The sequence below is a fragment of the Agarivorans sp. QJM3NY_29 genome (assembly GCF_050870835.2).
Lineage (GTDB): Bacteria > Pseudomonadota > Gammaproteobacteria > Enterobacterales > Celerinatantimonadaceae > Agarivorans.
Map to the genome: position 1 here is coordinate 705,172 of NZ_CP194036.2, position 230,686 is coordinate 935,857.

The 230,686-nt window shown below is 44.7% G+C and carries 206 protein-coding genes, 2 tRNA genes and 2 pseudogenes (1 of these 210 cut by a window edge); 113 read left to right on the forward strand and 97 right to left on the reverse strand.

What is annotated here, in order from left to right; all coding sequences use genetic code 11:
- From ACRRS0_RS03190 to kduD (ACRRS0_RS03255), 14 genes are all read right to left on the reverse strand, one after another.
- Nucleotides 1–789, reverse strand: the 5' portion of a protein-coding gene (locus ACRRS0_RS03190; protein ID WP_432454666.1) for a helix-turn-helix domain-containing protein. It extends 168 nt beyond the left edge of the window; the window shows 789 of its 957 coding nt (coding positions 1–789); it begins with the start codon at nt 787–789; its stop codon lies beyond the left edge, outside the window.
- Nucleotides 790–980: 191 nt separating this feature from the next.
- Entirely contained in the window at nt 981–1,733 is a 753-nt protein-coding gene (locus tag ACRRS0_RS03195) for a hypothetical protein (RefSeq protein ID WP_432454665.1), read from the reverse strand.
- A 754-nt stretch (nt 1,734–2,487) separates the two neighbouring features.
- The gene (locus tag ACRRS0_RS03200) at nt 2,488–3,609 is read right to left on the reverse strand and encodes a DcaP family trimeric outer membrane transporter (protein WP_432454664.1); all 1,122 of its coding nucleotides are present in this window, start codon (nt 3,607–3,609) and stop codon (nt 2,488–2,490) included.
- A 159-nt stretch (nt 3,610–3,768) separates the two neighbouring features.
- Nucleotides 3,769–5,127: a serine hydrolase domain-containing protein gene (locus ACRRS0_RS03205; RefSeq protein ID WP_432454663.1), complete on the reverse strand. Its 1,359-nt coding sequence runs from the start codon at nt 5,125–5,127 to the stop codon at nt 3,769–3,771.
- A 360-nt stretch (nt 5,128–5,487) separates the two neighbouring features.
- Nucleotides 5,488–6,654 carry an oligogalacturonate lyase family protein gene (locus tag ACRRS0_RS03210; RefSeq protein WP_432454662.1) on the reverse strand — a complete coding sequence of 389 codons (1,167 nt, stop codon included), beginning with the start codon at nt 6,652–6,654 and terminating at the stop codon, nt 5,488–5,490.
- Between the two features lie 66 nt (nt 6,655–6,720).
- Nucleotides 6,721–8,487: a sodium:solute symporter family protein gene (locus ACRRS0_RS03215; protein ID WP_432454661.1), complete on the reverse strand. Its 1,767-nt coding sequence runs from the start codon at nt 8,485–8,487 to the stop codon at nt 6,721–6,723.
- An 810-nt stretch (nt 8,488–9,297) separates the two neighbouring features.
- The gene (locus ACRRS0_RS03220) at nt 9,298–10,074 is read right to left on the reverse strand and encodes an IclR family transcriptional regulator (protein ID WP_432454660.1); all 777 of its coding nucleotides are present in this window, start codon (nt 10,072–10,074) and stop codon (nt 9,298–9,300) included.
- Nucleotides 10,075–10,198: 124 nt separating this feature from the next.
- Nucleotides 10,199–11,038, reverse strand: a complete 840-nt coding sequence (kduI, locus tag ACRRS0_RS03225) for a 5-dehydro-4-deoxy-D-glucuronate isomerase (protein ID WP_432454659.1) — start codon at nt 11,036–11,038, stop codon at nt 10,199–10,201.
- 275 nt (nt 11,039–11,313) lie between these two features.
- Complete coding sequence (locus ACRRS0_RS03230) at nt 11,314–11,937, reverse strand: bifunctional 4-hydroxy-2-oxoglutarate aldolase/2-dehydro-3-deoxy-phosphogluconate aldolase (protein ID WP_432454658.1); 624 nt, start codon at nt 11,935–11,937, stop codon at nt 11,314–11,316.
- 11 nt (nt 11,938–11,948) lie between these two features.
- Nucleotides 11,949–12,878, reverse strand: coding sequence for a sugar kinase (locus tag ACRRS0_RS03235; protein ID WP_432454657.1), 930 nt, complete (start codon nt 12,876–12,878; stop codon nt 11,949–11,951).
- A 174-nt stretch (nt 12,879–13,052) separates the two neighbouring features.
- Nucleotides 13,053–13,694, reverse strand: a complete 642-nt coding sequence (locus ACRRS0_RS03240; protein ID WP_432454656.1) for an RpiB/LacA/LacB family sugar-phosphate isomerase — start codon at nt 13,692–13,694, stop codon at nt 13,053–13,055.
- A 42-nt stretch (nt 13,695–13,736) separates the two neighbouring features.
- Nucleotides 13,737–14,057: a cupin domain-containing protein gene (locus tag ACRRS0_RS03245; protein WP_432454655.1), complete on the reverse strand. Its 321-nt coding sequence runs from the start codon at nt 14,055–14,057 to the stop codon at nt 13,737–13,739.
- Nucleotides 14,058–14,072: 15 nt separating this feature from the next.
- Nucleotides 14,073–14,591: a YgjV family protein gene (locus ACRRS0_RS03250; protein WP_432454654.1), complete on the reverse strand. Its 519-nt coding sequence runs from the start codon at nt 14,589–14,591 to the stop codon at nt 14,073–14,075.
- Between the two features lie 30 nt (nt 14,592–14,621).
- Nucleotides 14,622–15,383 carry a 2-dehydro-3-deoxy-D-gluconate 5-dehydrogenase KduD gene (gene kduD, locus ACRRS0_RS03255; protein WP_432454653.1) on the reverse strand — a complete coding sequence of 254 codons (762 nt, stop codon included), beginning with the start codon at nt 15,381–15,383 and terminating at the stop codon, nt 14,622–14,624.
- 256 nt (nt 15,384–15,639) lie between these two features.
- On the opposite strand from kduD (ACRRS0_RS03255), the gene kdgR reads away from it, so the two are divergent.
- The 3 genes from kdgR to ACRRS0_RS03270 all read left to right on the forward strand — a co-directional run bounded on the left by kdgR (nt 15,640) and on the right by ACRRS0_RS03270 (nt 19,082).
- Nucleotides 15,640–16,422 carry a DNA-binding transcriptional regulator KdgR gene (gene kdgR, locus ACRRS0_RS03260; RefSeq protein ID WP_432454652.1) on the forward strand — a complete coding sequence of 261 codons (783 nt, stop codon included), beginning with the start codon at nt 15,640–15,642 and terminating at the stop codon, nt 16,420–16,422.
- Between the two features lie 76 nt (nt 16,423–16,498).
- A complete protein-coding gene (locus ACRRS0_RS03265; RefSeq protein ID WP_432454651.1) occupies nt 16,499–18,361 on the forward strand; it encodes a DUF294 nucleotidyltransferase-like domain-containing protein in 1,863 nt (620 codons plus the stop codon).
- 10 nt (nt 18,362–18,371) lie between these two features.
- Nucleotides 18,372–19,082: an exonuclease domain-containing protein gene (locus ACRRS0_RS03270; RefSeq protein WP_432454650.1), complete on the forward strand. Its 711-nt coding sequence runs from the start codon at nt 18,372–18,374 to the stop codon at nt 19,080–19,082.
- Nucleotides 19,083–19,172: 90 nt separating this feature from the next.
- Here ACRRS0_RS03270 and ACRRS0_RS03275 read toward each other — a convergent pair whose 3' ends face one another.
- Nucleotides 19,173–19,931, reverse strand: a complete 759-nt coding sequence (locus tag ACRRS0_RS03275; protein ID WP_432454649.1) for a S1 family peptidase — start codon at nt 19,929–19,931, stop codon at nt 19,173–19,175.
- Nucleotides 19,932–20,050: 119 nt separating this feature from the next.
- Between ACRRS0_RS03275 and ACRRS0_RS03280 the strand changes: the two genes are divergently transcribed.
- From ACRRS0_RS03280 to ACRRS0_RS03290, 3 genes are all read left to right on the forward strand, one after another.
- Nucleotides 20,051–20,911, forward strand: a complete 861-nt coding sequence (locus ACRRS0_RS03280) for a ThiF family adenylyltransferase (protein ID WP_432454648.1) — start codon at nt 20,051–20,053, stop codon at nt 20,909–20,911.
- Between the two features lie 195 nt (nt 20,912–21,106).
- Nucleotides 21,107–22,015: a THxN family PEP-CTERM protein gene (locus ACRRS0_RS03285; protein ID WP_432454647.1), complete on the forward strand. Its 909-nt coding sequence runs from the start codon at nt 21,107–21,109 to the stop codon at nt 22,013–22,015.
- A 167-nt stretch (nt 22,016–22,182) separates the two neighbouring features.
- Complete coding sequence (locus ACRRS0_RS03290) at nt 22,183–23,145, forward strand: PEP-CTERM/exosortase system-associated acyltransferase (RefSeq protein ID WP_432454646.1); 963 nt, start codon at nt 22,183–22,185, stop codon at nt 23,143–23,145.
- Nucleotides 23,146–23,175: 30 nt separating this feature from the next.
- Here ACRRS0_RS03290 and prsT read toward each other — a convergent pair whose 3' ends face one another.
- Nucleotides 23,176–25,935: an XrtA/PEP-CTERM system TPR-repeat protein PrsT gene (prsT, locus tag ACRRS0_RS03295; protein ID WP_432454645.1), complete on the reverse strand. Its 2,760-nt coding sequence runs from the start codon at nt 25,933–25,935 to the stop codon at nt 23,176–23,178.
- A gap of 174 nt (nt 25,936–26,109) precedes the next feature.
- On the opposite strand from prsT, the gene tviB reads away from it, so the two are divergent.
- From tviB to ACRRS0_RS03335, 8 genes are all read left to right on the forward strand, one after another.
- A complete protein-coding gene (gene tviB / locus ACRRS0_RS03300; RefSeq protein ID WP_432454644.1) occupies nt 26,110–27,378 on the forward strand; it encodes a Vi polysaccharide biosynthesis UDP-N-acetylglucosamine C-6 dehydrogenase TviB in 1,269 nt (422 codons plus the stop codon).
- Between the two features lie 12 nt (nt 27,379–27,390).
- Complete coding sequence (locus tag ACRRS0_RS03305; RefSeq protein ID WP_432456105.1) at nt 27,391–28,425, forward strand: NAD-dependent epimerase/dehydratase family protein; 1,035 nt, start codon at nt 27,391–27,393, stop codon at nt 28,423–28,425.
- 158 nt (nt 28,426–28,583) lie between these two features.
- On the forward strand, nt 28,584–29,642 hold the full coding sequence (locus tag ACRRS0_RS03310) for a GNAT family N-acetyltransferase (RefSeq protein WP_432454643.1): 1,059 nt from the start codon (nt 28,584–28,586) through the stop codon (nt 29,640–29,642).
- On the forward strand, nt 29,594–31,003 hold the full coding sequence (locus ACRRS0_RS03315; protein WP_432454642.1) for an O-antigen ligase family protein: 1,410 nt from the start codon (nt 29,594–29,596) through the stop codon (nt 31,001–31,003). Before ACRRS0_RS03310 ends, ACRRS0_RS03315 begins: the two co-directional genes overlap by 49 nt.
- A 52-nt stretch (nt 31,004–31,055) precedes the next feature.
- Nucleotides 31,056–31,973 (forward strand): polysaccharide pyruvyl transferase family protein, encoded by a 918-nt coding sequence (locus tag ACRRS0_RS03320; RefSeq protein WP_432454641.1) that lies wholly within the window; start codon nt 31,056–31,058, stop codon nt 31,971–31,973.
- Nucleotides 31,963–32,850: a glycosyltransferase family 2 protein gene (locus tag ACRRS0_RS03325; protein ID WP_432454640.1), complete on the forward strand. Its 888-nt coding sequence runs from the start codon at nt 31,963–31,965 to the stop codon at nt 32,848–32,850. Before ACRRS0_RS03320 ends, ACRRS0_RS03325 begins: the two co-directional genes overlap by 11 nt.
- Nucleotides 32,851–32,876: 26 nt before the next feature.
- Nucleotides 32,877–33,803, forward strand: coding sequence for a glycosyltransferase family 2 protein (locus tag ACRRS0_RS03330; protein ID WP_432454639.1), 927 nt, complete (start codon nt 32,877–32,879; stop codon nt 33,801–33,803).
- Between the two features lie 468 nt (nt 33,804–34,271).
- The gene (locus tag ACRRS0_RS03335) at nt 34,272–35,216 is read left to right on the forward strand and encodes a sulfotransferase family protein (protein WP_432454638.1); all 945 of its coding nucleotides are present in this window, start codon (nt 34,272–34,274) and stop codon (nt 35,214–35,216) included.
- A gap of 298 nt (nt 35,217–35,514) precedes the next feature.
- On the opposite strand, the gene ACRRS0_RS03340 is transcribed toward ACRRS0_RS03335, so the two are convergent.
- From ACRRS0_RS03340 to ACRRS0_RS03355, 4 genes are all read right to left on the reverse strand, one after another.
- Nucleotides 35,515–36,576, reverse strand: coding sequence for a pectinesterase family protein (locus tag ACRRS0_RS03340; protein ID WP_432454637.1), 1,062 nt, complete (start codon nt 36,574–36,576; stop codon nt 35,515–35,517).
- Between the two features lie 48 nt (nt 36,577–36,624).
- Nucleotides 36,625–38,658 carry a methyl-accepting chemotaxis protein gene (locus ACRRS0_RS03345; protein ID WP_432454636.1) on the reverse strand — a complete coding sequence of 678 codons (2,034 nt, stop codon included), beginning with the start codon at nt 38,656–38,658 and terminating at the stop codon, nt 36,625–36,627.
- A gap of 294 nt (nt 38,659–38,952) precedes the next feature.
- The gene (locus ACRRS0_RS03350; protein WP_432454635.1) at nt 38,953–41,166 is read right to left on the reverse strand and encodes a right-handed parallel beta-helix repeat-containing protein; all 2,214 of its coding nucleotides are present in this window, start codon (nt 41,164–41,166) and stop codon (nt 38,953–38,955) included.
- An 86-nt stretch (nt 41,167–41,252) separates the two neighbouring features.
- Nucleotides 41,253–42,023, reverse strand: a complete 771-nt coding sequence (locus tag ACRRS0_RS03355; RefSeq protein WP_432454634.1) for an oligogalacturonate-specific porin KdgM family protein — start codon at nt 42,021–42,023, stop codon at nt 41,253–41,255.
- Nucleotides 42,024–43,473: 1,450 nt separating this feature from the next.
- Here ACRRS0_RS03355 and ACRRS0_RS03360 point away from each other — a divergent pair.
- The 6 genes from ACRRS0_RS03360 to ACRRS0_RS03385 all read left to right on the forward strand — a co-directional run bounded on the left by ACRRS0_RS03360 (nt 43,474) and on the right by ACRRS0_RS03385 (nt 51,308).
- Nucleotides 43,474–44,361 carry a carbohydrate ABC transporter permease gene (locus ACRRS0_RS03360; RefSeq protein WP_432454633.1) on the forward strand — a complete coding sequence of 296 codons (888 nt, stop codon included), beginning with the start codon at nt 43,474–43,476 and terminating at the stop codon, nt 44,359–44,361.
- A complete protein-coding gene (locus ACRRS0_RS03365) occupies nt 44,361–45,269 on the forward strand; it encodes a carbohydrate ABC transporter permease (protein ID WP_432454632.1) in 909 nt (302 codons plus the stop codon). Before ACRRS0_RS03360 ends, ACRRS0_RS03365 begins: the two co-directional genes overlap by 1 nt.
- A 17-nt stretch (nt 45,270–45,286) precedes the next feature.
- The gene (locus tag ACRRS0_RS03370) at nt 45,287–46,429 is read left to right on the forward strand and encodes an ABC transporter ATP-binding protein (RefSeq protein WP_432454631.1); all 1,143 of its coding nucleotides are present in this window, start codon (nt 45,287–45,289) and stop codon (nt 46,427–46,429) included.
- A gap of 113 nt (nt 46,430–46,542) precedes the next feature.
- Nucleotides 46,543–47,826 (forward strand): ABC transporter substrate-binding protein, encoded by a 1,284-nt coding sequence (locus ACRRS0_RS03375; RefSeq protein WP_432454630.1) that lies wholly within the window; start codon nt 46,543–46,545, stop codon nt 47,824–47,826.
- 359 nt (nt 47,827–48,185) lie between these two features.
- Nucleotides 48,186–49,856 carry a hypothetical protein gene (locus ACRRS0_RS03380; protein ID WP_432454629.1) on the forward strand — a complete coding sequence of 557 codons (1,671 nt, stop codon included), beginning with the start codon at nt 48,186–48,188 and terminating at the stop codon, nt 49,854–49,856.
- Nucleotides 49,857–51,308 (forward strand): EmmdR/YeeO family multidrug/toxin efflux MATE transporter, encoded by a 1,452-nt coding sequence (locus tag ACRRS0_RS03385; RefSeq protein ID WP_432454628.1) that lies wholly within the window; start codon nt 49,857–49,859, stop codon nt 51,306–51,308.
- 18 nt (nt 51,309–51,326) lie between these two features.
- Here the strand turns inward: ACRRS0_RS03385 and ACRRS0_RS03390 are convergent, their stop codons facing one another.
- The 4 genes from ACRRS0_RS03390 to kduD (ACRRS0_RS03405) all read right to left on the reverse strand — a co-directional run bounded on the left by ACRRS0_RS03390 (nt 51,327) and on the right by kduD (ACRRS0_RS03405) (nt 54,317).
- Complete coding sequence (locus ACRRS0_RS03390) at nt 51,327–52,238, reverse strand: alpha/beta hydrolase (protein WP_432454627.1); 912 nt, start codon at nt 52,236–52,238, stop codon at nt 51,327–51,329.
- A gap of 72 nt (nt 52,239–52,310) precedes the next feature.
- Nucleotides 52,311–52,949: an RpiB/LacA/LacB family sugar-phosphate isomerase gene (locus ACRRS0_RS03395; RefSeq protein ID WP_432454626.1), complete on the reverse strand. Its 639-nt coding sequence runs from the start codon at nt 52,947–52,949 to the stop codon at nt 52,311–52,313.
- 49 nt (nt 52,950–52,998) lie between these two features.
- A complete protein-coding gene (locus ACRRS0_RS03400; RefSeq protein WP_432454625.1) occupies nt 52,999–53,322 on the reverse strand; it encodes a cupin domain-containing protein in 324 nt (107 codons plus the stop codon).
- Nucleotides 53,323–53,555: 233 nt separating this feature from the next.
- A complete protein-coding gene (gene kduD, locus ACRRS0_RS03405; protein ID WP_432454624.1) occupies nt 53,556–54,317 on the reverse strand; it encodes a 2-dehydro-3-deoxy-D-gluconate 5-dehydrogenase KduD in 762 nt (253 codons plus the stop codon).
- A gap of 342 nt (nt 54,318–54,659) precedes the next feature.
- Between kduD (ACRRS0_RS03405) and ACRRS0_RS03410 the strand changes: the two genes are divergently transcribed.
- On the forward strand, nt 54,660–55,865 hold the full coding sequence (locus tag ACRRS0_RS03410; RefSeq protein ID WP_432454623.1) for a hypothetical protein: 1,206 nt from the start codon (nt 54,660–54,662) through the stop codon (nt 55,863–55,865).
- A 46-nt stretch (nt 55,866–55,911) separates the two neighbouring features.
- Here the strand turns inward: ACRRS0_RS03410 and ACRRS0_RS03415 are convergent, their stop codons facing one another.
- Nucleotides 55,912–57,366, reverse strand: coding sequence for a lipopolysaccharide biosynthesis protein (locus ACRRS0_RS03415; protein ID WP_432454622.1), 1,455 nt, complete (start codon nt 57,364–57,366; stop codon nt 55,912–55,914).
- Between the two features lie 444 nt (nt 57,367–57,810).
- On the opposite strand from ACRRS0_RS03415, the gene ACRRS0_RS03420 reads away from it, so the two are divergent.
- From ACRRS0_RS03420 to ACRRS0_RS03455, 8 genes are all read left to right on the forward strand, one after another.
- The gene (locus tag ACRRS0_RS03420) at nt 57,811–58,950 is read left to right on the forward strand and encodes a glycosyltransferase (protein WP_432454621.1); all 1,140 of its coding nucleotides are present in this window, start codon (nt 57,811–57,813) and stop codon (nt 58,948–58,950) included.
- 152 nt (nt 58,951–59,102) lie between these two features.
- Complete coding sequence (locus ACRRS0_RS03425) at nt 59,103–60,296, forward strand: glycosyltransferase family 4 protein (RefSeq protein WP_432454620.1); 1,194 nt, start codon at nt 59,103–59,105, stop codon at nt 60,294–60,296.
- Nucleotides 60,293–60,820, forward strand: coding sequence for a serine O-acetyltransferase (locus ACRRS0_RS03430; protein WP_432454619.1), 528 nt, complete (start codon nt 60,293–60,295; stop codon nt 60,818–60,820). The genes ACRRS0_RS03425 and ACRRS0_RS03430 overlap by 4 nt, the downstream gene beginning before the upstream one ends.
- The gene (locus tag ACRRS0_RS03435) at nt 60,821–61,993 is read left to right on the forward strand and encodes a glycosyltransferase family 2 protein (protein ID WP_432454618.1); all 1,173 of its coding nucleotides are present in this window, start codon (nt 60,821–60,823) and stop codon (nt 61,991–61,993) included. It abuts the gene before it with no gap.
- Entirely contained in the window at nt 61,990–63,180 is a 1,191-nt protein-coding gene (locus ACRRS0_RS03440; protein ID WP_432454617.1) for a hypothetical protein, read from the forward strand. Before ACRRS0_RS03435 ends, ACRRS0_RS03440 begins: the two co-directional genes overlap by 4 nt.
- Before the next feature lie 79 nt (nt 63,181–63,259).
- Nucleotides 63,260–64,168: a polysaccharide deacetylase family protein gene (locus tag ACRRS0_RS03445; protein ID WP_432454616.1), complete on the forward strand. Its 909-nt coding sequence runs from the start codon at nt 63,260–63,262 to the stop codon at nt 64,166–64,168.
- 27 nt (nt 64,169–64,195) lie between these two features.
- Nucleotides 64,196–65,629: a right-handed parallel beta-helix repeat-containing protein gene (locus ACRRS0_RS03450; protein ID WP_432454615.1), complete on the forward strand. Its 1,434-nt coding sequence runs from the start codon at nt 64,196–64,198 to the stop codon at nt 65,627–65,629.
- 40 nt (nt 65,630–65,669) lie between these two features.
- Entirely contained in the window at nt 65,670–66,716 is a 1,047-nt protein-coding gene (locus ACRRS0_RS03455; protein ID WP_432454614.1) for a glycosyltransferase family 4 protein, read from the forward strand.
- Here the strand turns inward: ACRRS0_RS03455 and xrt are convergent.
- Both xrt and ACRRS0_RS03465 read right to left on the reverse strand, forming a co-directional pair.
- Complete coding sequence (xrt, locus tag ACRRS0_RS03460) at nt 66,701–68,131, reverse strand: exosortase (RefSeq protein WP_432454613.1); 1,431 nt, start codon at nt 68,129–68,131, stop codon at nt 66,701–66,703. The genes ACRRS0_RS03455 and xrt overlap by 16 nt on opposite strands.
- A gap of 4 nt (nt 68,132–68,135) precedes the next feature.
- Nucleotides 68,136–69,539 carry a TIGR03013 family XrtA/PEP-CTERM system glycosyltransferase gene (locus ACRRS0_RS03465; protein ID WP_432454612.1) on the reverse strand — a complete coding sequence of 468 codons (1,404 nt, stop codon included), beginning with the start codon at nt 69,537–69,539 and terminating at the stop codon, nt 68,136–68,138.
- 281 nt (nt 69,540–69,820) lie between these two features.
- On the opposite strand from ACRRS0_RS03465, the gene ACRRS0_RS03470 reads away from it, so the two are divergent.
- The 8 genes from ACRRS0_RS03470 (at nt 69,821) to ACRRS0_RS03505 (ending at nt 79,798) form a co-directional block, all read left to right on the forward strand.
- Nucleotides 69,821–70,462, forward strand: a complete 642-nt coding sequence (locus tag ACRRS0_RS03470) for an XrtA/PEP-CTERM system exopolysaccharide export protein (protein ID WP_432454611.1) — start codon at nt 69,821–69,823, stop codon at nt 70,460–70,462.
- A gap of 17 nt (nt 70,463–70,479) precedes the next feature.
- Nucleotides 70,480–72,042 (forward strand): XrtA system polysaccharide chain length determinant, encoded by a 1,563-nt coding sequence (locus ACRRS0_RS03475; protein WP_432454610.1) that lies wholly within the window; start codon nt 70,480–70,482, stop codon nt 72,040–72,042.
- A complete protein-coding gene (locus tag ACRRS0_RS03480; protein WP_432454609.1) occupies nt 72,039–72,935 on the forward strand; it encodes an XrtA-associated tyrosine autokinase in 897 nt (298 codons plus the stop codon). The genes ACRRS0_RS03475 and ACRRS0_RS03480 overlap by 4 nt, the downstream gene beginning before the upstream one ends.
- Nucleotides 72,907–74,370: an outer membrane beta-barrel protein gene (locus tag ACRRS0_RS03485; protein WP_432454608.1), complete on the forward strand. Its 1,464-nt coding sequence runs from the start codon at nt 72,907–72,909 to the stop codon at nt 74,368–74,370. Before ACRRS0_RS03480 ends, ACRRS0_RS03485 begins: the two co-directional genes overlap by 29 nt.
- 2 nt (nt 74,371–74,372) lie before the next feature.
- Nucleotides 74,373–75,440 carry an XrtA/PEP-CTERM system-associated ATPase gene (locus tag ACRRS0_RS03490; protein WP_432454607.1) on the forward strand — a complete coding sequence of 356 codons (1,068 nt, stop codon included), beginning with the start codon at nt 74,373–74,375 and terminating at the stop codon, nt 75,438–75,440.
- Nucleotides 75,441–75,855: 415 nt separating this feature from the next.
- The gene (gene prsK, locus ACRRS0_RS03495; protein WP_432454606.1) at nt 75,856–77,895 is read left to right on the forward strand and encodes an XrtA/PEP-CTERM system histidine kinase PrsK; all 2,040 of its coding nucleotides are present in this window, start codon (nt 75,856–75,858) and stop codon (nt 77,893–77,895) included.
- Between the two features lie 42 nt (nt 77,896–77,937).
- Nucleotides 77,938–79,284: a PEP-CTERM-box response regulator transcription factor gene (gene prsR / locus ACRRS0_RS03500; RefSeq protein ID WP_432454605.1), complete on the forward strand. Its 1,347-nt coding sequence runs from the start codon at nt 77,938–77,940 to the stop codon at nt 79,282–79,284.
- 70 nt (nt 79,285–79,354) lie between these two features.
- Complete coding sequence (locus ACRRS0_RS03505) at nt 79,355–79,798, forward strand: acyl-CoA thioesterase (protein WP_432454604.1); 444 nt, start codon at nt 79,355–79,357, stop codon at nt 79,796–79,798.
- 42 nt (nt 79,799–79,840) lie between these two features.
- On the opposite strand, the gene ACRRS0_RS03510 is transcribed toward ACRRS0_RS03505, so the two are convergent.
- From ACRRS0_RS03510 to ACRRS0_RS03530, 5 genes are all read right to left on the reverse strand, one after another.
- A complete protein-coding gene (locus tag ACRRS0_RS03510) occupies nt 79,841–81,238 on the reverse strand; it encodes a TRAP transporter large permease (protein WP_432454603.1) in 1,398 nt (465 codons plus the stop codon).
- A 24-nt stretch (nt 81,239–81,262) separates the two neighbouring features.
- Nucleotides 81,263–81,799: a TRAP transporter small permease gene (locus ACRRS0_RS03515; RefSeq protein WP_432454602.1), complete on the reverse strand. Its 537-nt coding sequence runs from the start codon at nt 81,797–81,799 to the stop codon at nt 81,263–81,265.
- A gap of 69 nt (nt 81,800–81,868) precedes the next feature.
- Complete coding sequence (locus ACRRS0_RS03520; protein WP_432454601.1) at nt 81,869–82,849, reverse strand: TRAP transporter substrate-binding protein; 981 nt, start codon at nt 82,847–82,849, stop codon at nt 81,869–81,871.
- A gap of 199 nt (nt 82,850–83,048) precedes the next feature.
- Complete coding sequence (locus ACRRS0_RS03525) at nt 83,049–84,395, reverse strand: sigma-54-dependent transcriptional regulator (protein WP_432454600.1); 1,347 nt, start codon at nt 84,393–84,395, stop codon at nt 83,049–83,051.
- A 9-nt stretch (nt 84,396–84,404) separates the two neighbouring features.
- Nucleotides 84,405–86,216 (reverse strand): sensor histidine kinase, encoded by a 1,812-nt coding sequence (locus ACRRS0_RS03530; RefSeq protein ID WP_432454599.1) that lies wholly within the window; start codon nt 86,214–86,216, stop codon nt 84,405–84,407.
- A 201-nt stretch (nt 86,217–86,417) separates the two neighbouring features.
- Between ACRRS0_RS03530 and ACRRS0_RS03535 the strand changes: the two genes are divergently transcribed.
- Genes ACRRS0_RS03535 through ACRRS0_RS03545 form a run of 3 tightly spaced genes read left to right on the forward strand, consistent with a single transcriptional unit; the run spans nt 86,418 to nt 90,653 of the window.
- Complete coding sequence (locus ACRRS0_RS03535; protein ID WP_432454598.1) at nt 86,418–88,205, forward strand: assimilatory sulfite reductase (NADPH) flavoprotein subunit; 1,788 nt, start codon at nt 86,418–86,420, stop codon at nt 88,203–88,205.
- Complete coding sequence (gene cysI / locus ACRRS0_RS03540; protein WP_432454597.1) at nt 88,205–89,908, forward strand: assimilatory sulfite reductase (NADPH) hemoprotein subunit; 1,704 nt, start codon at nt 88,205–88,207, stop codon at nt 89,906–89,908. Before ACRRS0_RS03535 ends, cysI begins: the two co-directional genes overlap by 1 nt.
- Nucleotides 89,901–90,653, forward strand: a complete 753-nt coding sequence (locus tag ACRRS0_RS03545; RefSeq protein ID WP_432454596.1) for a phosphoadenylyl-sulfate reductase — start codon at nt 89,901–89,903, stop codon at nt 90,651–90,653. Before cysI ends, ACRRS0_RS03545 begins: the two co-directional genes overlap by 8 nt.
- A gap of 296 nt (nt 90,654–90,949) precedes the next feature.
- Here ACRRS0_RS03545 and ACRRS0_RS03550 read toward each other — a convergent pair whose 3' ends face one another.
- From ACRRS0_RS03550 to ACRRS0_RS03565, 4 genes are all read right to left on the reverse strand, one after another.
- Complete coding sequence (locus tag ACRRS0_RS03550) at nt 90,950–91,771, reverse strand: TIGR03899 family protein (RefSeq protein ID WP_432454595.1); 822 nt, start codon at nt 91,769–91,771, stop codon at nt 90,950–90,952.
- Between the two features lie 246 nt (nt 91,772–92,017).
- On the reverse strand, nt 92,018–92,560 hold the full coding sequence (locus ACRRS0_RS03555) for a YtfJ family protein (protein WP_432454594.1): 543 nt from the start codon (nt 92,558–92,560) through the stop codon (nt 92,018–92,020).
- 75 nt (nt 92,561–92,635) lie between these two features.
- The gene (locus ACRRS0_RS03560) at nt 92,636–93,562 is read right to left on the reverse strand and encodes a hypothetical protein (RefSeq protein WP_432454593.1); all 927 of its coding nucleotides are present in this window, start codon (nt 93,560–93,562) and stop codon (nt 92,636–92,638) included.
- Between the two features lie 80 nt (nt 93,563–93,642).
- On the reverse strand, nt 93,643–93,882 hold the full coding sequence (locus ACRRS0_RS03565; protein WP_432454592.1) for a hypothetical protein: 240 nt from the start codon (nt 93,880–93,882) through the stop codon (nt 93,643–93,645).
- Between the two features lie 49 nt (nt 93,883–93,931).
- Between ACRRS0_RS03565 and ACRRS0_RS03570 the strand changes: the two genes are divergently transcribed.
- Together ACRRS0_RS03570 and mpl are read left to right on the forward strand one after the other, a co-directional pair.
- On the forward strand, nt 93,932–94,264 hold the full coding sequence (locus ACRRS0_RS03570; RefSeq protein ID WP_432454591.1) for a hypothetical protein: 333 nt from the start codon (nt 93,932–93,934) through the stop codon (nt 94,262–94,264).
- 67 nt (nt 94,265–94,331) lie between these two features.
- On the forward strand, nt 94,332–95,681 hold the full coding sequence (gene mpl / locus ACRRS0_RS03575; protein WP_432454590.1) for a UDP-N-acetylmuramate:L-alanyl-gamma-D-glutamyl-meso-diaminopimelate ligase: 1,350 nt from the start codon (nt 94,332–94,334) through the stop codon (nt 95,679–95,681).
- 34 nt (nt 95,682–95,715) lie between these two features.
- On the opposite strand, the gene ACRRS0_RS03580 is transcribed toward mpl, so the two are convergent.
- Entirely contained in the window at nt 95,716–96,333 is a 618-nt protein-coding gene (locus tag ACRRS0_RS03580; RefSeq protein ID WP_432454589.1) for a TetR/AcrR family transcriptional regulator, read from the reverse strand.
- Nucleotides 96,334–96,625: 292 nt separating this feature from the next.
- On the opposite strand from ACRRS0_RS03580, the gene hpt reads away from it, so the two are divergent.
- Genes hpt through trmB form a run of 4 tightly spaced genes read left to right on the forward strand, consistent with a single transcriptional unit; the run spans nt 96,626 to nt 99,564 of the window.
- A complete protein-coding gene (gene hpt, locus ACRRS0_RS03585; RefSeq protein ID WP_432454588.1) occupies nt 96,626–97,156 on the forward strand; it encodes a hypoxanthine phosphoribosyltransferase in 531 nt (176 codons plus the stop codon).
- Nucleotides 97,157–97,211: 55 nt separating this feature from the next.
- Nucleotides 97,212–98,129 (forward strand): ABC transporter ATP-binding protein, encoded by a 918-nt coding sequence (locus tag ACRRS0_RS03590; RefSeq protein ID WP_432454587.1) that lies wholly within the window; start codon nt 97,212–97,214, stop codon nt 98,127–98,129.
- Entirely contained in the window at nt 98,126–98,899 is a 774-nt protein-coding gene (locus ACRRS0_RS03595; RefSeq protein WP_432454586.1) for an ABC transporter permease, read from the forward strand. Before ACRRS0_RS03590 ends, ACRRS0_RS03595 begins: the two co-directional genes overlap by 4 nt.
- The gene (trmB, locus tag ACRRS0_RS03600; protein ID WP_432456104.1) at nt 98,896–99,564 is read left to right on the forward strand and encodes a tRNA (guanine(46)-N(7))-methyltransferase TrmB; all 669 of its coding nucleotides are present in this window, start codon (nt 98,896–98,898) and stop codon (nt 99,562–99,564) included. The genes ACRRS0_RS03595 and trmB overlap by 4 nt, the downstream gene beginning before the upstream one ends.
- Here the strand turns inward: trmB and ACRRS0_RS03605 are convergent.
- From ACRRS0_RS03605 to sfsA, 11 genes are all read right to left on the reverse strand, one after another.
- A complete protein-coding gene (locus ACRRS0_RS03605; RefSeq protein ID WP_432454585.1) occupies nt 99,561–100,397 on the reverse strand; it encodes a nitrate- and nitrite sensing domain-containing protein in 837 nt (278 codons plus the stop codon). The genes trmB and ACRRS0_RS03605 overlap by 4 nt on opposite strands.
- Nucleotide 100,398: 1 nt before the next feature.
- Complete coding sequence (locus ACRRS0_RS03610) at nt 100,399–101,490, reverse strand: methyl-accepting chemotaxis protein (RefSeq protein WP_432454584.1); 1,092 nt, start codon at nt 101,488–101,490, stop codon at nt 100,399–100,401.
- A gap of 75 nt (nt 101,491–101,565) precedes the next feature.
- Nucleotides 101,566–101,970 carry a hypothetical protein gene (locus ACRRS0_RS03615; protein ID WP_432454583.1) on the reverse strand — a complete coding sequence of 135 codons (405 nt, stop codon included), beginning with the start codon at nt 101,968–101,970 and terminating at the stop codon, nt 101,566–101,568.
- A 237-nt stretch (nt 101,971–102,207) separates the two neighbouring features.
- The gene (gene panD, locus ACRRS0_RS03620; protein WP_432454582.1) at nt 102,208–102,588 is read right to left on the reverse strand and encodes an aspartate 1-decarboxylase; all 381 of its coding nucleotides are present in this window, start codon (nt 102,586–102,588) and stop codon (nt 102,208–102,210) included.
- A 13-nt stretch (nt 102,589–102,601) separates the two neighbouring features.
- Nucleotides 102,602–103,462: a pantoate--beta-alanine ligase gene (panC, locus tag ACRRS0_RS03625; protein WP_432454581.1), complete on the reverse strand. Its 861-nt coding sequence runs from the start codon at nt 103,460–103,462 to the stop codon at nt 102,602–102,604.
- Nucleotides 103,463–104,257 (reverse strand): 3-methyl-2-oxobutanoate hydroxymethyltransferase, encoded by a 795-nt coding sequence (gene panB / locus ACRRS0_RS03630; RefSeq protein ID WP_432454580.1) that lies wholly within the window; start codon nt 104,255–104,257, stop codon nt 103,463–103,465.
- Nucleotides 104,258–104,311: 54 nt separating this feature from the next.
- Nucleotides 104,312–104,812: a 2-amino-4-hydroxy-6-hydroxymethyldihydropteridine diphosphokinase gene (gene folK, locus ACRRS0_RS03635; RefSeq protein ID WP_432454579.1), complete on the reverse strand. Its 501-nt coding sequence runs from the start codon at nt 104,810–104,812 to the stop codon at nt 104,312–104,314.
- 2 nt (nt 104,813–104,814) lie between these two features.
- Complete coding sequence (pcnB, locus tag ACRRS0_RS03640; protein ID WP_432454578.1) at nt 104,815–106,155, reverse strand: polynucleotide adenylyltransferase PcnB; 1,341 nt, start codon at nt 106,153–106,155, stop codon at nt 104,815–104,817.
- 442 nt (nt 106,156–106,597) lie between these two features.
- On the reverse strand, nt 106,598–107,467 hold the full coding sequence (gene gluQRS / locus ACRRS0_RS03645) for a tRNA glutamyl-Q(34) synthetase GluQRS (RefSeq protein WP_432454577.1): 870 nt from the start codon (nt 107,465–107,467) through the stop codon (nt 106,598–106,600).
- A gap of 68 nt (nt 107,468–107,535) precedes the next feature.
- Entirely contained in the window at nt 107,536–107,979 is a 444-nt protein-coding gene (dksA, locus tag ACRRS0_RS03650; protein ID WP_432454576.1) for an RNA polymerase-binding protein DksA, read from the reverse strand.
- Nucleotides 107,980–108,313: 334 nt separating this feature from the next.
- On the reverse strand, nt 108,314–109,015 hold the full coding sequence (gene sfsA / locus ACRRS0_RS03655) for a DNA/RNA nuclease SfsA (protein WP_432454575.1): 702 nt from the start codon (nt 109,013–109,015) through the stop codon (nt 108,314–108,316).
- Between the two features lie 155 nt (nt 109,016–109,170).
- Between sfsA and hrpB the strand changes: the two genes are divergently transcribed.
- The 3 genes from hrpB to ACRRS0_RS03670 are packed head-to-tail and all read left to right on the forward strand — an operon-like array spanning nt 109,171 to nt 114,708.
- A complete protein-coding gene (gene hrpB, locus ACRRS0_RS03660) occupies nt 109,171–111,636 on the forward strand; it encodes an ATP-dependent helicase HrpB (protein ID WP_432454574.1) in 2,466 nt (821 codons plus the stop codon).
- Nucleotides 111,637–111,642: 6 nt separating this feature from the next.
- Nucleotides 111,643–114,039 (forward strand): penicillin-binding protein 1B, encoded by a 2,397-nt coding sequence (gene mrcB, locus ACRRS0_RS03665; RefSeq protein WP_432454573.1) that lies wholly within the window; start codon nt 111,643–111,645, stop codon nt 114,037–114,039.
- A gap of 15 nt (nt 114,040–114,054) precedes the next feature.
- Entirely contained in the window at nt 114,055–114,708 is a 654-nt protein-coding gene (locus tag ACRRS0_RS03670; protein WP_432454572.1) for a dUTP diphosphatase, read from the forward strand.
- Nucleotides 114,709–115,382: 674 nt separating this feature from the next.
- Here the strand turns inward: ACRRS0_RS03670 and ACRRS0_RS03675 are convergent.
- On the reverse strand, nt 115,383–115,568 hold the full coding sequence (locus ACRRS0_RS03675) for a hypothetical protein (protein WP_432454571.1): 186 nt from the start codon (nt 115,566–115,568) through the stop codon (nt 115,383–115,385).
- A 218-nt stretch (nt 115,569–115,786) separates the two neighbouring features.
- Here ACRRS0_RS03675 and ACRRS0_RS03680 point away from each other — a divergent pair, with 218 nt between their 5' ends.
- Entirely contained in the window at nt 115,787–116,158 is a 372-nt protein-coding gene (locus tag ACRRS0_RS03680) for a YbaN family protein (RefSeq protein WP_432454570.1), read from the forward strand.
- Nucleotides 116,159–116,167: 9 nt separating this feature from the next.
- On the opposite strand, the gene ACRRS0_RS03685 is transcribed toward ACRRS0_RS03680, so the two are convergent.
- Both ACRRS0_RS03685 and hemL read right to left on the reverse strand, forming a co-directional pair.
- Nucleotides 116,168–116,713: a cysteine hydrolase family protein gene (locus tag ACRRS0_RS03685; protein WP_432454569.1), complete on the reverse strand. Its 546-nt coding sequence runs from the start codon at nt 116,711–116,713 to the stop codon at nt 116,168–116,170.
- A 71-nt stretch (nt 116,714–116,784) separates the two neighbouring features.
- Nucleotides 116,785–118,068 (reverse strand): glutamate-1-semialdehyde 2,1-aminomutase, encoded by a 1,284-nt coding sequence (gene hemL / locus ACRRS0_RS03690; protein WP_432454568.1) that lies wholly within the window; start codon nt 118,066–118,068, stop codon nt 116,785–116,787.
- A 148-nt stretch (nt 118,069–118,216) separates the two neighbouring features.
- Here hemL and ACRRS0_RS03695 point away from each other — a divergent pair, with 148 nt between their 5' ends.
- The 6 genes from ACRRS0_RS03695 to ACRRS0_RS03720 all read left to right on the forward strand — a co-directional run bounded on the left by ACRRS0_RS03695 (nt 118,217) and on the right by ACRRS0_RS03720 (nt 124,759).
- Nucleotides 118,217–118,888, forward strand: a complete 672-nt coding sequence (locus ACRRS0_RS03695; protein WP_432454567.1) for a DUF6776 family protein — start codon at nt 118,217–118,219, stop codon at nt 118,886–118,888.
- Between the two features lie 57 nt (nt 118,889–118,945).
- Entirely contained in the window at nt 118,946–119,305 is a 360-nt protein-coding gene (erpA, locus tag ACRRS0_RS03700) for an iron-sulfur cluster insertion protein ErpA (protein ID WP_432454566.1), read from the forward strand.
- Nucleotides 119,306–119,493: 188 nt separating this feature from the next.
- On the forward strand, nt 119,494–120,612 hold the full coding sequence (locus tag ACRRS0_RS03705; RefSeq protein WP_432454565.1) for an efflux RND transporter periplasmic adaptor subunit: 1,119 nt from the start codon (nt 119,494–119,496) through the stop codon (nt 120,610–120,612).
- A complete protein-coding gene (locus tag ACRRS0_RS03710) occupies nt 120,612–123,737 on the forward strand; it encodes an efflux RND transporter permease subunit (protein ID WP_432454564.1) in 3,126 nt (1,041 codons plus the stop codon). The genes ACRRS0_RS03705 and ACRRS0_RS03710 overlap by 1 nt, the downstream gene beginning before the upstream one ends.
- Before the next feature lie 323 nt (nt 123,738–124,060).
- Entirely contained in the window at nt 124,061–124,381 is a 321-nt protein-coding gene (locus ACRRS0_RS03715) for a hypothetical protein (protein WP_432454563.1), read from the forward strand.
- 42 nt (nt 124,382–124,423) lie between these two features.
- Nucleotides 124,424–124,759, forward strand: a complete 336-nt coding sequence (locus tag ACRRS0_RS03720) for a hypothetical protein (protein WP_432454562.1) — start codon at nt 124,424–124,426, stop codon at nt 124,757–124,759.
- A gap of 1 nt (nt 124,760) precedes the next feature.
- On the opposite strand, the gene ACRRS0_RS03725 is transcribed toward ACRRS0_RS03720, so the two are convergent.
- The 3 genes from ACRRS0_RS03725 to ACRRS0_RS03735 form a co-directional block, all read right to left on the reverse strand.
- Nucleotides 124,761–126,050, reverse strand: coding sequence for an NAD(P)/FAD-dependent oxidoreductase (locus ACRRS0_RS03725; protein WP_432454561.1), 1,290 nt, complete (start codon nt 126,048–126,050; stop codon nt 124,761–124,763).
- A gap of 371 nt (nt 126,051–126,421) precedes the next feature.
- A complete protein-coding gene (locus tag ACRRS0_RS03730; protein WP_432454560.1) occupies nt 126,422–127,732 on the reverse strand; it encodes a diguanylate cyclase domain-containing protein in 1,311 nt (436 codons plus the stop codon).
- Between the two features lie 211 nt (nt 127,733–127,943).
- Entirely contained in the window at nt 127,944–128,858 is a 915-nt protein-coding gene (locus ACRRS0_RS03735; RefSeq protein WP_432454559.1) for a hydrogen peroxide-inducible genes activator, read from the reverse strand.
- Nucleotides 128,859–129,083: 225 nt separating this feature from the next.
- Between ACRRS0_RS03735 and ahpC the strand changes: the two genes are divergently transcribed.
- Both ahpC and ahpF read left to right on the forward strand, forming a co-directional pair.
- On the forward strand, nt 129,084–129,647 hold the full coding sequence (gene ahpC, locus ACRRS0_RS03740) for an alkyl hydroperoxide reductase subunit C (RefSeq protein WP_432454558.1): 564 nt from the start codon (nt 129,084–129,086) through the stop codon (nt 129,645–129,647).
- A gap of 124 nt (nt 129,648–129,771) precedes the next feature.
- The gene (gene ahpF, locus ACRRS0_RS03745; protein WP_432454557.1) at nt 129,772–131,364 is read left to right on the forward strand and encodes an alkyl hydroperoxide reductase subunit F; all 1,593 of its coding nucleotides are present in this window, start codon (nt 129,772–129,774) and stop codon (nt 131,362–131,364) included.
- 123 nt (nt 131,365–131,487) lie between these two features.
- On the opposite strand, the gene ACRRS0_RS03750 is transcribed toward ahpF, so the two are convergent.
- The 4 genes from ACRRS0_RS03750 to ACRRS0_RS03765 form a co-directional block, all read right to left on the reverse strand.
- Nucleotides 131,488–131,757, reverse strand: a complete 270-nt coding sequence (locus ACRRS0_RS03750; RefSeq protein ID WP_432454556.1) for a hypothetical protein — start codon at nt 131,755–131,757, stop codon at nt 131,488–131,490.
- 272 nt (nt 131,758–132,029) lie between these two features.
- Complete coding sequence (locus ACRRS0_RS03755; protein WP_432454555.1) at nt 132,030–132,833, reverse strand: ABC transporter ATP-binding protein; 804 nt, start codon at nt 132,831–132,833, stop codon at nt 132,030–132,032.
- Complete coding sequence (locus ACRRS0_RS03760; protein ID WP_432454554.1) at nt 132,830–133,732, reverse strand: ABC transporter permease; 903 nt, start codon at nt 133,730–133,732, stop codon at nt 132,830–132,832. Before ACRRS0_RS03760 ends, ACRRS0_RS03755 begins: the two co-directional genes overlap by 4 nt.
- Nucleotides 133,733–133,744: 12 nt before the next feature.
- Nucleotides 133,745–134,704: an ABC transporter substrate-binding protein gene (locus ACRRS0_RS03765; protein ID WP_432454553.1), complete on the reverse strand. Its 960-nt coding sequence runs from the start codon at nt 134,702–134,704 to the stop codon at nt 133,745–133,747.
- Nucleotides 134,705–135,092: 388 nt separating this feature from the next.
- On the opposite strand from ACRRS0_RS03765, the gene ACRRS0_RS03770 reads away from it, so the two are divergent.
- The gene (locus tag ACRRS0_RS03770) at nt 135,093–135,842 is read left to right on the forward strand and encodes an endonuclease (RefSeq protein WP_432454552.1); all 750 of its coding nucleotides are present in this window, start codon (nt 135,093–135,095) and stop codon (nt 135,840–135,842) included.
- A 120-nt stretch (nt 135,843–135,962) separates the two neighbouring features.
- Here ACRRS0_RS03770 and ACRRS0_RS03775 read toward each other — a convergent pair whose 3' ends face one another.
- Entirely contained in the window at nt 135,963–137,024 is a 1,062-nt protein-coding gene (locus ACRRS0_RS03775) for a ParB/Srx family N-terminal domain-containing protein (RefSeq protein ID WP_432454551.1), read from the reverse strand.
- Between the two features lie 92 nt (nt 137,025–137,116).
- Entirely contained in the window at nt 137,117–137,518 is a 402-nt protein-coding gene (gene yciA / locus ACRRS0_RS03780; protein WP_432454550.1) for an acyl-CoA thioester hydrolase YciA, read from the reverse strand.
- Between the two features lie 411 nt (nt 137,519–137,929).
- On the opposite strand from yciA, the gene ACRRS0_RS03785 reads away from it, so the two are divergent.
- The 11 genes and pseudogenes from ACRRS0_RS03785 (at nt 137,930) to ACRRS0_RS03835 (ending at nt 148,651) form a co-directional block, all read left to right on the forward strand.
- Entirely contained in the window at nt 137,930–139,243 is a 1,314-nt protein-coding gene (locus ACRRS0_RS03785; RefSeq protein WP_439022893.1) for a methyl-accepting chemotaxis protein, read from the forward strand.
- Between the two features lie 255 nt (nt 139,244–139,498).
- Complete coding sequence (locus tag ACRRS0_RS03790) at nt 139,499–139,936, forward strand: hypothetical protein (protein ID WP_432454549.1); 438 nt, start codon at nt 139,499–139,501, stop codon at nt 139,934–139,936.
- Nucleotides 139,937–140,212: 276 nt separating this feature from the next.
- Complete coding sequence (locus ACRRS0_RS03795; RefSeq protein WP_432456102.1) at nt 140,213–140,959, forward strand: phosphatase; 747 nt, start codon at nt 140,213–140,215, stop codon at nt 140,957–140,959.
- Nucleotides 140,960–141,230: 271 nt separating this feature from the next.
- On the forward strand, nt 141,231–142,280 hold the full coding sequence (locus ACRRS0_RS03800; protein ID WP_432454548.1) for a hypothetical protein: 1,050 nt from the start codon (nt 141,231–141,233) through the stop codon (nt 142,278–142,280).
- Nucleotides 142,280–142,639 (forward strand): hypothetical protein, encoded by a 360-nt coding sequence (locus ACRRS0_RS03805; protein WP_432454547.1) that lies wholly within the window; start codon nt 142,280–142,282, stop codon nt 142,637–142,639. The genes ACRRS0_RS03800 and ACRRS0_RS03805 overlap by 1 nt, the downstream gene beginning before the upstream one ends.
- A gap of 685 nt (nt 142,640–143,324) precedes the next feature.
- Entirely contained in the window at nt 143,325–143,930 is a 606-nt protein-coding gene (locus ACRRS0_RS03810; protein WP_432454546.1) for a hypothetical protein, read from the forward strand.
- Entirely contained in the window at nt 143,930–144,298 is a 369-nt protein-coding gene (locus ACRRS0_RS03815) for a hypothetical protein (protein WP_432454545.1), read from the forward strand. The genes ACRRS0_RS03810 and ACRRS0_RS03815 overlap by 1 nt, the downstream gene beginning before the upstream one ends.
- Before the next feature lie 663 nt (nt 144,299–144,961).
- Nucleotides 144,962–146,494: an AMP-binding protein gene (locus tag ACRRS0_RS03820; protein WP_432454544.1), complete on the forward strand. Its 1,533-nt coding sequence runs from the start codon at nt 144,962–144,964 to the stop codon at nt 146,492–146,494.
- Nucleotides 146,491–147,243 carry a hypothetical protein gene (locus ACRRS0_RS03825; protein WP_432454543.1) on the forward strand — a complete coding sequence of 251 codons (753 nt, stop codon included), beginning with the start codon at nt 146,491–146,493 and terminating at the stop codon, nt 147,241–147,243. Before ACRRS0_RS03820 ends, ACRRS0_RS03825 begins: the two co-directional genes overlap by 4 nt.
- Nucleotides 147,244–147,381: 138 nt before the next feature.
- Nucleotides 147,382–147,567 (forward strand): annotated as a pseudogene (locus ACRRS0_RS03830) (transposase); the annotation flags it as partial.
- 91 nt (nt 147,568–147,658) lie between these two features.
- Nucleotides 147,659–148,651 carry a transposase gene (locus tag ACRRS0_RS03835; protein ID WP_432454542.1) on the forward strand — a complete coding sequence of 331 codons (993 nt, stop codon included), beginning with the start codon at nt 147,659–147,661 and terminating at the stop codon, nt 148,649–148,651.
- A gap of 423 nt (nt 148,652–149,074) precedes the next feature.
- Here ACRRS0_RS03835 and ACRRS0_RS03840 read toward each other — a convergent pair whose 3' ends face one another.
- Nucleotides 149,075–150,349 (reverse strand): substrate-binding periplasmic protein, encoded by a 1,275-nt coding sequence (locus ACRRS0_RS03840; RefSeq protein ID WP_432454541.1) that lies wholly within the window; start codon nt 150,347–150,349, stop codon nt 149,075–149,077.
- Between the two features lie 222 nt (nt 150,350–150,571).
- Here ACRRS0_RS03840 and ACRRS0_RS03845 point away from each other — a divergent pair, with 222 nt between their 5' ends.
- Complete coding sequence (locus ACRRS0_RS03845) at nt 150,572–150,877, forward strand: hypothetical protein (protein ID WP_432454540.1); 306 nt, start codon at nt 150,572–150,574, stop codon at nt 150,875–150,877.
- 612 nt (nt 150,878–151,489) lie between these two features.
- On the opposite strand, the gene ACRRS0_RS03850 is transcribed toward ACRRS0_RS03845, so the two are convergent.
- The 4 genes and pseudogenes from ACRRS0_RS03850 to ACRRS0_RS03865 all read right to left on the reverse strand — a co-directional run.
- Entirely contained in the window at nt 151,490–152,500 is a 1,011-nt protein-coding gene (locus tag ACRRS0_RS03850; RefSeq protein WP_432454539.1) for an alpha/beta hydrolase, read from the reverse strand.
- 43 nt (nt 152,501–152,543) lie between these two features.
- On the reverse strand, nt 152,544–152,969 hold the full coding sequence (locus ACRRS0_RS03855; protein ID WP_432454538.1) for an organic hydroperoxide resistance protein: 426 nt from the start codon (nt 152,967–152,969) through the stop codon (nt 152,544–152,546).
- 110 nt (nt 152,970–153,079) lie between these two features.
- Nucleotides 153,080–153,520 (reverse strand): MarR family winged helix-turn-helix transcriptional regulator, encoded by a 441-nt coding sequence (locus ACRRS0_RS03860; RefSeq protein WP_112404523.1) that lies wholly within the window; start codon nt 153,518–153,520, stop codon nt 153,080–153,082.
- Nucleotides 153,521–153,580: 60 nt separating this feature from the next.
- Nucleotides 153,581–153,790, reverse strand: a pseudogene (locus ACRRS0_RS03865) (transposase); the annotation flags it as partial.
- 467 nt (nt 153,791–154,257) lie between these two features.
- Here ACRRS0_RS03865 and ACRRS0_RS03870 point away from each other — a divergent pair.
- Nucleotides 154,258–155,001: a hypothetical protein gene (locus tag ACRRS0_RS03870; protein ID WP_432454537.1), complete on the forward strand. Its 744-nt coding sequence runs from the start codon at nt 154,258–154,260 to the stop codon at nt 154,999–155,001.
- Nucleotides 155,002–155,149: 148 nt separating this feature from the next.
- Nucleotides 155,150–155,296, forward strand: coding sequence for a KTSC domain-containing protein (locus ACRRS0_RS03875; protein WP_432454536.1), 147 nt, complete (start codon nt 155,150–155,152; stop codon nt 155,294–155,296).
- A 384-nt stretch (nt 155,297–155,680) separates the two neighbouring features.
- Here ACRRS0_RS03875 and ACRRS0_RS03880 read toward each other — a convergent pair.
- The 5 genes from ACRRS0_RS03880 to rpsU all read right to left on the reverse strand — a co-directional run bounded on the left by ACRRS0_RS03880 (nt 155,681) and on the right by rpsU (nt 160,372).
- Nucleotides 155,681–155,757: transfer RNA gene (locus ACRRS0_RS03880), tRNA-Ile, on the reverse strand.
- A gap of 113 nt (nt 155,758–155,870) precedes the next feature.
- Nucleotides 155,871–157,697, reverse strand: a complete 1,827-nt coding sequence (gene rpoD, locus ACRRS0_RS03885) for an RNA polymerase sigma factor RpoD (RefSeq protein ID WP_432454535.1) — start codon at nt 157,695–157,697, stop codon at nt 155,871–155,873.
- Between the two features lie 147 nt (nt 157,698–157,844).
- A complete protein-coding gene (gene dnaG, locus ACRRS0_RS03890) occupies nt 157,845–159,611 on the reverse strand; it encodes a DNA primase (RefSeq protein WP_432454534.1) in 1,767 nt (588 codons plus the stop codon).
- 85 nt (nt 159,612–159,696) lie between these two features.
- On the reverse strand, nt 159,697–160,140 hold the full coding sequence (locus tag ACRRS0_RS03895; RefSeq protein ID WP_432454533.1) for a GatB/YqeY domain-containing protein: 444 nt from the start codon (nt 160,138–160,140) through the stop codon (nt 159,697–159,699).
- A gap of 16 nt (nt 160,141–160,156) precedes the next feature.
- The gene (gene rpsU / locus ACRRS0_RS03900) at nt 160,157–160,372 is read right to left on the reverse strand and encodes a 30S ribosomal protein S21 (RefSeq protein WP_432454532.1); all 216 of its coding nucleotides are present in this window, start codon (nt 160,370–160,372) and stop codon (nt 160,157–160,159) included.
- A 221-nt stretch (nt 160,373–160,593) separates the two neighbouring features.
- On the opposite strand from rpsU, the gene tsaD reads away from it, so the two are divergent.
- The gene (gene tsaD, locus ACRRS0_RS03905; RefSeq protein WP_432454531.1) at nt 160,594–161,616 is read left to right on the forward strand and encodes a tRNA (adenosine(37)-N6)-threonylcarbamoyltransferase complex transferase subunit TsaD; all 1,023 of its coding nucleotides are present in this window, start codon (nt 160,594–160,596) and stop codon (nt 161,614–161,616) included.
- A gap of 169 nt (nt 161,617–161,785) precedes the next feature.
- Here tsaD and plsY read toward each other — a convergent pair whose 3' ends face one another.
- Nucleotides 161,786–162,376, reverse strand: coding sequence for a glycerol-3-phosphate 1-O-acyltransferase PlsY (gene plsY / locus ACRRS0_RS03910; RefSeq protein WP_432454530.1), 591 nt, complete (start codon nt 162,374–162,376; stop codon nt 161,786–161,788).
- 123 nt (nt 162,377–162,499) lie between these two features.
- Between plsY and folB the strand changes: the two genes are divergently transcribed.
- From folB to ACRRS0_RS03925, 3 genes are read left to right on the forward strand one after another with little or no spacing between them, the layout of a single operon-like run.
- Complete coding sequence (folB, locus tag ACRRS0_RS03915; protein ID WP_432454529.1) at nt 162,500–162,865, forward strand: dihydroneopterin aldolase; 366 nt, start codon at nt 162,500–162,502, stop codon at nt 162,863–162,865.
- Nucleotides 162,865–163,353, forward strand: a complete 489-nt coding sequence (gene folK / locus ACRRS0_RS03920) for a 2-amino-4-hydroxy-6-hydroxymethyldihydropteridine diphosphokinase (protein WP_432454528.1) — start codon at nt 162,865–162,867, stop codon at nt 163,351–163,353. The genes folB and folK (ACRRS0_RS03920) overlap by 1 nt, the downstream gene beginning before the upstream one ends.
- Nucleotides 163,354–163,374: 21 nt before the next feature.
- The gene (locus tag ACRRS0_RS03925; protein WP_432454527.1) at nt 163,375–164,175 is read left to right on the forward strand and encodes an undecaprenyl-diphosphate phosphatase; all 801 of its coding nucleotides are present in this window, start codon (nt 163,375–163,377) and stop codon (nt 164,173–164,175) included.
- A gap of 37 nt (nt 164,176–164,212) precedes the next feature.
- On the opposite strand, the gene ACRRS0_RS03930 is transcribed toward ACRRS0_RS03925, so the two are convergent.
- Complete coding sequence (locus tag ACRRS0_RS03930; protein WP_432454526.1) at nt 164,213–165,466, reverse strand: multifunctional CCA addition/repair protein; 1,254 nt, start codon at nt 165,464–165,466, stop codon at nt 164,213–164,215.
- Between the two features lie 136 nt (nt 165,467–165,602).
- On the opposite strand from ACRRS0_RS03930, the gene ACRRS0_RS03935 reads away from it, so the two are divergent.
- Together ACRRS0_RS03935 and ACRRS0_RS03940 are read left to right on the forward strand one after the other, a co-directional pair.
- Nucleotides 165,603–167,222 carry an AAA family ATPase gene (locus ACRRS0_RS03935; RefSeq protein WP_432454525.1) on the forward strand — a complete coding sequence of 540 codons (1,620 nt, stop codon included), beginning with the start codon at nt 165,603–165,605 and terminating at the stop codon, nt 167,220–167,222.
- Nucleotides 167,222–168,019 carry a general secretion pathway protein GspB gene (locus ACRRS0_RS03940; RefSeq protein WP_432454524.1) on the forward strand — a complete coding sequence of 266 codons (798 nt, stop codon included), beginning with the start codon at nt 167,222–167,224 and terminating at the stop codon, nt 168,017–168,019. Before ACRRS0_RS03935 ends, ACRRS0_RS03940 begins: the two co-directional genes overlap by 1 nt.
- 139 nt (nt 168,020–168,158) lie before the next feature.
- Here ACRRS0_RS03940 and ACRRS0_RS03945 read toward each other — a convergent pair whose 3' ends face one another.
- The 3 genes from ACRRS0_RS03945 to ACRRS0_RS03955 all read right to left on the reverse strand — a co-directional run bounded on the left by ACRRS0_RS03945 (nt 168,159) and on the right by ACRRS0_RS03955 (nt 170,853).
- The gene (locus tag ACRRS0_RS03945) at nt 168,159–168,770 is read right to left on the reverse strand and encodes a TIGR04211 family SH3 domain-containing protein (RefSeq protein ID WP_432454523.1); all 612 of its coding nucleotides are present in this window, start codon (nt 168,768–168,770) and stop codon (nt 168,159–168,161) included.
- A gap of 111 nt (nt 168,771–168,881) precedes the next feature.
- Nucleotides 168,882–170,147, reverse strand: coding sequence for an inorganic phosphate transporter (locus ACRRS0_RS03950; RefSeq protein WP_432454522.1), 1,266 nt, complete (start codon nt 170,145–170,147; stop codon nt 168,882–168,884).
- Nucleotides 170,148–170,175: 28 nt separating this feature from the next.
- The gene (locus ACRRS0_RS03955; protein WP_432454521.1) at nt 170,176–170,853 is read right to left on the reverse strand and encodes a TIGR00153 family protein; all 678 of its coding nucleotides are present in this window, start codon (nt 170,851–170,853) and stop codon (nt 170,176–170,178) included.
- A 183-nt stretch (nt 170,854–171,036) separates the two neighbouring features.
- On the opposite strand from ACRRS0_RS03955, the gene ACRRS0_RS03960 reads away from it, so the two are divergent.
- Together ACRRS0_RS03960 and ACRRS0_RS03965 are read left to right on the forward strand one after the other, a co-directional pair.
- Complete coding sequence (locus ACRRS0_RS03960; RefSeq protein ID WP_432454520.1) at nt 171,037–172,524, forward strand: CYTH domain-containing protein; 1,488 nt, start codon at nt 171,037–171,039, stop codon at nt 172,522–172,524.
- A 5-nt stretch (nt 172,525–172,529) separates the two neighbouring features.
- Nucleotides 172,530–173,309 carry a YdcF family protein gene (locus tag ACRRS0_RS03965; RefSeq protein WP_432454519.1) on the forward strand — a complete coding sequence of 260 codons (780 nt, stop codon included), beginning with the start codon at nt 172,530–172,532 and terminating at the stop codon, nt 173,307–173,309.
- A gap of 45 nt (nt 173,310–173,354) precedes the next feature.
- On the opposite strand, the gene ACRRS0_RS03970 is transcribed toward ACRRS0_RS03965, so the two are convergent.
- The gene (locus ACRRS0_RS03970) at nt 173,355–174,110 is read right to left on the reverse strand and encodes a potassium channel family protein (protein ID WP_432454518.1); all 756 of its coding nucleotides are present in this window, start codon (nt 174,108–174,110) and stop codon (nt 173,355–173,357) included.
- Nucleotides 174,111–174,334: 224 nt separating this feature from the next.
- On the opposite strand from ACRRS0_RS03970, the gene glnE reads away from it, so the two are divergent.
- A complete protein-coding gene (gene glnE, locus ACRRS0_RS03975; RefSeq protein WP_432454517.1) occupies nt 174,335–177,217 on the forward strand; it encodes a bifunctional [glutamate--ammonia ligase]-adenylyl-L-tyrosine phosphorylase/[glutamate--ammonia-ligase] adenylyltransferase in 2,883 nt (960 codons plus the stop codon).
- Here glnE and lpxL read toward each other — a convergent pair.
- Nucleotides 177,214–178,137 (reverse strand): LpxL/LpxP family Kdo(2)-lipid IV(A) lauroyl/palmitoleoyl acyltransferase, encoded by a 924-nt coding sequence (lpxL, locus tag ACRRS0_RS03980; RefSeq protein ID WP_432454516.1) that lies wholly within the window; start codon nt 178,135–178,137, stop codon nt 177,214–177,216. The genes glnE and lpxL overlap by 4 nt on opposite strands.
- A 118-nt stretch (nt 178,138–178,255) precedes the next feature.
- Between lpxL and hldE the strand changes: the two genes are divergently transcribed.
- Complete coding sequence (gene hldE, locus ACRRS0_RS03985; RefSeq protein WP_432454515.1) at nt 178,256–179,689, forward strand: bifunctional D-glycero-beta-D-manno-heptose-7-phosphate kinase/D-glycero-beta-D-manno-heptose 1-phosphate adenylyltransferase HldE; 1,434 nt, start codon at nt 178,256–178,258, stop codon at nt 179,687–179,689.
- A gap of 112 nt (nt 179,690–179,801) precedes the next feature.
- On the opposite strand, the gene tolC is transcribed toward hldE, so the two are convergent.
- Nucleotides 179,802–181,127, reverse strand: coding sequence for an outer membrane channel protein TolC (tolC, locus tag ACRRS0_RS03990; RefSeq protein ID WP_432454514.1), 1,326 nt, complete (start codon nt 181,125–181,127; stop codon nt 179,802–179,804).
- Between the two features lie 248 nt (nt 181,128–181,375).
- On the opposite strand from tolC, the gene nudF reads away from it, so the two are divergent.
- The 10 genes from nudF (at nt 181,376) to ACRRS0_RS04040 (ending at nt 192,564) form a co-directional block, all read left to right on the forward strand.
- The gene (nudF, locus tag ACRRS0_RS03995) at nt 181,376–182,026 is read left to right on the forward strand and encodes an ADP-ribose diphosphatase (RefSeq protein ID WP_432454513.1); all 651 of its coding nucleotides are present in this window, start codon (nt 181,376–181,378) and stop codon (nt 182,024–182,026) included.
- A complete protein-coding gene (locus ACRRS0_RS04000) occupies nt 182,016–182,453 on the forward strand; it encodes a DUF1249 domain-containing protein (RefSeq protein ID WP_432454512.1) in 438 nt (145 codons plus the stop codon). The genes nudF and ACRRS0_RS04000 overlap by 11 nt, the downstream gene beginning before the upstream one ends.
- Before the next feature lie 20 nt (nt 182,454–182,473).
- Nucleotides 182,474–183,298, forward strand: coding sequence for a 3',5'-cyclic-AMP phosphodiesterase (gene cpdA, locus ACRRS0_RS04005; RefSeq protein ID WP_432454511.1), 825 nt, complete (start codon nt 182,474–182,476; stop codon nt 183,296–183,298).
- A gap of 72 nt (nt 183,299–183,370) precedes the next feature.
- Nucleotides 183,371–183,883: a YqiA/YcfP family alpha/beta fold hydrolase gene (locus ACRRS0_RS04010; protein WP_432454510.1), complete on the forward strand. Its 513-nt coding sequence runs from the start codon at nt 183,371–183,373 to the stop codon at nt 183,881–183,883.
- 11 nt (nt 183,884–183,894) lie between these two features.
- Nucleotides 183,895–185,787, forward strand: a complete 1,893-nt coding sequence (gene parE / locus ACRRS0_RS04015; RefSeq protein ID WP_432454509.1) for a DNA topoisomerase IV subunit B — start codon at nt 183,895–183,897, stop codon at nt 185,785–185,787.
- Between the two features lie 13 nt (nt 185,788–185,800).
- Entirely contained in the window at nt 185,801–188,197 is a 2,397-nt protein-coding gene (locus tag ACRRS0_RS04020) for a putative bifunctional diguanylate cyclase/phosphodiesterase (protein WP_432454508.1), read from the forward strand.
- Between the two features lie 13 nt (nt 188,198–188,210).
- Nucleotides 188,211–190,502 (forward strand): DNA topoisomerase IV subunit A, encoded by a 2,292-nt coding sequence (parC, locus tag ACRRS0_RS04025; protein WP_432454507.1) that lies wholly within the window; start codon nt 188,211–188,213, stop codon nt 190,500–190,502.
- A 73-nt stretch (nt 190,503–190,575) separates the two neighbouring features.
- A complete protein-coding gene (locus ACRRS0_RS04030; RefSeq protein ID WP_432454506.1) occupies nt 190,576–191,361 on the forward strand; it encodes a 1-acylglycerol-3-phosphate O-acyltransferase in 786 nt (261 codons plus the stop codon).
- Complete coding sequence (gene rraB, locus ACRRS0_RS04035; protein WP_432454505.1) at nt 191,358–191,732, forward strand: ribonuclease E inhibitor RraB; 375 nt, start codon at nt 191,358–191,360, stop codon at nt 191,730–191,732. Before ACRRS0_RS04030 ends, rraB begins: the two co-directional genes overlap by 4 nt.
- Before the next feature lie 85 nt (nt 191,733–191,817).
- The gene (locus tag ACRRS0_RS04040; RefSeq protein WP_432454504.1) at nt 191,818–192,564 is read left to right on the forward strand and encodes a substrate-binding periplasmic protein; all 747 of its coding nucleotides are present in this window, start codon (nt 191,818–191,820) and stop codon (nt 192,562–192,564) included.
- Nucleotides 192,565–192,580: 16 nt separating this feature from the next.
- Here the strand turns inward: ACRRS0_RS04040 and ACRRS0_RS04045 are convergent, their stop codons facing one another.
- From ACRRS0_RS04045 to pepA, 4 genes are all read right to left on the reverse strand, one after another.
- Nucleotides 192,581–193,282 carry a DUF445 domain-containing protein gene (locus ACRRS0_RS04045; protein ID WP_432454503.1) on the reverse strand — a complete coding sequence of 234 codons (702 nt, stop codon included), beginning with the start codon at nt 193,280–193,282 and terminating at the stop codon, nt 192,581–192,583.
- Nucleotides 193,283–193,343: 61 nt separating this feature from the next.
- Nucleotides 193,344–196,217, reverse strand: a complete 2,874-nt coding sequence (locus tag ACRRS0_RS04050; RefSeq protein WP_432454502.1) for a valine--tRNA ligase — start codon at nt 196,215–196,217, stop codon at nt 193,344–193,346.
- 14 nt (nt 196,218–196,231) lie between these two features.
- Nucleotides 196,232–196,678 carry a DNA polymerase III subunit chi gene (locus tag ACRRS0_RS04055; RefSeq protein WP_432454501.1) on the reverse strand — a complete coding sequence of 149 codons (447 nt, stop codon included), beginning with the start codon at nt 196,676–196,678 and terminating at the stop codon, nt 196,232–196,234.
- Between the two features lie 117 nt (nt 196,679–196,795).
- Nucleotides 196,796–198,304, reverse strand: a complete 1,509-nt coding sequence (gene pepA, locus ACRRS0_RS04060) for a leucyl aminopeptidase (RefSeq protein WP_432454500.1) — start codon at nt 198,302–198,304, stop codon at nt 196,796–196,798.
- 193 nt (nt 198,305–198,497) lie between these two features.
- Here pepA and lptF point away from each other — a divergent pair, with 193 nt between their 5' ends.
- Complete coding sequence (gene lptF, locus ACRRS0_RS04065; protein WP_432454499.1) at nt 198,498–199,613, forward strand: LPS export ABC transporter permease LptF; 1,116 nt, start codon at nt 198,498–198,500, stop codon at nt 199,611–199,613.
- The gene (lptG, locus tag ACRRS0_RS04070; protein WP_432460944.1) at nt 199,597–200,664 is read left to right on the forward strand and encodes an LPS export ABC transporter permease LptG; all 1,068 of its coding nucleotides are present in this window, start codon (nt 199,597–199,599) and stop codon (nt 200,662–200,664) included. Before lptF ends, lptG begins: the two co-directional genes overlap by 17 nt.
- Before the next feature lie 125 nt (nt 200,665–200,789).
- Here the strand turns inward: lptG and ACRRS0_RS04075 are convergent, their stop codons facing one another.
- Complete coding sequence (locus ACRRS0_RS04075) at nt 200,790–201,260, reverse strand: RDD family protein (protein WP_432454498.1); 471 nt, start codon at nt 201,258–201,260, stop codon at nt 200,790–200,792.
- A gap of 204 nt (nt 201,261–201,464) precedes the next feature.
- On the opposite strand from ACRRS0_RS04075, the gene ACRRS0_RS04080 reads away from it, so the two are divergent.
- The 4 genes from ACRRS0_RS04080 to ACRRS0_RS04095 all read left to right on the forward strand — a co-directional run bounded on the left by ACRRS0_RS04080 (nt 201,465) and on the right by ACRRS0_RS04095 (nt 203,691).
- A tRNA-Leu gene (locus ACRRS0_RS04080) sits at nt 201,465–201,551 on the forward strand.
- 390 nt (nt 201,552–201,941) lie between these two features.
- Nucleotides 201,942–202,265: a hypothetical protein gene (locus ACRRS0_RS04085; protein ID WP_432454497.1), complete on the forward strand. Its 324-nt coding sequence runs from the start codon at nt 201,942–201,944 to the stop codon at nt 202,263–202,265.
- Nucleotides 202,265–202,858 carry a hypothetical protein gene (locus ACRRS0_RS04090; protein WP_432454496.1) on the forward strand — a complete coding sequence of 198 codons (594 nt, stop codon included), beginning with the start codon at nt 202,265–202,267 and terminating at the stop codon, nt 202,856–202,858. Before ACRRS0_RS04085 ends, ACRRS0_RS04090 begins: the two co-directional genes overlap by 1 nt.
- 440 nt (nt 202,859–203,298) lie before the next feature.
- The gene (locus ACRRS0_RS04095) at nt 203,299–203,691 is read left to right on the forward strand and encodes an NUDIX hydrolase (protein ID WP_432454495.1); all 393 of its coding nucleotides are present in this window, start codon (nt 203,299–203,301) and stop codon (nt 203,689–203,691) included.
- A gap of 243 nt (nt 203,692–203,934) precedes the next feature.
- Here the strand turns inward: ACRRS0_RS04095 and ACRRS0_RS04100 are convergent, their stop codons facing one another.
- The 3 genes from ACRRS0_RS04100 to metN all read right to left on the reverse strand — a co-directional run bounded on the left by ACRRS0_RS04100 (nt 203,935) and on the right by metN (nt 206,549).
- Nucleotides 203,935–204,744, reverse strand: coding sequence for a MetQ/NlpA family lipoprotein (locus ACRRS0_RS04100; RefSeq protein WP_432454494.1), 810 nt, complete (start codon nt 204,742–204,744; stop codon nt 203,935–203,937).
- Nucleotides 204,745–204,832: 88 nt separating this feature from the next.
- Nucleotides 204,833–205,525 (reverse strand): methionine ABC transporter permease, encoded by a 693-nt coding sequence (locus tag ACRRS0_RS04105; protein WP_432454493.1) that lies wholly within the window; start codon nt 205,523–205,525, stop codon nt 204,833–204,835.
- The gene (metN, locus tag ACRRS0_RS04110) at nt 205,515–206,549 is read right to left on the reverse strand and encodes a methionine ABC transporter ATP-binding protein MetN (protein WP_432454492.1); all 1,035 of its coding nucleotides are present in this window, start codon (nt 206,547–206,549) and stop codon (nt 205,515–205,517) included. The genes ACRRS0_RS04105 and metN overlap by 11 nt, the downstream gene beginning before the upstream one ends.
- 235 nt (nt 206,550–206,784) lie before the next feature.
- On the opposite strand from metN, the gene ACRRS0_RS04115 reads away from it, so the two are divergent.
- Entirely contained in the window at nt 206,785–206,919 is a 135-nt protein-coding gene (locus ACRRS0_RS04115) for a hypothetical protein (protein ID WP_432454491.1), read from the forward strand.
- A gap of 47 nt (nt 206,920–206,966) precedes the next feature.
- Here the strand turns inward: ACRRS0_RS04115 and ACRRS0_RS04120 are convergent, their stop codons facing one another.
- Nucleotides 206,967–207,128 carry a hypothetical protein gene (locus tag ACRRS0_RS04120; protein ID WP_432454490.1) on the reverse strand — a complete coding sequence of 54 codons (162 nt, stop codon included), beginning with the start codon at nt 207,126–207,128 and terminating at the stop codon, nt 206,967–206,969.
- A gap of 247 nt (nt 207,129–207,375) precedes the next feature.
- On the reverse strand, nt 207,376–207,768 hold the full coding sequence (locus ACRRS0_RS04125) for a helix-turn-helix domain-containing protein (RefSeq protein ID WP_432454489.1): 393 nt from the start codon (nt 207,766–207,768) through the stop codon (nt 207,376–207,378).
- A gap of 82 nt (nt 207,769–207,850) precedes the next feature.
- Here ACRRS0_RS04125 and ACRRS0_RS04130 point away from each other — a divergent pair, with 82 nt between their 5' ends.
- Nucleotides 207,851–208,351, forward strand: a complete 501-nt coding sequence (locus ACRRS0_RS04130) for a DUF2938 domain-containing protein (RefSeq protein WP_432454488.1) — start codon at nt 207,851–207,853, stop codon at nt 208,349–208,351.
- Nucleotides 208,352–208,420: 69 nt separating this feature from the next.
- Here the strand turns inward: ACRRS0_RS04130 and ACRRS0_RS04135 are convergent, their stop codons facing one another.
- Entirely contained in the window at nt 208,421–208,960 is a 540-nt protein-coding gene (locus ACRRS0_RS04135) for a hypothetical protein (protein ID WP_432454487.1), read from the reverse strand.
- A 375-nt stretch (nt 208,961–209,335) separates the two neighbouring features.
- The gene (locus ACRRS0_RS04140) at nt 209,336–209,788 is read right to left on the reverse strand and encodes an Lrp/AsnC family transcriptional regulator (protein WP_432454486.1); all 453 of its coding nucleotides are present in this window, start codon (nt 209,786–209,788) and stop codon (nt 209,336–209,338) included.
- Between the two features lie 119 nt (nt 209,789–209,907).
- Here ACRRS0_RS04140 and ACRRS0_RS04145 point away from each other — a divergent pair, with 119 nt between their 5' ends.
- The 4 genes from ACRRS0_RS04145 (at nt 209,908) to ACRRS0_RS04160 (ending at nt 214,245) form a co-directional block, all read left to right on the forward strand.
- Nucleotides 209,908–210,837, forward strand: coding sequence for a DMT family transporter (locus ACRRS0_RS04145; RefSeq protein WP_432454485.1), 930 nt, complete (start codon nt 209,908–209,910; stop codon nt 210,835–210,837).
- A gap of 279 nt (nt 210,838–211,116) precedes the next feature.
- Nucleotides 211,117–211,944, forward strand: a complete 828-nt coding sequence (locus ACRRS0_RS04150; protein WP_432454484.1) for a substrate-binding periplasmic protein — start codon at nt 211,117–211,119, stop codon at nt 211,942–211,944.
- A gap of 235 nt (nt 211,945–212,179) precedes the next feature.
- Entirely contained in the window at nt 212,180–212,647 is a 468-nt protein-coding gene (locus tag ACRRS0_RS04155) for an Lrp/AsnC family transcriptional regulator (RefSeq protein WP_432454483.1), read from the forward strand.
- Between the two features lie 143 nt (nt 212,648–212,790).
- Entirely contained in the window at nt 212,791–214,245 is a 1,455-nt protein-coding gene (locus ACRRS0_RS04160; protein ID WP_432454482.1) for a pyridoxal-phosphate dependent enzyme, read from the forward strand.
- 387 nt (nt 214,246–214,632) lie between these two features.
- On the opposite strand, the gene lepA is transcribed toward ACRRS0_RS04160, so the two are convergent.
- The gene (gene lepA / locus ACRRS0_RS04165) at nt 214,633–216,426 is read right to left on the reverse strand and encodes a translation elongation factor 4 (RefSeq protein ID WP_432454481.1); all 1,794 of its coding nucleotides are present in this window, start codon (nt 216,424–216,426) and stop codon (nt 214,633–214,635) included.
- 338 nt (nt 216,427–216,764) lie between these two features.
- Between lepA and ACRRS0_RS04170 the strand changes: the two genes are divergently transcribed.
- Nucleotides 216,765–217,148, forward strand: coding sequence for a hypothetical protein (locus ACRRS0_RS04170; RefSeq protein WP_432454480.1), 384 nt, complete (start codon nt 216,765–216,767; stop codon nt 217,146–217,148).
- A 117-nt stretch (nt 217,149–217,265) separates the two neighbouring features.
- On the opposite strand, the gene ACRRS0_RS04175 is transcribed toward ACRRS0_RS04170, so the two are convergent.
- The 3 genes from ACRRS0_RS04175 to ACRRS0_RS04185 form a co-directional block, all read right to left on the reverse strand.
- Nucleotides 217,266–217,775 (reverse strand): YgjV family protein, encoded by a 510-nt coding sequence (locus ACRRS0_RS04175; RefSeq protein WP_432454479.1) that lies wholly within the window; start codon nt 217,773–217,775, stop codon nt 217,266–217,268.
- A gap of 10 nt (nt 217,776–217,785) precedes the next feature.
- Nucleotides 217,786–218,442: a hypothetical protein gene (locus ACRRS0_RS04180; RefSeq protein ID WP_432454478.1), complete on the reverse strand. Its 657-nt coding sequence runs from the start codon at nt 218,440–218,442 to the stop codon at nt 217,786–217,788.
- 341 nt (nt 218,443–218,783) lie between these two features.
- Nucleotides 218,784–220,247 (reverse strand): fructuronate reductase, encoded by a 1,464-nt coding sequence (locus tag ACRRS0_RS04185; RefSeq protein ID WP_432454477.1) that lies wholly within the window; start codon nt 220,245–220,247, stop codon nt 218,784–218,786.
- Between the two features lie 844 nt (nt 220,248–221,091).
- On the opposite strand from ACRRS0_RS04185, the gene ACRRS0_RS04190 reads away from it, so the two are divergent.
- The 7 genes from ACRRS0_RS04190 (at nt 221,092) to ACRRS0_RS04220 (ending at nt 228,151) form a co-directional block, all read left to right on the forward strand.
- Nucleotides 221,092–221,874 (forward strand): FCD domain-containing protein, encoded by a 783-nt coding sequence (locus tag ACRRS0_RS04190; RefSeq protein ID WP_432454476.1) that lies wholly within the window; start codon nt 221,092–221,094, stop codon nt 221,872–221,874.
- 132 nt (nt 221,875–222,006) lie between these two features.
- Nucleotides 222,007–223,185: a mannonate dehydratase gene (gene uxuA / locus ACRRS0_RS04195; protein ID WP_432454475.1), complete on the forward strand. Its 1,179-nt coding sequence runs from the start codon at nt 222,007–222,009 to the stop codon at nt 223,183–223,185.
- 631 nt (nt 223,186–223,816) lie between these two features.
- On the forward strand, nt 223,817–224,644 hold the full coding sequence (locus tag ACRRS0_RS04200; RefSeq protein ID WP_432454474.1) for an HDOD domain-containing protein: 828 nt from the start codon (nt 223,817–223,819) through the stop codon (nt 224,642–224,644).
- A gap of 78 nt (nt 224,645–224,722) precedes the next feature.
- On the forward strand, nt 224,723–225,586 hold the full coding sequence (gene rluF / locus ACRRS0_RS04205; RefSeq protein WP_432454473.1) for a 23S rRNA pseudouridine(2604) synthase RluF: 864 nt from the start codon (nt 224,723–224,725) through the stop codon (nt 225,584–225,586).
- 44 nt (nt 225,587–225,630) lie between these two features.
- Nucleotides 225,631–226,017, forward strand: a complete 387-nt coding sequence (locus tag ACRRS0_RS04210; protein ID WP_432454472.1) for a DNA polymerase III subunit psi — start codon at nt 225,631–225,633, stop codon at nt 226,015–226,017.
- Nucleotides 225,990–226,454, forward strand: a complete 465-nt coding sequence (gene rimI / locus ACRRS0_RS04215; protein ID WP_432454471.1) for a ribosomal protein S18-alanine N-acetyltransferase — start codon at nt 225,990–225,992, stop codon at nt 226,452–226,454. The genes ACRRS0_RS04210 and rimI overlap by 28 nt, the downstream gene beginning before the upstream one ends.
- 407 nt (nt 226,455–226,861) lie before the next feature.
- Complete coding sequence (locus tag ACRRS0_RS04220; RefSeq protein ID WP_432454470.1) at nt 226,862–228,151, forward strand: DEAD/DEAH box helicase; 1,290 nt, start codon at nt 226,862–226,864, stop codon at nt 228,149–228,151.
- 113 nt (nt 228,152–228,264) lie between these two features.
- On the opposite strand, the gene ACRRS0_RS04225 is transcribed toward ACRRS0_RS04220, so the two are convergent.
- From ACRRS0_RS04225 to ACRRS0_RS04235, 3 genes are all read right to left on the reverse strand, one after another.
- A complete protein-coding gene (locus ACRRS0_RS04225) occupies nt 228,265–229,581 on the reverse strand; it encodes a MipA/OmpV family protein (protein WP_432454469.1) in 1,317 nt (438 codons plus the stop codon).
- Nucleotides 229,565–230,137 carry a thioredoxin family protein gene (locus tag ACRRS0_RS04230; RefSeq protein WP_432454468.1) on the reverse strand — a complete coding sequence of 191 codons (573 nt, stop codon included), beginning with the start codon at nt 230,135–230,137 and terminating at the stop codon, nt 229,565–229,567. Before ACRRS0_RS04230 ends, ACRRS0_RS04225 begins: the two co-directional genes overlap by 17 nt.
- Before the next feature lie 268 nt (nt 230,138–230,405).
- Complete coding sequence (locus ACRRS0_RS04235; RefSeq protein ID WP_432454467.1) at nt 230,406–230,591, reverse strand: DUF2986 domain-containing protein; 186 nt, start codon at nt 230,589–230,591, stop codon at nt 230,406–230,408.
- Nucleotides 230,592–230,686 lie beyond the last annotated feature (95 nt).

Below are 230,686 nucleotides of genomic sequence, written 5' to 3' on the forward strand. Positions count from 1 at the left end.
TAATCGACGAAAAGTTAAACCCAGTTCGGTGAAATGTCTTTGCAAAGTTCGTGGTGAGCTGCCAATAAGCAGAGCTAACCATTCAACATTAAACCACGGTAATACAGCATAGGTATGAATCAAAGCATCCAGCGTTTGCAGCCAATGGGATTGTCTCGCTTGTAACTCAACGGGTGTGAAGTTATCCGGTAACGGAATTTCTAAGGCGCCAAAGGGATAACTAAAGGTGAAAGACGTCGCGCGAAAAGAGGCCGGAAGATTACTTGCCAAATGACTTGAGATACTCATAAAAACTGAGGCGGGCTGCCAGTCTTTCCCACAATAGATTCGGCACAAAGAAAGTAAAGCGAAAGCGCGAAACCATTCGGTTTGGTCATAGCCCAAAGCCGATGGGTGGTATGCCCCGCGATGACATAAAAACCATTTACCATCGATTTTTTCTGGCCAAATCACCACATGGTTATTTAAGGTGGGCATCAATTCGATTAAGCGCTGAACAGCTTGTTCTAAACGCTGACACTTGCTTATTTCTAAGTGTAGATTGGGGGAAATTTGTTCTAAGGTAATTAGGCGCCCAACTTCCAGACCAACGCGTTGGTTGGTATTTTGCATCATGGTATTGATAAATCCCATTGCTTGATGGCTTGGGATCCAAGATCCGCTTTGGCTCATATCGTCAGGAAAACGATAGCGTTGGGCTACGCTTTTCCATTCTATGCCCTTGCGCTCAAAGTAATCGATAAAGGGAAGCAGGTTATTCAAATTGGTAATATTGATGTTATTTGGCATTCCTTGCTCTCTGATGATATTCCTTATGACCAAGGTTTATCTTATAGGATATAGACTAGAGAGCAATATATGCAGTTCAGGTGCTTTTTAAGGGCGTTAATTCTATCGTGAATATCGATGTTTGATGTCGCTCTGCAGCGTTAGCGGATTGTTTGACTAAAAGCTATCCCTGCTTTTAATCCGCCAATGCCTTAGAAGTACACTTTGTAAAAGGCCCAAGCAACCGTGTCATTAATCTCAATTTTTTGATTGCTCGACTTCATATTGCCAGAGCTATGTTCAATTTTGAATTGTCCCCAGCGTTTACCATCGCTCGACAGTGGGGTTCCTAGAGTTATTGATGTTTTTAAGCTTGAAGTGGTAATGTCGCCGTCCATATAAGTATATTCAGGAGAGAACATTAAGTAAGTGCCGTCTGCACCAGGCTTCCAAGAGAAATAAGCAGCAGCCATACCCCCGAGGATATTATTATCAGTTTCTCCCATCATCGCGGCAAAGTCTTGATCATATTCACCGGCTAAAACCCCGACGCGACCAAAAATGGTGAGATTTTTTACATTTGGTTTAAACATTGCCACCGCGCCTACAGCTAGGGTTGTAAAGTTTTGGTTGTCGATTAAATCCAGTGAGGCTGCTGCGGTTGGTACCAAGGTGTTTCCCACATTAAATACATGGAAATACTGTAGTCGGCTATCATTATAATTTCCGTCTCGATCCATGCTCCCTTCAAGCGTTCCCATTGCCATCTGGCCATTTTTAAGGCCAAAGCCTACTGAACCTGATAGTTTCACATCTCCCTGATTACTCATTCCTATGTAGGCAGAGGTATTCACGGCTGTAAGGTTGGAAGGGTCAACTTTATCTTTAGATTCAGCTGCGTGACTGAGGCCAATGCTCGAACATAGTAAAGTGCTGGTTAAGATGGTTTTAGTGAAGTTGTTCATATTTGTGCTCCTGTGTTTATCTTGAGCACACTATAAACATTGGCGATTTATCGATATAGGTCACTTTGCGCCAGATATGTGTTGCTGGGACTGAGAGGCTATTCGGCGCATCAAGCTGGCAGCATGAATGGTTATTTTTGGAGCGGGCTGCACGATGAGTCGCCAAGGCATCGATACTGATGAGCTCTGTCAAGCGCACTGGATAAGCTTTGGTCTCATTACTCGTGCCGCACTTCGAATGTTCGATCTCTGGTTCTAAGTGGGCCATCAAATGTAGTTATTTGAATTCAATTTTGGTTTGCCTTGGGTGGAAAAGGCTTGGGTTTAAATCAAGAGTGATCGCAAACAAGGCCATCAAGTTTGGCTAAATTGCATCGAGAACTGAGCATAAAGCCTGTTATTCACTTGAGTTTTAATTTGTTTTGATTACTCACTCGTTTCTGATTTGCCAGTCTACGATTGGCCTTGTGGAAGGCTCTGTCTCTTTGTTATCTATGGGACAGTGCCTTATCAGCTATGAGTTGCTATTCAAGGTATTTTTGTAGGTATATTTCGAGTGTCGATCGTAGGAGTTAGGGCTTGCTTAGACCGCTCAAGTGGTTTAAACGTTATGGGTGAGGTGTGAGCCCTTTCGCTCATGGGGGGATGAAGGATGCGGTTTGAATCGGTGTTTTACTTCATTTATCGCTATGGTTTCGTGTTGCCGATATCAATCACTTTCGGCAACAAGCTTACCCAAGCAAGGTCGGCGCGGTTAGTATTTCCATTCCATGCCTAACATCACACGGTGATTATCACGCGTGCCTGTAATGTTTCGCTCATATTGTGAGTAATTATATTCAAGCCCCAACATGAGGTCTGGTTTAATATTCCAGAGCAAGTTGAGTAGACCATACTGGCTGGAGGTAAAGGTATCGACGGTCGATGTATCTTGCCAATCGAGCGCGCGACTGGCGACTCTTCCATAAGCCAGTACTGACTTGAGATCGGGACGCCAATAGCGTGTATAAGAGGCCATAACACTATGAGTGGTTCGTAAGTCTAGTGTTTTCTCGGCTGAGTTCCAACTGCTGCCTGTGTTCGACAGACCTAACAGGTAGCGGTCGGTGCCTTGCCCTGTGTAGGCGAGTAATGAAACTTGGTCTCTGGGTGTGGGGGACCAACCTCCGGAAAGTTGAACGCCATAGCCTAACTTGCTAAATTCTGTTTGTTCGCTCGCCAGACGAACCTCAGTGAATGCACTACTTGCTCTGAGCCAACCATGCTGATGTGTCCATTCCAGCCCGATGATTAAATCGGGTGATGAGCCGCTGTTGTCTATCGCATCTTCGCTGCTATTTTGGATATCACTATTGGTGCCATTTTCAAGGGCAAGATCATATTTAAATGCCCTCTGGGTTTGCGACCAACGAACCATGGTTTGGCGTTTAAAGACCACGCCACTGAGGGTGGGCTCGGCTAACGAGAGCGGGTAGTTACGCATGTCCATAAAGGTTGACCAAGTTTGACCAGCCAAAATCTGACTATTGTGCCATTGCCAGCTCAGATAGGCCTCACGTAGTCGCGGTGACATACTGGCATCATTGTTCGCATTAAAGTCCATGGCCAGTAATGACTGAAGGTGGCTGCCGTCGCGAAAAGATTTGACAGCCGCGAACTTAAATTGTGATAGAGACGCATCTAACTTGGTATCGCTGTGATGACTTTTTCCATACAAACTGTTGGCGGGAATATTAATACCGACACCCGCGGCGTCACTATCATGAGTGATGATGGTTTTTATTGAGCCGCCAAACTGATAATCAATGTCAGAGGCAAGGCAAGGGGTGCTTGCCAATATCAAACCATAAGCGAGGGGAATTAGTTTGGTTTTCATATGAAATCACTTGAATGATTGAACAATACTTAAGCAAGACCGCCGTGCTCCACCAGCTCAGTCAAAAAGAAGTGCTACTCCTCAACACAGGAGCGTGTATAACGAGGAATAACACTGAAACTAATTTGGCGGTTTCTCAATGAAACCGCCATCCGAACTCTAATGACCAGCAAGTACTTTAGCGGCGGAACGCATCAGCGCAGGTGCTTTATTTTCACCAAAACCAGAGTGGTAAGGGTTGGTTGAGAACACGACACCGACAAAATCACGGTCTGGATCGACATAGATGAACTGCCCTAAGTTACCGCTTTTAGACATCGCGCCATCTTCGAAGATATAATCGAACTGATATGAGTTGTAAGATGCCTTTTCATTAAATGCATGTAATGAGCTAGCTTCTTTAGTGGTTCCGGCAAATGCAGTTTTATCGCCATTGTTATGGATCCGGTCGAGCATTGCTTGCGAAACGATGGGTTCGTCTGTGACCGCGCTCCAGCTTGGCGTAAATAGGGTTCCCCAGCGAGCCATATCTTCCAGCGTTGTGGACACCAAACCAACGGCGATAGCCATACCATCAGGTGTTTGGTTAATCAGCATGGGCTGGCGTGCATTCACTTTCGACCAGACCCGGTCTTCGAACACTTTTGCCCATGTGGTGCCTTCGATATTCTCGATCATCTGGGTAAGAACAATGGTATTCATGGATGCATAACGGAACTGCTTACCGGGGGCATCCCCTTCAATTTTTTTGGTATCTCGAGCGACATCTATCCAGCTTTCATGTTGACCCGTTGAGAAACGTGGAGAGCCAAATGCAGAGGCAAAGAAACGCACCACGGGTGAGTCTGGATTCATGATGGATGCTTCGGTCTCTTCATTGTCTAAACCTGTTGCATGATTCAGCGCGTTGAGCACTGTCACTTGATCCCATACTGTGCCTTTTAGCTCGGGGACATACTCCGTGATGATTTTGTTGTGATCGATTTTCCCTTCTTCGGCGAGCATCGCGACCACGGTCCCAACGGTGGTTTTGGCTGCCGATGCCCAAATGTGTCGGTCCGTTGGTTTCATGCCTGGGTATGCTTCATAGACAATTTTACCCTTGTGGATCAACATAAATCCTTGGGTACGGAATTTAGGGTCTGCAAGGTAGTCTTGCATAGTCATTTCACCCTTGCTTTCGGTATGTACGGTCAGCTGAGCCAGTTCGGGATGGAGCTCTTTAATCAGAGGTTTGTAATGCTCACTGGGAGATGCAACAGCAGTAGGCATGAATTCGCTCATATGCATGTTGTAGTATAAGGCGTGGTCGCCCCCCATTTGCCAGTGGAAGTTGTTAAACTGAGCTCGCGCAGAGTCTACAAATTCATTTGAAAAGGATTGTGGGGCAGCTTGTACCGGTAAAGTCACTTGTGCGCCCTCGGCTTTTAAGGCCGCTGTAACGGGGTTTTCATCAGCTTGTACGACACCGCTAAGAGCAAGAGAAGATAAGATTAAGGCGATTGGTTTAAGTTTCATGATGTTGTCTCCTGTGTTTGTGTGGGACTAATATACGAAACAGCCAATCCGGTTTATAGGTCACTTTACGCCAAGTTGCCGATCCTTAAGCCAATTATTAGCGACAGGCTTTGATAGCCGCTTAGTGGCTAATAGGGGGTAGGTGCGGTTAAAGCATGTTAGGGCTTGCCAATTGTTGCTATTAAGGCGCAGGCCTTCAGCGCTATTAGGTTTAACTATGAGCGGATGTTTGATTTGCTAAGTTTGATTAAGCGTATGGACAGATTGCTGTAGGCCTTATGGCCCCGTTTGCTGGCCGCGATGAAACAAAAAAGCCCCCGCGAAGCGGAGGCTTGTTGAATTAAACGGCGAAGCGCTTAATTAGGCTTTAAACTGTTCTGGAAGTTCTGCGATGTAAACCGCTGGAACACCTTCAAAATCACTGGTAAATAATACCCCGTCATCATTTGGCGTAAATGATGGGTGAGGGTGAGTGATTTGACGGTCGCCGCCTAATACTTCCCAAGAGGAGTTGTGCTTGGCCAACTTCTTAAAGCTCTTGTTTTTGGTGTTCATCACGTACAAGAAGGGGTCGTTCTCGATGTCATAGCTGTCGCCATCGGCAACATCTACTGGTGCATCACAACCGTCACCAACCATCAGTGAGCCATCGAAGTTGCTCATTAGGTGTGAACAAGGTGGCATCACCATTACTTCTTCATTTTCTAAGGTCTCAGGGTTCGCTTGGTAGATCACCCGGTCGGTTTGTCCTTTGAAGTAAGACACGTAGCCCATGGCGCTGCCATCGGGATACCAGAATTCATGGGTACAAGACTCGCCTTCCGCGTGTTCTTTCACTTTACGAACGTTACTGCCGTCTTCATTAACTAACCACATGCGTGCGTCAACAACGTCGTGCGGACCTTCGTGGCAGAAGCCAATCGTTGAGTCATCGAACGGACGGTAGATAGGGTGACCTAACCATGCGTCGGCTTGGTGAACAACGCTCACATCACCGGTAGTAATGTCAACTTTAATCAGGCGACAAGTTGGATTGGTGAAATAGAAGTCGTGGAACATTTTCCAGTCGGTTAGGGGAGCCCAGCAGCTTTTCAGGATCTCAATTCCAACCAGCTTGGTACAATCGCTATTGGCAACCCAAGTGCCGTAGCCTTTCCATTTATCATCAACGGTGTAAACCACAGTTTCTTCTAGTGTTTCAAGGTCAACCTTCATTAGGTTAAGCTCGTTCTTCACATAGAACATTGCTTTATCGTCGTTGGAAACAAAGCCGCCAAAGGTATTATCGCCAGCACCTTCGGTTAATTGAGTTGCTTTTTGAGTCTCTAGATCCGCCAAGTAGTAGTTGCGATTACCATCAAAATCACCTGCAAATAACAGTTTTTTACCATCTTGAGTAAAGCACTTCTGGTAGAAGTAGTTACGATGACAGGTGATATCTTTAGGAGTTAATCGAGTCACTTTTACTTGGGTATCACTATCTAGAAAAGATTCAAACTCTAGTGTGACGACGTTGCCTTTAGCCATAAATATATCTCCGATAGAGTAAAGGCTGCACTCATACGATAGCAGCCAGTAAATGAAATCATATAATTATATTGCAGACACCGCAGTCGGTTGTTTCACATCCAACTTCGCGCTCTTCTTCAGGGCGTAGCCCACTGCAAATATTGCTGCCGCACAGGCCAAGAAGAGTAGGCGTCCCCATAATGGATTTGGAATGAATACCATTAGGGTTAGACCAGCTGCCATATAAATTACCAAGCTGCCCAGTTTTGCACGTTGCATCCGATCAACAATGTCTTGTCCTTCTTCTGCGATACATTCCCGGTCTACATCTTCGAAGAAGTCCTTAGTTGTCGCAATATAAGGGTCTTTCGCTTCATTGTAGAATAAGGTTGTGATGCAGAAGAAACCAGCGGTGAAGATCAAGTGTGCTGCAATCGTAATAATGGTGCGTAGTTCGCCTGCTTCACGACCGGTAATGCTATCGATGCCGAACCAAGTGGCTACAAACTGTGGTGTGAAGATTTCGACCACAGACCAAGAGACCAACATACCCACAACTACCGTAGCCCAAGGAGCCCACTTCGGTGTTTTACGAATAATGATACCGAGGAATAAGGGGACTAGGATCGGTGATTGGAGTAGCGTGGCGACTTGCATCATTAGGTCGAATAAGCTTAAGTGCTTCAATGAGTTGAAGAACTGAGCCATCAAAATAACTAAGACACCGTTGACTAAACAAGCGATTTGACCCACACGTAGTAGCTCTTTGTCGTCAGCTTGTCCTTTACGAACAATGGTGGAGTAGAAGCTACGTACAAAAATACCTGAGTTACGGTTAAGCGCCGAGTCCATCGAGGACATTGTCGCCGCAAATAGACCTGCCATGAGTAGACCTACGGTACCTAAAGGCATGGTTTCTCGAGCGAATACCAGATATACCGCATCGCGAGCCTTCGCCCCTAACTCTGGGTAGGCCGCGGCCGCATCGGGATATAAAATGGCTGATGCCCATGGTGGAATAAACCAAATAATAGCACCAACAACCATCATCACGAGCGCCATTAAAGCGGCTTTGCTGGCGTTCTTAGAATCTTTAGCATTTAGAAAACGGTAAGACTCCTGCATATTGTTGATACTTTGTAGCTGTTTCACCACGAAGAAGATGAAAGTACACACTAATAACAGCGGGTAGTTCATATCGGGGCCCATAATGAAGCCACCGGGGAATTCGTTGATGATTTCGCCTGGGCCGCCAACGGCATAGAGCGCAACGCCTGCACAGGCGATAGAAATCACAGCGACCACTAAGGTTTGAATGAAATCAGATGCGACCACACCCCATGCACCACTCAGCAATGAAATCACCAATACTGCTGCACCAGTGACGTAAATAGTGGTGATAATGTCGGCATGGAACACTGCAGAAGCAAAAACCCCTAAACCATTCAGCCATACGCCAGCATTAATCACGCTCAAAGGAATGATTACCCAGGTGAAGAATTGCTCATTGGTTGAACCATAACGACGTCTAACGCCTTCGGTTGGGGTGTCGACTCGCATTTGGCGAAAGCGACGTGCAAAATAGAAGTAGGCAAAAACATAGGCGACCATGTTGCCGATAAATACCGCGAGTACCGCGAAGCCATCGTTATAGGCTTTACCAGCCGCACCGGTAAAGGTCCAAGCTGAGAACTGAGTCATGAAAGCAGTTGCTCCCACCATCCACCAAAGCATTTTACCGCCCCCACGGAAGTAATCGCTGGTACTGTTACTTGCCATTTTTTTGAAGATTAAGCTAATCGCAACCATTAGTGCAAAGTAGCCTGCAATGACTAAATAATCATATGTCATGGTTAAATCCTAAACGCTAAATTAATTGCAGGCATTATAAGGTAAAAAAGAAAACGGTATTTGATAAAAATCGAAACATCGGTTCATTATTTGTGTTTTACGTTTAAAATGTGATCTTGATCACTGTGCGCCTGCTTGCGATTATTTTCGATTTTACCTCTCATTATTTAGTATTTTATCCCCGACAAACCGTTGTTGTGCCTTGAAGGCGGGTACTCGTTTGCAAATTAGTCCTCCAAGGATTTGCCTTAGAGTTCGATCTGGAACTCTGTTGAATTTCAAAACAGCTAGGTTATTTCATCACAGACGTCGTGTGGTGTTTTCATTTAGCTTGTATCGGTTATCTAAACTGCGCTTGGAGCTGTTCTCTGAGTAGAAACGCAATGGTTTGGCATTCCCACAATGAGCAATTGATCCAGAACGTAGATTGATTTGTGCGATTTTAATATTGATAAGTGTGGCAGCGTTTAGGAGTTGCACCATCAATAAATTCACGTGTAAAACAGTATTTCAATAATATTAATTAGCATATTCAATATATATGAATGCATAAAAATAGAAAGTGTTTGCTTGGCAAAGTGTGAAGCTTGTTTAGGCTTTTATACTGCGAGGCCAATGTACTCGTTTAGGCGCGTGTTTTTGTCTGGTATTTGGGCTTGATATTGGGTTGGGGAGACAGTTCTTGGTGATTAAACATTTGGTTTGCGAATAAGCTGCGGTAGTTGGTTGATTCAGCGAGGCTCATTTTAGAGCAGAGACTCTCGCTTGTTGTGGGTTAACATTTCGGCCAAGGCGATATTCTTTAATTTTTTAAGCCTCAAGGCTCAAATTGTGGCTTAATTTTTTGGCCATTTTGAGTAGTTGCTGTCGGGTATGCTCTAGGTCGTCGACAGGATGATGTACGGTATTTTCATTTAAACTAAGAAACGGAATGGTCGCTACCGCCAGTAACCCGCCGTGAACATTTAAGATGGGTACGCTGATGTTGGTCACGCCGGAAATTTGAGGGCTGGGGCCAACAAAGTAGCCCTGCGCTAAGGTTTGTTCGAGTACGGCTAAAGCCTGATTTTTTTCGTCTGCTGTGTCTTCAAGCTGGGCCAAAATCTGGTTTCGTTGCTGGGGGTTACTGTAGGCGAGTAGGATGATCCCTGAACCAGAATTACAGATACTAAGCTTGGCTCCGAGTCGAAGGCTAAAGCCCATCTTGTAGGGACTTTCTTGGCGAGCGATAACCACCAATTCACCATGTTGATAGTGGCTCAGATGGCAGGATTGATTGACCCGATCACAAAGCTGTTCAAGTAAGGCTGGGGCTTGTTTTAGTAATAGCGCGATAGGGGGGTGTTGATTCGACAGAGTAAACATTTTTAGGGTTAGTGAGTAGGTTGCACTATCCAAGTCATAACCGAGGTAGTTTTTCTGTTCTAGCAGCAATAACATGCGAAATATTTCGTTGACACTACGCCCCAGCTTTTCGGCGATTTGTTTTTTACTCAGCGGTTCGGCTTGGGTGGCGAGTAGCTCAAGTATTTCTAAGCCTTTTTCTAGCGCTGGCGCTCGGTATTCAGGAGAGGGGGTATTTTTCATAGCTCGTTCAGGAAGGTCCTATGCAGGTGATGCTTCACGAGGGATCACAGAGATCCTCTGGTGTAATTGAAGGCAGAGTGCCAATTTTGACACTCTGCTTGCCACATTGGAAGCTTGGTTTGAGCTAACGTAGTTGGCTTGTTTCTACAAAATCCATGTCGTCAAAGGTTTGATTCTCGCCCACCATTCCCCAAACGAAGCTATAGTCTTTGGTGCCGCAGCCGGAGTGAATCGACCAGCTCGGCGAGAGCACTAGTTGGCGGTTATTCACCACCAAATGGCGAGTTTCTTGGGGTTCCCCCATCATATGGAAAACGACTTGGGAAGGTTGAATATTAAAGTATAAGTAAGCTTCCATACGCCGTTCATGGGTATGGGCTGGCATGGTGTTCCATACGCTGCCGGGCTGCAGATGAGTGACCCCCATACATAGCTGGCAGGTGTCTAGTACATCTGGGTGGATATACTGGTTGATCACTCGTTCATTGGCGGTATCTTGCGAGCCGAGTTCAATTTTAATGGCGTCATCTAATGATATTTTACGTGAGCTAAATTGCTGGTGAGCGGGGGCGCTAAGACAATATAACAAAGCTGGATTTTCGGGATTTAAGGATGTAAATCGAATGTTTTTTTCACCCTTGGCCAAATAAGCTGCATCTAGATGACCCAGCGTGTACTGTTCGTTATCACTTTCAACCAAGGCCTTACCACCGAGATTGACAATACCCAGCTCGCGGCGCTGCAAGAAAAAGTCGGTACCGAAAGCTTGGTTATCGATAAAGTCTGCTAGCTTGAGTACTTGCGTAATGGGTGATACTCCGATCGCGACAATTCGATCAATGTGGCTATATACCACTTGGATCTGATCTTCGATAAAGAGTTGCTCGGTTAGGAATTCCTCGCGTAAGCGAGCGGTGTCAAATTGTTTGACATCTCTTGGATGACTGGCGTGTTTAATAATCATAAGAACCTCATTCAATAATTATATTGAGTGTAGTGTCTATTTAAATATGATCAATTCGATTTGTATATGAATGATGTTTTTGTGAACGCGATCATTGTTGCTTACGATCAATTAAATCAACGGGATGCTGCGTTGCTTGGTATATGCGAGGATTCGGAAGCTGAGTGACGAATGACGAGGTAAGATAATTGGGGCAAAAAAAAGACGCCTAAATGAGGAGTAAAGGCGCCAAGAGACTATGATAGTCAAAGTTAAGTATTGGAATTATGAAGGAATTAGTCGATGATCCCGGCCACTTCGCTGACCAGTTTAGCAAGTTCATCCCATTGCTCATTGTCGATCAAATCGTTTGGAACCATCCAAGTACCACCACAGCAAAATACGCTTGATAGTGCCAAGTAATCGTTCACGTTTTTGGGATTTACACCACCAGTAGGCATAAATTTAACGGGGTAAACTGCTGCTAATGATTTTAACATTGCGACGCCGCCAGATGCTTCCGCTGGGAAGAACTTAAGCGTTTCAAGACCCATTTCCATCGCCTGTTCAACCAGACTTGGATTATTCACACCAGGAACAATAGTTACATTGCGTTGCTGGCAGTATTTAACTGTGCTTGGGTTGAAACCAGGGCTGACTACAAAATCTGCACCTGCATCCATCGCTTGGTCAACTTGTGCAGGTGTTAGTACGGTACCGGCACAAATTAGCATTTCAGGGTAAGCTTCACGCATTGCTTTGATTGCGTCTGCTGCTTGCGCAGTACGGAAAGTTACTTCGGCGCAAGGTAGGCCGTTTTCAATCAGTACTTCTGCTAATTTTACTGCTTTAGAAGCATCGTTAATTGCGATAACGGGTACAACTTTGATCTCGCTAAGGCGTTGATTGATGGTTGTCATGCTTGTCTCCATTAAATAGTTGGCATTACGTCGCGAGATATTACCGCGCCGCGATGTTGAATTACATTTCCTGCTAGCACATGGCCTGCCTGAGCCGATTGTTGCATATCGCCACCAGTGAGTCGTTTTGCTAAATAGCCAGCACTGAATGAATCGCCAGCGGCCGTGGTATCTACGACTTTATCGATTTTATTCGCGGCGACCTCAGTTAAGCCATCTTTATCTACGACATAACAGGCTTCTGCGCCACGTTTCACAACAATCTCGGTTACGCCCAATTGTTGGCTGCGTTCAATGGCTTGTTGTTCATTGGCATCACCCCATAATAGTACTTCATCATCGAAGGTGAGGAAGGCAATATCGGTAATTGCTAGTATGCGCTTATAGAAAACCTGCGCTTCGGCGGCTTCTTTCCATAGTGCTGGGCGATAATTGTTATCAAAGACAATTTTTACCCCTTCGTTACGGCACATCGTGAGCACTTCAATTAAGGCTTCACGGCTTTCATCAGATAGGATCGCTAAGCTAATACCGCTTAAATAGATCATCTGGTGCTGGCATAAGTCTTTTGCGAGTGCACTTAATTGCTGATCTTTGATCCAATATTTTGCTGCTGAATCATTCCGCCAATAGAAAAAACTGCGCTCGCCGTCATCGGCAGTCTCAATTGCGTAAATGCCAGGCAGCTTTTCTTTAGAAAGATAGACCATCTCGGTATTAATGCCTTCTTCTTTCCAAGCCGCGAGCATTTCAGAACTAAAAGGATCAAGCCCTAGTCCGGTCACGTAAGAAGTCGTAATACCGTGTGGTTTGGTTAAACGAGATAAGTAAACAGCGGTATTTAAGGTATCACCGCCAAAGCCTTGTTCGAGAGAACCGGCAACTTTTCTTAGCTCGACCATGCATTCACCGATAATGGCTACACGGGAAATTTGGGTCATTAGAATGCTCCTGATCATTTATTGCCGCGATTATACACAATTTCGGGTGGCTATAAATAAAAATTAAAACGATGTTTCATTAATTTGTGATGAAGGTCTAAGTTGTATCATAAAAAAATGGCTAACCTCATCGAGGCTAGCCATTTTTAATGTTCACGCTAAATTTTAGGTTGTTTAGCCTAAAATTGATTTTACATAGGCTTCGATTTCTGGCACTTGGCAGTTGTCGAAGAAACATTGTTGGAAGCGCTCACCAGAAACTGCAGTTTTCACTAATTCTGAGTCAATCGCTTTCAATGTATCTAGGTAGTTTTCTTTAACGACAGCAGATTTAACCTCGTTAAGGATCCCAGCATTGCGTTGTTGTGGTTCTGCACGCTCTAGTGGGTAACCTTGACCACGCTCACCAGTGGTGAAGGCTTTTTCGAAGATATAGCGAACGTTTAGCTCAGCACCCCAGCCAAAACCTTTCGCAAACGCTAGTGCTAAAGCATTACCGTTGTTGATTTGGTTGAATAGGAAAGCATCAGAAGGATCTAAACAGTAACCACATACCACACCTGGGTGGATGTTGAGTGACATCATCGCACCTTGGCCAGTACCACAACCAGTAACGACAAAGTCAACCGCTTTAGAGTTGATAAGGATACTCGCCATAATGCCGAGGTGGATGTATGTGAGGTGATGGTCGTTTTCATCGCTCATACCCACGTTGTAAACAGGGTAGTCTAGTCCACCAACAACTGTTTGTAGTTGGTCTAGTACTGTTGCGTTTTTGCCAGCTTGGCTATTTTCCATCATTAATGCAATTTTCATTAAATTCTCCTGCAGTATTTGCTGCGATAAATTAAAGTGTGATTAAACGAAGTCTTTACGCATAGGGGTGAAGTTGTCGATCAACACACCCGCTTCTAGGCAGACACAGCCGTGTTCAATATTTGGCTGTTTATACATGGTGTCACCGGCTTTGACGACTTTTACTTCATCACCAATGGTGAATTCGAATGCGCCCGACATGACGTAAGTTAATTGCTCATGCGGATGGCTATGCATTGGGCCAATGGCTCCTTTTTCGAAGTGCACTTCAACCGTCATGATGTTATCGCTATAAGCAAGAACTTTACGAGAAACGCCTGCTCCGAGGTCTTCTAAAGTGATTTGGTCGTTAAATACAAACATAGTTCACCTAATGTGTTAGTGATTAAGGGTCAGCGCTTGGCGACGTTCACGGGTTAAACGGTAGATGGTGATCAAGTTCATATGGATCACGGTAATTTCTAGGAGTGTTCCACCAATGGAGCCCACCGTTATGTTGTTGATTAACCAACAACTAGCCCCTGCGAGGAAGCCGAGTCGCATCGGAATACCTTTCAGTACAAATACCGAGTAGGTTCCGATAATCGTGCCTAGTATCGGCCAGAGATCCCAGAGGGTATCGGACATGTAAATGCCACTGGCCAAACTAATGCTGATAAATACCACCGCAACCTTTTTCGATGAAACATAAATCGCGGTTGCGGTTCGTAGCGCAGAAAGTAAAGCGCTGAGCGCAGAAACGACTGAGCCCAGCAATAAATAGTGTACGAAATGGTTGAGATTGAAGATTAACATCACAATCTTCAGGGTTTTATCATTTTTCTGATAAAAGGTTGATATCCCTAAAGCAAAGCTCACAAAACCTAATGCTTGCGCAAAAGATAAATCAACCACCATTATTTTAATTACTCTCTTTTTTTGTCGCGTTTAGCGTGATAACCAGCCGCCGTCGACAGCAATGGTATAACCGTTGATGTAGTCAGACGCTTTAGACGCAAGGAATACACAAGGTCCTGCTAAATCTTCTGGTGTGCCCCAGCGAGCAGCTGGAATACGGCCAACAATTTCGGCATTACGGGCTTCATCGGCACGTAAGGCAGTGGTGTTGTTTGTCGCCATGTAGCCAGGGGCAATCGCATTTACGTTGACGCCGTGAGCAGCCCATTCGTTGGCCATAAGACGAGTCACACCCATCACGCCGCTTTTAGATGCGGTGTAAGAAGGCACGCGAATACCACCTTGGAAAGATAGCATTGAGGCGATGTTGATAATTTTGCCGCCTTCACCTTGTGCGATAAATTGCTTGGCAACTGCTTGAGACATGAAGAATACAGACTTGATGTTGATGTTCATCACGTCGTCCCAGTCTTGCTCTGAGAAATCAATCGCATCGTTGCGGCGAATAATACCGGCATTGTTTACCAGAATGTCGATACGGCCAAATTCTTTCACGGCAGTTTCGACAATTGATGGAATGTCATCTAACTTCATCAAGTTGGCGCGAATGTCGATAAATTTACGGCCAGTTTCCGCCATTTTTTCGATGGTTTCGGTGGGTTCAACAATGTTTACACCAACGATATCACAACCCGCATTAGCTAAACCTAATGCCATGCCTTGGCCAAGACCAGTATCACAGCCAGTTACAATGGCCACTTTGCCTTGTAAGTTGAATGAATCAAGAATCATGTTATTTCCTCTAAACTACCTAATTTAGTGATAGCTTCAATTGAAGTGTCACTATTAATGCGCTCAATATACCAACAAATAGAACCGCTTTCCATTTATTTTTGAAATTACGTTTTAAAAAAATTGGTAAGAAGGCATAAGTAATCGTTGAATTATATGCGCGGTTTCAAAATTCTGAAAACCGTTTTCAAAATTAGTGGTCGTTCGCAAAGCTTTGGTTATAATGTCAACAAACATAGTTAAGTAAGGGAAAGTAATGGAAAAGGCAACTCAGCCTGAGGCGGTATCGTCGGTATTAAAGGTGTTTAACATCCTGCAAGCCTTGGGCGAGCAAAAAGAGATTGGGGTCTCTGAGCTATCACAACGTCTCATGATGTCTAAGGCAACTACCTATCGTTTTTTACAAACGATGAAGACCTTAGGCTACGTCTCTCAAGAGGGGGAAGCTGATAAATATTCTTTAACCCTTAAGTTATTCGAGTTAGGCGCTCGGTCATTAGAATATGTTGAGCTGATTGAATTAGCCGATAAACAAATGCGGCATATCTCCGAGCATACTAATGAAGCTTTGCACTTAGGTGCCTTAGACGAAAGCTCCATCATTTATATTCACAAGATTGATTCGGGTTACAATCTACGTATGCAGTCGCGTATTGGTCGCCGTAATCCTTTATACAGTACTGCCATTGGTAAAGTATTGTTGGCCGGGCGTGAAGAGAGCTTTGTCCGTGAAGTTCTTACTGGTGTGGAGTTTATTAAACATACTGATAAGACTTTAGAAAATACAGAACAGCTACTGGCGGAACTGCAAGTGGTTAGACAGCAGCACTATGCGGAAGATAACGAAGAGCAAGAACCTGGACTCCGTTGTATTGCAGCCCCTATATTCGATCGTTTTGGTAACGTGATTGCAGGTATTTCTATCTCTTTCCCGACCATCCGTTTCGATGAAAAGCGCATGTCTTATTATGTCGGCTTATTACATAAGGCCGGCAAGAATATTTCTGAGCAACTGGGTTATCAGCATTATCCAAGCTAAAATCCGCAGCCTACGGGCTGTTTTTTTTGTGCCAACTTAGTATGTAAAACGCTGTTTCATTTTTAATGGGTTTAAAATGGGTACCTCCCTTACTATCAATGTTTTTGATTTTCTCGTGAAGCTCGATCCTTTTGATCGCCTACCAACAGCTCTGGTGGATAGCTTAGCTAATTCAGTGAAGGTGAGTTACTTAACTCAAGGTGAAGAGATACAGTTTAGCGCTCAATGTGAACAACGTTACTTATATATTATTCGCACCGGGGCGATCGAGCAACGTCTGAAAGACGGCGAATTACGTGCTCGTTTGGGCAAAGAAGATCAGTTTGGTTTTACTTTCTTAGGCCCTTTAGATAAAGCAGAAGATGGTTATCGTGCGGTTGCCATTGAGGATTCCTTACTTTACTTAATTCCTCATCAGCAGCTACAGCGGATCTGTCAAGAATATCCAGAGTGCGAGAATTATTTTGCCACGCAAGCTTTAGTTCGTTTGAGTTCGGCGGTGGATTATTCCCGTAAAGAGGATAATGGTCTGTTCTTCCGTTCGGTGGGAGAAGTTGCGAGTAAAAACATTGCGATTGTCGACGCCGATACCCCGATCCAAGAAGTCGCTCGTGTCATGTGCGGTGAGCAGCGTAGCTCTTGCGCAGTGGTCAAGCAGGGCGACGACATTGTGGGTTTGGTGACGGATCGCGATATGACCCGTAGTGTGGTTGCTACGGGGATTGACCGCAGCTTACCTATCCAGCAAGTGATGACGCCACAGCCGACGCTGATCCAGAGTGATGATAAGGTGATCCAAGCCATTTCTTTGATGTTGCAGTATCACATTCGTTGCTTGCCTGTATTAAAAGGTCAAAAGGTGGTGGGTTTACTTACCACCTCTCACTTGGTACATAATCACCGTACTCAAGCGTTATTTTTAATTGAAAAAATAAAATATGCCAGTTCGGTGGGTTCGTTGGCCACCTTAAAAGACGAGCGCTTGTCGATTTTTGAGTCTTTGGTTGACAGTGGGGTTAGCGCCGAAATTCAAGGGCGCGTGATGTCGATGATTATGGATGCTTTTACGCGTCGTTTAATTCAACTCTGTGAGGAACTACTTGGTCCTCCGCCAGTGGCATACGCATGGGTGGTGGCAGGCTCGCATGCCAGAAATGAAGTCCATATGTTATCCGATCAAGATAGCGCCATTGTCCTGGCCGATGAGATTAGTGCCGCTGATAGAGTTTACTTTCAGCATCTTGCGATGAAGGTATGCAATGGTTTAGCTGCCTGTGGTTATCCATTGTGTGATGGTAAGTATATGGCGGCTACCGCTCAATGGTGCCAGCCCTTAAGCCGATGGAAAGCCTATTATCAAAAGTGGGTGGCTAGCCCAGAATACAACAAATTATTGAGTATTAGCGTCTTTTTAGAAGTTCGTGCGATCTATGGCGAGCATGAATTGGTTGATAAAATGCAGCAGTATTTACATCAGTGTATTCAGCAGAGCCGTAATTTTATTCCTGCCTTAGTCAAAGACGCAGTTGATACCCAACCTCCGTTAGGGATTTTCAATAATTTGGTCCTGGAAAAGGGCGGAGAGCATAGTAATACTTTAAATATTAAGAAATTTGCCTTGAACCTGATTATCGATTTAGCCCGTATATTCAGTCTCGCTGCGGGAGGATCGCTGACCGGAACCGAGGAACGTTTTCGCTATGCTGCGGAACAAGGCACGCTTTCTCAGGATAGTTGTGACAACATTATTGGCGCTTATCATTTTATTTCGCAAGTTCGTTTTATTCACCAGATGCACGCGATAAAGGCAGGTAAAGAACCGAATAATCATATTGCGCCTGCTTTATTTAGCAGTTTCGAACGAAAACATCTTAAAGAGGCCTTTAAAATCATCAGTGAGCTACAAAGTGTAGCCAAATTGCGGTTTATTAAGGCGTGAGCGAAAAACCATGTTTAAGACGCTGAAAAGAACCTTTGCTAAAAAGCTGTCCCCAGAAGCGCAACGTTTAGCGATGCTTGCAGATCCCACGTGGTCATTTGGGATCCGCCAATATTTATCGACGCCTTTGCCCGCGCTTACGGCTGCATTTAACTCACTTCAGTTTTTGGCTTTAGATTTTGAAACCACAGGGGTTGATCCTCAAGAAGACCGAATTTTGAGTATCGGTCTGGTGCCGATGAGTCTTGCTCAGATAGAAATCGCTGAAGCGCAAGAGGTGTTCATTGCGCACGGGCAATACATAAAAGCGGATAGTGCAAGAGTAAACCAAATTACTCCGCAAATGCTTGATGGGGGGCTACCTTTAGAAGAAGGCATTAGTCTGTTATTTCAAGCTTTATCAGGTAAGGTGTTATTGGTGCATGGCGCTTGCATCGAACGAAATTTTATAGATGCTTACTTTAAACAATACCTTGGCATTGAACACTGTCCTTTGTATATCATTGATACTTTAGCGATTGAAAAGAAACTCAGTTATTCGGGGAGAACTGGCGCACATAAGAGTTTTCAGCTGAATGATTTGCGTCGTCACTACGGTTTACCTGACTACGTTTCTCACTCCGCCGCCAGTGATGCCTTCGCTTGTGCTGAATTATTCATGGTTCAGTGTAAGAAGTTGAATATAGCAGCTACGACTTCCCTGCGAGATTTACATCTCTAACTTGAGCATGGCGCTTCTGGCCATGGTTGAACAGGCCATCACTGATTCTGATCAGGCTCTTTAAAGGCCCGCTGGCTATAGCATGTTGCTTTACTGTGGTTTGACGGTTGCTAATAGTTGCTTCAAGTATTTCACGGGTATCGCGTAACTGATTGCACTGGGGTTACTTAATACCGCTTCTTTAGTTGTTTTGACAAATACTTTGTTGATGATGCCTATGACTTCGCCCGTATCTGGGTGGTATAGCGGACTTCCGCTATTCCCTGGATAGGCAGTAGCGTCGAGCTGATAGACATTATAGGGCGCTTTCAATCTTTTGAGTTGAGCAGGGTTTAATTCTCGAGCTGAACGCGCAGGTATCACGACCGGAGTAATACTGGAAATGATACCGCGGTGAGTGACAGGATAAAGTCCAAGTACTGCCCCGATAGGAAAACCGGTAAAGGCATATCGCTCGCCTTCCCTTACCGTTTGGTTTGACACGCGCATTGGCCTTAAGGGTTCTCCTTCAATTTTCAGGAGTGCGAGGTCGTGCTGTTGATTACTTGCCAGCAAGGTTGCGTACCTTAGTTGGGGAGACCGACCTTGGCCAACAAATACCACTAAGCGTTCTTTTTGTTGTTGATTTAAGGTTTTGGGAATGACATGGGCATTGGTCGCGATGACATTGCCGCTAACGGCAAATCCGGTACCACGTAAGGTGGCTCTTGGTGAGTTTAATTTGTTGAACGTTCCCACGCCGACCACCGAGGGCTTGATCTGCTCAATGGTATCGGCAAGTTGGCTTGATGCGGTGCTACTGTATAGCGCCAAGATGATAAGACTTACGATGACTGGAATGAGCCGCATATAGAGTTATTCCTTGAAATGCTGCCTCATATTAATTTTTACTCTAGGCTAGGGCAAGCTAGTATGAAAAGAACATCAAATAAAGTGTTGTGATAAAAACGTTATAACAGGGATGAATAATGATGAGTTTCAATTACGAAGATGCATTTTCGCGCAACATAGGGTGGCTTACCGACGATGAACAGCAACTATTACGCGGGAAGCGGGTGGCCATCGCTGGGGCCGGTGGGGTGGGGAGCGAACATATTGTTACCTTGGCGCGTTTAGGTGTCGGTAAATTTAATATTTCAGATTTTGATGAATATGAAGTGCATAACTTTAACCGCCAAGCGGGCGCATTCATGTCTACCGTTGGGCAAGATAAAGTTAAGGTGATGGAAAGTGTTTGCCTAGATATTAATCCCGAAGCCGAGATCTGTAGTTTTCCTGAGGGTGTATTTGAGCATAATGTTGACCAGTTTTTAGAGGGGGTGGATGTTTATGTTGATAGCCTCGATTTTTTTGCCCTATCGGCACGTAAGTTAGTTTTTCAGAAGTGCCTAGAGAAAAACATCCCTTTGGTGACCGCTGCCCCCCTCGGTATGGGCTGTGCATTTTTGTGTTTCATGCCTGGTGGTATGAATTACGAAGAGTATTTCCGTTTTGAAGACTGCCAAGATGAAAATGAGCAATATATTAAGTTTTTAATTGGTTTGTCTCCCGCAATGTTGCAGCGCCCTTATTTAGTCGATCCAAGTAAGGCCGATTTTCACGCGAAGAAAGGACCGTCGACGCCGATGGCAGTGAAGTTGTGTGCTGGCGTGGCGGCGACTTATGTATTAAAAATCCTTTTAAAACGAGGTGATTTAGTCACCGCACCCCATGGTTTACATTTTGATGCTTACCGGAATCGTTTTAAAAAAACCTGGCGGCCAATGGGCAATCGGAACCCTTTGCAACGGTTGGTGTTTAAGATTGCGAAAAAAGTGGTTTTAAATTGAGGACTTAGCAACTATTCGCTGAAATATAGTGGGAGTCGTTGCTTGATTAGAGGTGTCAGTAAATTTTACATATCGCTCATGAAAACGGATGTCATTTTATTTAAATTATTGTTTTCTAATTGTTTTTTAAGTTGGCATTTGAGTTGCATTGATATACTTGTATTTAACTCTGCGATGACCAAATGGACGGGCAATATGAATAAATTAAAATTGACTGGTATGGCATTAGCTTTAGGTGTTTCAAGCCTTTCGGCAAATGCTGTTTTAATCACGGATTGGGATTACTTAAACGACGCGGGTTTCGGCACTGATTATGTCTCAGAAGCTGGCGACGCAACAGGGATTAACGCTTCAGGTGCTACCTTAGATGACTTTGATACACTCTTTGCTGGTGAGCTTCCTAAAACATTGGCTTGGGGCCAACCTTATAAAGAGGTTAACCCTAACGAATTGCAAAGCTCTTTAATCGTTGACGATGCTAAAACTGGCTCGGTAACCACCAGTGTAGTGAATGGTGTTGGTGCTCTAGCTTTCTCTGAAGGTACAGGTTTAACCCATGAAAACTGGGGAGTAACGGGTGATACTTTGGTATCGGCGACCTTATTCGATGGTTTGTTTTTAGGCCCAACATCTCCAGTGGTGTTGCCTCCAACGGCTGGACCAACGCTACAATTTGAAATTCAATTTGAAGAAACCTACAACCACCCTACTGGCGGCGTATGTGAATATGGCGACACTTTAGATGGTGCAGTTGGTATCAATGAGGCTGGTTGTGCCGATTTATTTACCATTGTATTAGACGACAGTGTTTCTTTCACTCAGGAAGGTGATGCGATTTTCTTAAGCAATAGCTTCACCATCCCTGTAGACGGCTTAGACGATTATGAATACACCTTAACAACTCGTTTGTTAGGTCTAACATTCGTTGAGAATGTCGATTGTCCAGAAGGTAAAACCTGTATTGGTTTCTTAACTGAAGAAGATGATACCAATACTCTTGAAGCTGCATTTGCTATCTCAGCCAGAGAAGTGACAGAACCTGGTACCTTAGCTATATTTGGTTTAGGTTTATTAGGTTTGGCTGGTTTGCGCCGCCGTGCTTAAGGCTTAATAAAAACGTCGCTAAGAGTTAGCGTCATTAGTTGATATTAAAAGCGCAGCCCTGTACTGCGCTTTTTTGTTTTTGAGTCCTTGTCATTGATATTATTTAGCTGCTTTTAACTCTGGCGAGTGAGTGGGTTGCTTTAGATCGAAAGCTTTGAGAGTGCCTTATGATTCGTAATAAATACATAAAAAATTTGGCAAGCTATCCGGTGATTGGGCCGATGGTGAGAAGTGGTATTTCACTGCTAGTGAAACGAGAAGCAAAGTTAATTGCTCAACATTTTGCCGAGTATCTGCGTCCTGTGGTTGCTTATCGTCCCGATATCGTGCATGAAGCGTTTAGGATCCGTCATGACGTTTATTGTGAAGAACTAAACTTTGAGCCAATTCGAGACGATGGGATGGAGCAAGATGAGTTTGATGAATATTCTCGGTTCTGTTTGATCCAACACAAACCCAGTGCGGATTTTGCAGGTTGTGTGCGGATTGTATCCCCAAGTCATAAAGATGAATTACTTCCTATCGAGAAATACTGCGCGCAGGCAATTGAAGGCGCGAAATTCCATCCGGATCAATTTGAACGCTCAGAAATATGTGAGATCTCTCGTTTAGCGGTACGACCTCAGTTTCGTCGTCGTAAAGCGGATAATTTTGAAGGCGCGGCAGCGGGTGCCATTAATGAACAAACCTACTCAGAAGAAGAGCTACGCTGTTTTCCATTTTTGGCGATAGGTTTATATTTGTCGATAGCTTCGCTTGCAGTACGCTCCGGCACACATCATGCGTTTGTCATGATGGAACCTCGTTTAGCACGCAGTATGAGCTTTTTAGGGATCAAGTTTGAGCAGCTCGGGGCCGCTATCGACTACCATGGTGTGCGAGCGCCTTACTATATTAGTGCGTCGATGCTGATGCGAAGCTTGCCGGTTGGTTTTCAAAAACTGATGATGAATATTGACAAAGAAGTAGCCAAGGGTTGTCTGGCCGCCAGAAAAAATGATGATGATGATGAATACATTAAAAAAATGTATTCATCAAACTTCAAAGCAAAACCAAAATCAGACAATAGCCTAATGATGAGAAAAGGTTTTGTTTATTCTCCTGCGAAGGGCTTGTACCTACCGCAATAACTGCAAGCTTTCTCACCATTGGTCAGATGGTTATTTTAGCTGAGCTTCTAGCTCAGCTTTTTTATTCAGCAAGGCCGGATCGAGATCGATTAAACTATTCAACAAGGTTCTCGCCTGACTATGTTTGTTACTCGCAATCAGCGCTTCAACATAATGAACGCCAATTTCGTTATTGGCTTGCTGTTGATAGCTTTCTGCCAGAATTTCGGTGGCTTTTTCTGCTTGACCCGCTTTAAGCAACATATAGCCATAAGTGTCTTTAATCTGGGCGAGTTCAGGTTTGAGTTGATAGACTTGTTTGGCGTATTTTAAAGCTTGTTGGTTGTCTTGTTGCGCATGATATACCCACGCGAGGTTATTCAAGGCAATAATGTTTTCAGGCTCCTTACTGATGATCTTCTGGTAACTTTGCAAAGCTTGCTGAGGGTTTAAACTCATTTGTAATTCTGCTAATTGCAGCTGTAATGGTTGTGCGGCTTCACCATGCTCAGACAGTGTTTTTTCTACAAATGCAACAGCACGCTCGGGTTGATTGGCGTCTTTGTAAGTTTGAATTAAACGATTTGCGGTTTGCATGCTGGGATGCTTGCTATATAAGTCTTCAAAAGTCTTAATCGCTAAAGGCAAGTTTTCTTGGGTAAGATAAATATAACCTTGTTGTTGAATCGCGGCTAAGGTTTTCAACTGGTTTGGGGCGAGGCTATTTAAGGCCTCTTGGCTTGCCGCAGCATTGCCTGTTTTAAGCAACAATACCGAATTTAAAAAAATCATTTTTTGATTATTTTTAAATACTTTGACTGCTCTGTTGCTCAACGCCACAGCTTCATTTAGCTTATTATTAGCCTCTAATACATTAATGTTCTTAATATAAGCCGCTAACGATAATGGAGAGTTATCTAACCAGCGTCGATAAGTGCTAATTGCATTGTCGTTCTGCTTATCTTGTAAATATAGGTCGCCAATTAACTGCCAGATTTGGTCGCTACGTAGCAAAGGCTCGACCTGTTCAAGGCTTGTAATCGCTTGCTTGAAGTCTTTTTTGAAGACGAAGTAGCGGCCTAATTGTTCTTGCAATAGATTAGAGTTGGGTTGTTCCAGTAGCTGCTGATCGAGTAAGGCTTTAACCTCTGCCATTCTATCTAGTTGGCTGGCATGCCCCATTAAAAATTGAAACACTCGCAAGTTTTCTGGATTTTCGGTCTTGAGTTGGTAAATAATTTGGTAAGCTTTTTCGGCCTTACCGATTTGTACATAAGCAGAAGAACTAAATAGTGTAGCTGGTACATCTTTCGGGTTATCTTTAAGAACTGATTGGTATGCATCCAGTGCTTCTTGATAACGACCGAGTTGCTCTAATAATGCGCCTTTATACAATTTTACCGCTTGGTCTTTAGGGTGTTCACCTAGCCATTGCTCAAGTGCTGCAAAGACCTCGTCGGTTTTTTTCTGCTTGTAATGAAAGGCTTGGATCCCTAGGAAGGCTTGGGTTTGCGCTGGATTTTCTGCGAGAACTTGATTTAGGGTCTCTAAACCTTTGGGGTCATTCTGTTTTAGTTGTAACAAGCCCAATTTAGCCTTGGCCGATAAGTTACCGGATGCGGCAGCCTTTTCGGCAATTTGTAGTGCCTCTTCAGTTCTCCCCAGCTGGTTGAGCTGGATGCTGACGGTACTCAAAAAATTGCTATCTTGAGCGTCGGTAAGCGAACTCTGGTTAAGCTGCTCTAGTGCAGAGTCTAATTGACCAATACGAAACTGGGTGGTCACATACAGGCGTTGAGCAAGGGCGTTGCCCGGGTCTTTGGTAATCACTTTCTCAAGTTGAGTGAGTGCTTGCTCATACTTGTTTAGTTTGTAAGCGGATATGCCTGCAATTAGTTGGGTTGAAGTATTGTTTGAACCATTTTGTAAGGCTTTAGTGGCCAGTGTAAATGCGCTATCAAAATCTTCTTTTTGAAACTGAATATAAGCTTTTAATTGGTTACTCAGTATATGGTTCGGCGCCATTTTTAAGATCCTATTGAGATAGGGTTCGGCCTCCGAATACTGTTTGTTTTTCACTAATGCTTGCGCCAAATATAGGGTGAATTGAATCGCATCTGGGGCCAATTCAACGGCATGACGATAGGCCGCCACTGCCGTTTCTATATCGTTGGAGAGCGTTGCTAAGTGGCCTTTCAGCAGCCAAACATCGGTGTTATTTGGCGCCTCTTGCGCCAGCTGATCGATGGTACTATTGGCTTGGTCATATTGCTTATCAGCTGCAGAAATACTGGCGCTTGCCATTCGTGAGTAGGTATTCTCAACGCCCAGCTCTTGTGCCTGATTCAGAGTGAGACGAGCCTTATCGATTTGACCTTCTCTAAATAGCGAGAGGGCATAAATGGCCAGCAGTTCGGTTTCTACATCTGCTTCAAGGGGGCGATTATCAGGGATCAGTTTAGAAATTTTGTCGGCTTGATTTTGATTTAAATAGCTTCTTGCGAGTAGCGGTAAGACTTGCGCTTTGTCTGCGTTAAGCGCTAAGGCTTTGAGCAATTCTTTTTGTGCGGCTGGATAGCTGCCTCGATTCAAATAAATTCGTCCTAAAGAAAGTCGGGCTTGTCCGAGTTCACCATCCTTCTTTATCGCATTTTTCAGTTCGATAATCGCGGCACTATTATCCCCTTCGGCCAGATAATTAGTCGCCTTCGTTAGATGCTCTTGGGCTGAATCGCCACCACAAGCGACTAAGCTTAAACTTAGTGCACCTAATACTAGTAATTTTTTCATTCCAAACTGATGATTACTCATATCTTTCCCTGTTTGTTGGATTGATAAATTTGATAAAGAGCATACAACGGAATTAGCTCGATGTCCTACTTTGAGCAGCCTTTTGTTGAGAACTCAAGTTATACTCTTACTTTCTTCTTCAATATGCGGTTTAATTAGCCCAGATTATATAATTTTTATCACATAGGTGTGTACATGGACGTGAGTATTGCTGTAATTGGTTTAGGTTATGTTGGCTTACCTTTAGCCATTGAATTTGCCAAGAAACGCAAAGTGATTGGCTTTGATATTAACCAGGTGCGCGTCGCTGAATTACAGCGGGGGATTGATCTGACTCAGGAAGTGAGTGACGACGAGTTAAGTGATGTTGCCAATAACATGAGTTATAGCAGCCAGATCGAGGAATTGGCTAACTGTAACGTCTTTATTGTTACAGTTCCGACACCGATTACAGAACACAAACAACCTGATTTGACTCCATTGATTAAAGCCAGTGAAACGGTTGCAAAAGTGCTCAAACCTAAGGATATCGTGGTCTATGAATCGACGGTGTACCCTGGTGCAACCGAAGAACAGTGTGTGCCCGTATTAGAGCAACATTCAGGCTTGGTATTTAACCAAGACTTTTTTGTTGGCTATAGCCCAGAGCGAATCAATCCCGGCGATAAAACTCACCGAGTTTCTACGATTAAAAAGATTACCTCTGGCTCCACACCTGAAATTGCAACTGTGGTCGACGATCTTTACAGTGAAATTGTGGTTGTTGGGACCCATAAGGCTTCTAGCATTAAAGTCGCCGAAGCAGCCAAGGTGATTGAAAATACTCAACGTGACGTGAATATTGCATTAATCAATGAATTAGCTTTGATTTTTAATCGCCTTGATATTGATACCGAAGCAGTATTAGAAGCCGCGGGCACCAAATGGAACTTTCTTCCTTTCAGACCGGGCTTAGTTGGCGGACATTGTATTGGTGTTGACCCTTACTATTTAACCCATAAAGCTGAGTCAATCGGTTATCGTCCAGAAGTTATCTTAGCGGGTCGTCGGATAAACGATAATATGGGGCGTTATGTGGTGGGTCAGTGCGTGAAAGCAATGGTGAAACGCAACATTTCGGTAAATCAAGGTCGTGTATTGATTTTAGGTTTGACCTTTAAGGAAAACTGCCCTGATATCCGAAACACCAAAGTGATTGATATCGTGCATGAGTTTTCTGAATATGGGGTGCAGGTTGATGTTTTTGACCCTTGGGCTGATAAACAAGAATGTCATGCAGAGTACGGCATTGATTTAGTTGAACAGCCAGCGGCTGATAGCTATGAGGCTATTATTCTGGCGGTCGCTCATCAGCAGTTTAAAGAGATGTCGGTGCAGGATATTCGAGCCTATGGTAAAGCTAAACATGTACTATATGATTTGAAGTATTTACTTCCAGTGAAAGACAGCGACCTACGTTTGTAATAGGAGTTCATGGTGAATCGTTTTGAACAGGTATGCGCAACATTAAAGGCCGAACCCAAAGTATGGGCTATTTCTGGTGTCGCTGGTTTTATTGGCTCAAATCTCTTAGAGGCCTTACTGAAGCTAAATCAGCGAGTGATTGGTTTAGATAATTTTGCCACTGGCTATCAACACAATTTGGATGAAGTCCAAGGTTTAGTGAGTGAGCAGCAGTGGCAGCGTTTCCAATTTATAGAAGGTGATATTCGAGAACTAGAACACTGCAAGCAGTTTGTTGCAGGTGCCGATTATGTCTTACATCAAGCGGCTTTGGGCTCGGTGCCTCGCTCGATCAACGATCCAATTACCACCAATGGCGTAAACATTTCAGGCTTTTTGAATATGCTGGTGGCTGCTAAAGAACAACAGGTCACAGCTTTTGTTTATGCAGCATCTAGCTCTACCTATGGCGATCATCCTGACTTACCTAAGGTTGAAGAGGTCATTGGGAATCCTTTGTCACCCTATGCGGTGACCAAGTATGTGAATGAATTGTATAGTTCGGTATTTGAGCGGACTTATGCCTTTCCATCTATTGGTTTGCGCTACTTTAATGTGTTTGGTCCACGACAAGATCCAAATGGTGCCTATGCAGCGGTCATTCCCAAATGGACTGCGGCGTTAATTGATGAGCAACAAGTCTTTATTAATGGCGATGGCCAAACCAGTCGAGATTTTTGTTTTATCGACAACGTGGTGCAGATGAATATTTTGGCGGCAACTGCGGGCTTAAGTCAAAGTGAAGTCTTTAATGTGGCACTGAATGATCAAACCAGCCTTACCGAGTTATTTGAGTTGCTACAACAAAATTTAGCAATTCATGGTGTGGTTCGACAATCGGTCCCTGAGTATCGTGATTTTAGGGCGGGTGATGTGCGACATTCTCGAGCTGATATTGGTAAGGCGCAGAAATTGTTAGGTTATGCGCCTGCATTTAATATCGGCCAAGGTTTGGCCAGAGCCATGCCTTGGTATATCGCGCATGCTGATTCTGAGCATCAAACTTAAATTAAGCTGGTTACGCTAATCGAGCTTATAGTTTCGCTGATGAGAGATGTTACAGGGAACGAAACAATGGGCTGTGGGCTATGTCACACCGTAGGCAAGGATGCTGGGGACGTTTATATCTATGCTGTTGTCTCTTGCTTTGTGGAAGAGTTTAGCGCATGAGTCAAACAGCGGTAGATTGGCGTGTAATTACTCAACTGGATGAGTTGATGCGCCTCGAGCCTCAATGGGAGCAACTTGCGGATACTTGTCAAGCTTCGTTGTTCAGTCAGTTCAAGTGGATTAAACACTGGTTAAAGGTTTACTGGCAGGAGGATTGGCAGCTGCTCGTCTATGCTGGCTTCGCTGAGGGGCAGTTGGTAGCCGTTGCTCCCTTTTATCGGCAAATCTTGAAAGCAGGCTTTGGTCTTAAAAAATTGTCGCTGTTGGCACAAGGTGAAGAAGAAGAGGCTGAGTTAGCCTCGGAATATATTGATGTTTTAGTGATGCCGAATTACCAACAGCAAGCATTGCCGGTGTTATCTTTGTATTTACAAAATCTCGATTTTGATTTATTGCTGTGTCGGGCGATTCATGTCTCAAGTCATTTGTATCAGTTGTTGGCTGGAGTAAAACACTGTCAGTGTTATCCTGCGAAATCCTATTCGGTGAATTGCGAACAATGGTCAATTGCTAAGCTATCGCGTAATGGGCGTTCTAAGTGGCGTAGAGCCAGCAAAACACTAGCGCACTCGTCAGCTGTGTTTAAATGGCTAAGCTTGTCGGAGATGGAGCATTATTGGCCAGATTTGGTTGCCATGCACCAGGGGCGTTGGCAAAACCAAGGACAATTGGGGGCATTCTCTGCGGCTCGTTTTATTCAGTTTCATGGTGATTTTCGACGCGAATATGCCAATCATGTTGCAATGAGTGGCCTGTTTGTTGGCCAAAAAGCGATTGCCTTAAACTACTTCTTGCTGGATAAACAACATCTACATTTTTATCAATCTGGCTGGGATGACGCTCAATTTGCCCATTGCTCTCCAGGTTTCGCCTTACACGTTTGGAGCCTGTTGCATAGCAAAACGACGATTTATGATTTTATGATGGCAGGAAAGTTGGGCGGCTATAAAACGCAATTTGCTGCTGAAGAAACAGAAATGGCTAATCTTTGTCTCGCGAAACGTCCATGGAGGGTAAAGTTATTCAAGTTAATCAACAAAGTCATTCCAACATGAATGCGGGTAAGGGGATGCGGAGACAATTTCCGGTTAAAGAGCAAACGGCTCCTTTAGGCTTTTTTTTCTTATATCTGTACACCATTGCGGTATTGATCCGTCCTCATGAGTTTTCTTATGAAACCGCGAATTATATTGTCATTAAGGTGTTTGCGATTTCGTCTTTAGTATTGACATTATTGACGCTCCGCCCGATGAAGCTCTACCCGCAGCATTATATGTTGTTAGCTTTAGTGCCGTTGATTATGGGGTCCGCCTTTTTAAATGGCTGGGGGACTGGCGGGATTTTTCAGGCGCAGCGTTTATTTGTGAGTTCCATCGTACCATTCTTTTTGTACAGCGTATTAATCACCTCACCTAGTCGGCAGCGTTGGTTGATGGTGGTTTGCATTATTGCTGCCCTTGGCATGGTATATAACGGGCATGTACAGCAAAGTACGTTTAATGGCCGTTTTGGCTCTGGGATCGGTGGCAGTATTACGGTAGGTCGAGAGGAGATGCGGATTAGTTATCTGGGTTTCTTCAGTGATCCAAATGACTTAGGTATGTTTTTAGTGATGAATATTCCTTTTGTGGGGTATTTTTATGGCCGTGGCGGTAAATTAGTTAAATTATTAATGTTAGCTGCGCTTGTGGCCCTAGGCTACGGCGTCTATATGACTGGCTCGCGAGGCACCTTGTTGGGTTCTATCGCAGTGATAGCGATTTATTTTTTAATCAGTAATGCGGGCGCTCGCCTGGTGTTATTTATCGTGTTTAGCGCCCCCATTGCCGCAACATTGTTGGCTTCGTTTGGGGGCTTATCGGCTTCCGAGTCATCCGCTCATGGGCGACTTGATGCATGGTACGATGGTATTCAAATGTTGATTTCTAGTCCGGTATTTGGTGTTGGCATGGGCAATTTTGTGGACGTCCATGGCATTGTTGCACATAACTCTTATGTTCATGTCGCCGCTGAACTCGGGGTGCCGGGTTACAGTTTTTGGGGCGGCACTTTGATCCTAAATATGCTGATTGGATATATGTTTTTAAAGCGTTCTGACGCAGAGCTTGAGAATGATGACCAGTTGAGCGCCGAGCTTGAAAAAGAGAAACTGGAACAATACGCAGAAGAAGCCAGTCTCAATAAGACCTTATTTTATTCTATGGTCGGCTTTATGGTGACTGCATTTTTCCTTAGTCGACAATTTACATTGTTGTTGTTTATCTTTATGGGAATGCAAACCGCGAGTCACCTTCGTTTGATGAAAATCCGCCCGGTATTGGCAGAACTGCTATCCGCACAAATGGTATGGCGTTGTATGTTTTATGCCTGGGCGATTATTATCGCAGTTTATATCACCTTGAAAGTGAGTTTATGAGAACCGCTATGCAGCAAAGTACGATTCATCATCAATGGCGAGAGTATCGCTGATGCAGCTATTTTATTATAAAGACGACATCGGCAACTTTGGCGATGACTTAAATCCTTGGTTATGGCCGAAGCTACTTCCTGACTTTTTCAATGATGATCCCTCTGAATTGTTAGTCGGTATAGGTACCTTGCTCAATCATCATTTACCAAGTGATAAAACTCTACATATTGTTGGTTCAGGCGTGGGATATGGCGACATCCCCCAAGTGACTGAGCTTTGGAAAGTGCATGCCGTGCGTGGGCCTTATTCAGCAAAATCACTGAATTTAGATCCCAGTTGTGCGATCACAGATTCGGCACTGTTGTTACGCAATGTGATGCAGCCAAAACATCAAGCCAGTGGTGATATTGGTTTTATGCCGCATTATTTAAGTTGTCGCAGTGCCGACTGGCAAAATATCGCAGAGAGCTGTGGTTACCGGTTTATTTCTCCTGAATGGTCGGTTGAGCGAGTATTTGCAGAGATGCAGCAGTGTCGTTTAATGCTTTGCGAAGCAATGCATGGTGCGATTGTCGCCGATGCTTTGCGGATCCCTTGGCATCCAGTTTTATTATCGGACAAAGTGAATACCGTAAAATGGAAAGATTGGTTAGATACCATCAATATTGACTTCCAACCGACAACGATCAGACCGTATATTCATTATGCTAATGTTGGTACCAAGCAGTATCTTAAAGATGAGTTTAAACGTACGGTGCGATCCTTTGGTTTTGGGAAAGATTGGTATCCACCACAAGCTCGAAACTCAAGTATAAAGAGTAAAGATGAAACCATTGCCAATCTAGCTGCGCTTGCCAACACTAAGCGTTGTTATCTGAGCGATGAAAATTTACAAAATCGTTTGTTACAGCAACTGAATGATGCTGTTGAACAAATGCAATATAGCAGTGCGGAAGCTGGAACTTATGCAAGATAACTTAACTGTGAGTGTCATTATCCCAGCTTATAATGCTCAAAGTTTTATCGAAAAAGCCATCCTTTCGGTATTGGCTCAGTCAGCTGTTGCGAGCGAAATTATCGTGGTGAATGACGGATCTAGCGATGCAACTGCAGACATTTTAAGTGGATATTTGGATCGTATTATTTATATCGAGCAACAAAATGCTGGGGTTTCTGCGGCGCGAAATGCAGGGATAAGCGTTGCCACCAGTGATTTGATTGCCTTTTTAGATGCTGATGATTATTGGCATCCGGATAAATTGGCGATTCAACTCGAAGCGATGCAGGAAAACCCCCATTGGGTGGCTTGTTATACTCGAGATTGTAGTGACGATAGTGAGTTGAACCAAACAGAGACCGAAAGTGGACTCACATTTGAAGATAAAACTATCGAACAAATATTCATTAACCCTTATTTGACGACTTCAACGGTACTGGTGAAACGTGAGTTATTACTGAGCATCGGTTTATTTGATACTCGTTTACTTACCGCCGAAGATATCGATGTTTATTATAAAATTGCCAGCCTTGGCATGATTGGCTTTGTTAATCGAGTGCTGGTGCATAAAAAAAGTGTTGAGAACAGCCTGGGTTCTCAACTCTGTTCTTATGCGGATAATTTGGAAGTGATTGACCGATTTCTTACGACTAAACCGGCTCGTAAGCTCGAGGCTATTGCGCCGATGATTAAAGCTAAGGTTCGCCTAAATTGGGCCCGCGAGTTGATTTGGCGCGGCCAACCTAAGGCCGCAATCCCGATTATTAAACAGGCGTTAAGTGAAGCCCCGAGTTTTGCTGCTCGTTTATTGTTGTATAAGGCGCGTCTTAAGCTAATCTTTGTAGGAAGCAGTTAATTTAGTCAAAAAACAGGGAGTTGATAATGGCTGCGTGTTTGGTGTCCGTTGTTATTCCCGTATACAACGGAGAGCGTTTACTTGAAGCCTCCGTTGATTCAGTACTACAACAAGATTTTTCAGATTTCGAAATTATATTGGTCGATGATGGTTCAACGGATGGTTCAAGGTCGTTGATTGAATCACTTGCCAGCAGCAATCCCAAGATAAGGGCGTTTAGTAAACCCAATGGGGGCGTTGCCCATGCTAGAAACTTTGCGATAGAGCAGTCGCGCGCGCCCTTTATTGCTTTTTGTGATCAAGATGATTTGTGGGAAAGTCACAAACTCTCTTCTCAACTCCCCTTATTCGATGACCCTGAGGTCGGCTTAGTCTTTAGTAATGCCTATGTGGAGCTCTGTCAGTTTAAGCAGACCAAACAAACTCGACTAAAGCCTCTGCAGCAACAACAAATCCGAAGAGACTTGGTCAATGAAAACCTGATCATGTGTTGCACCGTTATTGCTCGCAAAGATATGATTTTAAGGGTCTCAGGTTTCGATGATGATCGACGTCTGATGGGCGTTGATGATTGGCATCTGTGGCTGAAGCTATCCCGCTATTGTCGATTTGACTATGTTTCTGCTCCTCTTGCAAAGCATATTATTCACGAAAATAATTATTCTCTTAATGATCAGAAAATGCATCAAGCGGAGTTGGTTTGTATCAATAAAATTGAAGCAGAATATGGGGCTGAGTTCCCCGGTATTAACTGGGCTGAAATAAAGTCAGCAATCCATCGGCGTTATGCTAAAAATTATGTGTTCTCTGGTGAATTTAAGTTAGCGGGTAGCAGTTTACTGTTGGCTGACCAGTGTCATGCTAATTTGCACATGAGACTGAGGGGATATTTATTGAAATTGATCCCAAGTCCACTATTAACTGCGGCCCAGCAGTTCAAGCGACGATTTTGAGAATGACTAACTGAGAATGAGATGGGTCTTGGGCAGCGGTTTAACATTATTGAAATTGATCCCAAGTCCACTATTAACTGCGGCCCAGCAGTTCAAGCGACGATTTTGAGAATGACTAACTGAGAATGATGGATCTTGGGCAGCGGTGTAAGATTATTGAAATTGCTCTTAAGTTTAAGTTCAAGTTCAAGTTTAAGTTCATGGTGAACTGCGGCTTAGCAGCTCGAGCGACGATTTTGAGAATGACTAACTGAGAATGATGGATCTTGGGCAGCGGTGTAAGATTATTGAAATTGCTCTTAAGTTTAAGTTTAAGTTCAAGTTTAAGTTCATGGTGAACTGCGGCTTAGCAGCTCGAGCGACGGTTTTGAGAATGACTAACTGAGAATGATTGAGTGAACATTATCAATCATGGTTTGCAAAGGTTCGCTTGCTAAAACCGACCAAATAAAGTCAAAGGATATTGTTATGGAAGCAAAGGCCATCATCGTTATTGGCATGCATCGTAGTGGGACTTCAGCCTTATCGGGTGAGCTTGCCCAGTTTGGTGTTTTTATGGGTAAACACCTATTTAAAGCGCAAGCTGGGGTCAATGATAAAGGTTTCTGGGAAAATGCTCACTTAGTCGACTTCAACGATCAGTTATTTGATGAATTAGGCAGTTCTTGGGAAGACCCCTGTTATTGCCTTCATCCGGCTCGCAGTTTTTCTGAGGCATGGCAACAACGGGCACTGCAATTGATTGAACAGGAATATGCTGGTTCAGCGGTATGGGGAATGAAAGACCCTCGGGTATCCGTATTATTGCCTCTATGGCGGCCAGTGTTGGAGCGAAGCCCTGCCCAGGTTAATTACTTATTGATGATCCGTAATCCTGTTGAGGTGGCGGGTTCATTGGCGAAGCGTGATGGTTTCTCTCAGGCTAAAGGTTTAATGTTATGGCTTAATTACAATTTCTTGGCCTACCGTGAAACTAATCAAAGTTCTCGTTTAGTCGTAGACTTTGCCGACTTATTGGCTTCGCCTGAAACGGTGAGGAGGCAAATATCTGAACGTTTTGAACTGGACCTCATAACTCAGGGCGGTGGTAGTTTCATTGAGCAGAAGCTTCGTAGAAATGTTGCATCTGCCGTTCACCGGGAAGGCGAGCTTGCTCGATTGGCAGAGCAAACCTATCAGGCCATTTTGGCTGGAGATCCCGACTTGGTTGAGCAACTTTATCAACAATATCAGCAATATTTGTCCCAATTAGACCCTGTCCTGGTGGAACATATATTGCGGTTGCAACGCGCAGAAAGTGATTACCGTAACTTGTTTGAGAGTGCATATCGTTCCTTCACTTGGAAGCTATCGTGGCCTCTACGAACACTTGAAAAGCGGCTGACGAAGGCTCTTTTGCCAAAGGGGTCATGACCTTTTGCCAGGCTGGTAAAGGCGTATTTTTATCGAGGCTAAAGCGGGTGAGGCAAGCTCTCTGGTTGATGAAGATAGACATTTTCCTTTAAAATGCAGGCGTAGATAAACTGAATATTTCAGTTTATCTACCTGAGTGTAATTTTTGTATGATGTATATCGATTGAGGCTGCATATCAAGTTGGCTCAGCCTCATCAGTGACAAGCCGGGTAACGAAGCTTTTTAAAGAGCTGGCCTCAAACTATTTTGAATTGGCCTGACGCTTGTCGACTGAATCGAAATTGATCCAGAATCATCTTATTCGGCTTGGTTAGCTTGGTACAACGAGGGCCGCCAATCGCCGAAAATATGCTCTAGTTGATAATGCTGCATTTGTTGTTCTGTGAGCTGAGGTCGTTGTTTATCGCGTGATTTGGCACCCGCACCGCTATTGTTGTATTCCCAAAAACGAGAATTTTCAGGCCTGAACCAAATAATATTTTGCTGGATATCCCGACCGCTCATTTTATCCCATCCGTAGAGGTGGTCGTCGAGTTCACAATTGATAAAGGCGACATGCCCAATTGCCTTAGGGTCGGCATAGTTACCATCACTAAATTGTGTGGTTGGGTGCCATGGCCGTCCTAAAGCATAACTATTAGCTGGTACACCGGGCTCTTTGCTGAGCTGGCAATGGCGAAATACCAAGCCATGTGTTTGCTTGATGTCGGTACAAGGCGCACTAATATAGCCATAGACTTGCTCGTGGTGTTGCGCTTCTCGATTACGAGCTACGATCTCGCATTTGTCGATGAGGGCAACTCCGCCTCCGAAAATGAAGTCGATGGTGCCAGCGATACGGCAGTGGCTCAAGTAACAACGTCCGGCACGTAAATACAGGGTATCTTGATAGCTTTGCAGATCGAGATCGATTAACTGAACGCGGTCGGCATTGTCACCTAAGGCGAGGGCGACTGCTTGGGTATGTTTTAGTTTGCTTGGGTCACCTTCCGCTTTAGCCGCATTGGCTGGAAAATCAAAGCCATTTTCAATGCTTAGCGAGCGGATCTGTACGTCAGCTGCGTCAATACAAAGCGTGTAACTATTAAAGGTGGCAAATTTCCTACCTTGCGAGTCAATCATGCCGTTGGCCATAGTGGCACTGACAATGCAGTGGGTTTGGCTTTCGCCGATGAGCTGGGTGTTCGCTCGAGTCACTTTAATCTTTTCTTGATAACGACCGTTGGCTATATAAATTAAATAGGGTGAATGATCATCTGGTGCGTTGTCGAGCGCCTGTTGGATCGAACTAAAATCGGCGTCTGCTTGCAGAGACACAGTTACTTGCTGGATGTGATTAGGGATTGTTTTATTCGGCATAGTCTTCAGTGATTGGCGAGTCTACATGAGGGCAGACTCGCACTGTATTTAGTGGAAGAAATTAAACTGTTCTTTGAGGGAATCAGCCTGTTGTTGTAGTGCCCGAGCACTTTCAGCGGTTTCTAGGCTGGTGGAATGGCTCTCTCGATTGAGTTCGTGGATTTCACTTGAATTACTGGCAACCTGTAAAGAAACCTGAGCTTGTTGCTCGGCGATGGTAGCGATGGAATGTGACTGTTCGGCGATTGCTGAGACTTGCGATGCGATCGCTTCTAGAGAAGAACCCGCATTCTCCGATTGTGATAACAGTGCATTTGCCTGTTGGCGACTTTTCTCGGTAAGGCCAACAGCATTATCCGTTGAATTTTTCAGTTGTCCCATAATGTCTACCACGTCCTTCACGGAGACTTGGGTTCGGTGGGCGAGGGTGCGAACTTCATCGGCAACCACCGCAAAGCCACGGCCTTGTTCGCCGGCTCTGGCTGCTTCGATGGCAGCATTCAAGGCGAGTAGGTTGGTTTGTTCTGCAATCTCATCGATCATCTTGGTGATGTTATAGATAAGCTGGCTGTCTTTTTCGACTTGTTCTATCGCTTGCGAGGAGCTGTTGAGCTGATCGTTTAATAATACGATGTTATTGCTGACATGATCGACCACCTCTAAACCCGATTTTGTGTCGACATCAGCTAAACGCACATTTTCAGCAATGGTTTCTACTTGCTCGGCAACCGATTGGGCAGAGGCTGCGAGTTGTTCGGTTGCACTCACCACCAACTCTACTTTTTGCTGTTGTAAATCCGATTGAGTCAAGTTGGTATCGGCATGGCGCGCCACATTGGAAGACTGCTCATTAACCTGATTACTGGTTTGATTGATTTCTCCTACTAGTGAGTGTAATTGGGCTGCCATTTTGGCGACGCCTTGAGTTAACTGTTCAATTTCATTCTGGGACTGGCTAGAGCCAGTTGGCACCGAGATACTTACCTCGCCTTGACCCAAACGGTCCATAAACACTTTCAGGCGACTTAGTGGGCGAATGGTTTGCTTAATAATTAAGGTCATGACGGCGTAGGTGACAAGGCCAATCGCAAGTGCAATCACAGCAATTAATTTGAGTAGTGTTTGGCTATCTTTGGTCAACTCATTCACCAAAGTCCCCCCAATGAGTCGCCAGTTCCAACCTGGTACCTGGGTATAGACCAAATATTTTTCTAAACGTTTGCCATCCACTTCAACAGGGAAGCGGATCATGCCTTGTTGGCTATCGCTTAAGTTAGCAAAAGGTTGCTGCCCATCGGCATCACTAAATTTGAGCAAGTTAGTTTCATTATTACCAATTGAACCGAGTAGGTATTGACCTTGGTGCTCAGCTTCCTGATCGGCGACGATGGTGGTGCCAGTGCTGCCCCACTTGATGTTGGTTAAAGATGCGAGGATCGCAGCAGTGGCTTTTTCTACGGGTAAAGAGACCGCAAACACCGCACCGACTTTGCCTTCAGAGTCTTTAATCGGATCAAAATATACGATGTAGCTATGACCATAACGGACCGTTTGTTGTGCAAAAGGAGTCGCCTGGCTTAAGGCCTGATAAGCAGGATGCTGGCTATCGATAACATGGTTTAAATCACGTTGGTCGCTGTCATTTTTGAGAGAACTGGCGATGCTTAACCATTGATCGCCCATTGCGGAGTAGATGGTGGCAAAGGCTCCGGTATCTTGGGTAAAGGTATCGACTAGATCTTCGTTATGGATCAAGGGCATGCCGTATAGGCTAACGTTTTGGATCTTCTTGTTTGCGTAATCAAGAATGGTGGTTTCGACTTCATAGCCAGCTAAATAACCATTCTTAAAGGTAGAGCTAAGCACTTTAGTCGAATCCAAATAGGCATTAAATTGACCGCTTACCGTTTGTGCGACAGCATCTAGTTTAGATTGCTGCTCCCTTAAGCTGGTTTCTAACAACAGCTTTGAGGCGTTTTGATAAACTAAGGTTGCGATCCCGCTAAATGCGATGACGAGGCAGAAGACAATCACCAGTTTAAGTTGAAAGCCTACGCTACGATTTTTATAAGCTGCAAACATAGTAGTCCTTAATCAGCATCATTTTGAAAAGCCAAATGTGCAATATCAATCATTCGAGTTTAGTCGGTTGATATTTCATCGTAAAAATTAATTTTATAGAGAATATTTTACCGAAGATGCGTGTTGTTTATCATAAGTACATCTGCTTTTATTAACTTAAGTTGTTCCCAATAATGATATTTTTTTGTTTCTGTGACGCGGCTAACGACTCGCTTTGTGTCACCATGAGTAAAGGCTTAGCCCTTGATTGACTAAGAGCATAAGCCTTCATTGAACGATGAACTTACCGATCGTCTATTTTAGTAGTTGTTGTAATTTTTTGGCTTGCGCGTCCCCTGGAACCTTGTCTTGAGTATTCACTTTTGACGCGGCTTTTAATTCATCTAATTGGCTTATGTCCACTAAGTTGCCATTTTGGTCAGTGGCTTTTCCATCAATAATAAATTGGTTGCCATTGAGTGTGCTGGCATTGACCACATCACTGTATTTACTCTTAACAAAGAAGCGATAGGATTGATTATCGGTGAAGTCACCTTGTTTGACTGCGTCAGAATAGGGGCTCTTGCGAAACAAGAAATTGAAGCGAGCGTTATCGATAGCGACGTTATTTTCTAGTATCAATGAACCAGGATTGAAGTTGTCGGTAAATCCATCCATGTTGTTATGGAAGGCGATACTGTTTTTCACCACATGGGCAACGGGCAGACCTTCCCCGCCTAGTTTAAAGCCATTGCCGCGGGTGCCTCCTTTGCCTTTTACGGTTAAGGTTTGACCGTTCATGTAGGAAATGGAGTCAATAATTGTCACCGCACCATTAGAGCCATCTTCGACCTTATTGAATAAATCCCAGCCGTCGTCAATATTGTGGTGAGAGATACAACGAATGAAAGTATTACCATCACCGACACGTATTTTTGCCGCAAAACCGTCGGCATTAATTTGCGAATCATCCATATTGTTAAAGCTAATGCTATCGCTAACCACGTTATAGCTGGCCCATAACGCACGCCCAATGCCCTTGGCAGACGAGATCTGAAAACCAGTATCGGGGGATTGATGAGTGACCATGTGAGCAAAATTATTGTGACTGCCGTGAACATTGGTTCGGGCGCCAATCACTTCAAGACCGGATATATTCCAGTAACTCGCATCATGCAGGTAGGCGTCGGTAATGCGAACCTTGTTGCCCTTGGCTTTTAGGGTTTTCATATGGTCGGGGGTACCACTGGCAGAGATAGGGATTTCTAAACCTGGGTAATCGCCGTCCTCGAGTAAAATTGTGCCGCCCGGGGGGACCAGTTGAATGGCGTCGGCTAAGCTGAGTCGACCATTGTCACCCTGTGGATTCACCAAAATTTGCATTGGGTTCTTCAGCGCTTGTTTCACCACCTTATACTGAGTTTGAATCGCACTGGTATCTGGACCTTCCAGTGGCGTGAAGCTCAGATCAAACTTAGTATTGCTTTGTGCTAATTGTGTGGGGTAGCTAAACATTTCGCCCGCAGCCACATGCTGGTTTTCCACCAAACTCTGTCCATCTTGGCTCAGGCTAAATTGACCACTGTAATTGGCTTGGGCTTGTACGGTGTAATGATTGGTCGCCGAGACCTCAGGAGACATCGCTTGTACAATCGGAGTTTCCATTTTGGCAACAAAACGGGGCGCATCCGCGGTGTTGGCTTTGCTTAGTTGGAGTTTTACCTTGCTCACGGTCACTTTCGCATTCCGTGAAGCAAAGAAGCCAAGGTATTGATGGGCAGGGTCTTGCATTTCAACAACGTTGGCATTGGCCCCTTTGACTGCTTGGATTTGTTCAAGTTCACCATGGCGATAGCTAACACTGTAACCGGTGTTGGTTCGGGTTAAACCGATTTGATAAGTTTGTGCTGGGCCGTAAGGCACACCTTTGATGAACTCGTCGCGTTTCATCCGGTTTCCGCCTGTTCCCCAAGGCTGGTAAATGCCTTCACGGTAAGTGGCGTTGATATTGATTAAGCCATTGTTGGCTTTTTTATTGGCTCGTAAGATGGCTGCAACCATGTTGGCTGCAGCCGGAAATTCTTCTAAACCTTCAGGCTGAGGATCGAGTCGTGGTTTACCGATCACATCGCGCAGCATAATGCCTGCGCCTTCTTGGCGATTGGGTTTAGATCCCGTTTCTGGGCCTAATTGTTCTAAAGTGATGGTGGCTGAAAGACTAAAATTTACATCGGTGGGCAGCTTGGTGTAATAGAAGGTCATCCCTTCATGAGAATTGGCAATTTTTCCACCACGGCTTTCAATGGTGAATTGATTGGCCACTGGGCCAGGTTGCACGGGCTGTCCATTCACGGTGACCTGATTGGTACCAACTTTTTCCGGTAAAATAGTGGAGCCAAAGTTAAGGTCGGTGGATTGGCCAAAGGTAATGGCTTGCCAGACTAAATCATCCGCACTTGCGGCATAGGCATTCAACGCATTGAGCGTGAAGGCCGAGGAAACGCAGACTACAACGGTCGATAATTTCATTAGGGATACCTATATTAAAAAAGCCTATTTTGAAAAGGAGAATCAAAATAGGCCTTGGTTTAAAAAGTAGTAACTATGTGACTAGCTTAGAACTTGTATTTCATACCGATACGGAAGCGAGGACGCCAGATATCTTTTGCCGCTTTAGGAGAACCTACACCCCAAGCATTGTCATATTTATTGTTGGCGTCTTTATCTTTGTCTGGTGCTAAGCCAATTTCAATAAATGGAGACCAGTTACCTTCGAATCCTGTATAAGTCGCTTTGGTATTAAACTCACTGAACCAAGCTTTTTTATCTTCCCAAGCGTTACCTTTGTTAGCACTGTTCCAAGTGTAATCAAATGACGCGCCGAGTTTCCAATCTTCAAAGCCTTTATAACCAGCTTCGAAGGTCCAACGATTGTAGTGGTTATTTGGCTTGTCAACCGTTGAACTCTGTCTTTCGTAGTTGTAACGATGACGCCAAGAAACTGCCCAAGCTTTGTTAATTTTGTAACCCAGGGTCAAGTTGAACTGGTGACTTAATTTAGTAGAGCCAGATTCCCACTTATATTGTGGTTTTAGCGAGAAGCCAGACTTGCCGATTTTGTATAGGTAGCTGATGTTGGCTTGTTGGCCAGAACCAGTGTAATCACCGAAAGCGTCATCATTTTTATTGTTTGCCCATTTGGCTTCTACTTCGAAACCGATACCATTTTTAAGGCGGTGACTAATCGAAATACGGTCTTTATGTTTCGCATTGTTACCTTTATAAGATGGTTGGTATTCGTGACGCATGTTTACAGTTGCCGCGCTGACTGTCGCACTTGCGAATAAGCCAACGAGAACTGCGGTTGCAATAGTGCTTTTTCTCATTATGAAACTCCGTTTTGTTTTAATGGGTACACGAGTTCAATATAAGTGCTGTTTTTGTTTTGTAAAGATGGGTTAGCAGAGAAATGTGATCCAATATAAATAGTGATAAATATTGACAGTTATATTTGTGATCTAGCTCCGGAGAATGTTGGTGCTAGCACTTCATTTATGGTTGACACAGCACCGTGCCAATGAACATATTTGATGCATTTGATAGTCTTTATTTAGCAATTTTTGGTAACGTTTTCGCCATATCGTGAATAATTAATCAAAAGAAGCTTTTCGATAGACCTCTTTATTTAAGAGCTAGGGTTTTGTTGTTTGTAAAATTAAATTTTTATATGAAAGTTGTTTTTAATTTGCGTGAGTTGCATCAACTGTAATTTAGTATCGTCTTTGAATAGACTATTACCGATAGCTGTATCGCTAAATCATGTGCAGTCGCTCACAAATCACCATCTGTTGACTCTTTAGTTATTAAATGCTCATTCGTTTAGATTTAAAATTCAAGCTATGCATAAACTCATTTTATGCGATTATCGGCTTGTGGACCGCTGACTTCTCAAAACCTCCTATGATTGGTACTTACTGGCAACCCGTTATATTTGAAGGTTAGTAGCTCTCATCAACTGGCTACTCGTTTGGTTTTCTTTTAAAGTGTTGATTTTAAATATTTTTTTAGTTTATTTGTTGTTTGTTATGACAGTAATGATAAAGAGTTAATATTGTTGCCACTTGTTTGGTGTTTTTTTGGAAGTTCATCTAAGGCTTAGCTCTATGGCTGGGCGCTTGCATCGATTTCCGTTCATTCGAAACTTGTTGTATGTCAAATTCTCATTATTTTATCGCTCACTTTTAGAGATATAAATCAACGCGCAGAGTCGTACTTTAGCCGAATCAAATATGTTGAAATGCTGTTGCTCTATTTATGTCTTAACAAATTAGAGTTGTTATACTTGATATAGGTATTGATCTTTCTGGTTCCGCGATGCTTGCCACTTAGACTTGTCTATAAAATAATGCCTAGTCAACACAACACACTAAATTAGAGTATTCTAATGTTGGTGACTTTCTTAAAAATAACATTAAGCGCTATAATTTTTTCTAGTTTCAGGATATAGCACCAAGCTGAATCGCCTGATCGTCTTTATCCCCAGTTTAAATTTTTCCTGACATCAATGCAGCCATTTATGGACGTTTTTGTCATGACAGAAGTGTGATGTAGATCTCGTTATTGTTGGGGTAGATGGTATTCAACTCAAATAACGGAACGATGTTTCACATTTTTTGTAGATATCTTTTAAAAAATAAAATCACTGATCACATTTATGGTTTTATTGAGTGGCACTTATGGATTTCTGCGTGTTTAATATAGCTAACAGCTAAAAGGTGGTGTTATACACAGTCCGCCACTTTTTAGAGGATTACTAGAACTATTAAGGACGAAAAAATGTATGAAAGTCGTAGGCTTGGTTTAGCGTACCTATCCCCCTATATTATAGGGTTGATAGTGTTTACCGCTTTTCCATTTATATCATCGTTTTTTATGAGCTTTACCGATTATGATTTGATGACAACGCCTAAGTTTGTCGGCATTGAAAATTATCGTTATATGCTCGCTGAGGACGATTTGTTTTGGAAGTCAATGGGCGTGACATTTATGTACGTTTTTTTGACAATCCCAGTAAAATTGGCATTTGCTCTTTTTATTGCTTTCCTTCTTAACTTTAAACTAAAAGGTATTGGGTTCTTCCGTACGGCTTACTACATTCCTTCTATCTTGGGTAGTAGTATTGCAATTGCGGTATTGTGGCGAGCTTTGTTCGCGATTGACGGCGTATTGAACGGTTTGTTAGCGGTGGTTGGTGCCGATCCAATTAACTGGTTAGGCGAACCTGCATTTGCGTTGTTCTCGATTACTTTGTTACGGGCTTGGCAGTTTGGTTCGGCGATGGTTATCTTCCTTGCTGCATTGCAAAACGTGCCTCAGTCTCAATATGAAGCCGCTTTAATTGATGGTGCTAGTAAATGGCAAATGTTCATGAAAGTGACGGTGCCACTGATTACACCTGTAATTTTCTTTAACTTCATTATGCAAACCACTCAGGCTTTCCAAGAGTTTACCGCTCCTTATGTGGTGACTGGTGGCGGCCCCATGAAGTCGACTTACCTCATCTCTCTTTATATTTACGAGACGGCGTTTAAGTTCTTTGATATGGGCTACGGTAGTGCATTGGCATGGGCTCTGTTTGTTGTTGTTGCCATCTTCACTGCAATCGCATTCCGTTCATCTAAATACTGGGTATTCTACTCAGGTGATAAAGGAGGTAAGGCATAATGGCTACTTCTATGTCTACAGCCGAAAAAGCACAAGTTGCTTTGGCGAATAAAGAAAACGACCGTACTATTCGTCGTGAGAAAATTAACGCGACTATCCGTTACATTATCTTAGGTGCTGTCGGTTTTGCGATGCTTTATCCTTTATTATGGATGTTCTCTGCGTCGTTAAAACCAAACCATGAAATCTTTAGCTCAATGAGCCTATGGCCACATGAGTGGAGCATGGAAGGTTTCATCAATGGTTGGAAAACCGGTACCGAATTTACCTTTGGTCATTACATCTACAATACCTTTGCATATGTATTGCCAAAAGTATTCTTTACTGTGGTTTCTTCAACGATTGTTGCTTATGGCTTCGCTCGTTTTGAGATCCCCTGGAAAGGTTTTTGGTTTGCAACCTTGATTGCCACCATCTTATTACCTCAATCAGTATTGCTGATCCCTCAGTACTTGATGTTCCGCGAAATGGGTTTATTGGATAGCTACTTGCCACTTTACTTACCGTTGGCATTTGCAACTCAAGGTTTCTTCGTATTCATGTTGGTTCAGTTTTTACGGGGTATCCCAACCGATATGGAAGAAGCAGCCATGATTGACGGTTGTAATTCGTTCCAAATTTTATGGTACGTCGTGGTACCGGTGATTCGCCCTGCGATTATCTCGGTAGCATTGTTCCAATTCATGTGGTCGGTGAACGACTTCCTCGGCCCACTTATTTATGTATCAAGCGTAGAGAAGTACCCAATTGCTTTAGCTCTGAAAATGTCTATCGACGTTACCGAAGGTGCTAGATGGAATGAAATCCTAGCAATGGCGTCTATCGCAATTATTCCTTCAATCGTAGTGTTCTTCATGTCTCAGAAGTACTTCGTTGAAGGTGCTGCAAGCAGTGGTATTAAAGGTTAGTTTTCGGAGTTAAGACAATGGCAGAAGTTAAATTTAAAAAGTTAGAAAAAGTATATTCAAATGGTTTTAAGGCCGTTCATGGCATCGATTTAACCATTCGAGATGGCGAGTTCTTGGTAATTGTGGGCCCATCAGGCTGTGCAAAATCAACAACCCTACGCATGCTTGCTGGTTTAGAAACCATCACCGGTGGTGAAGTCACCATTGGTGAGAAGGTAGTGAATAACCTTGCACCGAAAGACCGTGGTATTGCGATGGTTTTCCAAAACTATGCTTTGTACCCACACATGACTGTGGCAGAAAACTTAGGTTTTGGTTTGAAACTACAAAAATTACCTAAAACCGAGATTGAACAACGAGTAAATGAAGCGGCAGCAGTCTTAGAAATTGAAGACTTACTCGACCGTTTGCCTCGTCAGCTTTCTGGTGGTCAGGCACAACGTGTTGCGGTAGGTCGAGCGATTGTTAAGAAACCTGAAGTGTTCTTATTCGATGAGCCACTATCAAACCTTGATGCCAAACTGCGTGCTTCAATGCGGGTTCGTATTTCTGACTTGCATAAACACTTAAAAACAGAGAATCGTCCGGCTACAGCGGTTTATGTAACTCATGACCAAACTGAAGCGATGACCATGGGTGACCGCATCTGTGTGATGAAACTGGGTGAAATCATGCAGGTTGATACACCTGAAGATTTGTACAACAACCCTGTGAACATGTTCGTAGCGAGCTTTATTGGCGCACCAGAGATGAACTTGTTCGACGTGAAACTTGAGGAAAAAGATGACTCATTAGTCGTTAACCTTGATGGCCAGATTTTGACCTTGCCGCCTCAAAAAGTCGCGAATATTCGTGCCAATGGTTTTACTGACACTGTATTTGGGGTTCGTCCAGATAATATTTCTCTGGCCTTAACTGCCGAGAACGTTGCGGGCGAACAAACCTTGAAAGGCGACGTTATTCGTATGGAAAATATGGGTCACGAAGTGTTTGTTTACTTCAAAGTAGGCAGCCATGAATTGACCGCTCGTGTTCCTATCGATGATGTGAAAGCAGTTCTAAATATGGAACTGAAGAAAGATGTGACCTTTATGGTGGAAACCGCTAAGTCGCATATCTTCGATAAAACAACTGAAAAAAATATCTCTTTAGATCATTAATTTGAAGTAAAAACGTAACGCGCGTCCACAACGGACATCGGTGGACGCGTATCTTGAGTAAAACTGAAGTGAACATTTCTGAACACAAATAAAATAGCTTGGAGGCTATAATAATGATGAAGAAAACACTACTGGCGACCCTAACAGCGCTAACTCTTGGAGCAATGACTGCGAGTGCATATGCACAAACAGAATTGCGTATGTCTTGGTGGGGCGGTAACAGTCGTCACCAGGCAACCTTAAAAGCCATCGAAAAATTCCATGAGAAGTACCCTGATATCGTGGTAAAAGGTGAATACACTGGTTGGAGTGGCCACTTGTCTCGTTTGACCACCCAGGTTGCTGGTAATACTGAGCCTGATGTTATGCAAACCAACTGGAACTGGTTACCTATCTTCTCTAAAAATGGTACCGGATTTTACGACATGAATGGTCAAGCCGGTGCTTTGCATTTAGATAATTTCCCTAAAACTGCGCTTAATATGACTACTATTGATGGCAAAATTAATGGTTTGCCAGTTAGTATTACTTCGCGTGTTTTTTACTACAACAAAGACTCTTGGGCTAAAGCTGGCGTTGATTACCCTAAAACTTGGGAAGATTTTAAAACTGCTGGTCAAGCTTTCAAAGCTAAATTGGGCGCAGACTACTTCCCGTTGGTTGTAGAGTCGCGTGACGTATTTGCAATTAACCGTTCAATTTTCATTCAAAAATACGGTAAAGACATCATCAATCATGATTCAAACTTATTAGACTTCAGCCAAAAAGAAATGACTGAGTTCTTCCAAGTTTACGTCGACATGGTTGAAAATCATGTATTCCCTTCTACCAAGCAGTTCGCTTCTTACGGTAAAGGTAATATGAACGAAATGCGCCCTTGGATCGATGGTCACTTTGGCGGTTTGTACATGTGGAATACATCAATCAAGAAATACGCTAACAACTTAGCTCCACCACAATCAATGGAATTAGGTCCATACCCAATGGCGCCTGGTGCAACTGATTCAGGTCTGTTAACTCGCCCATCAATGATGTTCTCGATTGGTCGTAACACTAAGCACCCAGAAGCGGCTGCTAAGTTAGTTAACTTCTTGTTGAATGATCCTGAAGGTGTTAAAGCAATGGCCGATGCGCGTGGTGTTCCACTAAGCAAATCTGGTCTTAAAACTTTGAAAGATGCAGGTTTAGATACCAACAGCTTGCCATTCCAAGGTTATACGCTTGCACAAGAGTTACCCGTGGACGTGTTGCCAACACCTTATACAGATAACGCTCAGTTAATGGAGTTATTTGCAGAAGAAATGCAACACTTAGATTATGGTCAATCGACTCCAGCTGAAGCTGCGAAGAACTTCTTACGCAAAGGTAATCGTGTATTATCGCGTATTTCTAAATAATCTAGATTAACCTCGGTTAATTTAAGCACCCCAGAGATGGGGTGCTTTTTCATTGTAAAAGATATGCGGTTTACTGAAGTGGATTGCATTGCTAAGATTTGAAGTTGCACTTCAAAAGCTTGCCTACCGTCAGCACCCTGTCGATATTGTTGTTTTGTAACGTAAATTCAATACATCGATGACAGTCCAATCAAGCCCTGAACAAGTGGCTAAAAATTTATTATGTCGTGGCTGTCGTGTTCTAGCGCATAAAGCTAGATAGCTGACGCATTGTACGCAGCGAATCACCTAGATAACGCTGTTTTAACTGTTAACTTGATGTCCTTAAACGAGGATATATATTTTCGATGGAGATCGTTATGTCTGATACTCGCCAATCTTATCTACCGCTTCTTACTGACTATTATCAAAAGTTATACTCATTGGCCAAAGCAAGCGATACTCCGTTGTTGGCGGATGGCCTCGATAGCCGTGACAATTCGGCGATTCAGTGGACTTACCCTGATGGGACCAAAGTACCAATGAGCAATTTGGCTAGCCAACAAAATTTCTTTCGCGGTTTAGTGGCCCTCTCGACGATTACCGGAGAGGCATGTTTTGCGGATCAAGCCAAGCAAACGGTGGACTACTTTTTAGAGCATTATGTTGATCAGGCTAGTGGTTTATTCCATTGGGGCGGCCACCGCTTTATTCATCGCGACAATGGCAATATTGAAGGGCCAGCGAGTAAAGAGTGTGTGCATGAACTCAAACATCACTTTCCCTTTTATGACTTTTTATATCAAGTGGCCCCCGAAACCACCCAAAATTTTCTAAAAGGCTTCTGGTCGGCGCATGTGCTCGACTGGAATAAGTTAGATTTAAGCCGCCATGGACAATACCTGACGCCTTGCCCCGATGATGTATTTCAGCAGCATCAGCCAAGTGCAGTCGTTGATCCGAGCAAGCTACCAGCCTTACCCGAAACGGTAGGTCTTACTTTTGTCAATGCGGCCACCGATTTGGTGTATGCAGCTTGTCATTATTATAAATATAGTGGCGACCAAGATGCGGCGACTTGGGCGAAACACCTTTACCATCAATTTGTTTTAGCGCGTCACCCAGAGACAGGCATGCCGGTCTATCAATATTCTTCTCCGCTGCAGCGTGAACCTATTCCCGAAGATGATAGCCTCACTTATTCTTGGTTTGGCGATCGTGCTAAACGTCAGTTTGGGCCCGAATTTGGTGATATTGCCCGCGAAGCCAATGTGTTATTTAGAGATTGTTGGCCTGTTGTGGTTGATAATCCACTGGCTATTTTAGAGTGCGCCAAACAGCTTAACGACCCGCAAATGGCGGCGTGGGCAGTTGATGGCATTAAAGCTTACTTTCAATATGCTTGGGATGAAGCGAGTAACGAGATCATTCCAATGTGGAATAGTGGTCAAGATATGACCGGGTTTGTATTACCACGAGATGGTTACTACGGGGCTAAAGGTGGACAAATCAAACGGCATGCTGCCGATCCATCCTATTTGCTGCCGTTAGTGCGAGCCAGTGTGCTTAGTGATAATTCAGAGTTAAGAGCATTAACTGCTAGCATGTTTGCTCGTTTTGGTTTGGGGGAGCTGGATGCACAGTCGCTGGCACCTATAGCGATTGCTGAGCAATCTGATTTGAGTTCTGCTTATTTAGTCTTTGCACTACTAGAGTTATATCAAATTAGTCAAGATAGTCGATTGTTGAGTTTGGCAGATTTAGTGGGGCAAAACCTATTGAAGCAGCACTATCATCGCGGTTACTTTTTGGCCAGTAGCGAACACGTTTATGCGCGTCTTGATGATCCGATCCCCTATGCCTTGTTAGCTATAGAAGCCGCCTATAAAGGTCTCTATTCTGCGATTCCTGTCGCCATTTCTAAGGGTGGCTACTTACATGGGGAACGTTTAGTGAAAGGGGAAGTTAAAACCGTATACGACTATGACGTATTGTATAGCGAAACCTTAGATGGTCGTAGCTTTATTCCAGAGGGGTTAGCAGTAAATTAATTGAGCAGACAAATACTATCTAAAAGTCCACAAGTATTGACATCATCACTAAGCCCAGCAATCCAATGGCGGTATTACTACCGCTATCGGGTGTTGTTGGCGCGTAACATTATTCCCTTCGCGTGGCCAATTTTAATTGAGTTAGCTTGTGTGGTGTTAATGGGGATCGTCAGTACTATTCTGGTGAGCCGATTAGGAAATGTACAAACCGCTGCCGTTGGGGTGAGCGATAGTGTTACTTTTATCATCATTTCTGTGCTGATGGCTGTGGGACTAGGGGGCTCGGTGCTGATCGCCCACGCTTTCGGCAAACGAGACATGCAAAAAGTCGGCGCTGGCGCACCACAAGTGGTGAACTTGGCGATTGTGTTCAGTTTGTTGGCTGGACTTGGCATTTTTGTTTTTGCCAAACCATTGTTACAAGTTATTGCTTATGGGGCTGACGAGCAGGTGATTGCGATGGCGGCCACCTATCTGAAGACGATTGCTTTTAGCTTTCCGGCTTTGGCGATTGTGTTTGCTGGCAGCGGGGTATTGCGAGCGGTGGGGAATTCTCGCTTACCCGCGATGAGCAACATTCTGATGAACCTTCTGAACATTGTATTTAGTTATCCGTTGATCTACGGATTTCATTGGCTTGGTGGTGATGTTTGGCAAGGTTTTGGCTTGATTGGTGCTGGCCTTGGGATATGTGTTGCTCGTTGGGCGGGCGCATTGATGATTCTGTATTGCTTAGCCAATAATCAGCATTTTAATCTTAAGTTGAAGTCGTATATTACAGCCTTTAACCGGATCATTTTAAGAGAGATCTTGGGGATTGGCATTCCTGCTAGCGTTGAATCGATGATGTTTAACGTTGGCAAATTGATCACTCAGATGATGGTTGCAGGGATGGGCACCGCAGCGATGGCTGGTAATGTGGTGGCCTTTTCTATCGCATTATTGATTAATATACCTGGGAATGCCTTGGCGATTACCTGTACTGTGTTGATCGGTCGGCGTTTAGGGCAAGATAAACCGAATGTGGCTCAGCGGGAACTGCGATTATGCTTCTACTTTGCAACCGCACTAATAGTCTCCTTTGCTGGCTTGAGCGCTTTGTTTGCCGAGCAATTGGCGCGACTCTATACCAGTGAACCCGAGGTGATTGAGATTGTAGTCAAGTTGATACATATGAATGCCTTGATGTCGCCAATATGGGCTGCTTCCTTCGTATTACCAAATGCCTTTAAAGGCGCGAAGGATGTGAAATATACGATGTGGACCGCGATTGTCAGCATGTGGGGTTGCCGGATTGTTCTGGGTTATGTCTTAGGTATTGTCTGGGGGTTGGGCGTATACGGAGTGTGGTTGGGAATGTTTGCTGACTGGTGGTTCCGAGGAGCGTTATATTGCTGGCGTTTGATTAATCTGCGTTGGTTGCATCCGTATCTTCAATCTAAGTCGGGATAAGCGTACAGAGCTCGATTGTCACTTAGACGCAAACTGGCTATTGATCCATTGCTGCAAGAGTTGTGGCCACACGGCAAGCGGCAAACCTTCGGTCTTGCTGATACCAAAGCCATGGCCGCCACGTTCAAATAAATGTAGCTGGGTCGCTATTTGATGGCGACTCAGCGCTCGCCATAGTCGCAAGCTATTCTCTACACTTACTGAGGGATCGTCACTGGCATGCAGGATGAAGCAAGGCGGAGTCTCTGGGCTGACTTGTTGTTCGAGTGAATAAGCTGCAATTTGCTGAGGACTCGGATTTGTACCAATTAATAGTTGACGAGATTCTGGATGGGCAATGGCTTGCTCCATGCTTATCACCGGATAAACCAAGGCGCTAAAATCAGGCCGTGCACTAAAGCTATCGATGTGATCATGGTGCGGATAAATGACCTGCTTAAATTGGTGACTGAGCCGCCCTGCAACATGACCGCCGGCGGAGAAACCGAGTACACCAATGTGCTGTAATTGCCAGCGATGGGCATGCGCTCGGATCCAGCGAAGCGCACGTTGAGCGTCGGCTAGTGGAGTATCTGCGGCGAAGCGGTGACCGTCGCCTGGCATTCTATAATTGAGTATAAAAGCGTGATAACCAAAGTGATTGAGCTGCTTTGCGATTTCACTCCCCTCTTGATCAATCACCACTCGACGATAGCTTCCTCCCGGTATGATCAATACGCCAATGCCTTTACTTTGCTTACTGGGATAGATGATTATTTCAGGATCCTGGGTTTGACTGAGCGCTCGATTAGGCGCTGCGAGATGGTGACTTCGTTCAGTGACTATTGGCTTAAGATGGGAACTGTCTGATGGCTCAGACCATAAGCGGAAGACTGCTTGTTGGGGAAATAGTTGCTGAACCGATTGAAGGGGGGTCGTGATTAGGGACATACTTGGATCGCTAATATTGAGATGAATAAAACCAGCCCGAGGGGGCTGGTTTAAACGCTGGGGTTTAATCCATTACTTAATTAATGAATTCACGTAATCAGCGATTTCTGGTACTTGGCAGTTTGCAAAGAAACATTCTTGGAAACGCGCACCAGTAACTGCAGTTTTGACTAGTTCTTGGTCAATCGCACGTAGTGTATCTAAGTAGTTGTCTTTCACAACTGCCGCTTTCACGGTGTTTAGGATACCTGCATTGCGTTGTTGTGGTTCAGCACGTTCGAGAGGGTAACCTTGGCCACGCTCGCCAACTAAGGCTTTTTCGAAGATGTAACGAACGTTTAATTCAGCACCCCAACCAAAACCTTTGGCAAAGGCCAACGCAAGAGCATTACCATTGTTAATCTGGTTGAATAAGAAGGCATCTGAAGGATCTAAGCAGTAACCACAAACGACACCAGGGTGAATGTTACAAGACATCATTGCGCCTTGGCCAGTACCACAACCAGTGACGACAAAATCAACTGCTTTTGAATTCAGTAAAATGCTGGCAATAATACCAAGGTGGATGTAAGTCAGGTGATGGTCATTCTCATCACTCATACCTACGTTGTAAACTGAATGACCTAGAGGGTCAGCCACGTAGTTTAGTTCTTTTAAAACAGTAGCGTTTTTTCCGGCTTGACTGTTTTCCATTAATAAGGCGACTTTCATTAAATATACTCCCGCTTGAGAAAGCTAAATAGCTTTCTACTATTGATAATTATGAGACGAAATCTTTACGCATTGGTGTGAAGTTATCGAGTAAAACACCAGCCTCTAAACAAACACAACCGTGCATCACGTCGGGTTCTTTGTAGAGTGTGTCACCGGCTTTCACGACTTTAGTTTCATCGCCAATGGTGAATTCGAAGGCCCCTGAAAGAACATAGGTTAACTGCTCGTGTGGGTGATTATGCATCGGCCCAACAGCGCCTTTTTCAAAATGTACTTCCACCGTCATGATGTTGTCGCTATAGGCGAGTACCTTACGTGATACTCCATTACCTAAGTCTTCTAAGGTAATGTCTTGATTAAATACAAACATCGCTCTCTCCTTTATTGCTAAGGCTGCTTCCCCTTTCGCTGGAGCATTTGGACAAATATTTGTCCACTAATGCTCAGCTGGGGCTTGTGACGCAAATTTTAAGTTCAGCACGTCATACTCAAGTACGAAGATGACCAGTCAGCGTGCAGAACGTATCCGCGGTATATATCAGGGAAGCCTGATATATCTGCGTCTGCGGCACTGAATAAGGAGCATCTGCGTTTATTTTCTCGTTAGCGAGACAACCAGCCACCGTCGACAGCAATGGTGTAACCACTGATGTAGTTAGAAGCTTCTGATGCTAAAAATACGCAAGGACCAGCGACATCGCTAGGTAAGCCCCAACGACCCGCAGGAATACGATCTAAGATTTCTTTGCTACGAGCTGCATCGTTACGCAACGCTTCGGTATTGTTAGTTGCCATATAACCAGGGGCAATAGCGTTTACATTAATGTTTTCTTTCGCCCATTCATTAGCCATCAGACGAGTGACGCCCATCACTGCACTTTTTGATGCAGTGTAAGACGGAACGCGAATACCGCCTTGGAAAGACAACATTGACGCGATATTGATAATTTTACCGCCATTTCCTTGGGCAATGAATTGCTTGGCAACCGCTTGTGACATGAAGAATACTGACTTGATGTTAATGTTCATGACATCATCCCAGTCTTTTTCACTAAAATCGACAGCATCTTCACGGCGAATAATACCAGCGTTGTTTACTAAAATATCAATTTTACCAAACTCACTTAGCGCAGTGTCAATAATGCTAGGGATATCATCTAATTTCATGAGGTTAGCGCGTACATCGATGAACTTACGGCCAGTTTCAGCCATTTTCTCAATGGTTTCTGTTGGCTCAACAATGTTAACACCAACGATGTCACAACCCGCGGCAGCGAGGCCAAGTGCCATTCCTTGGCCTAAGCCCGTATCACATCCGGTCACAATAGCGACCTTGCCTTCAAGATTAAATGAATCAAGAATCATAACTTCTTCCTTTATGTGTAGTTAAATTTGTGGCTGGAGCAAAAAGCCCGTCACCGTTTCTATATTTATAATTGAGGTATCAGAAACGCTGTTCAAATAATATTAAAAAGCGGTTTTAAAAAAGAAGATCAAAGTCGTGTTTTTTTATTTTGAGGTCATTTTTTATTGCTGTTGGAAGCTTTTTGACCATTTTGTGAGCAGGTTGTGGGGGCTGATTCGTTGATATCGTTTTCAATAAGTCGTTATTTTTTTATCGCATGTCGAACTGTAACTACTATTTATTGTGAAGATCGACTAGCCTAAGGACATTATGGGCTTTCATGTTTATCAAGGAAGATAACAATGGACATCGGTCCAATTACGATAAAGCAATGCCAAGATGTGGTGGTTTATCAAGTTGATTTCGACCTTAAGCAGCAATCGCACAGTCTGTGGTTTGAGCTAAACTTGCCTGGAGCTTTGTGGCCGAGTGAGAGTGGCGATGCCGCCATGCTGGCTTTATTGCTTCCGGCTATGTTGGCCAATGAAAATATTCATGTGCGTGGCAGGGTTTCTGCTCAATTACTGTTTCACCTCAATGGTGCTTATCAAACCTTGGTACGGCAGGTGATCCCTTATCTGCATCAGATATATATATCCGCTGATAGCTGTTGTGATCGTTCCAGCCAGGCAAAGGGCGTCGCCACAGGGTTTTCTGCAGGTGTTGATTCATTCTGTAGCTTGAGGGACTATTATTCAGAGCAGACGCCCGATGCTCTTAAAATTACTCACCTCTTATATAACAACGTAGGCTCTCATGGACATGGAGCGGATAAAGAACAGCTATTTCATGCGCGCTATGATCGATTAAAGAAAACTGCAGATGAATTAGCGCTACCCTTTATTATGATTAATTCTAATTTAAATGAGTTTTATGGAAAGGGCTTAAATTTTCAGCTAACCCATACAATTCGCAACGCATCGGTAGCGCTGTTATTACAGGAACATATTGGGCATTTTTTGTACTCATCAGCTTATGTTTACGCTGATTTATTTGTTGGTCCAAGTTATGACATGGCTTATAGCGATACCTATAGCTTACCCTTGTTATCTACAGAGTCCTTAATTTGCCATTCGGTTGGCAGCGAATATACGCGTGTTGAAAAAACCAAAAGAGTCGCAGAGTTACCGGCCTCTTACAAGGTATTAGACGTATGTGTGGTGGCCGATAATGCTGAAAATTGTTCACAGTGTGAAAAATGTTTAAGAACCTTATTTACGTTGGATATGTTAGGTAAGTTGGAGCTTTATCAGCACTGTTTTAACCTCGAGCGTTATCAACAACATCGGGCAGGGTTTATTCGCGACATGCTGATTAGTGACGACCCGCTGTTAAAAGAGATCCTTGATTGGACCAAGCAACATCATTTCCGCATTGAAAAGACGCATTATTTCGCGGCTTTGCTACTTTACATGCGACGTTTCCCATTGCTGTTCCTGCATCGACTTAAGATTTTTACCAAACGCCATTTGGTTTCGATGGGGCTCTATCAACCGAAGTCATATTAAGCCACTTAATTTACCACGCAATAGAGAGTGCATATTTTGGCTAGGCTTATGCTCGTTTCAGTAACTGCTTGGCTTCTTGGAATACTTTACGGTCAATGATCAGTAGCCCTGTTAGGTAGACGCTAGCACCGATCAGAATGCTGAAGAGCAAGATAACAATCGCACTAAAATCTGCGAGTAGTGGTTTGCTGTAATAAATACTCAGCATCATTAGTGCACCTGCGAAAGCGGGGACTGCAATGTGTTTAAACAAGTCCAGTAAAGGTATATTGATCCCTCGGCTGTTATGTAATACGACGATTAAATAGGCAACCGGGAAGGCGCATAACCAAGCCATTGCCAGACCATGTGCCCCATGGTGGGAGCCGACATAAATGCTGGGCACTAATACGGTCAGTAATATGGTCGCATTAATGAGCATGTGTCTCACCTTTTTAAGGCTTTTTAGCGCAGGATTAAATAGTTCTTCACTAAACCTGAGTGGCATCACCAGCAAAATCAGTGTTGCAGGCGTGACGGCATCTAACCATTTCTCCCCCAATACCAGTGGGATGAGTTGTTCGACGGTGGCAGCTAAGCCCCAAAAAATAGGTAAAGTAATCAGTAAACACAGCTTTTGTGATTTAATCACATAGCTGGCGATCATTTTAGGTTGGTCCTGAATTTTGGCGAAGGCGGGAAAGGCGACTTGACGTAGGATAGGCATTATTTTCTTTTGCGGCATCATCGCGATTTGTAAGCAGATGGCATATAAACCGACTTCTACTGGCGTCATCACACGGCCAGCGATCACGATATCTATATGTGAGAATATATAAAACATGATGGTGAGTAAGCTCAGTCCGCCACCAAATTTGAGCATCCCGCTGATTTCAGAATAGCTGAAGCTAGGCCAATAAGTTATCGGGCGAATAGCCATGACCATGCTGGCCTTCAGTAGATAGAACAAGACCTGCCCATAGATAAGTGCCCAGAAGCCATAGCCTAAGTAGGCCAAAATTAATGTGGTCACTGCAGCAGCCGCGTTGGCTATGCCTTCGATAATCGAAACTCTTTTAAAATCCATCTCTTTGGCGAGCAGTGCCGCTGGAATAATTTCAAAAGCCATGATCAGCACACACCATGCATTTACTTTTAAAATGGCTGCGACTTCAGGCGACTGGTAATAATGGCTGACGGGGCCTGCCAATAAATATTGCAGACTAAAAATGCTGAGATGCACAACAATAATCGCACCAAACATCTGTTTAAGGATATTGGTGTTGAGTGCTTGATGTTGAATTAAGGAGGAACTAAAGAGCGAACCTAGGATTAACACAAAAAAACCGGATAAAACATCGGCCATGGCCACTAGGCCGTAATCTTCGGGGGATAATAATCGAATCACCCAGAAGGTCATCACCCATCTTAAGGTTTGGGTCGCTATTTTTCCTGCGACAACCCATTTTAATGAAGTGAGAACTTGGCTTTTTAAATTCGTGTGCTTTGATGCGGCCGTCATCGATTCGACTTTCCTTTGTCCGTTTCTACTGCTTAAACGCATTGGTTTACTAGGTGCTTAGGATATTACGAACAGGCCCTGCGTCTAACCGATGGCATCTTCGTTGATTTGTTCTCCTGAACTCAAATAATGGTCAATCTGCTTACTGTCACCGGACAATATCTAGGTTCGAAAAAGGATGCAAGTACTTTACTTTCGCATCCGCTGATCTTTGAAGAGCGCGTGAGTGCAATGTTCGTTATCGATTGATTCCTAAAGAGGAAACTAACCCTGCTACGAGTGACTCATGAGGCGGTCGATGTTACTGTTTGTTCATCGAATTTTTGGTTATTTATGCTATTTTAACAACAGTGGGTAAAAAGCGGGTATTGCTAACTAGCGAGCAACCGATTTTATTCATTGAGCGTGGATATAAAAAATGGATTTTGGGTCAATCAAAGATGGATGAACGAAGTGACGATAGATAAGCCGAAATTGGTTATGGTAACGAATTTGTATCCACTGCCTTGGGAACCGAACCGGGGCAAGTTTAACTATCAGCAGTTTGCTTTACTGCAGCAAGATTACCAGTTGGCGATCTTGGTTCCGGTTGCATTTACCGATTGGTGGCGAAATCGTCGACAGATTAAACAAAGCACCGAGTTGCGCTATTGCCCATATTTTTATACACCTAAAATTGGCCGTCGCTTTTATAGCGTGACTATGTTTTTGTCACTGCTGATACACAGTGGCTTATGGTTATTCAAATTTAAACCTCAGCAGCTCATGGCATGCTGGGCATTTCCTGATGCGGTTGCTTGTAGTTGGCTTGCGCGGTTATTTTCGCTCCCCTTTTTCTTTAAAGTTCATGGTTCTGACATTAACCAGCTAGGGTCTTATCCGGGCCGAGCAAAACAGATCAAGGCCGCGGCCGATAAAGCGATATCGATCTTATCCGTATCCCAAGATTTGGCAAAAAAACTGGTGAGCTTGGGGATTGAAGAACAAAAGGTGAAAGTCATTTATAACGGCGTCAACCATCAGTTGTTTGACCAGTGCTTGCCAGCAAAAATGGCCGATGATTACTTATTGTATATTGGTAATTTAAAGCATGATAAGGGCGTGGTGGAATTATTGCAGGCCTTTACGGCGATAGCTGAGCAATTTGCTGAGCTTAAATTAGTTTATGCTGGCAGTGGGGGGATGCTGGCAAAATTGCAACAAATGACTGCAGAGGCGGGTTTAACTCAACGGGTGGTTTTTTTGGGGGCGGTTGCGCATGAGGAACTCCCCCAGTGGTTAGGTCATGCTAAATTATTGGCCTTACCCAGTTATGCCGAAGGGGTGCCAAATGTGGTGCTTGAGGCGATGGCTTCCGGTACTCCGGTGTTGGCGACTAAAGTGGGTGGGATCCCAGAAATATTTAACCCTGCTTTATGCGGTTGTTTAGTCGAGCCTCGTAATACTGAGGCTGTAGCGAAAGGCTTACAGACGATATTGGAGCAAAGTTGGGATAAAGAGGCGATAAAAGCTTGTGCTGCACCTTTTACTTGGCAACGAAACCAGCAGCAGCTGTTGAGCATGCTTAGCCAAGCGGAGGACTAAGCTTGTTTGGCCTTTACGCAAAAAATATGGTGTAGGGGACAGACCGAATAATTCTCTGTAATTAATAACATTTTCTGACTAATTTTGCTAATGTCAGCGTATTCTCAGCAAGGACTTATCCGTTGCTGCAAGCTAGGGAGAGCTTCATAAAAATGAACATTTTATTTCATCACCGAACGCGAGGAAGAGGCGCTGAAGGGGTGCATATTCGGGGTGTGGTCAAAGGTTTACGTGAGCTTGGTCATCAAGTGAAGATCCTCTCTCTGCCTGGGGCCGACCCCGAAGAGGAATTACCCACCAACAACGAGCCAGAGCCTTCTGCGACGGAACAACCTGCCGCCCCGAAACGCGGATTATTTACCCGCATCACCGAATTGACTAAATATACCCCTGAGTTTGTATTCGAGCTATTTGAGCTGGGGTTTAATGTTATTGCTTGGTGGCGTTTACGTAAGACCGTTAAACAACAAAAGGTTGAACTGATCTATGAACGTTATTCCTTATTTATGTTTGCGAGTGTTTGGTGGGCGAAGCGTCACCATCTGCCGATTATTTTGGAAATTAACGATTCCTGCTTAGTGCATCGGGTTCGCCATTTATTCTTTCAAAGTTTGGCGAAGCGGGTGGAGCAATGGATATTTAGCCATGCGACTGGTTTGGTGTTTATTTCCAGTCGTTTTCAGCAGGTCGCGGTTGATACTTATCCTAATATTGCTCCTTCGGTTGTCTCTCCTAATGCGGCTGATTTAGACCAATTTGTCATTGATGAGCAAGCGGCACAACAATTACGCCAACAACTACATATTGAAGATAAGGTGGTCGTTGGTTACGTCGGCGCATTTGTCCATTGGCATGGTATCGACTGGTTTGTTGATATGATCGCGGAACGATTAAAAGATTACCCTGATATCGTCTTATTACTGGTTGGAGATGGCGCTTGTTATGAGTCGATAAAGCAGCGGATTGCCAGCGCGGGGGCGGAGCAACAAATTATATTGCCGGGGAGAGTGGCCCATGATCAGGTTCCAGTTTATTTGTCGGCGATGGACTATGGTATTTTGCCCGATTCAAATGATTATGGTTCACCGATGAAATTATTTGAGTTTATGGCCATGGGCAAAGGGATGGTTGCGCCAGACTTTACGCCAATCGCCGAAGTGGTTGCCGATGGTGAAACCAGTTGGTTATTTCCAGCTAATCAGCGTCAAGCCTGTGTTGAACGGGTGTTAGATTTGTCCCTGAAGGCCGAAGAGCAGGCCCTGGTGGGGCGCAATGCGCGGCAATATATCGAGCGTGAAAGACAATGGCGGCATAACGCTGAACAACTACTGACTTTGGTGAAATGATGGAATTTTTAAAAGCAGACTTTCGACGTAAGCAACAAATATTTGCCGATGATGGGGCACCAACCAGTATGTTGCGCATTGTGATGGCGGATGGTTCTAGCGCCAATATTATTTACCGAACCATGCGCTGGTGTGCGACTCACCAATTAGCCTTGCTTGCTTATTTTTTTCAATGGTTGAATAAGTTTCTCAATGGCTGTGTGATTGGTAGTGGTGCAGAGTTTGGCCCTGGCTTTGTGATCATGCATCCGGTTGGTATCGTGATTAATTCTAAGGTGAGTGGCGGTGCAAATATCACTTTGGAAAGTGGCGTTGTGATTGGGGATGAAAAGGGCAAGTCACCGCGCTTGGGGAATGATATTTTTGTGGGTGCGGGCGCTAAAATTGTGGGTGATTTAGAGCTTGAAGATCTGGTGAAAGTCGGCGCCAATGCGGTCCTTACAAAAAGTGCTCCTCGGGGAGCGACTATGTTGGGGATCCCTGCGAAGGTTTACCATAAAGCCGAAAATGAGGCTGTAGAATAAATGGAACTGGTATTTTGGTTAGCAGTCGCGTTGATCGTCTATGGTTATACGTTGTATCCCTTGTTATTGTTGCTTTTTAGCGGCATAAAGCAAGCTGTTCGAGACACGCGCTATCTTTGGCGACGTCATGAGCGACGCTCTTACGAACCGAAACAATGGCCTTCGGTATCGATTATTATCGCCGCTTACAACGAAGAGCAGTGCCTCGCTCAGCGGATCGACAATCTGTTAAAGCTCAGTTATCCCCAAGATAAACTGACGATTCATATTGGTTCAGACGGTAGTACCGATCAGACCAACTCTATTTTAAGAGCCGTTGAAGCCGAACATTTTCAAGCGCATATCTTTGAACAAAACCGCGGTAAAATAAATGTACTGAATGACCTGGTTGATCAATCTGAAGATGAAATTTTGGTGATGTCTGATGCCAATACTGATTTTGCAGTTGATGCGATTGAAAACTTGGTGAGGCATTTTGATCGGCAAGAGGTCGGCGCGGTATGCGGAGAACTTCATTTAGTGGATTCGGAGTCTGCGGATAACAAAGATGGGATTTATTGGCGTTATGAGCAAATGCTGAAGTTTCATGAATCTCGTTTAGGTGGTTTACTGGGAGCCAATGGGGCGATTTATGCGATGGCTAAACGCTTCTATCAAGTTTTACCAGCGAACACTATTGTTGACGACTTCATGATTGTCATGAATGTCTCTAAGGCTGGTAAGCAGGTGATTTACGAGCCCAATGCGGTGGCTTATGAAGAGGTTGCGCCTTCTTTAAAGGAAGAAGAAAATCGCCGAATTCGGATTGGTACCGGTAATTATCAAGCTTTTAATCGTTGCTTATGGGCTTTAAATCCCTTACGAGGGGCTCGGTGTTTTACTTATTTTAGCCATAAAGTACTGCGTTGGTTTACGCCGCACTTTATGTTAATTGCTTTGGTGAGTAACTTACTGCTCATTGGTCAGCCACTTTATCTGTTGCTGCTAGTGTTGCAACTGTTCGTCTATACCGTCGCGGCATGGGGAAATAGCCGCAGTAAACAAGGCAAAAAGCTGCCCGGGAGCATTGCTTTTTTGACCTTTTTTGTGGCGATGAATACAGCTTTATTGAAAGGCTTTTATGCTTTCTTATTTAAAAATGTGCAAGGAACTTGGCAAAGGACGTCACGGTGATTATCTCTTTAATTTTGTTATTCATTTTACTTGCTGTAGCGGCGGTCTTGTTGATCATTCGTAAGAAGCAAATGCATCTGTGGTTAGCGCATTACCTAAAGCTTAAATTGAAGCCTAAGGCTCACTTTGAAGGGCCAACTCATATTTTATTTTGCTTTGTTGATCATTATGAGCCGCAATGGGGCAAAAATATCAGTTTAGAACAAGAGCGAGCCAGAGTTGACCGCTGGTTTCATGATTACCCAAAAGTGGCGGGTAAACATCAGGATGCAGACGGATGTCATCCAAAACATTCATTTTTCTATCCAGAAGAAGAATACCGTTTTGAACACTTAGCCAAAATAGCTGACTTATGCGCTCGGGGTTTTGGTGAGATTGAAGTTCATTTACATCACCATGATGATACCAGTGACAATTTGCGTAAAACACTGGAAGGATTTACCGAATTATTGCATCAACAGCATGGCGCATTTATGCGTAGTGAAGCGAGCGGAAAGCTTCAGTATGCCTTTATTCATGGGAATTGGTGTTTGGATAATTCTCATCCCGATGGCATTTTATGTGGTGTTGATGATGAATTAATCGTCCTTAAAGAAACCGGTTGTTTTGTTGACTATACCTTTCCTTCGGCACCGAGTGCTACGCAACCTGCGACGGTAAATTCTATTTATTATGCTAAGGATGATCCGCATGCTGCTAAATCGCATAATAAAGGCCAAATGGTGAAAGTGGGTGGCAAGATGTGGGGCGATTTGATGTTGATCAATGGCCCCTTGGATTTAAATTGGAAAGTGCGTAAAAAAGGTATTTTTCCGCAAATTGAAAATTCAGATATTCGGACGAGCATGAAACCGACCAAGGATCGAGTCGATTTATGGGTGAAGTCGAATATTCATGTTCAGGGACGGCCGGAATGGCGCTTTATTAAAATACATACTCACGGTACGCAAGAAGCCGATATGCCAACTTTACTTGGTCAGCCTTTTGATGAGATGTGTGATTACCTAGAGCAAGAATATAATGATGGCCATAACTATGTCTTGCATTATGTGTCGGCCCGCGAAATGTATAATATTGCCAAAGCGGCGGAAGCGGGTAAAACTGGCGATCCTCATCAGTATCGTGATTTCTTAGTTGCAGCGCCAAATTATAAGACCTTAGCAAGCAGCGGTGATAGCCTTGCTTAGGGCATTGTGTAAACAGTCTATAGTTAGATTTTTTAACTGTCGACGACGGCGCTGGAAGACTCCTCAAAATGGCTTATATGTGTTTAACTATCATCGTATTGGTGATGCTGCTGGCACCGACTTCGATCCGAACATATATAGCTGTACCGCCGAAGTATTTGAGCAGCAGTTGGTGTTTTTAAAAGCCAATTTCACCTTGATTTCGGAGGCGAATCTATTGGCTTTACTGGAAGATGACCAACCTCTGGACCGTGCTTACGCCTTGATTACTTTTGATGATGGTTATATCGACGCCTATCAATGTGCGTTTCCGATATTAAAAAAGCATCAGCTGTCGGCAGTATTTTTTGTGGTTACAGACTTTGCTGAAGGAAAGTCGATTGCTTGGTGGGATGAGATAGCTTGGTTGATTCGGCATACTAAACTATCGAGTATCAAGCTTGAACATTGGCGCAAGAAGGTGGATTTATCCAACGCAGACTTAAAACTTAATATCCGTAAGGTGCTCAAAGCCTTTAAAGAAGATAAACAGTTGCCTATGAGTGATAAATTGGCGCAGCTGCGTCAGTTATGTGGGGTGAAAGACATCCCTGAAGTGACTCTGTTCGCGAATTGGCAACAGTTGAAAGAAATGTCTGATGCGGGAATGAGTATTGGCTCACATACCATCGACCATCCTATTTTGGCTCACCTTAGCGACGAGCAACAAATGCGCCAATTGGCGGTATCAAAACAGCGTATAGCTGCGGCCACTGCTCACGACGTAAACTTAGTGGCTTATCCGGTGGGAAATAGTGGTAGTTTTAATGGTGTTTCCGAAACCTTGGCTCGAAATGTTCACTATAAAGCGGCCTTTTCATTTTATGGTGAGGCTAATTATTTCTTAAGTGAGAGTAATCGTTTTAATATTGATAGAATTTCCGTGGATGGCAATAAAGATGAAGCGGCCTTGAAGGCGCAAATTATGGCGCTATCGTCCAATACCTGAGTCAAGACTACCAGCTAGGGGATGCGAATGAAACGAAGTCTATTGGTTCCAATGATCGTCATATTGGCCGGTTTTTTTAAGGCCCAAGCCGCACCACTATGGCCTTGGCAAAATGCATCTATGGGGGAAGGGGCCCCGGCTTGGGCAACTACCGATATTGCTGCGGGGCAGATTTGGTACGTGGATATTAATGCACCAGAATCTGCGGAAACCGGGAGCCATGATCAGCCTTTTCATCGAATCGCTGCCGCCTTGAAAGTTGCGCGACCGGGCGATGAAATTTGGTTGGAGCCGGGGGTTTATCACGAGCAAGTGCGGATCCGTAAACCAAATATTACCCTGCGATCGAGTGTCTTACATCAGGCAAAAATTGAAGTTCCTTTTAACGAAAAAAAAATACAGCAAGCGATCCGTATCGATTTTACTGCGAAAGGTACGAGAGTTATTGGTCTAGATATCAGCGGTGGTTACTACTATGCGGTGTCTTTACATACTAAATGGAAAGGAGGACCTCATTCGGGAGTTTCTCAGGTCTTGTTATCGCAAAATCTGCTCCATGGTAGTGGCCGAGATCTACTCAAAATAAATCCTTATGTTTGGCAAGTGTTGATAGAACGGAATCAATTTTATCGTTCTGGCCAAAGAGATAATAGCAACGCCGAAGCAATTGATGCGGTGAATGCCAGTGAATTATGGATCCAGGATAATCTGATTAAGGGGATTGCCACCTCTGGTATTTATGTAAAAGGTGGTTCGCATGAGGTATTGATTCAGCGAAATTTGATTCGAAACGTTGGCTTAGCGGGCATTTTGGCTGGTTTTGATACCAGTCCACAGTTTTTTAATATGACTGATAATCCTAATATGTATGAGGCCAGACGGGTTCGTATTATTAATAATATTGTTGATGGAAGTCAGGGTGCGGGGATTGGGGCTTATTCAGCGGAACAAGTTGTGGTGGCTCATAATACGGTGCTTAATTCTGCAATACGTTACCATGCACCGATCTATTTTGGCTTGAGTTTTCAAGACCGAGAGTTAGATGCCAAACGTCCACCTAGCAAGGATATTTCGGTCTATAACAATATTTTTTCATCCTTGCGACGTGATGGCACCGTATTGGAGGTTCGTTATCTTGAAGATGACACATTAGGTGGCTTGTCGTCCTTACAAGGGTGGCCGAAGGCGAATAATAATCGCTATTTCTCGGCCTTTGGGCCTGCTAGTTTTACCGATATGCGACCTCATGCGAAACAGCGCTCATCGAATTTAAGTGAGTGGATGAAGTGGTGTGCTTGTGAGGCGGATACACAACTTATTGAAGTGACTCTAAGTTATCCAAATTATATGCCGCAGGGTGCTGATTTTCAGTTTACTTCAAAGGCCGAAAGTTTAGCGGTGGACTTCTATCAAAATAAACGTGTATCGACCACCTATGTAGGGGCGGTGATTCCTAATTGAGCTGTTTAACCAGTCAAGCCAGTAACAGAAGATGTATAAAATGAAAATTGTCCATGTGGTGAGTAGCCTCAATATGGGAGGTGCTGAGCGTTTAGTTGTGAATCTGTCAATTGAGCAGAAGAGGCTCGGACACCAAGTGACGGTGGTGTCTTTTGGGGCTAAATCTGACACCTACTACACGCTCCTACAAACACATGGTATTGCTGTGCAATTGGTGGGGGGAGGGCTGATTGCTCGATTCACTCAGTCACTCAAATTATTGCTGGCGGCCGATGCGATTAACATCCATTCGACGCCTATTGTGAGAGCGCTGGCACCACTTTTCCCAATGCTCTATTTTAAGAAAACGATTTTTATCGTGCATGGTGAAACGAGTCCTAAGCTACGCCTATTTAAACCCGCTATCTTATTCGCTTGTTTGTTTATAAAACATGTGGTTGCCGTTTCTGAATCGGCTAGGAGGTCTTTATATCGCCGTTTTGCGGTGAATACAGGGCGGGTTGGGATCATCGAAAATGGGGTTCAACTTGCAGCAACCTGCAAGCACGCACCTACTGGACCAGAGTTACCCTTGAAAGTTGGTGCGGTGGGGCGCTTGATCCCGCTGAAAAATTTTGAGTTACTGATTGAGAGTGTGGCGATTATCAATCAAACGGACTCAAGTCCTATCGAATTACATATTTTTGGGGATGGCCCAAGTTTAGAAGACTTAAAAACACTGGCTCGAGACCAAGGTGTTACGGTTAACTTTCACGGCATAGTGTTAGAGCAGGATGAAATTTACCGTCACATTGACCTGTTGGTGATTAGTTCAAATACTGAAGGGCTGCCAATGGTGTTAATTGAAGCCATGGCGCGAGGGATCCCGGCGATATCCACTCGTGTAGGTGCAATACCATCCGTGATTGTTGACCAGCAGAATGGTTGGCTAATTGATGTCGGTAATGCGCGACAGTTGCAACAGGCATTAGCTCAGGTTATTCACTCTCCAGGTTGCCTCTCTACGGTCGGTAGACAAGCCTATACGACCGTTGAGCATCAGTTTTCAATTGCTGCCGTGGCTGCAAAATATCAGTCTCTGTATTGAGTGCTTGCTTGTTGGCTGAGCATTTGTTGCAGTGTTCCGAGAGTGTCGCGGCAATCTGTCGCGTTGCATAAACTCGATCCGACCAAGATAGCCGATTCTCTATGGCCTGATAACGCAGCAAGTAGGTGATTTTGTTTTTGTTGCTTAAGGCTGCTGGTTAGGCCTCTGGCGCTTAAGTATGCATAAACTAACACCGCTGGCTGATTGTTTTTGGCTAAAAAGTAGATGCTATGGGTTTGTGCATCTCGTTTTTTAGTTTCTATTCTCATTCCGTCCGGAATGATGCTGTTGTTAAAGTAACTGGCCTTATTATCTAGGCCATAGCCGCTAAATGTAAAATACCACAACGATAGCTGATGATCGTTTTGTTCAATGAGCTGATAGCGCAGCTCGCTATACCTTGAGATCTGCAATGGACCGTGGGTATCAGATGCTCTCACTCGATTGCTTGAATTGAGCGTTTCTGCATCAAAAACTGGTAAATCTAAACTCAGTGGGGAGAGTAAAATTAAGGCGAACAGACTTGCGAATATTGGCTTTAAGGCAATATTTTTTTTGCTGCTTAATCGGTGGTGTTCGGTGGTATTAGCTTCTTTCTTGGCGAGAGAATTTCCAACATAGAAAATCATCAGTAAATAAGGGGCATACACATACCAGCCTAAATTATTGTGATCGCCAACAATCGAACTTTGCATGTTGGTTAAATGGCCGATAAAAATGATTGTGATAATTCGGATCCAGTTAACCAATAGCGCACCGGCCATTGTAATGATGAAAAACAGCAATATCCGGCGGGCTGAACGCAGATTAAAATAGACAAATAGTAGGCATAAAAACAAGGAGGTAATAAAATATCGAAGCCCACTACACCCGTTCGCTATCTCAAATTGACCCGAAGGAATGGAGACAATGTTGCCTTCAAAGTAGCTCGGTATACCAGTAAATGCCATGATGGTTTCGACTGCAGTGGTGGATAGCTGCTGCAAGGGGGGGGAGAGAAGTCCCCATATGGGCGTAATAAATAAAAATACTAAAGCGTATAAATAGAGGCCTTTATGGCTGACAAAAATGCTTAATAGCGCACTTAGTAAAACCAAGGGAAGCAAGGCTCGAACTGGCAGGCTAATTTGTCCAAGATATAAACAGAGCTCCACCATTAACAAAAATACTAAGATTAGGGTGAAGCCATTGGGCTTGCTGCGAAATTGCAACTGTTCTCGAATATCATATAGAACATAAAGCGCGACAAAGGGGATCAAAAATGCGTGTGAGTATGTTCCATCATCGAAACTATAACGCCAAATATCGAGTATCACAGGCCAGAACAAGAGGCTGACTATTACCGTAAGTGCTAATACAACAATACTCTCGACTACACCTTTCGAATGTTCTGGCGAGTTTTGGTGCGATGCCACCGGATTAACGGCCTTTACCAAATAAAATGATCTCTGCAGTTCTGACCAAAATCAAAAGGTCTAAAAGAAAGCTGCGATGCTTAATGTAATATAGATCGAATTTTAACTTCTCTAAGGCATCGGCTTCAGTACTACCATAAGGGTATTTAAGTTGTGCCCAACCAGTCAGCCCGGGTTTAACATTGTGTCGTTGGTTGTAATAAGGGATCGATAATACCAATTCCTTTACAAAGGCCGGCCGCTCAGGTCGTGGCCCAACAAAACCCATGTCACCAACAAGTACATTGTAGATTTGTGGTAATTCATCAACTCGATATTTTCGGATGAAGTTACCCACTCGGGTGACTCGGGGATCTTCTTTTTCAGCCCACTTTGCACCATCTTTCTCGGCATCAGTTCGCATACTACGAAACTTATAGATACTAAATGGCTTCCCGTTGAGCCCAATCCGCTCTTGTGAGTATAAGACTGGGGCTCTAAAGCCTTCTTCCAATTTTATCATTACCACTGTAATTAGCATTAAAGGCCAGGTTAGACTCAATACAATAAGCCCAAGGAAGGTATTGCAAATCCAGTCTAAAGAGCTACGTAAGTAGTTGGTCGAGTGAAAGCCATTACTGTATATCACCCAAGATGGGTAAATCAGGTTCACCGCAATTTGTCCTGATTCTCGCTCAATAAAGTCGATGATATCGGTAATTTCTACGCCACGCAGTTTACACAAGAAGAGGCTGTCTACAGGCAGATTGGCACGTCGTTCGTCGGCAGCAATAACAATTTCTTCAACGCCGTTCGCCAGCACAAAAGACTCCAGTGGGCGGTCTAGCTCAAGAATTGTTTCTCGCTTGATACCATCTTCTGAGTCACCAGGCATGCGGACAAATCCAGCCATTTCGAAGCTTACTCGGTCTGATTTGCGGCGCATTCGCTTTTCTATGATGCTGGCTCGCTCTCCGGCACCTAGCACCAAGATGCGCTTCCGCCCCATGTGTTCATATTGCATTTTAAGCGCAAAGTAACGAACCACCGTTAGTGCCATCATCACTGCTGCATACAGCAACTCTCTAAAGTTACCGGGTAATACTTCTAATGGGCTTACAACGTAAATAACCGAGGAAATAAAATAGCCGAGAGCAATACTCACCAACAAACGGCGAATCACGCCACGAAAAGTCTCGCGTATTTTTTGGTTGTATAAGCCAACCGAGAGGATCGATAGTTGAATCGGGAAAGTGAATGCCAGCAAATGCATCAGCAGAGTGCCTTCCCCGTATGGAGGGATATTCTCAAACCCGCTAAAACGCAATAATTCAACGCCCAACACAAATATGACGATGAGCACTAAAAATTCGGCAATAATAATGACTCTACTACCAGGATCTAGATTGTGAAACTTCGAACCAGCCACGCTTCTTCCTTGAAACCAATTAATTGATATTAATTTTAGACGAACAAGTATACCGAGATTAGCTCGTAGAGCTACAAAAATCCCCTGTATAGCAATTCAGATAGTTACTCATGAGTATGTTACTTTAGCGTTACAGTTGTTTTAATACCACGATAAATATCGATATATCAAAACTATTTAACTCAATAGATTTACAAGATGAGCGCTCGCGCACTATCATGGGAAAAAGGATTTATTCAATCAATGTTATTTGATGGACACTCAGCGTAATGGACAGTGCTATGAAAAAACTTAATAAAGTCGTTATCAAGTCGCTTGCGTTTATTGTGGTTGGTTTTTACCTATCTGCATGCTCAAGCTCTTTACCTAATTTACAAGAGGCTTCTGTAAAACCCTCTCTTACTCAAAATCCCGCGGAATATAAATATTTGATCGGTCCGGGCGACGAACTGAACATTTTTGTTTGGCGCAACCCCGAGATATCTGGAACCTTTTTTGTTCGCCCAGACGGCAAAGTGTCAGCGCCGCTGGTCGAAGACCTTGAGGTATCAGGTAAAACCACAACTGAGATGGCCCGTTTAGTCGAATCTGAACTGGCTGAGTATATCCGTGATCCAATTGTGACCGTGACCGTAGAAGGTTTTGTCGGTCCGTTCAGTGAACAAGTTCGGGTAATCGGCGAAGCCTCTGCTCCACAAGCGGTCAATTATCGAGAAGACATGACCTTACTGGATGTGATGATCCAAGTGGGCGGTTTAACTGAATTCGCTGACGGTGATAATGCTCGCTTGGTTCGAGTGGTCAGTGGAGAGCAACGATCTTACGGTATTTCGGTTGGTAAATTGATTCAAGATGGAGAAATAGACGCCAATGTCGATATTTTGCCTGGTGACATTATTATTATCCCAGAAGCATGGTTTTAGGCGGAGTAGCGGTTTAGATGCAGGAATTTATTGAGGACTTTTTGCAGTACCTGAGAGGGGTATGGCTGAAGCGACGTTATATTATTATTGCACTTTGGTTGCTTTGCCCTATTGGCTGGATTGTTGTGACCTTGTTGCCAAATCAGTATACGGCCGAAGCAAGAGTATATGCGGATACTCGCTCTTTGTTACAGCCACTGCTGAAAGGCTTAGCCTTGCAAACAGACCCTGCTCAAGAATTGCAAATGATGGTTAAAACTCTGTTGAGCAGAAGTAATTTGGAAAAAATTGTTCGCGCGAGTGACGCAGATTTAAGAGTGAACAATAAGCTTGAATATGAAGAGCTACTCGATGATTTAAAAGAAAAAATAATCATTGATAAGACAAAACGAGAAAACCTGTACACCATTAGTTTTGAAGCTGACTCCCCACAGTATGTGCGTGATGTAGTGCAAGCTGCCCTTGATGTATTTGTTGAAAATACTTTAGGTGAAAAACGTCAGGATACAGATACGGCGAATTCTTTTATTAATCAGCAAATTGAAGAGTATGAGACGCGCCTGATTGAAGCAGAGAAACGGCTCGCGGCTTTTAAGCAAGAGTACACAGCTTTTTTGCCCGGTAAAGAATCGACTTATTACAGTAATCTTGAAGGGGTAAAAAAGAAGCTTGAAGAAACTCGTTTACAGTTAAGCGAAGCAGAGACAAAGTTAACATCGGCTCGGGCTCAATTAGCTAGTGAAGAACGTTTAGCATCTCAACAAACCGCTAAGGTCAGAACTGAGTTCGATGACCGAATTGTCTCAATGCAAACCCGACTTGATGATATGTTGCTGCGTTATACGGACAACCATCCAGATGTTATCGAGGTTAAGCGACAAATTGCAGGCTTGCAGAAACAGAAAGATAGTGCTTTAACCGTTGCGCAGACGCCTGCCGCGATTGCCTCCGACTCGGTGATTTATCAGGATCTGAAAATTACCGTGAGCCAGTTGGAAAATGAAGTGGCTTCGCTGAATGTTCGTGAACAACGCTATAAAGACAATGTTTCTGATCTACAAGACCAGTTACGCCAGGTCCCTGATGTGGAAGCTAAACTCACCGGTTTGAATCGAAATTATGAGATTACTAAGTCGAAATATGAAGACTTGTTGTCTCGCCGAGAAAGTGCTCAGATTTCTGAGAGCGCGGGTAAGACCACCGACGATATTAAGTTTAGGGTGATTGACGCTCCAAGGGTGCCATTAGAGCCTTCTGGACCGAAGCGGCCACTGCTTATTATTGGAGTGCTGATTTTAGCTTTGGGTGCCGGTGTTGGTTTGTCTCTGGCATTTAGTCAGATTAATCCAGTGGTATCGAGTATTCAGCAGCTATATCAGCAAACCGGCTTTCCGGTGCTCGGGGTTGTGTCTGCCACCGACAGCTCTGGTTTGATTAAAGTCGAAAGGCAAAAAATGCGTATATTTGTATTTTCAAATATATTGTTATTGTGTTGTTTTGTTGGGTTTATGGTCATTAATTTACTTCCGGGCTTACACAATAAGCTTATTTCTATCTTGGGAGGCATTGGGATCTTATGAGTACCATAGAAAAAGCGATGGGTAAGTTGGCCAAACAAGCCCAACAAAATCAGCAGTCGAATAATGCTGCAGCTCCAGACTCTGTCGCGGATGTGAATCCGCCGAATCAAGAACCCAATGCAAGGCCTCGCGAAAAGGCTGTATTGCAAATTGACTCAAGTGTATTAAGAAACTTAGGGATGTTATCCGATGTTCGTTCTCGAGAGACTCGAATGCTTAGTGATGAATATCGAGGCGTTAAGCGTAAGTTATTGAAAAATGCATTTGATCCAAGTTTGATACCGCGTAATAAAAGTAATCTGATAATGGTCACCAGTGCCAACCCTGGCGAAGGGAAGACATTTACTTCGATTAATTTGGCACTTAGTTTAGCCTTGGAAAAAGATAAAACAGTACTACTGATTGACTCGGATGTATTGAAACCCACCGTGAGTAAAACCTTAGGGATTGGCCAACATATGGGCCTTATGGAATATTTACTCGGTGAGACGGATGATATTGCAGATGTCATTTATCATACCAATATCCCAAATTTACGGATTATGCCGGCAGGAATGCCTCATCACTTAAGTAACGAGTTGTTGGCAAGTGATAAAATGCGTGCTCTGACTGAAGAGTTAAATAGTCGTTATGCCGACCGAGTCGTGTTATTCGATAGTCCACCAATTCTTGGGGTGAATGAAACTGTGGTTCTGTCTAATTTTATTGGTCAGGCGGTGGTGGTGGTTGAACAAGACAAAACGAAGTTGGCCGCAATTAAGGCGGCTGTTTCCCAATTTAGTGAAGAATTGGCGATAGGTTATGTGTTGAATAAAGCAGTGCACGGTAAAACAGGAACTTACGGTTATGGCTACGGATATGGCTATGGATACGAGGAAGAACAAAGCGCTTAGCATCGTTGTTGCGCTGATAGTTGGTTTATCGATGTCGGTGTCGGCAGCAGATTTTAGCTTCCTTCCTAAGCTAAGTGCTGAGCTGGTTTATACCGACAATGTTGGTTTAACTGAAGATGCGACTCGATCAGGACAAATCGGTGTATTTACAGCGGGGCTCGAATCTGAATTTATTGGTCATGATGGTCGTTTGACGCTCGACTACCAAGCTGAGCAAATTTACAATTCAGACGATTCAGATAAGAATAAGCTGTATCATGATCTTATTTTTATGGCTGAAAAGAAAATCCGCAATACTGGTGTTACGGTCGGTCTTGTCTCAAAGATGTATATAATGCCTGCTAAGGTTAATGACAATGCGATAACTGATGTCGTGACTGGTGATTTAATACAAGGCAGTTCACATGAGCTTTCATTAGGATATAAATCTAACCCTCGTAAATGGATTGATTTGAACACGGCGGTGTTTTCTACTTTTAATCGTTATGAAGATGACCGCGGTAATAACAATGATTTAGAGGGAGCTTTGTTATTTAAGAATGGACAGAAAGTAAAGAACGTTACTTGGCTTGTTGAATCCGCTTATTCGAAGCGTGAGGCTCGCGCTAATTCTGCTGCAACCGAAACTCTGAAATATAAAATCGAACTAGGTCTTCCACCACGCTCGGGATTTAGTCCTTTTCTACGTTATTATGCCGAAAGCTACCTCGAAGGTGTGAATGCCTCATCTACGGTCGGGGAGTCTGAAAGTTGGGGACCCGCGCTTCGTTATTTTCGAACTCAATTAAGCTATCTCGAAGTGAGCTATAATTTTTCTTTAGAGCGAGAAAAGAATGATGACTATATCGGCGCAGCGCTGAATCTTCAGCCAAATCGCAGAACCAAGTTGCTATTTGAGTATGGCCAACGGTTTTATGGTGATGCTTATAACTTTACCTTTTCGCATGAACGCAGACGGATTAAAACCGATATTTCTTACATAGAAGAACCCACTAGTTTTGACCGGCGGTTTTTTGTTGAAGGGGATATTCTTGCAGAGCAAAAATTAAATAAGACTTTACGCTGGAATAGTGCTTTGGACTTACGTCGTAGTGGCATCGATTTTGAAATTCGCCACCAAGATCGAACCAGTTTGACTGAGCTTACTGATTTTATTCAGGATAAAACTTACGGTGTCGGCTTAGGTTTAGATCACAAGTTAACTCGTCAGCTTCGAGCGGCTTTTAAAGTTGATTATGATTACTATCGCTTTGAGCGAATCAGTAAAGGTAAGCAAGTCGATAAATATAGCCGTTATAATTTGTCGCTCACTCAAGATCTGATCGAAGGTTTTTCTCTAATTTATCGTTATCAATTCACTCGTCGTAGCTCTAGTATTGAGGGCCGTGACTATAATGAAAATCGCGTTTCAATTAACGCTACTAAGCAGTTTTAAATATGTATGAATCTTTTTTTGGTTTAAGCGATAAACCTTTTAAGCTAAGCCCTGATCCTAAATTCTTTTTTGCGAGCCCTCATCATGACCGCGCGATCTCTTATCTGCGTTATGGGCTATCACAAGGCGAGGGTTTCATTGTGGTGACGGGCCCGATTGGTACCGGTAAAACCACCATTGCTCGTAGTTTACTGGCCTCGGTTGATGAATCGATCGTCGCTGCGCAGATTGCTACAACCCGACTCAGTCCAGATGAGTTAGTCCGCTTAGTCGCGGCTCAGTTCTCCATTGAAGTCGAAAGCTTAAATAAAGCCGAAATTTTAAAACGCTTTGAGCAGTATCTACTGAGCTTGCATCGGCAAGGGAAGCGCGCGTTATTGGTAGTCGATGAAGCGCAGAACTTACCAGCAGAAACCGTTGAAGAGTTGCGGATGCTGTCTAATTTTCAATTAGATGATAAACCCTTGTTTCAGAGTTTTTTGCTTGGGCAAGAAGAGTTAAAACCAATTATTGAATTACCCGAAATGGAACAGTTTCGGCAACGGATCATTGCTTCTTGCCATTTACAGGCCTTTGATGCCGAACAAACTCAGGGATATATTTTACACCGACTCAAACAAGTGGGTTGGCAACAAAACCCACAATTAGATGACGATATTTTTGTTCAGATTGCCGACTTTACCAAAGGTATTCCTCGGAAGATCAATATTTTTGCCGACCGCTTATTTTTATACGCATTTTTGGAAGATTTGCATACCATTGGTTCCAAGGATGTGGCTGCAGTCATTGAAGAAATGGGCGGCGAATTGTCTGGATCGCTTCAGGGCACGCCACCTCAGCAAGCAAGTGTGAATATTGATCAAGTTCTAGGTCGCCAATATAGCGATGGCTTAACTTCTCCCGATGTGTCAGTGATGGCCGTTGGTGAGCAACAGATGAAAGCGAATCTATTAGATGTGTCTAGTTATCTGGAAGAAGTGGTGCTGAGAAAGATTAAAATTATCCGTTACTTAGACAAAATGATAGAGAAAAAACGCAAAGAAATTGTTGAGTTAGGAGAAAGTCGCTAATTTGACTTTCCCTTTATGGAGTGGTGCTTCTCGCGTCGGCTATTTAGCTGTGAATGAAGGATCGCTATTGGCGAGCGGCCCAATCTTGCTTTGAGGCTCTATCTTGCGTTGAAATGAAGGCCAATGTGAGCGTTGATTTGCTCACAGGATGTTGTAGGGAGTATGAGGGCTCGTAATGGCAGAGCTTGATGTGTAAGTCCTGCAAAGCCGCAATGGAGAGTAAACCATTATTCAATTCACTTTAGTCTGGTATGGCTAAGTAGATATTTGGCTTAAAGCTTTTGACGCGTTGTTTTGCGGAATGAGTTGTCCCCATTATGCCACATCGCGTTCGCTGCGATTAAAAGGTTTTCATCTCGAACCTAAAATGACCACCCAGTATAACTGCCCTGAGGGCTAAGATGGATGACTTAGATTGAGTATAATTGTAGGCCTATTCGGATATAGCTTAGCTGCAATAATTTATTTGTTGTTTAGCTTGTTATTGTTGACGACCAAGCAGAGTGGTTTTCAGCGGCAAGCTTTAAGTTTAGCGGTGTTTTTTACTTTTATTTGGGCCGTTCTTGGTGCCGCCCAAATGCGCTTTTCATTTGCCTTAGGTTATTTTTATTCTTTGGAAAGCTTGCGTAACGGGCTATGGATGTTGCTGTTATACGCAACCATTGCGCCGCGCTTTAGTTTTGGTAATTTGTTGCAAGGTTCTTGGCGCCGTAAAGGCGTATTGCTTGGTCTATTGGTGATTGCCTTATTACAGTTGTTGGCTGCTATTTTTCATGTCCCACTGAATCAGTTTTGGCTGATTAGCCAATTGTCACAGGCAGTGGTGGGTCTATGGCTAATTGAGCAGTTGTATCGACGTATCGATGTCACGGCTCGGCCAACCATTAAACCGATGTGTTTAGGTTTGGGAAGCATGTTTGCTTTCGATTTTTCACTGTATGCTAATGCGTTAATCACCTCAGGTATTTCTTTTGATTTTTGGGTCTTACGTGGCTTAGTGGCAATTTTGGCCGCCCCTTTGGTATTGCTAAGTGCGCGTCGGGTCAAGCGTTGGTCGACTAAAATTTATGTCTCACGAGATGTGATTTATCACAGCACTCTACTGTTAGTTGCAGGGGCTTACCTGCTAATGATGGCGCTGGTTGGCTATTACCTCCGTTATGAGGGAGGAGACTGGGGAAGTATTGCCCAGAATGGTTTTTTTGCCTTAAGCGTGCTGGTACTGGTGAGTTTATTTTTATCGGAAAAGTTGCGTAAGCAGCTTAAGGTTCAGATCACAAAGCACTTCTTCGCCAATAAATATGAGTATCGTGAAGAATGGATGAAGTTTGCTGCGGTGTTAGAAGATGACGGTATCTCGCCCTATGCGATTGCGCTTAAAGCGATTAACCAGCCCTTCGATTGTCATTTTGCTAGCTTAGCCATCGTGGAAAATGGGCGATTTATAGTCAAGGCTAGTTATAATCTAAGAGAAGATGATTCACAGATTATGGCTTGTTTGGAACACCTTGGTATGGCAGCTATCGAGCATCAATGGATCGTTGATATTGCGGAATTAAAAGCTGATCCTAGTGTCGTTCCATTTAAGGTTTCGACTCTGGATTTGCAGCAAATTACTAAATTTGCCTATGTTATTCCAACCAGTACTGCTGCCGGATTTAAGGGGGCAATCTTGTTATCTCCGCCCACTTCGATCCATAGTGTAAACTGGGAAGATCGCGACTTAATGCGTGCCATTAGCCGCCAGTTAGCGGTGTATTTGAATCTTCATCGTTCCAACTTAGCGTTGGCAGAAAGTCAGCAATTCGACACCTTTAACCGGATGTCGGCCTACCTGGTACATGATTTAAAGAACGTATTAGCGCAGCTGCAATTGTTATCAAAAAATGCCATTAAGCATAAACATAATCCTGAATTTATCGACGATGCCTTTGACACGGTCGATTCGGCTGCCAGTCGCTTAAGAAAGGTGGTTGCGCATTTAAGTAATAAACAACGTATTGATACTGTGGTTGCACCATTTAATCTGCTTCGGGCATTGCAGCAAGTTTTAAAGGTTAAGGTGAGTAACCTACCAGCACCGGAGTTGGATTATCAAATTGGATCCGATTTTGAATTGGTTGGAGATCAAGAACGCTTCATTAACGTACTCTCACATTTGGTTCAAAACGCCCAAGATGCCAGTGATGAGAGTGGTCAGGTCTTGCTTCGCGCATCTTTGCAAGCGCAAACTTGTTTGGTCGAAGTTGAAGATAAAGGCGTAGGTATGAGTGTTGATTTTATTGACAATCGCTTGTTTAAACCCTTTGATACAACTAAGGGAAATGCTGGTATGGGGGTGGGCGCTTACGATGCCAAACGTTTCGTCGAAGAGTTGGGTGGACATATCCAAGTGATAAGTAAACAGGGCGAAGGTAGCTTATTTAAGCTATTTTTACCGATTCACAAGATTTAACTAAGTCTGCGGGCTTACTAATAAGTAAATGGATGAGATGACATGGAAACGCTATTAGTCGTAGAAGATGACCCTGGTATTCAGAAGCAATTGAAGTGGAGCTTTAGTGATTATCAAGTGGTGATAGCTGGTGATCGTCATCAGGCCATTACCGCACTTAGGCGCTATGAGCCTAAAGTGGTCACGTTAGATTTAGGTTTACCACCGGATGAAGCCAATGCCAGTGAAGGTTTAGCAACCTTGAAAGAAATGCTGGAGCTTAATCCTAAGCTTAAGGTTATTGTGATTACAGGGAATGAAGATAAAGACAATGCCTTAAAGGCAATCGCGATGGGGGCTCATGATTTTTATCATAAACCGATTGACGATGACACGCTGTCGGTGATTATTGCCCGAGCCCTGTGGGTGGCAAACATTGAGCTTGAAAATGAAACCTTGCGAGGCGCATCGCTGGATAGTAATGGCTTCTTAGGTAATTCCCCTCAAGTGCAAAAAGTGTGTCGGATGGTGGAACGGATTGCGCCAACGGAAGTCACCACGCTGCTATTAGGGGAGAGCGGCACTGGTAAAGAGGTCTTGGCTAGGGCGATTCATCAGCAAAGCCCCCGTAAAGAGAAGCCCTTTATTGCGATAAACTGTGCCTCGATCCCTGAAAACTTGTTGGAAAGTGAGCTATTTGGTTTTGAGAAAGGTGCCTTTACTGGAGCTCATAAAACCACTGAAGGGAAGATTGAATGTGCCAATGGTGGCACCTTATTCCTTGACGAGATTGGTGATATGCCTTATCCACTACAAGCGAAAATATTACGTTTTTTGCAAGAGAAAGTGGTTGAGCGTGTTGGTGGGCGTAAAGAAATTCCTGTGGATGTGAAAATCGTTTGCGCGACTCACCAAAACTTATCGCAAATGGTAGAACAAAAAGAGTTTCGTGAAGATTTGTTTTATCGGATCAGCGAAATAACCATTAATATTCCACCTTTGCGGGAACGCGGTGAAGATGTGATTCTGCTGGCGCGCGCTTTCTTGCAAAACTACAACAAGCAGATGCAGCGAAACATTAATAATTTTAGTGACGATGCCATCGCCGCTCTCAGTCATCATCGCTGGCCCGGCAATATTCGTGAGTTGCAAAATAAAATTAAATCAGCAGTGATCATGGCTGATAACAAGCAAATTACTGCTGAGGATTTGGCCTTATCGGTGGGTGATGAAGAGGAGATGAAGCTGGCTTTAAACCTACGCCATGTTCGAGAAGCAGCAGAGAAATTGGCGATTAATAAGGCTTTGGCCTTAAGTGATGGCAATGTCTCAAATACTGCTAGTTTATTAGGCGTGACACGACCTACCTTATATTCTTTATTTGAAAAACACGGTTTAAAAACAGATTAACTCGGGTGAATTATTTTGCCCGTAATTCCCTACCGCCGACGAAAGGGTTTGGCAGAAAGAGATGAGGAATATGATGGATAATTCACAAACAGAGATGAATATTTTGGTGACCCCTGAGATGGCTAACTTTTCAGGAAAGATGCATGGCGGGTCAATGTTAAAAAAGTTGGATGAAGTGGCTTATACCACCGCGATCCAGTATTGCGGGCATTACGCAGTGACCTTGTCGGTGGACCAGGTGTTATTTAAGAATCCGGTAGAGATTGGCGAGTTTGTCACTTTTTTAGCCTCTGTTAACTATACCGGCCGAACCTCGATGGAGATCGGGATTAAGGTGATAGCCAAAAATCTGAAAGAACAAACCGTGCGGCATACTCATTCGTGCTTCTTCACCATGGTGGCTGTCGATGATAAAGGCCATTCGATTAACGTTCCGCCACTCGAACCACGCACTGAAGTGGCTAAACGTCGCTTTAACGATGCCTTACGCCGGCGACAGCGGCGCATGGAATAATCACTGAGTAATAATAGGGCCTGCATTTGCAGGCCTGTTTGATTAATAGCCATTGATGCGATCGAAGTATTCGGGTAAAAACAGCGATATCTGTGGGATGTAGGTAATCAGCATTAAAAATAGCAGCAGTAAGCTTAACCAAGGCAGACAGGCCTTAATCACCCAGCCCATGCTTTTACCGGTAATTCCAGCAGTGACAAACAGATTGAGTCCTACCGGTGGCGTGAGCATGCCGATTTCCATATTGACCACCATAATGATGCCCAGATGGATTGGGTCGATCCCCAGTTGAGTGGCGATTGGGAACAAGATCGGAGCCATAATTAGCAAGATGGCCGAAGGTTCCATAAAGTTGCCAGCGATCAGTAACAGAATGTTCACTACCACTAAAAATGCCCAGGGTTGTAAGCCATAAGCGACGATCGATTCGGCGATCATATGCGGAATGCGCTCGGTAGTAAGCACATGCGCAAACAACATCGCATTGGCAATGATGAATAACAACATGATGCTTACTTTAGCTGCGTCCTTGAGCACGTGGCGAACCTCTTGATTGTTCACCGATTTGAAGATGCTGATTGGCAATAACCAAACATTGCGAGCGATCGCTTTAGACAGGCTCTCCCCTTGGTTTCGCCAGGCCTGACCTTTGAGCGGCCCAATATCACGATAGCCATAAACCGAGACTAAGAAGGCGTAGACTGCCGCGACCGATGCCGCTTCGGTGGGGCTGGCGATACCGCCATAAATGGACCCCAGCACGATGACTATCAGCATTAAACCGCCAGTGGCTTTGAGCGCCGATATCCCCCATTGGCGACAGCCGGGATAGGGCTGCGCCGGAAGATTTTTGATCCTTGCAACTACGTATATGGCGAGCATTAAGATACTGCCCATCATGAGCCCAGGGATGAAGCCAGCCATAAACATGCGTGACGCCGAGACCTCGGTGGCGGCAGCATAGACCAGCATGACAATCGAGGGGGGGATTAAAATACCCAAGGTACCGGCATTAGCGATAACACCTGCCGCGAGGGACTCAGGATAGCCAGAGCGTACCATGCCAGCAATCACGATGGAGCCAATCGCTGCCACGGTGGCGGGACTGGAGCCCGATACCGCGGCAAATAACATACAGGCCAACACCGAAGCCATGGCCAGTCCACCACGAATATGGCCGACACTGTCCATCGCAAAGTTAATCAGCCGTCGCGCCACTCCCCCAGTTGAGAGAAATGCCGATGACAAAATGAAGAAGGGGATCGCAAGCAGCGTATAGTGCTCCGAGGTTGCTTCAAATAGCTTTAGAGCGACTGATGCCAAGGAGTCATTGGAAAACAGTAAAATGGTGGTCATACTGGCAAAACCTAAGGCGACCGCGATGGGCATACCAATGATCATGCAAATAAACAGTAAGATAAAAAGAGTGAAGGTGGTCATGGTCAGATCCTTTGCCGGTAATGCTTATTGTTTTTCTATTTCGTCAGCTAAGTGCATGCTGTCTTTGGCTTCGTCTGCGAGGTGGAAACCATCCTGTTGATTGGTGATGACCTTCCAACCTACCTCTAAAAATCGAACCACTAACAACACAAAACCGATGAATAACACACTCATGGTTTTCCATTTTTCAATCGGTAAATCTTCCATTTCAATGCCGATCCGCTGCAGTTTGCTTAGGTATACCCAAGAGCCATACATAAATAGGCTGCAATAGAATAAACATAGAGCTAAGGCCAATAGCGTGAGTAGTTTACGTTGGGTGGGCGGAAGAATCCTGACAAAGGCATCGACCCCAATATGGGCGCCTTCTCTGACTCCCCAGCTAGCACCGAGTAGGACCAGCCAAGCGGAGCAATAGAGAGTGACCTCTTGTACCCAGTGGATCCCAGAGTTAAATACAAAGCGCATGATCACTTCGATAAATACCAGTAGCGTCATGGAGACCAACAGTAGGGCGATGAAGTTTTCTTCGAAACGCCGGAACCAAGTTACAAATTTCATGCTATGTCCTTATGAGCAAAACCGCTTGGGGACTTGCGCAGAGTGAGGGGCCTCTGCGCAAGTCAGCGTTTATTGGTTGGCAGCCGCCGCTGCTTCGATAATATTTTTACCGATTTCAGTTTCAAATTGTCGCCATACTGGCTTCATTGCCTCGACCCATTGTTGGCGCTGCTGAGGAGTGAGAGAGATAACTTGTGAGCGTTTTGAAGCGATAATATGGGCTTTATCCTGTTCGGCTTTGTCGGCAGCAATCTGGTTTCCCATGGCGACAGCTTCGTTTAAGGCCGCTTTTAATTCAGTACGGATATCATCGGGCAGCCCGTACCAGAAATCGGCGGAGGTGACGATGAGGTAATCCAATACGCCATGGTTGGATTCAGTAATGCTGTTTTGTACTTCAAAAAATTTCTTCGAATAAATATTGGACCAGGTGTTTTCTTGGCCATCGATGGCGCGAGTTTGCAACAGGGTAAATACTTCCGAGAAGGGTTTTTTCAAGGGAACCGCGTCCACAGCTTCAAACTGTGCGGCTAATACGTCTGAAGACATGATGCGAAACTTCTTACCTTTGACATCCGCTGGTGTATACAGTGGTTCATTGGCCGATAATTGTTTCATACCGTTATGTAGATAGCCTAGACCGACTAGGCCCTTGCTTTCGAGAGAACCTAATAGCTCTTGGCCAGCATCACTGGCTTGAAATCGCTCAACCGCAGCCATATCTTTGAATAAGAAAGGAAGATCAAATACTTGCAACTTCTTCGTGTATTTTTTGAATTTAGATAGCGAAGGCGCAATGAATTCGATGTCACCTAAAAGCAGCGCTTCTAGCTCCTTACCGTCCCCATAAAGTTGCGAGTTGGGGTAGACTTTTACTTCTACTTTACCGGGTAAACGTTGTTCAGCGAGTTGTTTAAATTTAAGTGCCATTTGCCCTTTGGGAGTGTTTTCTGCAACCACATGAGAAAACTTAAGTTCAATCGGGGCGGCATGGATTGCTGATGCAAACGCCAAGCTTAGGGCGGTGAGTGTGCTTGCCAATCGTTTCATATTATTCTTCCTTGTAATGGCTTATGTAGGGATTACGCGATAGCTAACAGCAAGCTTTAAGCCAACAATGAACTACATTATTTAACTATTTGTTTACAATGGCTTATTGGTTTTTTCATGAGCGGTGAAGAAAAGGGATGGGTTATGAACGGGGGGGATCCCCCCCTTTGCTGATGATGAAATGGGGGGATTTCCCCCCTTAATCTAAATTGACGTGTTTATAATCATCCTTTTCTAATTGGTATTTTTTCATTTTTTCGTAAAGGGTTTTACGGCCGATCTGTAACTCTTCTTGAACCGCCTTTAAATGGCCTTGATGGCGATGTAGGGCATCTTGTAAGAGGGTTCTCTCGAATCGGTATAGTTGCTCCGCTAGGTTTAAAGACCGTTGTTGAGACTGGGTATTAAAGGCAACGTCTTCGCCCATTAATACCCAGCGTTCGGCCAAATTACGTAGCTCTCTAACGTTGCCGGGCCATTCTTGTGCCATGAGTTCGGCGAGGCGCTGCGGACTCACCTTGGGGCTGCTGAGTTGATAGCGAGCGGAAGCCACCCGTAAAAAATTCTCTAACAGTAGGGCGATGTCTTCGCTACGTTCGCGTAGCGGGGGAATATGCACTTCGACGACGTTGAGTCGATAATAGAGGTCACTGCGAAATTCACCTTGTTCACCGAGTGCTTTCAAATCGCTTTTGGTGGCGGCAATCACCCGCAGATCAAGTTGTACTGCTTGATTACTGCCCAAAGGTTCAACACTACGTTCTTCTAAAACTCTGAGTAATTTTATTTGTAAAGCCATCGGCATACTTTCGATTTCATCGAGAAATAGCGTGCCATGATTGGCGTAGGCAATTTTACCGATGCGTTTTTTCTGGGCGCCGGTAAACGCGCCTGCTTCGTGGCCAAATAATTCACTTTCTATCATGTTTTCCGGCACCGCACCGCAGTTGATGGCAACAAAAGGATGGTTGGCGCGTACACTGTGATCATGCAGAAAACGAGCGACCAGCTCTTTGCCGGTTCCTGTCTCCCCATTGATCAACACATCTGCCGGGGTATCCTTAACATGGCTTAAAATTTTGCGCAGTCGCATAATTGCTGGGGTACTGCCAAGTAGTCGTGGTCCAGGGCCACTTTGGGCGTCTAGCTCCGCTTTTAGCTCTCGATTTTCTAGGGTGAGTTGCCTTTTCTCTTGGGCGCGTTGTAGAACTTCGAGTAGGTGGCTGGTGGAAAAAGGCTTCTCAAGAAAATCGTAGGCACCATCACGGATGGCTTTAATTGCCATCGAAATATCACCATGGCCAGTGAGTAGAATAATCGGCAGATCGGGATCGATCTGCTGTGCCTGTTGCATCATTTCTAAGCCGCTGATCCCCGGCATGTTGATATCTGAGATAATCACGCCGGGCCAATCCTGTTTGAGTTGGCTGAGCGCTTGCTCGGCACTGCTAAAGGTTTCACAGTGGATCTCCTCCAGCGCTAAGGTCTGCGCCAAAGAGCGTAGAATATCTGGGTCGTCGTCGATGATGATTACCGGTGTTTGCACTGTTACCTCTTAACTATTGATAGCTTGGACAGGGGGACTCGCTGAGCGGAGTCGGATTTCAAATTCGGGGCCAATGTCGCCATGATTACCAACCACTAACTCACCATCGAAGGTTTCCACCAGTCGTTTAGAAATCGCCATGCCTAAACCTAAACCTTGTTTCTTGGTGGTAAAGAAGGGTTCAAAGATACGTTGCAACTGTTCTTCACTGAGCTGCGGCCCATTATCCCAGATGGCAATGCACTGCCAATCGTCGTGTTGGTATTGGCGGATCCCAAGGCGAGCATCGGCTTGTTGCTCTAAGGCGTCGATGGCATTGTTAATCAAGTTAATCAGCACTTGTTCCAGTTGAATGGCGTCGGCCTTAACCCATTGCTCCTCTAAGCCGGAGAATTCGATTTTTATCTCATGTTTCACAATTCTATTGGCTAAGATCGCGAGCGCCGCGTTGATTGAACTTGAACTCGAAACACAAGCGATTTGGCCGCTAGATTTGCGAGAGAAAATTTTAAACTTGGCGATCATCTTGCTCATCTTCAAGCAGAGTTTAAGAATGTCTTGCAAGTTATGAGTGACTTGCTGATATTGTTGCTTTTGCTGAAAGCGTAGTGCGTTTTCGGCGTAGTTTTGCAATGCAGTCAAGGGTTGATTCAGTTCATGGTTGATCCCTGCGGATAACTCTCCTAGGGTGGCTAATTTGGCTGCTTGCACGAGTTCATCCTCGGTCTTCTTCAAGGTGCTAGCGGTTCGTTGGTAATCATTCAGCGCTTGTTGTAACTGTTGGTTGCTGATGGTGAGTTGGGCGGTGCGTTGCGCTACGCGACTCTCTAGTTGTTGGTTGATTTGGTCTTGTAATTGGCGCGCTGACTGTAATTGTCGCCAGTAGAAATACAATAAAACTAAGCCTAAATAACACAGCGAACTGAGCAACATAGCCTTAGCAATCGCTTGCATATAGCCTTGGTCTGGCGATAGGGCATAGAGGCGCCAGCCGGTGTTCGCTAAGATCCGGCGGGTGTAGATGTAGTCTTGGCTTTGGTCTCGGAAATTCGGTAAGGTTATTTCATTGTCACGCTTTTTTTGGGCCATGTTAAGCAGTAAATGTTCACCATATTGCTTTGAGTTGATTAACTGTTGGCGTTGTATTTCAGATAAAGGTTTAATGCTTTTATATAGCCAATGTGACTGTGATGCGTAAAATACCACGCCGTGTTTATCGGTAAGCAAATATTCAAAGCGAGGGTCTCGCCAACTCTTATCGATCACATTTAAGGCAACTTTGACCACCAATACTCCAATCACTCGTTGCTGCTGGAGTACTGGCGCAGAAAAGTAATAACCGCGTAATCCTGAACGAGAACCCAAGGCGAAGTATTGTGCATTTTTTCCTTGCATGGCCGTTTGAAAATAAGGGCGATAACTGTAATTACTATCGATGAAGGTTCGACTGCTTTGCCAATTACTGGACGCAATGGCAGTGCCGTAAGCGTTGAGTAAATAAGTGACATCGCTGCCTTGCAGTTGATTAATTTTTTGTAAATACAGATTTAATGCATGGCGCTGGGCGTCATTGTCTTGGTCATTTAAGGTCGCGAACAGCGGCTGTTGTACTGCCAGTACTTTTGGAAAATTGCGAAAGCGATCCAGTTCATGCTGAATACTCAGCTGCAGACGATAACTCTCTTCTGAGAGTTGGGCTTGTCGTTGCTGCTGATCTTGATATTGCGCCGCGGTGCCAGTGATGAGCATTAGTATCAGCCAAGCGAGAATTAATAGTAGTTTTTGGCTGTTGGTCATGTTGTTGCTCAGCTGTTGTTCCATCGCAAGCCCTGTCAATGTTTCAATGTTGCTAGTTTATTGATTTTTTGTAAGCAATGCTGGTTGCTTAGTCACATAGTGGACATGCTTCACGGTGCGGTGATCTTATATTTCCTAAAGTTATAAAGAATCCCTTTTTATTCTTTATTGTCTGGACTCTGGCGTGGTTAAACTAGCAGCAATTGTGATTTAGGGTGTGAAAAAATGCTGTTAAAGGAACTTTCGTCATTGGCCAGCCCACTGTCTGAACAACAGGTGAGTTTGTTACAACAAGCAACGGCTGAACTATCGGCTACTCAGTTAGCTTGGGTCAGTGGGTATTTAGCGGGAATTGGTCAGAATTCTGGACAATTGGTACCCCAAGCGGTAGCGCACGCAGCGGCTAAGTTAACCATTCTTTATGCCTCTCAAACGGGGAATGCTAAGGGCGTTGCGGAAGAATTGTTGAGCGCGGCGCAGGCCAAGGGCATCAATGCAGAGTTAGTCAATGTTGCCGACTATAAAACCAAGAGTTTGAAGACCGAAAGCCATTTGTTGCTGGTGAGTAGCACTAACGGGGAAGGCGAGCCACCCGATGACGCGATTGAATTCCATGAGTTTTTGGTTTCAAAGAAAGCGCCTAAGTTAGCGCAGTTGAAATACGGTGTATTGGCCTTAGGTGATTCAAGCTACGAGTTTTTCTGCCAAACCGGTAAGGATTTTGATGAACGCTTAGCCGCCTTAGGCGCTGAACGTCTTTGTGAGCGAGTCGACTGTGATGTTGACTACGATAAAGACGCACAAGCTTGGACGGAGCAAGCGTTAGCGCAAGTACAGCAAACCTTGCAAAGCGCGCCCAGTAGCGCGACAGCAAATTTGGCAGCTAGTACGCCAAGCAGTCGTCAATATAATAAGAAAACCCCCTATACAGCCGAGCTGTTGGTTAGCCAAAAAATTACCGGTCGTGATTCGGCTAAAGATGTTCGCCATGTCGAAATTGATCTCGCAGAATCAGGCTTACAATATCAGGCCGGTGATGCCCTTGGAGTATGGTTTGAAAATGACCCTCAGTTGGTGGAGCAAATTCTCACGCGCTTAGCTTTGAGTGCCGATGAGGAGGTCACGATCGATGGGCAGCCGCTTGGTCTGGCAAAGGCCCTCACTAGCAAGTTAGAAATCACTCAAACCAGCGGTGCCTTTGTCGAAGCCTGGGCGAGTTGGTCGCAGAGCAAAAAATTACAGGCACTGGTGGCCGATAAAAACAAACTGCGGGAGTATGCTGCGAGTCATCAGGTAATCGACGTATTACTTGAGAAAAAAGCTAACGTGACTGCGCAGCAGTTGGTGGATGGATTGCGTCATTTAACCCCTCGCTTATATTCGATTGCTTCCAGCCAAGCGGAAGTTGAGGAAGAAGTCCATCTCACCGTGGGAGTCGTGAATTACCAACAGGGTGAGCAGCAACGTTTTGGCGGTGCTTCAGGATTTTTTGCGCGCGCTGAAGAGGGCGCTGCGGTCAAAGTTTTTGTGGAGCATAATGATAACTTCCGTTTACCCAGCCAGCCCGATACGCCAGTGATTATGGTTGGTCCGGGAACCGGCATCGCGCCATTCAGGGCCTTCTTACAGCAGCGTGATGCCAGTGATGCTGAAGGTAAAAACTGGTTGTTTTTTGGCGACCAAACCTTTACTCAGGACTTTTTGTACCAAACCGAGTGGCAGGGCTATCTTAAATCCGGTTTGCTCACCAAGTTGGATGTGGCCTTCTCGCGCGATCAAGCGGAAAAAATCTATGTGCAAGATCGCCTCAAAGAGAATGCCGCTGAAGTTTATCAATGGTTGGAATCCGGGGCTCACTTCTACGTGTGCGGGGATGCCAATCGAATGGCGAAAGATGTGCACCAAGCGCTGATCGAGATTATTGCTGAGCAGGGAGCGAAAAGCCCTGAGCAAGCGGAAGAGTATTTAAAACAGTTACGTAGTGCCAAGCGTTATCAGAAGGATGTTTACTAATGAGTGATAATTTAATTGTTGAAGGCAAATTGTCGGATAACGAGCGCCTGAAACGAGAAAGTAACTTCCTGCGTGGCACCATTGAAGCCGATCTGCAGGATCGGATCAGCGGTGGTTTTAGCGCCGATAACTTTCAGCTAATTCGTTTTCATGGCATGTATCAGCAAGATGATCGGGATATTCGAGCGGAACGAACCAAGCAAAAATTAGAGCCGCTACATAACGTGATGTTGCGGGCGCGGATGCCGGGCGGGATTATTCAGCCCAAGCAATGGTTGGCCATCGACAAATTTGCCAGCGAAAAAACTATGTATGGCAGCATTCGTTTAACCACCCGTCAAACTTTCCAGTTTCACGGTGTGTTAAAACCAAATATTAAGTTGATGCATCAAACTTTGGATAGTATTGGTATTGATTCGATTGCCACCGCTGGCGACGTTAACCGCAACGTCTTGTGTACCAGTAATCCGGTTGAATCAGAATTGCATCAGCAGGCTTACCTGTGGGCCACTAAGATTAGTGAACACTTACTGCCGAAGACACGAGCTTATGCTGAAATTTGGCTCGACGGTGAAAAAATAGAAGGTGGTGACGAAGAGCCTATCCTCGGCTCAAATTATTTGCCGCGTAAGTTTAAAACCACAGTGGTGATCCCACCGCATAACGACATTGACGTGCATGCCAACGATCTTAACTTCGTGGCCATTGCCGAACAAGGGCAGTTGATTGGCTTCAATGTTCTCGTCGGTGGGGGCTTGGCTATGACTCATGGTGATAAGTCGACCTATCCACGTCGAGCTGATGACTTTGGTTTTATTCCCTTAGCTAAAACTCTCGATGTTGCCGCTGCAGTGGTCACCACGCAACGTGATTGGGGGAACCGAGTGAATCGTAAGAATGCCAAGACCAAGTACACCCTCGATCGGGTGGGGATCGATACTTTTAAAACGGAAGTTGAAAAACGAGCGGGGATTCAGTTTGAAGCGAGCCGTCCTTATGAGTTCACATCGCGTGGCGATCGCATCGGTTGGGTCGAAGGGATTGATGGTAAGCACCACTTAACCTTGTTTATTGAGAATGGCCGCTTGCTTGATTATCCGGGCAAACCCCTAAAAACCGGCTTGGCTAAGATTGCCGAAATTCATCAAGGTGATTTTCGCATGACCGCCAACCAAAATTTGGTGGTAGCAGGGGTCCCTGCTGCGCAGAAGGCTCAGATTGAAGCCTTAGCGCGTGAACATGGTTTAATGAACGATAGCCATAGTCAGCAGCGCTTCAATTCCATGGCTTGTGTGGCTTTTCCTACCTGTCCATTAGCGATGGCCGAGGCAGAACGTTATTTGCCGAGCTTGGTTGATGATGTAGAAAGCCTATTAAATAAACATAACATGGCCGAGCAACATATTATTTTGCGGGTCACTGGCTGCCCCAATGGCTGTGGCCGTGCCATGTTGGCTGAAGTTGGTTTAGTGGGTAAAGGGCCTGGTAAGTACAATTTATATTTAGGTGGTAACCAAAGTGGAACACGTATTCCTAAGCTCTATTTAGAGGGCATCGATGAACAACAAATTCTGTCGGAACTTGACGGTTTAATTGCTCGCTGGTCGGTAGAACGTGAATCTGAAGAAGCTTTTGGTGACTTTGTTATTCGTGTTGGTATCGTCGCTGAAGTTAAAGTAAGCGCTAGGGATTTTCATGCCTAACTTAGATTTGCAGCAGCTAGTTAAGCTGCCGCATGAGTTAAGAAAAGCAGAGTTAGCCTCGGTCAATCAGACCTTAGAGGCTAAAACTGCACAGCAGCGTATTGAGTGGGCTTTAGAGCACTTACCACAACAGGCGGTGCTTACTTCGAGCTTTGGTATTCAAGCGGCTGTGAGCTTGCATATGTTGACTCAAGTAAAGCCAGATATGCCAGTGATTTTGACTGATACGGGCTACTTATTTCCTGAAACCTATCGTTTTATCGATGAACTGACGGCCCGTTTGAACCTAAATTTAAAAGTGTATCGAGCTCAGCAGTCTAATGCTTGGCAAGAGGCGCGCTTCGGTAAGCTTTGGGAGCAGGGGGTCGAGGGCTTGAAGCAGTACAATACGCTTAACAAGGTCGAGCCGATGCAGCGGGCTTTTCAAGAACTAAATGTTCAAACTTGGTTCTCGGGTTTACGTCGTAGCCAATCATCGAGCCGTTCAGAGCTGCCTGTGCTGCAGATCCAAAATGGGAGTTTCAAATTGTTGCCAATTATTGATTGGAGCAATAAGGACGTGCATTACTATTTGCAAGAGCATTCCTTACCCTATCATCCGCTCTGGGAGCAGGGTTATGTTTCGGTAGGGGATGTGCAAACGTCACAACCCTTACAGGCGGGTATGAGTGAGGAAGACACCCGTTTTTACGGTTTGAAACGTGAATGTGGGATCCACGAAGAAGTTGCGGGAAGTGGTATTTAATGAATATGTAGCTCATATGAGCTCCAAACAATTCAAATGCTGGTGGGGTGGTTATTAAACCATTCTGCTGGTAGGTCTGATAAGTTCAGACTTGTTTTGTTGGTGCTTTTATGGCCTGCTTGAAAGGGGAATTTACTGCTATCGCTTATCTTTTTGTGTGGTACTTAAAGTCATAGAAATGCCTGTTGATGTATTCTGCGCAGTTTATCGCTTATAACATTCGCTGAGGTAAGTCTTTGGGATTGCGATATTTTGCTGCTAATTCAGGGAGTACCCAAGTCTAAACGTTGCTCCGCTCAAACTAATTCGAAGTAGTTTTGTAATAATACGCTCAGTTGTTCCTGATAAGATGGCTGTGGCTGTTTTTCAATCAGTTTCGCCAACTCGTCACCAATCGGTGTAAAACGATGATAAGTCAATTTTACTCCTTTATAGCGAGAACGTAGTTGATATTGGGTTGTCCCGTGGGTTAGTGCGGTATTGTGTTGAATAGAAGGGCGAATTTCTAATTCTCGATCGAACAGCAGACCTAATTCGGTGAGCTGTAAAATATAGTGATAAGGCATCCGGTGCTGGCCTAAGCTTATTTTTTCCAACCTAGCTCTTACCAAGCCTAAGTTACTCGCTGGCCTGACGGCTCCGGTGATGATCTTGTGATTGCTTTCCCCCCCGACCGTTGAACTGAGCTCACAAGCCGTATGAAACCATAAAGCTTCTCTTTGCGTCATTAACTTCAAAGTCCTTAGTGCCTTGACCGAAAAGCTGCCGGGGGTGCTTAATTCTTGGCTTAAAATATCGGCCCACAATAACTGCATCGATTTTACTTGGGTATTACTGGCAAGCTTTAAAAACTCGCTCATCCAATCGGCATCAGGTTCACTGCCAAGGTCTTGTTCGCTAGTTTTTTGTGCTGCAAGGAAAAATATGTTCTCTAAGTTTTTTTGTTCAACCGCTTGCTCAACAATTGAGCGAGCCTGAGCTCTTTGCGACCAAGTTGAATTGGGTTGCTGCTTTCTTAGCAAGGCATCTAAACCGCGTTGTTTGGCTATTTTTACCAGGCGTAAGCTGGTGTTTTCTACTTGGCTGGTTTTATTTTCGATGATCGGCTTGTCTGACATTGAACTCTCCCTCGCTTTAGCTGTTTTACTGAGGATTTGCGCATAAAGCAAGTTTGCTTTTGTTGTTAAAGGTGTTAAATTTAGGTTAACTAAAAACCGTGTGGGGGTAATTGTGTTAAAAAACCTTACCGTATGGGCGAAACGACACAAACTCTTAACTTTGTTAATGAGTGCTTATGTGCTTAGTTTATTGGTTCTGATGATGATGTTTGAATAGGCGTAATGCTGCTTACGCCAGAGTGACGATTAAATATGCGAGTAGATGAGTTTAATCACTTGCTTAATTTCTTGTTTGTTCAATGCCCCATCTTTGGCAAATAATATTTTACCTTGCGTATCGAGTAAAATAATCGCTGAAGATTTAGGTTTTATATCTAGTAAATCAAATAGTTGCCCATCTTTATCTAATACAAAACTAGCATGTGGAAATTTTTTCTTATTGCTTTTCAGCTTGCTTTGAACAAACATTGAAGTACCGAAAATAGCGTCATCAAGGTTCACAATAGTGGTTGTTTGATATGTTTGAGCCGCAAAGTTAGCATTTTTAATCGCCTCAATCATGGCTGCATTAATCTCTTTAGCGCTGCTGCGTCCAGCCATTGCCTGTACCAAGCGGACTTTACCTGCCAGTTGTTTGGTATTCCATGGACTATAGCTTATCTGTTCGTCAACTAATTGTAACTCGCCCACCTTGTCTATAGAAATGTTGGGCAGAGACTCTCCCAGACTGAGGTTGAGTGCCATCACCCAAGTTGGTAGTAGGCTGAAGAACAATATTAGATATTTCACGTGCCGTTCCTTTTTATTGACAGTTAAGGCAGGTCAGACCTGTTATAAACATTTATAACAAAAAAGCAACAGATGTTAATAGAGGGCATCACTAATCAGTTCTACATCTGCGAGCTGCATCTCGTTTATCAGCTCTGAAGATCCAGAGATTAACACCAGGGTATGCTGTCCAAGAGTAATCGTTGGGCCTTCGATACCACTATTGGCGTCTATAGTTAGCCAAGCGGGTGAGGCGCTACCAACGCTATGTGCAGGATAAACCATATACAGTGAATAGTCTGGGGCTAATTCACTGAGCATCAACGCCAGTAATAAGGCGCGTTCATCGCTATCCGCCAGATTATCCTTGAGTACATGGAGCGGTGGAGAAAAACTGTCACTGATTTCTCGTTTTACTGGAATGGTGAGTAGCCATGCTTGTGCCTCCGCTAGCGTTTGGTTGAGATCTTTCAAGGGCTGAAAGTTTTTTATTAATGGCAGCATTCGATTCCGATTTTGGTAGAACAGCTGCGAATAATTGGGCCGAACACAAGGGTATTGAGTGCCTCGCGGATGTCGACAAGGTAATAGACCTAAGTGGCGAAATGCGTCTTGAGTATATTGTTGATAGGCTTCCCAAAGCATCTCGGAAGAAGGGGTATCAGGATTACTGGCTAATATTTTAAGAATATCTTTTGGTGCCGCCGTTGGCTGCTCAGCATATTGATTGATCATGACTAAAGCGTGCTCTAGGCGAGGGTTTAAGTAAGCACTAATCGCTTTGGTTGGATAAGTCAGACTATAACTGATCCTAAATTGTTCTATTGCCGATTGTTTTAAGAGTTCTTGAGAGAAATGCAGGCGCATTTGTCGTAGCTGACCTTGGGGATTTGACCATTGCCACTCGCCGTTAAAGGCTTGCTCATCTAGCGGCTTAAGCGTTAAGTCAGCGGCCGATGCAAGGGGACTAAACAGTAATACGGGCATTAAAATAAATCGCCATAAAGCCATTAAACTAAGCATCAATAGCTCCCGATATAGTGAGCGTATACTTAAGTTAATAGCAGTATTTGGTTAAATTACTAAGTTTTGTGAGTGCTTTGTTACTCGGGGCAGGCGCCTTGTTGATAGGAATTAACTTCGACATCGCCACAAGCAGAGCAGGCATTTCCATACTCTTTTAGCTTCCCTGCCACTTCTGCACATACCGGATCATATTGCATACTACAGAGTTCAGGTCGGGGGCTTTGGCAGATGTTATCAGCGTTTAATAACGGCGCTGATGTTTGACTACAAGCCATTAAAAGTAGAGCAAAAGATAAGATAGTTGAGTGCTTAATCATGGGCTATCGCCTAAACTTTCAAAAGATAATTATTGTAGATGAAATACTGATGATACGTCGATCTATTTACTTTTTTTGGGCTCTGTTCTTCAGCTTAAGTGCAGCGCAGGCGGGGCAGATTATTGTACAAAAAAGCTCAGATCCAAATAAAATTGATGTTTTCGAATTAAAAAAGGAATTGCTCGAGCAGCAACGCTGGCAAGAACAGCTTCGCGCAGAGGCTCATTTACAGTGGCTCCGAGAGTTACCTATTGGTTGTGTGGTTGGCGAGAATGGTGATTATCAATGTGGTTTAATTTGGTATCGGCCCTACCGATATCGGCAACAGCAGTTGTTCATTGAAGTACCTAAGCCCCATTCGAGAGAGGAAAAACAACAATAGCGTAAAGTTGTGGGCATTTCGATGTTATTCTAAGGCTTAGATTTTTGCTTTAGAACAACGAACATTTATGCACATTCATATTCTAGGTATTTGTGGAACTTTTATGGGCGGCTTAGCCATGTTAGCCCGAGAGTCTGGCATGCGAGTCACTGGTAGTGATTTGAACGTTTATCCACCGATGAGCACTCAATTGGAGTCTTTAGGGATTGAGCTGATTCAAGGTTATGATCCTTCGCAGCTTGAACCCGCACCCGATCTGGTGGTGATTGGTAATGCGATGAGTCGCGGTAATCCTTGTGTCGAGTATGTGCTGGACAAAGGCTTAAAGTATTGTTCTGGCCCAGAGTGGTTAAACAATCACATCCTGCCTAATCGATGGGTATTGGCGGTGGCTGGGACTCATGGTAAAACAACGACTGCCAGTATGCTTGCTTGGATCCTCGAGGATAATGGTCTGGCGCCTGGTTATTTAATTGGGGGGGTGCCTCGCAACTTTTCCGGTTCAGCTCGTTTGGGAAATACTCCTTTTTTTGTGGTTGAAGCGGATGAATATGATAGCGCCTTTTTTGATAAGCGTTCTAAGTTTGTTCATTACCAACCTCGAACATTGTTACTCAATAACCTTGAATTTGATCATGCAGATATTTTTGAAGATTTAGCCGCAATACAAAAACAGTTTCATCATTTGTTGAGAATTGTCCCATGCTCAGGCCGGATCATTGCGCCAAAGATGAATCAAGCGATACAAGACGTGATTGCCATGGGATGTTGGTCGGAACTGGAGCTCACTGGTGAGGGCCAAAATTGGCAGTGGCAGGCGCTTAAAGATGATTGTAGTGAGTTAACCATTAGTCTTGATGGACAACAACAAGGATGCCTAAGTTGGTCGCTGATTGGGCAGCACAATGCCGAAAATGCCTTAATGGCGATAGCCGCAGCAAGGCATGTCGGGGTATTGCCAGCGCTTGCGATTGAAAGCTTGCAGCGTTTTCTGCCTCCGAAACGTCGATTAGAGTTACTTGCTAAGTTGGATGATATTCGCCTATTCGACGATTTTGCCCATCACCCCAGTGCGATTCAGAGCACCCTTGCAGGATTAAGAGCGCAAGTGGGCAAGGCAAGGATTATTGCAATCCTAGAAGCGCGCTCTAATACCATGAAGATGGGGATCCATCAGCAAAAGTTAGCCGAGAGTTTACAGCTGGCTGACTTGGTCTACCTCTATCAACCGAACGAGGATAATCAATATATATGTGATACGGCAGCACAGTTAGCACAAGCAAAAGTGTTTCAAACTGTTGAGCAGATAGTCGAACAAGTGAAGTCGGTGATGTGTGGTGGCGATCAAATACTAGTCATGAGTAATGGTGGTTTCGAAGGGATCCATGGCAAATTAAAAGCGCTATTAAGCCAATAAAAAAGGGCCTGATGAGGCCCTTGATCGTTTTTAGTTACTGACCCGGTGGGCGTAATAACGACAATACAAAGTCGTTAAGAAAGTCGACCACTTCTTGGCGCTCTGGGCTGTCTGGACGATTAATCATTTGTACCGCTAGGTACAAACCTGCATTAATCGTTTGAGCCGCTTGTAAGGCATTCAAGGCACTGCTAATTTCATTGTTGTCGAAACCAGCTTGAATACTTTCACCAATTTGTTGATTGATTTTAGCCATTACATTACTGAAGCGTGGCCAAACATCTTCGCGTACCGAAGAACTCCACTCTAACCAAATGTGAATGACATCCGAGTTGGTGTAAACCAATTCAACAAGTGCTGATAGATGGTGCTGAACGGCAGTAATGGCATTTTCATCGCTAGGATAAGTTTGTTCAACTACGCCTAACATGGTTTGCTCTACTTCCGATAAAACGGCATCAACTAAGTCTTCGCGGGTATTAAAGTAATTAAAAACCGTTGCGACCGATACATTTGCAAGTTCTGCGATTTCCGCATGACCTGCGCGACCGATACCACGGCGGGCGAAAATTTCAACAGCGCATTGCATGAGCTGTTTACGACGTACTTCAGGCGACAGCCGAGTACGGCGTCTTAAGGTGCTAGTTTGCATATTTTAGTTCTCGCGTTTGTTGTTTCAATTATTATTTTTTATGAGGCATTTGTTGCTTACCATTTCAGACAAAAATCATCTAAAATATGGCGTTCAGTGCTGAAACATACACGAACATGCGAATACCTTCAGCTAAATCATAGTGTATTTACAAGCTAATTAATAGTTACTGACATAAGTAACTAATGATTTTTTTGTTAATTCATTGAAATATCGTGTGTTTATGTATTTTTTAGGTCCGGTTTATCCAAGTTTTTACTGATGGAAATCAGTTTATTAATAGGTCAGAGTTATGAAACATCGCGTAGAAGAAATGATCAGTGAGCAAGATATTGCACAACGAGTAACGGCTATTGGAGAGCAGATAAATGCCGCTTACCCCACTGACCGAAAATTAGTACTTATTGGGTTGTTACGCGGCTCATGTATTTTTCTTTCTGATCTGGCTCGTAAGATTGATCGCAAGCTAACCTTCGATTTTATGACTGTATCGAGTTACGGTAGTAGCATGGTTAGTACTCGTGATGTTCGAGTATTGAAAGATTTAGATGATGACATTAAAGGCTGTGATGTGATCATTGTCGAAGACATTATTGATACGGGCAACACTCTGAACAAGGTTAAAGAGATGCTGTCCTTGCGTGAACCAAACAGTGTGGCTATTTGTACATTATTGGATAAGCCTTCACGTCGAGAAGTTGAAGTGCCTGTTGATTGGATTGGTTTTTCTATTCCCGATGAATTTGTTATTGGTTATGGACTTGATTTTGACCAGTACTATCGCAATTTACCTTATGTAGGCAAAGTTATTCCGCTAGATTAAGCCAACTATCTTCGGGCCTAGGGGCCCATCTTTTATCTTCATTTAAGTAGTGATTATGCAGGCATTAGCAATTCAAGGTTTACAAAAAACGTACCCCGGTGGTGTTCAGGCGGTAAAAGGGTTTGATTTATCGGTAGAGCAGGGAGATTTTTTTGCACTTTTGGGACCTAACGGAGCGGGGAAGTCGACCACGATTGGCATCATTACTTCATTGGTGAATAAATCAGCCGGTAGCGTGAAAATTTTTGGTCACGATATCGATCACGACTTAGAAGCGGCTAAATCTTTTGTTGGACTAGTACCACAAGAATTTAATTTCAATCAGTTTGAAACAGTACTACAGATTGTGGTCAATCAAGCTGGTTATTATGGGGTTCCCCGAGCACTGGCGATGAAGCGTGCGCAAACTTATCTTTCTCAACTGGATTTGTGGGAAAAACGCGATGCACGTGCTCGCGAACTCTCTGGCGGGATGAAGCGACGCTTGATGATCGCACGGGCATTGATGCATGAGCCTAAACTTCTTATTTTAGATGAGCCGACCGCTGGGGTTGATATTGAGTTAAGACGTTCGATGTGGGCTTTTCTTCAGCGACTCAATGCTCAAGGCATTACGATCATTCTTACGACTCACTATTTGGAAGAGGCGGAAATGCTCTGCCGTAACATTGGTATCATCGATAAGGGGCAGTTGGTTGAAAACACTTCGATGAAGCAATTGTTGTCTAATTTAAACATCGAAACTTTTATTTTTGATATTGAAGATGGGATCGAAACGGTGGCATTAAATGGTTTCGCCACTCGAGTAACCGATGCTCATACGTTAGAAGTGGATGTTGAAAAACAACAGGGCCTGAATGCAGTGTTCCGTTTGCTTGATGAAGCAGGCATTGTGGTGAAAAGTATGCGCAATAAGGCGAACCGTTTGGAAGAATTGTTTGTCAACTTAGTCGCTGATGGGAGACAAGCATGAATTTAAGCTTATATTGGACTGCGCTGAGTAGTATTTTAACCAAAGAGGTCATTCGTTTTGGTCGAATTTGGGTGCAAACTCTAGTACCTCCAGCGATCACCATGAGTTTATATTTTGTTATTTTTGGTAACTTGATTGGTTCGAGAATCGGTGAAATGGGCGGCTATAGTTATATGCAGTTCATCGTGCCAGGTTTGATCATGATGTCGGTGATTACCAATTCCTATTCCAATGTGGCGTCGTCATTTTTTAGCTGTAAGTTTCAACGTAATATTGAGGAGTTATTGGTCGCGCCAGTACCAAATTATATTATTATTTTAGGTTTTGTGGGCGGTGGCGTGGTGCGAGGTTTATGTGTCGGCTTCCTTGTGACCATGGTCTCGCTGTTTTTTGTACCTTTGCACCTGCATAGTGTAGCGGCCATTATTTTCACAGTACTACTCACTTCCATTTTGTTTTCTTTAGGGGGGTTGATTAATGCCATCTATGCCAATAGCTTCGATGATATCAGTATTATTCCTACCTTTATTTTGACGCCACTGACTTACTTAGGTGGCGTCTTTTATTCAATTAGTTTGTTGCCAAGCTTTTGGCAGGGCTTATCACAAGTGAACCCTATTGTTTATATGGTGAATGCTTTCCGTTTCGGTTTTCTGGGTATTAGTGATGTTTCGCTAGTGCTATCGTATACGATGATATTAGCGTCGATTGCTATCTTGTATACATGGGCATTTATTTTAATTAAACGTGGTTATGGTTTGAGGTCATAATGGAGGGGAATTCTCGCAGTGTTAGCTCTAATCAACAAGGTATTCACGAGAATTTGCAAAAAGTGGTGCGACGCCACTTACAGCAGCCCTTCCAAAAGCCTTATCAACAGCACACCTTAGAAGCGTTCTTGAATTTAGAAAAGCAGCTTGCTACTGCAGACCGCCCACTGATATTGGATTCTTGTTGCGGTACCGGACTGAGTACGGCTGCGCTTGCTCAACTTCATCCAGAGGCCTTGGTTGTTGGCTTAGATAAGTCGGCTCACCGCTTAACCAAGCACCAAGCGCATTTTGACCAAGCCGGGCAAAATTATATTTTGCTACAAGTCGATTTAAACGATTTTTGGCGTTTGGCTTGTGAAGCTGGCTGGCAGCCAAGCCATCACTATTTGTTATATCCCAATCCTTGGCCAAAGTCGCGGCATCTGCAGCGGCGCTGGCATGGGAGCGCGGTGTTCCCCTACCTCCTAAAACTTGGCGGGCAGTTAGAGCTGCGTAGTAATTGGCAGACCTATTTAGATGAATTTCAAATGGCCTTACAATTAGCGGGTTACAGTAGTCAAATTCTCCCTTATCAAACCGAAACACCGATGACCGCTTTCGAGCGCAAATATCAAAATAGTGGGCAAGGCTTATGGCAGTTACGCAGCCAGTTATCGGCTTAATGTTTCGTCGTCTGGTTTGCTTCCAAATGGGCTATTCCTGCATCAAATAGCTGGTATAGCCCATCTAATACGGCGCTAGCCTGCTGAAAATAATCGGCAACATTGATGGTTGGTCGAGGTTTGTTAATGAGTTCTAGCTGAATGGTCTGAAGCAGTTTTTCTAGTAAAGGTTGATAACTGGGATCCTGTGGAATGAAACTATCGGCAAAGTGATTGAGAGAATGTGCATCTATTTGGGCAATCTTGTTGTGTAAAAATGCTAAGCGGATCCGCTCGACGCTGCTGCTTTGATTGGCAGCGGCCAAGCCTGAGCCAAGCGCTCTTGCTTGGCCGATAGATTCAGCGGTTTCTAATAGTTCAAACCAGAGAAAATCGATATTTTTATGCTGCTTACTGAGGTTGGCCAAGCTGTAAAAACCAGCTAAATCTTGGGCTAAAAACAGTAGGTTTTTAATCATTAGGCTATGTTGAGCGATATTATTTTCTAAATTGTTATTCTGCCAACTGTGTTGCAGGCTTTGCCAGTGTTGACTAAAGCTGTCCCAACGAGCTTGCTCGGCGATGAACTGATCTTCGCAGAGGGTGCTTTGATAGCGGCGAATTTGCTGTTGTTGTGTGGCAAGCTCAGCTTCTGCTTGAGTATTCCCTTTTAAGATCGCAGAGCTCAATCCACGGTGCTTTTGTAAAGCAACGAGCAGATTTTTGAGTTGTTTTAAAGTATTTAGCCCAGCATATTGCTGTTGGCTGTGTTGTTTGCCTAGCAGCCAGGAGAGGCTGAGCCCCAGAGCAATGATGCTTAAGACACTGATGGCGATAATCGCGCTGGTATTCATGTTACGCTCCTTGCTGACTTAACACGCTAAGGTGTTGTGCAATATCGGCGCTTTGTTCTGCGCTAGAGGTATTTTGCCGCGCGGAATCAGCCACTTGATTAATGTTTTTGGACAGTTCTATAGTGGCTGTATATTGTTGCTCACTATTGCTGGCGATGATGGCTATTTGTGTTTGTAATTGTTGATTCTTATCGAAAATGGCAAGTAACTGCTGGCGTGAATCATCAACGGTGTGCTGGATCTGCTGCGCCTGTTCGGCCAGTTCAGTGATAGATTCTAGTAATTCATCGATATTGGTTTTCACATCTTTCATACTACTGCTAATTTCATTCGCCGATTGGTAACTGCGCTTCGCTAATTTTCGAACCTCATCGGCGACAATGGTAAATCCTCGCCCATGTTCGCCAGCCCGCGCAGCTTCAATCGATGCATTTAAGGCAAGTAAATTAGTTTGCTCGGCTATCTCTTCGATGGTTTTAGAAATATGACTGACAGTATGTGATTGTTGATGAAGTTGAGTGACCTTATTGAGGCTAGTGGTGCCCTTGTGGACCATTTTTTCAGTGACTTTTTGAGCGCTTAGAGCCGCCTTTTGGCCGAGCTCTGAGTAGTGTTTTGCTTCAGTACTCGCGCTTGCCACGTTTTTTACCTGTTCAGCGACATCTTTGATACTTTGACTCATTTCAATCACTGCGCTTGCCGAGGCCTCACTCGCGGCGGCCTGTTGTAGTGCCCCGCGAGCGACCGACTGCGCTTGTTGAGAGAGCTCTTTGGAGCAGTGGCTAATTTCCGCAAGGGCGTCTTGGTGTTGGGCAACTTGGCGTTGCTGTTGTCTCATCAGATCTAATTGTTGATAACGGGTATTGTGAAAGAAGTATGCCGCAAAACCTTTACTGTGTTCCTCTACGGGGTGTTGTACATGGGCGGTCAGCAGTTTAAGTAAGTACAGGTTGGCGATGGCGAATACGATGTTAACGGATACCATACTAAGGCTGAGTTGCGAATGATATTGCAGTAATATCAGTAGACTCAAACTGATGACTAGTAGATGACTAAATAAAAATAAGTAGAAAATAGCCCTTGCTCTACGCATGTATAGTCCTTGCTGGGATGAACACTGATGCTGTTGTTTATCGGATAAAGCAAAGACCATTCCTTTTTGATGATTTTATTTTAAAGCGTGATTGAGAGAGTCTTGGCAAAGTCGTAGCATTTGCTGGTGGTGATAGCGTAGTTGCGGTAATTGCTGGCGCCGATTAAGTTTGTGCCAATGCAGCATAAGATCATTAAATTCTTCATAATACTGGTTATTTATCTTGGTATTTAATAACACCAAGGTTTCGTCTATTTGTTGTTTGGTGCTTGCGAGTGCCACACTGGGAAGTCGTGATTGAGCCAGTTGTTGTGCTTGCAGGCGCCAATGGCGTCGTAGATTCCGATCTAGCGACAGGATCAGCCGTTGGTATTTGGCCCGTTGTTGCTGTGCTACACCGCGACGAGCACGGATAATTGCAGGAATAGGAATGACTGCTACGACGAATAAACTCAATATCACAAACCATACACTCAGCACCGCTGCGCTCCTGTGCCAGAAACCGAACTAGAAGGATCTTAGCAAAAAGCAAACCATAATCTAGAATGAAGGCTTTCTCACCATATATATCGCTAGTTTTTTGAAAAATGTTAGTGAACTGTGTGGTTGTCGTGTCTTGGGTGTTAATTTGCTTGTTGAGCGCGGTGTTGCGGAGAGGCCACTCATAAAAAACGCACTAATTTAGTGCGTTTTTTTAAGGAATGCACAATCCTGAGCTTAGCTAAGTTGCACTGGAATCGCCTTACTGGTACGAACCACATCATTGTGCTGATTGAGGTATACCAATGAAGGTTTATGTTGCTGCACTTGTTTGGCATCAAGGCCTACGTAGGCACAAATAATGACGCGATCGCCGACGGCGGCTCGTCGGGCAGCGGCACCATTCACTGAAATGATTTTAGAGCCGCGTTCGCCTGCAATGGCGTATGTTGAAAAACGTTCACCATTCTCGATGTTATAGATATCTATTTTCTCGTATTCCAGTATGCCGGCTAAATCCAAAATGTCCTGATCGATGGCGCAGGAGCCTTCATAGTTCAGTTCTGCATGAGTTACACGAGCCTGATGTAACTTGCCTTTAAGCATGGTTGTTTGCATGGACTTCTCTCTATTAATTGACGATTTGTTTCAGCGCAATCACGCAATTATCGATGAGTCTAACTTCCCCGAGAAAGGCCGCTAGTAGAATAACAGCACGTTGTGAGTGAGGCGTTAAGGGAGCGAGTGTATCTGCGTCAACGATATCGATCCCGTCACAAATAAAACCATGTTGTTCAAGCTGTTGTTTGGCTTGAATGGATAGCGATTGCTGGTTGCCGTAGCTTAATTGCTCGGCTAATGTGTACATCTGTTTGGCCAGTTGTGGTGCCACTTGGCGTTGCTCTGGGCTTAGTCGAGAATTACGCGAACTCATCGCGAGTCCATCGGTTTCTCGTATCGTAGCCAGCCCTATAATCTGGATTGGCAACAGGAGGTCTTGTGTCATCTTACGGATCAAGGCTAATTGCTGAAAATCTTTCTCGCCAAAAATTGCCACTGAAGGCTGTACTAAGTTAAATAATTTACAAACGATGGTCGAAACACCATCAAAATGTCCAGGCCGCAAGGCCCCTTCTAAGATGGTGGATAAACCAGGGACTTGAACTTTGGTTTCTTCGGCTAAGCCGTTTGGATACAAGGTCTCAGGGCTTGGCACAAATGCTAAGTTTGCACCAGCTGCCGTTAAGGCTGTTAAGTCTTGCTCAAGGGTGCGCGGATAGTTTGCCAAATCATTGGGGTTGTTAAACTGTAGCGGATTCACGAAAATAGACACCACTACATAGTCACATTCGGTCTGCGCCCGTTTGACAAGTGCGATGTGACCCGCATGTAGGTTGCCCATCGTGGGGACAAAACCAATTCGTAATTGTTGGTGGCGAACATGATCTAATTGCGAGCGTAACTCGTCGGGTTGCTGAATGACTTTAATCATTTAGTTGAAGCTCTGCTCTGTGCCGGGAAATTCTCCGGAAGCCACTTGCTTGATGTAACGACTAACAGCACTGGCGATATCCCCCGTTTCGGCTAAAAAGTTTTTCGAAAATTTGGGAATATGCCCCTTGCTAACGCCAAAAGCATCGTGCATCACCAAAATTTGCCCATCAGTTACATTACCAGCACCGATACCGATGACAGGGATAGTTAATGCGGCGGTAATTTGCTGGGCTAAGGCCAATGGAACACACTCTAATACTAATAATTGTATACCAGCGGCTTCCAAGCGCTTGGCGTGGTCGAGCATTTGCTGTGCTTGTTGTTCACTTCGCCCCTGTACTTTATAACCACCAAATACATGCACCGATTGTGGCGTGAGACCGAGATGACCACAAACCGGTACCCCCCGCTCAACAAGGCCTGTGATGGTTTGGCTCAGCCATTCTCCGCCTTCTAACTTCACCATTTGAGCGCCTGCCTGCATTAACTTAGCGGCATTTTGGTAGCTTTGTTCGGGTGTGGCGTAAGACATGAAAGGAAGGTCGGCAACAATCATGCTGGTGTCACTCCCTCGAGCCACACATCGGGTATGATAGGCAATCTCATCAACAGTTACTGCAAGGGTATCTTGGTGGCCTTGTAGTACCATCCCTAGTGAATCACCTACGAGTAGCAGATGCATGCCAAGTTGGTCAAATAACGCGGCAAAGCTCGCATCATAGGCGGTGATACAGGAGAATTTCTGGTTATTCTGTTTAAATTGTTGTAATTGAGAAACCGTTATTCTGCTCATAATAGGTTACCGTTTACACCAAGATAGGCATAAATTTGTTAGTGAATTTTTTGTTTACGCCCATTCGAGTGGACGTTTATAAACTTGTAAGCCGTTAGTATCGATAGATTCTGCTAATTTTAGTAGCTGACTCCCGTCAGGTAAGCATAAATCTACGGCTATTTCAGCAAGTGGTAATAATACAAACTCTCGCTGCTTCATGCCATAGTGCGGTACGGTTAGTCGGGGACTATCGATGATTTGATTGGCGTAGAGCAATAAATCGAGATCTAAGGTGCGTGGTCCCCAACGTTGATTTTTGCGAACTCGACCTTGTTGTTGCTCGATGGATTGAGTGAGATCGAGTAGCTGAAGCGGTTGTAAGGAAGTGTCTAAACTGAATACTGCGTTTAAATAATCGGGCTGGTCCTGTGGTCCCATCGGGCGACTGCGATACAAGGATGAACTAGCCACTAATTTCAGTTGTGGATGAGCAGCCAGTGCGCGTCTAGCTGCTATTGCCTGATGAAGTGGATCGACTAGATTACTGCCTAGGGCAAGATAACAACGAGCCATGGTTAATCGTCAGTTTTTTTCGGCTTACGGGGGCGACGACGGCTCTTGGTGCGGGCAGACGTTTTATTGAGTTCTCGCACCATGGTATTGCGACCTTGCTCATTACTGCGCTGCCATTGTTGCCACCATTGACTAAGCTCCAATAATTTGGGTTCTTGAGTGGCCTTGGCGCGTAATTCTAAGAAGTCAAAGGCGGCTCTAAAACGAGGATGACCAAAGGTTTGGAAGGCGCGCTTGCCGAAGCGACGATCAAGTCTTGCTTGTAGCTGCCAAATTTCGCGAATACCAGTGGTAAAACGTTTAGGTATTGCGACGCTCTTGCATTGTTGTTCTAGTAACCAGTTCATCGCCATGGCAGAGGCATCATGCTCGCCAAGTGATAGTTCGATTAATAACTCGTCTTTCTTAATTTCCAATAAAGGCCACAGTAAAGCAGCGAAAACGAAGGCTGGCGTGACTTTTTGCTCGCCATTTACCCGTTTATCGGTGCTGGCTAGCGCCATAAGCATGAAGCGTAGTTCTGGTGATTCTTCATCCCATTGCTGTAATAAGGGTTTGAGTAAGGGGAATAATGGGTAAAGAAGTTGGGTTTCGGCCAACATCTTAAAGGTATCTCTTCCTTCACCGCTTAAAAATAACTTGAGGCATTCTTCAAACAAGCGGGCGGAAGGGATCTCTTTTAGTAGATGCCCATGTTGAGCAATAGGGGCTAAGCTCTCTGGCGCAATACTAAAATCGAGCTTAACGGCAAAACGTACCGCGCGGAGCATCCGCACCGGATCTTCTCGATAACGCGTTTCCGGCTCGCCGATCAGTTGTAAGCGTCGTTCGGCAATATCGGTAATTCCGCCAGCAAAGTCGACCACTGAAAAATCGGCGATATTGTAATATAAGGCGTTCACCGTGAAATCTCTGCGCTCGGCATCTTCTTCAACGCTACCGTAAACGTTATCTCTTAGCAGCATGCCTTCTTCACTGCGTTTCGATTCGTTGTTTGCAGCATCGCTATCGTGATGGCCTCGGAAGGTGGCAACCTCGATAATATCGCGCCCAAATAAAATGTGTGCTAAACGGAAACGGCGACCCACTAAGCGGCAATTACGGAATAAGGCTTTGATCTGTTCTGGTGTCGCATTGGTTGCAATGTCGAAGTCTTTAGGTTGTTTGCCGAGCAGTAAATCCCTTACGCCGCCACCTACTAAATAGGCTTTATAACCAGACTTATGTAAACGGTATAATACCTTGAGTGCATTTTCACTAATATCCTGACGGGAAATATTGTGTTCGGCACGCGGGATCACTTGTTGCACCAGTTTGGCCGGCTCGGCACTATTGGTTTGCATGATCCGTTTATATACTTTGGCGAGTTTGCGTAAAATGGGTGCCCCCTTGAGCGCGCATTATCTACATGGTGAAAATAAGGCGCTAATATAGCTTTTTTACACAAAAATACAACCAATTCACGGTTCTAGCATGTCGATCTTTGTCTATCCAGCCGGTCACTCTTTGCTGCTTCTTTATACAAAACAGTACGATGGCTTGGCGTGAGGCAAAGCAAATAAGCTCGCTGTTGGGACTAAATAAGTGATAGGAGCTATCTGTAAGCGCCGATGACAAAGCTTAGAGTCAGTTGATTGATGCGGGTTGGTATTATTCAATGCCTTAACGACTGAGCTTTTAATTCTTAGGCTAAAGGGAAGGTCTATCGGTGTAGGGCTTGGTGAGCGTTAATGGCTGTTCTTGTATCCACTTGAAGCCAAGTTGACTTCGAAATCCTAAGCGACTTTAGCGGAGCGCTGTTTTAGGGATTGTTTTTAGCTGCCAATTGATGACTGCCTCGGTCAATATTTGTTCACAACTGAGTTCAATCCAACCCGTTTCAACCGTTTGTCCTAGAAAGCCTAGCGCATGCAGCAACAGTTGTTGCGCTTGCTTGCCCGAAATTGAAGGCGCGTGATTCTGTTTACTCAGCTTATGGCCTTGTGCGTCATAAATCAGGGGAAGGTGGAGATAACGTGGCGCTGGCTGTTTTAGTAATTTAAAAATGCTCAGTTGGCGTCCGGTGGTGAAGATCAGATCAGCACCGCGTACCACCTCGGTAATACCTTGTTGGTAGTCATCCAAACTTACCGCAAGATTATAGGCGTACAAACCATCACGTCGCTGAATGATGAAGTCTTCTTCGGCTAAGGCTTGCGTAATCGAGACCTTGCCATACAGACCGTCTTGAAATTGATAAATGGGGTGGTCAGTCATCAAGCGAGTTGCTAAATCACCTTGCTTGGGTTGTTTATGGCGACAGTGGCCTAAATAGTAACCGCCATCGGCTTTAATTTGTTTGCGAGAGCACTGGCAAAAATAAGCTTTGTGGTCTTGTAAGCATTGGTCGATGAATTGTTGATAGCTGTCTAAGCGTTGGCTTTGGTAGCATACAGTTTGGTCCCAGTAGAGCGAAAACTGTTCTAGTTGTCTTAAGATCAGGCTGCTGGCACCGGGCTGCTCTCGGGGCGGATCAATATCTTCGATACGGACTAGCCATTGGCCATTGTGGCTTCGGGCCTGTAAATAACTGCCAAGGGCGGCAACCAGCGAGCCTAAATGCAAGGGGCCTGAAGGGGAGGGTGCAAAGCGGCCTACGTAGGGCTTAGTGTCCATAGTTAAGTGATGGCTAATAAGTTTAGGCAGAACGAAACTGAGCTCATCTCTGCCTAAACTTGAATAAACTAGCCTACCAGCTGCTTCTCTTTGATCTCAGCTAGGGTTTTACAATCGATACACAGATCGGCTGTGGGTCTTGCTTCTAAACGACGGATCCCGATTTCGACACCACAGGCATCACAAAAACCGAAGTCTTCATCAATCTTGAGCAAGGTCTTCTCGATTTTCTTGATCAGTTTGCGTTCGCGATCGCGAGTTCGAAGTTCAAGGCTGAACTCTTCCTCTTGAGCCGCTCGGTCAACTGGATCAGGGAAATTAGCCGCTTCGTCTTTCATGTGGGTAACCGTGCGATCGACTTCTTCACGAAGTTGATTACGCCACGCTTCAAGTATGATTCGGAAGTGGTCAATCTGAGCATCGTTCATGTACTCTTCGCCAGGCTGAGCTTGATAAGGTTCAACCCCTGCGATAGAGAGCACACCTAGTGTTTTCTTTTTGCCTTCAGGCATACTTCTCTCCCAAATTCCGTACGACTTTATTCGTTTAATAGTCGAGGATGTAAATTTAGGCGGGTATCTATATCAGAAAGGATTAGTTACCGCAAATAAAATGAAACGAATTTGCTATTGCCACCTAAGCTCAGTGAAACATTTTGGACTGTTTGTCGATTTATTAACCGCTCCTATATTTGTCAGGGAGAATGACTCACTGTTGATCAATTCAGCAGTGGTGCCGCTAAGGATCAAGTTGGTCCGTAAGGAATGGTCTGGCTTGAGTTTACTTAGCTTCGTGTTACCAATATGTGAATATAAGTATACACGTATATTGCAATATGCGGGTGATTTAATAGCTTGCTAATGGGTGTTGTAAAAGACAGGCCTGAGGGCTGAGACTAGCCTTGTAGGCTAGAATTTCCACGCCTTGTTGTTTTGCTTGTTCGAGCAAAGCTGCATATTGAGGATCGATGTGAGCGGCAGCCTGTACATTGTTAATACCGCTGTGGAGTACCGCAAACAATAGTACCGCACGATGTCCCTGTTGTTTCATCGCCATTAACTCTCGCAAATGTTTTTGCCCCCGATGGCTAACCGCATCGGGAAAGTAGCCTTTTCCTTGTTGTAATAAAGTGCAAGACTTGACTTCGAGATAGCATAGTGGCTTTTCAGGAGCGCTCAGTAAAAAATCGACGCGACTGTTCTCGCTTCCATATTTCACTTCGCGTTGGATATTGGGGTAAGCCTTCAGTTCGTCAATCTGCTGATTGTTTATTGCTTCTTCGACTAAGTGGTTGGCTTGAGCGGTATTCACGCAGATGATGTCGTTATTGGCTGTTTGGCAGAGTTCCCAAGTGAGGGCGTATTTGCGTTTGAGGTTACTCGATTGGCTATACCATACGGTGCTACCTGGCTCGGCACAGCCAGTCATTGCCCCCGTGTTGGCACAATAAATCGTGGTTTCGCTGCCGTCGGCGAGTCTTACATCGGCTAGAAAGCGCTTATATCGTTTGAGTAGGATCGCGGCTTGTAAAGGTGGCTTAAATTGCATGGGGCTGACTGTCGGTAAATGATTCGAGATGATTTGATGCTAGCATTTTCACGGCTGGCTTGCGTAGTGGTATCTTCGTTGTTCGTTACTTGGGTCGATCGCGCGAATTGGTTAAACTAAGCAGGTTTTATAATGATTTAAGTTTAGGAGCTGCTTTGAGTGCGTTACCGGTAGCACAGATTTTCCCTGCCTTGTTAGAGCAGTTCAGTTTACGGCAAAACTTTATTGTGTGTGCTCCGCCAGGAGCGGGCAAGTCGACAGCTCTGCCCTTGATGTTGCTGCAACAAGCCGCTTTCAAGGGGAAAATTATTATGCTGGAACCCCGTCGTTTAGCGGCTCGCAACATCGCCCAATACTTGGCGAGCCAATTAGGTGAAGCGCTTGGTCAGCGGGTTGGTTATCAAATGCGCGGCGATAACCGCCAGTCAGCGAATACCCAGTTATTGGTGGTGACCGAAGGGGTATTAACTCGTTTGATCCAAAGCGATCCTGAATTGAGCGGAGTCGGGTTGCTTATCTTCGATGAATTTCATGAGCGTAGTCTCCACGCCGATTTAGGTTTAGCGCTCAGTTTGGAGGTGCAGCAAGCTTTTAATCCCGAATTAAAGTTGATGTTAATGTCGGCCACTTTAGAAAGTGAGCATTTACAGCAAATCCTTCCCGATGCCTTATTACTTGAGAGTGAAGGGCGTAGCTTTCCTATTACTTACAGTTATCATCCGATAGCACGCGATTGGCAATGGAGCGAACGTGTGGCGCAACGCTGTATGCTGGCGGTATCAGAGCAGGTGGGGAATCTGTTGGTATTTTTGCCTGGTAGCGGCGAAATTCGTCAGGTGGCTCAATATTTGTCTGCTGAGCTGCCCGCTGAGCTAGAGCTGCACTGCCTATATGGCCAGTTGTCCTTGGCTGAGCAGCAAGCGGCAATCCAGCCACCCGCGCAAGGGAAGCGCAAATTGGTACTCGCGACCAATATTGCTGAAACGAGTTTAACCATCGATGGGATTAGCTGCGTGATTGACTGTGGATTCGAGCGGCAGGCGAGTTATCATGCAAGCAGTGGAACCAGCCGCCTGCAAACCAAGATGATCTGCAAGGCTTCGGCTATCCAACGTGCGGGGAGGGCTGGACGCTTACAAGCGGGCCACTGTTATCGCTTATATAGTGAAGAACAGTTAAATCATCGTCCCTTTGCCAATAGCCCAGAAATTTGTCGCAGTGAATTGAGTCGTTTGCAGATCGAATTGCTGCAATGGGGGGCTAATGCGGCAGAGTTAACTTGGCTGGATGCGCCGCCTGCGGCCCACTTAGCTCAGGCTGAGCAGCTGTTGATTGAGTTGGGACTGATGACCTCACAAGGGCGGCTAAGCCCAACGGCCGAGCGACTTGGCCGAGCGGGAATTGGACCGCGTATGTTTGCTCTTATTGAACAAGCTCAGCGCTGGCAGCAACAGTTTTCGCAAGCCGGCTTGGTATGGCGAGCTTGCCAATTGGTTGCCTTGTTAGAATTGAACTTACCCATTAAAGCCGATGAACCGAATCAAGCCATCCTTAACTTACAAGGCGCCGCGAAGCAACAATATAAACAGCAGCTTGGCCAGCTCGCTCAGCGTTTTAAGGTTACGGTTGCCGACCCCATCGATGCCAAATGGGATGGTTTACTATTGGCCCAAGCTTTTCCTGATCGGATCGCCTTAAAGCGGCAAGGAACGGCGTATACTTGTAGCGCGGGGTTTGGTTTAGAATTGGATGAGCAACACCCCTTGCTGAAACAGCAAGCGTTGGTGGTGGTTGATTTATATTGGCCAGAAGGACGTACTCAAGCGCGGCTGGCGCTAGCTTGTCCACTTGATTTAGCTGAGCTTGAAAGGCGGCAAGCCGAGCGTTTTAGTACTCAGTTGTATTGCAGTTGGTCTGATTCGGCGAAACGAATTGTTGCGGAGCAACGTAAACAACTGGGGGCACTGGTATTACATCGACAGCCTTCAACTCGCTTTGAGCCTAGGCAAATTAGCCAAGCCTGGTTGCAACAAATACATAGTAAGGGTTTTGCCTGGTTACCGATTGGTGAACGAGCCCAAGCATGGTTACAGCGGGTATGTTGTGCTCAGCAGTGGTTTAGTGAATTGGCTTGGCCCGATTACAGTGAGCAGGCCTTGCTCGCCGAGGTTGAACAGTGGCTATTGCTGGATCTACAAGCGTGCCGTAGTTGGCAGCAACTTAAAAACCTTGATTGGTTAGCGTTACTTAAATCGCGACTCACTTGGCAGCAGCAACAGCAGCTGGAACAATATGCGCCGATCCACTATTTAGCGCCTTCGGGAAATCGAGCGACCATTCGATATCAGTTGGGGCAAGCGCCGATGGTGTCGATTAAACTGCAAGAGATGTTCGGCCAACCGCAGTCGCCACGGCTGGGGAATAAAATCGCTTTGACACTGGAGCTATTATCCCCTGGCGGGAAAGCATTACAGCGAACCCAAGATTTAGCCAGTTTTTGGCAATCAGCTTATATAGAAGTAAAAAAAGAAATGAAAGGGCGTTATCCTAAGCACCCATGGCCCGATGATCCGGTTCTGGCACAAGCCACCCATAAAACCAAACGTCAATTAAAGCAGTAAGGCAGTATGAGTCCAAAAGTGTCCCTTTCTACCCCAAAAAAAGCGAGTGCGAAGAAGCCGGCTGCTAAGAAAAAAGCGGCCAATAGTCGAACAAAGCCTAAATCAAGGGCACGCAGCAAGGCGAAACCATCTCGTAGTCAAAAGATTTCTTTAAAAAAACGTTTGTTTTCTTTGAGCTGGAAACTTGCTTTAGTGTCGACCCTATTGATTGCTGCTTGGGGGGTATTGTTAGATGGTAAAATTCAGCAACGGTTTAGCGGTGACAAATGGCAGTTACCAGCAGCTGTATATGGTCGAGAGTTACAGCTTTATCCCGGTTTACGTTTAAGTCGTAAAGAGTTGCAAGATGAGCTGGCCTTGCTGAATTACCGTAAGGTGAAGCGGGCCAAACATGGCGGTGAGTACGCCGTGTCTAAAACTAAAATAGAAGTGGTGCGTCGGCAGTTTGATTTTGCCGATGGTGTCGAGCCAGAGTTACCGATGTTACTTACCTTTGGTCCATCTCGTTTGGCCAAAATTCAACATCGTGATAGCGGAGAAGAGATCGCACAAACACGTCTCGATCCAGTGCTGCTAGAACGTTTAAATGTGACCGAGCAAGAAGATCGCTTATTTGTGCCGCTGGCTGAGATCCCCGATAATCTGAAACAAGCACTGATCCTCACCGAAGATCGGCACTTTTATCAGCATGATGGGGTTTCCATGATGGCCATCGCGCGAGCCATGTTGGTTAACCTGCGAGCGGGTCGCACGGTACAAGGCGGCAGCACCATCACTCAGCAACTAGCCAAAAATTTCTTTCTCACTCGCGAACGAACGCTTTGGCGAAAAATACAGGAAGCGTATATGGCCTTGCTGATTGATTTTCGTTATAGCAAGGATGAAATCCTTGAGAGTTACTTAAACGAAGTTTATCTGGGGCAAAATGGCAGTAATGCGGTACACGGTGTTGGTTTAGCCAGCTATTTCTACTTTGGCCAGCCGGTGAGTGATTTGTCGGTGGAACAAGTTGCGTTATTAGTGGCAATCGTGAAGGGGCCTTCTTATTACGATCCTTGGCGTCATACGCAACGCGCCACTGAGCGCCGTGACTTGGTGCTACGTATTCTTGCCGAAGCAGGAACTTTAACTGCTAAGCATTACAAACAAGCGGTACAGCAGCCTCTTGGCTTGAGTAAACGCGGTAGTATGGGTTACCAAAAAACCCCTGGCTTTGTCTCTTTGGTTCGTCGCGAGCTACAGCAACATGCAAGTAATTGGCGCAATTATAATGGGGTGAAGGTGTTTACTACGCTCGATCCTTTATCGCAACGGCATGCTCAGAGTGCCGCGCAAGCAGTACTTAATCAACTCGATAAGAGCCACAAAAAACAATTACAAACTGCGATGGTGATTAGTGAGCGACAAACCGGAGCAATTCGAGCGCTAATTGGCAGTCGGGAGCCTAATGACCATGGTTTTAATCGGGCTTTAGATGCGCGTCGGCAAATTGGCTCATTGGTCAAACCCTTCGTTTATTTAACCGCTTTAGAGCAAGGCCATCAATTGGGAGAATTATTGGAAAATAGCCCCTTATCGGTACGCCTAGATGATGGCTCAACTTGGCAACCAAATAACTACGATAAGCAGTTTAGTGAGCCGGTGATGTTAGTTCGTGCTTTAGCCGAGTCGCTGAATGTGCCGACAGTGCGTTTAGGTTTAGAGCTTGGTGTGAATTCGGTATTACAAACTTTGCAACAAGCGGGTTTAGAGACCAAAGCAAAACCTTACCCGGCCTTACTGCTGGGAAGCCTCAGTTTGTCACCTTACCAGTTGGCGCAACTTTATCAAACGCTAGGCGGTGATGGTGAGTATCGTCCGTTGTACGCGGTACATCAAGTGAATGACGGCCAAGGTCATGTTTTATATAAAGCGGATAGTGAGCCACAGCGCCGTTGGTCGGAAATGGCCAACTATCAGATTTTATATGCAATGAGTCAAGTGACTCGCAGTGGGACTGCTCGTTCACTAAAATGGCGGATCCCTAAGGTAGATTTGGCGGGTAAAACTGGTACCACCAATGATTTACGTGATAGCTGGTATGTGGGGATCGACCAACGAGAAATTGTGACTGTGTGGGTTGGGCGCGATGATAATAAACCGGCTGCTGTTACTGGGTCATCGGCGGCACTGCCAGTTTATGCTGCCTATTTAAAAACCTCTTATCCGCAATCGTTACGAGCCATGCAACCCGATCAATTGAGTTGGGTGCATTTTGCAAGCCGCGATGGGCGACCTACAATTGCGGGTTGCGGCGAATCAGTCTTGTTACCCGCACCAAGCAGTCAAGCCGAGTTGGCGAAAGGCTGTATCCAGCAGACGGCGAGCAAGGCAAAAACGTGGCTGCAAAGCCTCTTTAACTAATCTAAAGGACCGATCATGCTACAAGCAATTCAAGCGCAAGTGATGTTGCAGCTTCAAGACGATATGAATACTAAAGTTAATCCAGATTGGTTGCAGGCGCGCTCACCATTTTTACGCGCAGTTGTGATTGAAGGGGCAGAAGCCATTGAGCACCATGGTTGGAAATGGTGGAAGAAACAGCACTGTGATTTAGAACAACTGCAAATGGAGCTGGTAGATATATGGCATTTTGTGTTGTCAGAGCGACTACTGCAGTTTGCGGGAAAGCATTCTTTGGCTGAGGATTCCATTTTTGCGAATATCGCTGAAACAAGCCTTGAGTTTGATGGCCAAAGTTACGTCTTCACTGAGCTTGATTTACTCGAAAAGTTAGAGCTGTTGATCGGCTTAGCGGCAGCTAAACGCACCAGTATCGGGCTGTTTTCTGCCTTGCTCCTTGATTGTAAAATGGATTGGCAATCCTTGTATCAACAGTATGTGAGTAAAAATGTACTTAATTTTTTCCGACAAGATAACGGTTATAAACAAGGCACTTACCGTAAAGTATGGGATGGGCGCGAAGATAACGAGCATCTGGTTGAATTGATGACTCAACTGGATGCAACGGCGGCAACTTTCCAGCAAGATTTGTATCATGCCCTCCAACAACGTTATGGCCGCTCTAAGTAGAGATATGTTCCATTTTGGCGCATGTTTTGCGCCTAGTTAGCGCAGTTTATTGAGCTGTGTAGATACCTTTGCAATTTTTATTTATATCATGCTAGGAAAATCGCAAAAAAAGAGTATATTCTGCTGTGTATTGACTTTGTTGTTGATTGAATTAGATATTTTTGTGAAATTTGGTTTTTGCCACGCCTTGGCCTTGTTATTGCAACAATTTATTTGTGGGTTTAGGCAGAGCGCCGAATACCAAATATTTTGTTAAGTTGTAGAGGTAAATAACATGGCTTTTTCTAGTTTTAGAGGTGCTTCAGGTGCCAGTTTTTGTCCAAGTAAATCAGCTGACGAACAAGCGCAGACGCCGACTAAGCCCAAAGTTAACTAATTGCAACATCACTCCTTTACCTCATGTGTAGCGAGAGTGAAGTATTTACTTTGAGTTCATGGTGATTTTGAACGGTTAATGACATTCGCTTAAACGAGTGTTGATTTTGCTACGCTATTGTTGCGTTGCAAGAGACGATTCCGCTTGCTTATTGGTTCACCGTCGCTGGTGGTTGCGCTTCATCTTGCGCTGATCGTTGGTGGATTGAAAAATATTCAATCGTAAAACTAGTGTTGCGCAGAGCCTTGCAAGAGTTTGTTTACTGCATCTGCAAGGCTGGGTGATGAGCGATTAAAGCTTAGGTATAACTGGTGCGATAACCGGGACGATAACGGTCGTTAAATGCCGATTGCTCCAAGAGCGCTTCGGGCAGTCGATGGCTGGCGAAGGCGGGCTTAGACTGTGATACTGGCGCTTGGCGACTTGCAGCAGGGCTAGCCTGAAATAAGTTTAATAATTCCTGTTCACGGATAGCTTCAAACATAACGAACTCCTATTGAATGTTCGCGCCATGCTGGCGCTTTAGCTGAATTTTTAGTCCGCCCGCAAGTTGGCGAGTAAATCGGCGGCAAAGCTAAGTTAGCAAATAGACATCCAGACGTCCATGCATTAAAGCTTATATCTCATAAAAATCTGTTATTACATTGCAGGCTGAAAGAGATAAGATAAGCCGAACAGATGGATAAGGTGAGTACTACTGGCATGTTAAAACTGTTGTACCTGATCATTGGCTGGATATCAGTACTATTGGGTACCCTCGGCATTTTCCTTCCTTTATTACCGACCACGCCTTTCATGCTGTTGGCTGCGGTTTTGTTTTCTAAAAGCTCGCCCCGTTTTGAGCGTTGGCTGCAACAGCACCGGGTCTTTGGTCCCTTGATTGAGGATTGGCACCAATATGGCGTGGTTAGCTTGCGAGCGAAGTGCAGTGCGACCATCATGGTGCTTATTTCCGCTGCTTTGATGTTGTGGTTTCAGGTGCCTTGGATAGGTCGTATGGTGGCCGCTGCTTGTTTATGCTCGGTGATGATTTTTTTATGGACTCGGCCTTCCAGGCGAGATCCTTCCGATTAACATCAAGTTCTATTCTGCTGCTTGTGCGATCAGTGCAGCAGTATTGACCGCCGCAATTTTTACTCCGAAGCTTGTGATGTTAGGCAAGGTGCAATTGTGATGTAGGCGAATGGTCTCAGCGCTCGCATGAGGTTTGTCATGGGTGGTATGGGCATCGGCAACCAGTTCGACAGAATATCCCAAACTTGCCGCGCGGCGAATGGTGGTATCCACACAAAACTCGGAGGCATAACCGCAGACGATGAGGTGTTCAACTTGTAGGCTTTTAAGCAAGTCCCCAAGGTCAGTATTGAGGAAGCTATCGGGCGTGGTTTTTCGAATAAAATAGTCGTTGGTTTGGGTCTTTAGGCCCGCTTGTAGTTGCCAGCCATCACTGGCAAATTCGATCGCTGAGTTTGCTTGTTCGTGCTGAATATAAATCACTGGCTGATGCTTCGAGCGCGTCCATCGGCTGAGAACATTTATTCTTTCAATGACTTCATTTATTTCAAATGGTCTGGGTTCGGGATCAAACAAAACGCTTTGTACGTCAATGATTAATAGAGCGGATTTCATATCTTTCCTGCTTTTAATGTTTCATCAGCCATATTGCTTGAGTGTGAGCAATATGACTGATGATGGCTTGCTTAATTGAGTTGAGCGAAACAGCGCTCGGCCGCTGCAATGGTGGCATCGATATCCGCTTCAGTATGCGCATAAGAGGTAAATGAGGCTTCAAATGCTGAAGGTGCTAAATAGATCCCTTCGGCTAGCATTAGATGGAAAAACTGCTTGAAACGTTCGGTGTCACAGGCACAGGCCTGAGCAAAGTTGGTTACTTTTGGTTCTTCGGTAAAGAAGAAACCGAGCATCGCGCCAACTTGGTTGATGCTCAGTGGAATGTTTTGCCGCTCGGCTGCGTCTTTTAGGCCCTTGGCTAAACGTTCGGTTATCGCATGAAGATGTTGGTGGACCACTGGATCACGTAGTGCACTTAAAGAAGCTAAACCTGCTGCCATCGCGATGGGGTTTCCAGAGAGGGTGCCTGCTTGGTAGACCGGACCAACAGGTGCTAAGTATTCCATGATTTCTTTTTTACCACCGAAGGCGCCCACAGGCATGCCGCCGCCAATGACTTTTCCTAAGCAGCTGAGATCAGGCGTGACGCCGTAGTGTGCTTGTGCACCGCCTAAGGCGACCCGAAAGCCAGTCATTACTTCGTCAATAATGAAGACACTTTGATATTTATCACAAATGGCGCGTAGCCCTTGTAAGAAGCCGTCGACAGGTGGAATGCAGTTCATGTTGCCAGCAACGGGTTCGACGATGATACAGGCAATTTGCTCTGGGTAAGCGACAAATAAGGCTTCAACCGAGGCTAAGTCGTTGTAGGTGGCGGTGAGTGTATGTTGGGCAAAATCGGCAGGGATCCCTGGAGAGCTGGGTTGGCCTAATGTAAGGGCACCTGAGCCAGCTTTGACTAAAAGTGAGTCGGCGTGGCCGTGGTAGCAACCTTCAAATTTGAGGATCTTGTCGCGTCCAGTATAACCGCGAGCGAGACGAATGGCACTCATGGTTGCTTCGGTTCCCGAATTGACCATGCGCACTTGATCCATCGAAGGCACCAGTTCACATACTAAGTTCGCCATCTCAATTTCACTGGCAGTGGGCGCGCCAAAGCTTAGGCCTTTGGCTGCGGCATCAACCACGGCTTGGTGAATTTTAGGATGGTTATGACCAAGGATCATCGGTCCCCATGAGCCCACATAGTCAATATAGCTATTGCCATCGACATCAAAAATACGGGCTCCGTCAGCTCGTTCAATAAATAATGGGGTGCCGCCAACGCCATTAAATGCTCTTACGGGTGAGTTTACGCCGCCAGGAATAGTTTGTTGAGCTTGGGTAAATAGTTGTTCTGAAAGAGACATGAAGTAATCCTTTAAAATCGTCAACGAGGGCTGAAAAGCACCGAATGGCGCTCACTATAACAAACAATGTAGGAGGGAAAAATCTCTGGTTTGTTGCAAGGCTTAATTATCGGTAAACTAGCGGTTTTTATTGTTCAGTGAGTTTTTCGTGCTTAAGCCTAAGTTGGTTGTGGTTAGTTTGGTTGGTGTATTAGCACTTACCTGTGTTTATGGTGTGTCGGTGGTGGTGGAGCAAAAGGACCAACTCAGTGCGCAGTTACAACAGCAGTTGAGTGTAGCTTTAGATAGCCAAGCAATATTACAACAACGCCTAGCACTCTTGAGTTTAGAGCAAGATACTAGCCTTGCAGAAATTGCGTCGTTAAAACAAAGTCTAAGTGAACGCAACGCCGAAAATTCCGACTTAAACCAAGAGCTGATGGTTTACCGAAAAATTATGGCACCCGAGCAACAAGCTGGTGGCTTGAAAATTGAGCAGCTGCATATCGAACCCACATTAAGTCCTGGTTACTTTCGAGTGCAGTTGTTATTAATGCAGGTGTCGCGTAATAAGCGTTGGTTAAGTGGTGAGGTGGAGTTGGTGGTGGTGGGTAGTCAAGATCAGTTGCCGAACCAATATAGCTTAGCTGATTTACAAACCACGCCCGATCCCTTAAGTTTTAAGTTTCGTTATTTTCAGGAACTAAATACCGAGATTAAACTGCCAGTAGGCTTTTTAGCCGAGCGAGTTGAGTTAAAGGCTAAACTGAAGGGCGATCGTTGGAATAAGGCGGCGGAAATATTATACCAAGAAAACTGGCCATCTTTGGGTAATACTTGAATAAATTACTCGGGTATTGGATAATCTGGCTTAGCTTATATATTTAAGGAATACACCGTGTCAGAACAAGCTGTAACTGAACAGGTCGCGTTTCCAATTCAATTTACCGATGCCGCGGCATTGCGTGTCAAAGAGTTGGTCGCGGAAGAAGAGAATCCTGCCTTGATGCTACGCGTTTATGTTACCGGCGGCGGTTGCTCGGGCTTTTCCTATGGCTTTACCTTCGATGAAAAAGTCAACGAAGGGGATACCTTAGTGGAGAAACAAGGGGTCTCTATGGTTGTCGACTCGATGAGTTTACAATACTTAGTGGGTGGCGTTGTCGATTTTACATCGGGTTTAGAAGGTTCTCGTTTCTTAGTCAATAATCCGAATGCCAGCGCAACTTGCGGCTGTGGTTCTTCATTTAGCATTTAAGTTCGCTAGAAATAATTTAACCGATTGCTTATTTTTTGATTAAGCCACCTTTAGGTGGCTTTTTTGTTTTACAAGCCAAGCCAAGGCTTGTATTGATTTTGTCAGCTCTGTGCATCAAATAATGCCCTAGTCAATACTTACTTGTATACTTTGAGCCTATTTAGACCAAAGACAGGGAGTATTTGATTGTGTCTACAGGCGTAAAGGGTTTTTTGGCCGCTCGTCCTTATTGGCTTTCTATTGTGATTGTTGGCATCGTTGCGCTATGGATGTTTTCTGGTCAAGTCTCTAATTGGGAGCAGGGCAACGACAATCCGCAGCCTCCCATTGAACAAACGACACATCAACTGACTCGAGTCTTGGTTAAAACCTTTCAAGCTCAGCGCATCGAGCGGAACTTGTTGCTATATGGACAAACTGAAGCTAGTCGTCAGAGTACTATTTCTGCAGAGATCTCGGGTCGACTGCTTGAGTTTTTAGTGGATGAGGGCCGACCAGTGAAACAAGGACAAGCCTTGGCTCGGCTCGATATTCAAGATCGCCGTTCTCAGTTATTGCGCGCTGAAGCCTTATTAGAACAGCGCCGGATTGAATACGAGGGTGTCAAAGCTTTAAGTAAAAAGGGCTTTCAAGGGAAAGCGCGAGTCGCCGAAGCGAAGGCTTCTCTGGTTGATGCCCAATCGATGGTGAAAACCCTCACCTTAGCCATCGACAATACTCTATTGCTGGCACCTTATGATGGAATTTTTGATGAAAATATAGTTGAGCAAGGTGCCTATTTGTCGATTGGCGATCCTATTCTTCGCTTAGCCGATACCCAACAACTTCGTGTGCGCACCGATGTGTCCGAGCGCGATATCGGGTTGTTGCAGCTTGGTCAAAGGGCGCATGTGAGCTTGGTTACCGGCGAACAGGTAGAAGGGCTTATCGATTTCATCGCCAGTATTTCTAATCCCAATACCCATACTTTTAAAGTTGAGGTATTAATTGATAATCAGCAGCATCTTTTAAAGGCTGGGGTGAGTGCGAGTGTGCGTTTTCCTTTGCTTGAAGTGGAGGCGATAAAGGTGAGTCCAGCGGTGTTAGCGCTAGATGATGAGGGCAACCTTGGGGTGAAAACGGTGCGCGACTCAGTGGTGCAGTTTGTTCCTGCTCAGCTAGTTCGCTCAGATCCTGATGGTGCTTGGCTATCGGGTTTTAGCGGTGATAATGAGGTGATAGTACTGGGCCAAGGGTTTGTGAGTGCAGGAGATAAAGTAGAAGCGGTCTCTCAGCTTGAGTCGTTGGCGCAACCGGAGGCAAACTAATGCATCGCTTTATCGAGGCCATACTGTCACGCACTCGTACGGTGATCTGCTTGTTGGTATTTTTATTTATTAGTGGCACCGTCACTTATATCAACATTCCTAAAGAGTCGGATCCCGACGTTGAGATCCCGGTTATTTATGTTTCTATCCCGCATGACGGCATTTCACCTGAAGATGCCGAGCGCTTATTACTGCGGCCTATGGAGCAAGCTTTACAGGGTTTAGAAGGTATCAAAGAAATGACCGCAGTTGCCAGTGAAGGCTTCGCTTCGGTCGTTTTAGAGTTTGTGGTTGGGGTTGATATTGACCAAGCTTTAGCCGATGTGCGGGCGAAAGTCGACGAAGCCAAACCGAACCTGCCCGATGGGGGGGAAGAGCCTGAAGTTCATCAAGTTACGCTTGCGACCGAACAGCCAGCGGTCACTGTATTGTTATCGGGAGACTTGCCACAACGAGCCTTGTTAAGCATTGCTCGTGACTTGCAAGATCGAATGGAAGCGATGAAACAGGTGCTGGAAGTGAACATTGGTGGCGACCGCGAAGATTTTTTGGAAGTAATCGTCGATCCTTTGCTGATGGAGTCCTATGGCTTGGATCAGGCCGATATCGGTTCCTTGGTGAGTCGGAATAATCGTTTAGTGACCGCTGGGACTTTAGATACGGGAAGTGGCCGTTTTGCAGTGAAAGTTCCCTCGGTGTTCGAAACTGTGAAGGATTTGATCGATTTACCAATTAAGGTGGATGGCGATCGCATCGTAACTTTTGGCGATGTTGCCAGCGCTCGGCGTACTTTTAAGGATGCGAGCAGCTATGCACGCGTCAATGGAAAACCAACCATCTCCTTGGAGGTTAGTAAACGTCCCGGTGAAAACTTGATCGAAACCATCGAGCAAGTGAAAACCCTGATTGCCGAAGAGCGCAAGCTATGGCCTGATTCGGTGGTGGTGGACTATGCTGGCGATCAATCAAAAGATATTCGGACCATGTTGTCGGACCTGCAAAATAATATTTTATCGGCAGTATTGTTGGTGGTGGTGGTGATTATCGCGGTGATGGGTTTGCGTTCGGCACTGCTGGTGGGGATTGCTATTCCGGGGTCTTTTTTGGCTGGGATCTTGGTTCTGTCGCTGGGTGGGCTCACCATTAATATGGTGGTGCTGTTTTCACTGATTATGGCGGTAGGGATGCTGGTGGATGGTGCCATTGTGGTTACCGAGTTTGCCGATCGGCAAATGAGTGAAGGGGTTCCTCGTCATCAAGCTTATTCTTTAGCATCCCAACGCATGGCTTGGCCGATCATTGCTTCCACTGCAACCACTCTTGCGGCGTTTGCCCCCTTGCTGGCTTGGCCAGGAATTATGGGACAGTTTATGGGGTATTTGCCGCTGACCTTGATTGCGACACTGAGTGCATCATTGGTGATGGCATTAATTTTTGTGCCTTCTTTAGGCAACATCTTTGGTCGCCCACGTAGCTTGAGTCACCAACAACAGCAAGCATTGATTAATGCAGACCTAGGGAAATGGCAGCAACTCACAGGCATGACTGGCTGGTATTTACGTATATTAAACAAGGCGGTAAGTGCTCCTTGGCGGGTTTTATTATTGAGTATTGTAATTGCTGGGGTGGTGCTCTTTACTTATGTGCGAGCCGGTAAAGGTTTAGAGTTTTTTCCCAAGGTTGAACCCGTGGGCTTTAATATTATTGTTCGCTCTTATGGTGATTTCTCGATCGATGAAAAGCTGGAAATCATGAAAAAAGTCGAGCGTCGGATCATCGATATTGAAGATTACGATACACTCTACAATAAGGTTGGTGGCGATCAACTGGGTAATATCCGGGTGAACCTAAAAGATTGGGATCAACGTCGGCCAGCGGAGGAGGTGATTGCCGATATGCAGGCTCGCCTAGCCCCCTTGGCGGGTTTAGAAATTGAATTTCCTCAAGACAAGGCGGGTCCACCCGCAGGCAAGGATATTCAGTTGGAATTGAGTTCGCGTTTTCCAGAACGTTTAGCCCCCATGGCGAAAAAGATCCGTGCACTGATTGATAATAATCCACATCTGGTGAACGCCGAAGATTCTAGCACCAAGCCAGGTATTGAATGGCAGCTGAAGGTGGATCGCGCTAAGGCCGCACGGTTTGGCGCCGATGTGACACTACTGGGCAATACCGTTCAGTTTGTGACCAATGGTTTGAACATTGGTGAATACCGCCCCGATGATGTCGATGATGAACTGGAGATAAGAGTACGTTTCCCTGAAGAAAATCGCAGCATTAGTCGTTTAAGTGAGTTGCGGGTAAAAACCGCCTATGGTCTTGTTCCGATGACCAATTTTGTGTCTTTGGAAGCGAAGCCCAAGCAAGACGTGATCAATAAGGTCGATGGCCGACAAGTACTTACCGTGGGCGCGGATATGGCGGAAGGGCAGAACTTAAGTTTAGAATTGCCTAAATTACGAAAGCAATTGAAGCAATTGCAGCTCGATCCCTTGGTCGATATCCGAGTGCGGGGTCAGAATGAAGATCAACAAGAAAGCATGGAGTTTTTAGAGAAAGCTTTTGTGGTCGCCTTATTTGTAATGGCGCTGATTTTGATTACTCAGTTCAATAGTTTTTATCAGGCATTTTTGATCCTCTCAGCGGTGTTATTTTCAACCGTGGGAGTATTACTTGGCTTGTTAATCGCAGGGCAAGCCTTTGGCGTTATCATGAGTGGCTTAGGGGTGATTACCCTTGCCGGAATTGTGGTAAACAATAATATCGTATTGATTGATACCTATAACGTGTTGCGTGCCCAGGGGCTGCCTGTGCAGGAGTCGATTATGCGAACGGGTGCTCAACGTTTACGGCCAGTGATGTTAACAACTATCACCACGATCTTGGGTTTAATGCCGATGGTGTTGCAGCTGAACATCGATCTGTTTGAGCGAAGCATTCAATTTGGTGCGCCGTCATCACAATGGTGGTCTCAGTTGGCCACTGCGGTGGCTGGAGGCTTAACTTTTGCGACCTTATTAACTTTGATCCTCACTCCATGTTTGTTGATGTTGGGACAAGTTGTGCCGCGGCAGTTGCGGGCTTTGACTGGCCGAGTTAAGCCTGTTAAGGCTGAAGTTCGCTAAGTTGTGCGGCCTAAAGTATCTTGTTAGTTCCAGAGATTCGCGTTACCGACTATAGCGCGAATCGCTTGATATGCTCCCTTCTAAGACACATCTTGAGCTGTAAGATAGTGATGACGATTTTCGTTTTCTCTTGTTTTTCGGTCGGTCGTTTATTTTTTTGCAATATGAGCTTCTGGTTATCCGGATAGGATTTTAATTATCTGCCAGGTAAGATTTGATTCATCAATCGTCATTTGTTTAGGTATTGCCAGCAATACGTCCTGTGCGAAGGCGGAAGAATCGTTTAAATTGTAAACCTTAGGTTTGAAAGTTCGCAGATCATCGTGAGTGGAATGTTTGTTGAGTCGCTCTCTATCGCAGTGATTAGAGTGATTATCATTAATTATCAACGTTTTATGAGTTTTCTGATCAACCATGGTTTTCCCAAAGGTGGGTATTCGATTGGTTCCTGTTCGAGGTGTAAAAGTTGTGCTGAAAGGGTCTCCTCACCCATGGTCTCCAAACAACATCCTCAAGGAAAGGTTGTTTTTACCGCCTTACAAAAAGGACTTGGGGAACTGCGTCAGCAAGGTTTAATCAGCCGGGCCTTAAAGGAATGTGGCATGATCTATCAGCGAGTTTCGAATTGGAAAGTGACTAACTAAGCAATTGGTTTTTTATACGCATTATCATGAGTGAGAGGAACCGTGAAAAAAACGACAAAGGCCCTGCTGTGGTCGGCTTTGATTTTTCCAGGTTTGGGCCATTACTACTTAAAAAAATATTTGAGTGGCAGTGTATTACTAGGGCTCGCGCTTGCTGCTTTTTATTATTTGAGCCGTCAGGCAATTCAGAGAGCAACGCAAGTGAGCGAGCAAATTCTTAATGGGAGTGTGCCTTTGGATGCTGCTACGATTGCCAAGTTGGTGACTCAAGCTCCTACGGGAAGCGATGCAGTGATGTTAAATATTGCAACGCTGCTCTTAGGGGCATGTTGGCTGGTCGCGTTACTTGATATTTATCGCCTGCGGCGAAGTTTGTAATTTAGCGATAATGCTCCAACATTTTGTAGTACAGCATACCGATGGCTAAAGCTTGATTGCCAAACCACTGGTTGAGTGGGATCCGAAATTGCTTCATGGCACTAAAGGCGTCAAATTCGCTTAAATGACCACTGATCGCGTTAGCCATGATTTCACCCATGATATGGGAGGTGGCAAGCCCATGTCCGGAGTAGCCTTGGCAATAAAATACATGAGGTGATACTTTGCCTAACTGTGGTATTCGATTGAGCACGATACCCGCAGTACCAGTCCACTCAAACTCGATATCAATGCCTTTTAAGCGGGGGAAAGTATGCTCCAAGGCTGGCCTTAGCTCAGCGGCAACACTTTTTGAGTCTCGTCCAGAATAGTTGGTTCCACCACCAAACATCAGCCGCTTATCTGCGGTTAAACGATAGTAATCAAGAACAAAACGACAATCGTATACGGCGACATCATGCGGATTTATCAACTTCGCTAACTGGTCACCGAGTGGCACGGTTGCCATATTGCCTAAGGAGGCTGGAAACAGCAATCCTCGCAGCTGTTTACGGGCTAGGTGATGATAAGCGTTACCGGCAATTAGCACCGAGTCGGCGTTGATCCGTCCCTGCTCACAGACCACCGTGCAGGGCTCTGCTTCAATAATCTCAAGTACTTTACTGTGTTCGAATATCTGTACGCCTAAGTTTGCAGCAGCATGTGCTTCGCCGATACACAGATTGAGTGAATGTAGGTGCATGTTCCGTTTGTTTAAGAGACCGCCGTGATAAATCGACGAGCCCAAATAGTCGGGGATCTGTTCGGCATTCAATAATTGCATATCGTCGCCCATTCCGCGTTGTTCTGCCTGTTGAAACATAGCTTGCAATTCAGGGAGATGAGCGGGTTTATAAGCCGTTTGCAGGTGGCCATATTTTAGGTCGCAATCTATGCCGTATTTAGCGACCCGATCTTGAATGATTTGGTGACCTCGCCAGCGTAAGTTCCAGACGTATTTTTCGGCTTCTTCGCCAATCTGATGACGCAATTGCTTGGTCATGGCTTGATCCCCAGACAGACTGCCGGTGACTTGACCGCCGTTACGTCCGCTGGCTCCCCAGCCAATTTTATTGGCTTCAACTAGCGCCACTTTATAGCCTTTTTCGGCAAGCTCTAGTGCTGTCGCTATCCCCGTAAAGCCGCCGCCAATAATTGCAATATCTACTCTTAATTCCCCTGTCAATATGGGGTAGTTGGTTTCATGTTTGATGGTTGCCGAATAATAGGAATTACAGCGAGCTTGAGACATGACGAAACATCCTTGTGAGTAGCTTTCTATAGTGTGTTGTGCTGTCTATCTAAGTAAAAATCTAACATTGCTTGGGGATGTAAGTAAAATGTAAATAAAAATATAGAGTTTATGCTTGCTTGTTGGTTTTTTTGACTGTGGTTTGGAGTCTTGTTGGTTTAGGATCGGTGGAATATCTGGCTGACTTTAGCTGTCAGCAATACTGGAGATGGCGTATTCTATGTACTCTGACTAGCCCCCTCTCTCTAGGAACTGCACTGGCCTACATTTATTTATGTTTGTGATTGTTGAGGGATAAGCCGAACGGAAGCTGCTAGCATGCTTGGGAGCTCTGAATAGATTGGCGTCTTCCATTCTGCTAACTTTAGCCATTAGTTCTCACCTTGCAAAGGCAGCGACTCGTGTTTGCTGCCAAATTGAAATTTATTTTTGCCACGACGTTTCGCTTGATACATGGCTTGATCGGCGATGTGTAATAATTCATCCATGTTGTTAGCATGGTCGGGGAATAGCGCAATACCTAAACTTGCGCCAATCTCGTGGGATGTGGCTGCAACTTCGATGGGCTTAGATAATTTGTTGAGAACTTTGATTGCCATTAGCTCCGCTTCTTGAGGGGGCTCGGTGCAGAGTTCTAATCCTTGTAAAATCATGACAAATTCGTCACCACCAATGCGAGCGATAAAGTCGGTTTTTCTTAAGGTATGCCGCAATCTGTTGGCGGTTGCGGTTAATACTTGGTCGCCGCGGTGATGACCATAGTTATCATTAATGTCTTTAAATTTATTTAAATCGATGAAAATCAGCGCAACGCGACTCTGTTCAGCTTTGGCTTGGTTGATGGCTTTGGCTAACTTTTCTTCTAACTCAAGTCGATTCGGTAAACCAGTTAAGGTATCGATATGCGCCAACTTCATTAACTCATTTTCGGCATTCTTCTCTTCGGTGATATCACGTACCACCCCCATCATTTTTGCTACTTTGCCATTTTTATCGTTCACCACATTGCCCGTTTCACGGACCCAGTGAATACTGCTGTCGGGCCACACCACTCGATACTCTTCGTCGTGATTTTCGCCAGTTTCGATGCAGCGCTGTTCACCAGCTTTCACTCTTTCTCGGTCTTCGGGATGCACACTATTACAAAACAGTTGGTAACTAGGCTGTATTTCGCCGACTTTATACCCAAACATGGCATAAATTGCATCCGACCAATACAGTTGCTCGGTATTTACATCCCAGTCCCAAGTGCCGATACGGGCAAAGTATTGGCTACGTTTAAAACGTTCTACTTCTTCTGGTTGTGCTCGTCCCAATTGATCTGAGTGGAGTATATATAAGCGGTTACCGTCGGCTTGAATGATCAGTGTCAGTTCAAATTCTAAATGCTCATTTGTGGCTAACAAACCATAGCTTTGACGTGTTTGATTGGCTGCCAAGTGTTCAATGTTGGGAAGAATCGTGCTGATAGCCTGACCCATGGCCTTCGTCTTGATATTTAATAAATGAATGGATGGCTGATTCATATACAGGATCTGGCCCTGCTCACTGGTTAATATTAAACCTTCAGTTAGGCTGGCGAGAATACTTTCTTGACGCAGCTGTTGCTGTTTGAGTTTTCGGTAAGCACCGAAGCTAACAACAAGCAGCAAAGACATTAAACATAGAAATAAATAGGTCATAAACGCTTTATATTCCGTTAGTTAAGACTGCATTTATTGGAAGAGTTATGAACACATATTTTCAGTATGCTGCAGTATACCTGCTTTCTTCATTCTCGTTTTTACGGCTTGTGTGACACTTGCTAGTGAATTATTTGTCCCGTTATGCAAGCAATCTCTCCCTTGTTGAAATGATTGTGCTTATCGATGGACGTCATTTGTGAGCCTCGATTCAACAGCGTTCATGCTGTTGGAAATGACTGGTGAGTTTATCATGCATAAAGCTGCCTAATCGTTCGATGTTATTTACCGAAGGATAGTTGGGGCGCACCACAAAGGCGATTTCTCGATGGGGGCCTTTTTCATCGAGGCGCACCGAGGCCAGAGAAGGGCGATGTTGTACCAAGCTTTCTAAGGCCATTTGTGGCAACAAGGTGGTGCCCATTTTACTGACCACTAATTCGATCAGCGTATTTAGGCTAGTGCCACTGAGGCTATGGCCAGCATCTGATGAGATATTACAGGCCGACAGTACATGATCTTTTAAACAATGCCCTTCTTTGAGCAACATTAAATTAGATTGTTGCATTTCTTTGGCTCTGACCGTGGCTTGGGTGGTCATTTTATTGTCTTTATGAGCGATCCAATAAAAATCCTCTTGCCAGAATGGAAAGTGCAATAAGTTCTGACATGGATAGGGAAGCGCTAAAATCGCAGCATCGAGCTTACCGTTAGTGACTTCCGAGACCAATTGCTGAGACTGATCCTCTATTACGGTGAGTTCTAACTGTGGATAGGTTTCCAGCAACGAAGGCAATACTAAAGGGAGTAGATAAGGCGCAATGGTTGGGATCACGCCAATCGACATTGGCGTGCTTAGTGGGTTTTGAGTGGACTCGACTAGTTTGCCGATGTCGCCCATTTGCAATGAAATTGCTCGCGCTTTCTCTAGTAGTTGTTTTCCCAAGGGGGTGACCAGTACTTTTTTGTTGTCTCGCTCAAATACCTGAAAGCCAAGTTTACGTTCCATATCGGTGATGGCAGTGCTTAAGGCCGATTGAGAGACTGCGCAAGCATCGGCGGCATTCTTAAAATGCAAATGCTGTTCAATGGCTAGCGCGTAATGAATTTGCTTCAAGGAGATCATAGATATACCGCTCTCTATTTAAAATTTGAGTCACCAATACAGCGACCTTCAAGTGATTTGATGATTCACTATATTTTCAAATATTCAATATGCGTTCTAAAAAACAGAAGGTCAACTTCAATTTTTCCAACTGTAACCGAAGCTCGATCCGAGACATTATAGCTTCACTGCCAAGGCGGCAGACCAAATTAACTAATAACAACTCATTATGACTGGAGAAATTAAATGTCTGTAATTAACACTGAAATCAAACCTTTTAACGCAAGTGCTTTTAAACAAGGTGAATTCATCGAGGTAAGTGACGCGGATCTAAAAGGCAAATGGGCGGTCTTCTTCTTCTATCCAGCTGACTTTACCTTTGTTTGTCCAACTGAGCTAGGCGACGTGGCTGACTACTACGACGAATTTCAATCTCGTGGCGTAGAAATTTACTCGGTTTCAACTGATACCCACTTCACGCACAAAGCGTGGCACGATTCTTCAGAAACCATTGGTAAAATCCAATACACCATGATTGGTGACCCAAATGGCGCGATTACACGTAACTTTGAAGTCATGCGTGAAGCACAAGGCTTAGCTGACCGTGGTACCTTCATCGTTGACCCTGATGGCATCATCCAAGCGGTAGAAATCACTGCTGAAGGGATTGGCCGTAACGCTGAAGACTTACTGCGCAAAGTAAAAGCTGCCCAATATGTGGCTGCTCACCCAGGTGAAGTATGTCCAGCTAAATGGAAAGAAGGTGAAGCGACGCTTGCGCCATCTTTAGACCTAGTCGGCAAAATCTAATGAGTAATGATTCGCAGCCTTCGCGAATCAAGACGAGTCGGGGCCAGATGTTCGGCCCTGATAATTATTGAATTTGTTGCTTGAGCCAATAGGGCTTAACGACGCAAACATCAGGAGACTTATTGTGCTTACTCAACAAATCTTAGACGCTTTAAAACAATACACGGCATCCATGCAAAACAGCGTGAATCTTGTGATTCAAACTGGTCAGCATAGTAAACGACAAGAATTAGTGGACTATCTTACTGGGATCAGTGGTGTAAGCGAACAGCTTAGCATTGAACAGCGAGATACCCAGGGCGAGCTTCGCAGTCCACTTAGCTTTACCCTTGAAGCAGATGGAGAAGCCACTGGTATTCAATTTTCAGGTATTCCAGGCGGCCATGAATTTAATTCCTTGGTATTGGCTATTTTACATAGTTCTGGTACGGCGATTCGCTTAGATGAGCGTTTGAAGTCGACCATTGCCAACATCAGAGACAAATTACACTTTGAAGTTTTTGTTAGCCTAAGCTGTCATAACTGTCCTGAAGTGGTTCAGGCATTAAACCAATTTGCGCTGCTGAATCCGAACATTAGCAGTGAAATGATTGATGGTGGTTTATACCCCGATTTAATTAAGACTCGCGACATTCAAGGTGTGCCCTCGGTCTACCTAAATGGTGAATTATTTGCCAATGGTAAGGTGGATGCAGCCGAGCTAGTAGACAAGTTGTTAGCCTTATACCCAGAGGCAGCTAAAGGCAGCGCTGCTGAGGCGCTTCCTTTACAAGATGTCACGGTGATTGGCGGTGGCCCTGCGGGTGCTAGTGCCGCTATTTACAGTGCTCGCAAGGGCTTAAAGGTGACCTTAATAGCTGATCGTTTGGGCGGTCAGGTAAAAGATACGATGGGCATTGAAAACTTAATTTCGGTGTCTAAAACCACCGGCCCTGAGCTTGCAGGTGCCTTACAAGCACATATGAATGATTACGAGATCACCACCAAAGAACATATTCGAGTAACAGAGGTGATAGATCTAGGTGATCGTAAAAAGTTGCTATTGAGCACTGGTGAAGAAATTGAAACCAAAACGCTTATTTTAGCCACTGGTGCTCGCTGGCGTGAACTGGGCGTGCCGGGTGAGAAAGAAAACATCGGCAATGGCGTGGCCTACTGTCCTCACTGTGATGGCCCCTTCTTTAAGGGCAAAGATGTCGCAGTGGTTGGTGGCGGTAACTCCGGTATCGAAGCAGCACTCGATTTAGCCAATATCGTGAAATCGGTCACCGTGTTTGAATTTATGCCTGAACTGCGTGCAGACCAAGTGTTGGTAGATAAGGCAGAAGCTACCGCAAATATTCAAATTCGGCGTAATGTTGCCACCAAACAGGTGCTTGCAGAGAACGGTAAAGTTACCGCGCTTGAGTATCAAGAACGCGACGGTGGTGAAGTACAGCAGCAGCAGTTACAGGGCATTTTTGTGCAGATTGGACTGGTACCCAACAGTCAGTTTGTCAGCTCGGTGGTCGATACCACGGCGCGCGGTGAGATTATAATTGATGAAAAATGTCAAACTTCGGTCCCCGGGATCTATGCCTGCGGTGATGTGTCTACAGTGCCTTACAAGCAAATTGTAGTGGCTATGGGCGAAGGTGCTAAAGCTTCTTTAGCGGCCTTTGAATACTTACTCACTGCACCTAGTAGTGATGAAGAACAACAAAAACAAGTTGCATAAACACTCATTTCCCTGAGTCTTGGGCTGGCTTTGCCAGTCCTTTTTTTTGCCTGAGCAATGGGTAATAAGCAAATCTTTTGTTGAACATTGATTAGCAACTATTGGTGCTATGCAGTCGCGTAATTAAAAGAAACGCAATTGACCTTGGATGGAAAGCAACCCAATGATAAGCAGATAGATAAATAGCACCACCCAGTTATATGAACGAAAGTAAGAGTGCGGATCAGTTTGATAAATTAAGGTCGAACGATAAACAGTATACCCAGCCGCAATAGAACACCATGAAATGGCTAAATAATGCCCGGCTTCGATTGCTGTTGGCCATATTTCTAAAACTGAGTTTGCCAGGCAAATGACACCACCAAGCCATATCAGTCGCCCTAATATTTTCATTAAACTCTCCCTCCTTGCTTCGTCACACAACGAGCAACTAACTGATTATTAAACTTTTACTATGTATCAGTAGACTCGGACAATCAATAACAATGATTGACTACTGAATCATGCGAACACTTGTGTAAAGAAAGGATTCAACAAATGTGAAGAAACAATTGTTGATTAATCGGTGAAGCGTATAGAAAAAGGAGGGGAATCAGTGCTGGAGGAACAGCCAGCGAAGCGCCAAGGCCCTTCGCTGGTTTAAGTTTCGCGATGAATCGTCAAACTTAGCTGCCTAACAATAACTTGTCGTCGTCTAGCTCGGTATCATCGTTACGCGCCTTGGCAAACAGTTCTAGTAAGTCTTTTACTTCACTGTTAGCGCGGGTCTCGCCAGATAAATCAAACACAATTTTGCCTTCATGTAGCATGATGGTGCGCGAGCCATAATCCAATGCTTGACGCATCGAATGGGTCACCATCATCACCGTCAGTTGCTTTTCGGCAATAATTTGTGAAGATATATCCATGATCAAGGCCGCCGTTTTTGGATCGAGTGCCGCGGTATGTTCATCCAATAGCAGGATACTGCTGGGTTGCAAGGCCGACATCAGCAAACTTACCGATTGTCGTTGACCACCCGATAACAAACCCATTTCGGCATCTAAGCGATTTTCTAGACCTAGATTAAGACGACTCAACTGCTCGCGAAACAATTTGCGCAAGGATGAGTTGAGCGCTGTACTCAGCTTGCCACGACTGCCCCTCCCGTAAGCCAAAGCCATGTTTTCTTCAACCGTGAGCGTACCACAGGTGCCGGCCAAGGGATCTTGAAATACTCGGGCAATATCTTTGGTGCGTCCAGTGGCCGGTAGGGAAGTCACATTGCGTTCATCGAAAAATATCTTGCCCTTGTGGGAAGATACGTCTCCAGCAATGGCATTGAGCAAGGTTGACTTACCTGCACCGTTAGAGCCAATCACGGTTACAAATTGACTTTGAGGAATGGTTAAATCGATGCCCCTCAATGCCAGTTTTTCGGTGGGTAAACCGCGATTAAAGGTAACGTGTAAATTTTCACAAAGGATCATTGGCTGGCCTCCTTGGCGCGTTTGGCTTTCCACTCGTTACGTAACTGCGGAAAGATTAAGGCAAGTCCAACTAACACCGCGGTAATCAGGTTTAAGTCGGAGGCGGTGAAGCCAAGGAAATCAGCGTTTAAGGCCATCGATACCGCCACCCGATAAAGTAACGAGCCAACAATACAGCTCAATATAATCACTAACATTGAGCGGCTGGCAAACAAGGATTGACCAATAATCACTGCCGCTAAACCCACCACAATGGTACCAATGCCCATGGTGGAATCAGCAAAGCCGTTGGTTTGGGCGAATAGGCCGCCAGCTAAGCCAACTAAGCCATTGGATAATGCCAAGCCCACATAGACTTTTTCTTTCACCACTATCCCATTGGCTTGTGCCATGCGGGGATTAGCCCCGACTGCACGCATGGCTAGGCCATATTGGGTATTTAAAAACCAAGCGACAGCGATGCCAGCAAGTACCGCGCATACTGCGACAAAAATCACCTTGAGATACATGTTATCCAGGCCCAAACCTTCAAAAGGTGTGAGCACCGTTGGTTCCATAATCAAGGCGACATTTGGTTTGCCCATCACCCTCAGATTAATGGTGTATAGGGCGGTCATGGTAAGAATACTGGCCAGCAAGTGTAAAATGTTAAAACGCAAGTTGAGCCATGCCGTAACTAAACCGGCACAAGCTGCCGCAAGGGTTCCAATGAGTGTGGCGAGGTAGGCATTTACCCCCATCACAATCAGTGAAGCGGTGACTGCCGCACCTAAGGTAAAACTACCGTCTACGGTGAGATCGGGAAAGTCTAAAATGCGGAAAGTCAAATAAACACCGATGGCGACCAACCCAAAGATAAAGCCGATCTCAAGGGTGCCTAAAAATGCAAACATTGACATTATATGGCCTTATTATTTGAAGATCTTATTGGCGCGCTTAAGCACACTCGCCGGAACCTCAATCCCCATGCGTTGGGCGATTTTAGGGTTCACATAAAGATCGGTGCCTTCGGCCATTTTTACATCGATGTTGCCAGGTTTTTCGCCTTGCAAGATGCGTAATACAATTTCACCAGTTTGACGGCCTAAGTCGGTGTAGTTATAACCGACAGCTGCAACTGCACCTCGCTCTACCGAAGCTGTATCTGCGGCAAATACTGGGATTTTTGCGTCGATCCCTACTTTTACTACCGATTCAAAGGCGCTAATAATGGTGTTGTCGGTGGAGCAGTAGATGGCATCAGCTTTACCCACAAGTTGTTTGCTGGCGATCATCACGTCTGAAGATTTAGGTGCAGCCGATTCGATCACTTCGATACCCATGGCAGTAGCGGCTTCGGTCATCGCTTTTACAATTGCCACAGAGTTTGCTTCGCCTGGATTGAAAGGAATACCCAAACGTTTGATATTAGGCATAAATTCTTTGATTAGTTCGAGCTGTTGTTGAACGTTAACCATGTCGCTTAGGCCAGTCACATTGCCACCGGGTTTGATTAGGCTAGGGACAACTTTTGCACCAATTGGGTCGGTGACAACCGAAAATACCACCGGAATGTTTTGACTGGCACTCACTGCGGTTTGCGCTGAGGGGGTGGCGATGGCCACGATGACATCGGGTTGGTCGCCTACCATTTTACGAGCAATTTGCGAAGCAATTGCTGGTTGACCTTGGGCGCTTTCATAGGTGAATTTAAGTGCATCACCGCTGTAGCCATTTTCTGCCAAGTATTCTTTCACGCCATCGCGTACGGCGTCTAAGGCTGGGTGTTCAACAATGGCGGTGGTGGCAACATATACCTGTTTCGCTTGAAGGGGGATACAGATCATTGCAGCGGAAAGCAGCATGGTTTTAAGCGCAGCATGTAGCTTCATCAATTCGTCCTTTTTAATTGTATTTGCGTTGTATTTGCATAGCTCGCTAGTGTACTCCACCGTTTAAGCGCTGCAAACCGCTAGTCTCTTTAAACTGCCAGCTAGACCGTGATTAAGCACATTTTGTGGTGATTATTCATGTTTAGTTGCGCAAATGGTGACTGTTCGAGCTTAATAAAGGGTCTCATTTTTTAGATTAAGTTGTGGTTATTGCTATTATTGTTGGTTTTATCAACTGGGTGGTGGTTTCATTGCCTTAGTTTTATGCGACATTTTGTGGAATAAACCGTATAAAATTTATATCATTTAATGATTAAATTTGGGCTCATCATTGCCAATAGCTGTGGATTGTTAGCCCGCCAACTCGTGACCATAAGATAACCAAGCCTTGAATCGATATTTCTCCCTTTTTCGCCCTTTTGTATGGTGGCTGCTACTACTTGTTTCTAGCTCGGTGTTTGCCGATGGTAATCTCACCATTGAGTCATTTAGTAAGGCAAAGCGCTTATTACTTGAAAAGGTCTATGTTGAGCCTTCCGACAGGAAGACCCTGTATTGTGAAGCTCGGTTTGATAGTCAACGCAAATTGACGCTGGATCGAGGTTTCTCAAGTCCAAAATATAAAAATCGCTTGGCTAAATACGAAACTGAGCACGTGGTGCCAGCAGAAAATTTTGGCCGTAGTTTTGTGGCGTGGCGGGAAGGTCATCCTTTGTGTGTTAACTCAAAGGGCAAAGCCTATAAAGGGCGAAAATGTGCTGAAAAGGTTAATGCTGAGTACCGTTTGATGCAGGCTGATCTGTATAATTTGTTCCCAGCGATTGGTGCGGTGAATGCCAGTCGCTCTAATTATAACTTCACTCTACTTAGCAGTAATGCTTCCAGTTTTGGCTCTTGTGATATGCGGATCAAAAATCGCAAGGTTCAGCCTCCGGAGTCTGCGCGCGGACAAATTGCCAGAAGTTACTTATATATGGAAGCGAGTTACCCCAAATATAAGATGAGCGCGAGTCAACGACAGTTAATGCAAGCCTGGAATAAGCAATATCCAGTCAGTGCTTTTGAATGTAAACGCGCAGCAAGAATTCAACAAGTGCAGCACAATGTGAACCCGGTATTGCACAAGCTATGTGGTTGATTAACCAAGTGCATCACCATCAGAGTAATTCAGGCTAAAGGTTTTGCTCTGATTGCTTAAGAGTTGATGCTGACAGCAGCATGATAAGCGGATATTGATATAGCAAAGCAGTCGCATGGCTTAGTGGCAAAGCTCTGTTAATAAGCCGGGGTGTTGGTAGCTTAAGGCGTAGCCGAGCTTACCCAGATGTTTTTTCTTGCCTTTACAAAGTAATTGCTTAAAGCGTTTAGAGCTCTGTTTGTTCCAAGCTTTTTTTTGTCCCAGTTGTTGGGCGCTGTAGTGGCTTTGGGCGATGACTTTATCGGGTGCATAGGCCAGCATCTGTCTTGCAACTTGTTCTATTTTAGCGAGATAGTAGTCGCTATCGCTTAAACGAGCGGGGTCAATGGAGATGTCTTCTGCCAGCGTTTGCCCCCAATGAAATTCTAGAAAATTAATTGGAGTTGCCTGTGTTTTATCCCAGCCTATGCCATTGGCAAAATAGACTAGGGAGCGAAAAGCTTGGTTGGCTAAAAATTGCCGACCCACATGTTTTGGCATGTCTTGATAATCTATTGCTGCGCCCTTAACACTAAACTGCCAACTATTGTTACTATTAGCGAGATCTTGCCAAAATTGCGCCATTGGAGTTTCGGTTTGGATGCTTGGCTTTGACCAATTCTCTTGAATTTTTACCAGTACCGGCATGTTTGCACCTCCTCTGCGCATATCCATAAAAGTGCTAAAGGTATGGTGACCATCGGTCAGGTAAAGTTGGCCGTCGGGTGCGACGATGGCTGTTTTTACATCACTGGAGCGGCTGACTAATGCTTGTGAGCAGCTGAAGCTAGCTGGCTGCAAAGGGGAAGACTGTGCATTCCATTTTACTTTGTTGCTGCTTGCCCCATAAGACTCACAAATTTCTTGATACATCTTTTGTGGTTCGGCTTGGTAGCGCCCCAATTTGTAATTCACTTGGTCATGGCCAATTAGCGCCTGAGTGGGACGTAAATCCCCAAGCTTAATCCAGCGAAATTGGCCTTTTTCAAAGTCGAATGGTTTGGTTTGTAGATCGGTTTTAAGCGAAGCTAAATAGGGATCACTCTCGCTTATTTTTGCTTGGCAAGCGGTGCTTAATAAGGCCGCAAACAAAGCAATGGCAAGCCCCCATGGGGCGTGTGATTTTGGTGAAATCAATACCATGGTGTAATCTCCATTCCTTTTAAGCCAAGTAAGTTACCGATTTTTAGTGAGGCAAGTATTCTAAGCTCTGTTGATATTCTAATGATGTGTTATTAATCTGATTTTTTAATTGGGCGGGGCCTACCATTGCTGTCGATGGCGACATAATTGAAGGTAGCATGGCAAACTTGGAAGCGTTCACCAACATCATCTTCTTTCACTTGGCGGATCCAGACTTCAAGATCGATAGACATTGAGGTTCGGCCTATTTTACTGCACTCACCATAACAGCACACCACATCGCCCACTTTCACCGGTTTTTCAAAGGTGATACTGGAAACCGACACGGTGACTATCCGGCCATTGGAAATTTCTTTGGCTAAAATACCACCCGCTAAATCCAATTGAGACATGATCCAGCCGCCGAAAATATCGCCATTGGCATTGGTATCTGCAGGCATGGCCAAGGTTCGGAGTAATAATTGCCCTTTTGGAGCACTAACTTTCTGATTCATGTTCTAATCGCCACAATAACAAATAAGTAATTAAGCAAACTGCTGGTCTGCTGTTGAAAAATACTATTATATCAAAAATATAAGCAAACTCACGGAGTGCATAAGTAGAAGATTTAGAGGCTGCAGCATGAACTAAATTGACTTAAATAAGGCTGTATACGGCTCTAAAAGTATATGTTTTCACAACTTACTCTGGTCTTTTTCAAACTTATTCTACAATCGCCTCCATGTCATGGCTATTTTAAGTATTACTTATAATGGTTGATGTTCTTGCTGTTGCTTGTTCTATGATTGGATTAATCAAAAGTAGAAGACTCTGATTGGCAATCCCTTCACAGCTGTCTAGACTATCAATAGGTGGCTTGGCTTGCTTGAACGCAAAATATAAGTCTACGGATCGTCGGGGGAAATATGTTTTTTAATAAGCGACTGTTGAAAGAAAACCGGAAGTTAACTGAAGAACTCCAGATGCTTAAACAAGCGCGTGCTGGTCTTGAAGAAGGAATGTTGAGAATATCACTGGATGAAAAGGGGCGTGTGACTTCGGTGAATAAAAGGTTTGAACAAGAACTTGGCTTGAGGCAAGGGGATCTTATTAATAAGCACATTACCGACCTGGTGCCAGATCAAGCGAAAAACACTGAACATTACAAGCGAATGAAGCAAGCAATTGAGCAAGCGGTGCATTGGGATGGCGCGCTGCAAGTGAACAAGGGCAATGCTGAAGAGGCTTGGCTGCGAGCTATTTTAGAACCGATTAAAAATAGTAGTAACAAGCTAACTCATTATAGCTTATTTGCTTCAGCCTTAACTCGAACTATTCAAATGTCGCGCGAACAAGAAGACATGCTGAATGCCTTAAATCGTTCCGCTGCGGTCATCGAATTTTCTATTGATGGTGTGATATTAAAGGCAAATGATAATTTTCTAAGCGCAATGGGATATACCAACGCACAAATAGTGGGTAAACATCATCGTATTTTTTGTAGCTCTGAAGAATCAAATTCTCTAGAGTACCAATCGTTTTGGAGAGGCTTGGCGAGTGGCCAATTTGTATCGCAGCGCTTTAAGCGGCTTGATAGCCAGGGGCAAACCGTGTGGTTAGAGGCCTCGTATAATCCAATCCACAACGATAGGGGAGAACTTTATAAGGTTGTAAAGTTCGCCACTGTGATTACTGATCAAGTGATTCAAGAACAATCAGCAGCCGAAGCGGCTCAATTAGCCAATGAAGTGTCAGAGAAAACTGGACATCAAACATCTCAAGGACAACAGGTGATTAAGGCTACCAATCAGAGGATGCAGGAGCTTGCAGAGTACATGAGTGAAGCGAACACCGGTATTGCCGCCTTAAATGATCATTCTCAAAAAATTAGTGAATTGGTGAACAGTATCAGTGGTATCGCCGATCAAACAAACTTACTGGCACTGAATGCGGCGATTGAAGCCGCGCGCGCTGGAGAGCAGGGGCGTGGGTTTGCTGTTGTTGCAGATGAAGTTCGCCAACTAGCATCGAGAACGAATACCACGACCGAAGAAATTGTGATGATGGTTTCAGAAAATCTCAAACGAACTGGCGACGCGGTTAATTTGATTTCTCAATGTGAATTGAAGGCTAGCGAAGCACTAGAGTTATCGACTGAAGCTGGACAGATGATGGAAGATATTCAAAGTGGCGCGCAACAAGTGGTAGATGTAGTGAGTCAGTTTAACCAGAGACTCTAGGGCGTGGTTTTTGAATAGGGCCATAGCGAGAATTCTCACTCATTGGCTAGGGACTTGTTTCAACAAACAACAAGCTAACATTGATTGTTTATAGAGCTCTGACAGCGTGGTAACTGACCTTATGCTGCTCTAGAAATGTCAGCGACTTTTGCTGATTTATCGAGCAAATAATGCTTTTAAATCAAACTTTATTGGCGACAAGATTAATAGTGTTTAATTTATGTTTTTGTCATTTACCCATTAAAGGGCTAAATAGTGAGTGAACAAGCGGAGATTTTTCTGAGTACGAAAAGTCGTCAGGTAAAATTGAATGACGTTGCACATGAAGCCGAGTTCAATGCCTTTTTAAGTGATAACGCGCTGCAAGCTGGCAGTATTCTTCATGCAAGTTCACCTTACATTGTTCGCTCAAGCGGGAGTAGCGCACCTAGCGATTTAATGCAGCAATGCCGCCAGCTGCAAACTGTCCCTTCTTGTCACCGTCGCTCGTTAGCCAATGTAAATGCTCAGCTAGGCAGCGACATAACACTTGGGGTGGCCGAGTTATTTGACCTGCTGATTACTCCTGCAGCCAGCAAGCTGAATCAATGGCTGGATGAAGAAAAGGTTAATTTTGCGAGTGCAGGTGTAGGGTTACTAGAGAATCGAGGCGCGGCTTTAGAGAACAGCTTGAAAGTTTACGAAACAAGTTAAATGGCGGTGAGAGCCGGGCACCAAGCTTAGTTACCTAAAATACAGATGATGAAATTAGAGTCTAGTGCTCGTACAGCATGGAAGTCTCTTAATGAAGTCTTTAGCACTGAACTAACTAAAGCTACAGTAGTTATGGTCTGCTGGTGCTGCTTTGCTCTTATCTATAGCTACATGGTTGATATGGAATTAGAGCGCTTATTCACTTGTTGGCAGAACGGATCTTAGTCACAATAAACTTGCTGATTCCCCTTTCATACTTTAGAGGTCGTTATGAAAATCAAACCCGAAGTCGATCTGCATTTACATACCATCGCCAGCACCCATGCTTATAGTACCCTGCACGACTATGTTCATTATGCCAAACAGAATGGCATTAAGATGTTTGCGGTAAGCGACCACGGGCCAGACATGACCGATGCCCCTCATGAGTGGCACTTTATCAATTGCGCCTTGTTTCCTCGGGTCGATCAGGGCATTGGCATTCTTCGCGGCATTGAAGCCAATATCAAATCGCCAGCGGGAGAAATTGATTGTAATGAGCGCATGCGGGCTCAATTGGACATCATTTTATGTGGTTTTCATCAGGAAGTGTTTCAACCGAAGTCCATTTATATCAACACCGAAGCCATGCTTAATACCATCAAAAATGGGCTGGTGAATGTCATCACCCACCCGGGCAACCCCAGCTTTCCTATCGATGCTGAAGCCATTGTCAAAGCGGCGGCGGAATATAACGTAGCCTTGGAAATTAATAACAGTTCGTTTATTCATTCTCGTAAGGGCAGCGAAGCCAATTGTGAACGGATCATTCAACTGGCTAAAAAACACGATGCGCCTTTAAGTATTGGTTCAGATGCGCACATCGCCTACGACATAGGCCGCTTCGATAAAGCCTTGGGGCTACTAGAGGCGAACGCCTTTCCTGCCGAGCGGATCATTAATCGCAGCATGTTGTCGCTACTGGATCATTTAGCCGATAAGGGAAAAGCGCTTCATCAAGAATTTGCCGACTTACTAAGCTAAGTGAGGATCCGCATTTGTATGAAAACACTTTGCAGTGCGATATACGCCGATGAAGCCTAACGGGCACCGTTTAGACCTGATTTATAAGCTAAACGGGGGCGTCCAATACAAAAAACCTTGCTTAAGCGAAGTAGTTTTTACCGTGGATGCCCATACTAGCTGCTCTAAGCAAGTCATTGCTAAAATAGTTTTCCCGATTGCTATTGACTTATTTGTTATTTAATTTTACCGTGTTCCTTCATTTCTGTTTTGACAGTAAAAGGAACAAACTGTGAGTGAACAAGCGGAGATTTATCTTAGTACTCGGAGCCGTCAGTTAAAGCCTGCTGATTTTGCGAGTGAAGCAGAGTTTAATACATTCTTAAATGATAATTCTTTGCAATCTGGTGGCTTTCTGCATGCAGGAACGCCTTATGTTGTTCGCTCAAGCGGAAGCAGCACTCCTACCAATTCAATGCAGCAATGCAGACAACTGCAAACTATCCCTTCTTGTCACCGTCGCTCGTTAGCCAATGTAAATGCTCAACTAGGTAGCGACATAACACTTGGATTAGCCGAGCTGTTTGACCAGCAGATTGCGCCTGCGGCCAGTAGACTCAATCAATGGGTGAATAAAGAAAAGGTTAATTTTGCGAGTGCAGGTGTAGGGTTACTAGAGAATCGAGGCGCGGCTTTAGAGAACAGCTTGAAAGTTTACGAAAGAAGTTTAATGGCGGTGAGAGCCGGGCACCAAGCTAAGTTACCTAAAATACAGATGATGAAATTAGAGTCTAGTGCTCGCACAGCATGGAAGTCTCTTAATGAAGTCTTTAGCACTGAACTAACTAAAGCTACATCGGTGGTTAAAGCGCGTAAAGGAACTGTGCTTAATAATGCTACTCGTGGAATTAATAAAGCTAAAAGTGCACGTACGGATGCGCCAATTAGAGTGACAAACGTTAAAGAGCTACAAAGCCTAAAACGGATGTCATTGGGGCTAAAAGGAGCTGGTCGTCTTCTTCTCGGTTACGATATATATAGACGAGGTAAAATCGTGCAGGCGGATTTTGAACAAGGTAAAGATTGGCAGAAAACTGCGGTAGTTCAAACTGCAGGCTTGTCTATAAGCTTTATTGCTGGAGCTTTAACAGCAAAGGCTGTGGCTGCTGCAGCTATCACTATCGGCTTAACTGCTACGCCTGTAGGGTGGGTAATTGCAATTGGTATTGGCATTGGAGCGACTTATTTGGCGGCTGTAGCCGGAGATGATTTTGGAAAAAATTTAGCCAAAGACGTTTATGAGCGAAATGGAACCTTTAACCGTATTCCAAGGTCATTGTAATGGAACATACCGCTTTAACTTTTGCAGATTGGGCTCAACTGTTCGGGGGGCTTTGCTGGGTATCAACAATGATAGCTTGGCTGGCTTTTTCTAGAAAGTGCATGGTGAGGCTTGAGCGGGAGTTTAAAACGCAAGGCATAAGTAGGGTAGATTGGGATGGACCTGGTTTTAGGGTGCTTAGCTACGCAACAGTTATTCTGTTCAAAACAGAAAGGATGAATGACTCTAATTATCAGTTTGTTCCTGTTAGAGAAACTAGAAGGTTAGCAACAAGGCTAGATTGGTACTTGGCTTTATGGTTATGGTCTTCTGGTATTGGTTTGCTTCTATCTATAGCTACATGGTCTATATGGAGTTAGAGTCACTAATTTTTATAGATATGCTTAAGTTTTTTTCATGATTGCTTTTGTGTCGTCAATGGTTGCTTGGTTGTCGAGTATTCTTTCCAGAACTTCTACAAAAATAGTCAGTGAGCAGTTGAATTAAGAATAACGATTGTTGCTGTGGCAGGCGATGATTTAGGCAAATTTAGCCAAAGACGCCCATGAGCATAATGGTATATATAGCCGTATTCCAAGGACTTTATGATGGAGCATGCCCCTTCAATCTACGCAGATTGGATACAGTTATTTTTTCTGATGCTTGGAGTATCAGCAATGATAGCTTGGCTATTAAGTGCAAAGCTCACCATGCGACGAATAGAACCTGAATTGATAAAGCAGGGCTTCAGTTGTGGAAGCTGGGATGGACCTGGTTTTCGGGTATTGAGTTATGCAACGATTATTTTGTTTCAAACAAAATTGCTTAATGACAGTAATTATCCTTTCGTTCCAGTGAGTGCTACCCGTAAGCTAGCGACGAAAAAAGACTGGTACATATCACTGTGGCTTTGGTGCTCATTAGTAGGAATGGTAATCCTAGTGTTCCTTTATTGAAACTTGTTGTTATGACTAAAAGGTTAATTTTGCGAGTGCAGGAGTTGGGTTACTAGAGAATCGAGGCGCGGCTTTAGAGAACAGCTTAAAAGCTTACGAAAGAAGTTTAATGGCGGTGAGAGCCGTGCACCAAGCTAAGTTACCTAAAATACAGATGATGAAATTAGAGTCTAGTGCTCGCACAGCATGGAAGTCTCTTAATGAAGTTTTTAGCACTGAACTAACTAAAGCTACATCGGTTGTTAAAGCGCGTAAAGGAACGGTGCTTAATAATGCTACTCGTGGAATTAATAAAGCTAAAAGTGCACGTACGGATGCGCCAATTAGAGTGACAAACGTTAAAGAGCTACAAAGCCTAAAGCGGATGTCATTGGGGCTAAAAGGAGCTGGTCATCTTCTTCTCGGTTACGATATATATAGACGAGGTAAAATCGTGCAGGCGGATTTTGAACAAGGTAAAGATTGGCAGAAAACTGCGGTAGTGCAAACAGCGGGTTTATCGATGGGATTTTTAGCAGGAGCTGCCGCTGCCAAAGCTGTGACTGCTGCAGCTATCGGCCTAACTGCTACGCCTGTGGGGTGGGTTATTGCCATCTGTATAGGTATTGGAGCGACATATTTAGCGGCACTTCAGGGTGACAAGTGGGCGCAATATGGAGTCTCAAAACTTTATGATAGGGAAGGCGTGTTTAATTATGTGCCGAGGTCGCTTTAATGATAGCTGTATCTGATTGGCTACTTTTAGCTTTTTTTATTTTTGCTATTTCGATGATGATAGCGTGGTTAGTTTTCTCAAATATGACTATGAAAAGGATAGAACGAGAATTTAATCAATTAGGTATTGAAAGGGTTGACTGGGATGGGCTTGGATTCCGCGTGCTGAGTTATGCCACGATTATTTTATTTAAAACAGAAAGAATGAATGATCAAAACTATCAATTTGTCCCAGTAAGCGCTACACGTAAATTAGCCGCAAAAAGAGATTGGTACTTGGCTTTATGGCTTTGGGGATCTGCAATAGCAATGTTAGGTATATTACTAGTTTTATCCATCTTTTTCTCTGAGTTAGTGGCTGACATATAGCACTTTGTTATAGCTGATGATGTACTTATTGGGTGTTTCTTCATTTATTGGCTGTGGTGTATTTATGCTTTCAGTTATGTTGGCATGGTTGTGCTTTGCGCGAATAAGTATGCCTAGGACAGCGAGTTAAAGTAGACATCCATGATAAAAAACACAAACGTAGCCAAAGAAGACACCCATTCCAACAGTCAAAGAGGACACCCATTCCAACTAACTAAATACTGATAGCAGTCTAAACAGGAGTCAGTATATGGGACATAAACGAACGACCAGTTTAAGTTGCGAACGCAAATAACCATCAATAACCATGACACCCATCCGAACAAGCGAAACTTCATTAATAACTTCAATTATCAATAGTGATTTATTTGGGGGAACTATCGTTATACCTCAGTCAAGAAGCTCACAAGTGAGCTGATCGGATACACCTTACTATCATTGTGTTCGACGGCTTTTTTGTGTGGCAAAGGCCTGCAAATGGGCCAAAGCTATGAGCATCGTCGGCAGTGTTTTTATCATGGATGTCTACTTAAAGAAGTACATTAATAAACTTGCTGGATCTAACTTGACCCAGCGGGGGTGACCATATAAGTTCAAATACCTCGTGACTACTGATTAAAATAATTATATACATAATACTCAATAGTAATTGATGGGTTAATAATGAATCCTTTTATAAAAAAATTGCAGCATAGAGCATCCCATAATGACAACGTGGTGCTAGTCGACATTGCTAGCGCTAAGCAAATTCTAGCATCAGAGCTACTACAATCAGCCTATGATGTAGCGGGAAAACTATTGTCTTTAGGCGCCAAAAGAGGCGATTTCATCGTTGTAACTATGTCTGCATCATATGAATATTACAGCCTTCTGTATGGCTGTTTTATTTCAGGAATTATCCCCAGTTTAATCGATCCCAAGCAAAGCAAAAAAAATTTAGTTACTTGTATCGATGAGTTAAAACCAGTGCTGTGGATTAGCAACCAAGACATCCCCGAATTTAAAACAACCACTATGAATGAGCTATATAAGGCACCAGCAAGCCCCGTTTTTAACGATAAACCAGCCTTAGATTCGGCTTGCATGTTGCTATACACAACAGGAACAACCGGTATACCTAAAGGAGTACCGTGGACACTAGAGCAACTAGAATCCCAAGCAATGGAACTCAAACACTTTCATAAGCAAGTCAACTGCGAGTTCGTGTTATTCCCGTATTTAGCGTTGGCTTGTATTTATAATGACAAGAAAGCCATCATTCCAAATACAAGGACCACTCAGCCAAACTTGATGTCTATAGAAAGCATATTCTTTCAAATGAAAACATATGGGAGTGACTATATATTTGCCTCACCTGCATTTTGGATTAGGCTTACACAATACTGTCAAAGAACACAGCATCAGCTTGACTTCATCAAGATAATTTCAACAGCAGGCGCATCTTTAAACTTAGTCATGCTACAGAGGCTTTCAGATACCATGACCTGCGGCGAGATCTACATCCCCTATGCGAGCACAGAAGCCTTACTTCCTGTCACTCAAATAGAATTCAAAGACTTTAAAGCCTTATCTTTAGAAAAAACCTTATATAACAAAGGAATACCTTTGGGTAAACCATGCCAAGGCATAAATGTTGCTGTAATCGAAAGTAACAACGATTCAGCATATCCCAAGCGCCTAAACAGCAATACAATAGGCGAGCTAATCGTTTCAGGCCAACGAATAACCAAAAAATATTTCAGAAGAAAAGATATAACGCAGTCATCAAAAGTAAACTTAGAAAATAGCACCGAAATTTGGCATAAAATGGGAGATTTAGGGTATATAGATGACACGGGTATGGTTTGGCTCATGAGCAGAAAAAAATATTCCTTTGAATCAATACACGGCCTATTTTGTCCAGACGCCATAGAACAATGCCTGAATATCCATGGCAATTGTCTATCTAGTGCGGTGGTTTATCATAAAGAGCGAGATATAGTCAGCCTCATCATTCCTCAACAAGAACATCAGCAAGTTAAACAAGAGTCTCTTAAGCTAAAGCTTAAAGAAATCGGATACCCCAATAGTCAGATACTATTTTACCCTTCACTATTACCTAGCGACTCTCGCCATAACAGTAAAGTTAACCGAGAGGCTTTAGAACAGTGGATCGAAGATAACGAGCTATACGAAAAATATAAGGATTTAGCATGAAGCCACTAAGCTTTCCTGCTCAACTGGACTATTACTTAAGCGCTGTTTCATGCCGAGACTCTTTAGTTAATTCACTTAAGGACATTATTAGGCCATACAAACATGGCAATATCTTAGATTGTTCTGTGGGTACAGGCTTTGGGATCATCGACTTAATAGATTCAGGATACAAAATAACATGCTCTGATGCTTGTGAAAACATGATATCCCGCTTCAATAAAAATGCTCAAACAACGAGTGTAAAGACATCTCCCTTAAAAATAAAATGGCAAGAATTAGGGGATAAGCTACCAGAGCTATTCGAACTGATTTTATGCAGAGGCAACTCCATCGTCTATTCAGATATGTGGGACAAAGATAACCAAAGCGCCAACGTAAAAGAAATGAAAGATTCTATCAAAGGCATTTTCAAGTCCATTAAAAGTGGGGGGTGCTTGTATATTGACATACCTTCAGATAAATACCTTAACTATGAACACCCAATAAGCATTAGTCATGATGAAACCGAAGTGAACTGCCTTCCGGTTAATGTAAGGGAGACCATCATCCATGATAAAAGCACCAAAAAAAGAAAATGGGAGGTAGAAATGACTATTGCAGGTGATATCTATAGCTTTACTCGATACTCGCATTTGATAGCAGAAGAGGAATTTAAGCAAATGCTAGTGGAAGCCGGTTTTAAAAGAATAGCTAGAATTGATGCCAGTAAATACAGAGAGCATTATTGTGAGTTTATTGCCTATAAATAAGGCTAATGGTTTTTAGCGATCCAAGAAGAAACCCGATTCAACGATTCAAGAACGATTTAAGAAGACACCCACCCCAACTAACGAAACGCTTATAATAGTCTAAACTATCAATAGTTATTTGTTTGGGGAGTTATCATCATGCCTCGGCCAAGACGCTCGCAGGTGAGCTTATCGGATACACCCTACTATCATTGTGTTTCTCGCTGTGTTCGACGGGCGTTTCTGTGTGGCGAAGACCAACAAACCGGCAAAAGCTATGAGCACCGCCGCCAGTGGGTCGAGGATTATCTACTCAAATTAGCGTCGGTGTTCGCGATTGATGTTTGGAACGATTTAAGAAGACACCCACCCCAACTAACGAAACGCTTATAATAGTCTAAACTATCAATAGTTATTTGTTTGGGGAGTTATCATCATGCCTCGGCCAAGACGCTCGCAGGTGAGCTTATCGGATACACCCTACTATCATTGTGTTTCGCGTTGTGTTCGGCGGGCGTTTCTGTGTGGCGAAGACCAACAAACCGGCAAAAGCTATGAGCACCGCCGCCAGTGGGTCGAGGATTATTTACTCAAATTAGCGTCAGTGTTCGCCATTGATGTTTGTGCTTATGCTGTCATGAGTAACCACTCGCATGTTGTATTGCATATCGATAGGGCTCAAGCAGAAGCTTGGTCAATGGATGAAGTCTTAAAACGCTGGCATAGCTTGCATCAGGGCACCTTACTGACTCAGATGTATCTCAACCTTGAGTTACGACCGCAGTTAGATGAAGTGCAACTGCAGGCCATTCGCGCCACCGCCGAAGTGTACCGGACTCGCCTGTATGATTTAAGCTGGTTTATGCGCCATTTAAACGAACACATTGCGCGAGCCGCCAATCAAGAAGACCAATGTACCGGTCGATTTTGGGAAGGGCGCTTTAAATCCCAAGCGCTTTTGGATGAAGCCGCCCTCATAGCGTGTATGGCTTACGTAGACCTAAACCCCATCAGAGCCAAGATGGCGAGTACACCAGAGGGCTCCGCTCATACCAGCGTACAGCGACGAGCAAAAGCCGCTCAGCTAAAACAAGCCCAGGCAACAAACCTGTTTCCCTTTGTGGGTAACCCAAGAGAGCCGATGCCCCAAGGCTTACCCTTTGAGCTAAAAGACTATCTTGAGTTAGTCGATATGACCGGACGCATGGTAAGAGAAGATAAACGAGGTGACATCGACAGTGGAGAAAGTTCCATCATCCAACGCTTAGGGATAAATGAAGCGCAGTGGCTGACTTTAAGCGGTGAGTTTGAACGGCACTTTTCTGGCGCTGTTGGTCAAGAGCGCTTGCTTAGAGAATATCATCAGCATATGGGGCATCAACGAACGGCCGGTTTAAGTTGCTGCAAACGTTTGCTAAATCGCGCTTAAGCGCGAGCTTGCTTTCGAACTATGTCTGAACCATCAGCTTTGCTGAGGCGTGTATTGTTTCAAAAATCAACGAAATGAGCCATTTTTGCAAACTTACCCGTTAATTGGCATGAGAACAGCCAGAGGACTAAATGATTGCAGTGGTGTTCACTTCACTAACGTTGTTACTGTCTTTGTGTTTTTATCATGGATGTCTACTTTAACTATTCTCAATCATCAGCTTTGCTGAGGCGTGTATGGTTTCAAAAATCAACGAAATGAGCCATTTTTGCAAACTTACCCGTTAATTGGCATGAGAACAGCCAGAGGACTAAATGATTGCAGTGGTGTTCACTTCACTAACGTTGTTACTGTCTTTGTGTTTTTATCATGGATGTCTACTTTAACTCTTGGTTAAGCTATTTTGAAGTTGTCATTAATAGGTTACTCGTTAGGCGAGTAGTAAGTCATTAGCGCTTTTTCGATATCGATACCAATAGTCACCCCGCCAATCGGATTATCATTTGCTGCGGAGCTTATGGTCAGACTAACTTGTACCAGAAAGTTGCGTGTGGAGGCATCATAGTTAATATCATCGATAAACATAGCACCGTTACCCTGTAAGTAGGTTTGGCTGTATTTGGCTTCATCTCCTTGCCAATAGTCGGACGTTGGTTGGCTTTGCCCTACATTCACTCCTCGCGCGTCAAACACGATTATCTCTAAGTAAAGCCCTGCCGAGTTAGCGGCGATCTCTTCGAGGTAGTCGGATAACTCACTATTGATTATTGAGTCAACTTTAGCTTGTAACCTTGTTGGTATCTTTTGCAGGCCGCTATTTAAGTCAGCGAGGTTGGCGTCTGTTAATGAAGATGTGCGCTGATTACTTTGCTCAACAGCACGGATCACCTGCGGGTTGTTGACCCATTCACTGATTTTCTCTGTGGCAATTCGCTCCATCAGGACTCGCTCAGTATTGGACAGGGTGGGCAGTGAGCTGACGCACCTCGGCAACGCCTGATTAAACGCGTCGAGAAAGTCTGGGTGATTGGCTAAGTAGGCTTTAGAAAAGTAGAAACCCAACGGACTATATTTTTCGAATTGCGAGTTAATTTCCTTTCCTAGTGTTTGCTTTTGCACGTTCTCAAAGGTTTGCTTATCCATCAAAATGCTATTAACCCGACCTTTGATCAGTAGTTTGACCAGCTGGTCTAGGGTATTCACTCGTTGCACTTTAATCGTCGGATAGGCAGCTTGCAGCCACAGATCGACAGTGGCGCCACGCACAATGCCAACCTTATCCTTCACAAGCTCTGGAGACGTATAGAACCAGTACCATTTCTCTAAGGCAGCCGGGGAGGACAATGCAGCAAAGTCATTGGCTTGAGGGAAAGGGAGGGAACTGAAAAAACCATCTGCTTCACCCGCTCTAACCCGGGAGTAAACCCGTTTCCAGGGCGCTGTTTGAACCGCATAGGGCCAATCGAGTGTTTCCATCAAACACGCTAAAATTTCAACCGAACTGCCTGCCAGTTGGTTGTTTTGTATTTCTTGATAGGGAGGCGATATATTGGTGTACAGGCGCAATGTAGCAGGATTGCTGTTTGCATGCAGACTACCGAAAAGCAGCCACGCCATTAGCGTGAATTTCACCATGATGTTGAGGTGCCCTCGGTTGTAAGTGATTGCGCTTAATCGGAGGCGTTTCAGTATGTTCATCGTTTTGCTTAGTCAGTGTTGATTATACTAAAGCATAGTGCATGCGAGGACTCGGCAGGGGGGAAATAGCATTCCCATGACCACGACAGAACCACAGTATGGTTACAATCTAGTCTGCGTTCATCTTGGCCGCAGATTTCTATTGTCGAGGGGCACATAGTGTTCCAAATTGTTATCTAAGGATAGATCCGTTGGGTCATCAAAATCTCCGTAGTATGCTTTGTGGGCAATGCCATTTTCAAAACCGCTATGCCTAAAAATGTCACGCATATACGTGGTTGCCTGCGTTACATTTGTTCGAAGCAGGAGAGCAAATTTAGTGATCCAGAAGTTACAGCGCTTACCGCTAAGCTTGAGGAATTGAAGCTTAAAAGAGGTTTCCAAACGTCACTTAAGCACAAAGCTAATGTTCGTGAATTAGTTGCTGAAAAAGCCGTCAGAGGCAATCAGGCGAGACTTGTCCAAAATGTGGGGCACAGTTGGTCGAGTGATTGGCAAAGCGTGATAAGAATGCTGATAACAGTCTAAACTATCAATATTTGTGTTTTTTATCATGGATGTCCATTTTACCGTTGATGCCACTTTCAAAACCGCTATGCCTAAAAACGTTACGCATATACGTGGTTGCCTGCGTTACATTCGTTCGAAGTAGGAGAGCAAATTTAGTGAGCCAGAAGTTACAGCGCTCACCGCTAAGCTTGAGGTATTGAAGCTGAAAAGAGGTTTTCAAACATCACTTAAGCACAAAGCTAATGTTCGTGAATTAGTTGCTGAAAAAGCTGTCAGAGACAATCTGGTGAGCTTTGCCCTAAACGTGGGGCACAGTTGGTCGAGTGATTGGCAAAGCGTGATAAGAATGCTGATAACAGTCTAAACTAACAATGTTTGTGTTTTTTATCATGGATGTCCACTTTAACTCTCCCAATGAGTCTGAACGACTGTATTGGGAAAACTATAAACGGTGGCCAATTTTAGTTGACCACTAGATCAATCGACTCTCAATTTATCGGGCGACCTGAAATTGCTGATGTTGTAAGTATGAATGCACTTTCAAATTACTTGTGCTGCGAATTGAAAATTAATTATAAACGAGGTGCTTTGCTGGTTCCGCAAAGCACCTATCAATAAGATGTCTAGAACTTAGTTTGTTAAATGGTTAGCAAGAGCTTGTGCAGCTTGCGTCAATGAGTCTTGAACTTCGGGGGTAGTTGATAGCGCGTTTAACATACCAAAGTCGTGAATCATACCGTTGTAGCGAACGGAAGTGACATTAACACCAGCTTGCTGAAGCTTGATGCCATAAGCTTCACCTTCATCTCGTAGTACATCTTTTTCTGCGGTCTGAATCAATGTATCCGGCAAACCGGAAAGTTGCTCAAGAGATGCACGTAAAGGTGATGCGTAAATCTCATTTCGCTCAACCGGACTCGTTGTGTAGTTATCCCAAAACCACTTCATCATTCCACGCGTTAAGAAATGACCATTGCTGAATTGATCATAGGAAGAAGTTTGAAACGAGGCGTTCGTGACTGGCCATAGTAACAATTGGAATCGGAGTTTAGGCGTTCCGGCTTCTTTGGCTTTCAGAGCAACAACTGCCGCCATATTCCCGCCAACACTGTTGCCCGCTACAGCCAAACGACTACCATCAATGTTGATTTGATCACCATGTTCCGCCACCCACTTCGTTGCCTCGTAAGCTTGGTTGATTGCTACTGGGTACTTCGCTTCAGGCGACGGTGTGTAATCAACATATACTGCAGCTGTACCAGAGCGAACCACTAGATCTCGAATCAGTCTCTCGTGTGTAGGAAAGTCACCGAGCACCCATCCACCTCCATGGAAAAACATGAAAGCAGGAAGTTTGCCTTCCGCTTCTAAGGGTCTGACCACTTTAATAGCTATTTTTTGACCATCAACGTTAATGGTATAACTTTTAACTGACGCAGGTGCCAAAGCCGCTCCTTTTTGCGCACCGGTCAATACTGCTCTGGCTTCTGTTGGTGTCATCGTTTCAATTGGCTGGCCTCCTTCCAAAGCTTGTAAGAAGCTTTGAGTATGAGGTTCAACTCCGTATGAACCTGAATGAGCAAAAGCCCCGAAACTACTCGCACACAATGCCATTACCAAAATAGATTTTGTCAATTTCATTTTCCTTTACCTTTTAGTCTAAATGCCTTTTCAACAATGAATTCTAATTTGCAACAATTAGTTCAACTTGGATGTTTCCACGAGTCGCATTTGAATATGGGCATACTTGATGCGCTTTTTCGACCAGTGCCAATGCGGTTTCATACTCTAATCCAGGTAGAGAAATATGAAGTTCTACAGCAATTGCAAAACCGATACCTTGTGGATTTTCGCCTATACCGACTTTCGCAGTCACGGTAGGCTCATTCAGTAATCGGATCTTGTCTTGCATCGCAACAAACTTCATCGCGCCGATAAAGCAAGCCGAATAGCCGGCGGCGAAGAGTTGTTCTGGATTGGTACCGTCGCCTCCAAGTCCACCAAGTTCTTGGGGCGTACTAAGTTTTACGAGCAGTTTGCCATCTTCCGATTTGGATTGTCCGTCACGACCACCAGTCGAAGTTGCTTGTGTGGTATAAATTGATTTCATTTAAATTGCCCTCAATTGATTATTGCGATAACTATTTGCGTTAAAGAGAACCCACATATGGGTGCTCCGTTGGGACTAACGTTATCGCAATAACTATTATCGCACAACTATTATTTTATTTGATTTGATATATTTTTTCTAAGAAGGATGATTTTATCTTTTAAATCAATGAGTTCTTCCGATTCCAGACCACAAGCATCAGCAATACATGTGTTGATATTTCGAGCATCTTTCTCTAAAGAACGTCCCTTTAACGTTAATCGGACACTTAACGATCGTTCATCATGAGGCAATCTAACTCGCTGTACTAGGCCATCCGTTTCCATTCGCTTTATCACTGGTGTTAAAGCTCCTGACTTTTGGCCTAACTTTGAACCAATATCTTTAAGGCCAATACCGTCTTCTTCCCACAATGTAAGCAAAATCAGATACTGAGTATATGTCAGCCCCAAAGGTTCCAGCATTGGTTTGTAAAGTTGTGTCATTGCGAGTGAAGCGGAGTAAAGTGCGAAACACACTTGATTGTCCAGCGATAGCTGATTATCAGGCATATTGTTCTTCTTAATCTAAAGTCGTTGTGAGGGTATTCTCTCCTCAAGCCTTCGCAGTTTCAATACAGTCTTGGATGAATAACCATTACGACTATTCTTATCGGGCTTTTCAGCGTGTTTCTGATAACCGAGGTGGTCATCAAGCTCAGCATTTAACGCTGTCTCAACAGTCACCTTGGTTAACATTTTACGAAAGTCATCTAGATCTGAAGGGGTCTTGATTGACTTAGCGGCTTCACGAGCAAATGCTTCGAGAGCTTTCTTATCCATGTTGCTTATCCTTAGCCTGTTCAGGGCTAATTATAAGCAATTACACAATTTAATTTACAGGCTCGTGGGGCACAGTTGGTCGAGTGATTGGCAAAGCGTGATAAGAATGCTGATAACAGTCTAAACTATCAATGTTTATGTTTTTTTATCATGGATGTCCACTTTAACTCTGGTTACTGAGAATGACACCAGTTTTATCAGTGATTCAGTCAAAAGCCTTACTAATAATTCTGCTTTTACTAAAGCTCCACTTGAGGTGTTTGACGCCTGTCGCTTCAAATCAGACGTCTTGGCTAGTGGCCAGCTAGCTAAAGATGTAGAAACAAACCAAGTTATGTTGAAGTTAGTTACGAACTAGTTGGCTTATCTTCTCAATACTACATATCTTAAAGATATTCTAGATTGTTCAATAGCTTGAGTTGATTTAGTATTCATCTAATCAATAACTTTTTTGCAATGGGTATTGGATGAATACGGAAGATAAGGAAATCACAAAGAGCAATAACCGCTTATTGGCGTTTATCTCTTCAAATCGTATCATCAGTCTAATGACTGTATCTGTTCCAGCTCTTTATCTGCTTGGCTACTTCCATACCTATGGTTATCAAATTGGTTTTGGTATGAGCGGTGAGTTTTTTCCAAAATCAATTCAAGAACATTTAGTTGGCAGCTTCATAGTTATCTTTTTAGTGGTAGTAGATCTTTGGGTATATCTACGAACTCACTTTTATGTACTTTTGTTGTTTTTTGCAGTTGTGTTTGTATTTTCATTTGTAGCCATCTATTTCTTACGAAACCCAGTTAAGTTCAAGTTTGATGCTGAATCCAGAGGGGGGGATGTCCCCGAGCGATTGTATTTTTATGTATATGGCCCATTAAAAATCTCAGTGCTGATGCTGGCTACGCCATATATCGTATTATGTATTCTTATTTCAATTGTTGCTTTACCTTGGTTTAGTTACAACCAAGGTAAAGATTTGGCACTTGGTAGTATTGAGCATTTCGAGGGCTGTGAGCTAGCAGAGCTAAGCCGTGACAAGTCGTGCATCTTTTTAAGCAAGCAAACTGGTGATATTGCAAATGGTATGTTTGTGGCTCGTTCTGAGTCTCACATAGCAATTTGGAATGGCGCATTTACGGAAGTTTTCCCCACTGCTGGACTCAAGTACGAGTTTCGCTTCGGAACTAAAGCGGATGATGAAACCCAATAAAAGGAGTTGTTTTGGAAAAATTTATATCGTTATCTGAAGTTGGTAATCATTCCAAGTTAACGGAAACGGAAGTTGTCCGAAGCGCCAACTTAGCAGAGCACTCGTGTCATCAAGTAATTTGGTGTCTGTTGGCTACGATGTAGACAGCATGACGTTAGAAGTCGAATTCCACAATGGAGTCTATCAATACTTTGATGTACCACAGTATATCTATGATGAGTTAATGAGTGCTTCATCTGCTGGTTCTTATCTGCACCATAACATAAAAAATACGTATAGCTGTACTCAGATATAAAAGTCGGTATCAATTTTATATCTGAGATAAATACCATTCAATTAACGTTAACGGATGAAGGGAAGCTTATGAATTTAGAGCCTTTTATTTATTAATCTGTTGTTGGATTAAATTAAATACATAGCACTAATAATTAGTTTTCAAGGTCAAGGATGAACTTTGTCCTAAATGTGAGGCAGAGAGTAGAGCGACTGGCAAAACGTGGTAAGAATGCAGGAAATGCGTTTATTGGCTGTTCAGCTTATCCCAGTTGTAAATTTACTCAGTCTTCTTAAAAACAATAGGGGAATAACAGTTTATTGCCTGAAATCTGCTACATATTTGCTACACAGAGAGAAAAAATAGAAAAGGCGTAGAAGTGATTAACTTCTACGCCTTTGTATATGGTGGCCCTTCACAGACTTGAACTGTGGACCTAACGATTATGAGTCGTGTGCTCTAACCAACTGAGCTAAAGGGCCGAATTTGTGGTGCTAAGCGCTTGGCTTTAGCAACGAGGCTGGATTATAAAAAATAGTCTCAGCCTTGTCTATGCGTTTGAATCTAAGCGCCTATTTATTCGCCGTTTAGCGGTCTATTCGTCTAAGAAACTGCGAAGTTGCTCAGAACGAGAAGGGTGACGAAGCTTACGTAAAGCTTTCGCTTCAATCTGACGAATACGTTCACGTGTAACGTCAAACTGTTTGCCCACTTCTTCAAGCGTATGGTCGGTGTTCATGCCAATACCAAAGCGCATCCGCAGTACTTTTGCTTCACGCGGGGTGAGGCCTGCCAGTACTTCTTGAGTGGCAAACTTGAGGTTTTCACCGGTCGCTGCATCAACAGGCATCGACAGAGTGGTGTCCTCAATAAAGTCACCTAAGTGCGAATCTTCATCATCACCAATCGGGGTTTCCATGGAGATCGGTTCTTTGGCAATTTTAAGCACCTTACGGATCTTATCTTCAGGCATTAACATCCGTTCTGCCAATTCTTCTGGCGTGGGTTCGCGGCCCATTTCCTGAAGCATTTGACGGCTAATACGGTTGAGTTTGTTAATGGTTTCGATCATATGAACCGGGATACGAATAGTACGCGCCTGATCGGCAATAGAACGAGTAATTGCCTGACGGATCCACCAGGTGGCGTAAGTCGAGAATTTGTAACCACGACGGTATTCAAATTTGTCCACCGCTTTCATCAAGCCGATGTTACCTTCTTGAATCAAGTCGAGGAATTGCAAACCACGGTTGGTGTATTTCTTCGCAATAGAGATTACCAAACGTAAGTTGGCTTCAACCATTTCTTTCTTGGCGCGGCGAGCTTTCGCTTCACCAATGCTCATACGACGGTTAATGTCTTTGATGTTGTTAATGGATAGGCCGGTTTCTTGTTCAACTGATTTTAGCTTGAAGATACAACGGCGAACTTCTTCGTCGACTTCCATTAACGCTGGGGCATAGTCTTTGGCAGAGGTTTTATGCTCGTTAAACCATACGTCACTGGTTTCATCTTTTGAGAAGGCTTTAACGAAGGCTTGCTTCGGCATTTTACCTTGTTCTACACAAAGTTTAAGAACCAGACGTTCTTGGGTGCGAACACGCTCCATCATCCGGCGCATACTGGCAACCAGTTTGTCGAACAATTTTGGCACTAAACGGAAAGTGTGGAAGATTTCGCTAAGTTCAAAAATCTCGGCTTTCGCTTGTTTAGAAGTCCGGCCATGTTTGGCAATCATTGCGTGAGTTTTGTCATATTGAGCACGCAAGGTTTCGAAACGTTCTTTGACGAGTTCAGGATCTAGGCCTGTGTCTTCTTCTTCTTCGTCTTCGTCGTCTTCATCTTCGTCTTCAAGATCTTTTTCTTCAAGCTCTGAGCCAATGTGAGTCGCGGTGGGCGCGGCTTCGGCGACTTCGTTTTCGTCGATGAAGCTATTGACGATGTCACTGACTTTAAGCTCTTCTGCCTGATACTTATCGTACATATCGAGCAAGATAGAGATGGTTTCTGGGTATTCAGAAACGCTACGCTGAACTTCGTTAATGCCTTCTTCGATACGTTTCGCAATATCGATTTCGCCTTCACGAGTTAGCAATTCAACAGTACCCATTTCACGCATATACATACGTACAGGGTCAGTCGTTCGGCCTAATTCTGATTCTACCGTGGCGAGCGCTTGAGCCGCAGCTTCTGCTGCGTCTTCGTCGGTCGTGTTTTCCGCCAACAATAAGTCATCGGCATCAGGTGCGTTTTCATGTACCTGAATACCCATGTCGTTGATCATTTGAATGATATCTTCAACTTGATCGGAATCTACGATATCAGCAGGTAAATGGTCATTTACTTCTGCATAAGTTAGGTAGCCTTGCTCTTTACCTTTTGCGAGAAGGAGTTTGAGTTGAGACTGTGGGGTTTGTTCCATAGATGTCATCCGAAGTAGATTAAGCTAGCAAAACCATAAACGTAAGCGCTGCAAGCGCAAACGAAGAATTATATCAAGTATGGGTGAAAATTTCTATATTAAAGGCATTTATATAGTATCTTTTTGTTTATTACTTAAACAGCCGAGTTAAGGCTTTAATTCAACAACTAATTGTAGCATTTCTCGCTTCTCCTCTACGCTAAGTGTGCCGTTCAGCGATTTGATATTGAGTTGGTCGTAACGTTGTAGCAACAGTTGTTCGATGAAGCTGGCGATTATATCTTGTAGCTCATCGGGGTAACCTGATTCGTCAATTTCCAAGTTATAGCTGGCCAAAGCGTTAAGGTGTTTTTGCTCTGGTAAATCTCGCCAGCGTTCTAAGAGCTGCGCGGTGGTAATATCTGGTTTTTGATGGATCTCGGTAATCAGCCGCTGTAGCAAGGCCATTCCTTTAATATTGACCTGGCTCAGTTGTGGGCTTGGCGGTAAGTCATTGGCAATAGTTGGCCGCTGCAAGAGCATTGCTATGGCTTTACGCATTGGTGTTAAGCTAAGTGCTTTTTGTGCATTGGGTCGGCTGCGTTCCGCTTGTTTTAACTGTGCTAGTTCTTTTTCTAGCTGGCTACGTAGCATTCGGTTTTGGGTGGCCAGCTCGGTGAGTAAAGTTTCTTTGTAAAAACTGGCGTTCACCTGAGAGATTAACTGATAAGCTTTCGACGCGAGGTGGCTTTTTCCGGCATCAGTGCTGATGTCGATGTCTTGGCCGAGGCGTTCAAATAAGAAACGCGACAGCGGCATCGCATCGTTCATCCGTTGTTCAAAGCCATCTTTACCTTCTTGGCGAACCAGCGTGTCGGGATCTTCACCATCGGGTAAGAACATAAACTTAAGTTCTACATTGTCGCGTAGGTGGGGTAAGGCGTTTTCTAAGGCTCGCCATGCAGCATCTCGTCCGGCCCGGTCACCATCATAACAACAAATAATTTTTTCGCTGGCTCTGAACAGCATCTGTAAATGCTCTGGGGTGGTAGAGGTTCCCAGTGACGCGACCGCATAATCGACCCCAAATTGGGCGAGCGATACCACGTCCATATAGCCTTCCACTACTAAAATTTGTGGCACTTGTTTGTAGGCCTGCCGAACTTCATACAGACCATATAATTCGCGACCTTTATGAAAAATTCTGGTTTCTGGTGAGTTAAGGTATTTGGGGGTCCCATCTCCCAAAACTCGACCACCAAAGCCAATATAACGGCCGCGTTTATCACGAATTGGAAACATGATCCGATCACGAAAACGGTCATAGCGACGACCTTTTTCATTCTCGATAGAAAGACCCGCATCCACCAATTGCTGACTGGCTTGTGCCGAGCCGCCGAGGGTTTTACCTAATGCATCCCATTCATCTGATGCGTAGCCAACGGCGAAACGTTGCACCACTTCACCACTTAAGCCGCGGCCTTTTAAGTAGTCGATGACTTGTTGTTTATTTGGATGCACTCGTAATTGTTGTTGGAAGAAGCGACAGGCTTGCGCGGTTAGTTCGTATAAATCTTTACTTTGCTGGCGTTGCTGTTGGCTTTTGGCTGGGTCAAATTTACTATCGTTGCTGTTTTCTCGCTGAACTTCTACGCCCATTTGGCTGGCGAGATCTTCCACTGCGTCAACAAACTCAAGTTTGTCGTATTCCATCAGGAAACTAATGGCGTTGCCATGGGCGCCACAACCAAAGCAGTGATAAAACTGTTTGTCTTGGCTGACCGTAAAAGAGGGCGATTTTTCGTTATGAAAGGGGCAGCAAGCGGAATAGTTTTTACCGGCTTTTTTTAAACGCACACGCTGATCGATTAGGCTAACAATATCGGTGCGAGCCAATAAGTCATCAATAAATTGTTGCGCTATTCTTCCAGCCATTTAGCCTCGTCTTCGGTTTTTAGAAAACAAACAAGCCGTGAACTCATGGAGTACACGGCTTGCTCGAGTAATTTAAGAGATGGGCTTAGGCGAGTTTACTGCGGACGGCGGCACTAATCGCGCCCATGTCTGCCTTACCTTGCACCTGAGGTTTTAAGATCCCCATCACTTTACCCATATCTTGCATTCCAGCCGCGCCCGACTTAGCGATTGCATCATCAATCAATGAGGCAATTTCTTCTGGACTAAGCGCTTGAGGAAGGAACGTTTCCAAGATAGCAATCTCAGCGAGTTCTTTGTCGGCCAAATCTTGACGAGCAGCGGCTGAAAACTGTTCAGCAGCATCTTTACGCTGTTTTACCTGTTTTACGAGGATGCTCAATACTTGATCGTCCTCTAGGGTAATGCGTTCGTCAATTTCTACCTGTTTAACTGCCGCAAGCAACATACGAAGTGTGCCAAGACGTAATTTGTCTTTGGCTCGCATGGCTGCTTTTTGTTCTTCTTGTAGCGTCGCTTTTAATGACATAGGTTATTAACTGCGCTTAGTACAAGCGAACGCGACGTGCGTTTTCACGTGCTAATTTCTTAGCGTGACGTTTAACAGCAGACGCTTTAGCACGTTTACGAGTTGTAGTTGGTTTTTCATAAAACTCGCGACGGCGAACTTCAGAAAGAATACCTGCTTTCTCGCAAGAGCGCTTGAAACGACGTAGAGCTACGTCAAATGGTTCGTTTTCACGTACTTTAACGATTGGCATATGCCTATCACCTTCCGGTTTATTAACGGCCGAACAAATATCAGCCTGAGTGTTTAAAAATGGTGCGGAATTTTAAGCCGAACTGAGGGGTAATGTAAAGCCTATTTGTAAGTCACTGGTGAAATTAGCGCTGAACAAGTAAGATAGCTGCGATTTTTGGCAGGCCTTTGGGCGAGATTATACGTTACTGACGCCAGTAACCAAGCAGGAAAAGCAACACTATGCGCGTATTAGGTATTGAAACTTCGTGTGATGAGACCGGCATTGCTATTTACGATGATCAGCAAGGCTTATTGGCCGATGTTTTATACAGTCAGGTAAAATTGCATGCCGATTACGGAGGGGTGGTGCCTGAGTTAGCTTCGCGCGACCATATTCGTAAGACTATTCCACTGATTAAAGAAGCGATGGCAGCAGCCAATTGTAGTGCCGATGATATTGACGCGGTAGCTTATACTGCTGGCCCCGGTTTGGTTGGCGCTTTGTTAGTGGGGTCACTCACCGCGCGTAGTATTGCGATGGCCTGGGATAAGCCGGCGGTGGCAGTGCATCATATGGAAGGTCATTTACTTGCGCCAATGCTGGAAGAAAATCCGCCTGAATTCCCGTTCTTAGCGCTATTAGTGTCGGGGGGGCATACATTGTTGGTGGAAGTCGATGGGATTGGTGAGTATCAAATTTTAGGCGAGTCTATTGATGATGCGGCGGGTGAAGCCTTCGATAAAACCGCTAAGTTACTGGGTCTTGATTATCCAGGCGGCCCAGCGTTGAGCCGCTTAGCGGAACAAGGCACTGCCGGGCGTTTTGTCTTTCCAAGACCGATGACTGACCGTCCCGGTTTAGATATGAGCTTCTCGGGATTAAAAACGTTCGCCAAAAATACCATCGATAGCGAGGGCAAAGATCCACAAACTCAGGCCGACATTGCTTTGGCTTTTCAACAAGCCGTGGTTGAGACTCTTATTATTAAGTGTCGTCGCGCCCTGAAACAAACTGGCTTAAAACGTTTAGTGATTGCCGGCGGTGTGAGCGCAAACAAAGCTTTACGCGAACAGCTCGGTGAATTATTGGTATCACGTGGTGGTCAGGTGTTTTATCCTCGCGCTGAATTTTGTACCGATAACGGTGCGATGATCGCTTATGCGGGGATGCAGCGTTTTAAAGCGGGCCAAACGCAAGGTTTATCGGTGAAAGCCATGCCGCGTTGGCCTTTAGACGAGTTGCCTGCAGCAAACCCCTTATAGATTATTGTGTTCGATGGGGTGGCTTTGATCGCCTCATTCCAGAACGAGCGCGGAGGCCATTTTGTGGCTTATATGGGCTTGCCGTTGTCAGTTGTTTTATTCGTTTGTTGGCGAACAAGCCTTGCGTTGTTTCGTCGATATCTTCTCTAGTGATGCAAAGGTGAGCGGCTTAGTCTTTTTTGATGACTTTGGTTTCGGTGTGGTTGCGTAAACGATGAATGTTGCCTTGATGACGAATAATAATCAGACAAGAGAGCATCGCGACGGGCAGTGTGTATTCAGGCTTGATAAGCCAAGTATAGAATGGTGCTAAACTCACCGAGATAATTGCGGCTAACGAAGAGTAACCTCTTAATTTTAGGATTATTAGCCAAGTGAGGATCAACAAGGCAGCGAGATCGAGACCAATTGGTAAAACGCCACCAAGGGCGGTCGCAACCCCTTTTCCGCCTTCAAAATGAAAGAAAATGGGATACATGTGTCCTAAGCAAGCCGCGATGCCGACAAAACCGAGTACCAGCGGGGAGAGACCCGCATAATAGCCTAACCATACTGGGACGGTGCCTTTTAGCAGATCGCAGACCAGTACCAATCCAGCGGGGATTTTCCCGCCTAAGCGATACACATTGGTGGCCCCAGGGTTATTAGAACCGTGATGGCGAGGATCGGGCAGACTAAAAATTCGACAAATTAATACAGCGCTGGATATAGAACCCAGTAAATACGCTGCTGTGATAAAAAATAAACCGATTAAACCCATTAGCTTAGAAGCATTCCACCAATTGCCATATTGCGGTATTATCGCGCTCTTTGAAACCCAAATGATACGCTGTTTTTTTAGCTAAGGCTAATTAGCACGTTTACAGCACAGCAGCATAAAATAATGGATAAAGTATTTATTAAACAGCTCACGGTATTGGCAACCATTGGTGCCTATGAGTGGGAAAAACAAATTAAACAGAAGTTACTGATTGATTTGGAAATGGCTTGGGATAACCGTCCTGCGGCGGCTGGTGATGACTTAAGCTTAGCCTTAGATTATGCATCGGTGAGTCAAGCTGTGAGCAATTTAGTGGGAGGCGAAGCCCACGAATTGGTGGAAACCGTCGCCGAAAAAGTAGCCGATTTGCTGATCCAGCAATATGCAGTGCCTTGGCTTAAAGTCACCATTAATAAGCCAGGTGCAGTGCCTTTTGCTAGTAGTGTCGGGGTGCAAATTGAGCGTAGCCGAGAAGGTTATGCTCAATAATGGCCAATATTTTTGTGGGGATAGGCAGTAATATTGAGCGTGAATATTATATTCGTGCAGGTGTACTTGCTCTAAAAGAGCGATTTGGTGAGTTGCAGTTAAGCCCGGTGTATGAAAGTGCAGCCCTTGGTTTCAATGGTCCGGCTTTTTATAATTTAGTGGCAAAATTTTCTAGTCCCTTGTCTTTACAGGCCGTATTTGAGGCAATAAAACGGATTGAGTTTGAACATGGTCGCGCCATGGATGCACAAAAGTACTCGTCACGAACCCTCGATATCGATATTCTGTTATATAACCAACTAGTGGTAGACACGCCTTGTAAACTACCCAGAGCCGAAATAACCAAGAGTGCTTTTGTATTAAAGCCTCTTGCGGATATTGCTGGTTCAATGCTGCACCCTACGGTAAACCAAACTTTCATACAACTATGGCAAGATTTTGATCATAGTCGTCAAGTGCTGACTCGAGTTGACACTTTAGACCTTTAGTTTTTAGATAAGGAAGCGTAAATGAGTCCCTTTGAAACCATTATGTTGGCGTTGATCCAGGGTTTAACAGAATTTTTACCGATTTCTAGCTCCGCTCATTTGATTTTGCCCTCACAAATTTTGGGCTGGGCCGATCAAGGCATCGCCTTCGATGTTGCGGTACATGTCGGCAGCTTGTTTGCAGTATTGGGTTACTTTCGTAAAGAAGTTTGGGCGATGTTAGGCGCCTGGCTGGCTTCTTTTACTGGTAAACGTAGCCCCGAAGCGATACTTGCTTGGTTAATTATTTTAGCGACTATTCCTGCGATTATTTTTGGCGGCCTGTTTAAGTCGCTGATTGAAGAGTATTCACGATCAGCTTACGTGATTGCCAGTACCACCCTGATTTTTGGCGCTTTGTTATGGTGGGCCGATTCGCAGGCGAAATTAATTAAAAATGAATACCATATCGGTTGGAAACAAGCCTTGTTTGTTGGTGTTGCTCAAGCCATTGCGATTATTCCTGGTACCTCACGTAGCGGCATTACCATCACTGCGGGTCTAATGTTAGGTCTAAGCCGTGAAGCCGCCGCTCGTTTTTCTTTTCTGATGTCGATCCCTGTCATTATTGGTGCTTGCACACTAATGGCAAAAGACATGGTCGAGACTCCTGTGGCGATTGATTGGTCGGCGATGTCGTTGGGGATTTTAGTGGCCTTTGTTAGCGCCTATTCATGTATTCACTTTTTCATTAAGTGGGTGAATCGGGTCGGCATGAAACCCTTCGTGATTTACCGGATGATACTTGGCGTGGGCTTGTTTGCTTTCTTGGCCTGGTCTTAGGTCGAAAAGCGCACGTTTTAGGGCAGTTGGACGTAGATTAATTCTCGTCTGATTGCGCTGCTCCGTCCAAGTACGCTTGTTTTTGTTGTTTAATCAGCGCAATTCGCTGTGTTTGTAATTGCTCGCGAATGGCAGCGCCCTGATAGCCAGCTTGAACGATGGCTTGTACGTCGACGCTGTTGGCGGTTTCGAGCTGATGTAACAGATAGTCGTAGGCTGGGTAAGGGTAGTTTTCAAAACCCAAACGACCTTTAATATCGGCGACTCCCGCTTCCAATATTTGTCGAAAGCGTTCTGGTTTGCGCCAAGCATCGCAGCGGTCAAATAATTTTAGCACTGTTTCTGGGCGTAACTCTAAAGCGCTGTGAATGGTGATGTGATATTCGGCCACCAGAAAAGCAAGGTCTCGGTAGTGATTGGGCACCTTGAGGCGTTGGCAAAACTGTTTAATTAGTTTTAGTCCTTTCGGCCCATGTCCTGGGTGAGAGGGTAGAGTTTCTGCTGGCGTGAGTGCTTTACCATAGTCGTGACATAAACAGGCAAAGCGTACTTCGTTGTGATATCCGAGTCGTGCACTCTGTTCGATAACCATGAGCGTATGAATGCCAGAGTCAATTTCTGGATGCCACTCGGGGCGAGCTGGTACGCCGAATAAAGCTGCCAGTTCTGGAAATAATAGGTTTAAGGCATCGGCTTGTTTTAAAACTTCGAAGAACACCTGAGGCGCTTCGCAGGCGAGGGCTTTTTCGAGCTCTTTCCAGATCCGCTCTGGGGTTAAACTGGATAACTCTCCGGAATGGGCTATTTCGCGCATTAGGGTCATGGTAGATTCTGCCACGCTAAACCCTAAGGGGTGTAAACGTGCGGCGAAGCGAGCGACCCGGAGTACCCGAAGTGGATCTTCAACAAAAGCTGGAGAAACATGACGCAATTGCTTTGCTTGCAGATCGGCCTGACCCCCATAGGGGTCGATGAGCTTGCCGTCTTCACTCATGGCGATGGCGTTAATGGTTAAATCACGACGTAATAAATCGTTTTCTAAACTGACGGTAGGGCTTGCATCGCAGCTAAAACCAGTATAACCCTTTCCTTGTTTGCGTTCGGTGCGTGCTAAGGCATATTCTTCACGGGAGTGCGGATGAATAAATACGGGGAAATCCTTGCCAACTTGGGTATAGCCGAGTTGAAGCATTAGGTCTGGAGAGGCACCGACAACCACATGGTCGCGGTCTTTCACCTTCAAGCCGAGTAGTTTATCTCTGACTGCTCCTCCTACCAAATAGGTTTCCACTTATCACTCCTTGTTATTCTCTATGCACAAACGGCTTGCGCGAGGGTATTATACACCTATCAACGCTCAATTGGGCTTGGATTGCCACCGAGTGAAAACATCGGTAGGCCATGGTCGGTGAAAGGATAGCGATTTAATGTACTTGGATTATTTTGGTTTAAAGGAGACTCCTTTTTCGATAGCGCCAAATCCTGAATTTTTATTTATGAGTGAACGGCATAAAGAGGCCTTAGCTCATCTGAGTTTTGGTTTAGGCGAAACGGGGGGGTTTGTGCTACTCACTGGTGAAGTTGGTACCGGTAAAACCACGGTGTCGCGTGCTTTACTAAAACAACTACCCGCAACAACCAAAGTTGCTTTTGTACTCAATCCCACACTCACAGAAATAGAGCTATTGGCCACGGTATGTGACGAGCTGAGCATCCCTTACGACAGCGATAAGATGAGTGTTAAACAGTTAGGAGACGCGATCCGTCAGCGTTTGTTAGAAAACCATGCTGCTGGTGGGAATACCATGCTGTTGATCGATGAAGCTCAGCATCTTTCGGTAGCGGTATTAGAACAGCTTCGTTTATTAACCAACTTTGAGACCGATACCCGTAAGTTATTGCGGGTGGTATTGATTGGTCAGCCGGAGTTACAGCAAAAATTAAAGCAGCCAATTTTACGCCAATTGGCGCAACGAATCACTGCTCGTTATCACTTGTTGCCATTAACGGTGAATGAAGTTAAAGCCTATATCATGCATCGTTTACAGGTGGCGGGTTGTGAGCGGCCTTTGTTTTCTGATGTTGTAGTGAAGCAGGTATTTAAGGCCGCAGAAGGGATCCCTCGGGTGATTAATTTGCTTTGTGATCGCGCGCTGTTGGCCGCCTATGCTGGCAATAAGCTACAGGTGGATAAAGCTGCTTTAAGGCAAGCGATTGAAGAAGTAGCCTTAAATGAACCGCCTCGACAGCTTAATCTTGCTTACTTGTTCAGTGGTGCGATGTTAGGTGTTGTATTGTTAGGGGCGGGTTATGTGTATCAACATTGGCCAATGCTTGGCTCTGTTATCGCGGACTCGCTTCCCCAACAACGGGCTCTTGTTGAACCGCAGTTGAGTGTGCCTGTCGCTGCTGTTGTGGCGCCCAGTGTCACTGCCGCGGAGCAACAAGCAGACGAATGGCAACAGCTACGCAGTAGTAGCCGTTTACCGCCACGTGCATGGCAGCTGCTATTACGCGCGTGGGGTTATGATGCACCTGCCTCTCAAGCCAGTTGTGACTTGATTACAAGCGTTGATTTATATTGTTTGTCTCTTAATGGCGGGGAGCAGATGTTACGTGAAGTTAATTTACCTGCGGTGTTAAAGCTAGAAGACCAAGGTGAACCTTTTTATGCTGTGCTGCGACATTGGGGGCCACAACTTGAATTATGGTTGGGAGAGCGTTCTATGATGGTGGATCAAGCTTGGTTGCAGCAACGCTGGAATGGTGAGTTTCAGGTCCTGTGGCAGCAACCGAAAGGCTTTGATGGAGTATTAAAGCTGGGCAGTCAGGGGGAAGCGGTGCATTGGTTAGAACAGAGCCTATCGCTAATTCAAGGTAAGCGGTCACGGCAGATCTTCAAATATGATCGCCAACTGAGTCAGCAAGTGAAACAATATCAGCGTCAGAATCATCTCACCGCGGATGGCATTGCCGGTGTATTTACACTGTTACATTTGAATCAACAGATATATGTTGATCAACCACGTTTGCAGGAGTTGAATTAGTGTCTAGTATCTTGGCGGCGCAACGCCGTAGTCAACAAGGCGCGATGGCGGCGTTAGTCCCAACGTCGCCCAACAATCGCTTATGGTTCGCACTATTTTGTGTCTTGTTGACGCTTGTTTTGCTGTTTGCTGGCTTGTGGTGGTGGCAAAAGCTACAAGTTGTTCCTCGGTCTGGCAGCGCTCCGCCTATCGTGGCGGATGTGGCAGCGCCAGCACCAGCACCAGTATTTGCGGAGCCACAGAAGCCTCGGCTGGCGCCTTTTGAATTAAATCCCTTGCCCGATTTCAAAGATTTAGAGCGAGTCGACTTATTGGCGATGCGTCAGGCGCAGTATGCCGACTTAATCGCTAACACTAGCAAACGGTTAATTGCTCAAGAAGATAAGGATTTTAAGCCGGTTGTTGAATCGTCGCCAACGGCTTCGACCGAGTATAAGCCCGCTCAGCCGACAAATTTGAAGTCTGATCTCAGTTTGGAACAGCGCTTTGCGCAAGCGGTTCAAGCGACAGAGTCCTTGAACTGGCAAGAGCAGCAGTCAACCGCGGTTTATGATGATGCGCCGCTACTGGCGGAACTGTCACCCGAGTTACAAGCCTTGGTGCCGGCGATTACTTTTAAATCTCATGTCTTTTCATCCGATCCGGCTCGGCGTCATGTGACCTTGAATGAGCAACAGTTGTTTGAAGGCGATTTACTGACCAATCGTATTGAGCTGGTTGCTATCCGCCTCAACGATATTGTACTGCGGGTGGCCGGAAATCTTTGCCGTTTAAAAGCCTTGGTCGACTGGGGATAAGTTTTGGTCGATGGTTTGCGGATAAACCTAAGTTTTCGGCGCTCATCGATAAACCGACGAGTTTAATTAGTGAAATAACAATGCACTGAGTTGTTTAAATCAAAAAGGGCGCTTTAAGCGCCCTTTTTAATGGTTAAACCTACATCCATTGTTGGTCTCGTTTTTTGCGACGAGGGATCATCGGCAATAATAAACCTAAAATTAGACCGATACCGGCAACGCCCGCGCCACGCATAAACCATTGCATCTGCACCGCTTCGTCAATGGCGTCAAGTTCAGCTTGAAGATTAATGTTTTGTTTGCTGATTTGACTGAGTTGCTCATTCAGTTGGTCGTTGGTTAACTGTAATTGCTCGATTTGTTGTTGCTGAGATTCGAGCTTGATAAGTTGTCCAGCAGAATTGCTTTCACTGCTTTCTAGCTGCTGCTTGAACTTGCTTTCGCTAAGTTTGAGCTGCGCTTTAATTTGTTCTAATTGGTATGCAAGACCAGGTTTCGAGTTTAGGTATTTGGAGTCAACCCAACCTTCACGACCATTGTCGAGGACGACTTTGGCGTATTTATGTTCTGCATCGTAGCCAATTTGGTTAATTTTAGTGCCGGCGTTTACGCTACCTAAAATTCGAAATTGATTGCTGGGCCCGGAATGCATGAAAATGAACAAGTCATCCGATATATAACGAGTTTGAGCGATGGCTGGCGAAGTGAGGGCGAGCAATAAAAAAGCTGCGGATAAGTTTCTGAGGATCACGGCATATCTCTTCGGATTTGATTGTATTCGCCGTTAGTGTACGAAACAACGTTGTCAGTCTCAACCAACAACGTTGTTATTGTGAGTAAAAGTTAGCTTGATTAAGGTTAATTAACCAAAAATACCCAATAAAATATAGTAGAACACGATGGACAACAAAGCGCCCGCTGGCAGGGTGATCACCCACGAGACGACAATGTTACGCACCACGCCTAAATTAAGTGCGGCAATACCACGCGCCATACCGACACCCAACACCGCGCCAACTAGTGTTTGTGTTGTTGAAATGGGCAAACCTGTACCCGAAGCAATCACCACGGTAGTCGCTGCTGCGAGTTCGGCAGCAAAACCACGACTTGGTGTGAGCTCGGTAATGCCCTTACCAATTGTCGCGATTACGCGGTGACCAAATAAGGCTAAACCAGCAACAATACCCAAGCCACCAAGCGGTAGGATCCACCAAGCGAGTGCCGCCTTGCCTGTGATTTCCCCGTTGTTGTGAACGACGCTCACCACTGCGGCCAATGGTCCAATTGCATTTGCCACATCATTTGAGCCATGGGCAAACGCCATGCAGCAAGCCGTGATAACCATTAGTACCGCAAATACCCTCTCTACGTTGGTGTAGTGCATTTGACGGTCGGCCTTCGGGTCGATTTTCAGACGAGTAATGATGTATTTACCGACGATTGCAACCACTAAACCAACGGCGATTGCCCAGAGGTAGCCTTCGGTCGAACTCATTTCCAAGCCGACGTGCTTTAATCCTTTCTTGATGGTCACTAAGGCCATCATAAACCCAGCTAAGAACATGTAGCCGGGCACGTAGCGTTTGGCTGCTGCCAGTGGGTTTTCATTCTCAAAGATGAGCTTTTGTGCGCTCATAAAAATGAAATAGGCGACTATGCCGGATATTGCAGGGGTAATAATCCAGCTGCCGACAATGCTGGATACTTTGCCCCATTCTACGGCCTCGGTACCTACGCCCACCGCGGCAAAACCAACGATTGCGCCAATGATAGAGTGGGTGGTAGAAACAGGCCATCCGTTATAGGAGGCGATTAATAGCCAGGTTCCTGCCGCCAATAACGCGGCAATCATGCCAAATACCAGTAACTCTGGTGTTTGGGTGAAAGCTCCTGAATCAATGATCCCTTTACGAACCGTGTTGGTGACCGCGCCGCCAGCCAAATAAGCACCGGCGAATTCGAAAATCATCGCGATGATGATTGCTTGCTTAATCGTGATAGCGTTAGAGCCGACCGATGTGCCCATGGCGTTGGCGACATCATTCGCGCCAATACCCCAAGCCATCACAAAGCCGAAGACAGCCGCGATGATAACCAGCGTGGTGCCGTAAGTTGCAAGAATTTCCATTGGAGTTACCTAAGTGATTTCTTATTTTTTAGCGATAGATCATCAGTTCTAAACGTGCGCCAACACGTTGTGCCTGATCGGCGAGTTCGCCAATGGCTTCAATGATGAAGTAGAGGAACATTGCGTCGATGGGATCGAGTTTTTTCTCTAATTTTTGTAGTTTTCTACGGATTTTGCGCTGTTGTCCGTCGGTTTCGTCTTCGATGAGATCGAGTTTCTCAACCATGTCTTTCACGACATTGACTTCACGGCCTTTAAAACCGGTTTCGAGTAAGTCTTCTAATTCATTAATCACCGCTTTAGCCATCGCGGTGGCATCTAAACAGCGTTGCAGATACTCCATGAACATTTCCGCCAGCTTCGGTGGTAACTCCATTTTTCGCCCAAGCATACGGCCTGAAATATCTTTTGCTTTGTTGGCTATTCTGTCCTGATGAGTCAACAGTTCGAGAACGTCGGAACGTTCAATTGGCATGAAAAGTCCACCGGTAAGATTTAATCGAATATCTCGTTTCATTCGATCCGCTTCTTTCTCTAATTCAGAGATGATTACGCGACGCTTAGCGGCAGTTTTCCAATCTTTTTTTAGTACAGCGTCGAAAAAAGGTACTAAACCTTCACAACACTCATGTACTACATTGATATGTTCTTGTAATGGTTTAATTGGCGATTTAGCAAACAAACCAAGAATTGTATTTCCAGACATAATCTCTGTTCCAATTAGCTATGCAAAGGATATATTTTTTGCGAGGCGCATGGTAACGTAGACTAGCTTAGTTGCAAGCTTTTATCTGCAATTTTAGTACGTTTTAATTGAGATAAATCAAAAAAATTTGTTCAAAATCCCAACAGGAGAGCCGGGCGCTGCGTCAGCAAGCATGGATAAACCATGAACAATGAAATTGAAATCAAGCTGTTAGCGGCACCTCATTGTGCCTCAGAGTTGTTCGAACGACTGTGTCATTATAGTGTGCTGCAAACGGAAATAAAGCCGCTAACCAGTATCTATTTTGATACTCCAGATCGCCAACTAATGCGTTGGGGCATGGGGCTCCGAATTCGCAGCGGTGATGGTGCAGATGTGCAAACCTTAAAAACCGATGGGGTGGTGGTTGGCGGTTTACATCAACGACCAGAGTATAATTCGCTGGTGCCGACTAAACAGCCGCAATTGGCGTTGTTTAATCAAATTGAATGGCCTCAAGGTGCAGATTTAGCACAAATAGAACAGCAGTTAGTCCCCTTATTTAGTACCGTTTTTGACCGGCAAACGTGGTTACTCGACTTGGCCAACGATACCTTAGTTGAGGTGGCCTTTGATCAAGGTTGGTTAATTGCTAATACCGAACGGGAAGCGATTTGCGAAATTGAATTGGAATTAGTCAAAGGTGATGTGACTCAGTTATTTGAATTGGCTAGTGATATCGCCGAGATTGACGGTTTACGTTTAGCTAATATAAGCAAAGCGAAGCGTGGTTATCGGTTAGCTGCGGGTCATCGCGAAACGCTTAAACATTTACTTCCGGTTAAGTTGAGTGATGCCCCCCACGGTGCCGAGTGTTTGACTCGTATCTTTTCTACGGCCTTAGGGCATTGGCAGTATCATGAACAGCTGTTTTTAGATAATCCCCAGCTTGAGGTCTTAGAACAGGTGTCGATGGGCGTCCAAATGTTGGTTCAGGCTTGTAAGATGTTTAGTGAGTTAGACTTGGTTGCTTGTTCTTGGTTGAGTGAGCTGCGTTGGTTACGCCAACAGTTTAGCTGGCTTAATCAGGCCCATAGTTTATCCCGACTGACCGCAGAACGCGGTGTTTTAATTAAAAAGCTGCCTCAGCAGCGCTCTCTATTAAAGTCCTTACAACAGCAACAAAATGCCTTACCCCAAGTGGAACAAATCCACCAGTTAATGCACAGCCCGCGCTATTGTCGTTTGATGTTAAAAATCACTCGCTGGTTGTATTTGGCAGAATGGCAAAATAGTCCAACGGTGCAAGCCTTAGATATTCGCCAAGTCGCTCAACAATTGTTAGCGACCAGTTGGACTCATTTGCGCAACTCTGATCTCGCATTACCTGAAGTGGATGCCGATGTGTACATTAAGCAAGCCACCAAATTAAGACGGAATTTGCTGGTGGGGATCTGTGTTGGGGAATTATTTGATGAGAGCGCTCGACAAGAATTTCGATTGCCATGGATGGATATTTTGTCGGGGATTGAAGAGTTGAGTTTGTATAAACCCTTGCGGGCCCTGTTTGATGATTTGGAGCCGGAGTTACAGCAAACGATCGAAAAATGGGTCAGCCGAAAAGAGCAATCGTTATTAGATGCTTTAACGTTCTCTCGCCAACAAGCCTTGCAACAAACGGTTTATTGGTAGTTTTGGTGAGTAGCTTTTTGTTTAGTAAGTTATTGATCAGTCTGTTTATACCCAGCACTTTGCTATGGCTATTATTGTTGTTGGCGGCGATCTGTTGGTTACTTGGCCGAGCTTACCTGGCGAAAAGTTTAGTTTTTATTTCCTTGTTGTTGGCGCTGGTTTTCAGTCTTGGTCCGTTGAGCGGTAAAATGCTACGGTTTTTTGAAACACAATATCCGGCGATGCATGTATTACCCGCCGATACGGACCTGATTGTGGTCTTGGGTTGTTTGCATTACGTGGATAAAACACAACCACTCTCTAGCCAAGTTTTACCCTGCGCTACGGTAAAGCTGGTGGAGGCTATTCGCTTATGGAGACAGCATCCAGAGAGTCAAATATTGCTCTCGGGCGGGGATGTAGAAGCCAGTGGCGTGGAGCATGCCGATATGTTGGCCAAATTGGCGATATCCTTAGGTGTCCCGGACTCACATCTGTTACGTAGCTACCATAACTTAAATACGGCAGCAGAAGCGCAAACGGCGGCAGGTAGCTATCGTGGAAAAAACATCGTACTGGTGACACAAGCTGCGCATATGCCAAGAGCGATGTGGTTATTTCAGCAGCAAGGGTTAAAAGTGACTGCCGCACCAAGTTATTATCAGGTGCGTAATTGGCAAGCGCCACTCAGTTGGCGAGCCTTTATCCCGAAGTTCAGTAATATTGCCAAGGCGGATACTGCAATTTATGAAGCGTTGGCGAATCTATGGTTGCGTGCTCGGGTCAGTTTGAGTTCTTCCGAATAAATTAAGCTTTGGACAGGAGTTATTTGAACTCAGATCATTGCTCGATTAGTCTTTGGGATGTTGCTTTTGCTGTAGCTGGTGTAACTGTTGCTCGATTTGTTGTAGTTGTTGCTGCATGGTTTTTTGATTGGCATGATGCTGTTGCATAAAACGCACGAGCTCAGTTTCTTTGGCGGTTTCATCACGTAGTAGCATGGCCGACATTAAACCGGAGATGGCACCAAAAAAACCGACACCAGTTAAAATCATCACACTAGCGATGACTCGTCCGGCGTCAGTGACTGGCACAAAGTCACCATAACCGACCGTAGAAATGGTAACAATTGCCCACCAAAGAGCTTCTCCAGAGCTGTGAATTTGCCCGCCAGACTCACTTCCCTCGGCGATTAAGATGCCAATCGAACCAAGTAACACAATGATCAGGAGGACCAGTAATATGGCGGCTAAAGTTGCTTCAACTCTTCTATGTTTGAGTCTTTTAAGTAAGTGTTGCTGTACCGAGATGGCTTTAATTAGCTTCACCGCATGAATAAACCGCAGGAAACGCAGCGGTTCAATCAATGGAATACTGGCAAATAAGTCGATCCAATGGTGGCTTAGGTAGTGCATTGGTGTATGGCTACGTAACATGCGACTAAAAAAGTGGGTGATGAAAACACAGCAGATTAAGGTATCCAAAGTGACTAACAACGCGTGTAGTTGTGAATCACTAGGATAAAAATACAAACTACTGACAATGCCAATGGCGATAATGGACAGTAACATCATGACCAAGTCGAAGGCGTTTATATTGGTTTTCATCAGCGCATCCTGCAGCGAGTACTGAGCGATATACAAGCACTATACCTGAGTTTTAAAGATTTTCAGTATTGCGGGGTAAATACTGATATATCAAACAGTTTTGTGATAAATAAGGCATATTTGGAGTGTAGTGGTGGCGTCTGAATATCGGCTAGTGGATGCTTGAACTTCAATAGTTTTCATGTTCAGATTCATTTAATTTCTCAGCTGTGGTGCTGCTAACTATGTCAAATGCTCTCCCTCTGCAACAACAACTTTTATCTTTCGCTGCCCAGTCATGGGAGCGAGTGGTCGCCTTGGAACCCAGACTAAACACTGAACTCAGCGAGTACCAGCAGCAACAGTCGCAACAGGCCTTCGCGGTGAGTGACTTTATTGCCGATAGTTGTATTGCTCAGCCTTCTTTGCTGCTCGATATTTGGCAACAGCAGCTGCTAAGCCAGGTGTTAACAGAGACGCAGCTACGTGAGCAACTGACTGCTCAATTAGCCGAACAACAAAATGATGATGCTGCCAAGAAAGTATTACGGCGGTTTCGTCGCCAGCAAATGGTGTTGATCGCCTGGCGAGATTTAACCCAAGGCCAAGCGGTTACCGACAGCTTTGCGCAAGTATCGGCGCTGGCCGACAGCTGTGTTGACTGTGCGAATCAATGGCTATATTCGCGTTGTTGTGCTGAATCTGGGACGCCGATGGATAGCGCTGGCAATGCTCAAGCCTTGGTGGTGATAGGCATGGGCAAGTTAGGGGGACGCGAGCTTAACTTCTCCTCTGATATCGATTTGATTTTTTGTTTTCCAGAAAATGGCGAAACTCAAGGTGGGCGGCGAAGCATTGCTAATCAGCAATTTTTTATTCGTATGGGCCAGCGTCTAATTCAACTAATCGATCAACCGACCGTTGACGGTTTTGTATTTCGCGTGGATATGCGGCTGCGTCCTTTTGGTGAGTCGGGTCCCTTGGCGGTAAGCTATGCCGCCTTTGAAGATTACTATCAGCATCATGGTCGTGATTGGGAACGCTATGCGATGGTGAAAGCGCGGGTGATTAACCAGGATTTGCGTTATGACCAAGCCATTCAAGCCATGCTAAAACCTTATGTGTATCGTCGTTATATAGATTTTAGTGCGATCCAAGCATTGCGCTCGATGAAGGCGATGATTAACTCGGAAATTCGACGTAAGGGCTTACGTGATAACATCAAACTAGGCTCAGGAGGGATCCGTGAGATTGAGTTTATTGCGCAAACTTTTCAATTGATCCGTGGCGGAAGAGAACCAGTCCTGCAAACGCGCTCATTGCTCAAGGCTTTGAGCTTACTCAGTGAGTACGGCGAGTTGAGTCTTGAGCAGACGCAATTGCTTACCAAGCATTATCTGTATCTGCGTCAGGTAGAAAATATCTTACAGCAAATTGATGATAAACAAACCCAGACTCTGCCGGATAGCGAGCTTGATCAACAGCGGATCGCATGGGTGATGGGGGAAGCATCCTGGGTTGATTTTTATCAGCAACTACAAGCTTTATTAGCCGAGGTGAATGGCTGTTTCCAAAGCGCCATTGGCGATGAACAATGTGATGAGCATCAAGCTAGCCAAGATTACGAAGATCTGTGGCATTGTGGTGCTGATCGCGAAGCGCTTGCCTCGCTCATGGCTAAACATGTTTGCGCTGAAGCGGAGCAGCAGCAACGCGTGGAAACTATGTATCACTTTATGCATGCAGTGGAGCATCGGCAAATTGGTCAACGGGGTCGACAAACTTTAGAGCGGATGATGCCGAGCTTGTTACAACAGTTGTTTGAGCATCCGAAAACCAACTTAGTATTACCCCGAGTCATGGTGTTGTTAGAGCGGATCTTGTCCCGTACTGCTTATCTAGAATTATTAGCCGAAAATCCAGGCTCTTTGCATCAACTGTTGCGCTTGTGTGCTGGCAGCGCGATGTTGGCCGAGAAGTTGGCAAGCTTTCCGATCTTGCTGGATGAGTTGCTTGATCCCGCGTTGTTATATAATCCGGTCAGTGCCGATAGCTACGCCCAGCAGCTACGCGAGTTTATGTTGCGGATCCCAGCCGATGACATGGAACAGCAAATGGAGGCCTTACGTCAGTTCAAGCAAATACAACAGTTGCGGATCACCGCCGCGGATATCGCCGGTGCGCTACCTTTGATGAAAGTAAGTGATCACTTAACAGCGGTTGCAGAAGTAATTGTAAATGCGGTGGTTGAACATGCTTGGGCGCAAATTGTGGAGCGCCATGGCTACCCGGAACACCTTGAGCAACAGCAACGCGGTTTTGCGGTTGTGGGCTACGGCAAGATCGGTGGCATCGAAACTGGCTATAGCTCCGATCTAGATTTGGTTTTTTTACATAACAGTGACAGCTCTACCTACACCACTGGTCCGAAGCAAATCGATAGTAAGCAGTTTTATCTCAAATTAGCGCAACGCATTATGCACTTGTTTAATACCCGCACCGCCTCTGGCGTATTGTATGAGCTCGATATGCGTCTGCGTCCATCGGGGGCTTCGGGTTTGTTGGTATCGGCGATCGATGCTTTTGAGCAGTATCAACTGAAAGAAGCCTGGACTTGGGAGCACCAAGCCTTAGTGCGAGCCCGAGTGGTTTATGGTGATCGTGACTTAGGGCAACGTTTTGAACAGGTTCGCCATCAAATTTTGTCGATCAAACGTGAACCTACAGAACTCATCACCCAAGTGGTGGAGATGCGGCATAAAATGCGCCAGCATTTGAGTAGAGAAACTAGTGATTTATTCGATTTGAAGCAGTCGGCTGGGGGGATGGTTGATATTGAGTTTATTGCGCAGTATTTGGTATTACAGTATACCGATCGCTGTCCTGAGCTGAGTCGATGGAGTGATAATGTCCGGATTTTTGAAAGCTGCGCGCAGCTGGGGATCTTAGACAAACAGCAGGCACAGGGATTGACTCGTTGTTATTTAGAGATCCGTGACGAGGGGCATCGTCAATCCTTACAAGAATTACCGCGGCTGGTCGAAAAGGCTCAGTTCACCCTCGATCTGAGCGTTGTTTGTGATACCTGGCGACAGTTATTTGCCGCTCAAGCACCAAAGGTAGATTAGTAGACGCTGGGTTCGCCCTCAGGGCGCGATTTAAAGCGACGATGGATCCACATGTACTGCTCGGGAGCGCGTAAAATGGCTTTTTCTATGGCCTGATTAATCGTGCGCGCATCGGCTTTAGTGTCACCAGTGGGATAATTTTCGATAGCGGGTTCTATCACCAAGGTGATGGAGCCATCTGCGTTTCGAAGTGCGTAACTCATCAGTACCTGTACGTTTTTGACTCGAGCGAGGGTGGCTGTTCCGGTAATGGTAGCAGCGTTTGGCTGAGCAAAAAGAGGCACAAATACAGCCGCGTGGGTTCCGTAATCATGGTCGGGGGCGTACCAAACCGCATTCCCATTTTTTAAAGCTTTTATCATGCCTCGCACATCGGTTCGGTCGACCAGGTACTTATTGGCTCTGGTTCGTCCATGGTATTGGAAATACTCGTAGACTTGGTTTTTATTCGGACGATAGATACCAACACCAGGATCAATGACTCCAAAGGCTCTGGCATGGCTTTCTAAAGTCCAGAAGTGAGCACTTAACAGCAGAATGCCGCCTGGTTTTTGTCTCACCTGTTCTAAATGTTCCAAACCTTCAAAATGAAGATGTTTGGCAAAGCGCCATTTGGGCCAAAACCAAGCATTCGCGGTATCAACTACCGAGTGTCCGAGATGTGTGAAGCATTGTTCAAGCAATTGCTCACGCTGCACCGCAGATTTTTCTGGGAAACAAATGTGCAAGTTTCGACGTGCGATATGCACTCGTGATTTGAGTAGTCTTTTTCCTAGGCGGCCAATCGCCAAGCCTAAGTAATGTTGCAGGCGATGGGGCAGCAGGCTAATACCAAGCATGAAACTAATTAACAACCAAGCCCCCCAATTTCGGGGGTGAAAGGAGCCAGCGTTGAGTGTGGGGGGAGATATTTCAGCCATGTTTTTCTTTTTGCTTCAGTTGGTGAGTCAAGTTTACCCGAATTCTGGTAATTATGCCGCAGACCAGATTTTTAACTATGATAAACTGTTCGCAATTTATTTTCGATGAGAGTGAGTAATGCGAATAACCCTCCCTGAGTTTTCTCAAGCTAAGGTGCTAGTTGTTGGTGACGTGATGTTAGACCGATATTGGCAAGGACCTACTGGACGAATATCTCCAGAGGCACCAGTTCCAGTGGTGAAAGTTGAGCAAATTGAAGAGCGCCCTGGTGGTGCAGCGAATGTCGCCTTAAACGCGGTCGCTTTGGGTGCCAGTTCAACTTTACTCGGCATGAGTGGTGACGATGAGGCATGCCATGCCTTAGAAAATCAGCTAGCCGCAGTGGGAGTGAGTTGTCAGTTCAGTAAATTTGCTGATTATCCCACGATTACTAAATTGCGGGTATTAAGCCGTCATCAGCAGTTGATCCGTCTGGATTTTGAAGAGAGCTTTCATAACGTAGATAGCCAAGACTTGCGTGATCGTTTTACCCAACAGATCAACCAGCATCAAGTGGTGATATTATCCGATTACAATAAAGGTGCATTGAATCGGGTTGGTGATTTAATCGGCTTAGCGCGTGAAGCGAAGGTGCCGGTTTTAGTCGATCCTAAGGGCAGTGCCTTTGATAAATATCGCGGCGCAACGCTGCTTACGCCTAACTTCTCCGAATTTGAAACAGTGGTTGGTGCTTGTAAAGATGAGGTAGAGATCGTTCAAAAAGGTCTTCAATTAATTGATGAATTAGATTTGCAAGCCTTGCTGGTGACGCGCAGTGAGCACGGAATGACCCTGATTCGTAAGGGGCAAGATGCTTTGCATTTGGCCGCCTTAGCGCAAGAAGTCTATGATGTCACGGGTGCTGGTGATACGGTTATTTCTACTTTAGCCAGTGCCCTTGCAGCGGGTGCTAGCCTAGAAGATGCCTGCGCTTTAGCCAATGTGGCCGCTGGTATTGTGGTGGGTAAGTTAGGGACCTCGACGGTGTCGACCATTGAACTTGCCAACGCAGTATATGGTCACCAGGAAACCGGTTTTGGGGTGTTGAATGAACAGCAGTTAAAACAAGCTTTAGACGCTGCCCATCGTCGTGGTGAAAAGGTTGTGATGACGAATGGCTGCTTTGATATTTTACATGCCGGTCACGTATCTTATCTTAATCATGCTCGTACTTTAGGTGATCGCTTAATCGTTGCCGTTAATAGTGATCATTCAGTGAAGCGCTTAAAAGGTGAAGGACGCCCTGTGAACAGTGTTGATCGTCGGATGGCTGTATTGGCTGGTTTGGGGGCGGTGGATTGGGTGGTTGACTTTACTGAAGATACCCCACAGCGGCTGATCGCTAGTTTGTTACCGGATTTGTTAGTCAAAGGCGGTGATTATAAACCAGAGGAAATCGCGGGTGGTGAAGAAGTGATTGCCAATGGTGGCGAGGTAAAAGTGCTTAATTTTGAGGAGGGCTGCTCTACCTCTGAGATTATTCAATCGATCCGTCAGAATCAGATTGATTAGTATGCATCATCGTCTAAAAAAGGCGCCACTGGCGCCTTTTTTATTAACCAATAATTCTCCGTGGTCATGCATTCTCTCTGTTTTTAACATTGAATGCATGACATTGGGGGATTTATTGAGCGGCCATTAAACCGGAATTAACCAATACTACGTCTTCTTCATTTAGGGTGCCTACGGCTTGTTTAAGCGACAGCATATTTAAGATGTAATCGTAACGAGCATTTGATAAATCACTTTTTGCTGAGTATAAATTACGCGTTGCATCTTGTACGTCAACGATGGTTCGAGTACCCACTTCAAAACCTGCTTCGGTGGCTTCCAGAGCGCTTTGAGATGAGACAACCGTTTGCTCGAAGGCTTTTACCGAGCCGATACTCGCACTGACATTGTTGACCACCGAGTTTACGGTGCTTTGTACTGAACGATAGGTTTGCTCTAAGGCTTGAGACGCTGCAATGTAACTAAATTGAGCTTGTTTAACCTGAGAGTCAATACTGCCACCTTGGTAGATCGGCCAGTTGAATTCAAGACCGATATTGCCCGAATTCGCACTGCCACCTTGAGCGTTGTCGGTCATACTATTCCCGTATTTATTGTTGTCGTAACCAATACCTGCGGTTAAATCTAAGGTTGGCGCATGACCACTTTGAGCCAATTTAATTTGCTCTTGAGAGACTTCTTTGGCAATCCGCTGAGCGTTCAACTGAAGGTTCTTATCGCTGGCAAGCTCTAACCAGTGCTTTGCGCTTTGATTTAGTTCGGCGGGATCGAAGCGTTCGGTATTTAAAATATTGAGTTGGCGATGTTCTAAACCAGTTAACTCGCGCAAGGCTTCGTAACTATTTGATAAGGTATTACTGGCTTGAATTTCTTCGGCAAGCGTTCGGTCATATTCGGCTTGTGCTTCATGAACGTCGGTAATCGCAGTTAAGCCAACATTAAACCGTTGTTTAGTTTGCTCTAGTTGACGAGCGACAGCAGCCTTGTTTGCTTGTACAAAACTAACATTATCGATGGCGCGTAATACGTTAAAGTAAGCGGTGCTCACTCGAATAATCAGATTTTGCACATCGTTGGCATACAAGGCATCGACCCGAGTCGCATCTTTTTCTGAAATGCTTAAACTGGTCCAGTTGGTTCTGGAATAGAGTGACTGGCTTAAACCTACCGATGCATTGGTATTGGTGATACTGTCGATACTGCTGTTATCGGAATTGGTATATTTTGCCCCCGCTGAAAAACCGATTTGCGGGAGTAGCGATGCTCGGGTTTGAGTTATTTTCTCAAAGGCGATGTCACGCTGCGATTTACTTTGCAAGATGACGGGATCTTTTTCTTGAGCTAATTGATAAATTTGCAATAAGTCGTCAGCTTGAGCTTGATAAGCTATCGAGCCAAAAGTACAAGCTAATATCAATGATTTCATTTTCAGCTTCATTTCGCCTTTCCTCTATTCGCCTTGGATGTGCGAAGTTTATCGGGAGTGAGTTAAATTAATTCTAGGAGTTAAACAATATGGCTTAAACAGCTAACATATTGCGAATAAATGTTAGTCTATCTCAGCTTTAACTTTAGATTAAGACTTAGTTAAGAAAAATCATAATAGATTGTAGTCAATCTGTCATTGGATCATTAAGAGTCGGCAAATTATATACTAAATCGCCAAACAAAGGGGACTAGATTCATATGCTTAAGTTGAAAAACCTGAGTCAGTTTTCTCATCAAGACATGGAAATACAGACGGTAGAGGATGTCTATAAAGGTTTCTTTAAATTAAAGCGTTACACCTTGCGTCACCGTTTGTACCAAGGGGGGTGGAGTCAGTGGTTTCAGCGTGAAATGTTAGACCGAGGTCATGCGGCAGCAATTTTGCTTTTTGATCCGCTACTTGACCAAGTCGTTTTAGTTGAGCAATTTAGGATCGGTGCGGTCGAAACTGGAGCCAGTCCTTGGTTATTGGAAATCGTGGCCGGGATGCTTGATAGTAACCAACCACCATTGGATGTTGCGGTACGTGAAGCCGAAGAAGAAGCTGGGCTAAGGGTGAAGCGAGTGATTTCGTGTAATAGTTTTTTACCGGGCGCGGGAGGCTTAAGTGAGCGCATTCATTTGTACCTCGGTGAAGTTGATGCAAGCCAAGCGGGTGGTGTTCATGGATTGGAAAATGAAAATGAAGACATATTGGTGAAAGTTTTAAGTCGCGAACAAGCCTTCGAATGGGTACAATCGGGCCTGATTGATAATGCTGCGGCTGTAATTGCGATTCAATGGTTGCAGCTAAATTTGCAGAAAGTGTTGCTGCAATGGCAAAATAATGGCGTTGCAGATGCAGGCTAAAAAACTTGGTCGTTATCGCGTAAATCTTGAGCAACTGATGCAGCTTTATGCTGCTAATTATGTCTTGCTGATGCGCCTATTCCCGACTGAGCTTAGCCGTGGACAGACACTACGATTACAGCCACAAATTGGTGAAGACTACCAGCTCGAGTGTAAAGAACGTACGCGTTATACCTCGCTGTATGAGATCAGACAAACTGGTCGCCAAGCGCATCAGTATTTACGATCTCAGCTGATTGTGCGCTTGTATCACGATGCGCGCTTGGCGGAAGTGTGTGCTAGTCAGCAGATTTATAAGCTAAAACCAAGGTATGATTATCCTAATAAAAAGATGCATCATCGTGACGAAAAGCATCAAATAAATCAGTTTCTTAATGACTGGTTGGCATTTTGTTTAAAACAGCGGATGAAAGTAGAGTTTGAATAATCAAGCTCCAAGAAAAGATTGTGGCATTTACTAAATTAAATATTAATACAGCAGAAGATGGCAGTGTGCATTTGTTGCAAGTGACTGATACCCACCTTTTCGCTGATGAACGTACCGGGTTGCTAGGCGTTAATACTTGCGACAGTTTTAGTGCTGTGTTGTCGAACATCCAACAAGACCAAATTCCCTTTGATTACATTCTGGCCACTGGCGATTTGTCTCAAGATCACAGTAAACGTTCCTATCAACGTTTCGCTGAAAAAATTGCGCAGTTAGAGAAGCCTTGCTTTTGGTTGCCGGGGAATCATGATCTACAAGGAAACATGGACACGCTTGAACAGCATGGGATTTTGACCGCCAAGCAGTTAGTCAGTGAACATTGGCAAATCATCATGTTAGATACTCAAGTGGCGGGAGAGCCGCATGGTTCATTGAGTCAGTCACAGTTAGATCGCTTAGCCAAGGCTTTAGCTGAGTATCCTGATAAACATGTACTCATCGCAATGCATCATCAAAGTATTCCTGTGGGGAGTAAGTGGTTAGATCAGCATAATTTGAAAAATGCAGATGCTTTTTTTGCTGTGATCGCCAACTATCCAAATGTGCGAGGAGTTATTTTTGGTCATGTGCATCAAAACTATGAGTTTCAGTTTGATGGCATCGCTTATATTGCAACACCAAGTACTTGTATTCAGTTTTTACCGTTGTCGGCAAATTTTGCTCTTGATCACCAACAACCGGGCTGGCGTTACTTGCAGTTAACTAAAGAGGGGCGAATTGCCACTCGTTTACGTCGTTTATCTGAGCGAAGTTTTCTTCCGGATCCAAAATCTAAAGGTTATTGAGTGGAGCAAGCGTCAGTTTTATTGTATTTACATGGTTTTAATAGTTCGCCTTATTCTGCGAAGGCGCAAGTTATGGCAAACTATGTCGCAGAGAATGCACCACATATTCAGTTTTTATGTCCTCAGTTAGCCTGTTATCCACAGCAAGCTTGGGAGCAAATTTCCCAGTTATTAGAATCAAATCATGATGCTCGTTTAGGTGTTATTGGTAGTTCTCTTGGTGGCTTTTTGGCGACCAAAGTGGCGCAACAAACGGGCGCTCCTGCGGTACTGGTTAATCCAGCAGTAAAACCATATATCTTATTAAACGACTATTTAGGGGAACAAATTAATCCCTATACTCAGCAACGTTATGACTTGCAAGCACAGCATATACAACACTTACGACAACTGGAAGTTAGCGATTTGAGCTGTCAACAACAGTTATGGGCGTTGTTACAAACGGGTGATGAAGTGCTGGACTTTAGGCTAGCGGTCACCGAGTATAAAGGCGCAAAATTCACTATTGAAGAGGGCGGAGACCACAGCTTTCAAGGCTTTGAACGCCATTGTGGTGCTATTCTCGACTTCTTGGCTCTTAGGTAAATATTTCCATCATGGCTGACCAATATAATTCCGACTCTATTGAAGTATTAAGTGGCTTAGATCCGGTAAAACGCCGACCTGGCATGTATACCGATACCACTCGTCCCAATCACTTAGCACAAGAAGTCATCGATAACAGTGTGGATGAGGCGCTTGCTGGTCACGCTCGGTCTATTATCGTTACCTTATACGCAGATCAATCTATCGAAGTGGTCGATGATGGTCGTGGCATGCCTACCGATATTCATCCGGAAGAGAAGGTGAGTGGTGTTGAGCTGATTTTTACTCGCTTGCATGCGGGGGGCAAATTCTCGAATGAGCATTACCAATTTTCTGGAGGGCTACACGGGGTTGGTATTTCGGTGGTTAACGCCTTATCTTCCCGGGTCGAAGTGCAGGTTCGTCGTGATAGCCAGGTCTATGAAATGGCCTTTGAAGATGGGAATAAGGTTCAAGAGTTAGCGGTTACTGGCAGTGTCGGCAAACGTAATAGCGGAACCAAAGTTCGGTTTTGGCCAACCCCAAGTTATTTTGATAACCCTAAGTTTTCGGTTTCACGGCTGCGTCATTTGTTGCGAGCTAAAGCGGTATTGTGTCCAGGCTTAAATATTAAGTTTATTGATAAAATTAGTAATCAGCAGGATGAATGGTATTACGAAGATGGTTTAAAAGACTATTTAAGTCAGTCCTTTAAAGATTACATTAGTCTGCCAGACGACCCCTTTACCGGCGCTTTTAGTAGCAATGTAGAGGCTGTAGATTGGGCGGTGAGCTGGTTGCCTGAAGGTGGCGAAAGTATCACCGAAAGTTATGTGAACTTAATTCCTACCGCGCAAGGCGGAACTCATGTGAATGGTTTACGGCAAGGTCTACTCGATGCGATGCGAGAGTTTTGTGAGTTTCGTAATATTTTGCCGCGAGGTCTGAAATTGACGCCGGACGATGTCTGGGACCGTTGTTGCTATGTGTTATCGGTAAAAATGCAAGATCCACAATTTGCCGGACAAACTAAAGAGCGCTTGTCGTCTCGACAGTCAGCAGCTTTTGTTTCTGGGGTTGTCAAAGATGCCTTTAGTTTGTGGCTAAATAGTAATACCGATCAAGCCGAATTGCTTGCCGAAGTGTTTATTAACAATGCGCAACGGCGAATGCGTTCCAGTAAAAAAATTGCTCGTAAGAAAGTGACATCGGGACCAGCCTTACCAGGGAAACTGACTGATTGTACTAGTCAGGATCCGCTGGCTGGAGAGCTGTTTTTGGTGGAAGGTGACTCGGCGGGAGGCAGTGCGAAGCAGGCGCGTGAACGAGAGATCCAAGCGGTGATGCCTTTACGGGGTAAAATTCTCAACACTTGGGAAGTGGACGGGAGTGAGGTTCTGGGCTCGCAAGAGGTTCATGACATCTCGGTGGCCATCGGTATTGATCCTGATAGTCATGATTTAAGCGGCTTACGTTACGGTAAAATTTGTATTTTGGCGGATGCTGACTCCGACGGTTTACATATTGCCACGCTATTATGCGCATTGTTTATGATGCACTTTAGGCCATTGGTCGAGCAAGGGCATATCTATGTGGCGATGCCCCCTTTGTATCGAATTGATGTGGGTAAAGAAGTGTTCTATGCCCTAGATGAAGATGAAAAACAAGGCATATTAGATCGTATCGAAGCCGAAAAGAAACGCGGTAAAGTGAATGTACAGCGCTTTAAGGGATTGGGTGAAATGAACCCTCTACAATTGCGCGAAACCACCATGGATCCTAATACACGACGTTTGGTTCAGCTCACTATTGATGAAGAGCACGCAACTTTGCAGTTGATGGATATGCTGCTCGCGAAGAAGCGCGCAGGTGATCGGAAGCAATGGTTAGAAACCAAGGGAAACATGGCCTCTGACTTGGTATAGGGTAGCCTAAAAAATGCGAGATCTTCGACTTGGCTTAGCAACGAAGGCGTTGTTGTTGCTGTGCGGTGTATTGTTGATTAGTTTGGTGGGCCTAATCAGCTTTAATCATGACAATTTGCAGAGTTTCTTCAGAGACAGTCGAACCAATGTCATTGCAAATCAAAATTATCAGTTACAAAAATATTATGACGATGTATTTGCGCGTTTAAATTCCTTTAATGCCAGCCAAGCATATCGTTTTGAGAAAGCTAAGTCCGAGGATTTAGCAATGGTATTCGATTCTTTTTGGCAAGATCTAAAGAACTATACAGAGCTACCCATTCGCAGTTTAACCCTTGTGGTGCCTGAGCTAGGAGAGCGTTATGACTTCGGTTATTTAGAGCATAGCCAAAAAGCGACCGATTGGATGTTACAAGCGCATCAATCGCTTTCTTGGATCTTAGATTGCCCGTTAAGCTGCCGAGTGATCGTTGCTACTCATTTTAAGGTGGGTGAGCAACAGACAGATTATCAAGCCTTTTACAGCATCGACGCCTTGCGGTTATTGGAATTGTTTCCTGCCAGTCGAGGCAGCCACCATTTTATGCTCGAGCTGAACGACGATGCCTCCTTGCATTTATTATATGCCGAATCGATGTATCGTCAGTCAATCGCTAACATGTTGACCAAGCTTGACAGCCATTCGATTGTAAATGGTCTTGAGCAATTTAATAGTGAATGGGGTTTGAGTGAATTACATGCTTTTCCGATAAAACGAAACGTCGGTAACAAGCCGGTTTATTACGCCATTATCAATGACATTAATAGCCAATCTCAGCTGCTTAATCGGGCTAACTATAACAACATGTTGTTTGGCATGGCAGCCTTGGTTATCGCAGGTGCGATTGTTATTTTCTGCTTGAGTCCTTCATTGCGACGGATCCGACAAACCATCGATCACTTACCCTTATTGGCGCGCTCATCACATAATCTATTTCGGCGTAATTTGGAAAGTACAGGTAAACGGGTATTGCCTGATGAGTCTGATGAACTGAATCACGCCTTGGTTCGATTGTCTTATCAATTGGAAGCATTAGAACAACAATTGAAGAGCCGCGCTGAAGAGCTAGAGTGGGTTGCTAATTATGATAACCTCACCGATCTGCCGAATCGTCGTAAGTTTGAGCGAGTCTTGAATCAAATGGTTGAAGAGCAACGTTTTGGTTGCTTGTTGATGGTGGATTTAGATAATTTTAAATATGTGAATGATATTAGTGGTCACGGTGCTGGTGATGAAATGCTTTGCCAAGTCTCGGCTAGCTTAGAGCGCTTGCTACCAAACGATAGTATTTTAGCGCGCATCAGTGGCGATGAATTTGCGATTTATCTTGAAGATACCAGTTTAGCCTATGCTGAAGTCGCGGCACAACGGATCATCAGCTTATTGGCCCAAGTTCGAGTACCGGGACACAACATCATTCATACCACTTCGGCTTGTGTCGGAATTGTTGCTTTTCCTGAACATGGCAGTAGCTTTGAAGAGTTGATGGCAAAAGCCGATATTTGCAACAATCAAGCGAAAGAGCGTGGTAAAAACTGTGTGGTGAGTTTTGAAGCGGAGAATAGCGATTCGGAGCTTGCTAAAAAACACTTTTGGTTGGACTTGGCACAACATGCTATCGAACGCGACCGTTTGGAACTGTTTTATCAACCAATCATGAACAATAAGCTGAATAAGGTTGAGCATTACGAGGTTTTATTACGGGTTCGAGATGAACAAGATCGTTTACATTCCCCTTATCAACTTATTTTAGCAGCAGAGAAGAATGGCCAGATCGACAAAATCGATTTATGGGTCGTGCAACAGGCCTTGCAGCAGATGGAAACCAATCTGCGTTGTGGTTATACCGATAAGTTGGCGATAAACTTATCGGCACGCTCCTTCTGCAGTGAAAAGGTTATAGCCCGGATTGCCCGAGAATTTGTGAGTCGTAATATTGCTGGCGAAATGATTATTTTTGAAATCACCGAAACAGCAGCGTTACCAAACATGCAGCAAGCAGAAGAGCATATACGGCGTTTGAAGGCACTTGGTTGTGCGATTGCATTAGATGATTTTGGGGTCGGTTATTCTTCGTTTCACTCGCTGAAACAGTTACCCTTTGATTACTTAAAAATTGATGGCTCTTTTGTTCGAGAAATTTTGAATCAACACCAAGATAAGGTGTTTATTCAGGCCTTGGTTGGTATTGCCAATCAATTGGGCCACAAGACCATTGCTGAATTTGTTGAATCGGAAGCATTAAATAACGAACTGATTAAATTGGGAGTTGATTACTCTCAGGGTTATTACATTGGTAAACCAGCTAGCGCACGCTATTTCTGGCAATTTGACAAAGCATCCGCAGTGCTAGCTTTGCAAGGAACATAAAAGGTTATAGAGCATGAGTAGTGCGAATGAACTCAGTTTAGATGGCATAGAACGTCAATCGATGAGCACTTTTACTGAGCAAGCGTATTTAAATTATTCCATGTACGTCATCATGGATCGCGCCTTGCCCCATATTGGTGATGGATTAAAGCCAGTACAGCGCAGAATTATTTATGCGATGTCTGAATTGGGGTTATCGGCTAACGCAAAATATAAGAAATCGGCACGTACCGTAGGGGACGTTTTGGGTAAGTATCATCCGCATGGTGATTCTGCCTGTTATGAAGCGATGGTATTGATGGCTCAACCATTCTCCTATCGCCATCCCTTAGTGGATGGTCAGGGAAACTGGGGCGCGCCAGATGATCCAAAATCTTTTGCTGCGATGCGTTATACCGAAGCGAAATTGTCGAAATTTTCTGAGGTTTTACTGAGCGAGCTGGGCCAAGGAACCTGTGATTGGGTACCTAATTTCGATGGCACCATGAATGAGCCGAAAGTGCTGCCCGCACGTTTGCCGCACATTTTACTGAACGGGGTCACCGGGATTGCAGTGGGAATGGCCACCGATATCCCACCGCACAACGTGGGTGAAATTGCCAAGGCTTGTGTTCATCTTCTGGATAATCCGAAGGCTGAATTGAGTGAGTTGCTCGAATTTGTACAAGCGCCCGATTATCCAACTGAAGCGGAAATAATTACCCCGAGACGCGATATTCGCAAGATTTATGAAACGGGCCGTGGCTCGGTGAAGATGCGAGCCGTATTCCACACCGAAGATGGTGACATTGTGATTACGGCTTTACCGCATCAGGTCTCGGGAGCCAAAGTTCTGGAACAGATCGCGGCACAAATGCAAGCGAAGAAGCTGCCGATGGTGGTGGATTTGCGTGATGAATCGGATCATGAAAACCCAACTCGAATTGTGGTGATACCGCGCTCTAATCGAGTGGATGTTGACCAATTAATGAATCACTTGTTTGCATCCACCGATTTAGAGCGAAATTACCGAGTCAACCTTAATATGTTGGGGCTTGATAATCGGCCTCAAGTGAAAGGCTTGTTACAGATCTTAAGTGAATGGTTGCGGTTTCGCCGCGATGTGGTGCGCCGTCGACTGCAATATCGTTTAGACAAGGTATTAGCTCGTTTACATATTTTGGATGGCTTGCTGATTGCCTTCCTCAATATTGATGAAGTGATTGAAATCATTCGAACCGAAGACGAGCCTAAAGCGGCGCTGATGGCGCGTTTTGGCTTGTCGAATAAACAAGCTGAAGCGATCCTTGAAATTAAATTGCGTCAGTTGGCTAAGTTAGAAGAAATTAAGATCCGAGCCGAGCAAGCAGAGTTAGCTGAAGAGCGCGATAAGCTGGAGAAGCTACTGGGTAGCGAACGTCGACTCAGCACGCTGATCAAGAAGGAAATACTTGCTGATGCCGAAACCTATGGTAACGCACGTCGTTCTCCACTGATGGAGCGTGCAGAAGCAAAAGCCCTGAGTGAAAAAGAGTTGATGCCAAACGAAGCTATTACCGTGGTCTTGTCAGAAAAAGGTTGGGCAAGAGCGGCTAAGGGCCATGAGGTTGATGCTAAAGCCTTGAGTTACAAGTCGGGGGATGTCTTTTTAAGCAGTGCTTATGGACGCAGTAATCAGCAGGCAGTATTTTTAGATACAGCAGGACGCAGTTATGCGCTCGATTCACATACCTTGCCCTCGGCACGTAGCCAAGGAGAGCCATTGACTGGTCGCTTTAATTTGGCGGCAGGGGAAGTATTCTGCAATGTCGTGATGGCCAATGACGAACAGCGCTACTTGGTGGCCTCCGATGCCGGCTATGGTTTTATCGGTAAGTTTAGCGATATGTTAAGCAAGAATAAAAATGGTAAGGCGTTTTTGAGTTTACCTGCGGGCAGTAAGGTTGTGGCTCCGATTGTGGTGGACAGCTACCAGAATGATAGTTGTCTGGTCATCTCTAATGAGGGCAGAATGTTGGTCTTTCCGCTCACCAGTTTGCCAGAGCTCTCTAAAGGTAAAGGGAATAAGTTAATTAGTATTCCTAGTGCAAGAGTGAAAAATCGCGAAGAATATGTGACTTTGCTGAGTGTTGTTCCGGCCGATGCTTCGGTGACTCTATTTGCGGGCAAACGCAAGTTGACTTTGAAACCGAGCGATTTGGATCATTATCGTGGGGAGCGAGGACGACGTGGTAACAAATTGCCTCGAGGCTTACAGCGCGTCGATGGCATTGAGGTCGAGGCTATCGAGAGTGAGCTTGGAGAGGGGCCCAATGCAGATGCCTAAGTGTAGATTTTCAGCTTACACTTGTTCACTTAAATCTCAGCGCGTATACTGCGTGCTGTTTTAAGGGGGTGCTATGTTAGCTGTAATTCGAATTATTTTTATTGCTTTAGTGATGTTAACGGCATTTCCGTTTGTCATTTTGTATTGTTTGGTTCGACCTCGTCATCCTGACCTAGTGCATCAGATTGGCGTTTTAATTGCCAAATGTGGACGCTTTGTGGGCCTTGAGGTTGAAGTTCGAGTGGTTACACAACAATTGCCAGAAAAGGCGGTATGGATAGCCAACCACCAAAATAGTTATGACATGTTTACCTTGCCATTCGCCTTGCGTAAGGGGGTGGTGTCTATCGGTAAGAAAAGTCTCGCGTTGATCCCTTTCTTTGGGCAAATTTACTGGATTACCGGTAATATTTTAATTGACCGGGATCGACGTAGTAAAGCCGCCGACACCATTAAGCAGGCGGCCGCTGCGATAGAGAAACGTCATCTGTCGGTATGGATGTTCCCTGAAGGTACTCGTAGTTATGGACGTGGCTTGCAGAGTTTTAAAACCGGAGCTTTTCATCTAGCCATGCAAGCCAAAGTTCCTATGTTACCGATCTGTTGTTCTTCAACTCATGGTCAGGTAAAACTGAACCGTTGGAACAATGGTAAGGTGATCGTTGAAGTGGGCCATGCTTTTTCGGTCGCAGAATGGAAAGGACAGCTGCGCAGTCACATTGCCGACTTGCATCAGCAGATGGAACAACGGATCTATGAGCTGACCATGGAAGCACGCGGTGAAGCTGCCGATTATGCCGATGTTCATCAACGAAATTTAGCCAGCCCAGCAGAGACCATGGTAGGAGAGAATACATGAGTACCCAACAATTGATTGCCGATTGGCAGGCCGAAACTGATTTAATTATTCAAGAATTATTGGCCGATGGCAGCGATCCAGATGCCGAATATACCATCGAACACCACCTTGCCAGCAACGATTTTAAAGTGCTTGAAAAAGCGGCGGTAGATGTCTTTAAAGCGGGTTATGAGGTGAGTGATGCCGAAGAAGCCGAGCTAGAAGATGGGACTAAGGTATGGTGCTTTGATGTGATTGTTGAAGTGCCGCTAGAAGCGAAAATAATCAAACAAAGTATTGAAGAATTAGCGAATATTGCCGATAAGCATAAGGTCATTTATGATGGATGGGGCACCTATTTCGAGTCTGATGAGGATGACGACGAGTCATAGAGCCTAAAATTTATCGATGAAAACGACGCCTAGGTGTCGTTTTTTTTATTACACTGAGCTATATGCTCAGGATTTAGGATAGGCTGTGTCGCTGCGTATTGTTGTTCTATTATTTTTTCTGGCTTGGCCCGTTGCCGCTATGCAGATGGTCACCGCCAACGCTAATTGGCCGCCATGGCGAGTGATTGAGGCCGATGGTAGTTTGAGCGGTATCGAGATCGATATTCTTAAGCAGCTTAGTCAGGCTCTTGATCTGGAGTTAAAGACTCAGCCCTGTGGTTGGAAACGTTGCTTAAAGTATATGGAACTTGGTGAAAGTGATGTGATGACCGGCCTCTATAAAAACGATGAGCGTGCGCAGTATATGCACTTTGTTGAGCCGCCTTACCGTAGTCATAACGACATGTGTTTTTATCAAGCGAAAATTAGACCTGTGCAGAAGCTCGATAGCTATTCTGATTTGTACTCCTTAACGATAGGGGTATTGAACAAAGTCGCTTATTTTGAACAATTTGATCAAGATCTTAAACTGTTCAAACACTATGCTACGACCGATGAAAGTTTATTTCGCCTGCTACTTGGTGGCCGTATCGATACGCTGATTATGTCTTGTATTGAAGGTGATATCTTTTTAAAGCAAAGACACATGACGGATATATTTGAGCATACCAATTATACAAAACGTAATTACCGCTCGGTTTATTTGGCCATTTCAAAACGTTCTAAGTTGATCGAGCGCGCCGCAGAAATCTCAAAGCACTTACAACAAATGTTGGACTCTGGCGCGATTACTAAAACACTCGTATCTTATGGCGTGGTAGAGCGCGATTAACGCGCGCTATCGAGTTTTATACGAGGCCATTAAGTAGGCCAAATAAGCCCCCAAAAACCCCCCCCCAAACCACTAACCAGCCTAAGTGTTTTCTAATCATTTGTTGAATAATTTGCTTCACTAATTGCGGCGTGAGTTCGGCTAAGCGTTGTTCAATAATTAAAGTGATTTTTTGTTGTACGTCACCCAAGTGTTCTGGTTGCTCTAATTCTTGGCGCAAAGCCTCACTAAACTGTGGATCCTGACTAATTTGAAGGACAGCCTCTTTTAGTTTATCGATAAAAGGCTGCTCTAAGGGGGTGAGTGCTTCCTTACCACCAAACATCGCTAACATCCCGCCAAATGAAGATCCTTCGATGGTTTCCACTAAGGCATGATAAGCCGGACTAAAATCGGTTTTGTTGATGACGGGACTCAGGTTTACTTGAATTGCTTTGCCACTGGCATCGGATAAAAAGCGGTCGATGTTTTCGGCGGTAAAAAACTGGCTTAGCATCAGCTCTTTGATACCTTGCTTAAAGTCATCGAAGCGGGCTGGAATAACCCCCGAGCCATATAATCCGGGGACTTTTTCAAATAGCATATGAATGGCTATCCAGTTAGTTGCGGCACCAGATAGAGCAAATAAACCGATGGAAAACATCAGTGCTTGTTGGAAAAAATAGCCGACGCAGACCAATACGAGGGCAATCAGATTGGTGATGAAACTTTTATTCATGTTGGTTCCTCGTCTACAAATAAAAAGGTCCCCCGGCGGAGGACCCTTAACTAGACGTGATTTATAACGCAGCGATAGTCGTTTGTTGCGCGACTAGTTTTGCTTTTGCTTTGTCCATTTCGGCTAACTTAGCACGCTCTTTCGCAATCACTTGCTCAGGTGCGTTTGCCACAAACTTTTGGTTAGACAGTTTACCCGCAACTTTTGCTAAGTCCTTGTCGAGCTTTTCAAGTTGTTTGCCAATCCGCGTTAGCTCGGCTTCTTTATCGATGAGACCAGCCATGGGGATCAGTAGTTCCATGTCACCAAGTAAGGCGGTAGCAGAAGCAGGGGACGCTTCGCCTTCGGCTAACAAACTTGTACTCTCCAATTTGGCTAAAGAAGCTAAGAACGGTGCGTTATCCTTTAGGCGGCGTTGGTCTTCACTGGAGGCATTTTTCAATAAGACATTGAGTGGTTTGTTGGGACTAATGTCCATTTCACCGCGAATATTACGAATTGCCAAAATAAATTGTTTGAGCCATTCAAGATCGGCGATGGCGGCTTCATCCATACGACTTGCATCAAACTCAGGGAAAGCTTGTAACATAATGCTGTCATCCGCCTTGCCCTTGCCAGCTAACGGAGCGACTTGGCGCCAAATTGTTTCGGTGATGTAAGGGGTAATTGGATGCATCAAACGGAGTAAGCTTTCTAGTACATTTAGCAAGGTATAGCGGGTGCCACGTTGCTGTGCTTCACTGCCTTTGAACAAAATCGGCTTCGTGAGTTCTAAATACCAGCCACAGAATTGATTCCAAGTGAATTCATAGATCGTTTGTGCGGCAATATCGAAGCGATAGCTGTCGAGCGCTTCGCGGTAGGCCTTAATTGTTTGCTGATACTGACCTTCGATCCAGCGATCGGCCAGTGAAAATTCCATGTCGCCGCCGCGCTCTTGTGAAGACAGCCCGCAATCTTGCTGTTCGGTATTCATTAATACGTAGCGACTGGCGTTCCACAGCTTATTACAGAAGTTACGATAACCTTCGAGGCGGTTCATATCCCAGTTAATGTCGCGGCCAGTAGTGGCCATAGCGGCAAGAGTAAAGCGCAGCGCATCGGTACCGTGGGCTTCGATGCCACTTTCAAAGGTTTTACGAGTATCTTTTTCAATTTTCTTCGCCAGCTGCGGTTGCATCATATTGCCACAACGCTTACTGACCAAACTTTCAAGATCAATGCCGTCGATCATGTCTAAGGGATCGAGTACGTTCCCCTTCGATTTAGACATTTTGTCGCCGTTTTCGTCGCGGATCAGCCCGGTCACATACACCGTCTTAAAGGGGACTTGTGGCTTGTTGTTTTCATCTTTGATGAAGTACATGGTCATCATAATCATACGGGCAACCCAGAAGAAAATGATGTCGAAACCGGTGACCAATACGTTGCTGGGGTGGAAGGTAGCCAGATCGGGCGTTTTTTCCGGCCAACCTTGGGTGGCGAAAGTCCACAGTCCAGATGAGAACCAGGTATCCAGAACGTCATCGTCTTGGCGCAGACTGATATCGTCGGCTAAACCGTGTTTGCTGCGTACCTCGGCTTCGTTACGACCCACGTAAACTTTGCCTGTTTCGTCGTACCATGCAGGGATGCGGTGCCCCCACCAAAGTTGGCGAGAAATACACCAATCTTGAATGTCGCGCATCCACGAGAAGTACATATTTTCATATTGTTTAGGTACAAACTCAATTTCACCGTCTTCCACGGCTTGGGTTGCGACCTTGGCTAAGGGCGCTGCACGTACATACCATTGGTCGGTAAGCATCGGTTCAATGACCACTCCACCGCGGTCACCGTAAGGAACGGTGTTATTGTGTTCTGCTACTTCTTCGAGCAAGCCGAGTTCATCAAACTTAGCCACAATCGCTTTGCGGGCGGCAAAGCGCTCGAGGCCTTGGTATTCGGCTGGAATGTCGGTAGCGTAAGCGTCTGATGGCTCACCTTTGCTACTAAATACTTCTGCTTCATCACGGATCTCTGCATTCAGGGTGAGAATGTTGATCATCGGCAATTGGTGGCGTTTACCTACTTCGCAGTCATTGAAGTCGTGGGCAGGGGTGATTTTCACACAACCGGTGCCTTTTTCCATGTCGGCGTGTTCATCGCCAACAATCGGAATTCGACGACCCACCAATGGCAGTTCAATAAATTTACCAATCAGGCTGTTATAACGCGGGTCTTCGGGATTTACGGCAACACCGGTATCACCCAACATGGTTTCTGGACGGGTGGTGGCAACGACTAAGTAGTTAAAGCCTTCACTGGTGGTTTCACCATCGGCCAGCGGATAGCGCAGGTGCCACATGTGGCCTTTTTGTTCTTTGTTTTCTACTTCTAGATCAGAAATTGCCGTGTGTAGTTTTGGATCCCAGTTCACCAAACGTTTACCACGATAAATTAGGTCATCTTCATAAAGACGGACGAAGGCTTCTTCAACCGCTTTAGACATCCCTTGATCCATGGTGAAGCGCTCACGTTCCCAATCAACCGAGGCGCCGAGACGACGCAATTGTTTGGTAATAGTGCCACCGGATTCGGCCTTCCAATCCCAGATCTTGTCAATAAATGCTTTACGACCGTAATCGTGCTTGGTTTTATCTTCTTCGGCGGCGATTTTACGCTCGACCACCATTTGGGTAGCGATACCGGCATGGTCGGTCCCTACTTGCCACAGGGTATTTTTACCCTGCATACGCTGATAGCGGACCAGAGTATCCATAATGCTATCTTGAAACGCATGCCCCATATGCAAGCTGCCAGTGACGTTTGGCGGCGGGATCATGATGCTAAACGATTCTTTAGCGGTGTTGCCATGGGGCTTAAAATAGCCCTGTTGTTCCCATTCTTGATATAGCGACTGTTCAATAGCGCTGGGGTTGTAGGTCTTTTCCATTGGATGTCTTGACTCTATTTAATTTCTGGGTTTGTGTAGGCCACGGTGTCTAGTTGTAGACCCTGTTGGCGATACACTCGATAACGTTCTCTAGCCGCTGCTTTACCGATTTCATCCGCGGGTACAAAATCGATAAGATGTTGAAAATTTCTGGCAAAATCGACCGCAGTGCTGGTGAGATTCACCAAACATTGACGGCGTTGCCTTGGTACCTGCCAGGTTATTTCGACAGGCGCTCCCCCTTGGGGGCCTTCACCATTGAGATTGTGCGGTACAAACTGTTCTGGTTCAAACTGCCATAGCAGCTCATCAAGTCGCTCGGCGTGTTGTTTTGACGCACAATAGACGACGCTCCGCTCACCATTTCGATAGTATTGTGCGACGATTTGACACACTATTTTATCGAGGGCCTCGCTGTCACTGATGACCGAATCGGGCATGATATAAAATTTCGCATTCATACGCTAGAGACTACTTGTTCCAAATACGCGAGCCAAGCCCTGTCGGGCTATATTCGTGGTGCTTATTTAAACCAAAACAGGGAGCAAGGCTCCCTGTTGGTTGATTTAGAATGTTGCTTATTCTTCGATTTCCTGACCAGATTTACTGAGTAAAAATTGAGTCAGTAGCGGAACTGGTCTGCCAGTTGCGCCTTTTTCTCCACCTGATTTCCAAGCGGTACCTGCGATATCGAGATGAGCCCAGCTGTATTTCTTGGCAAAACGCGATAAGAAACAGGCCGCGGTAATTGAACCTGCAGTTTTACCACCAATGTTCGCCATATCGGCAAAGTTGCTCGCCAGTTGTTCTTGGTACTCTTCACCGAGTGGTAGCCGCCAAGCTTTATCACCACTTTGTTCGGCACTGTTGAGTAAATCATGAGCCAATGGATTATGTGGCGTCATTAAGCCAGAAGTATGATGGCCTAAAGCGACGACACAGGCACCGGTAAGGGTAGCGACATCAATCACTAACTCTGGATCATAACGTTCTACGTAGGTAAGTACATCACATAGAACCATACGACCTTCAGCATCGGTATTGAGAACCTCAACGGTTTGTCCTGACATGGTCGTAATCACATCGCCGGGTCGATAAGCGTTGCCTCCGGGCATGTTTTCACATCCAGCTAAAATACCGGTCACCTTGAGCGGCAATTGTAACTCGGCTAGGGCTTTCATAGCGCCATAAACACCAGCTGCGCCGCCCATGTCATATTTCATCTCATCCATGCCTGCGCCAGGTTTTAAGGAAATACCACCGGAGTCAAAGGTTAAACCCTTGCCAATTAATACCAGCGGTTTTTGCTCTTCACAACCAGGAGCGCAATATTCGATGATGCTCATCATCGATTCATTATCGGAGCCACGACCAACCGCTAAGTAAGAGTTCATTTCTAGCTCGGCCATTTGCGCTTCTGCAACCACGCTCACCTTAATATTGTCATAATCATTCGCAAGTTGTTGTGCTTGGTCTGCTAAATAGCTCGGATTACAGATATTGGGAGGCAGATTGGCTAAATCTTTGGCATGTTTCACACCATGCGCGACAGCCAAACCATGTTGCACAGCGCTTTCTCCGATAGCCAGTTCACGACGTGTTGGCACATTGAAGACAATTTTGCGCAGTGGACGACGCGTTTCCTCACGATTGCTTTTGAGCATGTCGAAGCTGTATAAACTTTCTTGAGTGGTTTCTACTGCTTGGCGTACTTTCCAATAAGTATTACGTGATTTGACGTGTAACTCAGGTAAGAAACAGACCGCTTCCATAGAACCGGTATCGTTTAAGGTGTTGATCGTTTTGGTGATGATTTGACGGTATTGACGCTCGTTTAATTCACGTTCTTTGCCACAGCCCACCAAGAGCACGCGTTCGCTCAATACGTTGGGTACATGATGTAGCAGCAATACTTGTCCTGCTTTCCCTTCTAGATCACCGCGGCGTAATAGGGCACTGATATAGCCGTCACTAATTTTATCTAGTTGTTCGGCAACTGGTGATAAGCGACGTGGTTCGTAAACACCGACGACTATACACGCACTACGTTGCTTTTCAGGACTGCCACTTTTTACGCTAAATTCCATGAATGCTCCTACAATTAGCAAAACTGGGTTAAGATAGTTTATCTGCTCGAATGGATCAGTTGATCCTAGCGACTGTTTAAATAAATATGAGTGATACAGTCACATTTAGCTATGTGAAACTGTACAAAATAGAAAGTTTATCTGAAATTTTTGCTATTACCAGCAAAGTTCCAAGTTTGAAGTGAATGACTGAGTGCTAATATTCCGCTACTTATTTAAAGAAACGGCCAAAACACAACTCGCAGTGCTTGCTGTTTTGATGCTAATTTTCACCTCGCAAAAGTTTGTTCGGATCTTAGCTCAGGCTGCCGAAGGCAATGTTGCGGGTGAGATCATCGCCAAGGTGATGCTATTAAATGTCCCTTCTTTTTTAATTCTTATCTTACCGATTAGTATGTTTATCGGTGTGTTAGTGGCTCATGGGCGCTTATACGCCGATAGCGAGATGGTGGTATTACAAGCTTGTGGTTACAGCACCGCTCAGTTATTGCGTGATACCTTGGTCTTGGGTTTGCTGTTTACCGTCGTCGCTGCTGCGAATACTTTGTATGTTAGTCCCTACACTAACTATTTGGAACAACGCTTGTTTGACCAAATGGACGCCGAGGCTGGTATGTCGGTGTTGGTACAAGGCCGTTTCGAATCGCTAGGCGGCGGGGTGGTGACCTTCGTTGAACAAATAGAAAATAAAGGCGAACATCTTGAGAAAGTATTTGTGGCGCATACGCCTGCCGCCGGTTCTGAGACCCGCCCATCAGTGGTTATGGCTGAAGAAGGAGGCATAGAGCGCCGCAGTGACGGTTCACAATGGATGGTACTCAGCAACGGCAAACGCTATGAACAAGCGCCTAAAGATTTAGATTTTAGTATTTTACATTTTGAGCGTTATAAAGTTTATTTACGCGAGCAAGAGAGTACTCAATCACAACGGCGTTTGTGGTCACAACCCACCATGGAATTATGGGGAGCGACCGAGTTAGCACAAATTGCTGAATTACAATGGCGAATTTCTTTACCGTTAACTATTCCGATCCTTACTTTTATGGTGGTGCCCTTAGCTGCCGTGAACCCAAGGCAGGGGCGTTACGCAAAGTTATTGCCAGCTATCTTGTTGTACCTTAGTTACTACTTGTTATTGAGTGCCGCTCGCAGTGCTGTTGAGGAAGGGACTTTGCCACCCCACATCGGTTTGTGGTCGGTACATGCGCTGATGTTTAGTATTGCCCTGAGTTATTTGTTTATTCGTAGTGAGTATTACTTGAAAGTGCGTGGAAAATTTAAAGGAAAGGCCTGTGTTTCGAATACTTGATTGGTACATTGGCCGAACGATTTTAATGTCTAGTTTGTTGGTCTTGGTGACCCTACAAAGCTTGAGTATGATCGTAAAATTTGTTGAGCAACTGGGCAGCGTTGGTCAAGGGGATTACCAAGTGGTGGATGCCCTATGGTATGTGTTGCTGAGTGTGCCTCGCGAGTTAGAAATATTTTTCCCTATGGCTGCCTTATTAGGAGCCCTGATCGGCTTAGGATCTTTGGCCAGTACCAGTGAATTGGTGGTGATGCAAAGTGCTGGCTTATCTCGTTTTAATATTGCTTCGGCGGTGCTTAAAACGGCTGTGCCGATGATGATCGCGATGATGCTTTTAGGAGAATATGTTGCCCCTTCCTCAGATTTGGCGGCTAAACAGTTACGTTCTAGCAAGATGTCTGGTGGCTCATTGGTCGCGGTACAACGTGGGATATGGGCTAAAGATGGCGATAGCTTTGTGAGTATTGGCGAAGTTCAAGAAAGTAAAGATATATTCAATATTACGATTTATCGCTTTAATCAGAATGCCGATCTTTACCAACAGGTAGAGGGTGAACGTGCTATTTATGATAAAGATTATTGGTTGATCGATCAGGCTGTGGTGACCGATTTTAGTGATGATGGAGTGACTCGACAACACTTCGACCGTTATCGATGGAATAGCAGCCTCACGCCAGAAAAATTGAGTGTAGTGACGATTAAACCCCATGATTTGTCGATCTCGGGAATGTACTCTTACATTAGTTATTTGCAACAAAACCATCAAGATCCCGCTCGCTACCAGTTAGCCTTAGCACGTAAATTGATGATGCCTATACTCACTGGCATCATGATGTTATTAGCTCTGTCTTTTGTATTTGGTCCGTTGCGTAGCTCCAGTATGGGCGCAAAAATAATGATGGGTGTTGTGGCGGGATTTAGCTATTACATTCTTGATCAAGTCTTAGGTTCGATGAGCTTAGTTTATGGTGTGCCCCCTTATGTGAGCGCAGCCATTCCAAGTGCATTGGTACTTGGGATTGCCTTGTATTTGATCAATCGCCGCGCATAAGTGGTGAGTTAATCACAACAGCCCTCGCGATGAGCTTATTAATCGCGTGGGCTCCTGCCATGATTGCAGCCTACTGTTCGCGTTTTCTGCGCGGCTATTTTTATCATCTGGTGATTTAGATAGGGTTACTTTTTAGGTAGGGTGACCACTTGGCACTTTCCCCATATATCTTGAAAAGCAGTTTTGTCTTTGGTGAGTAATACCATTACGTTACCTAGCCCAAGGGCTGAAGTGAATAAGCGGATCAGCGCTTGGGTATAGGAAATATTCGATCCATCTTTATTTTGAACTCGCAAACGCCAGGCTCGCATTCCGATTGTTTGGCCTTGGTTGTGCCAAAACCAAATATAGAACAAGATGATGCTGCCCCAAATTAGCCCCTGAAACCAAATTTGTGTCACCAAGTAACTCGAGGGCTCCACTCCCTCGGGGAGCGTGAGTAAGCCTAAACTACTACTGACGGCAACCATGGCCAAGCTCAACATGGTTACGACCATCGCAATGGCTGTTGCCATCACTGCATCATAAATATAAGCACCTAAGCGGCGGAAAAAGCCTGCGCTTGGAAGGGCTGAGAGAGAAGCTGCTTGTGTCATAGGATGTTTCCAAAAAAGTGAGGCCTTCATTCTAGCAAAACTCAGTTCACCACCACCAAACTATTGCCGAATTTTGCCAACATAAGCTTATAAAATGCTCGCGCGACCAAATCTTAAACACTTAGACGGCTTATTCTTAAAAAGCACTTGCCAATCTAAAAACGCAGCTTATAATGCCAATCACTCGCTAAGGCGGGGAAAAATGCCAGAGTGATGAAATTGGTAGACATAGGGGATTCAAAATCCCCCGTTAGAAATAACGTGCCGGTTCAAGTCCGGCCTCTGGTACCAAATTAGAAAAAGCCGTCCTAGTGACGGCTTTTTTGTGTTTCAAAATCACCGTCGTGTAGTCTCCCCCCCAACATTCAACTCCTATACCGTCTCATCCTATGCTCTGTAGACAAATCATTTGCGAAGTCATTATTCGGCGGCATTCTACTCGGGTACGATTGTAGGGTAATTTGTCATCCATTCTTCTCGTGTTAAGTAGGTTTTAGCGCCACTTTTATAGTACTCACTGCTTTTATCTACAATCGAAAGGTCATCGGGCGTTGTCGTTATCATATAGAACCAAGTTGGTTTCGTGCTTAAGTACATAAATCGACTGCCTCCAGCACCAGGTAAATAGTTCGCGTTAGCGAAGTCACCTTTTGATACCGACGAAGAAACCGTTGGGTACCGATGGTCATTTATCATGCAGATGGAAAAGGCGGCTACTGTAAACCAGATATCTGTTCAATAAGTAACATTGATAAAACTGTACTAATTATTGAAGTTAAAACTGGTGGGGCTGATTTATCTACTCAACAACAAGTTGGATTTGAGCCAGAGGGAATAGATAGTAAGGGCGAGCCAATGTATCGTATACCCCCAGATGCAATTGCTTCAGGTCAATTAGCTGATAAATTGAATTTAAAGGCGGGAGAAAAAATTGGGATAAAGTACCCTGATGGATTACCAGTAAAAATAGAAAGGGTAGCGGGCTTAAATGAGGTGGGAGAGTAATGAAAAAACGAGAATTTTTAGCTTTTTATAAGCAGCGTTATGACGGCAGGAATATGGGAGGGGGGGCTTGGGAGTTTATTTTGGAAGAGGATGGAGACTATGGTTTTTTAAAAATCATGCCTCGCTTGTTAAAATCTCCACCTCTGCAATATATCGAGCCACAGGTGTATATGGCACCCTCTTGGTTTGCTGAGCTGGTAAGGGAGATTAGAGAAGATAATGAATTAAATCATTTGTTCTGGGATGTGTTAAGGTACAAACCGGATAATGGTGAAGTACTTGAAGAGCATTTACCGCAAACCTTAGTGATGGCTCAAGAGTGGTACAAAGAACAAAGTAAGCCGGAGGTAATGGGAGCTTTTTTAAAGCGAATTCATGAATTTGGCCCTTCGATTGGCCCTGTGCTTAAACAAAGGTTCTATTACTCTTGTGTATTGAAAGGGGATGTTGAGTTGCTTGAGGCAGAGCGCTTGGCTCAGGAAAACGGTACAACTAAATTACCCCCTGCTTATACCTTACAGTTTTTTACTAATGCGGTGCGTTTAGCCAAAGAGTACCGCTCTGGTGAGCGGGTGTGCCCGATAGACTTCTAGGCATGTTGGTCGCTTGTCTAAAATAAAAGGCCGTAGAGTCTGAGGGCTCTCCGCGAATATATTTATGACTTTCGAGCCTTGTTTCAAGGGGGCTAGTGGCTCATTTTTGCAAGGTTTTTAATGCTTGCTGTCGATGCTATTTTTTTAACTTTAACCGCTTATCTCGATAAGCCCTTAAATCAATCATTTGGTTAGACAACACCTTATAATGCTTAATCGAATTGGCTTGAAAACGGTGGTGTTTACCCGCGGTTTTCACTGTTAGCCCAAGCACCTAAAAACCGAAATGGCTGCCTGCTGATACTTTACTATTTTTCACGAATATATTCTCTTGGTTAAAGAGTGTATGGATGGCGACCGAGTTAAGCCAGTTGATTTTTAGTCTCTCGTCAAAAATAATGATCTATTCATTACATGCTTTATATCCATGAGGGGTAAAAATGGAACAGTTAGTGAGTGTCGGGTGGCTCTATAGAAAAGGAGAGCGCTTACTCTGTGTGAAGTCTAAAGGTAAAGATAAATTTTTTATCCCAGGTGGCAAGCTGGAGATTGGAGAAACCAATGAAGTTGGCTTACAGCGTGAAATTCGCGAAGAACTGAGTATTGAATTAGCTCTCGATTCAATTCAGCACCAATTCTCGATCACTGATACGGCATATGCTTTAGCCAATACTCAGCTGACAATGCATTGTTACACCGCAAATTTCACGGGGGATATATTTGCTAACGCAGAAATTGAAAAGGCTGAATGGTTGGGACTTTCTGAAATGAGTTGCTGCGCACCAGCGGCGCAGAAAGCACTTCATCGTGTTCTAAAAAAAACCAATGCTTAGATCTTAAATTTGAGATGGATCTATGGCCACAAACGTTGACTGCAAGATTGGTTTTCTGGGATTGATGAAAGAGTCTTAAAATGCCCGTTTTGCTATCGCTCGACGGGCATTGTTGTTGGCTGATTAATCAGCAATAAAAAGGCTTATCTTCTATGTTCAGTGAGCGTGATGCGGGCTCTTTATTCGTAAAAGTAAACGCGATGTTTAATTTTGCTCACTCATTTTCTAGCGGCTGTGGCTTGATTACCAGCCTTTTACCACTCCGCCTTTAAAGATTGTGGAAGCCGCTTGGTATACTTCATCGGTTTGGTAGGCTTTTACAAAGTTTTGCACATTTGCTGCGTTAACGTTGTCTTCGCGAGCCACGATTAAGTTGACGTAAGGCGATTTTTTACTCTCTACAAAAATACCATCTTTCTCGGGTGACAAGTCGATGCTACTAGCGTAAGTGGTGTTGATAATCGAAAGGGCAACGTCATCAAGTGAACGAGGCAATTGGGCGGCGTCTAATTCAACAATGCTAATGTTTTTAGGATTAGCAACGATATCGCGAACGGTGCCTTGTAGACCAACGCCGTCACGTAAGGTGAGTAGGCCTTGCTGCTCAAGAAGAATTAATGAGCGACCAAGGTTGGTTGGATCATTTGGAACCGCGATACGTGCGCCGTCTGGCAGTTCTGCGATAGTTTTAATTTGCTTTGAGTAGCCGGCGATTGGGTAAACAAAAGAGTTACCTGCGATAGCCAATTTATAGCCGCGATCGAGGATCTGTTGATCCAGATATGGTTTATGTTGGAAGGCGTTGATATCAACAGAGCCATCATCTAATGCTGCATTTGGTGTGACGTAGTCGGTAAAGGTCACTAACTCTACGTCTAGGCCGTATTTTTCTTTGGCTACCTTGGCTGCTACTTCTGCTACTTGAGCTTCTGCTCCGGCAATTACTCCAACTTTAATCTTGCTTAGGTCGGTCTCTTTCTCGCCACAACCCGCTAAAACTAAAGCAGATGCCGCCAGGCTAACTGCGAGAATACTTTTAAGACTAAATTTCATGCTGTGTTTCCTGTAATTAATATCTATTTTTGTCGATCTGGTGGTCGTTTTTAAAACCGTTATTTGCAAATTTTTTCGTTGAAAATCACTATCTGTGGTCGACCCGTCTTACAATCAAGTCGCCAATCGACTGAATAATCTGGACTAAGATGATGAGCATCACTACAGTCACGGCCATAATCACCACATCATAACGGTGAAAACCATAGCGAATAGCCACATCTCCCAAGCCTCCTCCACCAACAGTGCCTGCCATCGCAGAATAACTGACTAAGGTTACTAGTGTGATGGTGACGGCATTGATAATGGTGGGGAGCGCTTCGGGCAGTAAAACTTTGGTGATGATTTGCCTTGGCGTTGCGCCCATCGACTGCGCTGCTTCAACTAAACCAGAAGGAACCTCTAGCAGTGCGCCTTCGATTAAACGTGCAACAAATGGGATTGCACCAATCGTTAGCGGCACAATCGCGGCGGTGGTGCCAATAAAGGTACCTACTAACAGCTTGGTGAGTGGAATAATTGCGACCATGAGCACTAAAAACGGTACCGAACGACCGATATTCACGATTGCACCTAATATTCGGTTTAGTTTGTTGTTTGCAGCTAATCCACCTTTTTTAGTGATATGTAAAATAACACCTAAGGGAATACCAAGTGCAAAGCCAACAATGCCCGCGACCGACACCATGTAGAGGGTTTCGCCCGTAGCGCCGAGTAGTAACTGACCATTGAAGTTTAGCCACTCCACGATTTGTTGAAATGAAAAACCGTTACTGGACATAACCAAGTACCTCCACTTTGACTTTATGTTGTTTCAGAAACTCAATCGCTGCGCTATCGTCTGCTTCATTGCCAAGTAGTTCGGCGACCATCATGCCAAATTTTACCCCTCCGGCGTAATCAAGATCGGAACTTAAAATACTAACATCGATATTAAATTGGCGAGCAATTTGACTGATCAGAGGTGCGTCAACCGTTGCTCCCGTAAACTCTAAGCGCACTAAGGGGTGACTTCCCACGACTCTTTTTGTGTTTAGCCGTACTCGGTAATCTTCGGGGATAGAGAGGTCTAAAGTTGAGCGTATAAAGTCATGAGCCAGTTGGGTTTTGGGATGCGCAAAAATTTCACCAACGGTTCCCTTCTCTACCAGTTCACCACCACCGATGATCGCGACTTGATGACAAATACTCTTCACTACATCCATTTCATGAGTGATCAGTAAAATGGTAATGCCAAGTTGCAAGTTTATCTCTCGTAATAACTCCAGAATCGACTGGGTGGTTGCGGGATCAAGGGCACTGGTGGCTTCATCACATAACAGTACTTTCGGATCAGAGGCTAGGGCTCGCGCAATCGCGACTCGTTGCTTCTGACCGCCACTAAGATTGGCTGGATAGGTGTCTCGTTTATCGGTGAGGCCGACTAAGTCCAAGAGCTCTGTTACTTTACGATCAATCTGCGTTTTATCTGTGTTTGCTAGCTCTAAGGGCAGCGCGATATTGTTGAATACCGTACGTGAAGATAGCAAGTTGAAGTGCTGAAAAATCATCCCTATATTGCGTCTAGCTTGGCAAAGTTGTGGGTGTGAAAGAGTGGTGAGATCGACCCCATCAACAATGATTTGTCCCGAAGTTGGCGCTTCCAGCATATTGACACAACGGATCAAGGTACTTTTACCTGCACCGGATGAGCCAATCACGCCAAAAATGGTTCCTTGAGGAATAGAAAGGTTGATGGCATTAAGCGCAACAATCTCTTTCTCTCCTTGATAGAAAACCTTATTAACATCGCTGATTTCAATCATTTACATAGGCCTATACAAGAGAGCTTAGAATTACATGCTAAGGTGTGACTGAATGGTAGAAGGATGCTATGGATAAGTGCCCTTGAAGTCAATGATTAATTAGCCGTCCAGAAGTCTAATTGGGTATTTTAACAAATCTAATTTGTTCTGAGTTATAGCCTGCTGCTATAAGAGCGCTTTGTGGTTAAACCAAGCGCTATGAAATTCTGTTGTTGTTTGCAGTGGGGGGCGCGTTGTGGCGGCTTTTTATTTGCCGCGCTGGCAACTTGGGATGATTGTACCGCCATCAAGCGGTAAGGCTGGCTACTTGCAACAAGGGGGGATTGGCCGCCGTCGTTTATTCAACTTGGTTATTTTGTGTTATTTGTGAAACGCAAAAAGTCATCGAAATAATCGATGACTCGTCACAATTTGAATCTAAAGTCCTAGACCTTTCTTTGGCGATTTTTTGGCTGCTTTGACTGCTTTGACTGCTTTGACTGCTTTGACTGCTTTGACTGCTTTGACTGCTTTCTTTTCTTTGGCGCTTAACAGCGGTTTCTTCTTGGAGCCTTTTTTACTGTCTTGTCCTTTACTCATGAGCATTTCCTATTTGGGGAAGCACTTAAACCTGCAGTTAGTTTGGATCCAAGCTTAGGAGAATTGCGATGCATTGAGCTCTGTAAACGGAATGCGTAACCATTTCAGTATGGCCTCATGGCGCAACAATAGATATAAATAGCTTATTTTAGCTGGCTGGTTTGCCATCACAGGCAATCTAGTCGTTGCTGACAAAGCCTATTTCCCCGAGTTCCGGTCAGCTAACACCGCGCTTGGCCCGATAAATCTAAGATAGATCACGCTTCACTGCGCTCATCATTTTCTGAAATGACGGGCATTCTAAATGCGAAGTTTGTGGGCAAGTTGCAACATGGAAAAGGCTATTGCGTATTGCTTGTAGCTGTTTAATTTGCGCATCAATCTCAGTCGTTTTTTGGATTAACAATGTTCTATCGATAGACAATTCATCGTTTGTATCGAACATCATTGAAATTTCAATGAGCGATAGCCCAGCCATGCGGCCCAAAGAAATAATATTTAATTTATTCAATACACTTGGAAAATATTGTCGGCGTAGCCCTTTTCGACTGGGGGAGTGGATCAGCCCGATTTTTTCATAATATCTTAAGGTTGAAGGTTTTAAACCAGAGCGACGAGCCACCTCTGCAATATCCATCATATCTCCTATTGACTTAAAGTCGACTTCAAGTTGTACCCTGTTTGTGAATCTATCAAATTAAGAGCGACAAGGGGAATATTTAATGCTTACAAATCTTTGTTTACAAGCCGTTTGGATTGGTATTGGAGCGACGCTGGTCATGGATGGTTGGTCGTTGTTCCAAAAAAGAATACTCGGGATCCCAGCGCTGGATTATGCGCTGCTTGCGCGATGGGTATGTTTCATAGCAAGGGGGCAGCTACTGCATCGAACGATTGTGTCTACACCGCCGGTCAAGGGCGAAAGACTTCTCGGTTGGGCCTTACATTATGCAATTGGGATTGTTTTTGCGATGGCTCATGTGTTTTTATTCGAAGAGGTATGGCTGGCAAGTCCAACACTGCTGCCTGCGTTGATCACCGGGATTGTGACCTTGGTATTTCCTTTTTGTATCATCCAACCTTGTCTTGGTTTTGGGTTTGCGGCAAGTAAAACAGCGGCGCCTCGGTTGGCGAGGGGGTTAAGTATCGTCACTCACAGTGCCTATGGCATTGGCCTATTTTGCAGTGCCTTAACGTTACCCTGGATACTCAGGGGGGCTTAAAGTCGCGCTCAGGTTTGAGCTGAGTCGCGACACGCCGATAGTTTGATGAAGCAAGCCAGTCGGTTTTGCTTAAGTCATCCTTTCCATAAAAGAGCGGAAAAATTCTTTGAGTCTATCGATATAACTCGGGGGAGTTTCAACCCGCGGTTGATGGCTATAAAACTGCTTCAGATAACGCTGTGCATGGCTTTTTCCTGCCACATCATTACTTGATTGCAAATAAGTGATTCGTTCGTGAAACGCCAGCACCTTAGTTTGTGATTTGAATATCGGCGTATATTTTAGATCAAATTGACTGGCAGTTTGCCGATCAAAGTAGCAGCCTTGATCCGCATTAGGGATGTGTTTCCAATAGGGCCCAGTAATATCGAAAACATCGAAGGTGTTATTCCCAAAGTCCAGTTCAATCCATGTGTGATAAAGGTTCTTCACGTTATCGTTATTTGACAAGGCCTTACGTATTCGCTTGCTTAGTGTGTTGAGCGTTTTGGCGTCTTTATCTGCTGGTTCGAGCAGGCCAATCACAACTCGTGTTTGTTTACAGTGAGCGATTCTTTGTTTCACTTGATCGACAATCGCCAAGTGCACTGGCAGGCAATTGAGGCGCATATCCTCGCCTATATCTTGAGTATCATAGGGGGTGACACGCCAATACCGAGCTCCGTTTGGTCCTGCGGTATAAATCTCTCTGAGAGTTTTTTGGGCGGATTTTTTAAGTCAAAAACGTCATTTTTATGAATCTGATAGGGAAGCGTAATCGTCAAACGAACCTCTTTGAATGTTTGCAACATGATCGCGATGAAGACCGCAACTGGAGTTTAGCAGTTTATGGCTTGTGGACACTCGAGTCATCAACTTCAAACCGAGATTGTTATTCAATCAGCTATTAAAGCCGTGATTGAGGTGATATGACTAAGTCATTGTGCCGAGCTTAGGGCTGGGAGTGACTTTAAGTTTGCTCTTGAGCTTGCAAATCGATTCGCTTTAAAAAGGATAGGCTAGGCTCTGTTTTACATTTTCCATCACTACATTTGAGCTGAATTTGAGTATGGTTTGGTCATCCAGAAATAACTCTCGGGTGATTTCTTCATATCTTTGCATACTGGACGCGGTAATCATCAGTATAAAATCTTTTTCGCCCGCCATGTAGTAACACTGTTGTACTTCGGAGTGCGCCTTGGCTTTTTTCTTGAAGTTGTCAATCACGGTGGTGCCACCTTTTGCCAAGGAAACTTCAACAATAATAGTTATGAAGTTGCCTAGCGCGCGGCTATTTAATATGGCGACTTCTTTTTCGATGGTTCCCGATTCCCTCAGTTTCTTGATCCTTCTTTGAACCGCAGTTGCTGACAGTCCTATTTCATTTCCAAGATCTTCAGAGGTTTTTTTGTTGTTTAATTGTAGTTTCGCTAAAAGTTGTCGATCGAAGTCATCCATATGCAGTTTTTCTCCATATTAAGTAAAAATCAGCCGAATTTATGCGTGTGTCAGTATTATAGGCTGCGATTTGAAAGGCGGGTAGGCATAAACTGGATAGACACGAATAATGGGGGAAAATGATGATGTTAATGATGGATAAGCGAACCATGGTTGGGGTGGGTCTCGGTTTAATTGCCTCGATGATTTGGGGCAGTTGGCCGGTGGTGTCAAAAGTCGCTGCGCTGCAAAGTTTGTCTCCTTTAGATATAGCGACCCTTCGTTTCAGTATTGCCGGTTTTATCTTGTTGCCGGTACTGCTGTTCCATGCGATCAAACTAAGCGTGATTTTTAGTAAAGGTGCTATTTTAGCCGTTGGTGCTGGGGCACCCTACGTGATTCTTGCAACTTCGGGGATTAATTTGTCATCGAGTGCTCACTTTGGAACTATTGCACCGAGTACCATGTTGGTATTTTCTACCCTTGGGAGCATGTTTTGTTTTGCGGATAAATTGACGCCCAGCCGATGGTTAGGGATTGTGCTGATCATTTCCGGCATTGTCTTTATCGGCAAAAGTAGTTTTGAGGAATTGAATGCCGACATTTTATTGGGTGATCTTATGTTTGTAGGCTGTGGCGTTCTTTGGGCTTCTTTCACATTACTCTGTAAATTTTGGCAGTTAAACTCTTGGGTCGCTACCGCGATGGTTTCTGTGGTTTCGGCTGTTGTTTGTTTACCAATATCTTTACTCTTCAATCCGGGGGCACTGACTCAACTTCCGGTGGACATGTTGGTTAATCATGGCTTGTATCAAGGCGTATTGGTGGCGATTGTTGCGCTCTATTGCTACGCCAAAAGTATTAGTATTTTGGGCGCTGCCAAAGGCGCTATATTTGCGGCACTAGTGCCTCCAATTGCCTTGGTATTAGGCGTTATAGTGCTTGGTGAGTCGCTGACTAGCGCTGAGTTCATTGGTTCTGCAGGTATCTTTCTAGGTATGCTGTTTTCTCTTGGAATGATCAAATATCAGGGCTTTGGCTTGGTCAATTTGACGAGGAAATCGAATTAAATATAAGCGATAATTGGTTTGAAAAGGTCATGTAGGTTAAAGCCACTAGTAAAATCGAGAGTCAAGCAAGGTTTGCAGAGAAGACTGTTTGAATACCGCATGCCAGGTTTAAATATTTAATTGATAAAATTCATAAAAGGATGACCCTTACAAGATATCTTTTGAGATGTATAATCTGCAACATGCTGTATTTCTAAGTTGTACGCTGCTGATACTGAGTTTTACAAAAAGCACTGAGCGCTTAAGCCTTCCCATTACTCAGCAGTAAAGGAGCAATCAATGAAAGGACTTCGGGGCATTCTCATCAACTTGGCGGCTTATGCCATGTTAATTATGTCGTTTGCAAGTGCAGCACAAGAGACTCGCAGCATTGTTATTGCCACGACAGCCTCCGCAGGCGGCTCCTCTGGGCCAATTTTTGATCATATAGATAAGCAACGTTTAGCGGACCGACCCGGTTATCGTGCTGAGTTGTTGCTGCAGGCTGGTGAGCGCTGTGGTGTTGAAATCAAGTTTTTGTTAGTTCCATGGAAAAGGGCGCTGTTGTTGGTGGAGTATGGTGGTGCAGACGCCGCTTATTCTTCCAGCTATAAAAGCGAACGGGCGGTCTATGGTGCTTATCCGATGAAAGACGGACTACCGGATCCAGAGCGGGCGGTCAGAGGCTACTTTTATCAATTGTTTACGCTTAAACAAAGTGACTTAAAGTGGGATGGAGAAAAGATCAGTGGTCCGAGGACCCGTATCGCGGTTGAACGAGGCTCTGCTGGTATCGATATTGTAAAACGTTTGGGCTTAAAACCGCTGGAGTTTAATGATGAGCAGCAGATGCTGGATATGCTGGTTGCTAAGCGGGTCGACGGCGTTGTTGCGATTGGCGGCAATGTTCAATCGGTGATTGCCTTTGCACCGTTACTCGCTCGTCAGATTAAAATATTACAGCCAGCGCTCAAATCCAAGCTCGGTTATTTGATGTTTTCGAAGAATTTTTATTTTGAGCATACCGCGTTGACGGAGTGTATTTGGAATGCCATTGGTAATATACGCCAGTCCGCAGACTATAAGGCGTTGGTTCAGTCCTATGGTGTTTCTGGGTCGAATTATTAGGGTATCCTTTGCTCTATTCAATGTAAGGCTCTGTTGAACAGCCTCCATCGCTTTTTCTCATCTGTTTGCATCACTCACAAAATACCGTCTGATTCGCTTATCGTGGCACGATGCTACAGATCTCATTTTTTGAGGTCTCTCGAGTGTGCCGAAATATTGTAACGATCCAGTTCTTTGCAAATCTCATTGATTCAGGGAAACTACTGTTCAAACAAAGTGAGATAAGCATGTGGAAATGGATAGTTTAGATTTAAAGATCCTGTCAATTTATCGCAAAGACACTAAAAAGAGCGCTGAGTATATCGGTTCCATGGTGGGTTTGTCGGCTTCTGCCGTTCAACGTCGGATTAAGCAATTACGAAGTAGCGGCATGATTGATAAAGAAATCGCGGAGTTGAATGCCGAGAAATTCGGAATTCAAATGCAGTTTATTATTCATGTGGATCTGATCGATGAGCGAAATACCGATATTGGTCGCTTCGAAAATAAGATGCGAATTCATCCTTGCGTACTGCAATGTTATTACGTTACCGGGCAAAGTGATTTTTGTTTGCTGATTGCAGTGAAGAGTGTGGCTGAGTTTGATTCATTTACTCAAAACATGTTGATGGATGATGACAATGTTCGAAGTTTTACTTCTTCGTTAATTATTCGCCAATCGAAACAGGACGCTTCAGCTTTTATCGAGCAACTGTTGGAGTAGTTGTTGGTGTTTCAGATGACGAAAATATGCGTGTTTTGCTGATTTTAAGCCGGATTTGTGCAGCTTTTTTATAAACAATGGCGCTATTGATTACCTCTTTCTCTTAGCATATTAAGACTCATTTTAGTGAAGGAAATACAATCATGTCTGAGATTATGGAAGTGCTGACACCTGATAGTGATGTATCGGGAAGCCTTCGAAAAAAAGCGCAAATTGTGACCGATTTTGACGATAATCTGCGCTCTTGTGTCAACAACTTACATGCCACCTTAAATGATGTTCGCCATAGGCTCGGATTTGGTCGAGCTTTAGCTGCGCCACAAACGGGGCTGTCTTTAAGGATTATTGTGGTTAACTTGGGGGCTGCGCCAATCACCTTGATTAACCCGGAAATCACTTGGCGCAGTGACGCTATGCAGTCGGTTTGGGATGACTGTTTAAGTACCCCAGAACTGATCGTTAAAATCCAACGGCATCAAAGCATTAGCCTCAAATACCAAAATATTCACGGTGAGTTTCGTGATTGGAATGAGCTTCCGGCCGATTATTCGGAGCTATTGCAACATGAGTATGAACATCTCGATGGCGTGTTGATGATTGACCACGCGAAGGGAGATAACGTGTTACCGTCAGCGCAGAAATCGAGGGTTTGCCCACCAGTGGCGGAGTCGAGGATCTCTTTAAGTAAAATCCAGAGGGCACACCAGCATATCAACCCCTTGTTTACCCAGTCTCGGTTATTCCGTTCGTCCTTTTTAAGCCAAGCTTGCAAGGCCAATATCTGGCTTAAAGATGAAACCGATAATCCGATTGCTTGTTTTAAGGGGCGAGGAGCTGAACACTACCTCTCTACAGTATTCAGTCCTGAGGATAAACGGCCAATTGTTTGTGCGAGTGCCGGTAATTGGGGACTTGCACTGGCTTGGAGTTGTCAGCAGCGAAAACGCCCGCTAGAGGTTTTTGTTCCGAGCAATGCGAACCCGCTTAAGGTTTCTAAAATCAAAGCATTAGGCGCTAAGATTCAGCACTATGGTGATGATTTTGATAGCGCCAAAGAGCAAGCCAAGCTGTATAGCCAACAGCATGCTTATTGTTTTCTGGAAGACGGTAAAGAGGTGGCTGTTTCAGAAGGCGCTGGAAGCATTGGGGTTGAGTTACTCAGCAAGGGCCAGCATTTCGATGCGGTATATATTCCGCTGGGAAATGGGGCCTTGATCAACGGTGTTGCGCGCTGGATAAAAGCATCCTCGCCGAGTACCCAGATTATCGGTGTTGTTCCCAAAGGTGCCGATTCAATGTATTGCAGCTGGCTACAATCTCGTGCGGTTGAGCGTGATTCGGTGAATACGATTGCCGATGGGCTTGCCGTAAGAAGCCCCATTCCGGAAGCGGTGATGGACATGCAAGGTTTGGTAGACAAGGTGATTTTAGTTGATGACCCGCAGATCCAGAGGGCTATGGAAGATGCCGAAACTGCCGATTCGTTGAGATTAGAGCCTTCTGGTGCGGTTGCTATCGCTGGCGTGATTGCAATGAGCGAAGAGCAAGCGCTACAAGGTCATATCGCTGTATTGCTTACCGGAGCAAATCGCGCCTAAGCCGTTTCAGCGACTGCTTATACCAATTTGATTCATTGTATTATCAGCCGCGTTGAATAAATCTGCTGATAAAGAGGCATGAATAGCTGTAACTAGTGGCTCTAATTACAAGGTTTATAACGAAGTTAGCGGTGATTTAGGCCAGTAAAAATGCGCGGTTCATTAGTTAGATTGGTATTATATCGGGTTTGATATAAAACCTCCTGTCGACCGTTGTCAGTCGACAGGAGGTTTACGAATTAGCTTGAATGTTATGACATTTGATACGAGTGAGTTGATATTTCGTTCTTATATCTGTTGTTCCGCTTCGGGTCATCGATTATGGCTGAAAGATCAGCGCCCAGTTTTGGGAGCGTCATTTCATGTTAGCTATATAACCAATAATTTTTAAGCGAGGAGTATTGCGCTAAAGATTTCCCTAGATATTTCCATCCTTAGAGCCCCTCGGCTATTTTTACGATGCTCTCGTTGCTGGCGTATCATTCGCTGTTTTGCTGAAACACTACCATTGAACCCAGACGCAAGCATATTTTTACGTAATGGTGGAATATCTACGCGAGCAATCGCTTTATTGTTAACCACTGCTTGGGCAGGTACCGGATAAAGTTTACGCGGCATGAGGTATTTCAATTTGTTTACCAGCGCGGTGCCGCGCTGAAATGAGCTATCGCGAAGGCTAATAAAGGTTAATGCATCGACAACTTGGGTATCGATATGAATATCAACTCTAACTAGCTCTGAGCGTTTGTAACCATCTGGTTTATAGTCAAGCGTTGCATAGCCTTTGCTGGCAGATTTAAGCTCACTAAAAAAGCCATTAATCATCATTGCTAGGGGCATGCTGTATTCGATGAGAACGTCATCATCGGAAAGGTAGGACATATTCATATAGTCCCCCATTTTGCTGTCACACAATTCTAGAACTCTTCCCGAAAAACGAGAGGGGGTGCTAATGCTCACCCTTACTAAGGGTTCTTCGGCATAGTTTAGAACATCGTGAGATGGAAACAGAGCTGGATTATCGACTTCTAGAATCGTGTTATTTTTTAAAATACACCGGTAATTCACGGTTGGTGCAGTGGTGATTACGTGTTGTTGATATTCCCTTTTAAGGCGTTCTTCAATTATTTCTCGATGCAGCATGCCGAGAAATCCGCAACGAAATCCAGCGCCTAAAGACTCTGATACGTGAGGCTCTACGGAGAGTGAGGCATCATTCAGTTGTAGTTTTTGCATCGCATACCTCAGGTTTTCAGCATTGCCTTGTAGGTCGGGATAAATGCCGCAAAAAACCATTGGTTTTATTTCTGTGAACTTTTGCACTAGCTCTGTTGCCGGCTGGTGGCGTGATGTTATTGTATCTCCAACATGCACCGCGCGAATATCTTTTATAGCCCCAGTGATATAGCCTACATCACCCGTATTGAGTCTTCGAGTCGGGGTCATTTGGGGCATGAAATAACCCGTCTCAATCACTTCAAATGACTGACCTGTCGATATGAATTTAAGTGTTTCCTTTGGCGATAGTTTGCCATCCATTATTCTTACATGCAGGATCGCACCACGGTAACAGTCGTAGTGAGAGTCAAAAATATAGGCTCTTAGAGGGTTTTTGGGATTGCTCCTGGGGCTAGGGAATCGTTTTGGGATCGTGTCAAGCAAGGCTTCAACACCCTCTCCGGTTCTTGCTGACAAGTGCATGATATGTTGTAGGGCAAGGCCATCAATTGCCGATAGCTGCGTCATCACCCGCGCAAGATCAGCCTGAGGGCTGTCAATTTTATTCACGACAGGCAATATTGTGAGCCCATGTTGTTGAGCAAGACGCAAGTTAGCCAGTGTTTGTGCTTGTACACCTTGAGTCGCGTCAATCAGTAGGATAGCACCTTCACAGGCAGTAATGCTGCGGGATACTTCAGAAGAAAAATCGACATGACCTGGGGTGTCAACAAGATTGAATTGCCACTTTTTTCCAGTTTTGTCTTGCCAGAGCATGTGAACGGTTTGCAGTTTAACCGTAATCCCTCGTTCTTGTTCGATATCCATCGAATCTAATATTTGATCTTTCATTTCACGGGCTGTGAGGGTATGGGTGTATTCGATCATGCGGTCGGCAAGGGTTGATTTGCCGTGATCGATATGGGCGATGATGCAGAAATTACGAGTGTTAGAATTATTCATTGAATGGAGCCTTGTATCAATATGGGGAACCCACAGAAAATCAGCATTTCTAAAGGAAGTGCTAGGGGGAGCGTGGCGCCATGAAAGCGCGTTTTGATACATTTTTTAGCCGTCGGCATGATAAAACGGCTAAAATTTTCAGTCAATTATTTTTATCGTAGGGAGATCCTGTCATTTTTGTGGGTGTGAAAAGCGTTTGGTGGCATGGCGGTGGTATAATGCCTTACTCCATACTGTTTGATCATGTGGTGACCAGAAAGCAATAAGGGAGATTCGATTGTCGACCCTCGCTTAGTTAAAAAATACCATTGTTTCCTCTGTAATAGATAAGGAATGACATGAACGCAGAAATGACGATCCTCGAGTGGACCGATACCGCGATTGGCCATCGACTGTGGCTGGAAAAACAAAGCTATTCTAGTACTAGATTATGCTTGAAAGTGGTGAAAGATGTGGTGCCGGAAATTTTATATCTCGATTTAGTGATGTGTCATGATAAGGCGGTAAAAGCGTGGCAAGGTCAAGCCTTCGCGGTATCTTCAGTGTTTGATGATGGCCACTTGTATTCTCAAGTTCGTTGTTTACTGAATCTAAGTGATGGCTGTGTGCTCTGGTTAGTTAATCATATTAAGCTACCCAATGGTCAAAAGATGTCGGCAGATAAGCTGACTTTTGTACCAGGTATGCGCTGTGTGAATGGTGCCTTAGCCGCCATTGATTAACTGCAATTATAAGCAATTCAAGCGGTGAAAGCCTTTGCCTAAGCTGTCGCAATAATAGTCGTTTATGATTGTTTTATGCCATCTACAGCCACCGTGCCCTTGGCTTATCTCGAATACTTATTCAATCGCTTGTTTGTTGTTGGCTCTGATGAGATTGATGATGGTATAGGAATTGACCAAGATAAAGGTTGTTTCCATCATCGTGCCACCAATGGAGCCCAACAACAGGTTGTTGCCTAACCAACAAAAGGAGTTGAATAGAAGCAAGGCGCGAAGTTTTAAGCCTTCCGTTTTAAATAGCCCCCAAGTCGCTAAGGACGTACCAATAATGGGGAGCAGTTCATAGGGGTTATGCATCGCCAGCACACTCATTAACCACAACAGGGCAATAAAACTCCACATGACGCCGCTGGACTGAGTTTTGCTCGACGCATAGGTTCTTAACGCGCTAATGGCACTGGCAAACACCGCCGTATAAGCCCCCATTAATATAAAGTGACCACACAGCACAATTTGAAAAATGGTCAGTCGGCGTCTAAATGCATGGCCATCTTGGGTAAAAAAGGCACTGATACCGATTAGGAAAGCGATCAGGCCGACAACTTGCGCTAGGTTTAATTCTGGCATGATAATTCCCTTAAATTTGACTGAATTGCAATTGCTCGCGTAAGTAGTGAGCGGCTAACTCGGGGCTGTTTAATATGCTTATATTTGGTTGTTGAATATATTGAGTCGCATGGGCCATCGAAGCCTGTGCAAGTACAATGACATCATCATCGAGACGCTGTTGATTGATGTGTTGGGCAATGGTACGTGCATAGTTGTCGGTGTCGCCCGCCAGATAATAGGACCAGGCTTGAGGGATCAGTTCGGCGTTTACTCTGGGGTTTTTCGCCTGTTGTTGGGCACAGCTGGCGATTAGCTCAAGGGTTGGAGTGAGTGTGCTTTGCAGCGCGGCAAATACTCGCACTCGCTGGGCTTGAACCGCTTGATTGGCCATGGGACGGTCGACTCGGATCACTCGGGCGGACACATTCGGGGTATTTTCTGCAATGTCTCCGATGGTTGAGCAGGTACATACAATCAGCTCTGCGCCTGCCTGTGCGATTTGTTGTATTACTTGTTGTACAGCTTTAATCAGCTGTTCACTTAAGCCTTGCTCGATGGCTCTTTGTAGTAATTCGGGGTGAACATAGTGCTTGATATCGAGTTTGTTCATCTCTAAGTGTTGCTCAAGGTAGGGTTTAAACAGGGCGATATTGGCCTCTAGAGTATAGAGCAGAGCTAGTTTCATGCGGTCTTGCCTCATCCCCTGTGAATCTGGAGATCATGGTTGATTTTACTGGATAAATAAAGGTTTATTATGGAAGCTTTTTGGCTTGAAGCAAGCAGTATACTCGTTCTTCAGTGGTGAAAGCGCTTGTTCCTTAAGCTGAGCATATACACCTCCAGCATCCATGGCGATCGGTTTTATGGTTTTCCGTGCCGTGCGCAAAGATTGCAGTTGCCCATATTTGAAACAATTCTTCGCCATCTTTGGATGGCCGATTATTGCGAAGCGGGTATTCGCTTCGCAATGATATAGGTTTGTTTAGCAATGCATCCTTCGACGCCCCACCTTCGGAGTCGGCTTGTTTATAGGGAAGCCACGGCCGCGCGAGCGCCTGTTTGACAAATGATTTGGTAGGCTTTGCTGATTTCGGCAACCAAATGATGATGATTCACAAGCTCTTTACCGAAGACGGATTCAAGTCCTAGCAGGGCTTTGACTCGTGATGCTTGTTCTGGATGTGCTTGGTAAATCGCTTTTAATTGCTCTGCCATCGGATCTCGAACCTCTATGGGCTGTTGGTTTTCATCTTCGCCACCGACGTATTTCATCCAAGCAGCGATGCCCATTGCTAACCATTTGTAGTCTGAGCCTTGGTTTAAGTGATAACGCAAGGCGCTACCAAAACGCTGTGGGATTTTTTGGCTACCATCCATAGCGATTTGCCAAGTTTGATGTTTTAAACTTGGATTACTAAAACGTTCTATCAGTTGCTTGGCGTAGGCAAGCAAATCGGTACCCTCTGGCATGTTTAAAGTCGGAGCTTGAGCTTTGATCATTAAATCGAAAGCGGCTTGGCGGTAACTCTCATTGCTCATGGTATCGGAAATATGTTGATACCCTCCCAGATAGCCGAGATAAGCGAGGAAGGAATGGCTGCCGTTTAACATGCGTAGTTTCATTTCTTCGAAGGGAACCACGTTGCTTACAAATTCTGCACCGGCGATATCCCAATCAGGACGCCCATTAACAAAATTATCTTCAATCACCCATTGTTTAAAGGGTTCACAGGCGATACCACAGGGATCGGCGACGCCAAGTTGTTGGCTGATTTCTTCCAAGGTTTCGGCGGTTGCCGCAGGAACGATACGATCAACCATGGTACAGGGAAAGCTTACTTCTGCTTCGATCCAAGCGGCAAGCTCTTGATCAACCGCTTGGGCAAAATCGAGTACGGCGGCGCGGGCAACATGACCGTTTTCTTGAACATTATCGCAAGACATAACCGTAAAGGCGCGCCGACCTAAATCGCGCCGCATTCTCAAGGCTTCAACGATATAGGCGATGGCCGAACTCGGTTGTCGAGGATTAGCCAGATCGGTGGCTATCAACGAATTATTGAGATCTAAACGACCGCTTGTCGGATCGACACAGTAACCTTTCTCGGTGATGGTCATCGAGATAATTGCTACTTGTGGCTCGGCCATCTTCGCTAATACCGCCTGCGAGCCTTCAAAGCTGGGATGCAAGGATTCGGTTACTGAAGCGATGAGTTTCACGGTGGTTTCGGTAGCCCCTTTTTCGCTAACCGTATATAGATGATCTTGTTGGCGGAGTTGGCGGATTAGTTCCTCTCCGCCAAATAGGTTGATCTCGCAGATCCCCCAATCACTGCTGGATTTATCTAATACTTCGTTGGTGAATAAGGCTTGATGGGCACGATGAAAGGCGCCAAAACCAAGATGGACAATGCGACTTTTCAGATTTAATCGAGGGTAGCTCGGGCGGAGTACTCCAGCCTTAAGAGTGGTATTAGCAATATTGTTCATGATTTTTCCTTATTTTCCGTCAGTCAAACTGGCGGAATATTTTTCGATAATAAAATTCATTTTTGATTGAGTCTTCAAGTCTCACCCTTCCCCCCTGGAGGCAAAGGTTGCTTTGTGAAATCGAGTCCACTGTATTTGCGCGATAATCGAGGCTGCATAGAAGCACCTTTGTTGTTTCATTGCTTTGTTGGTGAGTTTGCTAAGCATCGAGCTGTGGAGAAATCGCATAGCAGTCGTCGATAAAGATCGCCCTCGGTTCATTGAATTTGTTAACTTTGGTATACCAATTGTTAGTTGTTTTCCATTTGAGCGAATAAAGTAACTAGTGATAAATTTGGTTGAGCAGTTATTTTTAACGATAAATGGTCTTGGGCTTCTTTAGGTCAGGATTATAAGGAAATACCATGAAACAGATGGTGATCGGTGTCACGTAATTGGTTAACCAAAATGTTGTTTTTATGAATATTGGTCGGTAATTTGTGGATATTGGTTTGACATTGCGTTGTTTTATCGCGAATATGTGCGTCGAAGCTGAATCAAATCGAACTTACAAGCTTTGAGATTTCTACTGCTCGAGAGTAAAGCGATGAAGCTGGCTCTGCTTTGGCCGCTGTGAGTGCTATACAGCAATAAACGGCGATGCAACTGAAGTATTTCGGCCTAGAACGCGTGGCTCTGCCGCTGTATTGATGATTTCTTTAGGGCGATTGGGGAAGCCAGCTGTTGAGCCGATGAAGGCTATTAATTCAATTGATTATTGAAACATGAAAACAAGGTGTTACGGCAGTTTTAGATAAACAGGTTGACCAATTTGCTTGGGCCATTATGATGAACGCATAATGTAATGGACAATAGTGATAAGCAGATCATGATGCTTTTTGAACCGAAACGACCGTATCAGGAACTCGGTCTAATACTGAGACAAGAATTAATGGATGGTCATTACCAAGTGGGTGACCGTCTACAACCTGAGCGTGAGATTGCCGAAAGGCTTCAGGTGAGTCGCACCGTGGTGCGTGAAGCCATTATTATGCTGGAGTTGGAAAATTTAGTTGAAGTCAAGAAAGGTTCTGGGGTTTACGTTGTGAATATTCCGGACCAATCGAATGGCCGTGAAAATATGATGAAAGATGATGCAGGCCCTTTTGAAATGCTGCAAGCTCGGCAATTACTCGAGAGTAATATTGCTGAATTTGCGGCGATTCAAGTAACTCCAGGCGATATCGTGAAGATGCGGGCGGCTTTAGAGCTGGAACGCAAAGAACTGGCCGAAGGCTCTTGTAATAGCAGTGGCGATGAGTTGTTTCATTTAAGCATTGCCGAGGCGACGCAAAACTCGGTTTTGGTGGATATGCTGAAGCATTCTTGGGATCGCAGAGAACAAAGTCCAATGTGGAAAGTTCTTCATTCATACATTACTGATACGGCTTATCGTGAAGAGTGGCTTGCTGACCACGCCCGTATTTTGGCGGCGATGCAACGTAAAGATCCGATAGCGGCTAAAAATGCCATGTGGCAACACCTTGAAAATGTAAAACAGCGACTATTGGAGCTCTCAGACATTGACGACCCCAGTTTTGACGGCTATTTGTTTAGCTCGAATCCGGTGGTGTCGTTGGGGAAATGATGATCGGCCCCTGTTGGTTCTCCAAAATTGCTATGACTTAAATTTTGCAATGAATTGCTATTTTTAGTTTGTTTCATCGTTGGCACTACGATGGTGAAGTAAATTGATTATATAGATAAAAAGGTGGTTGTAATGGAACAAACTTGGCGTTGGTATGGTCCCAATGATCTGGTGTCTCTCGACGATATTCGTCAGGCGGGGGCGACCGGAATTGTGAATGCTTTGCACCATATTCCTAATGGGGAAGTATGGAGTAAACCGGAAATTCTAAAGCGTAAGCAAATCATCGAAGCGAAAGGTTTAAGCTGGTCGGTGGTAGAGAGTGTTCCGGTACATGAAGATATCAAAACTCAAACCGGTGATTACCAACAATGGATCGAAAACTACAAGCAAACCCTGACTAATTTGGCGCAGTGTGGCATCGATACGGTATGTTATAATTTCATGCCTGTTTTAGATTGGACTCGCACTGATTTGGCATTCGAAATGCCTGATGGTTCCAAAGCGCTACGCTTCGATCAAATCGCTTTTGCCGCGTTTGAGCTACATATTCTTAAACGACCAGCGGCCGAAAAAGATTATTCCGCTGATGAGCAACAACAGGCGCTGGCATATTTTCAGCAAATGTCTGAACAAGATGTGATTAAACTGACCAGCAATATTATTGCAGGTTTGCCGGGCGCAGAAGAGGGCTATACGCTCACCGAGTTTCAGGCTCAGTTGGACCGTTACGCGGGTATTACTAAAGATCGTTTGCGTGAACACATGGTTTATTTTTTACAGCAGTTAATGCCTGTTTGCGAAGCTTATGGTTTGAGAATGGCGGTTCATCCGGACGATCCACCACGACCTATTCTAGGTTTGCCGCGCATCGTATCTACCATTGAAGACATTAATTTTCTCACTGAACAAGTTCCCAGTAAAATGAATGGGATTACCATGTGTACTGGCTCTTATGGGGTACGTGGTGACAACGATTTGGTGAATATGATTAAGCAACATGGTGAGCGTGTTTACTTTACTCATCTGCGTTCGACTATGCGTGAAGAGAATTCGAAGAGTTTTCATGAGGCGGCTCATCTTGAGGGTGATGTCGATATGTATCAGGTCGTCATGGCGCTGTTAGCAGAAGAGCATCGCCGTAAACAGCAGGGGGAACAAAGACTGATCCCAATGCGTCCTGATCATGGCCATCAAATGCTCGATGATTTGAATAAAAAAACTAACCCTGGTTATTCGGCAATTGGCCGTTTGAAGGGCCTTGCTGAAGTCCGTGGCCTTGAGCTCGCTTTGCGCCGCGCTTTTTTTTAAGCGGGTTGTTTAGCGAATCTTAAACATTTTCTTAAGCTGGATCTGCTGCTGAGTGCTTATGCCACTTCGCTGTGATTCGATTGCCCGTTTGAGTCTCGAGCGCAGATTTGTGTCTCGCTCGATATTTTGCCGCTACAGTGAAGTGACAGTTGATGAATATTTGTAGTCGGTGCTGATCCATGCGGTGTTCGAAGGGCTAAAACTCGCGTGGTTAGCGGGGCGTCATTTTGGCTAGTTCGATTGGCTCATTAGCTTATGCTTTAGCTGACACTTGAATCGGTCGCCTGCGAATCTATTCTTTGGCTCATCGTCTGAGCGATCAATCATAAAACTTTAATTATAAGTAGGGCGCTACAGATGTAGTGCCTTTTTTACTTACAATATTCACTAGTTTGTCGCTGACTAATTGGCCGGGTGAACGTTGGTTTGCTCTTACGCAGATTTATCTTTATTGTGTGTTATCAAATACTGATAAATTTCATATTTTAACAATTCGTCAACTCAAAGTTACTCGACTGGCTTAAAGCAGCTATATTAGTAGTTGAATTAGTAGTTAAAATTCGTCCTTAAATCGACATATTGAGTGAGTCTGCCGACACTCAGCAATGATATTGGTGGCAGGGAGGTTAGGATGACCGAACAAGAATTGCTTGCCCGGGTTAATGAATTACCGAAAGTTTCGAGCGTGGTGCAAGAGTTAGTGAGTATGCTTAATCACCCTGATTGCGATTTTGCGGTGCTCGCCAAGAAAATCTCGATGGACCAAGTGATTAGCGCACGGGTATTGCGCTTGTCTAACTCCGCTCATTTTGGTCATAGCAGAACGATTGCTTCGGTCAATGAGGCGGTGATCCGTTTGGGGGTTATCCCTTTAAAAACAATGATTGTGGTCTCTTGGTTGACCAATGCTTTCCCCAGATTTAAAACCTTAGACATGAAATTATATTGGGGAGATACCTTCGAGATTGCGATTATCGCCAGTAAAATTGCAAATAAAGTTGGGATCGATGCCAACGAGATGTTTACGGCTGGTATTTTGCACAACATTGGCGACTTGATGATCCATAGCTTGGTACCCGATATTGCCTGCGAAATTCTCGCGAGGGTGGCAGAAGGTGAAGATGAGCTTGAGTTACAACGGCGTTTATTGGGGACGACGACTGCCAAATTGGGCGCGGAATTGGCCCGCAGCTGGAAGTTTGCACCGCGTTTAGTGGATACCATTGAGTTTTATATGAATCCTGATTTAGCGACTATTGAGCCGCTCAGGGCGTTGGTATTGAACTTTGCCTGTAAAGTGCATCGAGACTGGGACTCATTAGAAAGTAAAGCCGCGAAAATCGATTACTTGGTTAGCCATGCCCATTCTGGGCGTTTGATTCTGCCTTCGTCATACTATGTATCGATCGATAAGGTGAGAGGACAGGGGCGTGAAATGGCCGAGCAAATGTCTAGTTAGCTTGTTGTCGCATTTATTGGATTGGTGTTAGCGACCTGTGTTCTAATAGGCGGGTAAACTAGCCAGTGGAAGCCCTTTGTGAGTGCCTCAAGCGAAAAACGTCTAAATAAATTTATCAGTGACTCCGGTTTTTGTTCTCGTCGTGAAGCAGACAAGCTCATTGAGCAGCAGCGAGTCACCATTAATGGCATCAAACCCGAATTGGGAACCAAGGTTCAGCCTACCGATCGGGTTGCCGTGGATGGCAAATTAATTAAAGCCATCGCTAGCAATAAGTCTGATCGGGTTTATATCGCTTACAATAAACCGATTGGGATCACCAGCACCACCGAGCGTCATGTGAAAGGTAATATCATCGACGCTATTGCTCATAAACAGCGTATTTTTCCGATTGGTCGACTGGATAAGCCCTCTGAAGGTTTAATTTTTCTAACCAGTGATGGCGACATCGTTAACAAAATTTTGCGCGCTGAGAATGCCCACGATAAAGAATATGTGGTGACTGTGGATAAACCGCTGAGTGAGCGTTTTGTGGAGCGAATGTCACGCGGCGTACCGATCCTCGATACGGTTACCAAGCCCTGCAAGGTCAAAGTAAATAGCAAATTTGTGTTTACTATTATTCTCACCCAAGGACTCAATCGACAAATTCGTCGGATGTGTGAATACCTCGGCTATGAGGTGCTGAAGCTCAAGCGTACCCGGATTATGAATGTGCGTTTAGATGATTTACGACCGGGGCAGTGGCGTAATTTAACCGAAGCTGAAATGTCTGAAATTAATCAGGCGGTGGCTCACTCGAGTAAAACGGCGGTTGAAGCGAGCAAATCTGGCGCTAAAACAGTATGGCATAACAAACAAGCGACGAGCACTCATCGGCTGAAGAATGCTCCCAAAAACAGTGGCAAAACCACGCTGAGTTTAAAGAAAAAACCACGTTGAGAACGGTTCGTGTGGATAACTGAAGATGGATATAGAGGCGTGAAATGTTAGATAAGCAGGCGCTGACCTACTTGGCTGAGATGGATATTGATGTTTGGCAAACTCGTGCTAACCTCGTCAGCCAAGTTATGACTGAACCCTTGGCTTGGCCTTTGGTGATAGTGATTGAGCCAGATGAGTTACAAGTGCATATCGATCTATTTAAAGCTATTGTTGCTGCTATGGAGCTCGAATGGCAGGATGTTCATTGCGTTAGCGCCGCTCATTTTCCAGCGGCTTACCAAGCGTGGGTATTATGGGCAGATCCGCATCAGCCGGCACCAATTCACCCTTGCTTGATTGAATGTGATCCGCAACGCCTGCTCAGTGATCGCCAGGCAAAACGTATTTTATGGCAGCAAATATGCACTCAGCTCCTCAAGTCGAAGTAAGTCATCTGTCGGTGATGGATGTGCCGATGATGTTGAATATTGAACAGGCGGCTCATTCACATCCTTGGAGTCGCCAATTACTCAGTAGTAATTTTGGTGGTTTGTACCGTAATTTGGGTCTGTGGCACAAAAATCATTTGTTAGCTTATATGATCTTACGGGTGGTCGCCGGAGACGCAGAATTGATTAATTTGGCCGTTGATCCAGCACATCAAGGGCAGGGTTTAGGTAAGCGCCTGATGCAAGCGATGTTTGCGTTGGCTGAGCAGCAACAATGGCAGCAAATTATGCTGGAAGTTCGTCGCAGTAATGTGATTGCTCAGAGTCTATATCAGCGTTTTCAGTTTGTTGAAATTGATTGTCGTAAAGGATATTACCCCTGCGATAAGCTGGGCCGAGAAGATGCCCTGGTTATGCAATATTGTTGCACTGTTTAGATTTATCAATTTGTTTTCTTACTCCTTTAGACTAACTGATGATTTACATCAGTGTATGTAGGATGCGATTGGCTTTGTTCATGCGCTCGTATTCCCGATACTAGCCTAGCATCGTCGTTATTAAAGCACGCAAAGCGCTCACGCTTTGGCGGTTCATCATGGCCTTCGAATTGACTAAACCGCTTACTCAATTCGCAATACTTGGCGTTTTCATTGCAAGATTGCGCAAAATAGCTGATTTGAGTCGATGTTGTCGACTGAGCTTGATTCTGTTGTTAGGATGGCCGCCCTATTATTTGTCGGTATTTTCCAATGTATAAAATGGCTGTCTCAACATTTTGTATTTTATTTGGATACTGACGCTGTGCGCTTGAGCTTGGCGTGATGCTGTAAAGGAAGATTTATCTATGTCATTTGGCTCTTTAGGCTTGTGTGCTCAGCTGTTGAAAAGCGTTGCCGAGCAAGGTTATGTAAGACCATCTCCAATACAGCTTGAAGCGATTCCGGTGGTACTTAGTCAGCGTGATGTGGTGGCAGTGGCACACACTGGCACTGGAAAAACGGCTGGTTTTACCCTGCCTATGGTGCAGCTATTATCAGGTGGCCCTTGTCCACAGACTCATTCGGTAAGGGCTTTAGTGATTACGCCAACCCGAGAGCTTGCCGCTCAAGTGGTCTTGAGCGTTCAAAATTACAGCCGGCATATGAATATTCGCTCTGCGGCTGTGTTTGGTGGCGTGAGGATTGAACCACAGATAGCTCAGTTGGAAAGTGGTTTGGATGTGCTGGTTGCGACTCCTGGTCGTTTGATTGATCTTTATAATCAAGGGGCGATTAACTTTGAACAGCTTGAGATATTAGTCTTGGATGAAGCTGATCGGATGTTGGATTTAGGATTTGTCGACGATATTCGTCACATTCAAAGCTTGCTCCCGAGTAAACGTCAAACGTTGATGTTTTCAGCAACATTTTCTAAAGAGATCAAGTTGCTTGCGAAGGGGATGTTAAATAACCCTGTTTTGATTGAAGTAACCGCTGCCAACAGTACCGTTGATACGGTTAAGCAGCTTATCTATCCAGTCGATAAGGCGCGTAAAAGCGAGCTATTGATCCACTTAATTAAAAGTAATCATTGGCATCAAGTTTTAGTCTTTACTCGTACTAAAGTAGGCGCCGATAACATGGTTACTCAGCTACAAAACGCTGGGATTAGTGCCGCATCAATCCATGCTAATCGAACTCAGCACGCCCGCACTCTTGCTTTAGAGGGTTTTAGAAATGGTGAACTAACCGTTTTAGTCGCCACTGATATCGCCTCTCGGGGGATTGAAGTTCACCAGTTGCCTTGTGTGGTTAACCTTGATCTCCCTTATGTACCGGAAGACTATGTGCATCGTATTGGTCGTACCGGGCGTGCAGGTACCTCTGGTTTGGCAGTTTCATTGTTTAGTGAAGATGAAGCCAAGCAGTTAGCGGCGATTGAACGTGTGATTGGTGGTAAATTTAAGCGGGAGTTCATTCCAGGCTTTGTGCCCACCCCCAAAGAGAAGGTCACAGTAGATGTATCCGATGATGAGGAGTATGGTAATTTTGAGCCCGATCCAGCACCTCAAGGTCGAAGAAAATCGAAGGGGCGTGGGAAGCGTGGTGGGAGTTCATCGAGTCGAAGCCGTAACAAAGGAAGTCGCAATAAATAAAAAGCTTAGAGCCCAGTATTCGATAAATTGATTTATCAGAGATTTTGATACTTAGGCTTGTTTTTGTTTGACTGTCGGAACCACAATATTCGAACTATATTGCGTAACCTAGACTACCAGGTCCATTGAATATGTAGCCCTTGGTAGTTGCTACCACCTTTAATACGGCCAAATAGTGAAGAGTTTTCAAATATCCCCGAGCGATGGTGGATGTTGTAACCTACCCAAATATTTTCTAGTTGCTTCTTATTGAGTAAATCACCTAAGTTAAGGTCTAGAGAAAAGTTCAAATAATTTAATAGCTTACTAGGCTTGTAACCCTTTCCTTCCTCACCTAATTCTGATGCTTCGAGGTAGGTTATGTTGCTGGTATAAGATAAACCTTCTGCAGCACCAAATCGCCAGCGTAATGGCCAGTGAAAGGTGTAATAGGCTTTAAATGCCAAGATGTATTCTAGGATCGGATCTTGAACCGCCGAGCTGTAGTGATAGGCGAAGCCGGGCGTGAGATATACTTCAACGGGATAACCTAGTAGGGTCTTACTGAGTAAATGTCCATAAAAAATTGAAGTTAATTGATTGTTATATTCATCTTTTTCCGCTTTAAAGTGGATGATGTCCCCTAGATTCGATGGTGTTGCCCAGGCGTGGGAGAGTTGTAAGTACCCCTTTGGCCATTTGCTGGATGTATTTGAATATTGATAATTAAAGAAGCTGATCCCTAAAAAGCTTTCATATTGAAAACGTTGATCGATGATCGGGATATTTTGAGTGCGCTTACCCAGATAAGAAGCGCCAACCTTCGCCATTAAGTAAAAGTCTCGCCACACTTGATAACGTAAATTGATGCCCATTTTTAAGTCGGTATCGGCTTTGGTTTTAAAAATTTCAAGGCCATAGTAGCGAGTATTATAGTTACTACTCTTCAAGTGGGCTGAGGCATAGGGTTCGAAATACCAAGCTTGATAGAATTGTTGCCAGGTTAGCTCAAGTTGACTGTGAAAGTGACCGAGGTCGTCACTCAATAATTCTAGGTTGAGCGAATAGTCGGGTTTAAAGCGCCATTGAGTCCTTAAACCAAAGTCGATGCCATCGCCACGTATCTTGTTTTGGTAGTTCGCCGGAATGTCGAAAAAACGGTAACGCCCCATTAGCGCGAGGTCAAAGTCTTGTTCTTTCCATAATTTATAGCCAGCGCTTAAGCCATCTAAATACAGTCGCTCTCCTCGATAATAAAATAAGGGAACTACATCGGACACGGTACTAATGTTAGAAGTGTAGGGAATACTCGCATGACGCAGACCTAATGCAATTCCCCAGTCGTGCTGTTGTGGACCATCAAGTATGGGGTTGGCATGAGATGGTAAACTGGTGAGGCATAGACTTGCCAATAGACACGCAACTACTTGAACGTTAAGGAATTGATTCAACGGTAGATTTATCCCTGAGCGCAGCTTCTTGGGCCAGTATTGTTGCATGGCTGAGAGATAAACGAAAGCTCGCTTCAGAGAGCGGCATAAAATTACCACTATTGATATTATCTTGGGCGACCCAAATTTGTTGCATCGCTAACACTAAATATAGCGAAACCGGGTGTTCGTCGTCGAAAAGGATAAATGCAGATGGATAGGTATTGAGTTTAAAACGTTCGGCAAATAATCGATGACGGCGGTCGGTATCGGTAAGGATTTGCACCTTCACATAATCCGCTAATACTCGTTTTAATTCGGGATTATTCAGATAGTATTGTTCGAATGCTAAGCAACGTTGGCAGGCTTTACGCCGCAGATATAGAAATACCGGACGTTGACTCAGCTTTGATTCGCGAATCGCACCGTAATAGCCATCGATATCAAACAACCAGCCATCTTTAGCGCTGACACCTCTATCCTTTACATGATAAATAAAAATGTAACTTAGAGCGCCTACACCGAGTCCAATCAGTAGCAGGCTAAAAAATGTTTTTTTTATCGGTGCTAAGTTCATCTCATCTGCTCTTCTTGTTTCACAATGACGATGCGGCTACAAGTCTATATCGGCTTTGTATCAGTAAGCTTGAATTACATTAGAAAATCAACTGAGTACTTGAAAAGTGTGGCTTGAGTCTGCGATTCAGCTAAAGCGACTCCGCACTAAATTTATTTATCACAAATTTACGATTTTATTCTGCTTCAATCGGGATGTTTTACTTCTCGATTGGTTTTAAATGGTAATTAATGACGTCTATCTTGATGAATGATTCAATTTCAAGAGCTTAGGCTTGATTTGGCGACTCGCTGTCAGCTAAGGGGGGATCATTTGGGATGCCCGCGTCTCGTTCAGCTAAGGTCGCTCGTTCGGCCTTGCTGACGTAGCGAGGTTTGTTGGTTTTTTGATTTTTAGCATTCGCCTTTTTTGCTTTCTTTTTGAGGGTTTCGTTAATTTTCTTTTTACGATTCATCTACGGCTCGTTCAAGGTATTATTTATGCCTGTAAGGATAACAAATTCGTGCTTTCTTCGCATAGTTGAGCGTTAACAGAAAGGGCAGCACATTG

Coding starts and splice junctions, on each gene's coding strand:
- ACRRS0_RS04200 (WP_432454474.1), top strand. CDS start 223,817: ATGACCGAACAAGAATTGCTTGCCCGGGTTAATGAATTACCGAAAGTT.
- ACRRS0_RS03290 (WP_432454646.1), top strand. CDS start 22,183: ATGATTCGTAATAAATACATAAAAAATTTGGCAAGCTATCCGGTGATT.
- ACRRS0_RS04100 (WP_432454494.1), bottom strand. CDS start 204,744: ATGAAATTTAGTCTTAAAAGTATTCTCGCAGTTAGCCTGGCGGCATCT.
- ACRRS0_RS03480 (WP_432454609.1), top strand. CDS start 72,039: ATGAGTACCATAGAAAAAGCGATGGGTAAGTTGGCCAAACAAGCCCAA.
- ACRRS0_RS03245 (WP_432454655.1), bottom strand. CDS start 14,057: ATGTTTGTATTTAACGACCAAATCACTTTAGAAGACCTCGGAGCAGGC.
- tolC (WP_432454514.1), bottom strand. CDS start 181,127: ATGAAGCTGAAAATGAAATCATTGATATTAGCTTGTACTTTTGGCTCG.
- folB (WP_432454529.1), top strand. CDS start 162,500: ATGGATAAAGTATTTATTAAACAGCTCACGGTATTGGCAACCATTGGT.
- ACRRS0_RS03475 (WP_432454610.1), top strand. CDS start 70,480: ATGCAGGAATTTATTGAGGACTTTTTGCAGTACCTGAGAGGGGTATGG.
- folK (WP_432454579.1), bottom strand. CDS start 104,812: ATGGCTCGTTGTTATCTTGCCCTAGGCAGTAATCTAGTCGATCCACTT.
- ACRRS0_RS03230 (WP_432454658.1), bottom strand. CDS start 11,937: ATGACAACCATCAATCAACGCCTTAGCGAGATCAAAGTTGTACCCGTT.
- ACRRS0_RS03875 (WP_432454536.1), top strand. CDS start 155,150: ATGACGTTAGAAGTCGAATTCCACAATGGAGTCTATCAATACTTTGAT.
- ACRRS0_RS04150 (WP_432454484.1), top strand. CDS start 211,117: ATGAAAGGACTTCGGGGCATTCTCATCAACTTGGCGGCTTATGCCATG.
- ACRRS0_RS03220 (WP_432454660.1), bottom strand. CDS start 10,074: ATGAAAAATACCCCCTCTCCTGAATACCGAGCGCCAGCGCTAGAAAAA.
- ACRRS0_RS03450 (WP_432454615.1), top strand. CDS start 64,196: ATGAAACGAAGTCTATTGGTTCCAATGATCGTCATATTGGCCGGTTTT.
- ACRRS0_RS04230 (WP_432454468.1), bottom strand. CDS start 230,137: ATGAACTTAGCACCGATAAAAAAAACATTTTTTAGCCTGCTACTGATT.
- parC (WP_432454507.1), top strand. CDS start 188,211: ATGAGTAGTGCGAATGAACTCAGTTTAGATGGCATAGAACGTCAATCG.
- ACRRS0_RS03195 (WP_432454665.1), bottom strand. CDS start 1,733: ATGAACAACTTCACTAAAACCATCTTAACCAGCACTTTACTATGTTCG.
- ACRRS0_RS03515 (WP_432454602.1), bottom strand. CDS start 81,799: ATGAAATTTGTAACTTGGTTCCGGCGTTTCGAAGAAAACTTCATCGCC.
- ACRRS0_RS03860 (WP_112404523.1), bottom strand. CDS start 153,520: ATGCCTGATAATCAGCTATCGCTGGACAATCAAGTGTGTTTCGCACTT.
- ACRRS0_RS03400 (WP_432454625.1), bottom strand. CDS start 53,322: ATGTTTGTATTTAATCAAGACATTACCTTAGAAGACTTAGGTAATGGA.
- ACRRS0_RS03670 (WP_432454572.1), top strand. CDS start 114,055: ATGCTACAAGCAATTCAAGCGCAAGTGATGTTGCAGCTTCAAGACGAT.
- ACRRS0_RS04180 (WP_432454478.1), bottom strand. CDS start 218,442: ATGAAACTAGCTCTGCTCTATACTCTAGAGGCCAATATCGCCCTGTTT.
- ACRRS0_RS03605 (WP_432454585.1), bottom strand. CDS start 100,397: ATGAATACCAGCGCGATTATCGCCATCAGTGTCTTAAGCATCATTGCT.
- parE (WP_432454509.1), top strand. CDS start 183,895: ATGGCTGACCAATATAATTCCGACTCTATTGAAGTATTAAGTGGCTTA.
- ACRRS0_RS03580 (WP_432454589.1), bottom strand. CDS start 96,333: ATGCAAACTAGCACCTTAAGACGCCGTACTCGGCTGTCGCCTGAAGTA.
- ACRRS0_RS03325 (WP_432454640.1), top strand. CDS start 31,963: ATGCAAGATAACTTAACTGTGAGTGTCATTATCCCAGCTTATAATGCT.
- ACRRS0_RS03395 (WP_432454626.1), bottom strand. CDS start 52,949: ATGAAAGTCGCCTTATTAATGGAAAACAGTCAAGCCGGAAAAAACGCT.
- lpxL (WP_432454516.1), bottom strand. CDS start 178,137: ATGGCTGAAATATCTCCCCCCACACTCAACGCTGGCTCCTTTCACCCC.
- ACRRS0_RS03950 (WP_432454522.1), bottom strand. CDS start 170,147: ATGGAAATTCTTGCAACTTACGGCACCACGCTGGTTATCATCGCGGCT.
- ACRRS0_RS04140 (WP_432454486.1), bottom strand. CDS start 209,788: ATGGATGACTTCGATCGACAACTTTTAGCGAAACTACAATTAAACAAC.
- ACRRS0_RS04055 (WP_432454501.1), bottom strand. CDS start 196,678: ATGAATGCGAAATTTTATATCATGCCCGATTCGGTCATCAGTGACAGC.
- ACRRS0_RS03775 (WP_432454551.1), bottom strand. CDS start 137,024: ATGGTATTGATTTCACCAAAATCACACGCCCCATGGGGGCTTGCCATT.
- ACRRS0_RS03505 (WP_432454604.1), top strand. CDS start 79,355: ATGATGGATAATTCACAAACAGAGATGAATATTTTGGTGACCCCTGAG.
- ACRRS0_RS04145 (WP_432454485.1), top strand. CDS start 209,908: ATGATGATGTTAATGATGGATAAGCGAACCATGGTTGGGGTGGGTCTC.
- ACRRS0_RS03760 (WP_432454554.1), bottom strand. CDS start 133,732: ATGTCAATGTTTGCATTTTTAGGCACCCTTGAGATCGGCTTTATCTTT.
- ACRRS0_RS03755 (WP_432454555.1), bottom strand. CDS start 132,833: ATGATCCTTTGTGAAAATTTACACGTTACCTTTAATCGCGGTTTACCC.
- ACRRS0_RS03815 (WP_432454545.1), top strand. CDS start 143,930: ATGATAGCTGTATCTGATTGGCTACTTTTAGCTTTTTTTATTTTTGCT.
- ACRRS0_RS03285 (WP_432454647.1), top strand. CDS start 21,107: ATGAATAAATTAAAATTGACTGGTATGGCATTAGCTTTAGGTGTTTCA.
- ACRRS0_RS03310 (WP_432454643.1), top strand. CDS start 28,584: ATGAGTCAAACAGCGGTAGATTGGCGTGTAATTACTCAACTGGATGAG.
- ACRRS0_RS04050 (WP_432454502.1), bottom strand. CDS start 196,217: ATGGAAAAGACCTACAACCCCAGCGCTATTGAACAGTCGCTATATCAA.
- ACRRS0_RS03970 (WP_432454518.1), bottom strand. CDS start 174,110: ATGAAAACCAATATAAACGCCTTCGACTTGGTCATGATGTTACTGTCC.
- kduD (WP_432454624.1), bottom strand. CDS start 54,317: ATGATTCTTGATTCATTTAATCTTGAAGGCAAGGTCGCTATTGTGACC.
- ACRRS0_RS04190 (WP_432454476.1), top strand. CDS start 221,092: ATGGACAATAGTGATAAGCAGATCATGATGCTTTTTGAACCGAAACGA.
- ACRRS0_RS04020 (WP_432454508.1), top strand. CDS start 185,801: ATGCGAGATCTTCGACTTGGCTTAGCAACGAAGGCGTTGTTGTTGCTG.
- ACRRS0_RS03210 (WP_432454662.1), bottom strand. CDS start 6,654: ATGGCTAAAGGCAACGTCGTCACACTAGAGTTTGAATCTTTTCTAGAT.
- cysI (WP_432454597.1), top strand. CDS start 88,205: ATGAGTGATAATTTAATTGTTGAAGGCAAATTGTCGGATAACGAGCGC.
- ACRRS0_RS03375 (WP_432454630.1), top strand. CDS start 46,543: ATGATGAAGAAAACACTACTGGCGACCCTAACAGCGCTAACTCTTGGA.
- ACRRS0_RS03200 (WP_432454664.1), bottom strand. CDS start 3,609: ATGAAAACCAAACTAATTCCCCTCGCTTATGGTTTGATATTGGCAAGC.
- ACRRS0_RS03215 (WP_432454661.1), bottom strand. CDS start 8,487: ATGACATATGATTATTTAGTCATTGCAGGCTACTTTGCACTAATGGTT.
- panB (WP_432454580.1), bottom strand. CDS start 104,257: ATGAGCAGAATAACGGTTTCTCAATTACAACAATTTAAACAGAATAAC.
- ACRRS0_RS03415 (WP_432454622.1), bottom strand. CDS start 57,366: ATGACGGCCGCATCAAAGCACACGAATTTAAAAAGCCAAGTTCTCACT.
- pcnB (WP_432454578.1), bottom strand. CDS start 106,155: ATGCAAACCAATAGTGCCGAGCCGGCCAAACTGGTGCAACAAGTGATC.
- ACRRS0_RS04045 (WP_432454503.1), bottom strand. CDS start 193,282: ATGAATAAAAGTTTCATCACCAATCTGATTGCCCTCGTATTGGTCTGC.
- ACRRS0_RS03240 (WP_432454656.1), bottom strand. CDS start 13,694: ATGAAAATTGCATTAATGATGGAAAATAGCCAAGCTGGCAAAAACGCA.
- ACRRS0_RS04090 (WP_432454496.1), top strand. CDS start 202,265: ATGAAAAAACGAGAATTTTTAGCTTTTTATAAGCAGCGTTATGACGGC.
- ACRRS0_RS03340 (WP_432454637.1), bottom strand. CDS start 36,576: ATGCCGAATAAAACAATCCCTAATCACATCCAGCAAGTAACTGTGTCT.
- ACRRS0_RS03380 (WP_432454629.1), top strand. CDS start 48,186: ATGTCTGATACTCGCCAATCTTATCTACCGCTTCTTACTGACTATTAT.
- panD (WP_432454582.1), bottom strand. CDS start 102,588: ATGCAAACAACCATGCTTAAAGGCAAGTTACATCAGGCTCGTGTAACT.
- rimI (WP_432454471.1), top strand. CDS start 225,990: ATGCACTCAGCTCCTCAAGTCGAAGTAAGTCATCTGTCGGTGATGGAT.
- ACRRS0_RS03785 (WP_439022893.1), top strand. CDS start 137,930: ATGTTTTTTAATAAGCGACTGTTGAAAGAAAACCGGAAGTTAACTGAA.
- ACRRS0_RS03520 (WP_432454601.1), bottom strand. CDS start 82,849: ATGAAACGATTGGCAAGCACACTCACCGCCCTAAGCTTGGCGTTTGCA.
- plsY (WP_432454530.1), bottom strand. CDS start 162,376: ATGGGTTTAATCGGTTTATTTTTTATCACAGCAGCGTATTTACTGGGT.
- ACRRS0_RS03765 (WP_432454553.1), bottom strand. CDS start 134,704: ATGAAGCTACATGCTGCGCTTAAAACCATGCTGCTTTCCGCTGCAATG.
- ACRRS0_RS03280 (WP_432454648.1), top strand. CDS start 20,051: ATGATGAGTTTCAATTACGAAGATGCATTTTCGCGCAACATAGGGTGG.
- ACRRS0_RS03360 (WP_432454633.1), top strand. CDS start 43,474: ATGTATGAAAGTCGTAGGCTTGGTTTAGCGTACCTATCCCCCTATATT.
- lepA (WP_432454481.1), bottom strand. CDS start 216,426: ATGAATAATTCTAACACTCGTAATTTCTGCATCATCGCCCATATCGAT.
- ACRRS0_RS03565 (WP_432454592.1), bottom strand. CDS start 93,882: ATGATTAAGCACTCAACTATCTTATCTTTTGCTCTACTTTTAATGGCT.
- ACRRS0_RS03330 (WP_432454639.1), top strand. CDS start 32,877: ATGGCTGCGTGTTTGGTGTCCGTTGTTATTCCCGTATACAACGGAGAG.
- ACRRS0_RS03810 (WP_432454546.1), top strand. CDS start 143,325: ATGGCGGTGAGAGCCGTGCACCAAGCTAAGTTACCTAAAATACAGATG.
- ACRRS0_RS03470 (WP_432454611.1), top strand. CDS start 69,821: ATGAAAAAACTTAATAAAGTCGTTATCAAGTCGCTTGCGTTTATTGTG.
- ACRRS0_RS03725 (WP_432454561.1), bottom strand. CDS start 126,050: ATGTCTCAAGCTCGCTGTAATTCCTATTATTCGGCAACCATCAAACAT.
- gluQRS (WP_432454577.1), bottom strand. CDS start 107,467: ATGGACACTAAGCCCTACGTAGGCCGCTTTGCACCCTCCCCTTCAGGC.
- ACRRS0_RS03895 (WP_432454533.1), bottom strand. CDS start 160,140: ATGTCATTAAAAGCGACGCTACAAGAAGAACAAAAAGCAGCCATGCGA.
- ACRRS0_RS04175 (WP_432454479.1), bottom strand. CDS start 217,775: ATGCCAGAATTAAACCTAGCGCAAGTTGTCGGCCTGATCGCTTTCCTA.
- ACRRS0_RS03680 (WP_432454570.1), top strand. CDS start 115,787: ATGTTAAAACTGTTGTACCTGATCATTGGCTGGATATCAGTACTATTG.
- ACRRS0_RS03545 (WP_432454596.1), top strand. CDS start 89,901: ATGCCTAACTTAGATTTGCAGCAGCTAGTTAAGCTGCCGCATGAGTTA.
- ACRRS0_RS03345 (WP_432454636.1), bottom strand. CDS start 38,658: ATGTTTGCAGCTTATAAAAATCGTAGCGTAGGCTTTCAACTTAAACTG.
- ahpC (WP_432454558.1), top strand. CDS start 129,084: ATGTCTGTAATTAACACTGAAATCAAACCTTTTAACGCAAGTGCTTTT.
- ACRRS0_RS03855 (WP_432454538.1), bottom strand. CDS start 152,969: ATGAAATCAATTTATACCACACAAGCAACTTCGACTGGTGGTCGTGAC.
- ACRRS0_RS04120 (WP_432454490.1), bottom strand. CDS start 207,128: ATGAGTAAAGGACAAGACAGTAAAAAAGGCTCCAAGAAGAAACCGCTG.
- mrcB (WP_432454573.1), top strand. CDS start 111,643: ATGAGTCCAAAAGTGTCCCTTTCTACCCCAAAAAAAGCGAGTGCGAAG.
- ACRRS0_RS03560 (WP_432454593.1), bottom strand. CDS start 93,562: ATGCTTAGTTTAATGGCTTTATGGCGATTTATTTTAATGCCCGTATTA.
- ACRRS0_RS03355 (WP_432454634.1), bottom strand. CDS start 42,023: ATGAGAAAAAGCACTATTGCAACCGCAGTTCTCGTTGGCTTATTCGCA.
- tsaD (WP_432454531.1), top strand. CDS start 160,594: ATGCGCGTATTAGGTATTGAAACTTCGTGTGATGAGACCGGCATTGCT.
- ACRRS0_RS03370 (WP_432454631.1), top strand. CDS start 45,287: ATGGCAGAAGTTAAATTTAAAAAGTTAGAAAAAGTATATTCAAATGGT.
- ACRRS0_RS03270 (WP_432454650.1), top strand. CDS start 18,372: ATGTTTAAGACGCTGAAAAGAACCTTTGCTAAAAAGCTGTCCCCAGAA.
- metN (WP_432454492.1), bottom strand. CDS start 206,549: ATGATTGAAATCAGCGATGTTAATAAGGTTTTCTATCAAGGAGAGAAA.
- prsR (WP_432454605.1), top strand. CDS start 77,938: ATGGAAACGCTATTAGTCGTAGAAGATGACCCTGGTATTCAGAAGCAA.
- ACRRS0_RS03935 (WP_432454525.1), top strand. CDS start 165,603: ATGTACTTGGATTATTTTGGTTTAAAGGAGACTCCTTTTTCGATAGCG.
- ACRRS0_RS04220 (WP_432454470.1), top strand. CDS start 226,862: ATGTCATTTGGCTCTTTAGGCTTGTGTGCTCAGCTGTTGAAAAGCGTT.
- yciA (WP_432454550.1), bottom strand. CDS start 137,518: ATGAATCAGAAAGTTAGTGCTCCAAAAGGGCAATTATTACTCCGAACC.
- ACRRS0_RS03435 (WP_432454618.1), top strand. CDS start 60,821: ATGGAACTGGTATTTTGGTTAGCAGTCGCGTTGATCGTCTATGGTTAT.
- ACRRS0_RS03265 (WP_432454651.1), top strand. CDS start 16,499: ATGGGTACCTCCCTTACTATCAATGTTTTTGATTTTCTCGTGAAGCTC.
- ACRRS0_RS03490 (WP_432454607.1), top strand. CDS start 74,373: ATGTATGAATCTTTTTTTGGTTTAAGCGATAAACCTTTTAAGCTAAGC.
- ACRRS0_RS03320 (WP_432454641.1), top strand. CDS start 31,056: ATGCAGCTATTTTATTATAAAGACGACATCGGCAACTTTGGCGATGAC.
- ACRRS0_RS03390 (WP_432454627.1), bottom strand. CDS start 52,238: ATGTCCCTAATCACGACCCCCCTTCAATCGGTTCAGCAACTATTTCCC.
- ACRRS0_RS03730 (WP_432454560.1), bottom strand. CDS start 127,732: ATGACCTATTTATTTCTATGTTTAATGTCTTTGCTGCTTGTTGTTAGC.
- ACRRS0_RS03335 (WP_432454638.1), top strand. CDS start 34,272: ATGGAAGCAAAGGCCATCATCGTTATTGGCATGCATCGTAGTGGGACT.
- ACRRS0_RS04160 (WP_432454482.1), top strand. CDS start 212,791: ATGTCTGAGATTATGGAAGTGCTGACACCTGATAGTGATGTATCGGGA.
- ACRRS0_RS04210 (WP_432454472.1), top strand. CDS start 225,631: ATGTTAGATAAGCAGGCGCTGACCTACTTGGCTGAGATGGATATTGAT.
- ACRRS0_RS04000 (WP_432454512.1), top strand. CDS start 182,016: ATGCAGGCTAAAAAACTTGGTCGTTATCGCGTAAATCTTGAGCAACTG.
- hpt (WP_432454588.1), top strand. CDS start 96,626: ATGAAACATCGCGTAGAAGAAATGATCAGTGAGCAAGATATTGCACAA.
- ACRRS0_RS03430 (WP_432454619.1), top strand. CDS start 60,293: ATGATGGAATTTTTAAAAGCAGACTTTCGACGTAAGCAACAAATATTT.
- ACRRS0_RS04155 (WP_432454483.1), top strand. CDS start 212,180: ATGGATAGTTTAGATTTAAAGATCCTGTCAATTTATCGCAAAGACACT.
- ACRRS0_RS03205 (WP_432454663.1), bottom strand. CDS start 5,127: ATGAAACTTAAACCAATCGCCTTAATCTTATCTTCTCTTGCTCTTAGC.
- ACRRS0_RS03610 (WP_432454584.1), bottom strand. CDS start 101,490: ATGCGTAGAGCAAGGGCTATTTTCTACTTATTTTTATTTAGTCATCTA.
- prsT (WP_432454645.1), bottom strand. CDS start 25,935: ATGAGTAATCATCAGTTTGGAATGAAAAAATTACTAGTATTAGGTGCA.
- ACRRS0_RS04235 (WP_432454467.1), bottom strand. CDS start 230,591: ATGAATCGTAAAAAGAAAATTAACGAAACCCTCAAAAAGAAAGCAAAA.
- ACRRS0_RS03250 (WP_432454654.1), bottom strand. CDS start 14,591: ATGGTGGTTGATTTATCTTTTGCGCAAGCATTAGGTTTTGTGAGCTTT.
- ACRRS0_RS03840 (WP_432454541.1), bottom strand. CDS start 150,349: ATGAACATACTGAAACGCCTCCGATTAAGCGCAATCACTTACAACCGA.
- ACRRS0_RS03425 (WP_432454620.1), top strand. CDS start 59,103: ATGAACATTTTATTTCATCACCGAACGCGAGGAAGAGGCGCTGAAGGG.
- ACRRS0_RS03685 (WP_432454569.1), bottom strand. CDS start 116,713: ATGAAATCCGCTCTATTAATCATTGACGTACAAAGCGTTTTGTTTGAT.
- ACRRS0_RS03420 (WP_432454621.1), top strand. CDS start 57,811: ATGAACGAAGTGACGATAGATAAGCCGAAATTGGTTATGGTAACGAAT.
- ACRRS0_RS04170 (WP_432454480.1), top strand. CDS start 216,765: ATGAACGCAGAAATGACGATCCTCGAGTGGACCGATACCGCGATTGGC.
- rraB (WP_432454505.1), top strand. CDS start 191,358: ATGAGTACCCAACAATTGATTGCCGATTGGCAGGCCGAAACTGATTTA.
- ACRRS0_RS03825 (WP_432454543.1), top strand. CDS start 146,491: ATGAAGCCACTAAGCTTTCCTGCTCAACTGGACTATTACTTAAGCGCT.
- pepA (WP_432454500.1), bottom strand. CDS start 198,304: ATGGAATTTAGCGTAAAAAGTGGCAGTCCTGAAAAGCAACGTAGTGCG.
- mpl (WP_432454590.1), top strand. CDS start 94,332: ATGCACATTCATATTCTAGGTATTTGTGGAACTTTTATGGGCGGCTTA.
- ACRRS0_RS04105 (WP_432454493.1), bottom strand. CDS start 205,525: ATGTCCAGTAACGGTTTTTCATTTCAACAAATCGTGGAGTGGCTAAAC.
- ACRRS0_RS04095 (WP_432454495.1), top strand. CDS start 203,299: ATGGAACAGTTAGTGAGTGTCGGGTGGCTCTATAGAAAAGGAGAGCGC.
- ACRRS0_RS03455 (WP_432454614.1), top strand. CDS start 65,670: ATGAAAATTGTCCATGTGGTGAGTAGCCTCAATATGGGAGGTGCTGAG.
- dnaG (WP_432454534.1), bottom strand. CDS start 159,611: ATGGCTGGAAGAATAGCGCAACAATTTATTGATGACTTATTGGCTCGC.
- kduD (WP_432454653.1), bottom strand. CDS start 15,383: ATGATTCTTGATTCATTCAACTTACAAGGCAAAGTGGCCATTGTAACT.
- ACRRS0_RS03590 (WP_432454587.1), top strand. CDS start 97,212: ATGCAGGCATTAGCAATTCAAGGTTTACAAAAAACGTACCCCGGTGGT.
- kduI (WP_432454659.1), bottom strand. CDS start 11,038: ATGATTATTAAACACGCCAGTCATCCAAGAGATGTCAAACAATTTGAC.
- ACRRS0_RS04135 (WP_432454487.1), bottom strand. CDS start 208,960: ATGCGCCTCAATTGCCTGCCAGTGCACTTGGCGATTGTCGATCAAGTG.
- kdgR (WP_432454652.1), top strand. CDS start 15,640: ATGGAAAAGGCAACTCAGCCTGAGGCGGTATCGTCGGTATTAAAGGTG.
- tviB (WP_432454644.1), top strand. CDS start 26,110: ATGGACGTGAGTATTGCTGTAATTGGTTTAGGTTATGTTGGCTTACCT.
- hldE (WP_432454515.1), top strand. CDS start 178,256: ATGCGAATAACCCTCCCTGAGTTTTCTCAAGCTAAGGTGCTAGTTGTT.
- ACRRS0_RS03350 (WP_432454635.1), bottom strand. CDS start 41,166: ATGAAATTATCGACCGTTGTAGTCTGCGTTTCCTCGGCCTTCACGCTC.
- dksA (WP_432454576.1), bottom strand. CDS start 107,979: ATGCCTGAAGGCAAAAAGAAAACACTAGGTGTGCTCTCTATCGCAGGG.
- ACRRS0_RS03870 (WP_432454537.1), top strand. CDS start 154,258: ATGAATACGGAAGATAAGGAAATCACAAAGAGCAATAACCGCTTATTG.
- rpoD (WP_432454535.1), bottom strand. CDS start 157,697: ATGGAACAAACCCCACAGTCTCAACTCAAACTCCTTCTCGCAAAAGGT.
- ACRRS0_RS03535 (WP_432454598.1), top strand. CDS start 86,418: ATGCTGTTAAAGGAACTTTCGTCATTGGCCAGCCCACTGTCTGAACAA.
- ACRRS0_RS03955 (WP_432454521.1), bottom strand. CDS start 170,853: ATGTCTGGAAATACAATTCTTGGTTTGTTTGCTAAATCGCCAATTAAA.
- ACRRS0_RS04075 (WP_432454498.1), bottom strand. CDS start 201,260: ATGACACAAGCAGCTTCTCTCTCAGCCCTTCCAAGCGCAGGCTTTTTC.
- ACRRS0_RS03550 (WP_432454595.1), bottom strand. CDS start 91,771: ATGTCAGACAAGCCGATCATCGAAAATAAAACCAGCCAAGTAGAAAAC.
- sfsA (WP_432454575.1), bottom strand. CDS start 109,015: ATGCAATTTAAGCCACCTTTACAAGCCGCGATCCTACTCAAACGATAT.
- ACRRS0_RS03925 (WP_432454527.1), top strand. CDS start 163,375: ATGAGTCCCTTTGAAACCATTATGTTGGCGTTGATCCAGGGTTTAACA.
- nudF (WP_432454513.1), top strand. CDS start 181,376: ATGCTTAAGTTGAAAAACCTGAGTCAGTTTTCTCATCAAGACATGGAA.
- ACRRS0_RS04085 (WP_432454497.1), top strand. CDS start 201,942: ATGGTCATTTATCATGCAGATGGAAAAGGCGGCTACTGTAAACCAGAT.
- ACRRS0_RS03805 (WP_432454547.1), top strand. CDS start 142,280: ATGGAACATACCGCTTTAACTTTTGCAGATTGGGCTCAACTGTTCGGG.
- ACRRS0_RS04130 (WP_432454488.1), top strand. CDS start 207,851: ATGCTTACAAATCTTTGTTTACAAGCCGTTTGGATTGGTATTGGAGCG.
- ACRRS0_RS03595 (WP_432454586.1), top strand. CDS start 98,126: ATGAATTTAAGCTTATATTGGACTGCGCTGAGTAGTATTTTAACCAAA.
- ACRRS0_RS03365 (WP_432454632.1), top strand. CDS start 44,361: ATGGCTACTTCTATGTCTACAGCCGAAAAAGCACAAGTTGCTTTGGCG.
- ACRRS0_RS03530 (WP_432454599.1), bottom strand. CDS start 86,216: ATGGAACAACAGCTGAGCAACAACATGACCAACAGCCAAAAACTACTA.
- ACRRS0_RS03835 (WP_432454542.1), top strand. CDS start 147,659: ATGCCTCGGCCAAGACGCTCGCAGGTGAGCTTATCGGATACACCCTAC.
- ACRRS0_RS04125 (WP_432454489.1), bottom strand. CDS start 207,768: ATGATGGATATTGCAGAGGTGGCTCGTCGCTCTGGTTTAAAACCTTCA.
- ACRRS0_RS03275 (WP_432454649.1), bottom strand. CDS start 19,931: ATGCGGCTCATTCCAGTCATCGTAAGTCTTATCATCTTGGCGCTATAC.
- ACRRS0_RS03710 (WP_432454564.1), top strand. CDS start 120,612: ATGCATCGCTTTATCGAGGCCATACTGTCACGCACTCGTACGGTGATC.
- ACRRS0_RS03850 (WP_432454539.1), bottom strand. CDS start 152,500: ATGAAATTGACAAAATCTATTTTGGTAATGGCATTGTGTGCGAGTAGT.
- folK (WP_432454528.1), top strand. CDS start 162,865: ATGGCCAATATTTTTGTGGGGATAGGCAGTAATATTGAGCGTGAATAT.
- ACRRS0_RS03410 (WP_432454623.1), top strand. CDS start 54,660: ATGGACATCGGTCCAATTACGATAAAGCAATGCCAAGATGTGGTGGTT.
- ACRRS0_RS03750 (WP_432454556.1), bottom strand. CDS start 131,757: ATGAAAATATTAGGGCGACTGATATGGCTTGGTGGTGTCATTTGCCTG.
- ACRRS0_RS04185 (WP_432454477.1), bottom strand. CDS start 220,247: ATGAACAATATTGCTAATACCACTCTTAAGGCTGGAGTACTCCGCCCG.
- ACRRS0_RS03235 (WP_432454657.1), bottom strand. CDS start 12,878: ATGACCCAAATTTCCCGTGTAGCCATTATCGGTGAATGCATGGTCGAG.
- ACRRS0_RS03960 (WP_432454520.1), top strand. CDS start 171,037: ATGAACAATGAAATTGAAATCAAGCTGTTAGCGGCACCTCATTGTGCC.
- ACRRS0_RS04010 (WP_432454510.1), top strand. CDS start 183,371: ATGGCAAACTATGTCGCAGAGAATGCACCACATATTCAGTTTTTATGT.
- ACRRS0_RS03820 (WP_432454544.1), top strand. CDS start 144,962: ATGAATCCTTTTATAAAAAAATTGCAGCATAGAGCATCCCATAATGAC.
- ACRRS0_RS03735 (WP_432454559.1), bottom strand. CDS start 128,858: ATGATCTCCTTGAAGCAAATTCATTACGCGCTAGCCATTGAACAGCAT.
- ACRRS0_RS03315 (WP_432454642.1), top strand. CDS start 29,594: ATGGAGGGTAAAGTTATTCAAGTTAATCAACAAAGTCATTCCAACATG.
- ACRRS0_RS03570 (WP_432454591.1), top strand. CDS start 93,932: ATGATACGTCGATCTATTTACTTTTTTTGGGCTCTGTTCTTCAGCTTA.
- ACRRS0_RS03675 (WP_432454571.1), bottom strand. CDS start 115,568: ATGTTTGAAGCTATCCGTGAACAGGAATTATTAAACTTATTTCAGGCT.
- ACRRS0_RS03510 (WP_432454603.1), bottom strand. CDS start 81,238: ATGACCACCTTCACTCTTTTTATCTTACTGTTTATTTGCATGATCATT.
- panC (WP_432454581.1), bottom strand. CDS start 103,462: ATGATTAAAGTCATTCAGCAACCCGACGAGTTACGCTCGCAATTAGAT.
- ACRRS0_RS04030 (WP_432454506.1), top strand. CDS start 190,576: ATGTTAGCTGTAATTCGAATTATTTTTATTGCTTTAGTGATGTTAACG.
- ACRRS0_RS03485 (WP_432454608.1), top strand. CDS start 72,907: ATGGATACGAGGAAGAACAAAGCGCTTAGCATCGTTGTTGCGCTGATA.
- uxuA (WP_432454475.1), top strand. CDS start 222,007: ATGGAACAAACTTGGCGTTGGTATGGTCCCAATGATCTGGTGTCTCTC.
- glnE (WP_432454517.1), top strand. CDS start 174,335: ATGTCAAATGCTCTCCCTCTGCAACAACAACTTTTATCTTTCGCTGCC.
- hemL (WP_432454568.1), bottom strand. CDS start 118,068: ATGTCTCTTTCAGAACAACTATTTACCCAAGCTCAACAAACTATTCCT.
- rpsU (WP_432454532.1), bottom strand. CDS start 160,372: ATGCCAATCGTTAAAGTACGTGAAAACGAACCATTTGACGTAGCTCTA.